At 58.9% G+C, this 230,686-nt stretch carries 187 protein-coding genes, 7 tRNA genes and 1 riboswitch (1 of these 195 cut by a window edge); of the genes, 67 read left to right on the top strand and 127 right to left on the bottom strand.

The features are described from left to right. The 11 genes from PQR62_RS05305 to epsL form a co-directional block, all read right to left on the bottom strand. Positions 1–1,159, bottom strand: partial view of an acyltransferase family protein gene (locus tag PQR62_RS05305; protein ID WP_408155521.1) — the 5' portion only. It extends 842 nt beyond the left edge of the window; the window shows 1,159 of its 2,001 coding nt (coding positions 1–1,159); its start codon is at positions 1,157–1,159; its stop codon lies beyond the left edge, outside the window. A 108-nt stretch (positions 1,160–1,267) separates the two neighbouring features. Next, the gene (locus tag PQR62_RS05300) at positions 1,268–2,326 is read right to left on the bottom strand and encodes an acyltransferase family protein (RefSeq protein ID WP_408155519.1); all 1,059 of its coding nucleotides are present in this window, start codon (positions 2,324–2,326) and stop codon (positions 1,268–1,270) included. Next, complete coding sequence (locus tag PQR62_RS05295; protein WP_408155517.1) at positions 2,323–3,555, bottom strand: glycosyltransferase; 1,233 nt, start codon at positions 3,553–3,555, stop codon at positions 2,323–2,325. The genes PQR62_RS05300 and PQR62_RS05295 overlap by 4 nt, the downstream gene beginning before the upstream one ends. Before the next feature lie 99 nt (positions 3,556–3,654). Further along, positions 3,655–5,094: an O-antigen ligase family protein gene (locus PQR62_RS05290; protein ID WP_408155515.1), complete on the bottom strand. Its 1,440-nt coding sequence runs from the start codon at positions 5,092–5,094 to the stop codon at positions 3,655–3,657. Positions 5,095–5,262: 168 nt separating this feature from the next. Beyond that, positions 5,263–6,912, bottom strand: coding sequence for an exosortase B (gene xrtB / locus PQR62_RS05285; RefSeq protein ID WP_408155513.1), 1,650 nt, complete (start codon positions 6,910–6,912; stop codon positions 5,263–5,265). 32 nt (positions 6,913–6,944) lie between these two features. Continuing rightward, positions 6,945–7,826 (bottom strand): chain length determinant protein tyrosine kinase EpsG, encoded by an 882-nt coding sequence (epsG, locus tag PQR62_RS05280; RefSeq protein WP_408155511.1) that lies wholly within the window; start codon positions 7,824–7,826, stop codon positions 6,945–6,947. Between the two features lie 74 nt (positions 7,827–7,900). After that, complete coding sequence (gene epsF, locus PQR62_RS05275; RefSeq protein WP_408155509.1) at positions 7,901–9,310, bottom strand: chain length determinant protein EpsF; 1,410 nt, start codon at positions 9,308–9,310, stop codon at positions 7,901–7,903. Between the two features lie 67 nt (positions 9,311–9,377). Beyond that, entirely contained in the window at positions 9,378–10,166 is a 789-nt protein-coding gene (epsE, locus tag PQR62_RS05270; protein WP_408155742.1) for a polysaccharide export protein EpsE, read from the bottom strand. Between the two features lie 63 nt (positions 10,167–10,229). Continuing rightward, positions 10,230–11,174: an EpsD family peptidyl-prolyl cis-trans isomerase gene (locus PQR62_RS05265; RefSeq protein WP_408155507.1), complete on the bottom strand. Its 945-nt coding sequence runs from the start codon at positions 11,172–11,174 to the stop codon at positions 10,230–10,232. A 108-nt stretch (positions 11,175–11,282) separates the two neighbouring features. Then, positions 11,283–12,638 (bottom strand): undecaprenyl-phosphate glucose phosphotransferase, encoded by a 1,356-nt coding sequence (locus PQR62_RS05260; RefSeq protein WP_408155505.1) that lies wholly within the window; start codon positions 12,636–12,638, stop codon positions 11,283–11,285. 67 nt (positions 12,639–12,705) lie between these two features. Further along, complete coding sequence (gene epsL, locus PQR62_RS05255) at positions 12,706–13,941, bottom strand: XrtB/PEP-CTERM-associated polysaccharide biosynthesis outer membrane protein EpsL (RefSeq protein ID WP_408155503.1); 1,236 nt, start codon at positions 13,939–13,941, stop codon at positions 12,706–12,708. Positions 13,942–14,389: 448 nt separating this feature from the next. Here epsL and PQR62_RS05250 point away from each other — a divergent pair, with 448 nt between their 5' ends. Continuing rightward, on the top strand, positions 14,390–15,052 hold the full coding sequence (locus tag PQR62_RS05250) for a phosphatase PAP2 family protein (RefSeq protein ID WP_408155501.1): 663 nt from the start codon (positions 14,390–14,392) through the stop codon (positions 15,050–15,052). 160 nt (positions 15,053–15,212) lie between these two features. On the opposite strand, the gene PQR62_RS05245 is transcribed toward PQR62_RS05250, so the two are convergent. The 9 genes from PQR62_RS05245 to thrS all read right to left on the bottom strand — a co-directional run bounded on the left by PQR62_RS05245 (position 15,213) and on the right by thrS (position 23,801). After that, positions 15,213–15,782, bottom strand: a complete 570-nt coding sequence (locus tag PQR62_RS05245) for a GNAT family N-acetyltransferase (RefSeq protein ID WP_408155499.1) — start codon at positions 15,780–15,782, stop codon at positions 15,213–15,215. Positions 15,783–15,896: 114 nt separating this feature from the next. Next, positions 15,897–16,298, bottom strand: coding sequence for a MerR family transcriptional regulator (locus PQR62_RS05240; RefSeq protein ID WP_408155497.1), 402 nt, complete (start codon positions 16,296–16,298; stop codon positions 15,897–15,899). Positions 16,299–16,301: 3 nt separating this feature from the next. Beyond that, positions 16,302–16,655, bottom strand: coding sequence for an integration host factor subunit alpha (locus PQR62_RS05235; protein WP_459251854.1), 354 nt, complete (start codon positions 16,653–16,655; stop codon positions 16,302–16,304). Positions 16,656–16,767: 112 nt separating this feature from the next. Then, positions 16,768–19,194: a phenylalanine--tRNA ligase subunit beta gene (gene pheT, locus PQR62_RS05230; RefSeq protein ID WP_408155493.1), complete on the bottom strand. Its 2,427-nt coding sequence runs from the start codon at positions 19,192–19,194 to the stop codon at positions 16,768–16,770. 80 nt (positions 19,195–19,274) lie between these two features. Then, positions 19,275–20,291 carry a phenylalanine--tRNA ligase subunit alpha gene (pheS, locus tag PQR62_RS05225; RefSeq protein WP_408155491.1) on the bottom strand — a complete coding sequence of 339 codons (1,017 nt, stop codon included), beginning with the start codon at positions 20,289–20,291 and terminating at the stop codon, positions 19,275–19,277. A 197-nt stretch (positions 20,292–20,488) separates the two neighbouring features. Further along, on the bottom strand, positions 20,489–20,848 hold the full coding sequence (gene rplT, locus PQR62_RS05220; protein ID WP_408155489.1) for a 50S ribosomal protein L20: 360 nt from the start codon (positions 20,846–20,848) through the stop codon (positions 20,489–20,491). Between the two features lie 20 nt (positions 20,849–20,868). Next, positions 20,869–21,066 (bottom strand): 50S ribosomal protein L35, encoded by a 198-nt coding sequence (rpmI, locus tag PQR62_RS05215; RefSeq protein WP_408155487.1) that lies wholly within the window; start codon positions 21,064–21,066, stop codon positions 20,869–20,871. Positions 21,067–21,305: 239 nt separating this feature from the next. Next, positions 21,306–21,827: a translation initiation factor IF-3 gene (gene infC / locus PQR62_RS05210; RefSeq protein WP_408155740.1), complete on the bottom strand. Its 522-nt coding sequence runs from the start codon at positions 21,825–21,827 to the stop codon at positions 21,306–21,308. A gap of 66 nt (positions 21,828–21,893) precedes the next feature. After that, complete coding sequence (thrS, locus tag PQR62_RS05205; protein WP_408155486.1) at positions 21,894–23,801, bottom strand: threonine--tRNA ligase; 1,908 nt, start codon at positions 23,799–23,801, stop codon at positions 21,894–21,896. Positions 23,802–24,384: 583 nt separating this feature from the next. Here thrS and PQR62_RS05200 point away from each other — a divergent pair. After that, entirely contained in the window at positions 24,385–24,570 is a 186-nt protein-coding gene (locus tag PQR62_RS05200; protein WP_408155484.1) for a hypothetical protein, read from the top strand. A 105-nt stretch (positions 24,571–24,675) separates the two neighbouring features. Here the strand turns inward: PQR62_RS05200 and PQR62_RS05195 are convergent, their stop codons facing one another. From PQR62_RS05195 to PQR62_RS05175, 5 genes are all read right to left on the bottom strand, one after another. Next, positions 24,676–25,083: a response regulator gene (locus PQR62_RS05195; protein ID WP_408155482.1), complete on the bottom strand. Its 408-nt coding sequence runs from the start codon at positions 25,081–25,083 to the stop codon at positions 24,676–24,678. 419 nt (positions 25,084–25,502) lie between these two features. Continuing rightward, a tRNA-Val gene (locus PQR62_RS05190) sits at positions 25,503–25,579 on the bottom strand. Positions 25,580–25,751: 172 nt separating this feature from the next. Beyond that, positions 25,752–28,007 (bottom strand): RelA/SpoT family protein, encoded by a 2,256-nt coding sequence (locus PQR62_RS05185; RefSeq protein WP_408155480.1) that lies wholly within the window; start codon positions 28,005–28,007, stop codon positions 25,752–25,754. 12 nt (positions 28,008–28,019) lie between these two features. Continuing rightward, positions 28,020–28,370 carry a RidA family protein gene (locus PQR62_RS05180; RefSeq protein ID WP_408155478.1) on the bottom strand — a complete coding sequence of 117 codons (351 nt, stop codon included), beginning with the start codon at positions 28,368–28,370 and terminating at the stop codon, positions 28,020–28,022. Between the two features lie 150 nt (positions 28,371–28,520). Then, positions 28,521–29,387 carry an alpha/beta fold hydrolase gene (locus tag PQR62_RS05175; RefSeq protein ID WP_408155476.1) on the bottom strand — a complete coding sequence of 289 codons (867 nt, stop codon included), beginning with the start codon at positions 29,385–29,387 and terminating at the stop codon, positions 28,521–28,523. 280 nt (positions 29,388–29,667) lie between these two features. On the opposite strand from PQR62_RS05175, the gene PQR62_RS05170 reads away from it, so the two are divergent. From PQR62_RS05170 to PQR62_RS05155, 4 genes are all read left to right on the top strand, one after another. Then, a tRNA-Leu gene (locus PQR62_RS05170) sits at positions 29,668–29,760 on the top strand. Positions 29,761–30,684: 924 nt separating this feature from the next. Beyond that, positions 30,685–31,884: a GAF domain-containing sensor histidine kinase gene (locus PQR62_RS05165; RefSeq protein ID WP_408155474.1), complete on the top strand. Its 1,200-nt coding sequence runs from the start codon at positions 30,685–30,687 to the stop codon at positions 31,882–31,884. Between the two features lie 226 nt (positions 31,885–32,110). Next, on the top strand, positions 32,111–32,830 hold the full coding sequence (locus tag PQR62_RS05160; RefSeq protein ID WP_408155472.1) for a Crp/Fnr family transcriptional regulator: 720 nt from the start codon (positions 32,111–32,113) through the stop codon (positions 32,828–32,830). 204 nt (positions 32,831–33,034) lie between these two features. Next, on the top strand, positions 33,035–33,352 hold the full coding sequence (locus tag PQR62_RS05155; protein ID WP_408155470.1) for a Crp/Fnr family transcriptional regulator: 318 nt from the start codon (positions 33,035–33,037) through the stop codon (positions 33,350–33,352). Between the two features lie 828 nt (positions 33,353–34,180). On the opposite strand, the gene PQR62_RS05150 is transcribed toward PQR62_RS05155, so the two are convergent. The 12 genes from PQR62_RS05150 to PQR62_RS05095 form a co-directional block, all read right to left on the bottom strand. Further along, the gene (locus PQR62_RS05150; RefSeq protein WP_408155468.1) at positions 34,181–34,564 is read right to left on the bottom strand and encodes a hypothetical protein; all 384 of its coding nucleotides are present in this window, start codon (positions 34,562–34,564) and stop codon (positions 34,181–34,183) included. 300 nt (positions 34,565–34,864) lie between these two features. Next, positions 34,865–35,809, bottom strand: a complete 945-nt coding sequence (locus PQR62_RS05145) for a choice-of-anchor A family protein (RefSeq protein ID WP_408155466.1) — start codon at positions 35,807–35,809, stop codon at positions 34,865–34,867. Between the two features lie 163 nt (positions 35,810–35,972). Beyond that, the gene (locus PQR62_RS05140) at positions 35,973–36,818 is read right to left on the bottom strand and encodes a sterol desaturase family protein (protein WP_408155464.1); all 846 of its coding nucleotides are present in this window, start codon (positions 36,816–36,818) and stop codon (positions 35,973–35,975) included. 81 nt (positions 36,819–36,899) lie between these two features. Then, on the bottom strand, positions 36,900–37,622 hold the full coding sequence (locus tag PQR62_RS05135; protein WP_408155462.1) for a PEP-CTERM sorting domain-containing protein: 723 nt from the start codon (positions 37,620–37,622) through the stop codon (positions 36,900–36,902). A 421-nt stretch (positions 37,623–38,043) separates the two neighbouring features. Next, a complete protein-coding gene (locus tag PQR62_RS05130; RefSeq protein ID WP_408155460.1) occupies positions 38,044–38,727 on the bottom strand; it encodes a S1 family peptidase in 684 nt (227 codons plus the stop codon). A 212-nt stretch (positions 38,728–38,939) separates the two neighbouring features. Continuing rightward, positions 38,940–40,049, bottom strand: a complete 1,110-nt coding sequence (locus tag PQR62_RS05125) for an acyltransferase family protein (protein WP_408155458.1) — start codon at positions 40,047–40,049, stop codon at positions 38,940–38,942. Between the two features lie 57 nt (positions 40,050–40,106). Continuing rightward, positions 40,107–41,351 (bottom strand): pyridoxal-dependent decarboxylase, exosortase A system-associated, encoded by a 1,245-nt coding sequence (locus PQR62_RS05120; protein WP_408155456.1) that lies wholly within the window; start codon positions 41,349–41,351, stop codon positions 40,107–40,109. Continuing rightward, positions 41,348–42,952, bottom strand: coding sequence for an acyl-CoA ligase (AMP-forming), exosortase A system-associated (locus PQR62_RS05115; RefSeq protein WP_408155454.1), 1,605 nt, complete (start codon positions 42,950–42,952; stop codon positions 41,348–41,350). The genes PQR62_RS05120 and PQR62_RS05115 overlap by 4 nt, the downstream gene beginning before the upstream one ends. 41 nt (positions 42,953–42,993) lie before the next feature. Next, positions 42,994–44,355 carry a PEP-CTERM-box response regulator transcription factor gene (prsR, locus tag PQR62_RS05110; protein ID WP_408155452.1) on the bottom strand — a complete coding sequence of 454 codons (1,362 nt, stop codon included), beginning with the start codon at positions 44,353–44,355 and terminating at the stop codon, positions 42,994–42,996. Positions 44,356–44,383: 28 nt separating this feature from the next. Further along, a complete protein-coding gene (gene prsK / locus PQR62_RS05105) occupies positions 44,384–46,498 on the bottom strand; it encodes an XrtA/PEP-CTERM system histidine kinase PrsK (protein WP_408155450.1) in 2,115 nt (704 codons plus the stop codon). 22 nt (positions 46,499–46,520) lie between these two features. Then, a complete protein-coding gene (locus tag PQR62_RS05100) occupies positions 46,521–47,912 on the bottom strand; it encodes a TIGR03013 family XrtA/PEP-CTERM system glycosyltransferase (RefSeq protein WP_408155448.1) in 1,392 nt (463 codons plus the stop codon). Beyond that, entirely contained in the window at positions 47,906–48,493 is a 588-nt protein-coding gene (locus PQR62_RS05095) for a hypothetical protein (protein WP_408155446.1), read from the bottom strand. The genes PQR62_RS05100 and PQR62_RS05095 overlap by 7 nt, the downstream gene beginning before the upstream one ends. Here PQR62_RS05095 and PQR62_RS05090 point away from each other — a divergent pair. From PQR62_RS05090 to PQR62_RS04925, 34 genes are all read left to right on the top strand, one after another. Further along, entirely contained in the window at positions 48,492–49,118 is a 627-nt protein-coding gene (locus tag PQR62_RS05090; protein ID WP_408155444.1) for a PEP-CTERM sorting domain-containing protein, read from the top strand. The two genes, PQR62_RS05095 and PQR62_RS05090, sit on opposite strands and share 2 nt — an antisense overlap. 222 nt (positions 49,119–49,340) lie before the next feature. After that, positions 49,341–50,150, top strand: coding sequence for a YdcF family protein (locus tag PQR62_RS05085; RefSeq protein WP_408155442.1), 810 nt, complete (start codon positions 49,341–49,343; stop codon positions 50,148–50,150). A gap of 48 nt (positions 50,151–50,198) precedes the next feature. Continuing rightward, positions 50,199–51,647, top strand: coding sequence for a chondroitinase-B domain-containing protein (locus tag PQR62_RS05080; protein WP_408155440.1), 1,449 nt, complete (start codon positions 50,199–50,201; stop codon positions 51,645–51,647). Between the two features lie 348 nt (positions 51,648–51,995). Next, positions 51,996–53,276, top strand: a complete 1,281-nt coding sequence (locus PQR62_RS05075) for a nucleotide sugar dehydrogenase (protein ID WP_408155438.1) — start codon at positions 51,996–51,998, stop codon at positions 53,274–53,276. 22 nt (positions 53,277–53,298) lie between these two features. Continuing rightward, complete coding sequence (locus tag PQR62_RS05070) at positions 53,299–54,333, top strand: SDR family oxidoreductase (RefSeq protein ID WP_408155436.1); 1,035 nt, start codon at positions 53,299–53,301, stop codon at positions 54,331–54,333. An 18-nt stretch (positions 54,334–54,351) separates the two neighbouring features. After that, positions 54,352–55,539 carry a GNAT family N-acetyltransferase gene (locus tag PQR62_RS05065; RefSeq protein WP_408155434.1) on the top strand — a complete coding sequence of 396 codons (1,188 nt, stop codon included), beginning with the start codon at positions 54,352–54,354 and terminating at the stop codon, positions 55,537–55,539. Positions 55,540–55,866: 327 nt separating this feature from the next. Then, positions 55,867–57,393: an XrtA system polysaccharide chain length determinant gene (locus PQR62_RS05060; protein WP_408155432.1), complete on the top strand. Its 1,527-nt coding sequence runs from the start codon at positions 55,867–55,869 to the stop codon at positions 57,391–57,393. An 82-nt stretch (positions 57,394–57,475) separates the two neighbouring features. After that, positions 57,476–58,528 (top strand): XrtA-associated tyrosine autokinase, encoded by a 1,053-nt coding sequence (locus tag PQR62_RS05055; RefSeq protein ID WP_408155430.1) that lies wholly within the window; start codon positions 57,476–57,478, stop codon positions 58,526–58,528. After that, positions 58,506–60,077, top strand: a complete 1,572-nt coding sequence (locus tag PQR62_RS05050) for a TIGR03016 family PEP-CTERM system-associated outer membrane protein (protein ID WP_408155428.1) — start codon at positions 58,506–58,508, stop codon at positions 60,075–60,077. Before PQR62_RS05055 ends, PQR62_RS05050 begins: the two co-directional genes overlap by 23 nt. Positions 60,078–60,101: 24 nt before the next feature. Next, positions 60,102–61,139: an XrtA/PEP-CTERM system-associated ATPase gene (locus PQR62_RS05045; RefSeq protein WP_408155426.1), complete on the top strand. Its 1,038-nt coding sequence runs from the start codon at positions 60,102–60,104 to the stop codon at positions 61,137–61,139. Continuing rightward, complete coding sequence (wecB, locus tag PQR62_RS05040) at positions 61,136–62,320, top strand: non-hydrolyzing UDP-N-acetylglucosamine 2-epimerase (protein ID WP_408155424.1); 1,185 nt, start codon at positions 61,136–61,138, stop codon at positions 62,318–62,320. Before PQR62_RS05045 ends, wecB begins: the two co-directional genes overlap by 4 nt. A gap of 1 nt (position 62,321) precedes the next feature. Further along, positions 62,322–63,197, top strand: a complete 876-nt coding sequence (locus tag PQR62_RS05035) for an XrtA system polysaccharide deacetylase (protein ID WP_408155422.1) — start codon at positions 62,322–62,324, stop codon at positions 63,195–63,197. Positions 63,198–63,211: 14 nt separating this feature from the next. Then, entirely contained in the window at positions 63,212–64,315 is a 1,104-nt protein-coding gene (locus PQR62_RS05030; RefSeq protein WP_408155420.1) for a FemAB family XrtA/PEP-CTERM system-associated protein, read from the top strand. A 3-nt stretch (positions 64,316–64,318) separates the two neighbouring features. Further along, positions 64,319–65,605 carry a TIGR03087 family PEP-CTERM/XrtA system glycosyltransferase gene (locus PQR62_RS05025; protein WP_408155418.1) on the top strand — a complete coding sequence of 429 codons (1,287 nt, stop codon included), beginning with the start codon at positions 64,319–64,321 and terminating at the stop codon, positions 65,603–65,605. Beyond that, the gene (xrtA, locus tag PQR62_RS05020; protein WP_408155416.1) at positions 65,587–67,137 is read left to right on the top strand and encodes an exosortase A; all 1,551 of its coding nucleotides are present in this window, start codon (positions 65,587–65,589) and stop codon (positions 67,135–67,137) included. Before PQR62_RS05025 ends, xrtA begins: the two co-directional genes overlap by 19 nt. Continuing rightward, complete coding sequence (locus PQR62_RS05015; protein ID WP_408155414.1) at positions 67,124–68,305, top strand: TIGR03088 family PEP-CTERM/XrtA system glycosyltransferase; 1,182 nt, start codon at positions 67,124–67,126, stop codon at positions 68,303–68,305. Before xrtA ends, PQR62_RS05015 begins: the two co-directional genes overlap by 14 nt. Positions 68,306–68,307: 2 nt before the next feature. Next, positions 68,308–70,263 (top strand): XrtA/PEP-CTERM system amidotransferase, encoded by a 1,956-nt coding sequence (locus PQR62_RS05010; RefSeq protein ID WP_408155412.1) that lies wholly within the window; start codon positions 68,308–68,310, stop codon positions 70,261–70,263. Positions 70,264–70,288: 25 nt separating this feature from the next. Continuing rightward, complete coding sequence (locus PQR62_RS05005) at positions 70,289–71,503, top strand: TIGR04063 family PEP-CTERM/XrtA system glycosyltransferase (protein WP_408155410.1); 1,215 nt, start codon at positions 70,289–70,291, stop codon at positions 71,501–71,503. Further along, positions 71,500–72,687, top strand: a complete 1,188-nt coding sequence (locus PQR62_RS05000) for a glycosyltransferase family 4 protein (protein WP_408155408.1) — start codon at positions 71,500–71,502, stop codon at positions 72,685–72,687. Before PQR62_RS05005 ends, PQR62_RS05000 begins: the two co-directional genes overlap by 4 nt. A 3-nt stretch (positions 72,688–72,690) precedes the next feature. After that, a complete protein-coding gene (locus PQR62_RS04995) occupies positions 72,691–74,070 on the top strand; it encodes a putative O-glycosylation ligase, exosortase A system-associated (RefSeq protein ID WP_408155406.1) in 1,380 nt (459 codons plus the stop codon). Continuing rightward, positions 74,067–75,059, top strand: coding sequence for a polysaccharide deacetylase family protein (locus PQR62_RS04990; protein ID WP_408155404.1), 993 nt, complete (start codon positions 74,067–74,069; stop codon positions 75,057–75,059). Before PQR62_RS04995 ends, PQR62_RS04990 begins: the two co-directional genes overlap by 4 nt. Positions 75,060–75,068: 9 nt before the next feature. After that, positions 75,069–76,388, top strand: coding sequence for a glycosyltransferase (locus PQR62_RS04985; RefSeq protein WP_408155402.1), 1,320 nt, complete (start codon positions 75,069–75,071; stop codon positions 76,386–76,388). A gap of 4 nt (positions 76,389–76,392) precedes the next feature. Beyond that, positions 76,393–77,904: a lipopolysaccharide biosynthesis protein gene (locus PQR62_RS04980; protein WP_408155400.1), complete on the top strand. Its 1,512-nt coding sequence runs from the start codon at positions 76,393–76,395 to the stop codon at positions 77,902–77,904. Then, positions 77,901–79,064, top strand: a complete 1,164-nt coding sequence (locus tag PQR62_RS04975) for a carboxylate--amine ligase (RefSeq protein ID WP_408155398.1) — start codon at positions 77,901–77,903, stop codon at positions 79,062–79,064. The genes PQR62_RS04980 and PQR62_RS04975 overlap by 4 nt, the downstream gene beginning before the upstream one ends. Next, positions 79,061–80,311: a DegT/DnrJ/EryC1/StrS family aminotransferase gene (locus tag PQR62_RS04970; RefSeq protein WP_408155396.1), complete on the top strand. Its 1,251-nt coding sequence runs from the start codon at positions 79,061–79,063 to the stop codon at positions 80,309–80,311. Before PQR62_RS04975 ends, PQR62_RS04970 begins: the two co-directional genes overlap by 4 nt. 17 nt (positions 80,312–80,328) lie before the next feature. Then, positions 80,329–81,477, top strand: coding sequence for a pectate lyase (locus tag PQR62_RS04965; RefSeq protein WP_408155394.1), 1,149 nt, complete (start codon positions 80,329–80,331; stop codon positions 81,475–81,477). 70 nt (positions 81,478–81,547) lie between these two features. After that, positions 81,548–82,516 carry a polysaccharide deacetylase family protein gene (locus tag PQR62_RS04960; protein WP_408155392.1) on the top strand — a complete coding sequence of 323 codons (969 nt, stop codon included), beginning with the start codon at positions 81,548–81,550 and terminating at the stop codon, positions 82,514–82,516. Beyond that, positions 82,509–83,606, top strand: a complete 1,098-nt coding sequence (locus tag PQR62_RS04955) for an acyltransferase family protein (RefSeq protein ID WP_408155390.1) — start codon at positions 82,509–82,511, stop codon at positions 83,604–83,606. Before PQR62_RS04960 ends, PQR62_RS04955 begins: the two co-directional genes overlap by 8 nt. 83 nt (positions 83,607–83,689) lie before the next feature. Then, positions 83,690–83,941, top strand: a complete 252-nt coding sequence (locus PQR62_RS04950; protein ID WP_408155388.1) for a hypothetical protein — start codon at positions 83,690–83,692, stop codon at positions 83,939–83,941. Further along, a complete protein-coding gene (gene prsT, locus PQR62_RS04945) occupies positions 83,938–86,703 on the top strand; it encodes an XrtA/PEP-CTERM system TPR-repeat protein PrsT (RefSeq protein ID WP_408155386.1) in 2,766 nt (921 codons plus the stop codon). Before PQR62_RS04950 ends, prsT begins: the two co-directional genes overlap by 4 nt. A gap of 98 nt (positions 86,704–86,801) precedes the next feature. Then, on the top strand, positions 86,802–87,053 hold the full coding sequence (locus tag PQR62_RS04940; RefSeq protein WP_408155384.1) for a phosphopantetheine-binding protein: 252 nt from the start codon (positions 86,802–86,804) through the stop codon (positions 87,051–87,053). Continuing rightward, complete coding sequence (locus PQR62_RS04935) at positions 87,050–87,928, top strand: hydrolase 2, exosortase A system-associated (RefSeq protein ID WP_408155382.1); 879 nt, start codon at positions 87,050–87,052, stop codon at positions 87,926–87,928. The genes PQR62_RS04940 and PQR62_RS04935 overlap by 4 nt, the downstream gene beginning before the upstream one ends. After that, positions 87,925–88,806, top strand: coding sequence for a hydrolase 1, exosortase A system-associated (locus PQR62_RS04930; protein ID WP_408155380.1), 882 nt, complete (start codon positions 87,925–87,927; stop codon positions 88,804–88,806). Before PQR62_RS04935 ends, PQR62_RS04930 begins: the two co-directional genes overlap by 4 nt. A 68-nt stretch (positions 88,807–88,874) precedes the next feature. Next, entirely contained in the window at positions 88,875–91,001 is a 2,127-nt protein-coding gene (locus PQR62_RS04925; RefSeq protein WP_408155378.1) for a hypothetical protein, read from the top strand. Between the two features lie 80 nt (positions 91,002–91,081). On the opposite strand, the gene PQR62_RS04920 is transcribed toward PQR62_RS04925, so the two are convergent. The 4 genes from PQR62_RS04920 to PQR62_RS04905 all read right to left on the bottom strand — a co-directional run bounded on the left by PQR62_RS04920 (position 91,082) and on the right by PQR62_RS04905 (position 93,670). Next, the gene (locus tag PQR62_RS04920; protein WP_408155376.1) at positions 91,082–91,699 is read right to left on the bottom strand and encodes an XrtA/PEP-CTERM system exopolysaccharide export protein; all 618 of its coding nucleotides are present in this window, start codon (positions 91,697–91,699) and stop codon (positions 91,082–91,084) included. A gap of 246 nt (positions 91,700–91,945) precedes the next feature. Beyond that, positions 91,946–92,134 (bottom strand): hypothetical protein, encoded by a 189-nt coding sequence (locus tag PQR62_RS04915; protein WP_408155374.1) that lies wholly within the window; start codon positions 92,132–92,134, stop codon positions 91,946–91,948. Positions 92,135–92,172: 38 nt separating this feature from the next. Next, positions 92,173–92,394 (bottom strand): hypothetical protein, encoded by a 222-nt coding sequence (locus PQR62_RS04910; protein ID WP_408155372.1) that lies wholly within the window; start codon positions 92,392–92,394, stop codon positions 92,173–92,175. Positions 92,395–92,620: 226 nt separating this feature from the next. Then, positions 92,621–93,670, bottom strand: a complete 1,050-nt coding sequence (locus tag PQR62_RS04905; protein ID WP_408155370.1) for an NAD(P)H-dependent flavin oxidoreductase — start codon at positions 93,668–93,670, stop codon at positions 92,621–92,623. A 292-nt stretch (positions 93,671–93,962) separates the two neighbouring features. On the opposite strand from PQR62_RS04905, the gene PQR62_RS04900 reads away from it, so the two are divergent. Beyond that, entirely contained in the window at positions 93,963–94,565 is a 603-nt protein-coding gene (locus PQR62_RS04900; protein WP_408155368.1) for a DUF2242 domain-containing protein, read from the top strand. Positions 94,566–94,893: 328 nt separating this feature from the next. Here PQR62_RS04900 and PQR62_RS04895 read toward each other — a convergent pair whose 3' ends face one another. From PQR62_RS04895 to PQR62_RS04750, 30 genes are all read right to left on the bottom strand, one after another. Continuing rightward, on the bottom strand, positions 94,894–95,202 hold the full coding sequence (locus PQR62_RS04895) for a hypothetical protein (RefSeq protein WP_408155738.1): 309 nt from the start codon (positions 95,200–95,202) through the stop codon (positions 94,894–94,896). Positions 95,203–95,520: 318 nt separating this feature from the next. Then, positions 95,521–96,039: a 6,7-dimethyl-8-ribityllumazine synthase gene (locus PQR62_RS04890; protein WP_408155367.1), complete on the bottom strand. Its 519-nt coding sequence runs from the start codon at positions 96,037–96,039 to the stop codon at positions 95,521–95,523. Between the two features lie 82 nt (positions 96,040–96,121). Further along, positions 96,122–96,302: riboswitch (FMN riboswitch) on the bottom strand. 229 nt (positions 96,303–96,531) lie between these two features. Then, complete coding sequence (gene ybaL, locus PQR62_RS04885) at positions 96,532–98,199, bottom strand: YbaL family putative K(+) efflux transporter (protein WP_408155365.1); 1,668 nt, start codon at positions 98,197–98,199, stop codon at positions 96,532–96,534. A gap of 242 nt (positions 98,200–98,441) precedes the next feature. Continuing rightward, entirely contained in the window at positions 98,442–99,323 is an 882-nt protein-coding gene (htpX, locus tag PQR62_RS04880; RefSeq protein ID WP_408155363.1) for a protease HtpX, read from the bottom strand. A 275-nt stretch (positions 99,324–99,598) separates the two neighbouring features. Further along, the gene (locus PQR62_RS04875) at positions 99,599–100,003 is read right to left on the bottom strand and encodes a hypothetical protein (RefSeq protein ID WP_408155361.1); all 405 of its coding nucleotides are present in this window, start codon (positions 100,001–100,003) and stop codon (positions 99,599–99,601) included. Between the two features lie 388 nt (positions 100,004–100,391). Beyond that, complete coding sequence (locus PQR62_RS04870) at positions 100,392–101,381, bottom strand: sensor domain-containing diguanylate cyclase (protein WP_408155359.1); 990 nt, start codon at positions 101,379–101,381, stop codon at positions 100,392–100,394. Beyond that, positions 101,378–101,995, bottom strand: a complete 618-nt coding sequence (locus PQR62_RS04865; protein ID WP_408155357.1) for a chemotaxis protein CheC — start codon at positions 101,993–101,995, stop codon at positions 101,378–101,380. Before PQR62_RS04865 ends, PQR62_RS04870 begins: the two co-directional genes overlap by 4 nt. Continuing rightward, positions 101,992–102,375, bottom strand: coding sequence for a response regulator (locus PQR62_RS04860; RefSeq protein WP_408155355.1), 384 nt, complete (start codon positions 102,373–102,375; stop codon positions 101,992–101,994). The genes PQR62_RS04865 and PQR62_RS04860 overlap by 4 nt, the downstream gene beginning before the upstream one ends. 328 nt (positions 102,376–102,703) lie before the next feature. Next, complete coding sequence (locus tag PQR62_RS04855; RefSeq protein WP_408155353.1) at positions 102,704–103,300, bottom strand: histidine phosphatase family protein; 597 nt, start codon at positions 103,298–103,300, stop codon at positions 102,704–102,706. A gap of 12 nt (positions 103,301–103,312) precedes the next feature. After that, complete coding sequence (locus PQR62_RS04850) at positions 103,313–104,149, bottom strand: adenosylcobinamide-GDP ribazoletransferase (protein WP_408155736.1); 837 nt, start codon at positions 104,147–104,149, stop codon at positions 103,313–103,315. Beyond that, positions 104,142–105,176, bottom strand: a complete 1,035-nt coding sequence (gene cobT, locus PQR62_RS04845) for a nicotinate-nucleotide--dimethylbenzimidazole phosphoribosyltransferase (protein ID WP_408155351.1) — start codon at positions 105,174–105,176, stop codon at positions 104,142–104,144. Before cobT ends, PQR62_RS04850 begins: the two co-directional genes overlap by 8 nt. Positions 105,177–105,374: 198 nt before the next feature. After that, entirely contained in the window at positions 105,375–106,337 is a 963-nt protein-coding gene (locus PQR62_RS04840) for a chemotaxis protein (protein WP_408155349.1), read from the bottom strand. 574 nt (positions 106,338–106,911) lie between these two features. After that, a tRNA-Gly gene (locus tag PQR62_RS04835) sits at positions 106,912–106,987 on the bottom strand. A 14-nt stretch (positions 106,988–107,001) separates the two neighbouring features. Beyond that, positions 107,002–107,075, bottom strand: a tRNA-Cys gene (locus PQR62_RS04830). A gap of 173 nt (positions 107,076–107,248) precedes the next feature. Then, positions 107,249–107,324, bottom strand: a tRNA-Gly gene (locus PQR62_RS04825). Positions 107,325–107,375: 51 nt separating this feature from the next. Further along, positions 107,376–107,957, bottom strand: a complete 582-nt coding sequence (pgsA, locus tag PQR62_RS04820) for a CDP-diacylglycerol--glycerol-3-phosphate 3-phosphatidyltransferase (RefSeq protein WP_408155347.1) — start codon at positions 107,955–107,957, stop codon at positions 107,376–107,378. Positions 107,958–108,127: 170 nt separating this feature from the next. After that, entirely contained in the window at positions 108,128–110,002 is a 1,875-nt protein-coding gene (gene uvrC, locus PQR62_RS04815) for an excinuclease ABC subunit UvrC (RefSeq protein ID WP_408155345.1), read from the bottom strand. Positions 110,003–110,060: 58 nt separating this feature from the next. Next, a complete protein-coding gene (gene nagZ / locus PQR62_RS04810) occupies positions 110,061–111,095 on the bottom strand; it encodes a beta-N-acetylhexosaminidase (RefSeq protein ID WP_408155343.1) in 1,035 nt (344 codons plus the stop codon). Further along, positions 111,092–111,484: a holo-ACP synthase gene (gene acpS, locus PQR62_RS04805; RefSeq protein WP_408155341.1), complete on the bottom strand. Its 393-nt coding sequence runs from the start codon at positions 111,482–111,484 to the stop codon at positions 111,092–111,094. Before acpS ends, nagZ begins: the two co-directional genes overlap by 4 nt. Before the next feature lie 2 nt (positions 111,485–111,486). Then, complete coding sequence (gene pdxJ, locus PQR62_RS04800) at positions 111,487–112,248, bottom strand: pyridoxine 5'-phosphate synthase (protein ID WP_408155338.1); 762 nt, start codon at positions 112,246–112,248, stop codon at positions 111,487–111,489. A 158-nt stretch (positions 112,249–112,406) separates the two neighbouring features. Further along, positions 112,407–113,267: a DNA repair protein RecO gene (gene recO / locus PQR62_RS04795; protein ID WP_408155336.1), complete on the bottom strand. Its 861-nt coding sequence runs from the start codon at positions 113,265–113,267 to the stop codon at positions 112,407–112,409. A 37-nt stretch (positions 113,268–113,304) separates the two neighbouring features. Next, positions 113,305–114,219: a GTPase Era gene (gene era, locus PQR62_RS04790; protein WP_408155334.1), complete on the bottom strand. Its 915-nt coding sequence runs from the start codon at positions 114,217–114,219 to the stop codon at positions 113,305–113,307. Beyond that, complete coding sequence (gene rnc / locus PQR62_RS04785) at positions 114,216–115,418, bottom strand: ribonuclease III (protein WP_408155332.1); 1,203 nt, start codon at positions 115,416–115,418, stop codon at positions 114,216–114,218. Before rnc ends, era begins: the two co-directional genes overlap by 4 nt. 158 nt (positions 115,419–115,576) lie before the next feature. Beyond that, positions 115,577–116,497, bottom strand: coding sequence for a signal peptidase I (lepB, locus tag PQR62_RS04780; protein ID WP_408155330.1), 921 nt, complete (start codon positions 116,495–116,497; stop codon positions 115,577–115,579). Further along, on the bottom strand, positions 116,494–118,293 hold the full coding sequence (gene lepA / locus PQR62_RS04775; RefSeq protein WP_408155328.1) for a translation elongation factor 4: 1,800 nt from the start codon (positions 118,291–118,293) through the stop codon (positions 116,494–116,496). The genes lepB and lepA overlap by 4 nt, the downstream gene beginning before the upstream one ends. Positions 118,294–118,649: 356 nt before the next feature. Further along, positions 118,650–120,560 carry an ABC transporter ATP-binding protein gene (locus PQR62_RS04770; RefSeq protein WP_408155326.1) on the bottom strand — a complete coding sequence of 637 codons (1,911 nt, stop codon included), beginning with the start codon at positions 120,558–120,560 and terminating at the stop codon, positions 118,650–118,652. Between the two features lie 13 nt (positions 120,561–120,573). After that, positions 120,574–121,806, bottom strand: a complete 1,233-nt coding sequence (locus PQR62_RS04765; protein WP_408155325.1) for an ABC transporter permease — start codon at positions 121,804–121,806, stop codon at positions 120,574–120,576. Between the two features lie 8 nt (positions 121,807–121,814). Then, a complete protein-coding gene (locus tag PQR62_RS04760; RefSeq protein WP_408155323.1) occupies positions 121,815–122,795 on the bottom strand; it encodes an ABC transporter permease in 981 nt (326 codons plus the stop codon). Positions 122,796–122,803: 8 nt separating this feature from the next. Continuing rightward, complete coding sequence (locus tag PQR62_RS04755; protein ID WP_408155321.1) at positions 122,804–124,582, bottom strand: ABC transporter substrate-binding protein; 1,779 nt, start codon at positions 124,580–124,582, stop codon at positions 122,804–122,806. Between the two features lie 108 nt (positions 124,583–124,690). Further along, the gene (locus tag PQR62_RS04750) at positions 124,691–126,262 is read right to left on the bottom strand and encodes an ABC transporter substrate-binding protein (protein WP_408155734.1); all 1,572 of its coding nucleotides are present in this window, start codon (positions 126,260–126,262) and stop codon (positions 124,691–124,693) included. On the opposite strand from PQR62_RS04750, the gene PQR62_RS04745 reads away from it, so the two are divergent. Both PQR62_RS04745 and PQR62_RS04740 read left to right on the top strand, forming a co-directional pair. Next, on the top strand, positions 126,221–126,529 hold the full coding sequence (locus PQR62_RS04745; RefSeq protein ID WP_408155754.1) for a hypothetical protein: 309 nt from the start codon (positions 126,221–126,223) through the stop codon (positions 126,527–126,529). The genes PQR62_RS04750 and PQR62_RS04745 overlap by 42 nt on opposite strands. 237 nt (positions 126,530–126,766) lie before the next feature. Continuing rightward, the gene (locus PQR62_RS04740) at positions 126,767–127,897 is read left to right on the top strand and encodes a porin (RefSeq protein ID WP_408155320.1); all 1,131 of its coding nucleotides are present in this window, start codon (positions 126,767–126,769) and stop codon (positions 127,895–127,897) included. 89 nt (positions 127,898–127,986) lie between these two features. Here PQR62_RS04740 and PQR62_RS04735 read toward each other — a convergent pair whose 3' ends face one another. The 14 genes from PQR62_RS04735 to PQR62_RS04670 form a co-directional block, all read right to left on the bottom strand. Further along, entirely contained in the window at positions 127,987–128,262 is a 276-nt protein-coding gene (locus PQR62_RS04735) for a glutaredoxin family protein (RefSeq protein ID WP_408155318.1), read from the bottom strand. 160 nt (positions 128,263–128,422) lie between these two features. Further along, positions 128,423–129,916, bottom strand: coding sequence for a DegQ family serine endoprotease (locus PQR62_RS04730; protein ID WP_408155316.1), 1,494 nt, complete (start codon positions 129,914–129,916; stop codon positions 128,423–128,425). Between the two features lie 16 nt (positions 129,917–129,932). Next, positions 129,933–130,973: a MucB/RseB C-terminal domain-containing protein gene (locus PQR62_RS04725; protein ID WP_408155732.1), complete on the bottom strand. Its 1,041-nt coding sequence runs from the start codon at positions 130,971–130,973 to the stop codon at positions 129,933–129,935. A gap of 1 nt (position 130,974) precedes the next feature. Beyond that, positions 130,975–131,667 (bottom strand): sigma-E factor negative regulatory protein, encoded by a 693-nt coding sequence (locus tag PQR62_RS04720; protein WP_408155314.1) that lies wholly within the window; start codon positions 131,665–131,667, stop codon positions 130,975–130,977. Between the two features lie 67 nt (positions 131,668–131,734). Continuing rightward, positions 131,735–132,337: an RNA polymerase sigma factor RpoE gene (rpoE, locus tag PQR62_RS04715; RefSeq protein WP_408155730.1), complete on the bottom strand. Its 603-nt coding sequence runs from the start codon at positions 132,335–132,337 to the stop codon at positions 131,735–131,737. A gap of 97 nt (positions 132,338–132,434) precedes the next feature. After that, positions 132,435–132,983, bottom strand: a complete 549-nt coding sequence (locus PQR62_RS04710) for a protein YgfX (protein WP_408155312.1) — start codon at positions 132,981–132,983, stop codon at positions 132,435–132,437. A 6-nt stretch (positions 132,984–132,989) separates the two neighbouring features. Next, on the bottom strand, positions 132,990–134,231 hold the full coding sequence (gene fabF / locus PQR62_RS04705; protein ID WP_408155310.1) for a beta-ketoacyl-ACP synthase II: 1,242 nt from the start codon (positions 134,229–134,231) through the stop codon (positions 132,990–132,992). Positions 134,232–134,260: 29 nt separating this feature from the next. Then, positions 134,261–134,500 carry an acyl carrier protein gene (acpP, locus tag PQR62_RS04700; protein WP_006463505.1) on the bottom strand — a complete coding sequence of 80 codons (240 nt, stop codon included), beginning with the start codon at positions 134,498–134,500 and terminating at the stop codon, positions 134,261–134,263. Positions 134,501–134,627: 127 nt separating this feature from the next. Beyond that, positions 134,628–135,383 carry a 3-oxoacyl-ACP reductase FabG gene (fabG, locus tag PQR62_RS04695; RefSeq protein WP_408155308.1) on the bottom strand — a complete coding sequence of 252 codons (756 nt, stop codon included), beginning with the start codon at positions 135,381–135,383 and terminating at the stop codon, positions 134,628–134,630. Further along, positions 135,380–136,312, bottom strand: coding sequence for an ACP S-malonyltransferase (gene fabD, locus PQR62_RS04690; protein ID WP_408155306.1), 933 nt, complete (start codon positions 136,310–136,312; stop codon positions 135,380–135,382). Before fabD ends, fabG begins: the two co-directional genes overlap by 4 nt. A gap of 138 nt (positions 136,313–136,450) precedes the next feature. After that, positions 136,451–137,437, bottom strand: a complete 987-nt coding sequence (locus tag PQR62_RS04685) for a beta-ketoacyl-ACP synthase III (protein ID WP_408155304.1) — start codon at positions 137,435–137,437, stop codon at positions 136,451–136,453. Beyond that, the gene (gene plsX / locus PQR62_RS04680) at positions 137,434–138,567 is read right to left on the bottom strand and encodes a phosphate acyltransferase PlsX (RefSeq protein ID WP_408155302.1); all 1,134 of its coding nucleotides are present in this window, start codon (positions 138,565–138,567) and stop codon (positions 137,434–137,436) included. Before plsX ends, PQR62_RS04685 begins: the two co-directional genes overlap by 4 nt. Before the next feature lie 181 nt (positions 138,568–138,748). Then, positions 138,749–138,931 carry a 50S ribosomal protein L32 gene (gene rpmF, locus PQR62_RS04675; RefSeq protein WP_006463510.1) on the bottom strand — a complete coding sequence of 61 codons (183 nt, stop codon included), beginning with the start codon at positions 138,929–138,931 and terminating at the stop codon, positions 138,749–138,751. 103 nt (positions 138,932–139,034) lie between these two features. After that, entirely contained in the window at positions 139,035–139,532 is a 498-nt protein-coding gene (locus PQR62_RS04670) for a YceD family protein (protein ID WP_408155298.1), read from the bottom strand. A gap of 261 nt (positions 139,533–139,793) precedes the next feature. Between PQR62_RS04670 and PQR62_RS04665 the strand changes: the two genes are divergently transcribed. Then, complete coding sequence (locus tag PQR62_RS04665; protein ID WP_408155296.1) at positions 139,794–140,411, top strand: Maf-like protein; 618 nt, start codon at positions 139,794–139,796, stop codon at positions 140,409–140,411. A gap of 74 nt (positions 140,412–140,485) precedes the next feature. Here the strand turns inward: PQR62_RS04665 and PQR62_RS04660 are convergent, their stop codons facing one another. From PQR62_RS04660 to PQR62_RS04650, 3 genes are all read right to left on the bottom strand, one after another. After that, a complete protein-coding gene (locus tag PQR62_RS04660) occupies positions 140,486–140,686 on the bottom strand; it encodes a DUF1289 domain-containing protein (protein ID WP_408155295.1) in 201 nt (66 codons plus the stop codon). A gap of 376 nt (positions 140,687–141,062) precedes the next feature. Next, positions 141,063–141,215 carry a hypothetical protein gene (locus PQR62_RS04655; RefSeq protein ID WP_408155293.1) on the bottom strand — a complete coding sequence of 51 codons (153 nt, stop codon included), beginning with the start codon at positions 141,213–141,215 and terminating at the stop codon, positions 141,063–141,065. 222 nt (positions 141,216–141,437) lie between these two features. After that, positions 141,438–142,673, bottom strand: coding sequence for an HPP family protein (locus tag PQR62_RS04650; protein ID WP_408155291.1), 1,236 nt, complete (start codon positions 142,671–142,673; stop codon positions 141,438–141,440). 190 nt (positions 142,674–142,863) lie between these two features. On the opposite strand from PQR62_RS04650, the gene PQR62_RS04645 reads away from it, so the two are divergent. Beyond that, positions 142,864–143,295 (top strand): MarR family winged helix-turn-helix transcriptional regulator, encoded by a 432-nt coding sequence (locus PQR62_RS04645; protein WP_408155289.1) that lies wholly within the window; start codon positions 142,864–142,866, stop codon positions 143,293–143,295. A gap of 45 nt (positions 143,296–143,340) precedes the next feature. Beyond that, positions 143,341–144,393, top strand: a complete 1,053-nt coding sequence (locus PQR62_RS04640) for a LacI family DNA-binding transcriptional regulator (protein WP_408155287.1) — start codon at positions 143,341–143,343, stop codon at positions 144,391–144,393. 136 nt (positions 144,394–144,529) lie between these two features. Here PQR62_RS04640 and PQR62_RS04635 read toward each other — a convergent pair whose 3' ends face one another. The 6 genes from PQR62_RS04635 to PQR62_RS04610 all read right to left on the bottom strand — a co-directional run bounded on the left by PQR62_RS04635 (position 144,530) and on the right by PQR62_RS04610 (position 150,022). Continuing rightward, positions 144,530–145,891 (bottom strand): MFS transporter, encoded by a 1,362-nt coding sequence (locus PQR62_RS04635; RefSeq protein ID WP_408155285.1) that lies wholly within the window; start codon positions 145,889–145,891, stop codon positions 144,530–144,532. A 209-nt stretch (positions 145,892–146,100) separates the two neighbouring features. Beyond that, positions 146,101–146,976, bottom strand: coding sequence for a sugar phosphate isomerase/epimerase family protein (locus tag PQR62_RS04630; RefSeq protein WP_408155283.1), 876 nt, complete (start codon positions 146,974–146,976; stop codon positions 146,101–146,103). 81 nt (positions 146,977–147,057) lie between these two features. Further along, positions 147,058–147,948, bottom strand: a complete 891-nt coding sequence (locus tag PQR62_RS04625) for a phytanoyl-CoA dioxygenase family protein (protein ID WP_408155281.1) — start codon at positions 147,946–147,948, stop codon at positions 147,058–147,060. A gap of 275 nt (positions 147,949–148,223) precedes the next feature. Then, complete coding sequence (locus PQR62_RS04620) at positions 148,224–148,949, bottom strand: GGDEF domain-containing protein (protein ID WP_408155279.1); 726 nt, start codon at positions 148,947–148,949, stop codon at positions 148,224–148,226. After that, on the bottom strand, positions 148,900–149,586 hold the full coding sequence (locus PQR62_RS04615) for a hypothetical protein (protein ID WP_408155277.1): 687 nt from the start codon (positions 149,584–149,586) through the stop codon (positions 148,900–148,902). The genes PQR62_RS04620 and PQR62_RS04615 overlap by 50 nt, the downstream gene beginning before the upstream one ends. 346 nt (positions 149,587–149,932) lie before the next feature. Further along, a tRNA-Ser gene (locus tag PQR62_RS04610) sits at positions 149,933–150,022 on the bottom strand. Between the two features lie 271 nt (positions 150,023–150,293). On the opposite strand from PQR62_RS04610, the gene PQR62_RS04605 reads away from it, so the two are divergent. Continuing rightward, positions 150,294–152,180: a GGDEF domain-containing protein gene (locus tag PQR62_RS04605; protein WP_408155275.1), complete on the top strand. Its 1,887-nt coding sequence runs from the start codon at positions 150,294–150,296 to the stop codon at positions 152,178–152,180. A 147-nt stretch (positions 152,181–152,327) separates the two neighbouring features. Here the strand turns inward: PQR62_RS04605 and serS are convergent, their stop codons facing one another. Next, positions 152,328–153,632 carry a serine--tRNA ligase gene (gene serS / locus PQR62_RS04600; protein ID WP_408155273.1) on the bottom strand — a complete coding sequence of 435 codons (1,305 nt, stop codon included), beginning with the start codon at positions 153,630–153,632 and terminating at the stop codon, positions 152,328–152,330. Between the two features lie 183 nt (positions 153,633–153,815). Between serS and PQR62_RS04595 the strand changes: the two genes are divergently transcribed. Beyond that, positions 153,816–154,463, top strand: coding sequence for an anaphase-promoting protein (locus PQR62_RS04595; RefSeq protein ID WP_408155272.1), 648 nt, complete (start codon positions 153,816–153,818; stop codon positions 154,461–154,463). Between the two features lie 22 nt (positions 154,464–154,485). Here PQR62_RS04595 and PQR62_RS04590 read toward each other — a convergent pair whose 3' ends face one another. Then, entirely contained in the window at positions 154,486–155,778 is a 1,293-nt protein-coding gene (locus tag PQR62_RS04590) for a replication-associated recombination protein A (RefSeq protein ID WP_408155270.1), read from the bottom strand. A gap of 347 nt (positions 155,779–156,125) precedes the next feature. Between PQR62_RS04590 and fdxA the strand changes: the two genes are divergently transcribed. Next, the gene (gene fdxA / locus PQR62_RS04585; protein ID WP_408155268.1) at positions 156,126–156,467 is read left to right on the top strand and encodes a ferredoxin FdxA; all 342 of its coding nucleotides are present in this window, start codon (positions 156,126–156,128) and stop codon (positions 156,465–156,467) included. Positions 156,468–156,587: 120 nt separating this feature from the next. Here fdxA and proA read toward each other — a convergent pair whose 3' ends face one another. From proA to PQR62_RS04570, 3 genes are all read right to left on the bottom strand, one after another. Then, complete coding sequence (gene proA, locus PQR62_RS04580) at positions 156,588–163,196, bottom strand: anti-phage protein ProA (RefSeq protein WP_408155266.1); 6,609 nt, start codon at positions 163,194–163,196, stop codon at positions 156,588–156,590. 362 nt (positions 163,197–163,558) lie between these two features. Next, a complete protein-coding gene (gene lolA, locus PQR62_RS04575; protein WP_408155265.1) occupies positions 163,559–164,263 on the bottom strand; it encodes an outer membrane lipoprotein chaperone LolA in 705 nt (234 codons plus the stop codon). Between the two features lie 157 nt (positions 164,264–164,420). Beyond that, positions 164,421–166,757, bottom strand: a complete 2,337-nt coding sequence (locus PQR62_RS04570) for a DNA translocase FtsK (protein WP_408155263.1) — start codon at positions 166,755–166,757, stop codon at positions 164,421–164,423. Between the two features lie 513 nt (positions 166,758–167,270). Here PQR62_RS04570 and trxB point away from each other — a divergent pair. From trxB to PQR62_RS04555, 3 genes are all read left to right on the top strand, one after another. After that, positions 167,271–168,224, top strand: a complete 954-nt coding sequence (trxB, locus tag PQR62_RS04565; RefSeq protein ID WP_408155261.1) for a thioredoxin-disulfide reductase — start codon at positions 167,271–167,273, stop codon at positions 168,222–168,224. A 159-nt stretch (positions 168,225–168,383) separates the two neighbouring features. After that, positions 168,384–168,728: an I78 family peptidase inhibitor gene (locus PQR62_RS04560; RefSeq protein WP_408155259.1), complete on the top strand. Its 345-nt coding sequence runs from the start codon at positions 168,384–168,386 to the stop codon at positions 168,726–168,728. Positions 168,729–168,779: 51 nt separating this feature from the next. After that, on the top strand, positions 168,780–169,436 hold the full coding sequence (locus PQR62_RS04555; protein ID WP_408155257.1) for a Smr/MutS family protein: 657 nt from the start codon (positions 168,780–168,782) through the stop codon (positions 169,434–169,436). Positions 169,437–169,496: 60 nt separating this feature from the next. Here the strand turns inward: PQR62_RS04555 and PQR62_RS04550 are convergent, their stop codons facing one another. Further along, positions 169,497–170,420, bottom strand: coding sequence for a LysR family transcriptional regulator (locus PQR62_RS04550; RefSeq protein ID WP_408155255.1), 924 nt, complete (start codon positions 170,418–170,420; stop codon positions 169,497–169,499). Positions 170,421–170,575: 155 nt separating this feature from the next. Between PQR62_RS04550 and PQR62_RS04545 the strand changes: the two genes are divergently transcribed. Next, on the top strand, positions 170,576–171,577 hold the full coding sequence (locus PQR62_RS04545; protein ID WP_408155253.1) for an aldo/keto reductase: 1,002 nt from the start codon (positions 170,576–170,578) through the stop codon (positions 171,575–171,577). 59 nt (positions 171,578–171,636) lie between these two features. On the opposite strand, the gene PQR62_RS04540 is transcribed toward PQR62_RS04545, so the two are convergent. Next, positions 171,637–172,935, bottom strand: coding sequence for a PA0069 family radical SAM protein (locus PQR62_RS04540; RefSeq protein WP_408155251.1), 1,299 nt, complete (start codon positions 172,933–172,935; stop codon positions 171,637–171,639). 300 nt (positions 172,936–173,235) lie between these two features. Between PQR62_RS04540 and PQR62_RS04535 the strand changes: the two genes are divergently transcribed. Continuing rightward, a complete protein-coding gene (locus PQR62_RS04535) occupies positions 173,236–175,296 on the top strand; it encodes a sigma-54-dependent Fis family transcriptional regulator (protein WP_408155249.1) in 2,061 nt (686 codons plus the stop codon). Between the two features lie 56 nt (positions 175,297–175,352). Here PQR62_RS04535 and PQR62_RS04530 read toward each other — a convergent pair whose 3' ends face one another. The 5 genes from PQR62_RS04530 to PQR62_RS04510 form a co-directional block, all read right to left on the bottom strand. Further along, complete coding sequence (locus tag PQR62_RS04530; RefSeq protein WP_408155247.1) at positions 175,353–175,721, bottom strand: DUF779 domain-containing protein; 369 nt, start codon at positions 175,719–175,721, stop codon at positions 175,353–175,355. A gap of 113 nt (positions 175,722–175,834) precedes the next feature. Next, positions 175,835–177,355 (bottom strand): aldehyde dehydrogenase, encoded by a 1,521-nt coding sequence (gene adh, locus PQR62_RS04525; RefSeq protein ID WP_408155245.1) that lies wholly within the window; start codon positions 177,353–177,355, stop codon positions 175,835–175,837. Positions 177,356–177,837: 482 nt separating this feature from the next. After that, complete coding sequence (locus tag PQR62_RS04520; protein ID WP_408155243.1) at positions 177,838–178,992, bottom strand: ABC transporter substrate-binding protein; 1,155 nt, start codon at positions 178,990–178,992, stop codon at positions 177,838–177,840. 407 nt (positions 178,993–179,399) lie between these two features. Further along, positions 179,400–179,738, bottom strand: coding sequence for a P-II family nitrogen regulator (locus tag PQR62_RS04515; RefSeq protein ID WP_408155241.1), 339 nt, complete (start codon positions 179,736–179,738; stop codon positions 179,400–179,402). 390 nt (positions 179,739–180,128) lie between these two features. Beyond that, entirely contained in the window at positions 180,129–182,177 is a 2,049-nt protein-coding gene (locus tag PQR62_RS04510) for an NAD(+) synthase (protein WP_408155239.1), read from the bottom strand. Positions 182,178–182,552: 375 nt separating this feature from the next. Between PQR62_RS04510 and PQR62_RS04505 the strand changes: the two genes are divergently transcribed. Both PQR62_RS04505 and PQR62_RS04500 read left to right on the top strand, forming a co-directional pair. Then, entirely contained in the window at positions 182,553–183,749 is a 1,197-nt protein-coding gene (locus tag PQR62_RS04505; protein ID WP_408155237.1) for a GNAT family N-acetyltransferase, read from the top strand. Positions 183,750–183,881: 132 nt separating this feature from the next. Beyond that, positions 183,882–184,763 (top strand): AraC family transcriptional regulator, encoded by an 882-nt coding sequence (locus PQR62_RS04500; protein ID WP_408155235.1) that lies wholly within the window; start codon positions 183,882–183,884, stop codon positions 184,761–184,763. 204 nt (positions 184,764–184,967) lie between these two features. Here the strand turns inward: PQR62_RS04500 and PQR62_RS04495 are convergent, their stop codons facing one another. The 6 genes from PQR62_RS04495 to hemC form a co-directional block, all read right to left on the bottom strand. Next, complete coding sequence (locus tag PQR62_RS04495; RefSeq protein WP_408155233.1) at positions 184,968–186,002, bottom strand: extracellular solute-binding protein; 1,035 nt, start codon at positions 186,000–186,002, stop codon at positions 184,968–184,970. 495 nt (positions 186,003–186,497) lie between these two features. Beyond that, positions 186,498–187,034, bottom strand: a complete 537-nt coding sequence (gene ppa / locus PQR62_RS04490; protein WP_408155231.1) for an inorganic diphosphatase — start codon at positions 187,032–187,034, stop codon at positions 186,498–186,500. 345 nt (positions 187,035–187,379) lie between these two features. Continuing rightward, positions 187,380–188,579 (bottom strand): heme biosynthesis protein HemY, encoded by a 1,200-nt coding sequence (locus PQR62_RS04485; RefSeq protein ID WP_408155229.1) that lies wholly within the window; start codon positions 188,577–188,579, stop codon positions 187,380–187,382. Between the two features lie 21 nt (positions 188,580–188,600). After that, positions 188,601–189,788, bottom strand: a complete 1,188-nt coding sequence (locus PQR62_RS04480) for a uroporphyrinogen-III C-methyltransferase (RefSeq protein ID WP_408155227.1) — start codon at positions 189,786–189,788, stop codon at positions 188,601–188,603. Beyond that, on the bottom strand, positions 189,785–190,567 hold the full coding sequence (locus PQR62_RS04475) for a uroporphyrinogen-III synthase (protein ID WP_408155225.1): 783 nt from the start codon (positions 190,565–190,567) through the stop codon (positions 189,785–189,787). The genes PQR62_RS04480 and PQR62_RS04475 overlap by 4 nt, the downstream gene beginning before the upstream one ends. Positions 190,568–190,600: 33 nt before the next feature. Then, positions 190,601–191,551 carry a hydroxymethylbilane synthase gene (gene hemC / locus PQR62_RS04470; RefSeq protein ID WP_408155223.1) on the bottom strand — a complete coding sequence of 317 codons (951 nt, stop codon included), beginning with the start codon at positions 191,549–191,551 and terminating at the stop codon, positions 190,601–190,603. Between the two features lie 167 nt (positions 191,552–191,718). Between hemC and ppc the strand changes: the two genes are divergently transcribed. After that, positions 191,719–194,655 (top strand): phosphoenolpyruvate carboxylase, encoded by a 2,937-nt coding sequence (gene ppc / locus PQR62_RS04465; protein ID WP_408155222.1) that lies wholly within the window; start codon positions 191,719–191,721, stop codon positions 194,653–194,655. Positions 194,656–195,211: 556 nt separating this feature from the next. Then, positions 195,212–196,027, top strand: a complete 816-nt coding sequence (locus PQR62_RS04460; RefSeq protein ID WP_408155220.1) for a dienelactone hydrolase family protein — start codon at positions 195,212–195,214, stop codon at positions 196,025–196,027. Positions 196,028–196,275: 248 nt separating this feature from the next. On the opposite strand, the gene PQR62_RS04455 is transcribed toward PQR62_RS04460, so the two are convergent. Further along, positions 196,276–197,103 carry an HDOD domain-containing protein gene (locus tag PQR62_RS04455; protein WP_408155218.1) on the bottom strand — a complete coding sequence of 276 codons (828 nt, stop codon included), beginning with the start codon at positions 197,101–197,103 and terminating at the stop codon, positions 196,276–196,278. Positions 197,104–197,749: 646 nt separating this feature from the next. Here PQR62_RS04455 and argH point away from each other — a divergent pair. The 6 genes from argH to PQR62_RS04425 all read left to right on the top strand — a co-directional run bounded on the left by argH (position 197,750) and on the right by PQR62_RS04425 (position 204,092). Next, the gene (gene argH / locus PQR62_RS04450) at positions 197,750–199,144 is read left to right on the top strand and encodes an argininosuccinate lyase (protein ID WP_408155216.1); all 1,395 of its coding nucleotides are present in this window, start codon (positions 197,750–197,752) and stop codon (positions 199,142–199,144) included. 214 nt (positions 199,145–199,358) lie between these two features. Next, positions 199,359–200,525, top strand: a complete 1,167-nt coding sequence (locus PQR62_RS04445) for an ABC transporter substrate-binding protein (protein ID WP_408155214.1) — start codon at positions 199,359–199,361, stop codon at positions 200,523–200,525. 280 nt (positions 200,526–200,805) lie between these two features. Next, entirely contained in the window at positions 200,806–201,687 is an 882-nt protein-coding gene (locus tag PQR62_RS04440; RefSeq protein ID WP_408155212.1) for a branched-chain amino acid ABC transporter permease, read from the top strand. Positions 201,688–201,691: 4 nt separating this feature from the next. Further along, a complete protein-coding gene (locus PQR62_RS04435) occupies positions 201,692–202,585 on the top strand; it encodes a branched-chain amino acid ABC transporter permease (protein ID WP_408155210.1) in 894 nt (297 codons plus the stop codon). Continuing rightward, positions 202,585–203,346: an ABC transporter ATP-binding protein gene (locus PQR62_RS04430; RefSeq protein ID WP_408155209.1), complete on the top strand. Its 762-nt coding sequence runs from the start codon at positions 202,585–202,587 to the stop codon at positions 203,344–203,346. Before PQR62_RS04435 ends, PQR62_RS04430 begins: the two co-directional genes overlap by 1 nt. Continuing rightward, complete coding sequence (locus PQR62_RS04425) at positions 203,343–204,092, top strand: ABC transporter ATP-binding protein (RefSeq protein WP_408155208.1); 750 nt, start codon at positions 203,343–203,345, stop codon at positions 204,090–204,092. The genes PQR62_RS04430 and PQR62_RS04425 overlap by 4 nt, the downstream gene beginning before the upstream one ends. Before the next feature lie 270 nt (positions 204,093–204,362). Here PQR62_RS04425 and PQR62_RS04420 read toward each other — a convergent pair whose 3' ends face one another. Together PQR62_RS04420 and PQR62_RS04415 are read right to left on the bottom strand one after the other, a co-directional pair. Next, positions 204,363–204,890, bottom strand: coding sequence for a hypothetical protein (locus PQR62_RS04420; RefSeq protein ID WP_408155206.1), 528 nt, complete (start codon positions 204,888–204,890; stop codon positions 204,363–204,365). Then, entirely contained in the window at positions 204,887–207,889 is a 3,003-nt protein-coding gene (locus tag PQR62_RS04415) for an RHS repeat domain-containing protein (RefSeq protein ID WP_408155204.1), read from the bottom strand. The genes PQR62_RS04420 and PQR62_RS04415 overlap by 4 nt, the downstream gene beginning before the upstream one ends. A 419-nt stretch (positions 207,890–208,308) precedes the next feature. On the opposite strand from PQR62_RS04415, the gene PQR62_RS04410 reads away from it, so the two are divergent. Next, positions 208,309–208,393: transfer RNA gene (locus PQR62_RS04410), tRNA-Leu, on the top strand. A gap of 552 nt (positions 208,394–208,945) precedes the next feature. Here the strand turns inward: PQR62_RS04410 and pbpC are convergent. The 3 genes from pbpC to PQR62_RS04395 form a co-directional block, all read right to left on the bottom strand. Beyond that, complete coding sequence (gene pbpC / locus PQR62_RS04405; protein ID WP_408155202.1) at positions 208,946–211,222, bottom strand: penicillin-binding protein 1C; 2,277 nt, start codon at positions 211,220–211,222, stop codon at positions 208,946–208,948. A 116-nt stretch (positions 211,223–211,338) separates the two neighbouring features. Continuing rightward, positions 211,339–217,365 (bottom strand): alpha-2-macroglobulin family protein, encoded by a 6,027-nt coding sequence (locus PQR62_RS04400; protein WP_408155728.1) that lies wholly within the window; start codon positions 217,363–217,365, stop codon positions 211,339–211,341. Between the two features lie 84 nt (positions 217,366–217,449). Beyond that, positions 217,450–218,331 carry a LysR family transcriptional regulator gene (locus PQR62_RS04395; RefSeq protein ID WP_408155200.1) on the bottom strand — a complete coding sequence of 294 codons (882 nt, stop codon included), beginning with the start codon at positions 218,329–218,331 and terminating at the stop codon, positions 217,450–217,452. A 180-nt stretch (positions 218,332–218,511) separates the two neighbouring features. On the opposite strand from PQR62_RS04395, the gene PQR62_RS04390 reads away from it, so the two are divergent. Both PQR62_RS04390 and PQR62_RS04385 read left to right on the top strand, forming a co-directional pair. Next, entirely contained in the window at positions 218,512–219,693 is a 1,182-nt protein-coding gene (locus PQR62_RS04390; RefSeq protein ID WP_408155198.1) for an MFS transporter, read from the top strand. A 58-nt stretch (positions 219,694–219,751) separates the two neighbouring features. Next, positions 219,752–220,843: an SDR family oxidoreductase gene (locus PQR62_RS04385; protein ID WP_408155196.1), complete on the top strand. Its 1,092-nt coding sequence runs from the start codon at positions 219,752–219,754 to the stop codon at positions 220,841–220,843. Between the two features lie 96 nt (positions 220,844–220,939). On the opposite strand, the gene PQR62_RS04380 is transcribed toward PQR62_RS04385, so the two are convergent. From PQR62_RS04380 to bamB, 9 genes are all read right to left on the bottom strand, one after another. Next, a complete protein-coding gene (locus tag PQR62_RS04380) occupies positions 220,940–221,470 on the bottom strand; it encodes a phosphoribosyltransferase (RefSeq protein ID WP_408155194.1) in 531 nt (176 codons plus the stop codon). Between the two features lie 35 nt (positions 221,471–221,505). Beyond that, positions 221,506–222,819, bottom strand: coding sequence for an adenylosuccinate synthase (locus tag PQR62_RS04375; protein WP_408155192.1), 1,314 nt, complete (start codon positions 222,817–222,819; stop codon positions 221,506–221,508). A gap of 3 nt (positions 222,820–222,822) precedes the next feature. Beyond that, positions 222,823–223,983, bottom strand: coding sequence for an ATP phosphoribosyltransferase regulatory subunit (locus PQR62_RS04370; protein ID WP_408155190.1), 1,161 nt, complete (start codon positions 223,981–223,983; stop codon positions 222,823–222,825). A gap of 292 nt (positions 223,984–224,275) precedes the next feature. Then, positions 224,276–225,166 carry a protease modulator HflC gene (hflC, locus tag PQR62_RS04365; RefSeq protein WP_408155188.1) on the bottom strand — a complete coding sequence of 297 codons (891 nt, stop codon included), beginning with the start codon at positions 225,164–225,166 and terminating at the stop codon, positions 224,276–224,278. Beyond that, positions 225,166–226,521, bottom strand: coding sequence for an FtsH protease activity modulator HflK (hflK, locus tag PQR62_RS04360; RefSeq protein ID WP_408155186.1), 1,356 nt, complete (start codon positions 226,519–226,521; stop codon positions 225,166–225,168). Before hflK ends, hflC begins: the two co-directional genes overlap by 1 nt. Before the next feature lie 63 nt (positions 226,522–226,584). After that, positions 226,585–227,709, bottom strand: coding sequence for a GTPase HflX (gene hflX, locus PQR62_RS04355; protein ID WP_408155184.1), 1,125 nt, complete (start codon positions 227,707–227,709; stop codon positions 226,585–226,587). 39 nt (positions 227,710–227,748) lie between these two features. After that, a complete protein-coding gene (gene hfq, locus PQR62_RS04350; protein ID WP_050467890.1) occupies positions 227,749–227,988 on the bottom strand; it encodes an RNA chaperone Hfq in 240 nt (79 codons plus the stop codon). Between the two features lie 144 nt (positions 227,989–228,132). Beyond that, positions 228,133–229,473 carry a ribosome biogenesis GTPase Der gene (gene der / locus PQR62_RS04345; RefSeq protein ID WP_408155181.1) on the bottom strand — a complete coding sequence of 447 codons (1,341 nt, stop codon included), beginning with the start codon at positions 229,471–229,473 and terminating at the stop codon, positions 228,133–228,135. A 5-nt stretch (positions 229,474–229,478) separates the two neighbouring features. Continuing rightward, a complete protein-coding gene (bamB, locus tag PQR62_RS04340) occupies positions 229,479–230,615 on the bottom strand; it encodes an outer membrane protein assembly factor BamB (protein WP_408155179.1) in 1,137 nt (378 codons plus the stop codon). Positions 230,616–230,686 lie beyond the last annotated feature (71 nt).

Genomic DNA, 230,686 nt, shown 5'->3' with positions numbered 1-230,686 from the left:
GCTTGTTGATCTCGCGTCCGTTGAAGCCGTCATTGAGGTAGATCAGCATGCCGCATGCCGCTACCAGCACATTCAATGCAGACAAGGTCCACACCACGCGCAGCGAATGCGACTTGCGCAAGGGGCGTTCGATCAGCACGAAAGTCAGCCACGCCATCAGCACCGAGAGAACTACCGCGCCGAAGCGCACATGCGGCGCCGGTTTCTCTCCTTCGATGATGGTAGCAAAGGCCAGCAAGGGCCAATGCCACAGATAGAGCGGATAGCTGATCAAACCGATCCAGACCATCAACCTGTTCGATAGCACATGGCGATTGAACCAGGCCTCCGGCCCGGCCGACAGCAACAGAAAAGCGCCAACGCTGGGCAGCAAGGCCCACCAGCCGGGAAAGGCACTGGCGCTGCTCAGCAGGGCAAAGCCGACTGCCAGCAGCAACAGACCCAGCGAGGACTGGAGATTACGGTAGCGGCTGTTCAGATCGGGGCGATGCAGATTGATATAACCCAGCACACCGCCCACCATCAATTCCCAGAAACGCGCAAATGGCGAATAAAAGGCGGCGGTCTGATCACGGCTGACGAGATAGATATTGATCAGGAAGGACGCCAGCGCGATCACGGCGACGATGCGCAGGAAGCCCCATTTGCGCTTCCAGACGAAAGCCAGCAGCAAAGGCCAGAACAGATAGAACTGCTCTTCGATCGCCAGGCTCCACAGATGCAGCAGGGGCTTGGTTTCGGCAGCATTGTCGAAATACCCGCTTTCGCGCCAGAACAGAACATTGGAGATGAAGGTTGAGCCGCCGAACAAATGTTTGCCTAGCTGCTTGTACTCGTCGGCAAACAGTACGAACCAGCCGGCCACGATGCAGCTCAGCATGACCGTCATCAACGCCGGGAAAATACGCCGCACGCGCCGGACATAGAAATCCAGGATGCTGAAACGGCCCTGCTCCAGATTATTGAAGAGAATCAGCGAAATCAGAAAGCCGGAAATGACGAAGAAGATATCCACGCCGATGAAGCCGCTGGCAATCCATTCAGGGAAAGCGTGAAACACCAGCACCGATCCGACCGCAATCGCTCTGAGCCCATCGATATCCGGACGATATTTCGGATGCAAGCTATGTGGCTTGTTTTTTTCTGCCGCGTTCGTCACGGCTTCACCAGCCACATAGGCGCCATTTTTGTTACTTTCTGAAATGCTTGCATGATTGTTTTTAAGTGACCAATTATTGTTCGATGCGTCCGACATTTCCCTTGCAGCCTATCTGAACCTGGCCCGCCATTTCCTTAGATGAGTATCAATGAAGCGATCCACCAACATTGCAAACACCAGGGACAAAGCCAGGGCAATCAAAATATTCAAGATGGCAAAATGAGAAGCCCAGTCTGCGTTTTCCAGCAGCAACTCGTGCGACAAATAAATCGAGTACGAATAGATGCCGATTTTGCGGATCAGTTTCAAATTCAGAATCTTGAAAGGAAAGCTCTCGGGATTGTTCACCGAGTAAAAGAACAAGGGCATCAGAGCGATGCCTTGCAGCGAATAGCGGAAGGTCTCGCGGAAGCTCTCGCTGCGCACCACCAGCGTCAGCAGCAACAGCAGCACGCCCAGGCTGACGGCGGTGATGCGCACAGCCGGCTGCCGCAACCTGAGCAGCCAGTCATCCTTCAGTTGCAAGGTCGCGAGTATGCAGCCGAACAGGATGGAGTCGATACGGGTATCGGTCGCGTAGTAAGTTCTGTTGGTGGAAAACGATGGCGACTGCACCAGATAAATACGCCACAGCAGCACCGCGACGCAAATCAGAAGCAGGTAAAACGGCAGCTTCTTGCGATCGGCCTTGTGCAGCAAAAATAGAAACAGCGCCGGGAAGACGAAATAGAAATGCTCCTCCACCGCCAATGACCAGAACACGCCGGTGCCGGTCGGAATGGTGTGACCCGGGTCAAAAAACAGCGAGTAGTAATTTGCGAAATAAAATAATTGGGCAAAGAAACCGGTCCAGCTGGCATCGCCTCTGAACACGCCCAGATACGTCAGGCTATACGCGATCACCAGCGTCAGCAGCAAGGGCGGCGTGAGCCGCAGCACGCGACGAATGTAGAAATGCCGGATGTTGATGGCGCCGCTATCGGCGTACTCCTTGAGCAGCAAAGTGGTGATCAGATAGCCGCTCAGGAAAAAGAATATCGTCACGCCCAGGCCGCCGGGAACGATCTTGCCGAGACCCGCGTGGCTCAGAAAAACAATGGTGATGGCGACTGCGCGCCAGCCGTCCAGCGATGGAATTTCCTTGTGTTTGGTGTGCGTCAGATTCACTGGCGGCCACCCGCTTCCGCCGGTACGTTCTTGCGTACCAGTTGCGCCAGCTTGAGCGCCTCGGTGCCGATGGAGTGACGTTCAACCGCGCGCAGGTGCGCGGCTGCGCCCATGCGATCCAGTTGTTCCTTCGATGCCGCCAGGCAGGCTTCCATGGCTGCCGCCAGCCTATCGATGTCGCCGGCCGGGAACAGCCAACCGTTTTCTTCATCGTTGACCAGTTCGGGAATGCCGGCCACATAGGTGGTCAGCACCGGGCGATACAGTGCCATCGCCTCCATGATCACCACCGGCAAGCCCTCGGCAAAACTGGGCAGCACCAGCGCCCGCGCGGCCAGCAACTCTTCACGCACCTGCTTGCCGCTGATCCAGCCGGTAATCCGTATTTTTGAAGACAAGGCATAACGACGGATCAGATCTTCGATCTGCGGCCGCATTTCGCCATCGCCGGCCAGCACCAGCTCAAAGTCTATGCCCTTTCTGTTCAGCAATTGTGCGGCCTCGACCAGCAACAACTGCCCTTTCTGCTCGCACAAGCGCCCCACGCAGACCAGGCGCAGCGCTTGCGCCGATTCGGCCGGTGCGCCGGCATAGAAGTTTTCGTCCAGTCCGCAATGCACCACCGCGACCTTGTCCCAATACGGCTGCTCTACCCAACGATACAACTGGCTGCGGCAAAACGAGGTGATCGCCACCACGAAGGCGGAGCGGCGGATTTTTTCGTCGAGACCGAGCGAGATCGGCTTGTCGAACTCTTCCGGCCCGTGCACGGTGAAACTATAGGGCGCGCCGCCCAGGCAATGCGCCAGCATGACAATTTCAGTTGAATTGGTGCCGAAGTGCGCATGAATATGCGTGGCGCCGAACTCGGTGTTCCATTGCATCACTTGCGCCGCTTCCGCCAGATACACCAGGTGATACGGCAATGAACGCTCGCCCTTTGCCGCCATCTTGAAGGCCAGCGCGAGCGCAGAGAAAAACTTGCCGGGACGATCAAGCGCCAGCCTGAACAGCGGCTTGATCAGTCCTGCCATGCCATTACGCAAAACATATTGAGTGCGACTGAGTTCCGAGCGATCGTCTTCATCCACCACTTCGGCATCCCAGCCGCGCAAAGCTATGCGTTGCACCTCGAAACCAAGCTGCTCCATGGCCGCAATCTCGCGGCGGATGAAACTGTGACTTACCTTCGGATACTGGTTGATGAAATAGGCGATTCTTGTCGACATGTAGTCCCTTGCGGCAATGACTCGGATGAGCGATGTGGTGAGGCGTAATGAGGGCGTAACTGCGGTGCTGGACGGATCGCCGTCCGGCACCGCACATGATCAGGCGTTCTTGAGGCCGCCGTAATCAGGTTTTGGCAAGGCTCGCGACTTGCTGGCCTGCTCAGTTCGATAGGCCTCGCTGTTGAAGTACACCGAGCAGCCCATACCCGCCAGCAGCCAGAAGTACCAGTTGAATGCGAGGTAAGCCAGCAGGTTGTCGGAGGCTGAAACGATCATGTATTCGGCTACCGCGCAAATCAGCAGGAAGCCACCCAATTTATCCAGAGAATAAAATTTCACGAGTGTTTTGATGACCCGATAGAAGACGAACAGGTAGGCCGCCATCCCGATGATTCCGGTATCGAAGAACCATTGCACGTAAACGTTGTGGGCGCCCCATTTGACCGTACCGGCCAGCGGGAAGAACACCTGGGAATAATAGGGAAAGGACTCGACGCCGTAACCGGTCAGATACCTGGCCGTCGACATCCAGTTGAAGCCGGATTTCCAGAGCAGCACGCGCCACGCGAATGAGTTGAGCTTGGCATAGGTCTGGACGGTATTGCCGGCGTCAAGCTGCATGATCCGTTCTTGCACGCTGGGAATGAGCAGCGCCAGAATCGGCAATGCAATCAGATACAGCAGATAGCGACGCTCAAACATCAGGCCGTACAGAAAAAACAGGAAGAAAAATGCGATCCACGCGCTGCGCGTTTGCGTCAACAGCAACAGCACCAACAAAAACATCATGTAGCCCATCAAGCCGATGCGCTGAATCTGCGTGGTTTTGAAATTGGGACTTTTCACCACGTAAAGGCCGAGCGACACCACCAGCGTCAGATAAAAGGCGAGAATATTGGCGTGACCAAAGGTGCTTTGCAGGCGGAAATTGCTTAAACCGCCTCTGGCATTCAAGGCGACGCTGACCACCGCATACATCGCAGGAATCACCGATGACCAGATCACCAGCCGCACCAGCTTGCGAAAATCTTCGGGCGTCTGCACCACGTAAAATGCGCAGATGAACACTGCAAAATAGGAGAACATCGACAGCACCATCTTCACTGCCGGGCCCTTGTCGGGAGAGATGACAATGCCGCAAGTGGCCACTGCCAACAACAACAGCCAGGGCACCACGAGGTAAAACGGCAGGCGCTTCGGTTTTTCCACCACAAACAGAAATGCGATAAGAATGATGAGCGCATTGATGGCGCCGCCGAGGCCCGGCGAGAAACCTCCGCTGGCAGCGACCCGCGTGGTTTCCAGCACGATATCGCCGGATGCCCGGAACAGCACGATCATCAACAGCAGCAAGGGCCGGTTGAAGGCAAACAGCGCAGCAAGCACAAACAGCGCCGGCAAGGCTGCGAGCCGCGCGTAACGGTCGCCCGCCATACCGGCGAATATCGGCACCGCCATCCCCACCAGCACGGCCAGCAGCAGCATCCCGCCCAGCAACAGCAGTTGAGAAGTCTGGAAATAATTTTTTTTCATGCTCATGGTCCTCCGCGTACGGCTGCACTTACTCGGCGAAGCGGCTGCGCTCTCAAGAGCAGCCGCAGCTCGCGGATCAAATTGTTGCTGGCATCGCCCTGATGGCGCCTCTGCCTGTTATTCGTCTAGCCTGATTCAGTCAGCTCAGTTCCGGCGTCCACGGCATGCCGGGATTTATGCCGGCACCAGCAAACCAGGATGCGGCCCGTTCATAGCGTTTTCGAAATCACTCAGAAAACGCTGTTGCAAAGCGTAGGCATCCGCCGATTCCTCAGGATCGTTCAACAAGCTGGAAGCACGCACCAGAATCCCGTCCGAGATAATTCCCGACATGCCATCACGGAAAATCTTCAAGCGTGTGGCCAGCGCGCCATCGGGCATGGCGTTGCCGATACGCACCCAATAGCTGACGGCCTCGAGACGATTCTTGTTCTGCGCCAGAAAGCGATGGCCGGTGACGGGCGGTTTTCCGGCCGCCTGCTCCAGCGACAAACGGGATTGATTCTTCAATGCGAAGCCCTGCGCCACATAGCAGACCTCAGGCAGGTGAATCTTCACATCCTGCTGCTGTTCACGGGCATACGCCAGCGCCAGCATGATTTGTTCGCCCTTGCTGTTGACATAGGTGCGGCTCAGCACGTCGTCGTACAGCGGATCAGCACTGCGATCCGTTCCGTCTTCCACCGACAGGCTGACTTGCAGATAGGGAGAAGGCACTTCGCGCCAATCGCCGAATTGCTTGGGCACAAAGCTGTCGAACTTGGCCATCTTGGTCGCCGGCGCCAGCTGCGGCGTGAGCATATGCACCGCCAGCACCGAGACCAGCATGCCGAGCGCCAACAGGACCGCAGGCTTCAGACTGATCGCAAACAGCCCCTTGTCGGCATCGCGCAGTTTGGCTTTCCTGAACTGCGCCGGCATCGCTTCCGGCTCGGGCAAACCTTTACGCCGCGCCTGATAGGACACCACCATGCGCAGCAGGCTGTCCACGCCCATGATCAGCAACAAGGCGCTCATGAACAGCAGCATGCCGGCGAAACCGTGCAGGAATCCCTGCCCTGCCGCGTCGCCCAGATAGTAAGTAATCAGCGCCAGCGCAACCACCCGGATGGTGTTGGCCGTGAAGGAAATCGGCACGATCAGCAAAGCCAGCACGGTATTGCGCATCAGGGATTGATGGCGCACCAGATTCATGTACAGCAGGCCCAATGCTTCGAGCGTGAACAGCGAATTGAGGCCGGCGCAGGCATCCGCCACCAGCAATTGATATTGGCCGATGACCAGGATCACGCCGTTGCGCGCAATCGGATAGCCCAGCGCATACAGCAGGTGTTCGGATGCGTAAGACACGCCGATCTTGAGCGGCTGGGTCAGAAAGTCCACGATGGATGCCGGCAAGGGCACCATGAACAGCATGAAGAAGAAGGCAAACCAAAGGCGCGCGCAGGTCCGGGTGCCGAAGAACACCAGAATGATGCCGGCCAGCACCGGGATCAGGGAGCCGGCTTCCAGCAACAACACGGTCTGCGAACGGCCAAGGGCGAAACACAGCAGACCGAAGAGCAGCATCAAAGCGCCAGCAAGCGGCGCCGGTTTGCGTTCTATCAGCCCCTCCGCCAACAGCTGGCGTACCCGCACGTAGAGATAGCAGCAGGCCACCACCAGCACGATCGGGCCATGCCCATTGCGCTCGGTCCCCCAGGCGCCGTGAAACAGGTCGATGAAACTCGGCACGTACATCGCCGCCATACCGACGACAATTGCCAGCCAGGGCGAGAGCGAGAAGCTCCTGGCGTGCAAGGGGTAGGTTTGTTCAACGGCCATGTTCCACTTTCATGCGCGAGAAAATGGTCGCGTCAGAACTCATTGAGCACGCTGCCGACCACCACCACGTTTGCGCTCGCCATGCTATCGGCGAGAGCGCGCACGCTGGAGATGTGGCTGACATTATTGCGCACCACCATCAGCGAAGAGCCTGCACGTACTGCGACAGTTTGCCCGTCGGCGCATTCGCCGCCGGCCGGTGTGTCGATCAGAATCACGTCGTAGGCCGGGGCCAGCTCTTGCAGCAATTGCGTAAACACCGGACGACCCAGCAGTTCCTGCGGATTCGGCGGCGTCGGGCCGGCGGTCAGCACCGACAGGTCAATCAGCGCCGGCACGCGTTGCACCGATTCGGCAGCGCCGACGCGGCCGGCGATGACTGCCGACAGACCATTGCGATTGTCGAGTCCGAACAATTGGTGCTGGCAAGGGTTGCGCATGTCGCCGTCGATCAGCAAGGTGCGTTCGCCCAATTGGGAAAACACTACCGCCAGATTGGCGGCGATGAAGCTGCGCCCTTCGCCGCGGGCCGGACTGGTGATGGCGATGGCCTTATGGCCGGCATCGGCATCGAACCAGCGCAGCATCAGCTGGCTGCGCAAGGCGCGCAAGGCTTCCACCTGCGGGCTGAAAGGATTGTAAGCGGCGACCAGCTTTTCGCTGACCTTGCTTTCGCCCTTGAGCAGATAAGGATAGTCAAACTGTTGCGACAAAGCCTGATCGATATCGTCCTGCGTCAGGAAACCCAGCTCGATGGCGGCATCGCCGAAACGCATGCCGCGCTCACGCTGCAGGCGCAGGATCTTCTCCGCCTTTTCAGGCGTGAGCTTTCCGATATCAATGAGAATTGCACCGATGGAACGGTTGGGCAAGGAGCTGCCGTCTTTAGTTGGAATTAAGGTTGCGGTGTCCATGGAGATTCCGATTAATTATGTGCATTCACAATCCGGCAAACCGGCACTGTAGGGTCGTCCTCGCTGGCGCGGCGTTACGCCTGCGCCGGTCTGGAACCACGCTTGAAACCAAAACGGTTGCCCTTGTTGCCCTTGGTGTTGGGACGAACGATGGTGCCGAGTACTTGAATACCGAGGCCTTCCACCAGATCTTCTTCCGAGCGCACGCGGCGATTGAGCAGTTCCAGTGCCAGCGCAGCGGCAATGCCCAACACGCCGCCGACAAAGATCGACAGGATCACGTTGATCAAGATGCGCGGTCTGGCCGGGCTGGTCGGCGGCACGGCGATCGCCAGAATGGAAATATCCGACTGGTTCGACTGACCTTCCAGGTTGGTCTGGGTGAAACGCTGAGCAGTCAGTTCATAGGCGCGCTGCGCACTGTCCAGATCACGCGACAGCACCGACAGCTCATCGCGGCTGCGATTCAGATCGAGAACCTTGACCTTTTGTGCGTCGAACTCAGCCTTGATTTCAGCTTCGCGTTTGGCCAGAATCGTCGCGTTGGTGCTGACGCTGGCAGAGGTCGAAGTCACTGCCGCGTTGAGTTGCGCACGTATGCCATCAACTTCGGCCTTGGCGTTCAGATAGTCCGGGTGGTTGCTGCCCAGACGCTTCGAGGCTTGCTCAAAACGTGCTTCGGACGCCGCAAGATTGGCCTTCAGATTCTGGATCAGCGGATTGGAGTTGACGTCCGGCGATTCCAGCGCGCCTTTGCCGGCCGACTGATTGCGGCGGGACAGCGCTTCGGACAAGGCGCCCTGCGCCATCACCAGCTGTGTCGACAGATCGTTCAGACGATTGTTTTCAACGTCGGTGCGATTATCCAGATTGGTGATGCCGTGCTCTTGCTGGTACTTCGACAGCTTGGACTGCGCCTGTTCGTAGTTGTCGCGCAGCACCTTGATCTGGTCATTGAAGTAGACCGAAGCCTTACGCGTCGGATCCAGCTTCAATTGCATGCTGACCTGCTGATAGGCATCCGCAAATGCGTTGGCCATCGTTGCCACGAATTGGGGGTCCTGCCCCTTGAACGTGATGTCGATCACGCTGCTGTCGCGCGAAGCGACCGCATCCAGGTTATTGAGCAAGATATCGGCGAGCCAGTTGCGAATATCTGTGGCGCCATTGTTGTTCTCGGCAAAACTTGCCTTGACCGCAGGATCATCGGCCAGCTTCAGGCTATCGATCACCTTCAAGCCGACACTGCGGCTATTGATGATATCGACCTGCGTAGGCATGTAACCCGGCAAGGCCTGTGCAGTGACCATCATCCCGGTCACGGGATCGGTTGCCTTGTAGTTCAGCACAACCGATGCTGTGGCCCGATACTGTTTGGGCAGAATCAGACTGACCACCAGCGTTGCGATCACCGTCACGCCAAAAATGAGCATGATGATTTTGAAGTGAGCGCGCAAAATCAAAAGCAATTGGGATAAATTCATTATTGGCACCTCATGGCAATGGTCTTTCCGACCTGGGATTTTTTTTGTAACCGCTTGTCCGTATCAATCAAAACCAGCTTTCCTTGACATAGACAATGTCATCGGCTTGCAGCAGATCATCTTTCTTGACATCGATTTCCTGCAGAGCACCTTCAGTATCGCGACGCTTCACTTTCAGACCGCGCTCAGTGCCGCGGGTGGTGAGGCCGCCGCCCACCGACAGCGCCTGCAGCACGGTGGTGCCGCGTTCGAGCTTGTACATGCCGGGGCGCTGGACTTCGCCGTAGATGTAGAAGCGCAGCGAACGCTCAACGTAGATCACGTCATTCGCGGATACGGTGGGCAACTCGCTGGTGTCACCGCTGTGGGTCACGGCGTAGATGTCGACCAGCTTCTTGCTGATCTGGCCGTTTTCAGTGTGCACGATCGTGACGGCGTCGCCGCCATCGGGATTGACGCCGCCCGCCAATGCAATCACGTCGGCAACGTTGCGCTTGCCATCGAGCGGATAGCGGCCCGGCTTATAGACCTGCCCAAGCACGGAGATCATCTGACTCTGCGGCACGGTCACCAGAATGTTGACCTGAGGATTCAGAAGGAAACCGCCCTTCTTGAGCAGATCCGAAATCTTGCGCTCGGCCTGCGAGGTCGACAAACCGCCGATCTTGACATCACCGATCAGCGGATAGCTGATGCTGCCGGCTTCGCTGATGCGTGTTTCCAGCGTCAGATCCTGACTGCCGTAGACATTGACCTTGATCACGTCGCCAGGACCAAGCGCAATGTCCTCTGCAAGGGCGGACGCGCCCCATCCGGCAATCAACAGTCCGGCGATCAACAGCAAAATTTTTCTCATCATTTTTTTAACTCCACATTACGTCCGATTAAGCTTCATTCCAAATCTGCTATTGCCTGCCGCTTACTTCAAACCGGACAGGCCTCTACCGATTGCGCTGTCCTTGGCGGCTGCCGGGGCAGCAGTCGCAGCAGCGCCGGGGTTTTGCGCGGTCAAATCTTTCAGGCTCTTGGCTTTATCGAAGAATTCGATCTTGGCCTCTGCTTTCAGACGATTGAGCTCAACTTCAGTTGCCTGGCTCTGTTTCTGGCCGATCAGATACTGCTCGATCTGCGGTGTCGCGGCGATCAGGGTGAGCGGCACATTCTTGACATCCATCAAGGACGCCAGCACCGCCGATGAACCCTCATTGACGACGAACAGACCGCCGCGCGACAACGTCTTGAGACCCGCAACCATAGGCGCCGGCAACTCGGCAGTCGTCTTCGATACTTGCAACCGGGTAAAGTTGATGCGCTTCGCCTCCAGCCAGGTGGCAACTTCTTCAATCGGGCGAGGAGTTCCCATCAAGGTATTCAATTCCGGGCTCATGTCGGCGCCATTGATCACCAGCTCATAAAAATCATATTGCTTGCGCTGACCGAACCAATCCGGATTCTGGCGATAAAAATTTTCTATTTCGTCACGCGTGGGGCGAGCAATGCTGCCGGCCTTGGATTGAATATAAGCTTGCGCCAACACCAGATCACGCGAACGTTCCAACTCAGCCAGGACGTTAGGATCGGAATCCATTTTGGCCTTCTTCGCGGCATTGACAAACAGCTGCCGCGCCACCAGCGCATCGAGCAATTGCTTGGTGGCCTGCTGGCCACCGGTCTTGCTCAGTTCGGTATTCAACTGGTGAATCGTGACTTCAGTGCCATCCACATTGACCAGCGCCTGGCCGGAGCCGTCTTTCTTGCTTTCACCGCAAGCGACCAGCGCCAAGGCCATTGCAACTGCTGCAGCCAGTTTCAGGGAACGGCGTCCTGTCGTGGAGGATGCCGGCCCATTTATTCTTAACTTCAATCTCTGCTCCTGAGTGCGCGTTGGACGGTACTCCGCCCTTTCGCATGTTCCATATTCAACGTAATAGCAGCGCCTGCGACCACACAGGCAACTGCTCGATTTTTCTTTTCAGTACGCGTTGTCTTTTTTAAGGACCAGACGCACTGTCTGAATGATGATCCAAAGATCGAAAGTCAAAGACCAGCGACGCAGGTACTCCAGATCGAACTCGATCCGAGCCTTCATCTTGCCTAAAGTTTCAGTCTCTCCGCGTAAACCATTCACCTGGGCCCAGCCTGTAATACCCGGCTTGACCTTGTGCCTCAGCATGTAGCCCTTGATCTGCTTGCGGTACAACTCGTTATGCGCGACCGCGTGAGGACGCGGCCCGACGATACTCATGCGACCTTGCAGGACGTTGATGAACTGCGGCAATTCATCCAGTGAAGACTTGCGCAGGAAGCCGCCGATCTTGGTCAGGCGGGCATCGCCCTTTTGCGCTTGCTGAATGGTGTTACCGTCTTCCGTCACCGTCATGGAACGAAATTTGTAGACGACGATTTCCTCACCGTCCAGACCATATCGCCTTTGCTTGAAGATGACCGGCCCCGGCGATGTCGCCTTGACGCAGATCGCAATGACCAGCATCACCGGCAACAGCATCAGTTGAATGATGGACGCCAGGACGATATCGCTGGCGCGTTTGACGAAATTGTTCATCCCCGTAAACGGCGTTTCGCAAATCGCCATCACCGCCATACCGCCGACGTAGTCGAAGCGCGCCTGAATCAGATTGAAAATGTAGATATCGGGAATGAAGTAGATCGATGCGGTGGTGTCCTGCAACTCATCGATCACTTGCAGCACACGCGGCTGCGCAGAAATCGGCATGCTGATGTAGACCATGTTGATGCCATGTTCACGCACATAGGCCGCAACATCCGACATCTTGCCAAGCAGCGGCGTGTAAGTACCGGGCGGCTGACGACCGACGTCGCGGTCATCGAAGAAACCCAGCAGATTGATCATCAGCGCCGGATAGTCGACCATACGCTCGGCCAGCTTGAGCGCCGTTGGATTGACGCCGATGATGATCGCCTTGTGTACTTCGCCCTTGGTGCGCAGGTCCTTCATCACTCGCAGCTGCAAATGTTGCGACACCATCAGGCCGAACGGCGTGCCAATCACCCAGGGGCCGATAACCCGCAAGGAAAACTGGTCATAGAATTCACAGAAATAACCGACCAGCGCGAGGATGGCGACGACTACGCCCCAGTCGATGAAAATAGGTCCCACCAGCTTCACCGCTTTCGGATTGCGACGCAGGCGGCGCTCGTGAAACTCGGCAAAAACATAGGAGCTGACAAAGAAGCTCATGATCGCCAGCACCCAGTAATCACCGGAGAACGACTGATGCTCGATGCGTGCGATGACCCAAAGATAGGCAACGATCAGGGCCGGTTCGATCAGTCTCTTGAAGACCATGACGAGCGAATTCGGCTTAACGTTCGCGAGTGGAACGCGGTCATGGATTTCATTCATTTTTGGGGCCTCAGAACTCATAGCGCGACGTCACAGCAACACCGTTGGAGGTATATCCAAAATTATCGATATTCGATTGCAAGGTCTCACGGAAGATAGACGCTACCAGTGAGAGCGGCTTCAGAGGCGAGTACGTCACACTGAAACTCGCCTTTTCATACTTATCCTGACGGCTCGACGGAGTAACGCCTGTGATCACGGTTGCACCGTTATAGTTGCGTTTTTCGTAGTCAATCAGACCGTCGAATCTCAACTTGTCCGAAGCCTTCAAGGTACCCGCCAGACTCAGACCATTTGTCAGCGCATAGTTCGCATCGACATCGCTGAGCCCGCCAATTTCGCGCCACAGATTGACCGTAAACAAGGTCTTGCCGGTCGCTGCCCAGTCGGCGATAAGACGCGCATTGAAGCCGGAATAATCCGCCGCGCCGGAGGACTGGCGCTCGCGAGTTGCATAACCGCCCAGAAACTGCAGACGCGTCTTGCCGCTATACAACCAAAGCACCTTGGCCTTCAATTCGTCTTGCTTGAAAGAGTTGTTGATCTGCGTTCCGCTGATCACGGTGTCAAACGGATAATTCGCCTTCGTGTGGCGAGCCACCAGCCCTACCGTACTGCCGCTGCGCGCCGTGTAATCCACGCCGACCTCGGCGGTATCTTGCGTAAAGGTATTGGATTGCTGCGAAGGCAAGTCATAGCCCAGCCCAAAACGCGAGCCTTGAGCTCGAACGGTCCAGTCAGGATGCAGACGCCAGGCAGCACTCAGATACTTGGTTTCCAGGGTTCGCAGATTTTTCTGCAGCACGCGCAAATTCTGAAACGGGGTCAAGGCTTGCGAATACGCATAACCGGCATCGCCTGAAAAATAATCGCCGACCACCCAGCTCCAGTTCGCTTTCAGATCGCGACCGCTGTTGTCGAATTGCTTGAAGTAATCAAAGGCATTCTTGTTCAGACTGGCATCCAGCCGGATGCGCTGGCGCCCCAACTCTTTGTTGATACGCAGCCCACCTACGGTTGTATGAACGGTATCGGACATTTTTTCCGTTCCCAGGCTGGCCTGTGCTGCTGCGGCATTTTGCAAGCGCAACAAGTTGTCATCATAAAGAATCGAATATTGCGCGTAAGGAACGACGACTTGATCATCATCGGCGGCAAATGCCGGCTGCAATGACGACAGAGCGAGCGCAGTGAATAGCGGCGCACCGAATCGATGTGAAAAACCAGACTGAAACCGAAATGCCATCTTCTGCCCAATGTCCCTTCTTTTTATTTAAGCTTTGTAACAAAGGATATTTCTGGCGTCGGTATTGCTGCGCCGCAACAGAAAAATTTTAGGCTCCATCATGCATCATTTTCGATTTTTAAGCAAAAAAATATGCAGAAAACCATTGCCCATCAGAAATTCATGTGCTACGCGATGACTGTAAAAAATCGTCAATCAGAAGCTCCCTACAAGCGATGTAGGAAAAGCGGAAATTGTGTATCTTGTCGTAAGGCTTATGCTGCACCGCGCCGAAATGTGCAGCTATATACAGACAGATCAAATCCCGGCTTGCCGGCGAAATGAGCAGCTTTACGTGGCTCCCCGATGGCAGACGAGGCGATCTGATTGCAATTCAGCGTATTGGCTTGCGCATATTTCCCGCAGGCCGCCTTTCTTTTATCGGACGCGAGCAATTTCCCGATTGCACTTGGCTTCGCAATACTGCAATCTCTTGGCTCAGCTCTTTACCTATTGGACTTGGTTTATGTTTTGGTGGCACACAGTTACGTTTTTAGGGGACAGCGCCTTCACCGTTCCCTGCGCCCTGGCGATTGCCATCTGGCTCAGCATCAATGGACTGTGGAAACAGACCGTTCGCTGGCTGCTTTGTTTCGGCGTGGCGATGGCACTGGTGGTCGTCACCAAGCTGCTGTTCATGGGCTGGAATATCGCGCCGCCGTTCATCAATTTCACCGGCATCAGTGGACATAGCGCGTCGGCGACTGCGGTCTATCTGACGGCGGCATTTCTGTTCAGCAATGAGAAATCTGAACGGACACGCATGCTGGTAATCGCTGCGGCAATTGTTTTTTCGATTGTGATCGGTCTTTCACGACTAGCGATCAAAGTGCATTCGGAATCTGAAGTGGTCATCGGCCTGCTCACCGGTGCAGTCGCCGCATGGTGCTTTTGCCGTGCCTTCGATGGCAGCAAACGCACCCTGAGAGGGAAATATGTATTCGTCGCCCTGTCCGTCTTCATGCTGATGGGCACGACCGGCAAGCCGGCACCTACGCAAGGATTTTTGCAGGACGTCGCGCAGATGTTATCGGGGCGGGACATGGTCTACTACCGCACGATTCCCCTGTAAGAAACGCGACACGATGGAGTCACTCTGACGAAGTCGTGAACATGGAAACAAAAAATGCCGGCACGGCCGATGCTGGCATTTTTTTGAAAGGCATGACCGATACCATCCGCCCCAGGAACAAACGAAGCCTGGTGCGCGCCGGCCCTCCGGCAAACAGGTTTCAGACATCCGCTTCGAGCACCATATACGCGGCAGACGAATCGTAACTGGCAAGCTTTTCTTTCAAGGCCGGATCGGGATCGCTTATCCGAAAACCACAGGCGGCCCAGTACGATGCGGAATTGTTGACTGCGATCAGCGCCGCATACCGCAAGTCCGCATCCGCCATCACTTGCCTCAGGTGCGACATCAACGAGCGGCCAAGACCCGCACCACGGGCAGAGTCCATCAAGGCAACATCGTGGAGATACAGGCAATTGGCGGCACCATCCAACTGTTGCAACAAGCTGTTCAGGGCAGGCGGCTGCCTTAGCCGGGCCGGATGCATGATGGCGTAGCCGCACGCCTGATGGCGCGAATCCCCGCAGCTTGCAAGTGCAGCATCAGACATTGCACTTGCTTCAGCTATCCAGCATCCTGCAGGAAACAAGTGCAAGCGTTCGGCAAATACCTCAGCGGCTTCGAAATAGCCGGAATGCACGCGGGTCGCAATCGCCATCACTGTCGTCAGATCTCGCGGCATCATCGGACGCCATGAAAATGCCGCCTCAGCTTTAGTTTCCATCATCATCCCCCTCTTACTCGCCAGCCACACCAATCTCGCTCATCAATCTGCACCGGTGCGATACGCGAAAAAAAACCGCTGCATGCCGCGGCGGTTTTTCTGGAAAGCGCAAAACAAGATTTACGGAGCGCTGCCCGGACGCAACATCTGCAGCACTTGCAAAAGCTCGCTGCGCACATCTTCAATACCAGCTTCATCCAGGCTGATCGCCGGCGTCTCCGGCACTTCGGGTTGCAATGCTTCGTTGCTGCCATCGAGCTTATTGCGCGCACCGCTGATGGTGAAGCCCTGCTCATACAATAGCTCGCGTATACGACGAATCAGCAGCACTTCGTGATGCTGATAGTAGCGACGATTGCCGCGGCGCTTGACTGGCTTCAGCTGAGTAAACTCTTGTTCCCAGTAGCGCAGCACATGCGGCTTGACGCCGCACAGCTCACTCACTTCACCGATGGTGAAGTAGCGCTTTGCCGGGATCGGCGGCAAGACGATCATCGCTGGTTTATTGACGCGTTCGTTCATAGATTAGACAGCCAGGCCGAATGGCTCGCTGCTGGAGACCTCTACCATTTCCTTGAGTTTTTGACTGGCATGGAAAGTTACGACGCGCCTTGCGGTGATCGGAATTTCCTCGCCGGTCTTCGGGTTGCGCCCTGGCCGTTGCGGCTTGTCGCGCAGTTGAAAATTGCCGAAGCCGGACAACTTGACCGCCTCGCCGCGTTCCAGCGCGTTGCGGATCTCGTCGAAGAAGGTCTCGACCATGTCCTTCGCTTCGCGCTTGTTGAGACCGACCTGCTCGAATAAAAGTTCAGCCAGCTCGGCCTTGGTCAGCGTCGGCAGATTCTTTTCAGCCTGCGAACGCACTTGCGCTTCCAGCATCGCGCGCTGCAAGTCTGCATCTAATACCGAATGAAACTCACTCGAATTCACATTGTTCATGACGGGATGAATGCCTGTTCTTTACCTGGACTGTATTTTTATTTCTCGAGCGTCAGGCCCGCAGTCTGGCCGCCAGTTTTCCGCTTGCGGCGGCCACCAGAGCACTCATTGCAAGGTCGACTTTGTCATCCTGAAGGGTGTTTTGAGTATCTTGCAAGGTGAATCGGAACGCAAGACTTTTTTCGTCATTTTCCAGACCCTTGCCTTGATATTCATCAAATAAAACAATGGCTTGGATGATAGCGCATGCCGCATTCGACTGCTTTTCGGCAGCAAAAACATCGAGCAATTCCTGCACGGCGACCGACTGTTTCACGACCAGCGCGAGATCGCGGCTGACTGCCGGGAACTTGGAGATTTCCACGTGCGTCGGCACCTCACGCTGCTGCAATGCAGTCGCATCGACCTCGAACAAAACCGGCGCCAGCGGCAAGTCATACTTCTGCTGCCATTGCGGATGCAGCTCGCCGATCACGCCGATGGCTTGCTCGCCGAGGAACACTTGCGCCGAACGGCCTGGGTGCAAAGCCGGATGCACGGTCTTGGAGAAACGCAATGCGGCCGGCGCGAACAAGGCTTCCAGATCTGCCTTGACATCGAAGAAGTCGACATTGCGCGCAGCCTGGCCCCACTGCTCTTCCGCCACCGGACCGTAAGCCAGCGCGGCGACGCGCTTGGGTTGCAGATAACCGGCGACGCTGAGCGGACCGTCCTGCACTTCGGCGCTGCGCGAAAACACGGCGCCGATTTCAAACACCCGAATGCGCGCGGCCTTGCGATTGATGTTGTATCGCGCATTGGCGATCAGGCTGGCCAGCAGCGAAGAACGCATCACGCTCATCTGGCTGGCGATAGGATTGAGCAACTTGATCGGTGCTTTGTTGCCGGCGAAGTCTTCTTCCCAGGCCGACTCGACGAAACTGAAATTGACGACTTCCTGATAATCGGAATCGGCCAGCAGGCGACGAATCTCGAACAGCGAACGTGTATTCTCCGGCGCGATCAGCATGGCGTTGGCGGCCACCGGCGGCAAGGCTGGAATGTTTTCAAAACCGTAGACGCGCGCGATCTCTTCGATCAGGTCTTCTTCGATTTCGATGTCGAAACGGTAGGACGGCGGCGTCACCGAAAACAGCCCCGGCTCTTGCACGAATTGCAGTCCCAGACGCGTGAAGATATCGGCGACCATCTCGTCGCTGATCACCACGCCGATGACTTTTTGCGCACGCGCGGTGCGCACCTTGACCGGATTGCGCTTGGGCAGATTGACGGTCTGATCATCGACCGGACCGACGCGTGTGTCAGGTGTGCCGCAGATTTCCATCAGCAAGGCGGTGATGCGTTCGATGTGCTCAACCACGGTCGCGAAATCGACACCGCGCTCGAAGCGATGAGCCGCATCGGTCGAAAAATTGTAGCGGCGCGCGCGGCCTTGAATCGCTTGCGGAAACCAGAACGCGGCTTCCAGATAAATATTGGTGGTGTCCAGCGATACGGCGGTGGCGTCACCGCCCATGATGCCGGCCAGCGATTCGATTTCCTTGTCGTCGGAAATCACGCCGACCCATTCATCGACTTCCACGGTATTGCCATTGAGAAGCTTGAGCGATTCGCCCTTCTTGCCCCAACGTACATCGAGGCCGCCGTGGATCTTGTCGAGATCGAACACATGCGAAGGACGGCCCAGCTCCAGCATCACATAGTTGGAGATATCGACCAGAGCAGAGATCGAACGCTGACCGCTGCGCTCCAGGCGCTGCTTCATCCACTGCGGCGTCGTCGCCCTGGCATTCAGACCGCGAATCACGCGACCGGCAAAACGGCCGCACAGATCCGGCGCCGAAATACGCACTGGCAGTTTTTCCTGCGCATTGACTTCGACCTGCTGATACTTCGGCATCTTCAGCGGTGTACCGGTCAGCGCCGAGACTTCCCGCGCCACGCCCAGCACCGACAGGCAATCCGCCTTGTTCGGTGTCAGCTTGATGGTGAATTTGAGGTCGTTGAGTTGCAGATAGTCACGGAAATTCTGACCGACCGGCGCATCGTCCGGCAACTCCAGCAGCCCGCCATGATCCTCCGACAGCTTCAGCTCGCGTGCCGAGCACAGCATGCCTTGCGACTCGACGCCGCGCAACTTGCCGACCTTGATTTCGAAAGGCTTGCCGTCGGCGCCCGGCGGCAGCACCGCGCCAACCATGGCGCATGGCACCTTCATCCCGGCGCGCACATTGGGCGCACCACACACGATGTTCAGAATGGTGCCGGTGTGTACGTTCACACGGCAGACGTTGAGGCGGTCTGCATCGGGATGCTTGGCGACTTCCAGCACTTCGGCCACGACCACATTGGTGAAAGGAGGCGCGACCAGTTCCACATCCTCGACTTCCAGACCCGACATTGTCAGCAGATGCGACAGTTCATCCGAAGTCATCTGCGGATTGACCATCGTACGCAACCAGTTTTCAGAGAATTGCATGATTCAGACTTTCAGCTATCAGCCAGACGAAACGCCGACGCAAGGTGATGTTCCTGCGCCGGCCTTTGCTTGTTCTTGGTTTAATTGAATTGCTTGAGGAAACGCAAATCGCCTTCGTAAAACAGGCGCAGATCGTTGATGCCATAGCGCAGCATCGTCAAGCGCTCGAGGCCGGAGCCGAACGCAAAACCGATGTATTGCTCGGGATCGAGACCCATGTTGCGCACCACGGTCGGATGCACCTGGCCGGCGCCGGAAACTTCCAGCCAGCGGCCTTTCAACGGACCGCTGCCGAAGGCGATGTCGATCTCGGCCGAGGGTTCTGTGAACGGGAAATACGAAGGACGGAAACGCACCTGCAGATCGTCTGTTTCGAAGAAGGCTTTGACGAAATTGAGGTAGACGCCCTTGAGGTCGGCGAAGCTGATGTCTTCTGCAATCCACAGACCTTCGACCTGATGGAACATCGGCGAGTGAGTGGCATCGCTGTCAACGCGATAAGTACGACCGGGCGCAATGACCTTGATCGGCGGCTTGTTCATGCGCGCATAGCGCACCTGCATCGGGCTGGTGTGCGTACGCAGCAGCAAAGGCTTGCCTTGCGTATCGTTGCCTTCGATGTAGAAAGTGTCCTGCATCGAACGCGCCGGGTGATTTTCCGGGCTGTTCAGTGCAGTGAAATTGGTCCAGTCGGTCTCGATTTCGGGGCCGTCGGCCACATCGAAACCGATCGAGCGGAAGATCTCTTCGACGCGCTGCCAGGAGCGCATCACAGGGTGAATGCCGCCGACGCCGCGACCGCGGCCGGGCAAGGTGACATCGATCGCTTCCGCGTTCAGACGCGTCTGCATCTGGGCATTGGCCAGTGCATCGCGACGCGCGGTCAGCGCATTTTCAATCTGTTCCTTGGCGACGTTGATGATCGCCCCTTGCACTTTGCGCTCTTCGGGAGCCAGCTTGCCCAGCCCCTTCATCTGCTCGGTAATCTGGCCGGTCTTGCCCAGATATTTGGCCTTGGCATTTTCCAGTGCGGCGGCATCCTGTGCACCGGCGAAATCGTTTTGCGCCTGTGCAACGAGTTGTTCTAGGGGATTCATGCGGTAAGTCTCGCTCCAATCGAAAATCCGACGACGAAGTCGAAAAGAAGAAGATCAAAAAGACGTCGATCAAAAACATACGGGGCATCGGTATTCACCTTTGCCCCGCAGGATTTTGCAGCGCCGGCTGCAGTATTTGCTGTATTACTTTTGCGTCTACATTGCGCGACCGGCAACTGCATCAACAACGCTTGCAATTAAGCAGCGATGCTGGCCTTCACTTGATTGACAATCGCGGCGAATGCCGGCTTGTCAGTCACAGCCATATCGGCCAGAACCTTACGGTCCAGTTCGATCGAAGCACGCTTCAGACCGTTCATGAAGACGCTGTAAGTCACACCATGCTGACGGGCAGCGGCGTTGATACGAGCGATCCACAGTGCACGGAAAACGCGCTTCTTGTTACGGCGGTCACGGTACGCGTATTGACCAGCGCGCATGACTGCTTGCTTTGCAATACGGTAGACGTTTTTACGACGACCGCGGTAACCCTTGGCCAGGGCCAGTACTTTTTTATGACGGGCACGCGCTGTTACCCCACGTTTTACTCTAGGCATATTAGCTCCTTAGTGTGAGGTTAAGCGAACGGCAGCATTGCGCGAACCGATGTCAGGTTAGTCTCGTGGACTCCCACTGCACCGCGCAATTGACGTTTGTTCTTGGTGGTTTTCTTGGTCAGGATGTGACGCTTGAAAGCTTGACCGCGCTTGACGGTACCGCCTGGGCGCACGCGAAAACGCTTCTTCGCGCTGCTTTTCGACTTCATCTTAGGCATAACACTATCTGTCCTGTTCGGACAGCTCCGTTTTTTGATGATTGCAGGTGGCAGCAATGCTCGCTACTCTTTGATGCCTGCTCTCACTTATTTGACAGCAGATTTCTCTGCTGCTTTGCCGGACGCCCCATTTACGTCAGAGCGTTCCTGCAAATTCTTGTCGGCCACTTCTACTGCACCGCTTGCGCGATGCGGGCAGCATCAAGAGACGCTGCCCAGTTACGGCTTCAGTCCTGCGATTACTTCTTCTTCTTCGGCCCCAGAACCATGATCATCTGGCGACCTTCCATCTTAGGAAACTGCTCAACCTGGCCATACGGCTCGAGATCGCCTTTCAGACGCTCCAGCATGCGCATACCGATTTCCTGGTGAGCCATTTCACGGCCACGGAAACGCAGCGTGATCTTGGTTTTATCACCTTCCTCAAGGAACTTGGTCAGGTTACGCAGCTTGATGTTGTAATCGCCATCATCGGTACCAGGACGGAATTTAACTTCCTTGACCTGAATAACCTTTTGCTTGAGTTTGGCTTCGTGGGCTTTTTTCTGTTCTTGATACTTGAACTTGCCGTAGTCCATCAAGCGGCAGACAGGCGGTTGCGCAGTTGGCGCGATCTCCACCAAATCCGCATCTGCCTCACTTGCCAGACGGAATGCCTCTGTCAAACTGACGATACCAAGCGGCTCGTTATTGACCCCGGATAAACGCAGTTCCGGCGCAGTAATTTCACCGTTGATGCGATGCGACTTGTCAGTAGCTATTGCAGTTTCCTTATTAAATCCAATAAATTAAGCCGTGCTCTTGCGCTGGAGGAAATATTTCCCTCATCAGGCTTTGGCTTCGACCTCAGTCTTGAGGCGCTCCACCAAGGTGTCGATAGACATTACGCCCAGATCGACATTGCCCCGCGCACGCACGGCCACTGTGTTTGCATCACGTTCTTTATCGCCGAGCACCAAAATATATGGCGGCTTCTGCAAAGAATGCTGCCGTATTTTATAGGTAATCTTCTCGTTACGCAAATCGGTCTCTACCCTAAACCCTTGTTTCTTCAGCGTTTGTGCAACGTTCTTCACATAGTCGGCCTGTGCGTCCGAGATATTGAGGATCATTACTTGCACCGGAGCAAGCCACAGCGGCATGGCACCGGCGTGATTTTCGATCAGGATCGCAATGAACCGCTCCAGCGAGCCGACAATCGCACGGTGCAGCATGACAGGCACCTTACGGTCATTGTCCTCAGTCACATATTCAGCACCCAGACGCGCCGGCATCGAGAAATCGACCTGCATGGTGCCGCACTGCCAGGAGCGGCCGATCGAATCCTTCAGGTGATATTCGATCTTCGGGCCATAGAAGGCACCTTCGCCCGGCAATTCTTCCCACTCGGTGCCGGAAGCGCGAATCGCTTCGCGCAAAGCGTTTTCAGCCTTGTCCCAGACCGCTTCTTCGCCAATACGCTTTTCCGGACGCAGCGCCAGCTTCACAGCGACATCGGTAAAGCCGAAGTTGTCATAGACTTCGCGCACCACCTTATTGAAAGCAGCCACCTCATCCTGGATCTGATCTTCGGTACAGAAAATGTGACCATCATCCTGAGTAAAACCGCGCACGCGCATCATTCCGTGCAGCGCGCCGGACGGCTCGTTACGATGGCATTGACCAAATTCGCCGTATCGCAGCGGCAGGTCACGATAGCTGTGCAGGCCCGAATTGTAGATCTGAATATGGCCCGGGCAATTCATCGGCTTGAGTGCATAGGCGCGATTTTCCGACTCAGTCGTGAACATGTTTTCACGATAATTTTCCCAGTGACCGGTCTTTTCCCACAGTGAACGATCCAGAATCTGAGGCGCCTTGACCTCCTGATAACCACTATCCTGATAGACACGGCGCATGTATTGCTCCACCTGCTGCCAGATCGACCACCCCTTCGGATGCCAGAAAATCAGACCAGGCGCTTCGTCCTGGAAGTGGAAAAAGTCGAGCGCGCGACCCAGCTTGCGGTGATCGCGCTTCTCGGCCTCTTCCAGCATATGCAGATAAGCTTCCTGCTCCTCTTTTTTAGCCCAGGCGGTGCCGTACACACGCTGCAGCATTTCATTGTTGGAGTCGCCACGCCAGTACGCACCGGCCAGCTTCATCAGCTTGAACACCTTCAACTTGCCGGTCGACGGCACGTGTGGGCCGCGGCACAGGTCAGTAAAGCCGCCTTCCGTATAGAGCGACACATCCTGATCTTGCGGAATGGATTCGATGATTTCAGCCTTGTAGGCCTCGCCGATCGACTTGAAATAAGCCACCGCCTCATCACGCGGCAAGACCTTGCGTGTTACAGGCTCATCCTTCTTGGCCAGCTCCGCCATCTTCTTTTCGATGGCCACCAGGTCTTCCGGCGTAAACGGACGCTTGTAAGCAAAGTCGTAATAGAAGCCGTTGTCGATCACCGGACCGATCGTCACCTGCGCATCCGGGAACAACTCCTTCACTGCGTAAGCCAGCAAGTGAGCGGTCGAGTGACGAATCACTTCCAGACCCTCCGGATCCTTGTCGGTCACGATTGCGAGATCGGCATCTTTTTCGATCAGGAACGAGGTATCGACCAGCTTGCCATCGACGCGACCGGCCAGAGCCGCCTTTGCCAGACCTGCTCCGATATTGCCGGCGACCTGAGCCACCGTGACCGGACCTTCAAATTGACGCTGCGACCCATCGGGAAGACGAACTGAAACCATTTTGCACTCCATGTCGGCAGCCACGCTGCCTTGCCTGATTACTGATTGGGTAACGAAATATGAAAAACAAATACAAAAACGCGGACGTAAAAAAACGCGGGCCAGCCGCGCTTTTTCAGAAGACGAAAAAGAACCCGACTAGCGTCGCGCAGAAACCTCGGTGGTAGTTCGCGGTGTCATAACCGGTTTGCCTTTCTCGCTCTTACAGAATTCAATGTTGATCAGACTGAATATCACCATGTCTCAATACCCAGTCACATGCAGGATCGGCGCAAGCCCTGAAGCAGCCCCGATTTCATCAAGTCGGCAATTATAGCAAATTAAATCAAGCGCCACTTTCCACACACAGACAAAGTTTGGAAGCAGCACAACGCCCTCACCGCAAAATCCCGAATACCCCACAGCCAATGAAGTACCTCACCCATCAATCGACCACAACAATTTTGCTCAACAAAAACACAAGGCCAAATCATGAAAATTCTTCATCCCTGCAGAATGTAAAGTCATGAAATCAAGGCCCCACAGTACTACTTCGCAGAAATTCTTCGTGCTACGATTTTGCTTGCCCACAGGAAATCAAAGCATGCCAAACAGACACCACTGCGTCGAACTGCCGACCGTCATCAACAACATCGAATACACAGTCCAAAGCCGCACCATCAAAATGAATGATGGCAGCCAGCAGCAAGAATACCGTGTACTGCGCGATGGCCTGGAAATCAAAAGCTGGACGCAAGGCGATCTGCGCCCCTACTTCGGCGCGAGCTAAGTCTTGCCACACAAGCTCGAATACAGCTGGCAAAAACTTCAGCGCAAATGAAAACGGCCACCATCAAGGCAGCCGCTCTTTACTCAACCCGCACAACTCAAGCCATCAAGCCTTGGCCAACTGCGCCCGGCGCGCCAGAATCTTCTCGATCTTCTCTTTCAAGGTCGCCGCATTGAAAGGCTTGACGATGTAACCGTCGGCACCCGACTGCGCCGCCTCCACAATATTTTCCTTCTTTGCTTCAGCCGTGATCATCAACACCGGCAGATGTGCGTATTGTGGCGTGGAGCGAATCTTCTTGAGCAGCGTCAGCCCATCCATGATCGGCATGTTCCAGTCCGTGAGCACAAAGGTAACCGGCAGCGCACCCGCCTCCAACACCTTCATCGCCGAAGAACCGTCATCGGCCTCCACGATCTTGGTGTACTCCAGCTCTTTGAGCAAGCCGCTCACAATGCGCCTCATTGTTGAGAAATCGTCAACAACAAGAAAATACTGATCATCCGATGCCATATTGAATCAACCAAAACTAAAAAGAAGACACTGCTTGGATAAGCAAATGTAGAAAAAATTCGCGAAGCCGCTAGTTTAGTGCATTTTTGAAAAATTGCTTAACCTCAACTCAAGCACCCCTGCGCTTTCATCAATAGTTTTAATGCATTTCAGAAAAAAACATCCCGAGCTCAGACTGCGACATAAAAACTTCAGCAGCAAGCCTGTGCGACAAATCACCCAGCACAAAAAAAGAACGAGACGAGAGCATCCCAAGCAACAAATGCGGAGACAGAAAAGATGGACAAGCGAGGGAGAAAAACGAAAGAAGAAAACCGAATCGGAAATGCAAAAATGGAAGCCATACCGCGCTTCCATTATCGACTTTTTGAATCACCTACTGCTACTTACTTCCAGTGCCACTGCTGATGCAGAAGAACTGGTAGGCACGATTGGACTCGAACCAACGACCCCTACCATGTCAAGGTAGTGCTCTAACCAGCTGAGCTACGCGCCTAAAGAAGCAAGATTATAGGAGAGAAATTTTGCTTTGCATAGAGGTAAATAAAAAAATCTTTAAAAAGTTTATTTCCTCGTTTGCGGCGCCCTTCATAACCAGCTAAGCGCGCTTCTCAAAGTGCCACGCACAAGTACATCAGTATCTGCGCGGAACACTTCCATTATTTTTATTACTGCCGCTTGGCTTCCAGCACACCCTTCACTTCACGAATCACGGACATGGCCTTCTGCAGTTGTGCGGTCGAACCGATCTCTGCAGTGAACGCCATGCGCGCATGCCCCTTCGTGCTTTGCGTGCTGACGCCGATCACATTGATTTTTTCGCGCAGGAAAATTTCCGAGATATCGCGCAGCAGCCCCTGGCGATCCGATGCCAGCACGAAGATGTCGACCGGATAGACCGTATCCCTCGCCGGCGATCCCCAGGTGGTCTGGATCACGCGCTCCGGCGCCTTGCCGCTCATTTCGGCGAAATTCTTGCAGCTCAGCCGATGGATGGACACGCCCTTGCCGCGCGTGACGAAACCGGCAATCGCATCCGGCGGTGCGGGCTTGCAGCAACGCGCCAGCTGCGTCAGCAAGCCATCGGTGCCGACCACCAGCACACCCGACTTGGCTCCTTGCACCACGCTGGAAGACTTGCTCTTGCGCGTGATCAGCGCTTCGTCGTCGAGGTCAGCCTTCTTGTCTTGCGCGGCGTTGTCGTGCAGCGCCTGCTCGACGTGGCGCAAACTGAATTCATCCTTGCCGAGCGACAGGCACAAGTCATCAACCTTGGCGAAGCCGAGCTTTTGCGCGAGCTCCTCCAGATTGACCGCGGTCTTGCCTTCGCGCTGCAGGCTCTTTTCAAGCAAGGTACGCCCGGCCGATAAAGTCTCCTGCTGCTCGATGGCATTGAACCAGGCGCGCACCTTGGAGCGCGTACGCGAACTGGTGGCATAACCCGGACTCAGCCAGTCGCGCGAAGGACCAACACCCGGCCCGCTCTTGACGGTGATGATGTCCACCGTCTGACCATTTTTCAAGGGCGTATTCAGCGGCACCATGACGCCGTCGACGCGCGCACCGCGGCAGCGATGACCGACATCGCTGTGCAGGTGATACGCAAAATCGATAGGGGTGGCGCCGCTCGGCAATTCGATCACGCGCGCCTGCGGTGTGAGTACATAGATGCGCTCATCCAGCGTGGTCGCTTTGAGTTTCTCAACCCAGTCGCGCCTCACCTGCTCCTGATCGACCACCGCATCGGTGACTTCATTCTTCCAGGCCAGCAATTGGCGCAGCCAGGCAATTTTTTCATCGTACTTCTGTGCCGTGAAATTGGAGCCGCCGCTTTCCTTGTAGCGCCAGTGAGCAGCAACCCCATACTCGGCAAAATGATGCATCTCGCGCGTGCGGATCTGCACTTCCAGTGCGCGCCCATCCTCCGCCCTCACGACCGTGTGCAGCGATTGATAACCGTTCGGCTTGGGACGCGAAATATAGTCGTCGAACTCTTCGGGAATCGGCGTCCAGATGTTATGCACGATGCCCAGCACCGTGTAGCAAGTCTTGGCATCGTCAACGATGACGCGGAATGCGCGCACATCATAGAGCTCGGAAAAGTCGAGCGACTTGCCGCGCATCTTGTTCCAGATGCTGTAAATATGCTTGGGCCGGCCGCTGACCTCGGCCCGGATATCCAGCTCCGCCAGTTCGGAATGCAAACGACTGATCGCATTGGCCACGAATTGCTCGCGCTCAATGCGCTTCTCTTCCAGCATCTTGGCGATGCGCTTGTAAGTCGCCGGCTCGACGAAGCGAAACGACAGATCTTCCAGCTCCCACTTCAGTTGCCAGATTCCCAGACGATTCGCCAGCGGCGCATACAGATCGAAAGTCTCGCGCGCGTAATTCAGACTGGCTTCATTCTCCTGCTTGGTCTCGGCGAAATAGCGCAAGGTCGTCACGCGCGAAGCCAGACGCACCAGCACTGCGCGCATATCGGTCGCCATCGCCAGCAACATCTTGCGCAGGGTCTCGACCTGCGCCGCAGCCTGCTGCGCGGCATTCTTGCCGCGCAGGACTTCTTGCGGGGAATGGAACGTCAAACTGTGAAAACGCATCAGCTGACGCACGCCGATGACTAGCGTGGCGATGTCTTTGCTGAAGCGCTCTTCGATATTTTCCGACGCATCCGGATTCAGGATCTGCGACTCGAACAGCAAGCCGGCAATCCGCGTTTCAGCGTCGACATTCAAGGTGGCCAGCACATTGGCCACGCCGAGCACGAACTGCATTGCATCCTGGCCGGAGGGAATCTGCCGGCCTTCATATAAAGGCTCGGCATGGGCAAGCGCATCCAGAACGCGCGCCGCGTCGTCTGCGCTCAGACCCGCAGTGATCGCGTCATTGCCCTCGCCTTGTGCTGTTGCTACTGAAACCATGTGCGTCTGTATTTACTTTTGTGCGGCCACGATGATGATTTCGACCAGCAACTCAGGCCGCGCCAGCTTGGCTTCGACGGTTGCGCGCGGCGGCGCATTGCCGTCGGCTACCCAGGCATCCCACACGGCATTCATGCCGGGGAAATCCTTGACGTCGGACAGATAGATCTGGCACGACAGGATGCGGTTCTTGTCGCTGCCGGCTTCGGCCAGCAGACGATCGATATGCCCCAGCACTTCGCGGGTCTGTCCTTCGATATTCTGAGTCGCATCTTCAGCGATCTGACCGGCCAGATAGACGGTGCCATTGTGAATCGCAACTTCCGAAAGACGCTTGCCTACGTGCAGACGTTGTACTGTCATTTCAATTTCCTCAACTCTTCTCTGATATCCAATGACGACTGAACCCTGTCGCCAATCCATTTATATGCCTGAATGCATTCCAGCTCAGACAACACAACACTCTTGCGCTGCCATCGCAGGCCTATCTGCGTCATCTCACGCAATACAGGCTCAACCCAGCAGAAATTTCTTTGCCACTTCTATCTGATCCGCATGCATGAAGGTCGGCGCGTGACCGACATCCGGCATCTCCACCAGTTGCGCCTTCGGTCCGCGCTGCGTCATCGCCTGCGCCACCTCCGGCAGCAGCAGATCGGAATGTTCGCCACGCACCAGCAAGGTCGGACAGCGAATCGCATCGTAAGCGGCCCACAGCATTTGCTCCGCCATGCCGGCCGCTTCCGGCGTCATTTGCTTGAACGGAGTCGCCAGCGCCAGATCGTAATGCCGGCCCCACTTTCCATCCGAGCCCTGACGCAGCACGTCGGCCGCCAGCTTGCGCCATTCCTCATCGCTGTGCGAGCCAAAGCTGGCGGAGATGGTGCGTATATACTGCGCCGCCTCTTCAAAGCTATCGAAACGCACATCCTGACCGATGTATTCGCCGATACGCGCCAACGCTGCTCCGTTGATCGACGGCCCGATATCATTGAGCACCAGCTTGCGAATCGGGTTCCCCGGCAAGGATGCCAGCCCCATGCCGATCAGGCCGCCCATCGAGGTGCCGAACCAGTCGATGATCTCGGCGTCGAGTCGCGCCAGCAAGGTGACCATGTCGCTGATGTATTGCGGAATCGCATAATTCCTCGGATCAAGCAGCCGGCCCGAGCGGCCGCGTCCCACCACATCGGGACAGACCACGCGATAGGTGTCGCACAATTCACGCGCCATGCGATCGAAATCGTCAGCCACGCGGGTCACGCCATGCACGCACACCAGCACATCCGGATTGCGTGGATCGCCCCACTCTTTGTAAGCCATGGAATGCAAACCCGTAGGTGAAATGCACTGCACAGACTTCAATACGGCCTCAGTCATGATCTCGATCCAGGACGGTTGCGGAAGCCCGCATTTTACCTCGCGCACACTGCTTGCTGGCAGGAATGTCCGGAACGAGTCGACGGCAGCAGAATTTCTCGCCGTGCGTGGCCATTGGGATCAGTCCGCCATCGGCGTTTGCTGCCCCGATGTCTCACGGACCAAGCACGTTCATCCACCACCGCGGAAATTGCAAACCAGTGAAGAATTCCAAGGCGGAGGGCATGTGCGCTGCTATAATGCGTTCCTTTTTCGGCCCTGCCGAATAAAACTGTGCATAGCCTGAGTGGTGAAATTGGTAGACACAGCGGACTTAAAATCCGCCGCTTACCTGGAAAGGGGCGTACCGGTTCGATTCCGGTCTCAGGCACCAGCAAAGGCTCTCAGCCTATTTTTACTGGTCGGCACAAACACTCTACTGTTCAGAAAACGAACAAGCATTCCCCGAAAAACTCGTCTCTCCGTTCAACGGCGAACTTAAATCTGTTCATTTTTAAGTTTCAAGCCCTGCTTCAGAAAATAGAAAACCCGTGAAGTTTGCCCGCTCCAGAGAGCTGGACGAAAGTCCGAGCTGTGGGAGTTTTACATGGCGAAAGACGAAACGAAGTTCGAACCTGAAGTGCTCAAACGCTACCTGCGCAAGACAAACGGAGCCTGGACTGCCGGCAAGGAATTCAGAGTTGATCACGCTGGCATGCGCCGTTAAGTGCAAAGTCAGCCTCACCATGGACTAAATGGACTCAGCAGGAAGCACGGCATTACCGTGCTTAATTCAACCAGCGGCGCACCACCGCCTATTTCAAGACAGAGGCTGACGCGCGTCGGATTGCGGCAGGATCCTTCGGAAGCGTTGCGCGCGTGGGCGGGCGCAGGCCTTTGGTGTTTGTCACTGGCCATAATCATGCTGTGATCCGGAAAGCATACTCAGGCATTTGACGCCTTGAATTGGATAAAACGTCTATTTGAGTAATGGTCCAACATACTCACTCAGTTCCAGCATCGAAAACGGTTTGGCAAAGATCACAGCGAATTCCGGCAGGCCAATTCGCGAGGGCGAAAAAATTGCATAAAAGCAATATAAGCACCATTGTCTTCGCGCTCATTATTAATTGCCGGTAATTTAGTATGATGATGAAAACATTGCGGTTAAATCTTGGAAGTCAGTATCAAGCACATGCAGCTGATCAGCCCCCATTGCTTGCTCTGTTAATACGCAAGACCTAACTCACAAGCTCACAAGCGCAATTACAAAAACAATGCTTTTTATCAACGGCATATAAGAGTGCCCTGACCCAAAATGACGACCTCGCCGGCAGACGAGAAGCTGCTGAAAACAGACCTTGAACTAATCTCGAAGATCGAGTCAATTCCAACAATATTGGATGTGATATGCCGTACAACAGGGATGGGATTTGCAGCTGTTGCACGTGTCACGAAAGATCGATGGATTGCCGGCAGTGTCTTGGACAAGATAGGCTTCGGCCTGGCGGTCGGTGGCGAATTAGAGATCAACACCACCATTTGCGACGAAATTCGAGATAGCGGGAAATTGGTCGCGTTCAATAATGTCCAGGATGCCCCACTCTACCGGGATCACCATACTCCAAGGATTTATGGTTTAAAGAGCTATATATCGGTTCCAATCTATCGCCGCCAAAACGAATTTTTCGGAACACTTTGTGCGATTGATCCAAATCCCGCTCGCGTTGAGTCTTCTGAAATCATAGATATGTTTCGCCTATTTGCCGAACTCATCGGCAAGCATATTGACTCCCAAGAACGTGAGATGGCCAGCGATATGGCGCTTCTTCTGGAAAGGGAGGTGGGCGATCTTCGCGACCAGTTCGTTGCCATTCTTGGGCACGATTTGCGGAACCCACTCAATGCAATCGCAATGAGCGCGCAAATCCTCAAATTGAAGACGACGCAAGAACATCTTTCGACCATTACAAAGATGGAAAACAGCGTCCAGCGGATGGCCTCATTGATCGATAACATGCTTGATTTTTCACGTGCTCGGCTGGGAGGCGGCTTTGAACTCAATCAGTCCCTGCAAACGAATCTGGCGGCAGATCTTCATCAGGTAATTGACGAACTAAGTATTGTCTGGTCAGCGCGAACCATAGTGACCGAGATATCTATCTCGGCTGAGATTTATTGCGACAGCTCACGTATCTGTCAGATGCTGTCTAACCTGCTTTCAAATGCGCTTACGCATGGCGCCAGAGAGGGCATCGTATTCTGTACGATCATTGGCGATGCAGATCAGCTGAAAATTACGGTGCGAAACTCGGGTCTTCCCATTGCACCAGATGTGATTCGTCGTCTTTTTCAGCCATTCTCGCGTGGCGGTGATCGCACCGGGAAAAATAGTTTGGGGCTGGGACTCGGACTCTATATCGCCTCCCAGATCGCAAAGGCGCACCATGCTGAACTGACGGTTGCATCTGACCCGGACTACACCACATTCGTTTTTTATATGGACAACAGGAGATGAGGCAATGGTCATTTACCCAACATGCTTTTTTTATGTGTGCGATACCCCCTTGGGTAGCACTACTGCGCTTCTGAAAAACTGCCCGTTAGACGGGCATTTTTTTTGCCCCCCCCTCTGTCCAACATATTCATAAGTTCTATATCGCACATATAAAAATTGACATTTGCGATAGGCTTATCGCCGCTTATAGACAGTTCCGCTTATAACCTTCTCGATTGGATCTATCATGAGCCTACAAGATTCCCCGTTAAAGAATCACTTAATTGCACAGCTTTCACCGGCAGTTCAAAAGCGTATGATTTCTCAGCTTGAATGGATTCAGCTCCCGCTGGGAACTGTCCTCTACGAATCCGGAGATACGCTGCAGCACGTCTACTTTCCCACCGACGCCATAGTTTCTCTCCTGTACGTTACTGAAAATGGCTCTTCAGCAGAAATTTCTGTAGTGGGGAAAGACGGATTCGTTGGACTGGCGATTCTGATGGGGGGAGAAAGTACGCCAAGTCGCGCCATCGTCCAGAGTGCGGGTTCTGCGTATCGATTGACGTCGGCACGATTCAAAGATGAAATTCATCGCGACATACACACCATGAATCTGATGCTGCGCTATACACAGGCTTTATTTACTCAAATGTCCCAAACGGCGGTATGTAACCGTCACCATTCGATTGATCAGCAATTGTGCCGCTGGCTGCTGCTTTCCTTAGATCGACTTACCAGTAATCAGCTGAAAATGACGCAGGAACTGATTGCGAATATGTTGGGAGTACGACGCGAGGGCGTCACCGATGCGGCGGGGAAATTGCAGCGACAGGGAGTGATTGAATACAGCCGAGGGAATATGATAGTTCTGGATCGCCCCAAGCTTGAGCATCTTTGCTGCGAATGTTATGCCGTTGTAAGAAAGGAGACCGAGCGTTTACTTCCGCCATATCATGGCGGCTAGATCACCATGCAGCCAGGCTGTAAATTCGCATGTAAGTTCGTAAGCGGACAGTCAGGCCGCGCAAATTGGCACATAATTTATTCAATTAAGAGGTAATCAAACCACATACACCGATCGGAAATTGATTGCCAATATTCGATTGATGAATTGAAGCTAGCCAAGAATTAAAAAAATAAAAGCCTCCAACCTAGCTTGCATCGCTACGTGGTCATTCTCATTGAGCAGCTTTATATCTCTTCAATTTGCATCCGGTTTCATACCATCAATGAACGTCTTGCCAAGTGGCTCTTGATGAATCACGATCGTTTAAATTCAAATGCCGTCGATGTAACGCAAGAATTTATTTCTCTGATGCTGGGGGTGCGACGCGTTGGCATTACCGCGGCAGCAACATCTTTGCGAGAGATGGGACTCATTGAATATAGTCGAGGGCGACTGACTATTCTCGATCGCAAAAAACTGGAAGCGGTAGCCTGCGATTGCTATGCTGAAGAGCTGCGAATATACAAAGAAATCCTGTAGAGATCTTGTGCGAGGTCCGAGAATCCTGGACCGCGAACGATTGACCATCATGCTTGCTCCGCTAGAAGATGGTACGGCCTTATATCCTCCCCTTCTGAAGCAATTCCATAGAGCCCGGCGGTGATGACCGGCCCCATGTCGGTCACAGGCGACAAAAACTGTTCCAGGCAAGTCAAAGGAAATTCAACAGCCCGCACACCAACAGGTCTTGCAGGCTTTTGAATGTAGCGGCGGTCTTCTTGTATGTATTTGTTTGTCCGCATCGAAGGGCGCAAACGAATATCTTTCCATGCATGCCGAAGGCCGGTCACAACGCCTTGATACAATGCTCCGGGGCCTCACCCAATGAAGCAAAATTCTGATCGACTGCGCAGAAAGCAGCTCACTGGCATCTGACGAGTCCTGCGTGCACCTGAATAAAAATGGAGTTCTGCCTTGCTTAAGAAAATTCGCAATATTGTTTTGATCGCTGTCGCAGTGCTGGTGTTCGGCACCTTCGCCTTCGGCATTTTCACCTTTGCCGCGATGATGCTGAGAACTCAGACCTGAACCAAGCAAGCAGCGGTACGCATGAGTTCCATGCTGCTCACCACAAGTACGCATCTAGAAGCATCCCCTTCATCACCTCCGTCGCGCGCATAAAAAAGCCCGCAAGCCTTACGGCGCGCGGGCGGAGGTGCAAATCAAATTTAAACGTCCGAGCCTTGTTGGTCATAAGGCCTGGAAATCTGACTGCTGGAGCTATTCTATAACGATATGAATAAAACAATATATTATCGAATAAACAACTGATTTAAAAACAACATAATTCTAAAAATTCATTCGAATTTAGCGATTCCCCGTCACTCCCGGCTTACTGCTTTTCTTGCCCGGAGGCAGCCCTGCAGACGCTAATCTGCCCGGAATCGCATCAAGCGCCAGCCAGCGCGCGGCCCTGAAAGACCAGCCGCCATTGACTTCTTCCCAGCCTGCAGCCACGTAGGTCTGATCCGGACGGCTCAACTCCCAATGGCCGTCCATCCAGAAGAACATGCCCTGGCTGTGCGCCCAATAGCCGGGGCTCCAGAGCACCTCATCGGAAATACGTGGCTGCTGCAGCTCATCTCTCACCGGGGGAGGTGGATTCTTGCTGCGCGCATTCGGATTCACGACGATGGGGCGCGGCCTGACGCCGGCCAGCATGGCGGCAATAGAAAGACGTGGAGTGAACATGTTCGCTTTCGAATGAGGTTGATGAGCCACTGTACTGACAAACCAGGGCGGCTCACACTTCAGAATCCAACTGTTACATGCTCCTCACGGATTGATCCAAGCTGTTAATTTGCGTTCGTAGCCGGTATCAAAATGAATCCGCGTCATGCATGTGCGGCAAGTAAATCGACTTCTGCATCCGCCCTATCGCCACGCCAAATGAAAAAGCCCCGCACCAGTGAAGGTGCGGGGCTTTTTCTAAAATCAGCTTTACTTGTCCGGCAGGCTTATCAGACTGCCGTCAAACCAATTTCCGACTGTTCAGGATGCTGCCACCGGACGCAAGCCACCCGACTTGCGCTGGCTGGCGCGTACGCGCGTGGCCAATACCAGCATGACCAATCCCAGCAAAATCAGCGGATAGCTGGACGGCTCAGGCACGGCCGCGGTAGTCGATGCCGGCAAGGTACCGGTGAAAGGACGATCATGCAATTCGCCGTTGCCGGTGAAGCTCTTCGCGTACAGGAAACCTTCCATCGCCGAGCTGTTGGTCACCGCAGCATTGCCCGCCAGCACGGCGCCATGCCAGTTGGTGAAACTGAGGTTGGTGGCATCAACGAAATTCCAGATGACGTTGGCGTTCAAAAACGCGCTGGCATTGAAGTTGGCGGTCTGATTGAAGCTGCTGCCGGTAACGTTGATGATGATGGTGGTGGCCGAACCGCTGAACAGCAGATTGCGCGCTGCAGCCAGTTGCGCCGTGGTCACGCTGAACACCGCAGTGCCGCTCGAATTCGCCGTCTCAACAAAAGTGAAGTTGTTTGGATCAGTGCCGTTGACGGTGCTGTTGGCGGTCATCTGGCTCAATTGAACGCTCAATGCATTGAGCGGTGCAGTGAAATCGCTCAGCGAAAAACTTGCGTTCTGCGTCACGGTGCCGCCGCCGTTCAGATTGAAGTGCGCGCTGTCGCTGTTCTTGTAAGCAACGCTGCCGCCGTTGTTGATGTTGGCGTTGAAGCTGTCGATCTTGTTGGCGGTAATCGCGCCATACGAAGAAGCGACATTGCTCGGATTATTGTAGAAGGTCGCACCGCCGGTGATTTCATCAGCGACGACGCGGCCTTCGATGTCATGCCCGGATGTCAGCGTGGTCGAAACCACCACATTGAACTGAGACAGAATCTGGCTTGCGGTCAGCGCCGCAGCATAACTTGCGCTGGCGCCGAGCGCTGCTGCAAGCAAAACCAAAGCTTTCAAAATACGCATTTTTATTGCCCTCACTGAGAGAGTTGAAACTACTCGTACTAAATCAACACTGCCTAAATTTGTTCACTGCACAAACGATGAGCAAGTATAAGCGATGCCTCAAATATTTTCGTGCAATTTAGACAACACTTCCTTGACTATCGCAAAAAATATTCAAACAGCATCAAGCCTGCGAGCGATTTTCCGTGGCAGCCCCAGGGAAAATCGGATCCAGCAATTGCCCGCGCAGCGTTTTGGGCGTCGCGGCCTCTATTCCATAATCCGCCGGCCATGCCGACGGCAAGTGCAGCGTACCGAACAGGCGATCCACCAGCGGCAGCATCGATGCGTAGTTGCGATTGATGTGATCGACGCGGGTGTGATGCCAGTGATGGAACAAGGGGGTCGATATGATCCACTCGAATCCCGGAATGCGCACACGGAAGTTTGAATGTATGAAAAATCCCCACAGCGTTCCCAGCACCACCAGCAGAGCCGGCGTCACGCTGCCGGCAGCGGTCGCACCGGCCAGACCGATCGCATACAGCGGCGCCATGCTGAACAGACGCGTGACGACCATATCGACCGGATGGGCGCGCGTGTTGACCAGAAAATACATGTGCTCGGCGCTGTGATGCACGGCATGGAAGCGCCACAGCCAGGGCAGCTCATGACTCAGGCGATGGCCCCAGTAATAGCCGATCTCCCCGATCACGAAAGCCAGCAACATTTTGGCGACCAGCGGCAGTTCGGCCATGAAGGCTGGCAATGCGGCCGGCAGCAGATAACGCGCGGCCCCAGCCAAAAACGCCAGCGGCAAGGCCAGCGCAAATGCAGGCAAGAGACTATTGATGAAGTAATAGGCCAGATCGGCAAACAGATCGTGCCTTTGCGGCGCGGCCTTGCGCACTGCGAACCAACGCTCTAGCGGCAGAAAAATCACGGTCAGCAAAACCAGCCAGCCACACAGGCGCAAAACATCTACCAGAAACCCGGGCAGATGATCCAGCAGTGGTTGGAGCAGGCTCATTTCAGTGACCGTCCTTTACACGAGAAAGCTGGACCTACCACCAGGTAGATCCAGCCGGGCATGCTGCATTACAGCGGGCTATCAGAGCTTCGATGCGGTACGACGACGGGCCATCGCAACGCCGAACAGCGCCAGTGCGCCGAGCAGCATCACCGACAGCGTACCTGGCTCAGGCACTGCTGCCACCAGCGACACATTATCCAGCAGGCTGAACGGCGGCACGCCGCTCGGTGTGTCCTTGGCCAGGAATGACAGCACTTCGCTCACAGCCGTGGCGGTGAAGGTGAAGGTAGAACTGGTCCAGCCGGTGAAACCGTGGCTCAGGTTACTCAGGTATTGCGTTGTATAAGTCTCGTCGCCCAGGCTGACTTGCCATGCTTCAGTAGTCGCGCCTGTGAAACCGTTTTGCTGTGCGCCGGCCCAGTCAAAACTCAGCACATAAGTCTGGCCGATGATCAGATTGTTGATGGTCTGCGACAGCGGACCCGCTTGCCACACGCCGTCCGAACCGATGTAGTTGCCGCCGGTCGGACTGGCGGTCAGGCCGTTGGCGGAGCCGTTTTTCGGCCCCCACAGCTGCAGGTAATTATTGGTATCGCCACCAGTGGCTGTGTAAATGTAGGTGTAACCGGTCGAAGTCCAGCCGGTTGCAACGGTGGTGCCGTTGACGGTGCTGAACTTGCCGCCGCCGTTGGTCGTGGTTTCAAAACCGCCGTTGGTCACCAGATTGACGGTTGCGGCTGACGCCGCGCCCGCGTTAAAGCCCAGGAATGCAATTGCCAGGATGCCGAGGAGTTTTTTCATTTTGTTTTTTCGATGAACTGTAGGTCAGGATGCACTCACTAAAGCGAATAGCGTGCCAGCTTGTTTTTGGAATGTTGAAATTAAAATAAATGAATTAAATCAATCACTTAAAATCATGTCGCTTGAGCATCCTCACGACACGCTCCTGACAAACCTGCATGTTGTAAAGAATTCCGACAAACTGGTTTTGTTATTTAAAAAATAACAAAATCGCCTCCTCAATTTCAGAATAAAGAGCGGCCCGGCACCAGGCGCTCATTTTGGAATTGGAGCGGAGATGACAGTCGTCGCCCCGAGAACGGCGCAGCGATGGCGCAACGCATCATTCCAGTGGGAATGAGCAGGCATGAACAGGCATCGGTAAAGCGAGGCAGGCGCTGTAAAGAAATCCGACAAAATTGCCGGATCGCACTTTTCAGGATTACTTTCCGGCCATCAAGTCTCTGACGAAATTGGCCGGAATCGCATAGGTGATGCCGCTGGGATTGGTGATCGCGGACTCCTTGGTGGCATTCACCACCTTGTTGATCACGCCGAGCACCGCGCCGGTTTCAGGATCGTAAAGCGGGCTGCCGCTGCCGCCCGGATAGGCCGTGCCATCCAGTTGAAAAACATCGTAGGCATTACGCTGCAATTGCACGATGGCCTTGACGTCCAGCGCGCGCGACGAAGGCGCCTGCGTAGCGATGGGCGTGATTGCTGCCACCATGCCTTTGTGCGTAACCGGATGAAAACCGAGAATGATGGTCAGCGGAAAGCCAGTGAATGCCAGCATCTGCCCTTCCCTCACGCTATCGGAGTCGCCCAGCTTCATTGCCGGCAAAGGCGGCCCGCTGATTTTCAGCAAGGCCAGATCATGCAGCTTATCCAGCGCCACCAGCGTCGCATCGCGGTATTCGGTGCTCTTGCCGCGGCTGATGGTGACCTTCAGGGTTTCCTTGTGCTCGTCGTCGATCACGCCGGGAATGACGTGCGCGTTGGTCACCACGCTCAGGCCGTCGCCCACCACGAAGCCGGTACCGACAAAACTGATGGCCGGGCTGCGCAGTTGCAGAAAGGTGCCGATACCGACGATCGAGGGCTTGATCGTTGCTATCGTTTGCACCAGATTATCGGCATGCACCGACTGTGGCAGCGCGCAAGCGATAAGCGCCAGGCCGGCGAAAGCACGGAACGCAGCGCACGCAGAAAAGGCAGCGAACGCAGCCCGGGATAACAGTGCTTTCATGGTTTCACCCACATCGACAGATTGAAAAACAGGCAGAAAAAACACAAGCAAAGAACTGTGGCATGGCCGGACGAGCAGCGCATGCGCCCTTACTCGCGCGGCGTGGCAGCGGACGTGCCGCGTGCGGCCAGGGCACACAGCGCATTCAGCCACCGCATCAGCACCACGCTGAGCCACTTCCTGAAACGCTCGGTGAGCAGGCCGGCCAGCAGCGTCGCAAGCGCGATGATCGCCATCAGGATCAGCATGCTTGCCCAGCCGGCGCCCGCCGGATGAAAGCTCTGCCACACCGCGATCACCAGTCCATGCGTCAGATAGAGCGGAAAGGTATAAGCCGCGAGTGCAGCGACGTTTGCACGCAGCCGCTGCGAAAATTCGAGCCCAGCATGCAGCACACAGTAGAAATTGAACAGGACAATCAGACACACCAGATAGTCGCCGACAAAACGGTCGGCGCTGGACAGCGGCAACTGCGCAAACGGCCACAGGGCATTGCCGGCGCGGCGCAGATCGGCATCGCTTACACAATACTCATAGGCGCAGAACAGGACCACGCTCAGCAGCCAGCCCAACCGTGCGCGCCTCTTGCCGAAACGGTAACGCGCGCGCGCGTGCCATAGCCACACGCCGCTGAGCCAGATCGGGAACAGCAACCACAGCTTGTAGCCCATCAGCAGGAACACGACGGCGCCCAGCACCAGCCGCAGACGGCCGCGCAGGAAAAAAACGGCGCCGAAGAAAATGTAATACCAGACCTCGTAGTTCAGCGACCAGTAAGACTCCAGCCACAGCGGCGCCTCGGAGATGGTCCAGCTTTCACCCAGAAACAGGCTGTGAAAGGGAATGTAGAAATAGGCCTTGCTCAGTTCGTAGTCCGATTCCACCGCATGGCCGCTGATGGTCTCTACGGCGTAGACCGCCAGAAAGGATGCCAGCAGCAGCGGCAAGGCAACCGAATAGATGCGGGCGGCGCGGGCCACCGCGTAGTGCTTCAGATCCTGTTTCTTCTGATCGGTGACATAGGCGATCACCAGGCCCGACAGCACGAAGAAAATGATGACGGCCTCACGTCCCAGCGCCGGAACGAAGGCGGCGGCATGGGCCGCAATCAGATGGTGGCCGACGAAATGATCCACCACCACCATCAGCGCCGCCACAATGCGCGCCAGGTCAAGATAGGCCGAAAAGGATTTGTTCATCCGGCGGCACGCCTCATGTCAGCACCTGACGCGGGCCCGGCATGTCGTATTGCCGCCTCATACCAGCACTTCAGCCGGCGCCGGATGACCGAGGAACGCGGTCGGGCTGGCGCTCAGACCATAGGCGCCGGACTGGAACACGACGATCAGATCGCCGGCTTCCGCCCTGGGCAACTCCATCTGCGCGGCCAGCACGTCGAGCGGCGTGCACAGCGGGCCGACCACCGACACCGTCTCGCGCACCTCATCAGCCGCGCCTGTGCTCAGCGCAGGTGCGACCGGATAGTTCTTGCGAATCACCTGGCCGAAATTGCCGGAGGCCGCCAGATGGTGATGCAGACCGCCATCGACCACCAGAAACACCTGCCCGCGCGACTCCTTGCGATCCACCACGCGCGTGACGTAGAGGCCGGCCTCGCCGACCAGATAGCGGCCCAGTTCCAGCACTACTTCAACATCGGGTAAAGCGGCCTGCACGCGCGGCATCCATTGCTGCAGATGTTCGCCGATCGGCGCCAGATCCAGATGCTGGTCGCCGGGAAAATAAGGAATGCCGAAACCGCCGCCGATGTTCAGAGAACGCAGCGGCGACGGCGCGTGCTGCGCCAGCCGGAAGGCCAGCGCGAAGGCGCTGGATTGCGCGTCCATGACGGCTTGCGCATCCAGACTTTGCGAACCGCTGAAGATCTGCAGGCCGTGGAACTCGACGTCCAGCGTGGCCAGACGCGCCAGCAGCGCCGGCGCCAGTTCGGCGTCGACACCGAAGGGCTTGGCGCCGCCGCCCATTTTCATGCCGGAAGATTTCAGTTCGAAATCGGGATTGATACGCAGCGAGACTTTGGGCTTCAGGCCCAGCGTCTGGCCGAGGTCGGCCAGCGTATTGATCTCGCGCTCCGACTCGGCATGGATCACCACGCCTGCGGCCACCGCGCGGCGCAGTTCCGCCAGCGATTTGCCGGGGCCGGCAAAGCTGATCGCAGCCGGCGGCATGGTCGTATCCAGCACCGTCGCCAGCTCGCCGCCGGAAGCGACGTCGAAACCATCGACCAGCCCCGCCATCCACTGCACCAGGGCCGGCATGGGATTGGCCTTGACCGAATAATGCAGGCTGATTTCGCGCGGCAATGCCGCCCGCAACTGCGCCACGCGCGCTGTCAGCAGCGCACGATCGTAAGCATAAAACGGCGTCATCCCGACCCGCTGCGCCAGACGCGTCAGCGGCATGCCGCCGATCTGCAGGCAACCGTTGACGGTCGGAAAATTATGTTGAGCGGCATGCGCCGGCTTGTTGATCCGAGTCATTCCATCTCGCCTGAAAAAACAGCAGCCACCGAACGCTGCAGGAGTTTGCGGTCAATCTTGCCATTCGGCGTGCGCGGCAGACTGCCCTGCCATTGCTGCACATGGGCCGGCATCATGTAGGACGGCAGATGCGGCTGGCAAGCCTTCAGCAAGCTTGCCGACGAATGCGCGGAGGCTCCAGGTCCGATCCCGGCATCCGTATCCGACACGATCAGCACCACCGCCTGCCCCAGTTGCGGATGCGGCACGCCGACCGCCACCGCTTCGCCGACCAGCCCTGTGGCGTAGACCACCTCTTCTACTTCCTGCGGACTGATGCGATAGCCGGAGACCTTGATCATGTCATCGTCTCGGCCGACGAAATAGAGGTAGCCGTCTTCATCCACTCTGGCGCGATCGCCCGACCATACGGCGAGTTCGGGCTCGCCCGGAGTTGCCGCAGGCCACGGTCGAAAGCGTTCTGCGCTTCGCTCCGGGTCATTCCAGTAGCCCTGCGCCACCAGCACGCCGCGATGCACCAGCTCGCCGGTCTCGCCCGGCGCACACGGCGAACCATCGGGTCGCAGCACCATGACCTCGGCATTCGGAATGGCGCGACCGACCGAGTCGGGGCGACGATCCAGTTCGGACGGCGGCAGATAAGTGGAACGGAAGGCTTCGGTCAGGCCATACATCAGAAAAACCTGCGTCCCGGGCAAAGCGGCGCGCAAGCGATCCAGCACCGGACGCTGCATGGCGCCGCCGGAATTGGTGATGTAGCGCAACGCGCCGGCGTCCTGCCAATCCAATCCTGCCAGTTGATTCCACAGCGGCGGCACCGCCGCCAGCCCGGTAATTTGTTCCTGCGCCACCGCAGCGATGATGTCGCGCGGAAACAGATAATTCATCAGCACCACCGCCGCACCGCTGAGAAAGGCGGTGGTGAGCTGACTGAAGCCGTAATCGAAACTCAGCGGCAGCACCGACAGCAATCGATCTTCGGCGCTGTTGTGCAGATACTGCGCCACGCTCTCGGCGCCGGCAGTCAGATTGCGATGCGACAGCACCACGCCCTTGGGGCGTCCGGTGCTGCCGGAGGTGTAAAGAATCGCGGCCATGTCGCCATCCACGCGGCGATGCGGCTGAAGCCGGATCGTGCGCGCAGCGGTGATGAACTCTGCCCATCCCAGCACGCGTACATTCTTGTCCCCTGACTCAGTTGAGCCCGCATTCACCAGCACCACCGTTTGCAGATCGCGGCAGGCCGGCAAGACATGCGTCAGGCTGACCAGGCGCTCGGCCGATGTGATCAGAATACGCACATTGCAATCCTGCAGAATGTGCGCCACCTGCTCGGGCTTGAGCAGCGGATTAAGCGGCACGAAGCTGGCGCCGGCAGCGGCTGCACCGAACAATGCGACCACGGTCTCGATCTGCTTGTCCAGATACACGCCGATACGCTCGCCGGCAGCGATGCCGCAGGCCAGCGCGCCCTGCGCGGCGGCTTCGACCTGCGTCGCCAGTTGCGCATAGTCGAGACGCATTCCCTTGTGCACCAGCGCCTCGGCATGCGGGCGCGCCAGAGCGCTATCGAGAATGAATTCGTGAACAAGCTTGGACATGGCGGTGACGTGTGATCGCTTACTTGATGATTACCTGATATTTACTTGATGTCGTGACGACTCATCAGATCGTACAGCGTAGGCCGGCTCACCCCCAGCAGCTCGGCGGCGCGCAGCACATTGCCATCCATGCGCGCCAGCGCCTTGACCACCGCCTTGCGCTCGGCCTCGTCACGCACCTGGCGCAGATTCAGCGGTTCGCCGGCATCGTCGGCGGCGCTCAGGCCGAGGTCCTCGGCGCTGATGAAGGCATTGTCGGCCATGATCACCGCGCGCATCACGCAGTTTTCCATCTCGCGCACATTGCCCGGCCAGCCGTAACTTTCAATCGCACTCAGCGCTTCCTGGCTGAAATTCAGACCGGCCCGCCCTTCCTTCGCGCCGAACTTATGCAGGAAGTGACGCGCCAGCAAAATGGCGTCGCCGGAGCGCTCGCGCAGCGCCGGAATCTTGATCACGATTTCACACAGGCGGTAATACAAGTCTTCGCGGAAGCTGCCGGCTGCGGTCAGTTCCTTGAGGTTGCGGTGCGTCGCACAGACAATCCGCACGTCCACCGGAATTTCGGTATGGCCGCCGACGCGCTCCACCACGCGTTCCTGCAGAAAGCGCAGCAGCTTGGCCTGCAAGGCCATCGGCAGATCGCCGACTTCATCCAGGAAGAAAGTGCCGCCATTGGCGAGTTCGACCTTGCCTATGGTTTGCTTGACGGCGCCGGTGAAAGCGCCTTTTTCGTAACCGAACAGTTCGCTTTCCAGCAGATTCTCGGGAATCGCGGCGCAGTTGATCGCCATGAAACGGCGCTGGCTGCGCGGACTCAGCTGATGCAGCGCGCGCGCCAGCACTTCCTTGCCGGTGCCGCTATCGCCTTGCAGCATCACCGATGCCGAAGACGGCGCCACCTTTTCAATGCTGCGGCAAACGCCCAGCATGCCGCTGTCGCGACTGATCAGCCCGGTCAGCGGCGAGCTGCCTGCGCTCTGCTGCATGCGGCGGTTTTCCTGTTGCAGGGCATGCACGTAGAAGGCACGCGCCACCACCAGACGCAGGATTTCGTCATCGCAAGGTTTCTGATGGAAATCGTAGGCGCCCATGCTGATCGCCTTCACCGCATGCGCGTGATCCTGATTGCCGGTCAGCATGATCACCTTGGTGTCCGGCGCCAGCGCCAGCACCTGCTGCAAGGTCGCGAATCCTTCCGAAGCGCCGTCCGGATCGGGCGGCAGGCCGAGATCCATGGTGACCACCGCCGGTTCGTGCCGGCGCACCATCGCCAGCGCACTTTCGCGGTCGCCCGCGATCAGCACCTCATAGGCGTCCAGACTCCAGCGCAATTGTTTTTGCAGGCCCGGATCGTCTTCGACGATCAGCAGTTTCGGCTTGGTTTGGCTATTCTGGCTCACAGACTTCCCTCACAAATTTCCTTTTGGATCACGCGGCAGCTTCGCCGAGTGCGGCCTGCAGCGGCAGCAGAATGCGGAAATGGGTTCCCGCCGCTTCCTGGCTGTCGACGTGCAATTCGCCGCCCAGCGCCAGAATGTATTCACGGCTCTCAAACAGCCCGATGCCCATGCCTGCCGACTTGGTGCTTTCAAAAGGCTTGAACAGACGATCGCGGATGAAATCGCTGCTCATGCCCAGACCATTATCCTTCACCGAGATCAAAACGCGCTCGCCATTGCGTTCGGCACTGACCGCTACCGTCCCGCTCTTGGGTGAAGTGGCTTCAATCGCGTTCTGAATGATATGCCCCAGCACGCGTTCCAGGCGCTCCTGATCGGCCATCACCACCAGCGCCGGATGGCGCACTTCAAGCGAGGGCCGCGGTTCCGCAGCCGACTTGGCCGCGATCGCACGTTGCAACAGCGCATCGACGCGCACCGGCGCATGGGTCTCGGCAGAATCCTTGCGGCTCAGTTTGTGCAGCAGCAACTTCATCTTCTGCACCGAGAAATCGACGGTGTCTATCATGTCGCGCTGAAATTCCGGATTGTCCTTATGCCGCTCGGCATTGGCCATCAGCAGCGACAACTGCGACACCAGGTTCTTCAGGTCATGCACGATGAAGGTGGACATGCGATTGAAGGATTCGAACTGGCGCGCCACCATCAGCTCGGTGGCGAAACGCTGCTGCGCCAGATAGCCGCCGGCCTGGCTGCCCGCTACCTTGAGCAGATCGATCACTTCCCAGTTCAGCTTGAGCGGCGTGCGCGGCCGCGCCAGCACCACAAAGCCGAACAAGGCGCCATGCACTTCCAGCGGCACCACCAGCCAGGCTTGCGCCATGCGGCCCAGCCACAGCGGAATCCTGAGATCCTCATAGCGCGCGGGGTCGGCCGCGTATTCCTGCAGATCGATCACCCATTGCTTTTGCTCAAGAAAGCGCAGCAAGGAATGATTGGCCGTATCGGCCTCGCAATCGATCGCCATATTCCAGCGCGCGGTGACTTCGCATGGCTGCGCCGCGTCTGATGGTTTGACCTGCGCTGCGCCCGGCAAGGTGAACACGGCGCCGGCCGGGCTTTCCACCAGCTTGGCGAGCGCCTGTATCACGCGCTGCTCCAGCCCCGGCCCCTTCTCCGACAAGGCGCGCGTAAAGGCCAGCCACTCTTCGCGGTAGTCGTAGTTGTAGCGATAGAAATGCTTGCTGATGAAGACCCGCAGCCGCGAGCGCATGCCGCCCGAAAACAGCACGCCCAGCAACAGAATCGCAGCGCCGAACAGGAAGGCCACTTGCATGACCGAGCCCCAGTTGCCGCCGAAAATACGCAAGGCATAGCCGGCCGAGGCCATCGCCAGCAGATAGATCGCGGTGCCGAACAATGCCGCCGAATGGAACAGGATGCGGCGCGACACCGTCAATCCCAGCGACCATTTGGGATTGCGCCAGGCTGAAACCGCCACCAGCGGCACCGCCAGCGTATTGACCATGCCGCGCGCATTCCAGATGTCCGGATTGATCTGGCGAAACAGCATGGCGTCGCTGTACATGTAAAAATCGTAGGCGAACATCAGACCGATGCCGAGGCAGGCAAACTTGATGCCCCAGCGTTGCTCCGCCACGGTATTGCGATACAACTGCTCCACCAGAAACAGGCCCAGCACGGCGGAGGCGACACGGAAGATGGTCACCGCCATGAAGGCAGAGAGCTTGATCGGATAAGCGTACTCCCAGGACACGCTGAGACAGGCAAGCAGATTCACCAGATAGAAACCGGCCACCACCAGCGTCCAGGAATTGATACGCGCTACGGCGGGCCGCTCGGACTGGCCGATGGCGCCCAACAGGAGCAGCATGAAGGCCGACCAGCCGGCATCGCGCAACAGCTCCAGCACCGCCGGCAGCCAGCGCAAGGAAGCCGGCAGGAACGGCCCGAGCAGTACCGCACCGGCCCAGGCCGCGCTGATCAGACTGGTCGCCGCCAGCGTGCGCCGGCGCAGCTGTCCTTGTGCGGTCGCCAGCAAAAAACCGCCGAACAGCAGGAAGCCCAGGGCCGCCGTGATGTAGCCGATCAATGCGACTCCAGCGATTTCTGCGATTTCCATCGGCATGTACCGCCCGCCCCGCTCAGGTTCCGGCGCCGAACAGAACGACGTTGAGCGTGTCGATCAGAATCAGGATGTCGAGGAACAGACTGTTGTTCTTCACGTAGTACAGGTCGTACTGCAGCTTCTGGATGGCGTCGTCCTTGGATGCGCCGTATTTGTAGCGCACCTGGGCCCAGCCGGTGATGCCGGGCTTGACGCTGTGGCGGACGTTGTAGAACAGGATTTCTTCGCCGAACTGCTTGACGAAGAAAGGACGCTCGGGACGCGGTCCGACGAAGCTCATCTCGCCCTTCAGCACATTGAAGAGTTGCGGCAACTCGTCGATGCGGAATTTGCGCATGATGTTGCCCACGCGCGTGATGCGCGGGTCGTTGGAGCTGGCCCATTGCGGCGTGCCGGCCTTTTCGGCATCGGTGCGCATGCTGCGGAATTTGAGCACCAGGAAGGTCTTGCTGTTCTTGCCGACGCGCTCCTGCCGGTACAGCACCGGGCCGCGATCTTCCAGCCAGATGCAGAACATGGCGCCCAGCATGACGGGCGCCAGCAACGGCAGCATGATGGCGCTGATCAGAATATCGAAGCTGCGCTTCATGAAAGTCCGCATCAGGCTCTGGTCGAAACCGTCGCTGAACACCAGCCAGCTCGGCTGCAGGCAATCGAGACGAATCTGGCAGGCCTCGCGTTCGAAGAAAGTGGCGGCGTCGATCACGTGCACGCCTTTGAGCTTGCATTCCAGCAACTCCTGAATCCGCAGGCTGCCGCCGCGGCGGTTCTGCACCGCCACCACGATTTCGCGCGCATTGTATTGGCCGGCGGTGGCGAACAGGGTATCGGCCGAATGGATGATTTCGCCCGGCATGACGGTGCTGTCTTCGCCCACCACCGGAATGGCGCCGACGATGTCGTATTTGTGATTGCGGATATTGTGACGCGCGGTGTCGATACAATCCCGCACCAGATCGCTGGTGCCGAGGAACAGAATCTGCGACACCAGCACGCGCGACTCCACCAGTTTGAAGAACACCGCGCGCGCGATCAGAATGCCGAGACCGGCCAATACCAGCGCCAGCAGCAGAATGCCGCGCCCCAGATACAGCTTGGGCGCGAAGTAGAAAATCATGACCAGCACCAGCAGCGCAATGGCGAAGGAAGGCACCAGCAGCAAAAAGGTGGTGCGGATGTTTTCGTTGAAGTTGCGCTGATACATGCCCACCGCGCTCATACCGATGATGATGGCGGCCGCGAACACGCAGGCGGAAGGGAAGTAGTTAGAGAAGTTGGCGTACCAATGGCGCTCGCCCATCAGACGGATATTGATCCCCAGATAGCCCGCGCAAAACAGGATTGCGATTTCAACCAGCAACAGCAGACACACCACTTTGGACACATAGTGGTTAGCAATTTTCAACATTTCCCGCCCCCAATACCCGCGTACTCTGCCGCGTTCTGTTCCCGATGCGCATGTTTAACGATGAACGTTTCAGCGGACGATTCCGATGACCGTTGGCAGGCTGTTATCTGGGCAAGTTTTTTTGCTACGACCATTTGCCTGTGCGCAATAGAAATTGTTGTTTTTTTCCGAAATTTTTCTAATTCACTAGGCGATGAAGAATGAACTTTTTTGCAACTTTTTGCAATCAGATTTTTCGGCAAACACCATCGAGACTGACAGCTGCCTGACGCCATTTCATGCATCTCAGAAGCAAATTTTCCGCCAGGAAAAGGCAGCAAAAAATCCCTCCCGAGCAAGTATTGCCCGATGGACTTTTTCGACGCAAAAATGAGGCCGGCGAGCGATGCCAACCGCCGTCCTCCGACCAAATTCAGATCAGAAAATATGTCGAAAAATCTTACACTTACATAAAAATACGCTTCATCAGAAAACGTAAATAACTGAAAACAAAGCCTTTCCGGCCTGTGGCACAGAAATTGCGAAGATGACACTAAAACCGGGTCCCCGGCTTTAATGTCATGCCAGAGAAGAGTCATCATGAAAAAATTAGTCTTCGCTTTTTTGTTGTTGATCGCCAACGCAACGGCTGCTTTCGCCTCGCCGACCACACTGACCTCAAAGTTGAACGTCGACAACACCTTCAGCTTCTACGTCAGCACCAATGACAGCACGCTCGGGACCTTTATCGGCTCCGGCAGCGATTGGGGCACGACCTCCAGCTTCAGCTCCATCCTGACTGCCGGCGTCACCAACTATCTGCACATCATCGCCACCAATCTGGGCGGCCCCGGCGGTTTCCTGGGCGCATTCACCTTGTCGGGCTCGGATGACTTCGTGTTCGCCAACGGCAGCAAGACCCTGCTGACCGGCGATACCGGCCTCAAGCAGAACCTGACCGGTTTCGGCACACCTTACAACGCCACCGTCAGCGAAGGTGCCAACGGCGTCTCGCCATGGGGCTATATTGCCTCCTACGGTACGCTGGTGCCGCAATGGGTCTGGAACTACAACAGCACCTCCAGCGGCGACTTCAACACCGTCTATTTCTCCGCTGCAATCCTGCAGGCCGCAGCCGTGCCGGAACCAGGTTCAATCGCCCTGCTGGGTCTCGGCCTGCTGGCGCTGATGGTGCTCTACAAGCGTCGCAGCCAGTCGCAGGCATAAGCCGGCAAGCGTAATAACTGGCGGCGGGCAGCCGCAGATCAGGCCGGCAATGTGTGGTCTGTTCGCCAATCCGGCGATGACGGAATCGATTAGCATGAAGGCGCACCTGAGGGTGCGTGCATGCAGGTCGATTCCGTTTTCACTTTGTTGTCCTGCACAGCACATGTCAACTGCTGCACCCTGGCTTGCCTTGATTCTCCACCTTGTCTGCGATCCGCTTTGATGAGCGCATTTCCCTCCCTGTCCGATGCCGTACGGCCACTGATCCTGCCCCCGGTCAATCTGATGCTGCTGATCGCGGCGGGCTTGTTGCTGGCCAGATGGCATGCCCGAACCGGACGCGCGCTCGGCATTGCGGCGGCGCTGATTCTGCTCATTCTTTGCATGCCGGCCGGCGCCAATCTGTTGGTGCGGCCGCTGGAACAGCTGACCAAGCCGCTCACCACGCCGCTGGAATCGGCCAAAGCGCATGGCGCGCAAGCCATCGTGGTGCTGGCCGCCGGACGACTGGAACACGCGCCGGAATACGGCAACGCCGACATCCCCGATTACATCGCGCTGGCGCGCCTGCGTTACGCCGCCAGACTGCAGCACGAGACCGGCCTGCCGCTGCTGGTTTCAGGCGGCAACGCGCCCGACGACGACGCCGGCAACAACAAAGCGCGCGCCATGGCCGAGGCCCTGCGCCAGGATTTCGTGACACCCGTCAAATGGGTGGAAGGCCGTTCGGAAAATACCGCCGAGAACGCCAGCCTTTCCGCTGCCATCCTGCAATCCGAAAAAATCGACCGGATCATGCTGGTGACCGACGCCATGCATATGCCGCGCGCCGAAATGGCATTTGCGCACGCCGGCTTCAAAGTGACTGCGGCGCCCACCATGTTTTTCGGCAGCGACCGCCTGCAGGCAGGAGCGTTCATCCCTAGCGCAGAAGGCTTGCGGCGCGCTTATTACGCCAGCTATGAATGGATAGGTTTGCTGTGGTATCACTTGCGGCCTGCTTCGGTTCCGGCAACTGCAACTGCATCCTGATTTGTTCAATACGACCTCGACACGATCTTGCCCAGACATTCTCCGACCATGAAAAACCAATCAAAGCGATTCAAACGATTTGGCTGGACCTTGCTGGCCCTGATCCTGCTGGCGATTGTCGCCATGGCCTTCGTGATCGATCAGCTGAACATACCGCCACGGCAACTTGCCCCCTATCTGGAGCGTCGCGCCGACGGCCATCAGCAAGTGCTGGTCGATACCATGCGCCAGGCCAGCAACATGCTGCAGCAACTGGATCGCGGCACCACCCTGCGCCATCTGCCGCAGCAATGGAACATCGGCGCGCAAGCGCAAGCCGGCAGCCGCGCCGGCGGCGGCGCCAACCTGGTCATGGTCTCGACCGCCACGGAATTGAAACAGGCCATCAATCTGGCGCAGGCCGGCCAGGTCATCACCATGATGCCCGGCCACTACCAGATCAACGGCGACGGCTCGCTCGAGATGCATGCCGCCGGCAAGGAAAACGCGCCCATCACCATTCGCGCCGAGCGGCCGGGCACGGTGTTCGTCGAACTCAATGCCGGCGAAGGCTTCAAGGTCTCGGCGCCGTGGTGGATCGTGGAAAACCTGAACATTCGCGGCATCTGCCAGCAGCAGGAATTTTGCGAACACGCCTTCCACGTGGTCGGCAAGGCCGCGCATTTCGTGGCGCGCAACAACACCGTGACCGACTTCAACGCCCATTTCAAGATCAATGGCGAAGACGGCTTCTTCCCCGATTTCGGCCTGATCGAGGGCAACACGCTGACCAATAGCGGCCCGCGCCAGACCGATAGCCCGGTCACCCCTATCGATCTGGTGGCGGCCAGCCACTGGCGCATTGCGCGCAATCTGATTTCCGATTTCATCAAGGCCAAGGGCGACCGCGTGAGCTACGGCGCCTTTGTCAAAGGCGGCGGGGCCGACAACCGCATCGAGCAAAACATCGTGCTGTGCGAATACATGCTGCAAGGCAATCCCGGCCAGCAGGTCGGGCTATCGCTGGGCGGCGGCGGCACCGGGCCGCAGTATTGCCGCGACCGCCGCTGCATCACCGAACAGGACGGCGGCGTAATTCAGGCCAACCTGATCGCCTCCTGCTCCGACGACGGCATCTATCTCAACAGCGCAGCCGCCAGCAAGATCATGCACAACACGCTGGTCGATACCGGCGGCATCACCGCCCGCTTCGCCGCCAGCACCGCCGATGTGGAGGGCAATCTGGTCGACAGCGTGATCCGCGAACGCGACTCCGGCCTGTTGCGGCCCGATGAAAACATGGGCACCGGCGCGCTGCGTCTGTACCTGGGTCTGCATCCGGTACGCGACTTGTTCCGGGCGCCGGCGGCGCTCGATTTCAGTTTCAGAACGCGGCCGCCGATGCGCGAGCCGGATCAGCCGGTGCCGGATCTGTGCGGCAGCGGCATGCGCAGCAAGTCAGTGAGCTATGGTGCCTTTGAAGATTTTTCCGGCTGCGCCGGAAAGCAACAGAAATAGAAATGGCCGGGCCGAACTCGCCAAGGCCGGCGAAATAATGGACACTGCGATCTTGCCTCGGATCGCGCCGGCCTGGTCATAGGATCGTCATGCCGCCGTCAGCAGAAGGCAACAAAATTTAATTCAGTTTGGGAAAGCTCAGCGTCAGCGCAGAAGCCGGGGTCTGCGTTAAATACGATCAGAGCAATGATGTCAGCAGGCAAATGAAAGACAGGCAGTTCGGATATTCAACCGTGAATATTCAATAACGACAGGATTGCCGCATCGGGTCAGGAAGCGCTACAGGCGCTTGCGGCCGGGATCGCGGCACGGGAAAGTGGTTCTATTTAATTTTGGGGATGGGAAATCATGAGCGTCGTAGCAGTCGTCGGTTTGGGATATGTCGGGCTTCCTCTCGCAGTCGAATTCGGCAAAAAAAGGGACACCATCGGATTCGACCTGTCGGTCTCCAAGGTCGAAAACTATAAAAAGTACATCGATCCGACCGGCGAATTGTCGGGCGAAGAATTGCGTGCCGCACAACAACTCAAGGTCACCGTCGACCCTGCCGATCTGGCCGTCGCCGATTACATCGTGATCGCCGTGCCGACCCCGGTCGACATCGCCCACAATCCTGACTTCGGCCCGCTGGCCGGCGCCAGCGAAACGGTCGGCAAGGTCATGAAGCGCGGCGCCATCGTGGTGTTCGAATCGACCGTCTATCCGGGTGCGACCGAAGAAGTCTGCGTGCCGATTCTGGAACGCCACTCCGGCCTCAAATGGAAAGAAGACTTCCACGTCGGTTTCTCGCCGGAACGCATCAACCCGGGCGACAAGGAGCACACGCTGACGCGCATTCTCAAGATCGTGTCCGGCGACGACGCCGAGACGCTGGACAAGATTGCCGAACTCTACGAATCGATCATTATTGCCGGCGTGCATCGCGCCTCCAGCATCAAGGTGGCCGAAGCCGCCAAGGTCATCGAAAACACCCAGCGCGATCTCAACATCGCGCTGATGAACGAGCTCTCCATCATCTTCGACAAGATCGGCATCGACACCATGGAAGTGCTGCAGGCGGCCGGTACCAAGTGGAATTTCCTGCCCTTCCGTCCGGGTCTGGTCGGCGGCCACTGCATCGGCGTCGATCCGTATTACCTGACGCACAAGGCCGAAATGGTCGGCTATCACCCGCAGGTGATTCTGGCGGGACGGCGCATCAATGACGGCATGGCCAAGTTCGTGGCGGAAAAAACCGTGAAGTCGATGATCGCCGCCGGCTTCCCGATCAAGGGCTCCAAGGTCAATGTGCTGGGCCTGACCTTCAAGGAAAACTGCCCCGACCTGCGCAACTCCAAGGTGGTCGACATCGTGCAGGAACTGGAATCCTACGGCGTCGAAGTGCACGTCTACGATCCGGTTGCCGCGAACCAAGATGCGCAACATGAATACGGCATCAGCCTCGAAGCCTGGGACGATCTGCCGCGCGCTGACGCCTTGGTGGCGGCGGTATCGCACAAGGAATTGCTGGCCCGTCCGCTGGCCGAAATCCAGTCCAAGCTGAAAGACGGCGGCTGCTTCGTCGACGTCAAATCGCATTTCGACCAGGTGGCGCTGCGCGCTGCGGGTTACAGCGTCTGGCGTCTGTGAACCGGACCTTGCAGATTCAACAATGACAAAATATCAGGAACTCAGGCAACACCTGCCGGCGCAGCAAGAACGCTGGCTGATCACCGGCGTGGCCGGCTTCATCGGCTCCAACCTGCTGGAAGCGCTGCTCAAGCTGGGCCAGCGCGTGACAGGCCTGGACAACTTCGTGACCGGTCATCAGCACAATCTGGATCAGGTCAGGCAAGCCGTGGGCGAAGCCGCCTGGAGCAACTTCAGCTTCATCGAAGGCGACATCTGCGATCCGGCTGCCTGCGCGCAGGCCTGCGCCGAGGTCGATTACGTGCTGCATCAGGCCGCGCTCGGTTCGGTATCGCGCTCGCTGGAAGACCCGGTGCGCACCAACAACAGCAACGTCAACGGCTTTCTCAACATGCTGGTGGCCGCGCGCGACGCCAAGGTCAAGCGCTTCGTATTTGCCGCGTCGAGCTCGACTTACGGCGATCATCCGGGCCTGCCCAAGGTGGAAGACATCATCGGCAAGCCGCTGTCGCCGTATGCCGTCACCAAATACGTCAATGAGCTGTACGCCGATGTCTTCGGCCGCTGCTACGGCATGCAGACCATAGGCCTGCGCTACTTCAACGTGTTCGGCCCGCGCCAGGATCCGCACGGCGCCTATGCCGCAGTGATTCCGCAATGGGTGACGGCGATGATCCGCAACGAGCCGCTGCGCATCAATGGCGACGGCAAGACCAGCCGCGATTTCTGCTTCATCGACAACGTGGTGCAGGCCAATCTGCTGGCGGCCAAGTCCGGCGCCGATGCCGCCAATCAGATCTACAACATCGCGCTCAACGATCGCACCGACCTCAATCAGCTCTACGAAATGATGCGCGGCCTGCTGCTGGACAAATTCCCGCACCTGCAGAATCACGCGCCGACTTACGTCGGTTTCCGCGCCGGCGACATCCGCGACTCGCAGGCCGACATCACCAAGGCCCGCACCCTGCTCGGTTACGAACCTTCGCATCGTATTCAGGAAGGCTTGCAGCAGGCCATGCAGTGGTATGTCAGTCATCTGGCGCCCGCGCGCTGAAGCGCGCTCGCTGCGGATATGGACGGCATTCACATCTACCGGCGCCTTGAGGAAATGCCTGATGCATTCAGGCAGTTTTTCGACGCCGCGAATGCCGGGCCATCCGCCGATTTTTCGCTGACGCCGCAGTGGCTCAGCCATCTGGCAAGCACCACCCGCGCTGAAAATCAGGAAGTAAGAATCTACGCCATGACGCGCCATGGCGCGCCCTGCCTGGTGCTGCCCATGTACGGCAGCAAGCAGGAAGCGGCTTTCTGGCGGCCGCGCCGCCTGAGCTCGCTGGCCAACTATTACTCCTCGCTCACCGGCCCGCTGCTGGCCGCGCCGGATCATGAGCGCGATGCCATTCTTGCCGCAGCGATCCGCCACATCGCCCGCGAACGACCGCGCTGGGACAGCGTGGATCTGCATCCGCTGGCACTGGAGGGCGATGCGCTGACCGGCCTGAGCAAGGCCTTGCGCGCCGCCGGCATGGCGGTGCAGGCCTACTTCTGTTTCGGCAACTGGTATCTGGAGGTCGGCGGCCGTTCATACCAGCACTACTTCAACGCCCTGCCTTCACGCCTGCGCAACACCATCATCCGCAAAACGCAGCAGCTTGAAGCGGCCGGACGCTTGCGGGTGGATCTCGTCACTCGCCCGGAAGACGTGGAACAGGGCATCGCGGGCTACGAAGCCATTTATCGCTCCAGCTGGAAAAGGCCGGAGCCCTTTCCCGCGTTCATCCCCGGCCTGATCCGCCTGTGCGCGCAACAGGGCTGGCTGCGACTGGGGATCGCCTATGTCGATGGTCAGCCTGCGGCGGCGCAGATCTGGATCGTGCATCAGGGCGTGGCCTCGATTTACAAACTGGCTTACGACGCTGCCTTCGGCCGCTTTTCGGTCGGCTCCATCCTGACGGCGAGATTGATGCAGCATGTGATCGATCACGATCAGGTGCGCGAGGTCGATTACCTGATGGGCGACGATGCCTACAAGCAAGACTGGATGTCGCACCGGCGTGAACGCTGGGGCTTGCGCGCCTTCAATGTGCGCACGCTGCATGGACTTCTGGGCGCCGCCCGCCACATCGCCGGACGGCGAATTCGCGCCTGGCTGACAGGACGCTTTCAAGGCGCCAGATTGTGTGGCGAAAATGCAGGACAGCCGGCAATCCCCAAAATTTCTATGGGTAAAAAACCGAATAATTATGAGCCAATGATATGATTCGACCATTACAACAATGACAACGCATGCAGCCATTCAGGCGTCCGATTCCGGCCTGATTCCAGAGCAAACGACCACCGGCAGACGAGGGACTGCCAGATCGTTTGTTGCTCAATGCAAACTCATTGGGAATGAGAAAAAACCGGGGGAAATGTCAGCATTGAATGTCAGCATTTCCCTCCAGGCCACACCCACTTCGCCGGCTCGCTTTGCCCTGCTCACGGCGCGTGAATGCGGCTGGCATTCGCACAACCGGTCATACCGCAATAGCGCAACACGTCGATCGCATGATTGCCTGATCACATCTGGTACGGAGAGACTGCTCAAATGGCAGAGTTAATATCGCAACTGTTATCCCATATCAAAGGGATCTGGAAATACCGCTGGATCGCTATCTCCATTGCCTGGGCCATCATGCTGATCGGCGGCATCGTGATCTATCGCCTGCCGAACGACTTCCAGGCGTCGGCGCGCGTCTACGTCGATACCCAGAGCATCCTGAAACCCTTGCTGGCCGGCATGACCACCGTGCCCAATATCGAACAGCAAGTGTCGATCATGAGCCGCACCCTGCTCAGCCGTCCGAATCTGGAACGGGTGGCGCGCATGGCCGATCTCGACATCCACGCCGAGACCGTGGCCGAGAAGGAAAAGCAGGTCGATGAACTGGCTGCGCGCATCAAGATCACCCAGACCGGGCGCGACGACATCTACACCATCACCTACAACAACGAAAAACCCAAGCTCGGCAAGGACGTGGTGCAGTCGCTGCTGACCATCTTCGTCGAGGGCAGCGTGGGCGACAAGAAGCAGGACTCCGACAAGGCGGTGCGCTTTATCGAAGACCAGATCAGCACCTATGAAGACAAGCTGAGCAATGCCGAAAACGCGCTCAAGGAATTCAAGCAAAAGAACGCCGAACTGCTGCCGCGCCAGGGCAGCGACTACGGCAGCAAGCTGCAGGAATCCTCGGATGCGCTGAGCCAGGCCCGTCTTGAACTGGCCGAAGCCGAACAGGCGCGCATTTCGATCCAGAAACAGATGACCGGCGGCTCGTCCAACTCGGCCGACGGCCTGCCCCCTATCATCAATCCGGAACTCGATGCGCGCATCCAGGCCGCCTACAAGCGTCTGGACGATCTGCGCACGCAATACACCGAACAGCATCCGGACGTGGTCGGCACCCGCCGCCTGATCGCCGAACTGGAAAAGCGCAAGGTCGACGAATCGAAAGTGCGCAAGACCGGCGTCGATCCCGGCGCCAACTACAGCCCGATGATGCAGCAGCTCAGCGTCTCGCTGTCCGACGCCAGCGCCAAGGTCGCCAGCATGAAGGCGCGCGTGGATGAATACGCTGCGCGCTATGCCCGCCTCAAGATGCAGAGTATCGCCGCGCCGGACGTCGAGGCGCAGTTCACTCAGCTCAACCGCGACTACATGATCAACAAGGACAACTACGAGAAGCTGGTCACCCGGCGCGACGCCGCCAAGCTGTCCGGCGACCTCAGCTCGGCCACCGATCTGATGACCTTCCGCGTGATCGATCCGCCGACCGTGCCGCGCATCGCGGTCGGTCCGAACCGCCTGCGGCTGTTCTCGCTGGTGTTCGCCGCCGCCGTGCTGGCCGGCCTCGGCGCCACTTTCGTGATGAGCCAGATCCGCCCTTCTTTCCTCAGCCAGCATCAGTTGCAGGAAGTCACCGGCTTCCCGGTGCTGGGCGCTGTGGCAATGAGCTGGACCGATGCCGAAGTCGCCAAGCGCAAACGCGGCGTCAAGGTCTTCATCGCCGCCGGCGCATCGCTGGTCGGCGTGTATGCGCTCACCATGGCGCTGCTGTTTCTGAAGGCAACATGAGCCGGCGCGCACAAGCCGCAGCTGCGGGCGAAATCGGCGCAGCGAACCAGATGAACAAGCCCGGCAATCAGTGGGAGTACGCATGAGTATTATTGAACGCGCTGCAGGCAGGTTGAAAGGCAATCGCAAGGACGGCGCGCAGAGCGCGCCCGACCTCGCTGCGCCGATCGACGCCGCTGCCGCAGCACCGGACGCCGGCGAGCTTACGCCTGCGCCGACGCAGGCAGTTAACGCGCAGGTAGTTACTGCGCAGGCAAATCCAGTTGTACCGGCAGTGGCTGCCGCAGAAACAAACACGCCCGCAACTATGGCGGCGCCTCTGCCGCCAGCAGAAGCCTTGCCTGCCACGGTAGCTGCTCCGGCAGCGACAGCAACTCCGGCAGCCCCGTTGCGCACCGCGCGCGCCGCGCCGAAGAACGTGGAAATCAATCTGGATCGCCTGACCGAACTCGGCTTCATCACGGCCGGCGGCGGACGCTCGCTGATTTCCGAGCAGTTCCGCATGATCAAGCGGCCGCTGATCAAGAAGGCCTTCGCCCCCAAGGATGACGCCGGCAATCCCGGCAACCTGATCATGGTGACCAGCTCGGTACCGGGCGAAGGCAAAACCTTCTGCTCCATCAACCTGGCGCTGAGCATCGCCATGGAACTCGATCACACGGTGTTGCTGGTGGATGTCGATGTGGCACGTCCGGCAGTGCTCAAGACGCTCGGCATCGAAGCCGAACAAGGGCTGATGGATATCCTGCTGGACGACAAGCTGGACATGGCCGACGTCATGCTCAAGACCAACGTCGATACGCTCAGCGTCCTGCCGGTCGGCCGCAAGCACACGCAGGCGGCCGAGTTGCTGGCCAGCCAGTCCATGCATCTGCTGATGGAAGAAATCGCCACCCGCTATCCCGACCGTATCGTGATCTTCGATTCGCCGCCGCTGCTGGTCACCAGCGAAGCGCATGTGCTGGCCAGCAAGATGGGCCAGATCGTGATGGTGGTGGAGGCCGAGTCGACCTCGCAACAGATGGTGAAGTCATCGCTGGATCAGCTCAAGGGCTGCCAGAACGTCAATCTCATCTACAACAAGAGCAAGGCATTTCCAGGAACGAAGACCTATGGCTACTGGGAAGCGTACTAAATCCCGCTCGCACGCGGGCATACATTGCCCGACGGGCGGTGCACTGCCGTTCAGACTGCGCACGACCGTGGCGGCGGCAGCTTTGCTGTTTTCATCGGCCGGCCACGCCGCCGAATGGACCATCACGCCCGCCATCGATGTCAACGAAACCTACACCGACAACGTCAACCTGCAACCCGGCAGCCGCGCCAAGAGCGACTTCGTGACCCAGGTCACGCCCTCGGTCACGGTCGTCGGCAAGGGGCCCCGCCTGACCCTGAACGCCACCTATGGCGCGCAGGAAACCTATTACGGCAATCAGAACGCGGCCTCATCGCTATCCAATCTGCTGCGCGCCGATGCCAAGGCCAGAGTCATCGACAACCTGCTCTACTTCGACAGTTCGGCCTCCATCACGCAACAGAATATTTCGGCCTTCGGCCCGCAGGCGGTGGACAACACCAACAGCAGCGGCAACCGCACCAACGTGCGTTCGATGCGCTTCAGCCCTTATCTGAGCCATCGCTTCAGCTCGTTCGCCACGACTGAATTGCGCTATGCGCGCGACGCGGTCTCGGCCAGTTCCGGCGGCCTGTCCACCAGCAATACCGACACCGTCTCGTTCAATGCCAAGAGCGGCAGCGCATTTCAGACCCTGGGCTGGGGCTTGCAGGGCAGCGATGCAACGACCCACTACACCGGGCAAAACGACGTCAGACTGCAGAACATCGTCGGCACCCTGAGCTATCTGCTGACGCCGCGCTTTCGCCTGATCGGCACCACCGGCTACGATCACAACGACTACACCGCGCTGGGCGGCACGTCGGCCGGCTATTCCTGGAGCGGCGGCTTCGACTGGCGCTACAGCAGCCGCACCAGCCTGAGCGCCTCGGTCGGCCACAAGTATTACGGCAATACCTTTTCGCTGTCGGCGCTGACGCGCAGCCGCGTCGCCAACTGGTCGCTGAGCTACGACGAAACCGTGACCACCACGCCGGCGCTGTTTGCCGCGCCCGGCTCGGTCGATACCAGCACCTATCTGAATCAACTGCTGTCGGGCACCATCACCGATGCGGCGCTGCGTGCGCAGACCGTCAATCAGCTGATCCAGAGCGGCAACCTGCCAAGCTCGCTGACCAATTCGGTCAACTACTTCACCAACACCACCTTCCTGCAGAAGCAATTGCAGGCGGCGGTGCTGCTGAGCAGTCCCAAGACCACGCTGCTGCTGTCGGTGTTCGACATCCGCCGCGAACCGCTGTCGAGCCAGACCGGCATCGTCACCGGCCAGGCCAACGACACCACCGAACAAGTGGGCGGCAGCGCCGTGCTGACGCGTCGCCTGTCGGCGCTGACGCGGGCCAATGTCACGCTGCTGGCGACGCGCGTGAAGTCGGTCAGCACCGGCCGCGTCGACAATACCCAGAGCCTGCGCCTGGGCGTGACGCAACAGCTCGGCCGCAAAGTCAGAGGCACCATAGAACTGCGCCGCAACCAGGGTCAGTCGACCCAGGCCGATGTCGCCTATCGCGAAAACGCGATCAGCGCCTTCCTTAATTTTCAGCTGTAAATTTCAGAGCGAGACGGATCGTCCATGTATGAATCGTATTACGGCCTGCGGGAAAAACCATTCCGGTTGAGACCCGATCCCGTGTTCTTCTTCGGCAGCAAGGGGCACAAGCGCGCCATGAGCTATCTGGAGTACGGGCTGTCGCAAGGCGAAGGCTTCATCATCATCACGGGCGAGGTCGGCGCCGGCAAAACCACGCTGGTGCGCAAGCTGCTGGACAAGCTCGACCCGATGCAGATCGTGTCGGCCCATCTGGTCAACACCCACCTCGATCCGGACAACACCCTGAAGATGGTGGCCGGCGCCTTCGGCCTGCCTTTCGAAGATGCCAGCAAGGCGGCGCTGCTGCAGCGGCTGGAACAGTTCTTCCTGCATTGCGAACAAAAAGGCATGCGCGCCCTGCTGGTGGTCGATGAAGCGCAGAATCTGGCGCCCGACACGCTGGAAGAACTGCGCATGCTGTCCAACTTCCAGAGCAACGGCAAGCCGCTGCTGCAAACCTTTTTGCTGGGCCAGCCGGAATTTCGCGTGACGCTGCACAGCGACAGCATGCGGCAATTGCGCCAGCGCGTGATCGCCAGCTATCACCTCGGCCCGATGGATGCGGAAGAAACCCGCACCTACATCGAACATCGCCTGCGCACGGTCGGCTGGGAAAACGATCCCTCCTTCAACGCGGCTGCGCACGCAGCCATCTTCACTTACACCGGCGGCATTCCGCGCAAGATCAATGCGCTGTGCGACCGCCTGATGCTGATGGGCTATCTGGAAGAACTGCGCGCCTTCGGCGCCGAGGAAGTGGCGGAAGTCATCAGCGACTTCCAGCAAGAGTTCGAACTGCCGCTGGAAGACGTCAACAGCCAGACCATGGCCGAGCTGAATGCCATCGAACGCCAGCATTCGAACGACACGCTGGAAGATCTGCAGGAACGCCTGAGCAAGCTGGAAAAAGCCACCGGCTCGATCCTGAAAGTGCTCAAGGACATCACTTCGCGCGCCGGCAACATTAGCAGTAGCGGTAACGGCAACAGCAACGACACCAACGACGGAAAACCATCATGACCAGCGCCAACGATAACGCCAACACTCCGACAGCTTCCTCCGGCCAGCACCACATCCTGTGCATCGTCGGCGCCCGTCCCAACTTCATGAAGATCGCTCCCATCATGGCGGCTTTTGCGGCGCGCGGCGACCAGGTCAAGGCGACTTTGCTGCACACCGGCCAGCACTACGACGTGGCGATGAATCATCAGTATTTCGAAGCGCTCGGCATTCCCTCGCCGGACATCAACCTGGAAATTGGTTCCGGCAGCCACGCGGTGCAGACCGCGGCGGTGATGCAGCATTTCGAGCCGGCGCTGGACGCCGCCCAGGCCTCAGCCGTGCTGGTGGTCGGCGATGTCAATTCGACCCTGGCCTGCGCACTGGTGGCGACCAAGAAAGGCATTCCGGTGATTCACGTCGAGGCCGGCCTGCGCAGCTACGACCGCGCCATGCCTGAAGAAATCAACCGCATCCTGACCGACCAGATTTCCGACATCCTGTTCACCACCGAAGCCAGCGCGCTCGGCAATCTGACGCGTGAAGGCATAGACGCCTCGCGCGTGCGCTTCGTCGGCAACGTGATGATCGACACCCTGCGCCTCAACCTGCCGCGCGCGATTGCGCTGCCGCAGATTCTGGCCGATCAGGGCCGCAGCGATTTCAGGCATGACGCCGGTTATGCCGTGCTGACCCTGCACCGCCCCTCCAACGTCGATGATCCGGCGGTGCTGCGCAGCCTGCTGGAAACCGTGCGCCAGATCAGCGAGCGGCTGCCGGTGGTGTTCCCGCTGCATCCGCGCACGCGCGGCATGATAGAAAAATTCGGCCTGAGCGAACTGATCGACCTGCCGCAAATTTTGTTGCTGCCGCCCATGGGCTATCTGGAAATGCTGGGCCTGATGAAGAATGCACGTCTGGTGCTGACCGACTCCGGCGGCATTCAGGAAGAGACCACCGCGCTGGGCGTACCCTGCGTCACCCTGCGCAACAACACCGAACGACCGATCACGGTCGAGCAAGGCACCAACACCATCGCCGGCCAGGATCCGGCCACCATCCTGCGCCTGTTCGATGAAGTGATGAACAGCGGCGGCAAGGCCGGCCGCGTGCCTGAATTCTGGGACGGCCACGCCGCCGACCGTATCGCCGAACAACTGTGCGAATGGCTGGACCAGCGCAATGCAGCTAGCGGAGACTGAGATGAATGCCGAGGGAATGAAGACTGGCGCGGCGACAAGCCCCATCCGTAATGCGATGACGGTGGACGTGGAAGATTACTTCCAGGTGTCGGCCTTCGCCAACAGCATTTCGCGCGACAGCTGGAACACCCAGCCATGCCGCGTGGAACGCAATATCGAGCGCATTCTGACGATCTTCGCCGAGCACCGGATCGAAGCCACCTTCTTCACGCTGGGCTGGATTGCCGAGCGCTATCCGGAAATGGTCAGACGCATCGTTGCCGGCGGCCATGAACTGGCCAGCCACGGCTACGGTCATCTGCGCGCCAGCGATCAGAATCCGCAGGAATTCGCTCAGGACATCGGCCGCAGCAAGGCGCTGCTGGAAGACATCGGCGGCCAGGCGGTGCTCGGCTATCGCGCGCCCAGCTTTTCCATCGGCAAGCAAAACATGTGGGCGCTGGAAGCCCTGGCCGAAGCCGGCTATCGCTACAGCTCCAGCATTTATCCAGTCAAGCACGATCACTACGGCATGCCGGACGCGCCGCGCTTCGCGTTTCATCCGCATGGCGAAAACGGCCTGCTGGAAGTACCGGTCAGCACCATCCGCATCGGCGACAAGAATTACCCGGCCGGCGGCGGCGGCTTCTTCCGCTTCTTTCCGTATGCGATGTCGCGCTGGCTGCTGCGCCGCGTGAATCAGCAGGACGGGCAGCCGGCGATCTTCTATTTCCACCCCTGGGAGATCGATCCCGATCAGCCGCGCCAGAGCGGCATCAGCCTCAAGACCCGCTTCCGTCACTACGTCAATCTGCATCGCACCGAAGCGCGCATTCAGGCGCTGGCGGCCGATTTCAAATGGGGCCGCATGGACCGAATTTATCTGGGCACGACATGACTGGAATCACCGGAATGAACGCAGTGACTGAGCTGAATGCAGCGGTCGATCTGCCTGAGACAGTCGCAATCACGCCCGCGGTGGCGGCTGCCACGCCGACCGTGCGTCTGATGCAGGCTGCCGATCTGGCGCGCTGGGATGAGTTCGTGCTCAACTGCCCGCAAGCCACTTTCTTTCATCGCGCCGGCTGGCAGCAGGTGATCGAACGCGCCTTCGGTCATCGCACCTATTTTCTGCTGGCCGAAGCCGAAGGCAAGATTTGCGGCATCCTGCCGCTGGCGGAAATCAAGAGCCGCCTGTTCGGCCACTCGCTGAGCGCGCTGCCGTTCTGCGTCTACGGCGGCGTCGCCACCGAGCATCCGACCGCTGCCGCCGCGCTGGAAGCCCGTGCCGACCAGCTGGCGCGCGAGCTGGGCGTGGCCCATCTGGAATACCGCAACCTGCACGCCAGACATGCCGACTGGCCGTCCAAGGCGCTGTACGTCACCTTCCGCAAGACCATCGAAGCCGATGACGAAGCCAACATGCAAGCCATTCCGCGCAAGCAGCGCGCCATGGTGCGCAAAGGCATCAAGTTCGAGTTGAAAAGCGAAATCGATCAGGACACCACGCGCTTCTTCGCGGCCTATTCGGCCAGCGTGCACCGCCTGGGCACGCCGGTGTTTTCGCGCAAGTATTTCCGCCTGCTGCTGGAAGTGTTCGGCAAGGACGCTGAAGTGATGACCATCACCAAGGACGGCGTCACAGTCGCCAGCGTGCTGAGCTTTTACTTCCGCGACGAAGTGCTGCCCTACTACGGCGGCGGCGCCGACAACGCGCGCGAATTCGCCGGCAATGATTTCATGTACTGGGAACTGATGCGCCGCGCCTGCGCGCGCGGCATCCGCGTCTTCGATTTCGGCCGCAGCAAGCTGGGCACCGGCTCCTACGACTTCAAGAAGAACTGGGGTTTTGTCGCCGAGCCGCTGCATTACGAATACCGGCTCTACGGCGCGCAGTCGGTGCCGGACACCAACCCGCTCAATCCCAAGTACCAGTTGATGATCAAGACCTGGAAGCGCATGCCGCTGGCGCTGGCCAATCTGATCGGCCCCCACATCGTCAAGCATCTGGGGTAAGACGTGGAACACCTCCTTTTTCTGGTGCATCGCATCCCGTATCCGCCCAACAAGGGCGACAAGATACGCTCCTACCATTTGCTCAAGCATCTGGCGCAGCGCTATCACGTGCATCTCGGGACCTTCGTCGATGATCCGGACGACTGGCAATACGTGGACACGGTGAAAGCCCTGTGCCGCAGCACGCATTTCGCCGCGCTGTCCTCGCGCAGCGCGCGTCTGCGCAGCCTGCCGGCGCTGGCGAGCAATCGTGCGCTGAGCCTGGATTACTACCGCAACGCCGGCCTGAAGAAATGGGTGGATGAGCTGCTGGCCGCGACGCCGGCATCGCCGCAATCGCCAATCACGCGCGTGCTGGTGTTTTCCTCGGCCATGGCGCAATACGCGCAGGATGAACGCCTGCAACGCCGCCTGATCGATTTCGTCGATATCGATTCCGACAAGTGGCAGCAGTATTCGGAAAAGAAATCCTGGCCCATGAACTGGGTCTACCGCCGCGAAGCGCGCTGCCTGCTGCAATACGAACGGCAGATCGCCGACCGCTTCGACGTCTCGCTGTTCGTCTCGCGCGCCGAGGCCGAGCTGTTCCGCCGGCTGGCGCCGGCCAGCGCACACAAGACCGGCTTCTTCAACAACGGCGTCGACATCGATTACTTTTCGCCGGCGCATGTTTTCGACAATCCCTATCCGAGCGCAACGGCGGCCGACGGCCCGGTGATGGTATTCACCGGCGCCATGGATTACTGGCCCAACATCGATGCCGTGCAATGGTTTGCGCGCGACATCCTGCCGCAGATCCGTGCGCGCCAGGGACATGCCGACGCCCGCTTCTACATCGTCGGCTCGCGCCCGGCGCCGCAAGTGCTGGCGCTGGCCGCCCTGCCCGGCGTGCATGTCACCGGCACCGTGCCCGATGTACGGCCGTATCTGGCACATGCAAGATGTGCGGTAGCGCCGTTGCGCGTGGCGCGCGGCATTCAGAACAAGGTATTGGAAGCCATGGCCATGCAGATGGCGGTGCTGGTGTCGCCGCAGGCGCTGGAAGGCATCGATGCCCGGCCCGGTACAGACTTGGTGCTGGCGGACGATGCCGCCGAATTTGCCGATGCCGCCTGCGCACTGCTGGCAGATCAGGACCAGCTGAAGCAACTCGGCGCATGCGCGCGCAGGAAAATCGAAAGCAGCTACGGCTGGGATGCCCAGCTTGCCGTGCTGGATCAATTGCTGGAAAGCCGGCAGCCCCTCAACTTCGCCATGAATGAATCACCGCAATGCGCGCCGACACATTAAGCCACGCCGCACACGCTCCGCTGCCGCGCACCCTGTTGATGGTGCTGGGCCTGATCGCGCCACTGCTGATCTATCTCGGCACGGTGCAATCGATGGTCGGCATCTGGGACAGCTCGGAAACCTTCACGCATCAATACATGATCCTGCCGATCAGCCTGTGGCTGATCTGGCGCGACCGCCGCCGCTTGCAGCAAATGACGGCGCAGCCCTTTCCGCCGGCGCTGATCGTGCTGCTGCTGTGCGGCTTCGGCTGGCTGCTCGGCACACTGGCCGATGTGCAGGTGGTGCGCCAATACAGCTTCGTCGCCATCGTCATCGCCAGTGCAGTGGCTCTGCTGGGCGCGCGCATTTCGCGCGCCATTGCTTTTCCACTGTTCTTTCTGCTGCTGGCGGTGCCCTTCGGTGAAATCTTCATCGAGCCGCTGATCGGCATCACTGCCGATTTCACCGTCAACGCCCTGCAACTGACCGGCATTCCGGTACTGCGCGAAGGCAATACCTTCGCCATTCCTTCGGGTCGCTGGTCGGTGGTGGAAGCCTGCAGCGGCGTGCGCTATCTGATCGCCTCGGTCACGCTGGGCTGTCTGTACGCGCATATCACCTATCGCTCGTGGAAGCGCAAGGCGGCGTTTCTGCTGGTCTCGATGGTGGTGCCGGTGATCGCCAACGGCCTGCGCGCCTACATGATCGTGATGATCGGCCATCTGAGCGGCATGCGGCTGGCGGTCGGCGTCGATCACCTGATTTACGGCTGGCTGTTCTTCGGTCTGGTGACCTTCATCATGTTCTGGATCGGCGGCCGCTGGATCGACAAGCCGCTCAATGATCCCCATGCCGCCATCGTCCAGAGCAACGACCGGCAAGCCCCGGGCGGCACCGGCAAGTACTTCCTGTTCCTGCTGCTGACGCTGGCCTGCACCGGCATCTGGCCGGTCTATGCCTGGTACATGGATCGCATCGACGCGGTGTCGACGCCGATCAGCCTGAACCCGGCCGGACAAGCGGGCCCGTGGCACAACAGCCCGGCGTTCAGCAACTGGCAGCCGGCCTTTTCGCCGGCCAGCGCCGAAATCACGCGCTTCTATTCAAACGGCGCTCAGTCGGCACAACAGGTCGGACTGTCGCTGCGCTACTACCGCGACCAGCACCAGGGCGCGACGCTGGTCAGCTCGGTCAACCGTATCCTGCCCGAAAAGAACAGCCCCTGGACACGCCTGACCAACACTGTGCATACGGTCGAACTGCCGGGCCGCCAGTTGGCTGTGAGGGAAGAAAGCATACAAGGCGCCGGCGGCTCGCTGCTGATCTGGCGCTGGTACTGGATCGATCGCCGCTTCGTTGAAAACGATTATCTGGCCAAGCTGTATCAGACCCGCAGCCGCCTCACCATGCACGGCGACGACGGCGCCGCAGTGTTCGTGTTTGCGCCTTACAGCGACAAGCCGGAGCAGGCGCGTCAAACGCTGCAGGCGTATCTGACGGACAATCTCGGCGCGATCGAAGCCATGCTGAACGCCAATGGAAAGCACTGAGACCATGCCGACGCGTCAGCCTCCTCTCGTGGTGCATCTGATCTACCGGCTCGACTTCGGCGGGCTGGAAACGCTGCTGATCGAATGCATCAACCGCATGCCGGCCGACAAGTACCGGCACGCGGTGGTATGCCTCACCGACTACACCGATTTCTCGAAGAAGATCAGCAAGCCGGATGTCGCCCTGTATGCGCTGAACAAGCCGCCGGGGCTGGCCGCAGGCACCCATTTCAAACTGTGGCGTCTGCTGCGCCGGCTGCGTCCCGCCGTGCTGCATACCTACAATCTGTCGGCGGTGGAATACGCGCCGGCAGCGGCGCTGGCCAATGTGCCGGTGCGCGTGCACGGCGAACACGGGCGCGATGCGCGCGACCCTAATGGCAGCAATCCGCGCCATAACCTGCTGCGGCGGCTGGTGCTGCCCTTCTACGATTGCTATTACGCGGTCTCGGCGGATCTGCGCAACTGGCTCAAGACCGTCATCCGCGTGCCCGACGCCAAGAATCTGCTGCTCGAAAACGGTATCGACACCATCAAGTTCAGAGCGCCGGCCAACGGCCTCCGCACCGCCACACCCGAATTGCCGCAAGGCTGTTTCGTGATCGGCACGGTCGGCCGCATTCAGGACGTCAAGGATCACGCCGGCCTGATCGACGCCTTCATCGCGCTGCTGGCGCTGCTGCCGCAGCAACGCGATCAGCTGCGTCTGGCCATCGTCGGCGAAGGCCCGCTGTTGCCGCAACTGAAAGAAAAGGTACAGCGCGCCGGCATCGCCGATCTGGTCTGGCTGCCGGGCGCGCGCATGGATGTGGATGAAGTGATGCGCAGCTTTTCGCTGTTCGTGCTGTCCTCGATTGCCGAGGGCACGCCGATCACCATACTGGAAGCCATGGCGACCGGGCTGCCGGTGGTCTCGACCCGGGTCGGCGGCGTGCCCGAAGTGGTGCTGGACGGCGTCACCGGCGCGCTGGCGCCGGCCTCCGATCCTGCCGCGCTGGCCGCCGCGCTGGCGACCTACGTCACGCAGCCGCTGCTGGCGGCGCAGCACGGCGCCGCCGGACTGGCCCGGATTGAGCAGCACTACAGCATGGACGCCATGCTGCAGGCCTATGCCGGCATGTACGACAGCATGCTCGCCAACAAACAACATCGTATGAGGGCTCGCTGATCATGTGTGGAATCGTCGGCATCGTCGCCCTGCGCGGCAATCGTGAAATCGACCGGACATTGCTGGATCGCATGAACGAAACCCAGCATCACCGCGGCCCGGACGGCGGCGGGCTGCACATCGAAGACGGCATCGGCCTCGGTCACCGGCGCCTGTCCATCGTCGATCTGTCGGCCGGCCAGCAGCCGCTGTTCAATGAAGACGGCAGCGTGGTGGTGGTGTTCAACGGCATGATCTACAACTACCGCGAACTCATGACCGAACTGACTGCGCTCGGCCATACCTTCGCCACCCGCTGCGACACCGAAGTCATCGTGCATGCCTGGGAACAATGGGGCGAAGCCTGCGTCGCGCGTTTTCGCGGCATGTTCGCCTTCGGCCTGTGGGACCGCAATCGCCAGACCTTCTTCCTGGCGCGTGACCGGCTCGGCATCAAGCCGCTGTTCTACGCGCAGTTGCAGGATGGCCGTCTGCTGTTCGGCTCCGAGCTGAAATCGCTGATGACGGCGCCCGAACTATCGCGCGAACTCGATCCCTGCGCGGTGGAAGACTATTTCGCCTACGGCTACGTGCCGGAGCCGCGCACCATCTTCAAGGGCATCTACAAGATGAACCCCGGCCACAGCATCGTGCTGCAGGCCGACAATCTCAATGCGCGCCAGCGCAAATACTGGGATGTGCCGTTCAAGACCGAAGCCGCGCGGCCGCAGCAGGAAGTCGAGCAGGAACTGCTGGAACGCCTGCGCGAAACCGTCAACAGCCATCTGGTAACGGATGTGCCGCTGGGCGGTTTTCTGTCGGGCGGCGTGGATTCCAGCGCAGTGGTGGCGATGATGGCGCAATCGAGCAGCGAGCCGGTCAACACCTGCTCGATCGCCTTCAATGATCCTGCCTACGACGAATCAAAATATGCGGCACAGGTGGCCGAGCAATTCCACACCCGCCATTATTCGGAAACGGTGGACAAGGACGACTACGGCCTGATCGATCTGCTGGCCCATCTGTACGACGAGCCCTACGCCGACAGCTCGGCGATTCCGACCTATCGCGTATGCCAGCTGGCCAGGAAGCGCGTGACGGTGGCCTTGTCGGGCGACGGCGGCGACGAGAATTTCGCCGGTTACCGGCGCTACCGCTACGCCATGGCAGAACAGAAAGTGCGTTCCCTGCTGCCGGACGGTCTGCGCAATCCGCTGTTTGGTTTCCTCGGCAAGCATTACCCCAAGGCCGACTGGGCGCCCCGCATGTTCCGCGCCAAGACCACCTTCGAGGCGCTGGCGCGCGATACCGTCGAAGGCTATTTCCACGGCGTCTCCATCATGCCGGACCGGGTGCGCCAGTCGCTGTTCAGCAGCGGCTTTCGCAAGCAACTGCAGGGCTATCAGGCGATCGAAGTGATGCGCGGCCATGCGCGCCAGTCGCCCACCGACGATCCGCTGTCGATGATTCAATACCTCGACCTCAAGACCTATCTGCCGGGCGACATCCTGACCAAGGTCGACCGCGCCAGCATGGCGCACGCGCTGGAAGTGCGGGTGCCGCTGCTGGATCACGAATTCGTCGAATGGGTGTCGGGTCTGCCTTCTTCACTCAAGCTGCACGGCGGCGAAGGCAAGTACATCTTCAAGAAGTCGCTGGAGTCGACGCTGAGCCACGACATTCTGTATCGCAAGAAGATGGGTTTTTCCATCCCGCTGGCGAGCTGGATTCGCGGTCCGCTGCGGCAGACCGTGAGCGACTCCCTGCTCGGCCCGCTGCTGCGCGACACCGGCATCTTCGACATGCGCTTCGTGCAAGAGATGGTGGAGCAGCATCAGAGCGGCCGCCGCGACTACACCGCGCCGCTGTGGTCGCTGCTGATGTTCGCCTCCTTCCTGCGCAATGTATTGCAGGGCAGCGGCACTACCGCCGTCCATGCCATCCATGCCGCCCACGCCCAGGCAAGCCAGACGGCCTGAGCCGTTTTATTGAAAAGTACACGCCATGCAAATCCTGCACATCCTCGACCACTCGATTCCGCTGCACAGCGGCTACACCTTCCGCACGCTCTCGATTCTGAAAGAGCAGCGTGCGCTGGGCTGGCAGACCTTCCATATCACCAGCGCCAAGCAGGGCCCTGGCGATGCGGCATCGGAAGACGTCGACGGCTGGCATTTTTTCCGTACCCCGCCTTCGCGCGGACCGCTGGCGAAGCTGCCGGTGCTCAATCAGCTGGCGGTGATCGACGGGCTGGCCAAGCGCCTGTTCGAAGTCGCCAGCGCCATCAAGCCGGACATCCTGCACGCGCATTCACCGGCCTTGAACGCCATCGCCGCGCTGCGCGTCGGCCGTCGCCTCGGGATTCCGGTGGTGTATGAAGTGCGCGCCTTCTGGGAAGACGCGGCAGTCGATCACGGCACCAGCCGCGAGGGCGGTGTGCGTTATCGCCTCACGCGCGCCCTGGAAACCCATGCGCTCAAACACGTCAACGCCGTTACTACCATCTGCGAAGGCCTGCGCTCCGACATCCAGCAACGCGGCATTCCGGGCGAAAAGATTACCGTGATTCCGAATGCGGTGAACATCGAAGACTTCACCACCGGCCAGTTGCCCGATCTGCAACTGGTGCGCCACCTCGGCACCGAAGGCAAGATACTGCTCGGTTTCATCGGCTCCTTCTACGCCTATGAGGGCTTGCCGATTCTGTTGCAGGCGCTGCCCGGCATGTTGCAGAAAAATCCCGACGTGCGCCTGCTGCTGGTGGGCGGCGGCCCGCAGGAAAAAGAACTCAAGGCGCTGGCCGCACAACTGAAGATCAGCGACAAGGTGATCTTCACCGGCCGCGTGCCGCACGATCAGGTGCAGCGTTACTACAACCTGATCGACGTGCTGGTTTATCCGCGCCTGAAGATGCGCCTGACCGATCTGGTCACGCCGCTCAAGCCGCTGGAAGCCATGGCACAGGGCCGGCTGGTCGTGGCCTCGGATGTCGGCGGCCATCGCGAGCTGATCGAAGACGGCAAGACCGGCGTGCTGTTCAAGGCCGGCGATCCGGATGCGCTGGCGGAAAAAGTGCTGGCGCTGCTGCAGGCTGAGCCGGAATGGCCCGCGCGCCGCCTCGCCGCACGCCAGTTCGTCGAGAAAGAACGCAACTGGGCCGCCAGCGTGGCGCGTTACAAACAGATTTACGCGCGCCTGTCGCTTGCCGCCGCCCCATGAAACTGCTGACCTTCTCCACCCTGTTTCCCAACGCCGAACGTCCCGGACACGGGATCTTCGTCGAAACCCGCCTGCGCCATCTGGTCGCCAGCGGTCAGGTGGAGGCGCGCGTGGTGGCGCCGGTGCCGTGGTTTCCGTCGTCGGCGGCGCGCTTCGGCAGCTACGCCCGTTTCGCCAAGGCTCCGGCCAAGGAAGTGCGCTCCGGCATCGAGGTGCTGCATCCGCGCTACCCGCTGATCCCCAAGGTCGGCATGACGATTGCGCCCTGGCTGATGGCGCAGGCCATGAAGCCGGTGATCCGCAAGATCATCGCGCAGGGCTACGATTTCGATCTGATCGACGCCCATTACTTTTATCCGGATGGCGTGGCGGCGATGCTGCTGGGCCGCCATTTCAACAAGCCGGTGGTGATCACCGCGCGCGGCTCCGACATCACCCTGCTGCCGCAGTACAGGCTGCCGGGCAAGATGATCCGCTGGGCCGCCGACAACGCAGCCGGCGTCGGCACGGTGTGCGAGGCGCTGCGCACCGAAATGATTTCACTGGGCGTGGATGCAGCGAAGGTCGTAACGCTGCGCAACGGCGTCGATCTGGAATTGTTCCGCCCCTTCGCCGGCGCCGACGCGCGCGCCGCGATGCGCGCGCAATTGCAGATCAAGGGGTTCACCTTGCTGTCGGTCGGCAATCTGGCGCCGGTCAAAGGGCACGATCTGACGATAGGCGCGCTGCAGCATCTGCCTGACGCCAGTCTGATGATCGCCGGTAGCGGCCCCGAATTGCAGCGTCTGCAGGCGCTCGCCAGGGAATTGAAGGTGGACGACCGGGTGCGCTTTCTCGGCCCGCGTCCGCAAAGCGAACTGCGTCATTACTACGGTGCGGCCGACGCCATGGTGCTGTCGTCCAGCCGCGAAGGCTGGGCCAACGTGCTGCTCGAATCCATGGCTTGCGGCACGCCGGTGGTGGCCAGCAAGGTCTGGGGCACGCCGGAAGTGGTAGCGCATGCCGATGCCGGCGTGCTGATGCAGGAGCGCAGCGCGGCCGGTGTCGCCGCTGCGGTGCAGGCGCTGCGCGCGGCCAGCACGGAGCGCGCAGCCACCCGCCGTTACGCCGAAGGTTTCAGCTGGGATGCCACCACCCAGGGCCAACTGACGTTGTTCCGCCGCATTCTCGGAAAGGACCACTGAGACATGCGCGACGCTCTGATCTACGCCGTAGTCTTCGCCCTGCTGCCCTATATCCTGAAACGGCCGGCAGCCGGCGTGATGACCTACGTCTGGCTGAGCCTGATGAATCCGCACCGGCTGGCCTATGGCTCGGCTTATGATTTTCCGTTCGCCGCCATCGTGGCCGGCACCACCCTGATCAGTCTGGTGATGGCGAAACAACCCAAACAACTGCCGCTCAACAACACCACCGGGGTGCTGCTGCTGTTCATCTTCTGGATCACTTTCACCGGCTTCTTTGCGCTGGAGCCGGCGCTGGTCTGGAAGGAATGGAACATCGTTATCAAGACCATGTTCATGGTGCTGGTCAGCATGGTCACCCTGCGTACCGAACGCGACGTCAAGGAATACGCCTGGGTGATCGGCCTGTCGCTCGGTTTCTGGGGCCTCAAGGGCGGCATGTTCACGCTGATGACGGGCGGCGGCGACCACGTCTACGGCCCGCCCGAAAGCTTCATCGAAGACAACAACGACCTGGCGCTGGCGCTGGTCACCACGCTGCCGCTGCTGTGGGGCCTGCACCTGATGGCGACCCGCCGCTGGATAAGATTGGGCATGCTGGGCATTTCCGTCGTCACGGTGGCCTCGGTGGTCGGCTCCTATTCGCGTGGTGCGCTGCTGGGCGGCGGCGTGATGCTGGCCGTGCTGTGGCTCAAGAGCCGCAAGAAAGTCATGACCGGCGTGATCGTGCTGCTGATGGTGCCGATGGTCTATCTGATCATGCCGGAGCAATGGTTCGACCGCATGAGCACCATCGATTCCTATAACAAGGATGCCTCGGCGCTGGGCCGCATCAATGCCTGGCAATTCGCCATCAACGTCGCCCAGCACAATCTTTTCGGCGGTGGCCTGAAGGTGTTTTCGCCGCAGATGTTCCTGATCTATGCACCCGATCCACGCGATTATCACGTCGCGCACAGCATCTATTTTCAGGCGCTGGGCGAACAAGGCGTGATCGGTTTGCTGATTTTCCTGCTGCTGATGTTCTGCGTGTGGCGCTGCGGCAGCCGCATCATCAAGCTGTGCAAGAACAAGCCGGAACTGAAATGGGCCTCCGATCTGGCCGCCATGTGCCAGGTCAGCGTGGCCGGCTACGCCGTCGGCGGCGCCTTCCTGTCGCTCACCTATTTCGATCTGTATTACTACATCATCGCGCTGCTGGTGGTGCTGGAAAAATACCTCAACACGCGAGCGCCGGTGGCGCCCGGTCCGCTGGGACAGGCTGCGGCAAACGCGGACGGAAACGACGCGCCACACGGCAACAAGAACAACATCTCAGTTGAGGACAAGAATGGCAATGGCAGGTCCGGCGACAACAAGGCAAACGGAGCAAAGACGGCATGAACCAGCTTAGACCCGCCCGCGATCCGATGGCGCTGCTGATCCGCCTGGCCGGCAATCTGATTGCCTCGGCCAGCCGCGGCAACGAACGCCTGTGCATCCTGACCTATCACCGTGTGCTGGAAGCGCCCGATCCGCTGCTGCCTTCGGAAGTCGATCTCGCGACCTTCCGCTGGCAGATGAAGCTGATGGCCCGCTGCTTCAATGTGCTGCCGCTGAGCGAGGCGCTGGAAAGAATGCAGGAACAGACGCTGCCGCCGCGCGCGGTGTGCGTCAGCTTCGACGACGGCTATCGCTCGGTGTATGAACTGGCCTTGCCGGTGCTGCAGGAGTTCGGCCTGCCGGCCACGGTGTTCACCACCACCGCTCATATCGACGGCGGCAGCATGTGGAACGACCGCATCATCGAGGCGGTGCGGCACATGCCGCTAGGCCCGCTCGATCTGCGCGCCATCGGTCTCGACCTGTCGGCCATTGCCGGCGAACAGGACCGCCTCGCCACCGCCAACCGTCTGGCGCGCCATGCCAAATATCTGCAACCGGATGAGCGCGCGCAAGTGATCGCGGTACTGGAGCAACTGGCCGGTATCCGGACCGTACCCGACCTGATGCTCAATCGCGAGATGATCGCCTCGCTGTCGCGCCAGCACATGGAAATCGGCGGCCACACCGTGACCCATCCGATTCTCGGCAAGCTGGCCGACAATCTGGCGCGCGCAGAAATCATCGAAGGCAAGCAGACGCTGGAAGCGATCATCGGCAAGCCCCTGAAACTGTTCGCCTATCCCAACGGCAAGGTCGATGTCGACTACGACGACCGCCATATCCGCATGGTGAAAGAGGCCGGCTTCAGCGCCGCCTTCACCACCGCAGTGGGCGCCACCAGCCGATTCGATGCGCGCTATGAAATACCGCGCAGCCGCCCCTGGGACAAAACACCGTTCATGTTCAGCCTGCGCCTGTTGTACTGGCTGCTGAAGAAAGGCGCATGAGGCTTTGCCATGACCACCCAAAACAAAAATCCATCCGCCGACATGAAACACAGCGCTTTGCTGATCGCCTTCCACTTTCCGCCGCAATCGGAAAGCAGCGGCATACAGCGCACCTTGAGCTTCGCCAAAAACCTGGGCGCCTTCGGCTGGACGCCGATGGTGATTTCCGCCGCGCCCATGGCCTACGAACAAAAGAATGCCTCGCAACTCGCCAGCGTGCCTGGCGGTCTGCTGGTGCAGCGCCCGATCGCCCTGGATGCCAAACGCCATCTCGGCATCCAGGGCAAATATCCCGAACTGCTGGCCGTGCCCGACCGCTGGAGCAGCTGGTGGCTGTTCGCGGTGCCGGCCGCATTGAAGATGATCCGCCGGCACAAACCGGCGGTGATCTGGTCCACTTTCCCGATCTCGACCGCGCACCTGATCGGCCTGACCCTGCAAAAACTGACCGGGCTGCCCTGGATCGCCGATTTTCGCGACCCCATGATGCAGGCCGATTATCCGAAGAACAAATGGCAGCGCAAGGCATTCGCCTGGATAGAACAGCGCACCATTGCCCGCTGCACCAGGGCCACCTTCACCACGCGCGGCGCCATGGAGTCATACAAGGCGCGCTTTCCGGCAGCACTGCATCACAAGTTCTGCGTGATCGAAAACGGTTATGACGAGCAGTCGTTTGCCGGCGCGCCCGCGCTTAATCCCATACAAGGCCATGCATCGCCTATGCAACGCCTGACGCTGGTGCACAGCGGGGTGCTGTATACCGAAGGGCGCGACCCGACCATGTTCCTCAAGGCGCTGGCGGCACTCAAGGCGCAAGGCAGCATCACCGCCGGGAACTTCCGCGTGATCCTGCGCGCGCCGAGTGAAATCCCCTACTTCAAGGAACTGGTGAATCGCTGCGCCGTGGAGGATCTGGTCGCGGTCGAGCCGCCGGTGCCGTATCAGGAAGCGCTCAAGGAAATGCTGGCCGCCGACGGCTTGCTGGTGTTTCAGGGTTCGCCCTTCAACAACCAGATCCCGGCCAAGATTTACGAATATTTCCGCGCGCGCAAACCCGTGATGGGCTTGCTCGACCCCGCCGGCGAAACTGCCAATGCGCTGCTGGCGGCGGGTTTCAGGGATATCGCGCAGATGGATTCGAGCGATGCCATCGTGCCGGTGCTGAGCAGCTTCATCGCGCAGATTCGCGCCGGCACCGCACGGATCGCCAGCGAAGAACTGGTGACCGCCTCCTCGCGCACCCATCGCGCGCGCCAGCTGGCGGCCTTGTTCGACGGCTGCACAGGCGTGGCGCCCGGCGCCGGCCCGCGCCACGGGGAAAGCTGAGACCATGCAAAACGATCTGCGCTCCAAGACCATCAAGGCCATCAGCCATCTCGGCATCGGCGGCGCGCTGGGCAAGGTGATCTCGCTGGGCACCACGCTGCTGCTGGCGCGCATGCTGAGTCCGGCCGATTACGGCCTGATGGAAATCGCGATGATGTTCATCAGCTTCGTCGGTTTCTTCAATGAAATCGGCATCGGCTCGGCCATCGTGCAAAGGCCCAATCTGCAGCAGGCTCAGGTCAACGGCTGCTTCGCCATCGCGATTGCCTCCAGCGTGGTGTTGCTGCTGCTGGTGGTGGCCGCGAGCAGGCCGATTGCGCATTTCTTTCATCATGACGAGTTGCAGGCCATGATTTCGACGCTGGCGATCGGTTTCGTCATCGGCGCCTTCGGTACCGTGCCGGAAGCCTTTCTGCGCAAGGAAATGCAGTTCAAGGCGATTGCCGGCACCACCATTCTGTCGATCCTGATCCAGAGCGTCGTCAGCATCGCACTGGCTGCCGCCGGCTTCGGCGTGTGGTCGCTGGTGTGGGGTTCGCTGGTGGCGGCCGCGGTCTGCTCCATCGGTTTCTACCTGCTGTCGCCGTGGCGCCCGAAAGGCCGTTACGGCATTCGCGAAGCGGTCGATCTGGCGATCTACGGCATGCACGTCACTACCACCCGGGTGTTCTGGTTCCTGTACAGCAATGCCGACCGCGCCGTGATCGGCAAACTGCTGGGCCCGGCCTTGCTGGGTATTTACGGCATGGCATTTTCGCTGGCCACCTTGCCCAGCAGCCAGATCACGTCGCTGGTGATCAACGTGGCTTCGCCGCTGTTTTCCAAGCTGCAGCAGGATCACGAGCGCCTGTGCTCGGTGCTGATCAAGCTCACGCGCGGCATCGCCTATGTCACCTATCCGGCGCTGCTGGGCATGATGGCCTGTTCGCACGAACTGATCCTGGTGGTGCTCGGCCCCAAATGGATAGACTGCCTGATTCCCTTTGCCGCACTCTGCCTGATGGGCCTGATCAAGTCGATTGATCCGCTGCTGTCGCAAATGTTGAGCAGCATCGGCAACGTCAAAAAGCTGGCGATCTATACCGGCATGTGCGCCGTGGTCATGACGCTGGCCTTTATCGGCGGCGCCTGGCTGGACGGTCTGCGCGGCGTGTCGATCGCCTGGGTGGCGGTCTACCCGCTGCTGTCGATCAAGCTGCTGCGCGACGTCTCGCGCCTGATCGGTTTGCCGATGCTGCATTACTACCGCAGCCTGTTGCCGATTCTGGGCGGCGCCGTGCTGATGGCGGTGGTGGTGCAACTGGTGCGCCTGGCGCTGTATTACGCCGGCCTGCCGGTGGCGGCGATTCTGGTGCTGGAAGTGCTGGCCGGGGCACTCACCTATGCCCTGTGGATCATCTATGGCGACCGCGATGCCATGCTGGAAATTCGCCAGATCCTGAGGGATCTTGGCATCAACTCGCCGCGCTTCGAACGCTGGCCTTTCGTGCGCTCGCAAAGGAATTCAAAACCGTGAACATCCCCTACAAGAATCGCGTGAATCAGGCCATCGTGGTTGGCGGCGGTCTCAATGCGCTGGGCATCGTGCGCAGTCTGGGCAGTGTCGGCGTGCCGCTGATCGTGGTGGATAGCAATCCGGCATCGCCGGCGATGCGTTCACGCTACGGGCGCAAGCATCTGGTCGCTTCGCTGGAAGGCGACAGCCTGGTGGAGAGTCTGCTGGCGCTGACCAGGGAATTATCGACGCCGCCGGTGCTGTTCCTGACCGAAGAAAAAAGCGTGAATACCGTGTCGGCGCAACGCGAGCGCATCATGCCGGCCTTCCTGATCCGGCTGCCGCAGCATGAGCGCCTGATGCAATTGATGCACAAGCAGGGTTTCAGCGAGCTGGCCGAGGCCTGCCGGGCGCCGGTACCCAGGACCGTGCGCATTCAGAAGCAGGAAGACCTGGCGCAACTGAGCAGGCTGCGTTTCCCCTGCGTGTTCAAACCCTCCGAGAAAAGCTACGAATACGGTGCGCGTTTTCAGAAGGCCTACAAGGTGAAGTCGGCGGAAGAAGTCGCCGCGCTGTTCGCCGACATTGCGCCGGTGCTGCCCGACATGGTGGCGCAGGAATGGATAGAAGGCGAAGACGACGAAATCTATTTCTGCCTGCAATATCTGGACGTCGATGGCGCGGTCGTGAGCTCCTTCACGGGCCGCAAGATCAGGTCGTGGCCGCCGCGCATCGGCGGCACCGCCAGTTGCACCGCAGCCTGGGAGTTTCAGGACACGCTGACCGAAATGACGCGCGCCTTCTTCGCCGAAGTCGGCTTCAGCGGCATGGGCAGCATGGAGTACAAACGCGACAGCCGCGACGGCAAGTTCTACATGGTAGAACCGACTGTCGGCCGCACCGACTATCAGCAGGAAGTGGCGACCTTGAACGGCGTGAACATTCCCTTCGCGGCCTATCTGCATGAAGTCGACCTGCCGGCGCCCGGCGTCAAGCCACGCTCGCAAGCCGTCATCTGGCGCGATCCGCAAGCCGACAAATGGTCGTTCGAACAAGGCGGCGGCAAGGTCGACCGGCGCTCTGCCGGCGCTCCGGTGGCGGACGCCTATCTGCGCTGGAACGACCCGCTGCCCTGGATCGATTTCATGCTGGAGCGGGTGCGCTCGCGCCTGAAAAAATGAAGCATCTGCCCATCTCCTACGCCGACTGGTCCGGCGCCGAATACCGTAGCGCCCTGCTGAGCCTGCTCAGCGGCGGCCTCACGCGTGGCGCCCACGGCGCCGGGCTGGCGGCGGAGATGGGTGCAAGTTATCAGGGCGCCAGCGTGTATCCGGTGAACTATGCCCACACCGCGCTGGAGATGGCGCTGGCGGCGTTCATGCGACGCATGCCGGCGCGCACGCAGGTGCTGGTGCCGGCCTATGTCTGTCCTATCGTGGTTCAGAGCATCGCCGCCAGCGGCCTCGACCCCGTACCGCTCGAGATAGCCGACGATCTCAATCTGCTGCCGGCGGCCGTGGCGCAAGCTCTGGATGAGCATGGCGGTAATACGCTGGCGGTGGTCGCGCCGCACATGTTCGGCTGCCCGGCGCGCATCGCTGAGATCGAAGCGCTGTGTCGCAGCGCCGGCGTGTTTCTGATCGACGATGCTGCGCAACTGGCCGGCATCGAACAGGAAGGCAAGCTGCTGGGCGGCTTCGGCGATGTCGGCCTGATCAGCTTTGCGCAGTCGAAAACCATCGTCACCGGCGTACGCGGCTCGGGCGGTATTTTGCTGGTCAACAATCCCGAACTGGATGCCGACATCAGCGCGGCGTTCCGCCAGCTGCCGCCGCCCTCGGGACGTCTGCAGGCGCTGGTGGAATTTCTCTGGAATTATCTGTGGACGCCGGTGACCGGCAGCAGCGGCGACCGTCTCGCCGACATCGGCGCGCGCCTTGGTTGGCGCCAGCCGATGTCCGCGCCCCGCCAGCAAGCCCGCATCGGCAATCTGGATGCCGGCATCGCAAGAGTGCAATTGCAACGGCTGTCGCAGATACATGCCGACAAGAAACGCATCGCCGAGATTTACCATCACGAATTTCTGGAACTTCCGGAAATCGGCTTCCCGCAATACGCGCCCGGCCGATATCTGTCGCGCATCATGCTGAGCCTGCCTGAGGGCAGCGACCTCGGCGCCTGCCGCGCTTATCTGCATCGTCAGCGGATTGAAAGCCGGCTGGGTTATAAAGTACCGTTTTCGTCGCAAGCTTCCACCCGCAAAGCCGAGCGACTGGCGACGGGCTTGCTGGGTCTGCCTTGCGGCCCGGCCATCGGCGCTGCGCAGGTCAGAAGCATTCGCAGTCACTTGCAGCAGGCGCTGCATCTGCAGCGCCGCGGCGGTGGCAACGGCGCGGCGCATGCGCCGAGTCAATCAATTCACAGGTAATTCCGGAGATTTGCATCGTGCAACACATCAAACAAGTGATCAAAGACAAACTGGGCGCGAGCGTGGCGCCGGTGCAATCGATAGAACAGCATCTGAAAGCCGCAGCCGACTGGCTGCTGCTGGCGCAGCGTTCCACTGCCGACGATGGTGTGGCGCACAGCTACGATATCCGTGCCAGAAAATGGAATGCCTCTTACCCGGAAACCACCGGCTACATCATTCCCACGCTTTACGATTACGCGAAAAACTACGACGCGCCCGAATACGCCGCAGCGGCGTTGCGCATGACGCAATGGGAAAGCGAGATCCAGATGGCTGACGGCGGCGTGCGCGCCGGCACCATGGACGCCGAGATCGTGGCGCCGACCATTTTCAATACCGGCCAGGCCCTGTTCGGCTGGGCCAGCGCTTATCAGAACACCGGCAATGAAGACTTCCGCGTCTCGCTGATCCGCGCCACCGACTGGCTGCTGGCAGCGCAGGATGAGGACGGCGCCTGGCGCCGCTTTCCGTCACCGTTCACCACCTCCAAGGTCAACAGCTACAACACCCGTTCCTCGTTCGGCATGGTGCGCGCGTTTCAGGCGGTGGGCGATGAGCGCTACCTGCTGGCAGCAGTGAAAAATGTGGAATGGACGCTGTCGCGCGCGCAGGAAAACGGCTGGTTGCCCGACAATTGCCTGGCGCAGAATCCCGACCTGACGGCGCTGACGCATACGATTGCCTATTCGATACGCGGCATTCTGGAGGTCGGCGTGGCCGCCAATCGCCCGGATTTCATCGCGCGCGCCTTGCACATGGCCAGGATGGTAGCCCTGCAGCAACGCGCCGACGGCGCCCTGCCCGCTTATTACACGCCGCAGTGGACTACCCGGGTAAGCTGGTCCTGCATTACCGGTAATTCGCAGATGGCGATCAACTGGCTGCGGCTGGCGCAACTGAGCGGCGACGCCGGCCTGATCGAATACGCCAGACGCGCCAATCGCTTCAACATGAGCATTCAGGATCTGCGCACCGACAATCTGAACGTGCGCGGCGCCTTGAAAGGCTCTCATCCTGTCAACGGCAGCTACATGAAATACCGTTATCCCAACTGGGCCACCAAGTTCTTCATGGATGGCCTGATGCTGGAGCAGCTGTTCGACAAGGTCGACAATATCGGCTGAGGGCAGCCATGCCGCGCAGGCGCCCGAAGTCCTGAATCCCCCTCTGAATGACCCTTTGAGTCCAAGCATCATGCCCAAGTTAGATGTGTTCTTTACTGTCGATGTGGAAATCTGGTGCAACGGCTGGCACGATCTCGACGCGCGCTTTCCGCAGGCATTCAGGAACTACGTCTACGGCAATCCGAACGGCGGTGAATACGCGCTGCGCTACAAGCTGCAGCAACTGCGCGATCACGGCCTGCTCGGCGTGTTCTTCGTCGAGCCCCTGTTCGCCACCCGTTTCGGGCTCGGCCCGCTGGAAGAAATCATCGGTCTGATCCGCGAACACGGCCAGGAAGTGCAAGAGCATCTGCATACCGAATGGGTCTGCGAATCGCATCAGCCGCTGATCGAAAAAGCCCAGCCGCGCCGCCAGTTTCTGCGCCAGTTCACGCTGCAAGAACAGACCGCCCTGATCGGCGCCGGCAAGGAACTGATAGAACATGCAGGCGGCGGCGTGGTAAATGCCTTTCGCGCCGGCAGCTTCGGTTTCAACCGCGACTCGCTGAGCGCGATGGCGGTCAACGGCATCCGCTTCGACAGCAGCTACAACAGCACCATGTTCGGCCCCGACAGCGGCGTCATGCCGGGCCAGGATGTATTCGAACCGATCGCCTGCGACGGCGTGTATGAATACCCGATGACGGTCTACAACGACGGCAGCGGCAAGCTGCGTCACGTGCAGCTTGCCGCCTGTTCCAACCTCGAACTGGAAGGCCTGCTGCAGCAATCGCTGGCGGCCGGACGCAAGTCCTTCATGATGCTGTCGCACAACTTCGAACTGCTGAACGCGGCGCGCAATCGCGCCGATCCCATCATGATCAGGCGCTTCGCGCGCATGTGCCGCTTCTTCGCCGACAACCGCGACCGTTTCCCGCTGCGCGGCTTCCACGATCTGGAGCCCGCGACGGTAGTCACGCAACCACCGGTGCTGACTTCGCCGCGGTGGAAGACCGGGCATCGCATAGTGCAACAGGCGCTGCGTCGTCGCTATGGCTGAGCTCAAGGCCGCCAGCCACACCGCTGCATCGGTCACCGATGCCCCGGCCTGCGCGCCCGACATCAGGCATCTCGCCTATCTGGACGGCTGGCGCGGGCTGGCCATCGCCTTGTTGCTGATCGGCCATTTCTTTCCGGTGCCGGGCATCAATCTCGGCCGGGTCGGCGTGAATTTCTTCTTTGTCCTGTCCGGTCTGCTGATGTCGCAGTTGCTGTTCGTCAAGGAGGTGCCGATTGCGCATTTCTACAAGCGCCGGATCTCGCGCGTGTTTCCTCTGTTTTATGTGTTTCTGACGGTGATGGTGCTGATCGCCCTGGCCCTCGGCCGGCACGTGGACTGGCGTGAAGTCGTCAGTGCGGCGCTGTTCGTGAACAACTATGTTCAGGGCGACAGCGCACACCTCACCTTGCCGTTCGGCCACATCTGGTCCTTGTCGGTGGAGGAGCAATCCTATGTGCTGCTGTCGCTGATCGCCCTCGGCGCACGGCGCGGCTGGTGGCGTGCCTCGCGCGGCATTGCCTTGTGTGCCGGCCTGATGATCCTCGCCTGTATTTGCTACGGCCAGATGTACGAAGGCAGCAAGCTGGAATTCCAGATGTTTTATCACTCCGAGATCGCCGCCTTCGGCATTTTCGCTTCGGCCCTGCTGCAGTTGCATTTCAGCACGCGCCGCGTTCCGGCATTGCCGGCGCCGCTGTATCCGCTGCTGATGCTGGCGGCGTTGATGCTGGCATGGTGGTCGGTGCCGCTGACGATCAGCGCGATCTGCAGCGTCGGCGTGCTGGCGCTGCTGGTCAATCTGCTGGCCGCTGCACCGGCGCCGGTAAAAAAAGCCTTGTCGTTTTATCCACTGCGGCAACTGGGCCTGTGGTCGTTTTCGCTCTACATCTGGCAACAAGCGTTTTATCTGCTGCACTATCGCCAGGGCATGCCTTCCCTGACTGCACTGGCACTGGCGCTGGCCACCGGGATCTGTTCGTATTACCTGCTGGAAAAGCCGGTGCGCAATTATCTGAACGCGCGCTGGGCCGGAAAAAGCGAGACTGACAGCGCCGCGCCGGGCTTGCCGATTTCAGCTTCTGACAGATGAGCCGTTAAAAGCGGGTAAGCAAGCGAGAAAGTGGTGATTCCGGCCTCGAAACATGGGGTACCGGCACTGTCGGATTCTTTGCAGTGGATGAAAATGCGGGTTGGCAAATTGCAAGTCGGCGAAAATTTTGCAAGACGCTTCCTGATATAGTTCTGGTCTTCAAAGTTCTGAGGGAAAAGAACTGGGGAAAGGCAAAAATCAGGCGGCTGGAACACGCTGAAAACAGAGCGGCGCATCAGGCGAAGAAACCGGCAGATACGGCTTCAGACCGCAGGAAACAACGCTTAAAAATTGCCTTACGAATGCTCATATGGGATGCAAGATGGCTGGTATGAAACCTAAACTCAAACTCACGGCTTCGATTTCCGCAGCCCTTTTTCTGGCCTGCGGCGTGTCTGCCTGCAATCGCTTTCAGTCGACCGAATCGCTGATTTCGGAAGCCAAGCAATATCAGCAGAAAGGCGACACCGCCGCCGCCGAGATCCAGCTGAAAAACGCGCTGCAGAAGAATCCGGACAACATGGAAGCGCGCTTCCTGCTGGGTCAGGTCAGCCTGTTCAACGGCGACGGCCCTTCCGCCGAAAAAGAATTCCGCAAGGCCATCAGCCTGGGCGCCAAGCCGGAGCAGGTAATGCCCTTCCTGATGCAGACATTGCTGATGCAAAATCAGTTTCAGAAGGCGCTGGATGAAACCGCGTCCATGGCGGATCGCACCGATCTGGCGCCGTGGCGCGGCAATGCCTATCTCGGTCTGGGCCAGACCGCACAGGCCAAGACCGCATTCGACCTGGCGCTGAAAGACAACCCCAATCTGCCGGTGGCGCTGATCGGTCTGGCGCGCAGCGCGCTGATCGACAAGGATCTGCCGACCGCCAGCAATTACACCGATCAGGCGATCAGCAAGAACCCGGGCAACATCGATGTGCTGATGTTCAAGGCCAATCTGCTGCGCGATCAGGGCGATACCGAGGCCTCGCTGGCGGTGCTCAATCAGGTCCTGGCAGCTCGGCCCGAGCATGTCGATGCACGCGTGGCCAAGGCCGATATCGAAATCCGCCAGAAGAAGTTTGATGCGGCCAGGGAAGATATCGCCGTCGTGCAGAAAAACGCGCCCAAGAATCTGATCGGCACGCACATGCAGGCGGTGCTGGACTTCAGCCAGGGCAAGAACGCCGACGCCCTGACCAATGTGCAGAAGGTGCTGGCGGCCGCGCCTGAGTTCATGCCGGCGGTGCTGCTGGCCGGTGCGATTCAATACAATCTGGGCTCGATGCCGCAGGCCGAACTGCATCTGAACAAGTATCTGGAGCAGAACCCCAACGATGTCGCGGCGCGCAAGCTGCTGGCTTCGACCATGCTCAAGAGCGGCCAGAAGGCCAAGGCCGCCAGCATTCTGGAGCCGCTGCTGAAGGCCAATCAGCAGGACCCGGAACTGCTTTCGCTGGCCGGCGAAGTGGCGATGGAAAACAAGGACTTCAGCAAGGCCTCCGAGTATTTTGAAAAGGCGGTGGCGCTGGCGCCGAAAAGCGCCAACTATCGCATGGCGCTGGGTCTGAGCAATCTGGGACTGGGCCAGGGTTCGAGCGCAGTGGCGCAACTGGAAGCGGCGACCACGCTGGACGCCAAATCGTCGCAGGCCGGCATTCTGCTGATCGCCACGCAGATGCGTCTGAAGAATTACGACAAGGCGCTGGCCGCCGTCAACGTGCTGGAAAAGACGCTGACCGACAATCCCCTGCTGTACAACCTGAAGGGCGTGGCCTACCTCAACAAGAATCAGAATGCGGATGCCACTGCGGCTTTCCAGAAGGCGCTCAGCATCGATCCGGCCTACTTTCCGGCGGTCGCCAATCTGGCACAGATCGATCTGAAGGAAAACAAGCCCGACGACGCCAGGAAGCGTTTCGAAGCCTTCCTCGACAAGAACAAGAAGAACGTTCAGGCCATGTCGGCGCTGGCCGGTCTGGCGCTGTTCAAGAACAACAAGGACGAAGCCACCAAGTGGCTGGAACGCGCCAGCAGCGAGAATCCCGATTCGGTGCCGGCCTCCATGCAGCTGATCAAGCATACCCTGCAGTTCGGCGACAAGCAGAAGGGTCTGACGATGGCGCGCAATCTGCAATCGGCCAATCCGACCGATCCGGCGGTGCTGGATCTGCTGGCGCAGGCGCAGTTTGCCAACAACGACAAGCAAGGCGCGCTCAACAGCTATCAGCGCCTGACCAATCTGGCGCCGGATTCGGCGCCGGCGCAATTGCAACTGGCTTCGGCGCAAATGGCGATGGGCGATGTATCGGCGGCGTCGGAATCGGTCAAGAAGGCACTGGTGCTGCAACCTGACTTCATCGATGCGGCGGTGTTCCAGTCTTCGCTGTACACCCGCGCCGGCGATACCGCCAAGGCGGTGGCGGTGGCCAAGCGCATGCAGAAGCAGCCGGGCCAGGCCGCCATGGGCTATGAAATGGAAGGCAATATTCTGACCTACCAGAAGAAGCCTGAACTGGCGGCAGGCGCCTTTGAGCAGGCCTTCAATGCCGACCGGCAGAACGTGCGCGTGCTGATGAAACTGCACGGCTCGCTGGTGCTGGCAGGCAAGACCGCCCAAGCGGATACCTTCGCCGCGCAGTGGTTCAAGGATCACCCTGACGATGCCGCCTTCCATGTCTATCTGGGAGAAAGCTATCTGGCGCAAAAGGCCTACAAGCCGGCCGTGGTGCAGTACGAGCTGGCGCTGAAGCAGCAGCCGAACGACCCCGGCATCCTCAACAATCTGGCCTGGCTGTATCAGCAGGAACGCGATCCGCGCGCGCTGGCGACGTCCGAAAAAGCCGTCGCCGCTTTGCCGGACAGCCCGCCGGTGCTCGACACTCTGGGCTGGATTCTGGTGGAGCAAGGCAATCTGGAGCGCGGCGTGAAGGTCTTGCAAAAGGCCAGCGACGGCGCGCCCGAAGCCACCGACATCAGCTATCACCTGGCCGCGGCACTGGTGCAGAGCGGCGACAAGATCAAGGCGCGCAGCATTCTTGAGAAGATGCTGGCCAGCGGCAAGCCCTTCCCGCAGATGGATGATGCCAAGGCCTTGCTGAAGAAGATTTAAGCGCAGTATCCGGCATCAGAAAACAGACCGTCCCGATTGCTGCGCAGCCTGACTTTTCAGACTGATGCAGCAATCGCTTTTAGTAGTGGAACAGCCGCATGCATACCGTAGAACAGATCAAGGCCCTGCTGGGCGAATCGCTGGGACTGGGCGCACGCGCCGATGCGCTGCACGCCGATTCGCTCCTGCTCGGCAACATTGCCGAACTGGATTCGGCGGCCGTGATCAATGTCATCACCGGCATGGAAGAGCGCTTCGGCTTGAGCATTGCCGACGATGAAATCGATGCCGGCCTGTTCGAGAGCGTGGGCAGTCTGGCTGCCTTCGTCGATCGCAAGCTGGGACAATGAAGCGCACCGGCGCAGCCTCCGCGACCTCTTTCTTTTTGCCTGCCGTCTCGGGTGCAGGCCGGCGCTTCTGCATCTACCACGCGCCGCATCCTGCGCAGCCTTGCCGCGGCGCCTTCGTCTACGCCCCGCCTTTTGCCGATGAAATGAACCGCGCCCGCCGCATGGCGGCGATGCAGGCGCGCGCCTTCGCCGCCGCCGGCTTCGGCGTTTTGCTGATCGACCTGTACGGCTGCGGCGACAGCGACGGCGAATCGGGCGACGCCAGCTGGGAAGCATGGAAAGACGATCTGGCGCTGGCAGTTCAATGGCTGCAACAGCGCCTGCATGTGCGGCCCGGGATCTGGGGCTTGCGTCTGGGCGCTTTGCTGGCCCTGGACTTTGCTCAGGAACACGCGGATGACATCGGCCCGCTGCTGCTCTGGAATCCGGTGCTGAACGGCCAAAATTTCCTGACCCAGTTTTTACGCCTGCAGCTGGCCGGCGAGATGATGAGCGGCGTTCAGAGTGCCGCGCAGCCGGGCAAAAGCAAGGGCACCGTCGCCCTGCGCGACATGCTGCAGGCCGGCCGGACGCTGGAAATCGCCGGCTATGACATCAGCCCGGCGCTGGCGCTGCGTCTGGATAGTCTGGATGCCATGAAGCTGAAACCGACTGCATCAGCACTGCATTGGCTGGAAATCGTGCGCAATGAAGATACGCCCTTGCCGGCGGCGCAGACGCGCCTCGCTGCACACTGGCAACAACAGAATGTGGCACTGGATCTGCGCACGCTGAGCGGACCGGCCTTCTGGTCGACGCCGGAAACCACCACCAGCCCAAGTCTGATCGAACTGAGCTGTGCGCTGGCGCTGGCCGACAGTGAGCAAAGCGCATGAGCGAGATCAGCGAAACTCACACAGATCAGGCCTGCCAGTTCGACTGCGAAGGCGACACGCTGTACGGCGTGCTGAGCCTGCCGCCCAAAATACAGATGCCGGGCATACTGATTCTGGTCGGCGGCGCGCAATACCGCGCCGGCAGCCATCGCCAGTTCACCATGCTGGCGCGTGCGTTTGCGGCGCAAGGCATCGCTGCCATGCGCTTCGATTGCCGTGGCATGGGCGACAGCGAAGGCGCGCCGCGCAGCTTCGACCAACTGGATGCGGATATCCGCTGCGCCATCGATCATTTCATGCAGGCGGCGCCGGACTTGCCGGGCGTGGTCTTGTGGGGACTGTGCGACGGCGCCTCGGCGGCGCTGCTGTATGCCCGCCACGATCATCGCGTCAAGGGACTGGCGCTGGTCAATCCCTGGGCCAGAACCGAAGCCGGGCTGGCCCAGGCCTATCTCAGGCACTATTACATCGCGCGCCTGTTCAGCAAGGAACTGTGGCTCAAAGTTCTGCGCGGCAAATTCAATGTCGCGGCCGCCGTCGGATCGCTGTTCAAGCAGGTGGCAAGTGCGGCGGGCTTGCGCCGCGACAAATCGCCGGCAACGACCGCTCAGGACACGCGCGCACTGCCGGACCGCATGCTGGATGGCTACACGCAATTTGACGGGCCGGTGCTGCAGATTCTGAGTGGTCAGGATCTGACGGCGCGCGAGTTCGCCGATCTGGCCGTGGCCGGCAGCGCCTGGGCAACGGCGCTCGGGGATGATCGCAGCAGCAGACTCGATCTGCCGGACGCCAATCACACTTTTTCCAGCAAGGCATGGCGCCAGCAAGTGGCTGAGCGCACGGTGCAGTGGCTGAGATCGATCTCATCGGTCTGAGCTGAAGGCAGGATGTACAGACGCAAAATCCGGCGCCCGGTACGTCGGCATACACAAAAGGTACACGCATGCATTACTTCAAACCGGCCAAGTATCTGACTGGCTGCAGCCTGCTGGCGCTGCTGAGTTTCATGGCGACCCCGGGCCTGGCGGCAGCGCAAGTTGCGGAAGGCACACCGGCCATCACCGATATCGCCATCGAGAACACCGCGCGTGTCGCGCAGACCGCAGTGCCGATCACGTTCGGCCAGGCCTTCGTCGAAGGCGATCTGCAAAGAAATGAAGGCATCGTCGGCAAGATGGCGGACGGCAGCCTGTTGCCTTTTCAGGTGAACGTCAAGGCTACGCATGCCGATGGATCGGTGCGCCATGCCATCCTGTCTGCCATCGTGACTACGCTCGCCACCGGCAAGCCGGTTCCGGTGCAACTGATCAAAACCGAAGCGCAGAAACAGTCGCAGCAGCCAGGCCCTGAGGCCGCCGCCAGCCCCGACAGCCTGCTGGCCGACGGCTTCGACGCCGCAGTCAGCATCACGCTGGACGGCAAGCTGTACAACGCGTCGCTTAAAAACGCATTGAGCAAGGGCCGTTACAGCAGTTGGCTGTCCGGCGCCATCGTCAATGAATGGCTGACCTCGGCGCCGCTGCTCGATGAGCAGGGCAAGCCGCATCCGCATTTGCATGTGCGTTACGCCATCCGCAACTATGCAGAAGGCCACGGCACGCGCGTCGATGTGACGGTGGAAAACGACTGGGCCTATCAACCCGGCCCGCAGAATTTCACCTACGAGGTCAAGATCGATGTCGGCGGCAAGAATGTCTACAGCAAACTCGCGCTCACCCATTACCACCATGCACGCTGGCGCAAGACCTTCTGGTGGAAGGATGAACCGCGCGTCAACGTGCGTGAAAACACCGGCTATCTGATCCGCTCGAAGGCGGTGCCGAATTACGATCGCACGACCTTCATTTCTGAGCTGACGCTGCGCGACATCGGCGCCAACTGGCGCGGCAAGAAAACCGAGCCCATGGGCGCCGGCGAGGCACTACCGGAGATGCCGACCACCGGCGGCCGCCCCGACATCGGCTTGATCCCTGGCTGGGGCGTGACCTATCTGCTGAGCATGGACCGCCGTGCGCGCGACGTTGCGCTGGGCACCGGCGATCTGGCAGGCAGCTGGTCTATGCATTATCGCGACCAGAAAACCGATCGCCCGATCAGCCTGATCAACTATCCCTATATGACGATACTCGGTCACGTCAGCGACACCATCAATCCGGCCACCAAAAAGTCGGAAGCGTTTCCGGTCTGCAGCGACTGCAGCAGTCCGAATGCGGCCGACTCGGCGCACCAGCCGGCTTTCAACTATCTGCCCTATCTGCTGAGCGGCGATTTCTATCAGCTGGAGGAGCTGCAGTTCTGGGCGATGTGGAATACCTTCAAGACCAATCCCGGCTATCGCGGCAACGTGAAGGGGCTGGTGCATCAGAGTCAGGTGCGCGATCAGGCCTGGAGCATGCGCAACATCGCCGACGCGGCTTACATCACGCCCGACAGCGATCCGCTGAAGGCGCAGTTCGTGCGTTTCGTGGAAAACAATCTGGCCTGGTACAACGCGCAATATCCGAATAATCCGCGCGCCAACAAGCTGGGCATCAACGTCGACGGCAACATCGAATACAACGGCAATCTGGGCATCGCGCCGTGGATGGACGATTTCTTTACCTCGGCCATCGGCCGCATCGCCGAACAGGGCTTTGCCAACGCCGGACCGCTGCTGCGCTACAAGGCGAAATTCCCGGTGGCGCGCATGACCAGCGCCGGCTATTGCTGGATCTTCGGCGCCGCCTACAGCCTGAATGTGAGAGCCACGCCGGGCAGCCCGCTGTTCGATGATCTGGCGCGCACTTATGCCTCCACACTGCAATCGAATTTCGCTGAAGCGGCAGCGGCCGGACTGGCCTCCCTGCCCTGCGCCAGCCCGGCCATGGCCGCGGCGCTGAAATTGAAGACGGCTGAAATGGCCGGCTATTCGGAAAACCCGACCGGCTTTCCGTCCAACATGCAGCCGGCGCTGGCTTACAGCGTGGACGCCGGTGTGGCCGATGCGACGACGGCCTGGAGCATCTTCATGCGGCGCTCGGTGAAACCGCAATACGGCCTCGGCCCGCAGTTCGCGATTGTGCCGCGATGAAATGAAAAAAGCGCGCCGGCAAGGCGCGCTTTTCATTCTGCAGCGAAATCCGGCACCGGCATCCGCTCAGGCAAAACCGCTCAGAAAATACTTTCAGGAATCACCAGGATATCGCCCGGCCGCATGACCATGTTGGCCGAGATATCGCCATCCTTGATCAGATCGTTGAGGCGCACCGCCAGCTTCTTCTGCTTGCCATCCACCACGCGGATCACGCTGGCGTTGTTGCCGGCGGCGAATTCGGTGATGCCGCCGACGGCAATCAGTACGTCCAGCAGCGACATTTCCTGACGATAAGGCAGCGCCTGCGGTTTGGCGGCCTGGCCGATCACGCGGATCTGGTCGCTGTAAGCGCCGACGAAGTTGGTGACGATGATGGTGACCACCGGTTGCTGGATGAAGGTTTCCAGCGACTTCTCGATATCGCGCGCCAGTTGCGTCGCGGTTTTTCCGCTGGCAGGAATGTCTTCTACCAGCGGTGTCGAAATCTTGCCGTCCGGGCGCACCGGCGCCACCAGCGAGACTTCGGGATTGCGCCAGACGATGATGTTAAGCACATCGCCGGGGCCGATACGGTAATCGTGCGAAGGCGGCGTCATCGCGTCGTCCTGCGCCATCTCCTTGCCGGTTGTCGAGCAAGCAGTCAGCGTCAATGCGGTGAGCAGCAGAATGAGGCTTTTCGCCAAGTTGGACCACATAATCATTCCCTCTTTTTAATTGTATGAATTCGGAAGCAAGTCACAACAATAGCGACTTCACAAGCAAACCAGACGGAGAATAAGCAGGCGTTTCATTGTCGTCAATACATCTATGAATCTATGTGGTATGGGCGCGATATCAGAGGCGGCGGCGTGTATCCGCATAGCAAAACGGCAAGGATTTCCTGCAGGCCCGGCGAGGAAGAAGCTCAGAGCAAAATGCCGGGCGGCAAATGACGGGTGCAGTTAGCGCAAACGAATGCCGCCGGTTTTAGCTCCTGCTTCTGGCAGGCTTGCCGCAGGCAAATCCGTCAGGCCTTGGCGAGCGGCTGGGGATACATCTGGGTAGGGGATAAGGTCCGGAAAAACTTCCTGAACATGATGGCGATGCTTGCTGGTGCTGATCGACGCCGCGGCAAATTCCAGACGCTTCAACTTGATCGAATGCTGAAGCGACCTGGGCGATCTGCGTCTTATCTTTTCAGCAGTTCCAGCGCATCTTCCGCCACGCTGCGCAGGTTGGTGATGGTGGCATTGAGGTCGGCCAGCTCGGCGGTCGTCGGCGGCTGATCCATGCCGTCCTTGACCAGCGAAGCCTTGATGATGGTGGCAGCCATCTGCCAGGCGGCCCGGTTGTGCGCATCAACCAACTCGCGTTGTATGCGCTCCAGTTCCACCTTTTTTTTCTTATCCATTTGCTATCTTTAACAAGAGGTTATTCGAATCAGCCGCGAATTCTGGCGATTCACGATAGTTCCGGGGAAAAACAATACCATCAAATACTTCCAGCTTGCTTACTGGAAAAAAAATTTCACACGTCTTTTCAAAAATATATAGGTGAAATTCTAATTTCACCACTTAAAGAAAAGCTTGAGCGGCAAAAATAAAACTTAAAAAACCCTCGCACGCCCCTCGCCCATCTCAAATTCCATTCCATTTCGACATCAATTCGCGCGTCAACTCGGCGGCCGGCAGGTTTTTGCAGCCACTCGCATTCTGTCCGGACCACAAGGGCGAAAAATCTGAATTGCCCAGCGCTTCCGCTTTGCTGCGCAGCGGCGCGATGCCGGAAGTCGCCAGCGGAAACTCGGGCGCCGATTGACTGAGCGGCCCCAGTTCGCGCATCACGCGATTGACGATGCCGCGTGCCGGCCTGCCGGTGAAGAGATTGGTCAGCGCGGTGTGGCGCGCCGCGTCGCTCGCCAGCGCCGCTCTATGCAATTTACTGGTGGTGGACTCGGGGCACAACATATAGGCCGTGCCGATTTGGACGCCGGCAGCGCCCAGGGCCATGGCCGCCGCCACGCCATCGGCGTCGGCAATGCCGCCGGCGGCGATCACCGGTACTTTCACGGCACGCACCACTTGCGGCAGCAAGGCGAAGGTGCCGAGCTGCGTGCTCAGATCCTCGCTCAGAAAGATGCCGCGATGGCCGCCCGCTTCCAGACCTTGCGCAATGATGGCGTCGACGCCATGCGCCTCCAGCCACAGCGCTTCTTGCACGGTGGTGGCGGACGACAAAATCTTGCCGCCCCAGGCGCGCACGCGGGCCAGGAGCTCCGGCGCGGGCAGGCCGAAATGGAAACTGACGACTCGGGGCCTGAACGCTTCAAGAATATCCGCTGCCCCGGCGCTGAATGGATTGCGCCCAGGGCCGGCGACGATGCCGGCAGGATCGATATCGAATTCGCGGTAATACGGCGCCAGTGCATCACGCCAGATCGTTTCGCGCGCCTGATCCGGCACCGGCGGCGTGTGACTGAAGAAATTGACGTTATAAGGATGCGAAGTGCCGGCTTGCAGTGCGCTCAGTTCATCTTGCAGCGCTGCTTCGCTGAGCATGGCGCACGGCAGAGAACCGACGCCGCCGGCATTGGAGACCGCCACCGCCAGCGCATGGCCTTGTACTCCGGCCATCGGCGCCTGAATGATGGGCAGGCGTGTGCCCAGTAGTGCTTGCAATGATTCCATGTGTTCTCCCCGCTGATGTTTCGCGCCCGCTGCATGCTTGAACAAGCACAGGTAGCTGAGCAAAAACGCGAAACGTGAACTGACTCACAGCATAGCAGGCATCGGCATCATTCACAGGCAGGCGGCCAAGCTGGCGGACGACTGCCGGTAAACGGCAAGAATAGCGATGCCGACGGGGAATTATGCAGCGACGAGACTTCCGTTACCGATATTTACGAACTCTTCAGACTCCCCGACCCTCCTATAATTTACAATCACGCCACGCGATTTCGGCTATCGGAGAATTGTAAAAATGCGTCGCCCCCACTTAGCTGTTCAATTGTTGCTGTCGGTCACTCTGGCAATGACACTGTCCGCCTGCACCACGAACAAAAAAGCTTTTTATCATCAGGAAGATTTCGGCGATACGCCGACCTTCGTGCGCACCTTCCCGAGCGGTGAGAAATCCGCCTGCGAAGCTGCGCGCCGCGCTTTGCTGGGACAAGGTTATGTCATCAGCAAATCTGAAAACACCGTACTGGACGGCGCCAAGAGCTTCCAGCCGGAGGCGGACAAGCATATCGAAATCAGTTTCCACGTGGTGTGCGCGCCGGACGGCAAGGACGGCAAGAATTCCAGCATGTTCGCCAGCGCCACCCAGGACGGTTTTGCCCTCAAGAAAACCAATGGTTCGGCCAGTCTGGGGGTAAGCGTGCTCGGCTCGGTGTCGATGCCCTTCATGTCCAGCGACGATTCGCTGGTGCGCGTCACGAGCGAAACCATCCGTTCGGGCGATTTCTATGATCGCTTCTTCGGCGCGGTCGAACGCTATCTGGTGATCGACGGCGATGAACCGGCCACGGCCGAGCAGGCCAAGAAAAAGACCGGCGAAGCAGCAGGTCCGCCGTCCAAATGAAAAATGGAATGACGTGAAATAAGCAAGTTGAAATGCAAAACGGTGGCCAAGGCCACCATTTTTATTGTGCGATCAATATTGCCGTGCAGGAGCGGACAAAGATGAGTAAGTGAAGACGAGTGACTAACACGCGATTCCCGATTTCACCTTGAATCCGGGAATCCACCTGCCTTTTTGTCGCCTGCCCAGGCAATTGCCCACTTTTTAGGCGACTTTATATTTCCTTATGAATCAGGGACTTAATCTCATATTCCACAGTTGCTCACACACTTACCCACAATTTCTGTGAGTAAGTGTGAATAAGTATCAGCTTGGGCTATACGCCTGATCAGCGACGATCATGACCATAGCCGTGGCCGCGCCAGTGCGGGGGTGGTGGCGGACGATGGCCGTGATAGCGATGGCCGCCGCGGTAGTAATAGGCCTCACGCTCCACATACACCGGTGCCGGACGGACATACACGGGCGCCGGGCGCACATAGACCGGAGGCGGTGCATAAACGGGGGCGGGCTGGACGTAGACCGGTTGCGGCGCCGGATAATAAGCGCCGGGAACGCCGATGGTGACGCCGATGCCGACATTGGCGGCCATCGCCGGCGCGGCGAGCATGCCGGTGATAACCAGGCCTGCACACATACCGACGATCTTGATTAGCGACTTGTTCACGATGGCTCCTTTAACTTGTTCTGTGAATGCAGCCTCAATGTAAGCCAGGGTGAAAGTCAGAACTAGACGAAACCGGTAAGCCTTGTAACAAATTGCTTCGAAGAACGCATCAACAATTAACAATAATTTAAGGCAATTGACGATTTTCTACAGCGAAAAGCCGAGCGTCGCACGACCCCACAATGAAAAACCGGCCTGAGCCGGTTTTCTTTTCTTGCCATCCGAATACATGCGCTCTGATGCACATTGCGTCATTACGCAATCATCGCATCAAAGCGCCCTGCACTATCAGGCCGCATTGCGCACCGCAGGCGCGTCCAGCTTGCTGCGCAGCGCTTCCACCTTGTTCACGGTGGCCGCCAGCGCCTGAGCTGCTTCGCGGCCCTTGACGACGAAGTGCTCGTGGAAGAATTGCTGGTGCTCGCTGTGCGAGTGGAAATGATGCGGGGTCAGCACGGCGGAAAACACCGGCACCTGAGTATCGAGCTGGATCTGCATCAGCGCCGAAATTACCGATTGCGCGACGAAATCATGACGGTAGATGCCGCCGTCGACCACCAGACCGGTGGCGACGATGCCGGCGTGCTTGCCGGACAGCGCCAGCAGTTTGGCATGCAGCGGGATCTCAAAAGCGCCCGGTACTTCATAAAAATCGATGGCATCGGCGCTGAAGCCGAGCTTGACCGCTTCTTCCACGAAGGAGATGCGGCATTGATCGACGATTTCCTTGTGCCAGCAAGACTGGATGAAGGCGATGCGATGCGCTTGATTGGACTGGACTGCCGTGAGGTGCGAGGTGTGAGACATTTGTTCAGGACTCCTGTTTGATAAATAAACAGGGCGTACAGGGACGACAAGGCACATGCATGAGCATGCCAGCCAGTGAACATCCCGTTCTCTTTCATCCGGACTATGACCGTCGGCTCCGGGATCGCACCGGATCTGCTGACCTTGGCAAGCAGCGGTTACAACAACCGAAGCCACCAAGCGCTCGCGGGCTGCATGCAGATGAACGGGTTCACAACATGATTACCGCCGGTGGGGAATTACACCCCGCCCCGAGAACATTGTCGCGATGCGTCGAACGAAAACTCGTTCAAATTCGGCATCAACAACAGCTGCTACTTTATCACGCGCTAAAAAATGCTGCAGAGCACGCAGCGATGTTGATGCCGCAAAGGCTAATTCAGGAAGACCCGGCTCGGCCGGCCGGAGGCTGATGGATAAATCAGCCCCGGCAGGGGTTCTGCAGCGGGCTGATGTGAGATGACTTGAGTTGAATTGAGCAGAACCGCAATCTCAATGCGCGGCTTGCACATTGAGCGTCGCCAGCATGCCGCGTGCGATCTCGCGTTCGCCCATGATGACGTGGCCGGCGCCGTGTTTTTCCAGATGCTCGATTTCAGCATCCGAATGCGCGCGCGCCACGATCTGAATCGAAGGATTGGCCGCGCGTGCATGTTCGATCAGTTGGCCGGCTTCGAAGGCTTCCGGAATCGCCACCAGCAGCCAGCGTGCACGAGCAATGTGCGCGGCCTGCAAGATATCGACCGAGGCGGCATTGCCGTACAGGGCAAAAACGCCCTGCGCGCGCAGCTCTTCCACCGTCTCGATCTGCCCTTCCACCACCACGAAGGGACGGCCCTGGGCTCGCAGACCTTCACCGATGGTGCGACCGACGCGGCCGTAGCCGACCAGCACCACGTGGTCATGCAGATCGTCGGCCACCGTCGCCACCACATCGGGCACTGCCGGGGCCGCTTCCTGTTCGCGCTTTTCCAGATAGGGCTTGAGCTTGTCCAGCAGCGTGAACAGGAAAGGATTGATCAGAATCGAAAGGATTGCGCCGCCCAGAATCAGATCGCGCGCCACCGGCGACAGCAATTTGAGCGACAGGCCCAGCGTCGCCAGAATGAAGGAGAACTCGCCGATCTGCGCCAGGCTGGCCGAAATCGTCAGCGCGGTCGACAGCGGATGGCCGAACAGACGCACGATCAACAATGCCGCCAGCGATTTGCCGACCACGATGATCAGCACCGTCGCCAGAATCAGCAAAGGCTCGCGCAGCAGAATCGAGGGATCGAACAACATGCCGACCGAGACGAAGAACAGCACGGCGAACGCATCACGCAGCGGCAGCGATTCTTCTGCGGCGCGATGGCTGAGTTCAGACTCGGACAGGATCATGCCGGCGAAGAAGGCGCCCAGCGCGAACGAGACGCCGAAGACATAGGCCGAACCCAGCGCAAACCCCAGCGCGATGGCCAGCACCGCGAGACGGAACAGTTCGCGCGAGCCGGTATCGGCAATGCGCTCCAGAATCCACGGAATCACGCGACGGCCGACGATCAGCATGACGGCGACGAAGGCCACCACTTTACCCAGCGTGATGCCCAGCGTGATCAGCAGCGCATTACCGCTCATGGCTTCGCCGCTGCCACCGAGCAAACCGCTCAGCGCCGGAATCAGCACCAGCGCCAGCACCATGGCAATGTCTTCCACGATCAGCCAGCCAACCGCGATGCGGCCGCGTTTGGTTTCCACCAGACGGCGCTCCTGCAAGGCGGTCAACAGCACCACGGTACTGGCTACCGACAGCGCCAGCCCGAACAGAAAACCTTCGCCCATCGGCCAGCCCAGCGCCCAGCCCATGCCCATGCCGAGCAGCGTCGCAATAGCGATCTGCGCCACAGCGCCGGGAATGGCGATGGCCTTGACCGACATCAGATCCTTCAGCGAGAAGTGCAGACCGACGCCGAACATCAGAAGAATCACACCGATTTCAGCCAGCTCCTGCGCCAGATCGGCATCGCCGACGAAACCCGGAGTAAACGGCCCGATCGCGATCCCCGCCACCAGATAACCGATCAAGGGCGGCATTTTCAGACGATGCGCGAGCGTTCCGAAAATGAACGCCAGCACCAGGCCTCCGACGATGGTTGCGATGAGGGGGGTGTGATGAGGCATCGGCCGTCCTTTCTTGATTGAATTGTGGAATGCTTAAGTGTTGGCGGGAAACTATACCGCATAAAAAAACAGCGGGGATCGCTGCAGCCTGCCAGGCGGCGAGGCCGGATTCAAACCGGGCTCTCGCCGCGCGCGTCGGCAGTCTGGCGAGACCGCTGACGACATTGGCAGACGAGGGTCAAGGGCGATCTGCGTCGATGCTACTCAATCGCAGTTGCATCGTCATGACAGGCTCAGCCGAATCAGCGGCCGCGCGCCTGCAGAGCGGCGATACGCGACTCCAGCGGCGGATGGCTGGAAAACAGGCCCATCCACGACTGGCGTCCCGAGATGCCGGAAGCCTGCAGATTTTGCGGCAGACCGTCCGGCTCCATGCCGCCCAGACGACGCAAGGCGCCGATCATCGGGGTCGACGAACCCATCAGCGAAGCGGCACCGGCATCGGCCCGGTATTCGCGCTGACGCGAGAAGTACATGACGATCACGCTGGCCAGAATGCCGAACACGATTTCACAGACCACCACGGTCACCATGTAGCCGATGCCGGGGCCGGACTGCTGATCGTTATTGCGGCGCAGAGCCGAGTCGACGAAGTAGCCGACCACGCGCGCCAGGAACATGACGAAGGTATTCACAACGCCCTGAATCAGCGTCAGCGTCACCATGTCGCCATTGGCGATGTGCGCGACTTCGTGCGCCAGCACGGCTTCGACTTCTTCCTTGGTCATGCCTTGCAACAGGCCGGTCGATACCGCCACCAGCGAATTGCTCTTGCTGGCGCCGGTGGCAAAGGCGTTCGGCGGACCGTCATAAACGGCGACTTCAGGCATCGGCAATTGCGCGCGGGTCGCGAGATTTTGCACCGTGCTCACCAGCCACAGTTCGGTGGAATTCTGCGGCTGCTCGATCACGCGCGCGCCGGTCGACCATTTGGCAATGGTCTTGGACATGAACAGCGAAATGAAGGAGCCGCCGAAACCGATCAGAGCGCAGAAGGCCAGCAGCATGCCGAAGTTGAGCCCGTTGGCGGTGAGGTAACGATTGATGCCCAGCAGGCTGGCGGTGAAGCTGAGCACCAGCATCACGGCAAGATTGGTCACCAGGAACAGAATTATGCGTTTCATGATTATTCCGATAGATGAATAAATAGACAGACGAGTAAATGGATGACAACGGCGACGGGTGAACACGCGCCACCTGTCCAGGCTGCGATGCCGCAATCGGATCGCAGTTAAAACCCAGAAACAGAGAACGCGAAGGAACGATGCCGGGATCGCTGAGCTGCAGGCAATTGAAAGCGCTGAAACGGATCAGTGCGCCTGAGATTCAATCGCTGCCGGTCGGTCTCGCATTTCAGCGCTTCGATGCACTGCAAGGCGAACGCTGCGGCCGGGATCGCTCAGGCTAGCGGAGGCGGCCGCAACAGGCCGAGACTGGAAGATGCAAACGCATCCGGAACAGGAAAGGAATGCGGGAACGATTGCCAGCACAAAGCCGGCGTTGCAGATTGTGCAGGCAAGGTCTGGTCTTCCAGATCGCCCTGCGCTTTCAAACTACCGCCATCATCTTCATCGGCAGCAGGCGGGCTGCCCTCTCCGCTTTGCGAAAACACCTGCAGCGGATCGGCAGAAGCAGCCGCATCGATTGCAGCAAACCGCTCGGCGCCGCTCGGTGTGATCGACATCTGCTGAGCCTGATCCGTTTGCGCAGCCTGCGACAGATGCTCCACTGTTGCCGCGAACAATTGCAGCGGAAACAGCAGCGTGAGCATCATTAGCAGCAGGCGACGTATTGGCGATGGCATCAAACCCTTGGCAATGAATCAATCAATCGTTGGATGAATACCGGCGAAGCGCCGGGTTGGCGGAACACATGGCAGAGAACTTTCGGTCTCTTATATTGCACCGGCAGCCCGATTTTCAAGGTGCGGGACAGCGGCCAAGCAGATGAAGCGAGCAAAAATCAGGCCCGGCCGTGGAAAATCTCAGCCTCAGCCCTCTGCTAAAGCAGGCCGCATTATACGCAAGCAGCCGACGCGAGCTTCGAAAAAGTTACCCACAGAATATGTGATTAAGGCTGTTGATAAGCTGTGCACGCCTTTGTGACAAGCGCAGCCCGCCTGAGTTGCAGACAAATTGCCTGTGACAGTGCCAGGCGTGAATTCAAGCTCGTCGGCGGCGAGAGGCACAATCTCAGCCGGCAGCCACCACCTGGTTGCGCCCCAGTTGCTTGGCGCGATACAGCGCGGCATCGGCGCGCGCCAGCAGACTGCGACCGTCGGCGTCGTGTTCAGGCAGGCCGGTGCAGACACCGACGCTGATGGTCAGATGCGGTCCGGCGCCGGATTTCTCATGCGGCTCGGCACGCACCAGCACGCTGGTGCGCAATTTCTCGGCGAACTCGCGCGCCTCGGCGGCGGCCAGTTCCGGCACCAGCATGATGAATTCTTCACCACCATAGCGCGCGAAGATATCGCTGGCTTGCATCAGTTGCTGCTGCAGCGTCTCCGCCACCAGCTTCAGCACGCGGTCGCCTTCGACGTGGCCGTAGTGATCGTTGTATTGCTTGAAGAAATCGATGTCGATCATGAACAACGACAGGCTGCTCTGATTGCGCCTGGCCTGCTGCAGCGCCAGCGCAAAACCTTCATCGAAGAAACGACGGTTGTAGACGCCGGTCAAGCCATCGGTGACGACCTGGCGCTTCAGTGTTTCCGAATGGGAGAGCAGCATCTTTTCGCGCCGCACCGAGCTGCTGGCATCGCTGATCTGAATCAGGCAGCAATGGCCGCCGGCACTCTCATTCCCGGTTTCACAGGCAATCGGCGTCATGATGACCGACTGCACCATGCGCGCAACCTCGCCATCCGGGCTCAGCATCTGCTCGCTTGCCTGCAGCGGATACAGCGGCAACGGCGATCGGTGCAAAGCACTCGACAGTACCGCCGGCAAGCCATAGCTGATGGCATTGTTGAGCGCCCGCAAAAAACCCGGCGCCAGTTGCTGACTGAACAGCGCGATGAAATTCTGCTGCAGCGCCTGCTCCTGCGACACCCCGCTGTGGCGCACCATCCAGTCATTCCAAAGAACGACCTTGAGGTCGTGATCAATCACGATCAATCCGAGATTGACGTGTCTGATGACCTCTTCGGCAGTGGATTGCACAGGGCCGGCGCGGCTCATGGGATGTTATTCAGATAGCGCTGGATATGCGACACCAGCTTGTTCAGTGAGCTTGAACTGAGCAGGAAAATCAGGTGCCCCTGGGTGTGATGCTTTTCGATGATCAGATCGATGTGCAGTACAAGAATGTAGTTTTCTTCGCCGCCGCTGCCGATCAGGCGCTGCGATATCTCGTCAGACGAGGACACGGTGTAGCTCGGCAAGGTGCTGTTGAGCGTGATGTTCAGCATGTCCGCCATGGCCGACAGACAGGCATTGAGAATGATGTTGCCCAGCTCGCACATGGCTTCCTGCTCGAATTCGGCCAGTTGCTCGATGCTCATCTGCGAGCCCATCATGTCGCGCACGATTTCCAGCGCATGGTCCTCGGTGAACAGCAGCACGGCTTCGGCCTGGAACGGGCCATCGAATACCTGGCCGACCGTGGCAAAGCGGGCCTGCGTCAGCGACAGCACGCGCGCATTGACCTCGTGCGCCTTGAGTACGTCCACCGAGGGCACCGACAGGCGCACTTCATCGCCGACGATTTCGCTCAGGCTGAGTGCCGCACGACCGGCGCCGACATTGAAAATTTCGGTCAGCGCATCGGCTTCGATTTCGCTTAGGACGCTCACGAGGCCCCCGTGAAATATTGGATCGCCTGGGCGATGGATTTTTCGGTAACCGGCTTGGCCACAAAGATTGCGCCGAGCTGCTGGGCGCGGGACTGCGCGGCTTCCTGAATGTTGGCCGAAAATACTGCGATGCGTATTTGCGGATGCTGCTTGAGGATGATTTCGGCGGCGTCGGTACCGAGCATGCCGGGCATGTTGATGTCCATCGTGCAGTAATCGGGCACGCTTTGCGCCACCAGCCCGATCGCCTCTTCGCCGCTGGCGGCTTCGACAATGGCCCAATCGGCATGCAATGCATGGATGTGCGCCTTGATCACCATCCTCGATACTTTGCTGTCATCGACGATCAGAACTGTTTTGGCGGAGATTTCAGATGGCATGGTGTCACTTAGAAAGCGTTGTCAGATGTTCCACATTTTACTATTTATAAATTATTATTCTTATGACATCAAATCAAATTAACTGCAGAAAGTCAGGTAAAGATCACATCCCGCAACAAAAGTGACTATCGGAGAATTCCTTACAAATATTATATTTTTCCAAGAATATTTCCATGCAGCACGATAATGTGATCAACGCCGCCGCGATGAGTGCCCAGTCGTTCTGCACGCCGGACGACAAAATCCGCAGGTCCGCGCGCCGTCACCCCTGACGGCCACAGTTGCAGCACAGAGCTCACGCAAAAATTTTCGCGCCTGGATGTGGGATTTACTTCAGCTGGACAGGCAGAAGCGCGCCATATGCAATCGCATGCGGCGCCGATGCCGCTTGCAATGCGATGTGTGCAAGCGCATCGTCCGGGGCTGGCGACAAGGTGGAATGAGACGATTGCCAGTCGCGATAGGCCAGCACAATACGGATCACGCCGGCATGCGTGATCAGAATGACGTGCTCATGCCCGGTTTGCAAAAGCGCCGTCAGGAATGCACGCACGCGCTGCGCGACCTGCCACAAACTCTCACCGCGTCCCGGGCGGAAATACAACAGATCGGCGCTCCAGGCATCGATCTCCGACCGCGCAATGTCATCCCAGGCTTGCAACTCCCAAGCGCCGAAATGCATTTCCTGCAGGCGCGCATCGTAATCAACGCGGGTATTCAAACGTGCGGCAAGCCCTTCGGCCAGAGCGGAACAGCGCTGCAAGGGGCTGGAATAGATCGGACAGGAGTCGGCTTGCGCCAGCTCTACTTGCAGCGTCTGGATGCACGCCGCCAGATGTTCAGGCGCCACCGGCAGATCGCTGCTGCCGTAGCAAATTCCGGCACCGACCAGCGGTTGCGGATGGCGGATCAGATGCAGCAGCATGACGGCGCCGGCTTACGCGAACTGCAGGAAAGCCGGCACGGCGGCCAGCGCGCCGAGATAAAACGCGACCTCGCTCAGTTGTTGCACGGCGCCCAGACAATCGCCGGTGTATCCGCCCAGCCGCCGCACAAATTTGCGCGCCAGCCAGTAAGCCGCCAGCAGCGCCAGCAGCACGCCGAGCAGCACGCGCTGCCAGGACATCATGCCCAGCGCAATGACGCCGGCAATCGGTAGCAAGGCCGTCAACAGCGCGATAAAGAATTCCTTGCCGCTCATTTGCTGCGCCAGCGGTTTGACCTTGCCCTCTTCGCGTACATAGTCCAGACGCCAGATCAAGGCGGCGGCCAGACAGCGCGACAGCGGATGCGCGATGCCCAGCGCCGCCAGAATCTGAAATGGCAGCAAGGCGTTCAGCGCTGCCAGTTTGACCAGCAGCAGCACGCCGATGCCGATGGCGCCGTAAGCGCCGATGCGCGAGTCGCGCATGATGTCGAGCGCGCGCGCCGTGCTCATGCCGCCGCCGAGGCCGTCGCAGACATCGGCGAATCCATCTTCATGAAAGGCGCCGGTCAGATAAATGCCGGCTGCGGTCGACAGCAACACCGCCACCGGCTGCGGCCAGAATTGCGTTGCCGCGACGTAGACGGCGGCGCTGATCCAGGCCACCAGCCAGCCGACCAAAGGAAAATAACGCGCGGCATGTTGCAGCCATTCGGTTTGAAATCCTACCCAGCGTGGCACTGGCAGGCGCGTGAAAAACTGTAGCGCGACGAAGAACAGGCGTAGCTGGTGCACAGCGGCTTGCTGCAAACCGCCTGAAGATGCTTGCGGAGTCTCGCGCTCAGGCATTTTTCTCACTGACCTGCGCCGAGGAAAAAGTCGCCATCTGCTCCAGAAAGGCCACTGCCGAATGCAACAATGGCAGCGCCAGCACGCTGCCGGTCCCCTCGCCCAGACGCAGATCGAGTTGCATCAGCGGCCGCGCCTGCAGATGCTTGAGCATGCCGCGATGCCCGGCTTCGTCGGAGCAATGCGAAAACAGGCAGTAGTCGAGTATCGCCGGCTGCAAGCGGGCCGCCACCAGCAAGGCCGAGCTCACGATGAAGCCGTCGATCAGCAAGACCATGCGGCGTTGCGCCGCCTGCAGCATGCCACCGGCGATCATGGCGATTTCGAATCCGCCGAAGGTGCGCAAGACCTCAAGCGGCGCATTCGCATCGGCATGCAAGGCTACTGCCGCTTCGATCACCTGCTGCTTGCGCGCCACGCCTTGCGGCGGCAGACCTGTACCGGCGCCAACGCAGGCATGCACCGGGATACCGGTCAGCTTGTGCATGATGGCTGCTGCCGCGGTGGTATTGCCGATGCCCATTTCGCCGAAGCCGATGACATCGCAATCAAGTTCTGCCACAAGCGCCATGCCGTGCGCCAGCGCCTGTGCGCATTGCTGCTCGCTCATGGCCGGCTGTTGCGCAAAATTGCGGGTGCCGCCGGCGATCTTGCGATCGAGCAGGCCGGCGCGCACGCCGAAATCGTGATTGACGCCGGCATCGACGATCTGCAACGGGCAGCCGTGCTGACGCGCAAACACATTGATCGCCGCGCCCTGTTGCAAGAAATTTTCAACCATCTGCCAGGTCACGCTTTGCGGATAGGCGGATATGCCTTCTGCAACGACGCCGTGATCGCCGGCGCAGACGATGATCTGGGTCTTGTCGACGCGCGGCCGCTCACTGCGCTGGATCAGGCCGATTTGCCTGGCGATCTGCTCCAGCACGCCGAGACTGCCGCGCGGTTTGGTCTTGTCGTCGATCAGTTGATCCAGGCGTTGCGCCAGCACGGCATCGCCGGTGCCGGGAATGACAGGTATCTGCATGAAAATCCGGTAGAAGAAAAAAGGCGCAACAACCGGCCGGCGTTGCGCTCACAATGCGGAACAGCGCACAGTATAAGAGATCGGGCTGAAGAAACGTGCATAGTGATTGGGCATGACGGAGCGGTCGGCAATCTCCGCTTGGCCTCAGCAAAAAAACAGCCCGGACATGCCGGGCTGTTTGACTGCCATCCTGTTTGATCAGGCGGCGGACCGATGCAACACACTGCGTATGGTAGCGGCCAGTTCTTCCGCCACGAACTTGGCGACATAGGCATCGCCGCCGACGTTCTTGACGTGATCTTCGTTGGCGGAGCCCGACAGCGAAGAGTGAATGATGACCGGAATCGACTTCAGGAAGTCATCTGCCTTGATATTGCGCGTCAGAGTGAAGCCATCCATTTCCGGCATTTCGAGATCGCTCAGAACGAAGGCAATCTTGTCGCTGATCGGCTTGCCTTCGCGCTTGGCGTCCTGCGCCAGCTTCTGCACCTTGTGCCAGGCCGACAGCCCGGTCATATGCATCTCGAAAGGAATCCCCATGGCGTGCAGGCCTTGCTCGATCAGCGAGCGCGCGACCTTGGAGTCATCCGCTGCAATCGCCACACAGCCGGGCTTGAGCGCTTCGGCGGCGCTAACCGTTTCCAGTTTCATCTCACGCTCGGACGGCATGATCTCATGCAGGATCTGTTCGACGTCGAGCACCTGCGCCAGGCGGGTGGTGTCCTTGTCGGCATCCAGACGGGCAATGCTGGTGACGAAATTGCCACCGGTCTTGGATTCGGCCGACAGCACCTGGCTCCATTCGAGACGCACGATTTCATCCACCGATTCCACCGCAAACGCCTGTGTGCTGCGCGCATATTCGGTGACCAGCAAGATATTGAGACCGGTCTTCGGCACACAGCCGACCACTGCCGGCAAGTCGATCACGGAAATGATCTGGCCGCGCAGATTGACCATCCCCAACATAGGCGACATGGTGCCGGCGGCTTTGGTCACCGTTGGCATTGGTACGATTTCACGAATCTTGAAGACGTTGATGCCAAACAATTCAGAACGCTCGCCCTGCGGATCCGGCCCCAGACGGAACAGCAGCAACTCAAATTTGTTGGACGCCGTCAGATTGGTTCTTTCATCAATCTCTTGCTGGAATTTATCCATGCTTTCCCCCGCTACATTAGCGATTTTATTTAAAGGACCAACCGCCTAAATTTAGATGGGAATCCAATAGATAGCAATGAGACAACTCACAAAAAGCCACAGAATTAGCCCATATTTTCTTGAGGCGACACGCCCTCCCCGAGAAGATTTCCGTACAGCACTTAACTGTCAGCGCTTTGGCAGAAACCTGACTGCATACAGATGGGTGTACGCACAGTGGAACAGCCGCGCGTGGCAAATCAGGCTAAGAGCACATTCCGAAGAAATGGAAGGAGCCCTGCTGGAGGGCGTGAATTATTTTGTCGCCGACCCGCGAAACATGGCGGCTTGAGGATAGCCAGAGGTGCCCGTGCGTTGAACCTGAAAACACCCAGCATCTGAATTGGACAAACCTTAAGAAAACATCCTAAGTATTTTAATTTGCAGCTCATCGGTGCAGATCAGAGCGAAAGATTTCAACAGCGTGTTGAAGAGAAAAATCAGAAAGAAATTTCGGAAGAGAAAAAGAAAATACGAAAATAAAAATGCGGAGCAGAAAATGAAAAAGGAAGCCCGAAGGCTTCCTTTTGCAATATGGAGCGGGAGAAGAGGCTCGAACTCTCGACCTATACCTTGGCAAGGTATCGCTCTACCAACTGAGCTACTCCCGCATGGAGCATTTTTGTGGAGGCGGGGGTCGGGATCGAACCGGCGTACACGGCTTTGCAGGCCGCTGCATAACCACTTTGCTACCCCGCCTCGGGGGACACGTATTCTAAAAGAAAAACGTGTTCTTTGCATACTTCATTTTCGATCGATACCGACCACGCTAAGCACTTGCAAAAACTCCTGCACGTACCGCACGCTGTTGATGAATGCGCACCTATCACAATAAAAAAAGGAAGCTTGTTTAGGCTTCCTTTTTAGTAACCTGGAGCGGGAGAAGAGGCTCGAACTCTCGACCTATACCTTGGCAAGGTATCGCTCTACCAACTGAGCTACTCCCGCATCAACAACAGAACGCTATTATAGAGCCCCCACAGGGATTGTCAACCATCATTACTTATTTTCCTGAACTTTTTTTATCAGCGGCATCGCTTTGCGCAGGTAATACAGCATCGACCACACTGTGAGTACCGCAGCGATCACCAGCAACACCATGCCCCACACGCGTGTGTCGATGAAACCGAAGAGATCGCCGTAGAACAGCAACATGGGAATGGCGATCATTTGCGCCGTGGTCTTGATCTTGCCGAGCGAGCTTACTGCCACCGATTTCGATGCACCGATCTGTGCCATCCATTCGCGCAAGGCAGAGATTGCGATCTCGCGGCCGATGATGATGAAGGCGAAAATCGGATGCACGCGATCCAGATGCACCAGCACCAGCAAGGCGCCGGTGACCATCAGCTTGTCCGCAACCGGATCGAGGAAGGCGCCGAAGGCCGAGGTCTGATCCCAGCGCCGCGCCAGAAAACCGTCAAACCAGTCGGTGGCGGCTGCGACGATGAATACTGCCGTCGAGGCGATACCCTGTTCGTAGCGGTTCAGGCCGATCTCGGGCAAATAGAAAACACCGACGACCAGTGGAATCAACGCTACCCGCAACCAGGTAAGCAAAATGGGAATGTTGAAAGGCATACGTTTGTTTTTATCCGGTACCGGCACGCTTGAAGCGGCCCTGAGAAAAAATTTAACGAGATAGTATCAGAGTAGCTTCCTGCGCGGCTCGCCAAGCGCCCTTGCCTGATTCATGTGCAGGCTCGCCGCATCAACATGTCATGCCCATGTTGATGCGGCGAGCGTAAGCGTCAATGCAACTGGCGATAAATCTCTTCGGCCAGCACGCGCGAGATGCCGTCAACTGAGGCCAGCTCGTCGATGCTGGCATCGGCCACGCCGCGCAGGCCGCCGAAGCGCGCCAGCAATTTCTGACGCCGCTTGGCGCCGATGCCTTCGATCTCTTCCAGCCGCGACGATTGCCGCGCCTTGGCGCGCTTGGCGCGCATGCCGGTAATCGCAAAACGGTGCGCCTCATCGCGGATCAGGGCAATCAACATCAGCGCCGCCGACTCCTTGCCCAACTCCTGGGCCGGCCGGCCGTCGGCAAACACCAGCGTTTCCAGACCGACCTTACGGCCTTCGCCCTTGGCGACACCGACGATCAGACTGATATCCAGGCCAAGTTCGGTCAGCACCTGACGCGCCATTTCGACCTGGCCCTTGCCGCCGTCGATCAGTACGATGTCGGGCATCACGCCATCGCCGTTGGCCACTTTTTCATAGCGCCGCATCAGCACCTGGCGCATGGCAGCGTAATCGTCGCCGGGCGTGATGTCATTGATGTTGTAGCGGCGGTATTCGCCGTTCTGCATGGCGTGATGATGGAACACCACGCACGATGCCTGCGTCGCCTCGCCTTGCGTGTGGCTGATGTCGAAACATTCGGCGCGCAGGCTGTCCAGATCGTCGCTTTCCAGCGCCAGCACTTCGCCCAGCGCACGCGTGCGCGCCTGCTGCGAGCCTTGTTCCGACAACAGCCGCGCCAGCGACAGCTCGGCCCCCTTGTGCGCCATCTCCAGCCATTGGCGGCGCTGGCCTTGCGGCTGAAAGGTCAGCGTGATGCGATGACTGCATTGCTCCATCAGCGCCACCATCAGGGCCGGATCGTCGAACTCGGTGTTGACGATCAAGGCCGAGGGAATGAATTTATCGAGGTAGTGCTGCGCAATGAAGGCCTTGATCACTTCCACCTCGATCGCGTCTTCACCGGTGGCGGCGGCATCGTCCACATGCGTCGGGAAATAAGCGCGGTCGCCCAGATGCCGGCCGCCGCGCACCATCGCCAAGTTGACGCAGGCGCGACCGCCCTGCACCACCACCGCGATGATGTCGATGTCGGCGTCGCTGACGGTTTCCATGCTCTGCTGATGCAATACGCTGGACAAGGAAGAAATCTGGTCGCGCACCGCCGCTGCCTGCTCGAACTTGAGATCGCCGGCGAAGGCATGCATCTTTTGCTCCAGCGCCTGCATCACTTCGGTCTGGCGCCCGCGCAAGAACTTGGAGGCATTCTCGACGTCGATGGCGTAATTTTCAGTGCTGATCAGCTTCACGCAGGGGCCGCTGCAGCGATGAATCTGATGCAGCAGGCAAGGCCGGGTGCGATTGCTGTAGACCGTGTCTTCGCAGGTGCGCAGCAAAAATACCTTTTGCAGAATCTGGATCGACTCCTTGACCGCGCCGGCATTCGGGAACGGCCCGAAATACTGATTGCGCTTGTCCACGGCGCCGCGGTAATAGGCCATGCGCGGATAGGCGTGGCCGGTGATCTTGAGATAGGGATAAGACTTGTCGTCGCGGAACAGGATGTTGAAGCGCGGCCGCAAGGTCTTGATCAGATTGTTTTCCAGCAGCAGCGCCTCGGCCTCGCTGCGGGTCACCGTGGTTTCCAGGCGCGCGATGCGTTCCACCATCATGGCGATGCGCGGGCTGGTCAGGGTCTTCTGAAAGTAGCTGGAAACACGCTTCTTGAGATCGCGCGCCTTGCCGACGTAGAGCACATTGTCTTCGCCGTCGAAATAGCGATACACGCCGGGCAGGTGCGGCAACTTGGCAACTGTCTCCAGCACGATTTCGCGGCGGTTCGGCAGATCGGATAAATCAGGCGGCGATGGCTCGGACATGGCGGATGGCTTGGGCGATAACTTGATTCAGGCGTTCACGCAGACAGGATGCGGCGACTCAAGCCGCCAGCGCCTGCACCAGCTTGCGCGCAGCGAGGTAGCGCGCATCCCGCTGCAGCATGTCCCATTCCAGCGCCGGCGCTTGCGGCACCAGCGCGGCGATGCGCGCAGCGCTTTCCGGATTGATGTCGGGACTCAGGCCATTGAGCAGAACATCGGCCTTGTCGGGCGAATTGCAGATCAGCGCCACATCGCAGCCGGCGCGCAAGGCAGCCTGCGCCGCATCCAGCACGCTGCCGGCAGCACTGGCGCCTTCCATGCTCAGATCGTCGCTGAAGATCACGCCCTGAAAACCGAACTGCTTGCGCAGCAGGCTCAGCCATTTCTTTGAAAAGCCGGCCGGATGGCGATCGACCTTGGGATAAATCACGTGCGCCGGCATCACTGCCGCCAGACTCATGCCGAGCCAGTCGTAAGGTTGCGCGTCGTCGCCGAGGATGTCCTTCAGCTCGCGCTCATCGACAGGAATCGCGACATGCGAATCGGCCGCAGCAAAACCGTGACCGGGAAAATGCTTGCCGCAATTGGCCATGCCGGCCAGCGCCAGACCATGATTGAGACTCTTCGCCAGCAACGTGACCACGCGTGGATCGCGATGAAAGGAGCGATCGCCGATCACGCCCGAGCTGCCGAAATCCAGATCCAGCACCGGCGTGAACGACAGATCAACGCCACAGGCGCGCAGCTCGGCGGCCAGCACAAAGCCGGTGGCGGTGGCCAGTTTGGTGGCCTCCAGCACATCGCGCTCCCACAATTCACCGAGACGGCGCATGGCGGGCAGGCGGGTAAAGCCATCCGTACGGAAGCGCTGCACGCGGCCGCCTTCGTGATCGACCGCAATCAGCACGCCGGGGCGCGCCGCCTGAATCGCGCGGGTCAGTTCGATCAGTTGGGCACGGTTCTCGTAATTGCGTGCGAACAGAATCACGCCGCAGGTCAATGGATGCCGGATACGGCGGATGTCTTCCGCATCCAGGCGCGTGCCCACCACGTCCAGCATGACCGGACCCAGCGTCTTGCTTACTGCATTCATAATTTCTCCACGATGACGAAGGCCACGGCGTACTCCGCTTCGTCGGTGATCGTCACATGCGCGCTCAGGCCCTGCTCTTCCATCCACAGTTGCAAGGCGCCGCTGTAGACCGGCACCGGTTTGCCGCTGGGGGCATTGAGTGTTTGCATGGCGCGCCAGGTCATGGGCATGCGCATGCCCATGCCGATGGCTTTGGAAAAGGCTTCCTTGGCGGCAAAGCGCGTCGCCAGAAAACGGATGCCGCGCGCTTCGACCTTGGCCTTGCGGCGCAGGTATTTCTGCATCTCCTCCGGCCCCAGCACCTTTTCCGCAAAACGGTCGCCGTGCCGGCCGAGCGCCGCCTGCACCCGCGAGATCTGGATGATGTCGGTGCCTATGCCGTAAATCATGCTTACGCCTGACCCAGACGGGCCTTGACCATGATCGCCTTCATTTCGCTGATGGCGTTGCGCCAGCCGACGAAAACCGCGTGCGCGACCACGGCGTGACCGATGTTGAGTTCAGCGATATCGGGAATCGCCGCCACCGCCTGCACATTGGTGTAATGCAGACCATGCCCGGCATTGACCTTGAGCCCGCGCTTGATACCCTCTTCCACACTGCTGCGGATGCGCAGCAATTCGATCTGCAGTTCCTTCTCTTCGGTGACTTCTGCATAGCGGCCGGTGTGCAGTTCGATCACCGGCGCGCCGGCTTCGGCCGCAGCCTGAATCTGCTCTGCATCAGGATCAATGAACAGGCTGACGCGGATGCCGGCCTCTTGCAATTGCTTGATCGCGGCTTGCACCTGCGCGAAATGGCCGACCACGTCGAGCCCGCCTTCGGTGGTCACTTCATTGCGCTTTTCCGGCACCAGGCAGACGTCCTGCGGCTGAATAGTACAAGCGAAATCCAGCATCTCGCTGGTCACCGCCGCTTCCAGATTCATGCGCGTACGCAGCAAGGGGCGAATCGCCTGCACATCGGCATCGCGGATGTGGCGACGGTCTTCGCGCAGATGCAGAGTGATGGCGTCGGCGCCGGCTTCTTCAGCCTGCAAGGCGGCTTCGACCGGATCGGGATAGCGCGTGCCGCGGGCGTTGCGCAAGGTGGCGACGTGGTCGATGTTGATGCCGAGTTCGATGGATGGACCTGCGGGATGCAGAAAGCTCATGATGTCAGTGGCTGAGTCAGTGGATTGATATGGAGTAGTGAGTCGAGGTCGAGGGCGACGCCTGGGAATCGCGTCTTCAGGCAGAGGCCTGAATTGCTTGCCGCTGGAGAGAGAAGCTTATGACTTCCACACGCCGGCATGCAACAACACAAGCGGCTTCAGAGCTGCATCAGATCGATCAGGATCTGGCGCGTATTCAGCTGCGCTCCGCCCAGGTGATGGGCCAACAAAAAGCGCATCAGGAATTTGCTCTGCAACTGCGTGGTGGGATCACTGTAGTCTTCACGCTCCATGTCGAGCAGGGTTTTGCCCGAGACTTTCGGCGCGCGGTCGGAGATGCGTTCCGGGCGCGTGCCCTGCTCCGGATCGACCACATACATGTGATCGGCCAACACTTGCTTGCCGCTGACGGTGCAGAATGCCCAGTTGCCGGCGACCCCGGTCTGCTTGAGCAAGACGCGTTCGAACTGCCGCAACACGATGGGCGCATGCTCGCCATGGGCCAGCTTGTTGAGCGTTGCCACGTAATGGTCGAACAAGGCGGTATGCGCGTCGTCGCGCGCCAGCAATTTGACCAGCAATTCATTGAGATAAAAGCCGCACAGCAGCGCCGATTTTTCCAGCGGCAGCAGACCGCCTACCCATTCGGCATCGGTCAGCGTGCGTATTTCGGATTTGCCGCTCCAGCTCAGCGACAGCGGCTGAAAGGTTTGCAGCGCGCCGCGCAGCTTGGAATGCGGGCGTTTGGCGCCTTTGGCGACCAGCGCCACGCGGCCGTGATCGCGCGTGAAGACGTCGACGATCAGGCTGGTTTCCTTGTAGGGATAGCTATGCAGCACGAAGCCAGGCTGCGCCTGGATGCGATGTTCTTTTTCAGGAACCGCACGGCGCGGCGAAGCGGTTCGCGGACTGCGCGCACGCGTCGGCCTGGCGGTTTCTGTTACCGGGGCAGGCGCCAGCGCGCGCTCTTCCGTCGCAAGGGCTGCCATCGATTGGGACTCTGCAAGTTCGGTAGTCATGGCAATGTCTGAAGAATGTGCGCGGCCGGCGGCGATCTTACTCGTAGCCGTATGCGCGCAGGCCGGCCTCGTTATCGGCCCAGCCGGATTTGACCTTGACCCAGATTTCGAGATACACCGGGCCGCCGAACAGGCGCTCCATATCGAGTCGCGCCTGTGTGGAAATTTCCTTGAGTCGTGCGCCCTTCTGGCCGATCACCATGGCCTTGTGGGTATCGCGCTCGACCAGAATTGCGGCGAATACGCGCCGCAGATTGCCTTCCTGTTCGAATTTTTCAACCAGCACGGTGCTGGTATAAGGCAGTTCTTCGCCGACGAAACGGAAGACTTTTTCACGCACGATTTCCGAGGCCAGAAATTTCTCGCTGCGGTCGGTGATGTCGTCTTCCTCGAACATGGCCGGATTATGCGGCAGCATGCCGCGAATTTCATCCTGCAGACGATCCAGCTGAAAACGCTGCTTGGCCGAGACCGGAATCACTGCCGCGAACTGATGCTGGGCCGCGACTTCCTGCGCGAACGGCATCAGTGTCGCCTTGTCCTTGTTGCGATCGGCCTTGTTCATCACCAGGATGCAGGGCACGTTATTCGGTAGCAGATCCATGACCTGCTTGTCGGCCGGACCGAAGGTACCGGCTTCGACCACGAACAGGATCACGTCGGCCGCGGTCAGCGTATTGGTGACGGTACGGTTGAGCGTCTTGTTCAGCGCATTGCTGTGACGGGTCTGGAAGCCGGGCGTATCGACATAGACAAACTGCGTATTGTCGGTGGTCTGAATGCCGGTGATGCGGTGACGCGTAGTCTGCGCCTTGCGCGAGGTGATGCTCACCTTGGCGCCGACGAGCTGATTCATCAGCGTCGATTTACCGACGTTGGGACGGCCAACAATGGCGATGTAGCCGCAGCGAAAATCGTTGGCGGCGGCGTCTGTTACGAGAGAGTCTGTCATGCGGTCTTGGATTGCGTTGCAGCCGGAGCTGCCGATGGAGTTTCAGTGGCGCCGGAATGTTCGCCGTGATCCGGCAGCTTCGCCGGGGCAGCGGACTTCACGTCGCTTTTTGCTTCAGTTTTGGTGTCTGTCTTGCTTTCTGCGGCCTTGCCCTCTGCTTTTGCATCGGCTCTGGCGTCAGCCTTGGACGCTTCGCTTTTTGGGACAGAAGCGATCAGCGGCTTCACTTCTTTCAGATCCCTGGACTTTTCCTGTGATTTGTCAGCGGCAGCCACAAGCTCGGCCTTCGCCAGCAAATCATCCTTGACCAGCTTGCTGTCGGCGGCTTTCAACTCCGGCTTATTATCTGCCTTCTCAGCCTTGTCTGCAGCCGCAGCGCTTTTTGCCGGCTTGGCGGCAGGTGCTTTATCCAGCTCGGCCGCGACATGCTGCTCGGCATGCGTATCAGGCTGAATCGTGGCGATGCCGGCCAGCTTCAATTGGGTGGTACGGGTGCGGGTCTTGCGCGCTGCGGCCGGCGCCTTGACCAGCGCCAGTTGCACCGCTTCCAGCGCCAGTTTGGCGGCCGCCTGCTCGCCGGCGCGGCGACTGCCGCCGGCGCCGAACACCTGGATATCCAGCTTGGGCACCAGGCATTCGATCTCGAACTCCTGATTGTGCGCCGCGCCATGCGTGGCAATGACGTTGTATTGCGGCAAAGGAATTTTCTTGCCCTGCAGGTATTCCTGCAGCAAGGTCTTGGCGTCCTTGCCCAGTGTCTTGGGATCGACGTGATCCAGAATCGGGATATACAGCGAGCGAATCACATCGCGCGCGGCATCGAAACCGGCATCCAGGAAAATTGCGCCGAACAGTGCTTCCAGAGTATCGGCCAGAATCGAGGGACGGCGGAAACCGCCCGATTTCAGCTCGCCTTCGCCGAGTCGCAGAAACTGCGACAACTCGAGGCGCTGGGCGATTTCATACAGGGATTGCTGCTTGACCAGATTGGCGCGCAGCCGGGACAGATCACCTTCGTCGATCTTGTCGTAACGTTCGAACAACAGCGACGCCACCACGCAGTTCAGAATCGAATCGCCAAGGAACTCCAGCCGCTCATTGTGCAGGCTGCTATGGCTTCGGTGAGTCAGGGCCTGCTGCAGCAATGCAGCGTCCCTGAAACTGTGGCCTAGCCGATTTTGCAAAATTAAAGGTTCCATGTCTTCATCCGTCACTCAGGCTCTTTGCCATCCGCTCATGGGATCTTGCCGGAGCGAAAAACCGCTGGAAGGAAATGCTTTTCGTGCTGCCTCCATACGACGCTGGCGATGCTTGATGGAAACTATCGAGTCAAAGTCAAACTGCGCTGCGCACTGGCTTAGTGGAAGGCGCCGATCCGCTTCAGATTGCCCAGATTCATCCAGACAAAGAATGCTTTTCCGACAATATTCTGGTCCGGCACAAAACCCCAGTAACGACTGTCGAGGCTGTTGTCGCGGTTGTCGCCCATCATGAAATATTCACCGGGCGGCACCGTGCAGGCAAAACCTTCGGCGTTATACGAGCACAGCTCGCGGTGCGGGAAATTGTCCGGATTCGGCACAAAGCTCGGAGCCCGCTCATCATTCAGGATCTTGTGATCCACGCCGGTCAGGTTTTCTTCCAATTGCTTATAGTACGTCAGATTTTCATCATCCAGAAAATCCGGCAGTGTTTTATAAGAAATTTCTTCACCATTCACGGTTAAGCGCTTGTTTTTATAGACAATTTTATCACCAGGCACGCCAACAACACGCTTGATGTAGTCGACGGTCATGTCCTTCGGATACTTGAACACCATGACGTCGCCGCGTTGCGGATCGTTGATGCTGATGACCTTCTTGTTCACAATCGGCAGGCGAATGCCGTAGGTAAATTTATTGACCAGAATCAGATCGCCCACCAGCAGGGTCGGCACCATCGAACTCGATGGAATCTTGAACGGCTCATACAAGAAGGAGCGCAGGAAAAACACCAGCGCAATCACCGGGAAAAAGCTGCCCGAGTATTCGATCCAGGCCGGCTGTTTCAGCAGTTTCGATTCCAGTGCAGCCCGGCCGCCGGCGCTGCCGGCATCGGCCTTGATGCCATCTGCGGACAAGCGCGCGGCGCGGCTGTCGAACTCGGCCAGCGCAGCATCGGCGCGGGCGCGGCGCTGTTTGGAGAAGAAGAACACATCCAGAAACCAGATCACTCCGGTCACGACCATCAGTACAAACAGGATCAATGCAAAATTGCCTAACAGTGACTGCACGCTCATTTGTCTTCCACTTGTAAAATTGCCAGGAATGCTTCTTGCGGGATCTCCACCGAACCCACCTGCTTCATGCGTTTCTTACCGGCCTTCTGCTTCTCCAGCAGCTTGCGCTTGCGGCTGATGTCGCCGCCGTAGCACTTGGCCAGCACGTTCTTGCGCATCGCCTTGACGTTTTCGCGCGAAATAATGGTGGCGCCAATGGCCGCCTGAATCGCCACGTCGAACATCTGGCGCGGGATCAGTTCGCGCATCTTGGCCGCCACCGCACGACCGCGGAACTGGCTGTTGGCGCGGTGCACGATGATCGCCAGCGCATCCACCTTCTCGCTGTTGATCAGCATGTCGACCTTGACCACGTCGGCTGAACGATATTCCTTGAACTCATAATCCATCGAAGCGTAACCGCGCGAGGTCGACTTCAGACGATCAAAGAAATCCAGCACGATCTCGGCCATCGGCATTTCATAAGTCAGCTGAACCTGCTTGCCGTGATAGCTCATATTGGTCTGCACGCCGCGCTTCTGGGTACACAGCGTGATCACCGAGCCGACATATTCCTGCGGCATGTACAGATTGACGGTGACGATAGGCTCGCGCACCTCTTCGATCTTGGACGGCTCCGGCATTTTCGACGGGTTGTCCACCATCAGGATGGTGCCCGCACCGTCACGCATCACGACCTCGTAGACCACGGTAGGCGCCGTCGTGATGAGATCCATGTCGAACTCGCGCTCGAGACGTTCCTGCACGATTTCCATGTGCAGCAAGCCGAGAAAGCCGCAGCGGAAGCCAAAGCCCAGCGCTTGCGACACTTCCGGTTCGTACTGCAACGCGGCGTCGTTGAGCTTGAGCTTTTCGAGCGAGTCGCGCAAGGCGTCGTATTGATTCGCTTCCACCGGGAACAATCCGGCAAACACCTGCGGCTGGACTTCCTTGAAGCCCGGCAGCGGCTCGGCCGCCTTGTTCGACGCCAAAGTCACGGTATCGCCGACCTTGGCTGCCTTCAGCTCCTTGATGCCGGCAATGATGAAGCCGACCTGCCCTGCCGTCAGGGTTTCGCGCGATTGCGATTTCGGCGTGAAAACGCCGATGCTTTCAGTCAGGTGAGTCGATTCGGTGGCCATCAGGAAAATCTTTTCCTTGGGACGCAGCGTACCGTTGACGATACGCACCAGCATGACCACACCGACATAGTTATCGAACCAGGAGTCGATGATCAGCGCTTGCAGCGGTGCATCCGGATCGCCCTTGGGCGCCGGCACCTTGGCGATCAGCGCTTCGATCACATCCTGCACACCGAGGCCGGTCTTGGCCGAACATGGCGTGGCGTCGCTGGCGTCGATACCGATGACTTCTTCGATTTCAGCCTTGGCATTGTCGGGATCGGCGGAAGGCAAGTCGATCTTGTTCAGCACCGGCACCACTTCCACGCCGAGCTCCAGCGCGGTGTAGCAGTTGGCCACGGTCTGCGCTTCCACGCCTTGCGAGGCATCCACCACCAGCAGCGCGCCTTCGCAGGCGGACAGCGAGCGGCTGACTTCATAGCTGAAGTCGACGTGACCCGGAGTATCGATCAGATTAAGGTTGTAGATCTGGCCATCAAGCGCCTTGTATTGCAAGGCTGCGGTCTGCGCCTTGATGGTAATGCCGCGCTCGCGCTCGATATCCATCGAGTCCAGCACCTGCGCTTCCATTTCCCGGTTCGACAGGCCACCGCATAGTTGAATGATGCGGTCTGCCAAGGTGGATTTGCCGTGATCAATGTGGGCGATGATCGAGAAGTTACGAATATTGTTCATTAAAAGGCAGAAAACGATGAAAAAAGGCGCTCTGTAGCGGGTAACCCCAGCCGAGCGCCTTAGCAGAGCTTGTTCGACCCCGCATTCTACCGGATTTCAGTGCCTTCAGCCCGCTTTTCACAGCCGGGGACAGGCCGGCGCTTGCCCGCGGACAAGACGAAAGCCGGAGCGGATAAGGAACAATGAAAAATATGGCGGAGAAATAGCGCTCTGGGCAATTGCATGCGCCGCAGGTTGACGGTCTTCATTACCCAGGGAGACAAATATAAAAAAACAAATGATTTCCTCGAGGAAATTTTTTGCATTTAGGCAAGAGCCGAACCAAGGCGTACGACATCATCACCAGCCCGAAAATCTCAAGCCCTCAAACCTCGCGGAATGGCCGCCAGCAAGGACTTGGTATAGGCATGCGCAGGCGCCGCGTACAAGGCACGCGAATCGTTCATCTCCACCACCCGCCCCTGGCGCATCACCATGACCTGATCGGCGATGTACTTGATTACCGCCAGATCGTGGGAAATGAAGATATAGCTGAGACCGAACTCCTCTTGCAGATCGCGCAACAGATTGAGCACCTGCGCCTGCACCGAGACATCCAGTGCGGAGACCGATTCGTCGCAGATCAGCACTTCCGGCTGCATGGTCAGACAACGGGCAATCGCAATACGCTGACGCTGACCGCCCGAGAACACATGCGGATGCCGATGCAGCGCCGTGACCGGCAAACCGACCCGCAACAGCAGCTGACGCGCCAGTTCGGCGCGCGCTTCATCGCTCTCGCCGATGGAGTGGATGCGCATCGGCTCCATCAGAATCTGCGCAATCGTGAAACGCGGATTGAGCGAGGCATAAGGATTCTGGAAGATGATTTGCAGACGTCGCTTGTAGGGTGAAAACTCGCGCTCCGACATGGCCAGAATATCGCGGCCCTCGAACAGCACCTGCCCCTTGCTGGCCTGATGCAGACGCAGCAAGCTCAGCCCCAGCGTACTCTTGCCGGAACCCGATTCGCCGACCACGCCCAGCGTCTTGCCGCGCTCCAATGTGAACGACACGTCATCGACCGCACGAAATTCCTCGCGCGTGAACAAGCCGGCCCGAGTGGAGAAACTCTTGCTCAGCCCACGTGCTTCCAGCACGATGCGGGTAGTCGCTTGCGCACAGTTCAATTGCGCCAGCGCGGACTCCATGGTGGCGGGCAAACGCAGAATTCTTGCTCCGCGACGAGCCTGCTTTGCTTCGTCTTCGCCGGCCGGCTCCGCTGCAGTCGAAGACAATACCGATGACGCACAGGCAGCGCCGGCCTGTTCGTCAGAAGATGCGCGCAGATAGTCATCGATCACCGGCAGCCGATGCGGGCGTTCATCGAGTCGCGGCCGACAATGCAGCAGAGCCTGGGTATAAGGATGGCGCGGCTGATTGAAAATCTGGCTGACGGCGCCGCGCTCCAGCACCTCGCCGTGCCGCATCACCACCACCTGATCGGCAATTTCGGCGACCAGGGCCAGATCGTGGGTGATGAACAGCATCGACATCTGATAATTTCTGCGCAGGCGATTCAGCAGATCGACAATCTGTTTCTGAATGGTGACGTCCAGCGCCGTGGTAGGTTCATCCGCAATCAGCAGCTTGGGCTCGCAAGCAATCGCCATGGCAATCATGACACGCTGCTGCTGGCCGCCTGAGAGTTCACCCGGGAAGGAATCGATACGGCTGTGCGGCGACGGAATGCCGACTTCTTCCAGCAAGGCCAGCACGCGCTGACGCGCCGCCGCTGCGCTCAGTTGCTTGTGCTGGCGCAATACCTCTGCGATTTGAAAGCCGATGCTCAATACCGGATTGAGCGAACTCATGGGATCCTGAAAAATCATGGCGATCTGCGATCCGCGCAGAGCGCGTTTTTCCGCCTCGGACATCTGGAAAAGATCGCGTCCTTCGAACCAGGCCCTGCTGTCAGCGGCGATCACGGTGTTGTGCGTCGTCAGCAAGCCCATCAGCGACAAGGCGCTGACCGACTTGCCGCTACCCGATTCGCCGACCAGCGCGACCACGCTATTGCGCGCTACCTCGAAGGACATTCCGCACACCGCCTGATGCACGCCTTCCCAGCCGCTCGCCCCCGATTTGCGCTCGCGGCGCGCTTGGCGGAAACCGATTTTCAGATCCGTGACCCGCAGCAACGGCAAGCTGCTGACTTCGCCGCCGGGAAGATCGACACCGCTATCGGCGGTCAGGGCATTTGACTGAAGTTGATTCTCTGAACTCATCTCGGGCCTCATTTCACTTCAATTTAGGATCGAGCGCATCGCGCAAGGCATCGGTCAGCAGCGAGAACGCGGTGACCAGCACGGCCATGGCGACGCTGGCGGCGACCATCTGCCACCACTTGCCGAGGATCAGTTCGTTCTGCGCTTCGTTGAGCATGCTGCCCCAGGACACCGAGCCGACCGGCACGCCGAAACCAAGAAAACTCAGCACCACTTCCGACTTGATGAAACCGACCACCAGAATCGACAGCTGTACCAGTACCACGTGGCTGACATTGGGAAAAATGTGCGTGAACAGGCGGCTGGCATGCGAAGCACCGATGGCCTGCGCCGCCATCACGTATTCACGCGATTTGTGCTTGATGTATTCGGCGCGCATCAGACGGTAGGTGCCGGTCCATCCGGTCAAACCCAGGATCAGCACAATGGCGCCGGTGCCCTTCTGCTGCAGCACGGCGGCCACCGCCAGCACCAGCAACAAATAGGGAATCGCCGTAAAGACGTTGTAGAACCAGTTGAACAGATCATCAACCCAACCGCCGAAATAGCCGGATACTGCGCCGAACAGTGTACCCAGCGCTACCGCCAGCAAGGCGGCGACCAATCCCACCACGATCGAGGTCTGCGCGCCCTTGATGGTTTTCTTGATGATGTCGTGGCCCCACTTGTCCGCGCCAAACAGCAATTGCTCGTGCCGGGCTCCGGCTACTGCACCGGCTTGCTGCGCCATGCCCTTGCGGATCTCGGCCAATTCCTGCCGCAGAGGATCGACCACGCCGTAGTAATCGGCATCCGACAATATCGTGCCGGATGCCGGCTTGCCGTGCTCGGCGCGCAACTCTCTCAGAATATTGCGCAAGGGATCGCGCGGATTGTCGCCCGGTAGCGCGGGCGAAGCATCGCCGTATTGCACCGGGTTGCCGGCCTTGGCCGCGACTGCATCCGCCGCCGGCTGCGTCAGAAAGGATGGCGGCGCATAAGCCACGGCGACTTCATCATCCCAGTCGCCGGCGACCAGACCGCTGCCCGACAAGGCCAACAAAAGCAAGTAGGCGGCCACGATGGCCAGCGATATCACGCCGACGCGATCGCCGAGCAAGCGATGCCAGGCCTGTTGCCAGAGACCGGCGCCGGATAGGCGCTCATCGACACCGGCCGGATTATCGGCAAGCCCGGCATCGGCATTGATGCCCACTACGCCCAGACCGCGCGACGAGAATGAAAACAGATTTTTCAGATATGTCATTCCTGATCCTATTTCAATTGCACGCGCGGATCGATCGCCTTGTACAGCAGATCAGTCGCCAGATTGAACAGCATGGTGGCGGCCGCCACATACACCGTGACCGCCTTGATCACCGGAAAATCGCTCTGCTCGACCGCCAGAATGACTTCCCTGCCGATGCCCGGAATCGAGAAGAAGCGCTCGATCAGAAACGCGCCGATCAGCAGCGCCGGCAAGTTGGACATGACATTGGTGAGAATGGGAATTGCGGCGTTGCGCAGCACATGCACCCACACGATGCGGCGCTCGCTCAGGCCCTTGGCGCGAGCGGTACGCACATAGTCGTGCGAGGTTTCGTCAAGAATGAAACTGCGATACAGGCGCAGGCTCGGCGCCAGGCTTACCAACGTGCCGATCAGAATCGGCAAGGCGGCGTAGCGCAGCAGATTGGTCAGGAAATCGTCACCCCAACCCTGTACCGGAAACAAGCCCAGCTTGTAGGCGAACCAATACTGAAACACGATGATGTAGACCAGAATGCTGATCGACATGCCGACCGTGCAGGCAATCATGATGGCGCGATCGGTCAGCGAACCGCGTGCAAAGGCGATCACCAGCGCCAGGCCGACGCCTAATACTGTCTCCAGTATTGTCATCGGAATCAGCAGCGTCAGGGACGGGCCGAGGCGCGTCTGCAAAATGCGCGACACCGGCTCTCCGGTGCTCCAGCTGTTGCCGAAGTCGAACGTGAGAATCTGCTTGATGAAGATCCACAGCTGCATCGGATACGACTGATCGGTACCCAATTGGCGACGGACGTTGGCAATCTGTTCGGCGCTGGACATCTTGCCGGCCAGAATATAGGCCGGGTCGCCGCCCACCCAGTTGAACAGCAGGAACACCAGCAGAACCACGCCCAGCATGGTGGGCAGCATCTGCCACAGACGCCGGAGCAGATACGCCGGGGTGCCGGGGCCGAACACACTGCCGGCGAGGGATTTGAAGGACATGTAGTCTCCTAGCGCTTGTCGATATCGAGATACAGCCATTCGGCGTAGAGCAGCGGATTGCGCTTGTAGCCGATCACGCGCGGCTGCGCCAGCATGTTGCGATAGCGCGCGTAGCCGATCATGACCGGCGAATACACTTCCAGCAGGCGCGCCATCTTGTGGAACAAGAGATCGCGCTCGGGGCCGGCCGGCATTTTCTGGCTCTCGGCATAAAGCGCATCGAATTCGGGTATCGCGACGCACCCGCTATTGTTCTGGCCGATATTCGGGCCGGCAAACAGTTGCATGAAGTTGTCGCCATCCGGGTAGTCGGCGCCCCACCCAAGGGTACGCGTCTGCAGGCTGCATTCTTTGTCGGCCTTGAGCATGGCCGGAAAAGTGCGGACGTCTTCGCTCATGCGTATGCGCAGACTCTCGTAGGTCTTTTTCCAGGTCTCTGCCGTCAGCTTGCCGAAGCCCTCGGCCAGTCTCGAATAGCGGATCAGCAGCGGGCTGCCGTCGGGCTGGGTGCGCCAGCCGTCGGCGCCGACCTTGTAGCCGAAACGATCCAGCAGCTGGTTAGCTTCCTTGGGCGCATACCTGATGCTGCTGCGATAGTCAGGATCGTAGCCGATTACGCCCGGCGGAATCGGATACTGCAAGACCTTGGCCTGATCGTTGAGCACCACATCGACTTCGCGCTCGCTGTCGTGCGCCATGGTGATGGCGCGCCGCAAGGCGATCTTTTCCTTGCTCAGACCACCGACGATGGGGTCGCGCATGTTCCAGAACACGTAGCTGATTTCAGGATCGATGCCGCGCGACAGATAAATACCCCGGGCTGCAAGTTCAGGCTTGAGTTTGCCATCGTCCAGAGCCTGCGGCGCCAGGCCGCCTTCCAATTGCAGCAGATCGATCTGATCCTGCTGAAACGACAGCCAGCGCGCCTGATCCTCGACGATCACACTGAGTTCAATGCGGCCGATCTGCGGCATGCGCTTGCCATGCATGCGCGCCACGATCTCCGAATCGACGGCATCGCTGCCCGGTTTGAAATTCCAGATGAAACCGCGATAGCCCGGATTGGCCAACAGCGTGATGCGCGAACCGCGCACCCAGCGACTCAGCGCATAGGCCCCGGTGCCGACCGGATGGGCGGCAACCTGCCCGTTTTCATCCTGATATTTTTCAACCACTTCGCGCGCCATCGGCGAGGACGGCTGGTGCGCCAGCATCATGACGAAATTGAAATCCGGCTGCGTCAATTGCACTCGCAAGGTATAGCGATCCAGCAATTGCAGGCCGGCCAGCGGACTGTCGTAATTGACCTTGCCGTCGCGCAGCGACTTGCTCCAGGCCTGCATGCCCAGAATCTTGCCATCGAAAATCCACATGTTCGGCGAGCGCAGACGCGGGTCGAACAGGCGCTGCCAGGCATAGACATAGTCCTGCATGGTCAGCTCGCGGCGCTTGCCGCCGAACGCTGCATCATCGGCAAAGTAGATGCCTTTCTTCAAGCGTATGGTGTAGGTCTTGCCATCGGCAGAGACTTCGGGCAAGGCCTCCGCCGTCAAGGGCACCAACCTGGCCGGACTCGCCAGATAGTCGTAGGTGTAGAGCGTTTCAAAGATCGATTGCAGGACGCCGGCCGAATACAGATCGTGCGACATCGCCGGGTCGAAACCGGTTTCAGGGCGAATCAGTACATAGCGCAAGACTTTGTCGGGATCGGCAGTGCCTGGCGTCACCGGCTCCGCCGCGACAGCGCCGTTTGCCGCCAGCGCAATCCCCAACAAGAACGGCCACATCCAATTGCCAAACCATCTTCTGCAAGGATGCCGGCGCTCGGCCATCACCGCCCTTCGTCCGCATTTTTCATAGATATTCTTGATCATGGCGATTCCGCTGCGAGTCATTCAGTGTGAGATGCTGTTGGCGCCGGGGACGGGCGCAATATCCAGGTACTGCCAGATGCCCTCCGTATAAGGATGGGGCTTGAACCCCTGAATCCTTGGTCCCGAAAGCCAGCTGCGAATCCGATTGACGGAAATGGCCCAGACCGTGTCGGCCTCGGCCTGGCGATTCATTTCAAGGTAGAGTCGATTTTTCTCGGCACCGGCCGGCAAGGACTTGGCCTGATCGTACAGGGCATCGAATACCGGCGAGTTATAACAAGCGGTGTTGTCTCGCCCTATATTGCCGCCGTACAGTCCGGATAGAAATTCATCGGCATCCGGATAGCTGGCGATGCTTCCCACGCCCCACATCATCAACTCGCAAGATTTGGCGGCCTTCAGATTATCGGCGAATGCCGAAGCGATGAACTCGATGCGAATGCCGATCTTGTCCAGACCGCGCTTCCATATTTCTGAAAAGGCGCGTGAACGGCTACCAGTTTCCGTCCGCATTTTCAGTAGCAAGGGACTGCCGTCGGGCATGCGCCGGTATCCGTCAAAGCCGCGCGAGTAGCCAAAGCGATCCAGCAGACTATTGGCCAGCGCCGGATCGTAGGAAATGCTGCTGCGATAGCCGGGATCGAAGCCAGCCACCTCAGGCGAAATCAACATTTCGGCACGGCGCGCCTGGCCTTGCCGGACCGAGCGCAACTCCTCGTCGACGTCATAAGACATGACGATGGCGCGCCGCAGCGCGATCTTGTCCAGACTGCCGCCACCGATCACGGGATCGCGATAATTCAACAAGGTGTACACCAGATCGGGAACCGTCTGCCGCGCCAGGCGGATACCCTGCTGCTGCAACTCCGGCTTGAGTTGCTCGCCATCGAGGGCGGACGGCGCATAGCTCTCAGGCAACAGCATCAAGTCCTGAGTGCCACGCTTGAACGACAGCCAGAGCGCCGGTGCCTCTTCTATGACGGAGATTTCAACACGCTGAATCTGCGGCATGATTTTGCCGCGCATTTCTGCAATCAATTGCTGGTCGGACGCGCTCAAATTGGCCCTATCCGCAGGCTTGACGCCGTCGCCTCCCGGCCAGACAAAGCCGCGAAATTCAGGATTTTTGATTAGTACAATTTTGCTGCGTGGCACATAGCTTGCAAGTTGGTAGGGGCCGGTTCCCACCGGATGCCGCGCGTAGTCGTCGCCGTATTTTTGCACCGCTTCGCGCGCCTGCGCACCGAAAGGCGCTGTCGCCAGCATGAAAGGGAAATTCGAATCCGGCGCCTTCAGTCTGATGCGCAAGGTATAGCGATCCGGCGTCTGCAAGCCGGCGATGGGTGCATCGTAATCAACGCTGCCAGTTGACCTCGCGCGTTCAGCCCAGGCATCCAGCCCCTCGATTTTTCCTTCGATGGAACCTGCCGCTGCAGAGCGGTTGCGCGGATCCATGATACGGCGGATGACGTAGGCATAGTCGTAGGAAGTCAGTTCGCGCGGCGCGCCTTTGAACACCGGATCAGGCGTAAAGCGGATGCCGCGCTGCAGATGAAAGACATAGGTCTTGCCACCATCCTCAAGCGTCGGCATCGCCTCTGTGGTTCTGGGCACCAGCCTGACGGGGCGCGCCAGATAATCGTAGCTCAGCAGCGTTTCATGCAGCACGGCGGAGATCGTGGAGGAATAGAAATTATTGGTGCGAACGGCGTCGAAGCCGTCGTCGCTTGCGACCTGCGCCAGGCGCAAGACTTTTTCTGTGTGCGGAACAATGGGCTCAACAGCAAAAATGCCTGGCGCCACGAGCAGAAGCAGCATCGCAGAGAAAACCGGCAAGGCATTTCTTCTCATTTTTCGTGATCTCCATGGCAGCGGGAAAGCGCAACCTTAACGCAGGTAGAGAACAAAAAACAACCCGCAAAATTATTCGAAAAATTATCTAAATTGTTTTTTTGGATTATGCATTTTTTGTTTTATATCCCTCCCTACAAAATGGGAAATTCCACCGGTTTCGACCGTGCGGCATTGACCTGAAATAGCGCTATCCCGGTAAATGAAAAGCTTGGCATCCATTCATTTCATCCCCCAAAGGCGCATATGAATTTCACTCCCAGACATTTTCTTAGCTTCGCGATGCTGAGCATTCCATCGCTAGTCCTGGCGCAATCATTGGTCACCTTTTATGGCCAGACCGATGCATCGATAAGATATGCAAGCAACGATGACGGCAGTAATAAGTCCGTCGTAAAACTCGGTGGCAGCGGTATCTTTTCAAACAAGTTCGGCTTTAAAGGAGAGGAAGATCTGGGCCGGCAAATCAAAGCAGTTTTCCAGCTTGAGGGCGGATTCGGCATTGATACTGGGAAGCTCGGCGCGCAAAGCCCTGGCAGCAATCAGACCAATATCTTCGGCCGCCAATCTTATACTGGCCTGAGCGGCGACTTCGGCGCGCTGACCATGGGGCGTCAATACAATGCACTCAGTGTTTTCTACGATTTCCAGCCGGTCGGTGATCATTTCTTCGTGGGCGGGGATCACTTTTTCAGCGGATATCGCCTGAACAATAGCCTGATCTATAAAAAAACGCAGGGTTCTTTTTCATACCAGCTCGACTACGGCTTCGGTGAACAAGCCGGCAGTCTGGCGCGCAAGTCAACCTGGGGCGGCAACCTCGCCTATAAAAATGGCCATTTCCACACAGCGATCGCCTATCTGCAAAATCGCTCGGTGGACGGCTCAACCATAGGCCGCTACGCAAATATCGGTGCTTCGCTTGTACTGACGCCGTCGCTGAGCCTTTCCGGAGGCTATGCCCGCAATCAGGAAAGCGGCGGCGCTCGACGACATCGGGAGATCGCCTTCGCCTCGCTGGCCTATATGCTGACGCCGGTCTGGGGCGTGTTTGGCAGCTACTATCATTATCGACAATCGAGCTGCAACGGCAACTGTAATCAGGTGCCCGGCTCACCAAACAATGTATCGGGCGGCATCGACACCACCATGGCCGGATACGCCGTGTCCCCCGACAAAGGCAAAGCCCATGTCATCACGCTGATCACCACTTACGACTTGTCAAAACGCACCAAACTGTATGCGGAGACCGACTGGCTGCTGGCTCGCGATGGCGCCGCACGCGACCATTACTACAGCGTCACTGCTGCCGATGCACCGCAGACGAGATCCATGCGGCAAACCAATTTCATGGTCGGGATGAAGCACGCTTTCTGATACAGCAGGTGCGCAAGGGCGGACTGATGTGAATGACTTGAGTGAGGCGCCAAGAGGTTTCAGGTGAATGCCTGGAAGATCTTTCCGCCTTAGCGTTCCTCTTCGGTAAATGCCGATACTGCCGTCGCATCCAGAAAATAGTGACACAGCCTGACAAGCTTGCCTGCTCTTGTCTTTCCCATCAATAGCGGCACCAATTCATCGTACTTTTCGAGGAGCAAAGGGTCGGCATCTACATCAATCATCTCGATTTCACATGGCCGCTCTTGCAGCAAGAGATGAAGCGCATCCCGCATGTCGTCGCAGAGATGACAATAAGCGCGCGAATAGATGATGAAATGAATGGGAGAAGGCAGGCGAGGCATATGGATTCAGTCCGAGTGGCGAGACAAAGTCAGTTTGAATTCGGAGTCGATCAGGCTTTTATCTCAACCGTAAAAAAACCGCATGTCAATGACATGCGGCTTTCTTCGATGAAGGCAAACTGGATTCAAGCGAATTCAAGCGTGCCCGTAGTTCACCGTATTAATTGCTATTGCCAGCGCTCGGGCGCAAGGGCACGAACTGCGAAGAATCGCCTCGACGCACCAGCACTGCTGCGCGCTTCTTGGAATCCAGCTTGGCCACCAGCTGGTTGAATTGCTTGGCATCCTTCACGTCGACTTCATTGATGCGCTGAATCACATCACCGGCACGAATACCCGCTCCGGCGGCAGCACCGGAAGCAGCCTCGACCAGCACGCCGTTATCGGCTTTCAGATCCTTTTTCTGGGCATCGCTCAAATCGCTGACGATCAGCCCCAATGCATTCGGCGCAACTTCAGGCATGGCCTTTTGATCGTCCTGCTGCTTCGCGGTCTTGTCTGCTTCCAGCTCGGTCACAACCAGACTCACATCGCGTGCACTACCCTTGCGCCAGACATTGACCGTAGCCTTGGTGCCAGGTTTGGTGGCGCCCACCATGCGCGGCAGGTCGCTCGGACGATCGATCGTTGCGCCGTTGAATTTGAGGATGATGTCGCCGGCTTCCAGCCCGCCCTTTTCCGCCGGACCACCCGCCTCGACCCGCTGCACCAGTGCGCCCTGCGCCTTGGCCAGGCCAAGGGATTCGGCCACGTCCTTGGTGACTTCACCGATCTGAACGCCGATACGGCCGCGTGTGACCTTGCCGCTGGCTTTCAGTTGATCAGAAACGCGCAGTGCCTCATCGATAGGCACGGCAAACGAAATACCCATGAAACCGCCGGAGCGACTGTAAATCTGTGAGTTGATGCCGATCACTTCGCCCTTCAGATTGATCAGCGGACCACCCGAATTACCTGGATTGACGGCAACGTCAGTCTGAATCAGCGGCAGATAATCGCCGGTATCGCGCGCCTTGGCGGACACGATGCCTGCGGTCACGGTATTTTCCAGACCGAACGGCGAACCGATCGCCAGCACCCATTCGCCGGCGCGGATCTTGTCCGAGTCGCCCATGGTCAGACGCGGCAGATTGTTGCCATCAATCTTCAGCAACGCGACATCGGTGCGGGTATCGGAACCGATGATCTTGGCCTTGAATTCACGCTTGTCGGTCAGCGTCACGTACACATCGCTGGCGCCTTCGACCACATGCGCGTTGGTCAGAATGTAGCCGTCGGCCGAAATGACAAAGCCAGAACCTACGCCGCGCGGCACTTCTTCCTGCTGGCTGCTGTTGGGCTTGCCGTTATTGCGCGGCGTGTTGGGTTGCTGCGGTTGCTGCTGGCGCGGCACCGGAACACCAAAGAAGCGACGAAAGAATTCCTGCATTTCCTGATCGTCGGCACCGCCTTGCGCCTGACCGCTGCGCACGCGCTCGGTGGTGCGGATATTCACGACGCCGGGACCGGTACGGTCGACAATGTCGGCAAAATCAGGCAAGGCCGCGATGGTCGGTGAAACAACCGCCGGCGCTGCGCTCGCGGCAGAAGGAAAGCATGCCAGCACAGATGCCGACATGACCGAGGCGATGATTGCTTTCTTGAAAGGAGTCATTACGTTGGTTCTCTTCTTATTTGGATTTGAGCTCTATAGAATTCGATACCTGGCGGATTGCCGCCAGAGGCACTTCGCCGACGACTGTAATCCAGTAATCCCCTTGCCGACGTCCGACGATATTCATTGCGCCCTGCTGCACGGCGGCTTCGGTGCGATTCTGAGCTCCAGGCTCGATGAATACGGAGATGGCTGCCAGTCCATCCGAAAACACTATCTGCGACACTTCGCGCTCCGCAGACCTGTTCTGAGCATTCGAGGCGCCGGCTTCGGGCGTATCGGAAATCAAGCGTTTGACTTCCTGAATCTTCTTGAAACCGGGTGGCGGCGACACTTCCCACGTTGACAGATTCACATGCGCCATCGTCGCATTCTCGACATGCCAGCCCTTGGTATTGGCATAGCTGGGCTTGACACGGGTCTTGTCGATATTGCCGATCTGGATTTGCGTGAAAGCAATCTGTTCGACTACCTCATTCTTGGTATCGATGGTCTGTGCCCGCAACAGCAAGCCCGAGGCGTTATCGGCCCAGAACTTGTAACCGTAACGCAATTTATCTTTCGGCTCCAATACGATGGCCTGAGAATCCAGACCAGCGACGCGGCCGCTTTCCCCCATTCGCAGATTGTAATGCTCTGCCAGATCAGCAGGATTGGCCGCCAGAATCGCCGGGAAGACGTCGCGTGTTACGCGCTTTTCAATCAAGACGGTTTTGGCATCGGGGATATAGCAGGCAACATCGTCGTCGTTGCGAATGTATTCACGTGGCTTGCCATCCAGCACTTCCAACTTTTCTAGCTCGGTTTTACCCGAAAGGATGTGCGTGATGCGTGAAGTACGCATCTGATTGGCCTGCTGATAGACGAAAGTGCCGGAGTAATTGAGGCGCTGGGCCGCAGTCTGGATCTTCTTCAGCTGAGCCTGCGCCTGCTGGCTGCTGGATTGTTTACCGGCAGCGTTTGAATTTGATGCCGCATTGTCCGCCTGGGCGGACAATGCGATTGATGCAGAGAGGAAAAATACACAACTGAGAAAAACGCCTCTTGCCTGACGCATATTATTTATCTGCGTCCACTGAGAATGCGGCTGAGCGGGCATACTGGGCAGAGCTATACATCGAAGGCGAGAAACGCTGATGCGCGAACAGATAGTCGTCGATACGCGGATCGCGCTTGACTTCACCCTGCTGCGCCAAGGCGCTCAGCGTCGGCACATTCGGCGCCATGCTCATGTTCGCAGGGGTGCTGCTGGCGGCCACAGTCGTCACGGCTGCCGGCGCAGCCATGGGTGCCGAGGAAGCAATCTGGGGTGCCGCACCGGAATCGGCACTGACCACAGCTTGCTGCGGCATGGTGACGAACACGACGGCAGCGACTGCTGCAGCCACAGCCGCACCCGGCATCATGAAGCGACGAACAGTCTTATTACCGCGCTTCACATTGGCCGCCTGCACGCCATTGGCGACCGACTTTTGCGGCACCGAAACGGGCGCTTCAGCTGCAGGTGTCTGCGGCGCGACGATAGTCGGCTCGGCGTCCAGCATCGCGCTCATCTTGGCTGAAAATCCTGCGCTCATCGAGAACCCCATGTCGTCGGAACGCATGACGTCGCCGATCTGGTGGTACACATCCCAACGCTCGCGCTCTTCAGGCGAGCGCAGAGATGCGAGCGCAATAGTCATCTGTTCAGCACTGAGCTCACCATCAGCAAGCGCAGAAATCTGTTCGTTGGTTGTTACTTTGGTATCCATTAGCAGTCACCCGGCAAAAAAACTTAGTTCCATACCCGAATTTATTATTTTGTCTATTTGTACAACCTTACCAGCGCTTGTCGATCGCCGTGTCCAGCAAAGGACGCAGCTTCTCTGCAATGGCTTCACGCGCCCGGAAAATACGGCTACGAACGGTTCCTATCGGACAATTCATCGCTTCCGCGATTTCGTCGTAACTGAGCCCTTCGATTTCACGCAAGGTAATCGCCATGCGTAATTCTTCCGGCAGCGCTTCCATTGCAACATTGACGGTCTGAGCAATTTGCTTGGTCGCCAACATGGACTCTGGAGTGTTGATGTCCCTCAGATGCTCGCCATCGTCAAAAGTTTCAGCTTCTTCTGCATCTGCCTCAGTAGAAGTTGGAGCACGACGTCCAAGGGTTACCAGATAATTTTTTGCGGTGTTGATGCCGATGCGATAGAGCCAGGTATAAAACGCAGAATCGCCGCGAAACTGAGGTAAGGCGCGATAGGCCTTGATGAATGCCTCTTGCACCACATCCTCGGCTTCCGCCTGGTCGCGCACCAGCCGCGATACCAGTCGCATCAGTTTTCGTTGATATTTAACAACCAACAGCTCGAACGCCTTCTTGTCGCCACGTTGGACACGTTCAACAAGCTGCTGATCAATTTCGCGTTCTGTCGTCAAACCAGGGTTCCTTGTTCTTTTATCGCCTTGTTGTTTTATCGTATTTGCAGAAACAAGATGATTGTATTTTTGCAATTTTCAAGTTCTGCACAGTCGCTTATTTTTCCATCAACTGGGCTTTCGCAACATTGTGACTGATCAGCCAGCGGCAGGCCACGGTCAGTGCGCGAAAAGTGTCGTCAGGAACGCAGTCCGGAAGGATGGGGATTGTGCGTGTCTTGCCGTTTTCCAGCTTGAGCCGCAAAAACAGCATGCCGGGCCAGATGGTGGTACCTGAAAGCAATTGAGCAAGTCCTGCCTTCATGACCTGCGGTTTGGCGCGTGTATTCCCATGCAGCAAATGCTCAACCACACGAATCTGGCCGGTGCCGGAGATGTGCAGCCAGATGGTCTTCCGGCTGCGCAGCAAACTAAACAGAGCGAGTGCCGCCGCCAGAATACAGACGACCGCAATGGTGACCCGCAGTGAAAGAGAGGGATGACCTGGCATCAGCAGACCGAGACCGATGCCGATCAATGCCACGCCTGCGCAAGCGCTGGCCATGACAATGAAAATCAGACGAGAGGGCTTGATATCCGCGGATACTGCTATCGACATAAGATGAAGAATAAAAGCAAAACCCGGCTTTCGGTGAAAGCCGGGCACAGCACTTTAAATCTTGCCGATGACCAGAGTACCGTTCGTACCACCAAAACCGAACGAGTTCTTGACGGCAATGTCGATTTTCATGTCACGCGCCTGATTCGCACAATAATCGAGATCGCATTCCGGATCCTGATTAAAGATATTGATGGTCGGCGGAGAAACCTGATTATACAAAGCCAGCACGGTAAATACCGTTTCCAGACCACCCGCGCCGCCCAGCAAGTGGCCGGTCATGGACTTGGTCGAGTTGACTACCATCTTGTAAGCATGGTCGCCGAACGCGGCCTTGATTGCGTCGGTTTCATTCTTGTCGCCCAGAGGCGTCGAGGTACCGTGCGCATTCAGGTACTGCACTTCATCAGGATTGACGCCTGCATCACGCAACGCCGAGCTGACGCAACGGCGCGGGCCATCCAGATTCGGCGCAGTAATGTGGTACGCGTCGCCGCTCATGCCGAAGCCGAGCAACTCTGCATAAATACGGGCGCCGCGTGCCTTGGCGTGTTCGTACTCTTCCAGCACCATGACACCTGCACCTTCGCCGAGCACAAAACCGTCACGATCCTTGTCCCACGGACGCGATGCCGTCGCCGGATCATCGTTGCGGGTCGACAGCGCACGCGCCGAAGCGAAACCGCCTATGCCCAGAGGGGAAACGCTGGATTCCGCACCGCCGGCCACCATGACATCCGCATCGCCGTACATGATCATGCGACCGGCAGCACCGATGCAATGCAAACCGGTGGTGCAGGCGGTGACGATCGCCAGGTTCGGTCCTTTCAGACCGTACTTGATCGACAGGTTGCCCGAGATCATGTTGATGATCGAAGCAGGAATGAAGAAAGGACTGATGCGGCGTGGGCCGCGATTGGTCAGCTCGGCATGCGTGTCTTCGATCAGCGGCAAGCCGCCGATACCGGAACCGATCATGACGCCGATGCGCTCGGCGTTTTCCTCAGTGACAACCAGACCGCTGTCTACAAAAGCCTGCATGCCCGCAGCCATGCCATAGTGGATGAAAGTATCCATATGGCGCGCTTCTTTGGCGGGAATGTAGTCCTCAATATTGAAGCCCTTCACTTCACCCGCAAAATGCGTGGTGAAAGGAGTGGCGTCAAACTTGGTGATGGTGGCAATGCCGGACTTACCTTCTTTGACGGCACCCCAGGCGTCGGCAATCGTGTTGCCTACAGGTGAGATGCATCCCAGACCGGTAATAACTACACGACGTTCACGTGTGCGGCTCAAGCAATTCTCCCAGAATCTCTAAAACCGGCTCAGGCCTTGACTTGCGATTTCGCGTAGTCGATTGCCTGTTGCACAGTAGTAATCTTTTCAGCTTGTTCGTCAGGGATTTCCATTTCGAACTCGTCTTCCAGTGCCATCACCAGTTCAACGGTGTCCAGCGAGTCGGCACCCAGATCGTCCACGAACGAGGACTCGTTCTTGATGTCTGCTTCAGCGACGCCCAGTTGTTCGGCGACGATCTTTTTAACGCGTTGTTCGATATCGGACATATTGTTCCTCCAGTGGATAGGTTACAAAAGTGCGCGCATTTTATCAGGTTTGCGCGCAGAGAATTTACTTTTAACTACTGCTGGCAAGAATCGGCAAGTCGCAGTTAAAAGTAAGTAAATGCTTTGCTCAGCTCATGTACATGCCGCCGTTGACATGCAATGTCGTGCCGGTGATGTAGCCTGCCTGAGTCGACGCCAGGAATGACACGGCAGCAGCGATGTCTTCAGCCGCCCCCAGACGTCCCAGCGGGATCTGCTGCAACAGCGATGCGGTCTGTTGCTCGCTCAGTGCCTTGGTCATGTCGGTATCGATGAATCCCGGTGCAATGCAGTTGACGGTAATGTTGCGGCTGCCGATTTCACGCGCCAGCGCACGGCTCATGCCGGCCACGCCGGCCTTGGCGGCAGCGTAATTCATCTGCCCCGGATTGCCGGCGGCACCGACCACCGAAGTGATGTTGATGATACGCCCGTATTTGGCCTTCATCATGCCGCGCAAGACACCGCGCGAGAGACGCCCGACCGCGGTCAGATTAGTGGAAATGACACTGTCCCACTCCTCTTCCTTCATGCGCATCGCCAGTTGATCCTGCGTGATGCCGGCATTGTTGACCAGAATCGACAACCCGCCGAACTCCTTTTGCACCAGATCAATCACGGCGCCGCAGGCGGCCGCATCGTTGACGTTGAGCACCACGCCCTTGCCGGCGTCCGGCTGCAAGGCTTGCAGATATTCTGTGATGGCGGCAGCGCCGGCTTCCGAGGTTGCCGTGCCGACCACCTTGGCGCCCTGCTTGATCAGTTCCTGCGCAATCGCACGACCGATGCCGCGCGATGCGCCCGTCACCAGCGCGACTTGTCCTTGCAAATTTTGTACGCTCACTTCAATAACTCCAATACTTTATCCAGAGAGGCCTGATCAACAATTGCTTCGCCGATCAATTCACCATTGATACGCTTGAGCAGACCGGTCAGCACCTTGCCCGGGCCGCACTCGATCACATGCGTCACGCCGTCGGCGGACATTTTCTGCACCGTCTCGACCCAGCGCACCGGGCTCGCAGCCTGGCGCACCAGCGCATCCTTGATCACAGCCGGATCGCTGACGATTGCGACATCAACGTTATTGATCACCGGGAACAGCGGCGCGGCGAATGCGACCTCGGCCAGATAAGCTTGCAAACGATCCGATGCCGGCTTCAGCAGCGACGAGTGAAATGGCGCCGACACCGGCAAAGGCAAGGCGCGCTTGGCGCCCTTGGCCTTGGCGATTTCGCAGGCGCGCTCGACAGCGCTCTTATGGCCGGCGATCACGACTTGTGCCGGCGCGTTGTAATTGACCGCTTCAACCACTTCCGCCTGCGCCGCTTCAGCACAGGCCGCACGTACTTCGTCGTCGCTCAGGCCGAGAATCGCCGCCATCCCGCCCTGCCCGACCGGCACGGCTTCCTGCATGGCTTGCGCACGAAAACGCACCAGCGGCACGGCATCCTTGAAAGCAATCACACCGGCAGCGACCAGCGCCGAATACTCACCGAGGCTATGGCCCGCAGCCAGCGCCGGCGCCTTGCCGCCGGCAGCCAGCCATGCACGATAGAACGCGACGGCGGCGGTCAGCATGACCGGCTGGGTATTGGTGGTCAGATCGAGGTCGCTCTTCGGGCCTTCGGCGATCAGCTTGCCGAGATCGAATTGCAAGGCATCGGAAGCTTCCGCCACGGTTTGGCGCACAGCCTCGTTTTCGGCAAAGCCATTCAACATTCCGATAGCCTGCGAGCCCTGGCCAGGAAAAACAAAAGCAAATTTTGTCATGCGTGGATTCAAGTTAATAGTTTGACAAATCGTGCACACCAGCCGGACAACTCATGCGACCGACAACGGTGCACAAAAGCCGGTACGGCAGCATCGCAGCACAGTGAAGCCTACGCGCAGCGGCGCAGGCGAGACCGCTTACATTCTGGCCAGAACCGCCCCCCAGGTAAAGCCGCCGCCCACACCTTCCATCATGACGGTGTGACCCGGCTTGACGCGGCCGTCGCGCACAGCGAGATCCAGCGCCAGCGGAATCGAGGCGGCTGAAGTATTACCATGTTCACCCACCGTCACCACCATTTTTTCCAGCGGCAGACCGAGCTTCTTGGCTGTGCCCTGCATGATGCGGATGTTGGCCTGATGCGGAATCAGCCAGTCGATTTCAGCGGCATCCAGATTGGCCGCGACCAGCGCCTCACGCGCTACCTTGTCGAGTACCGAGACCGCCAGCTTGAACACCGCCGGACCATCCATGTACAGATAGGCATTGCCACTAATGGCGCCGTTGTCCACACTGCCCGGCACACACAGAATGTGGCCGTGGCTGCCGTCAGCATGCAGCTTGGTCGCCAGCACGCCAGGCTCTTCGGATGCCGCCATCACCACCGCGCCGGCGCCGTCGCCGAACAGTACGCAGGTGGTGCGGTCTTCAAAATTCAGGATGCGGGAAAATACTTCAGTACCGATCACCAGCACCTTCTTGTGCGCACCCGATTTGATGAAGCTGTCCGCCACCGACATCGCATACACGAAGCCGCTGCAGACAGCCTGCACGTCCATCGCCGGCGCACCGTTGGTGATGCCCAGCTTGCGCTGCACGACACAGGCAGTGCTGGGAAAACCACCCAGATGATCCGGCGTAGAAGTCGCCAGAATGATCAGATCGATATCACTCGCCTGCAGGCCCGCCATCTCCAGTGCACCTTTGGAGGCTTCCACCGCCAGGTCGCTAGACAACTGTCCGGGCGCGGCGTAATGGCGCGCGGAGATACCGCTGCGCGTCACGATCCATTCGTCCGAAGTCTCGATTCCTTTTTTTGCCAACTGCTGCGCCAGCTCATCATTGGTGACGCGGTTGGACGGCAGATAACTGCCGGTTCCGACAATTTTGCTGTAAATGCTCATACCGTTTTCTGTTCTATTGTTTCGGTGGATGCAAGCGCACTTGCATTGCCTACAACTACGGCTGCGACGTCCTCGGCCGCCGCATCGGCGACACGCGGTGTTTCCGCCTGCGGCATCAGCTCCGCGATCGTCGCGCCAATGCGCGAGAGTACATCATATTTTGCAGCATCGTAGGCGCGGCGAATCGCCCACTCGAACGCATAAACGTCCGCTCCGCCATGACTCTTGAACACCAGGCCGCGCAAACCGAGCAGGCTGGCGCCGTTGTAACGGGAGGGATTGAGGCGGCGCGACAGCGCCTTGAGCGCACCGTAAGCAATCAGTGCGCCGAGCTTGTTGAAGAAGCCCTTCTTGAATTCCGTGGTCAGCACGATCTTGACGAAACGCCCCAGACCTTCCGAGGCCTTGAGCGTGACATTGCCGACGAAGCCATCACACACCACCAGATCGGTAGTGCCTTCGAAAATGTCATTGCCTTCGACGTTGCCGTAGAAGTTGAGTGTGCCCTTCTGATGATCGGCGCGCAGCAACAAGGCCGTCTGCTTGACCAGCTCGTTGCCCTTGATATCTTCTTCGCCGATATTGAGCAAACCCACCGTCGGGCGCGGCTTGCCTTCCATGACCGCCACCAGCGCCGAGCCCATCAGTGCAAATTGATGTAAATGCTGAGGCTCGCAATCGACATTGGCGCCCAGATCCAGCATGTAGGTGGGACCGTCTTTCTGATTCGGGAGGATGGTGCAGATGGCTGGACGATCGACGCCCGGCAGCGTCTTGAGGATGTAGCGCGAAACTGCCATCAGCGCGCCGGTGTTGCCGGCAGAGACCGAGGCCTGCGCCAGCCCTTCCTTGACCAGTGTGACGGCCACGCGCATCGAAGAATCCTTCTTGCGACGCAGCGCCACTTCGATCGGGTCTTCCATGGTGATGATCTCGCTTGCATTCTTGATCTGCACCCGAGGATCATCCGCCAGCTTGTACTTTTTCAACAGCGGCAACAACACTTGCTCCTGGCCGACCAGTATCAGTTCAGCGTCGGCTTCGCGACGGAGAAAAGAGGCGGCTGCAGGAATCGTGACTGACGGGCCGTGATCGCCACCCATGCAGTCGATTGAAATTTTAATGGTCATTGATTTTGATTCAGAGCCTTGCCAACCCGCATTATGGGGCAGATTTGGCGTGATTCAAAATGACGCGCCAAGCCGCGTAAACATAAAAAAGCGGCGCAAAATGAACCTCCTGAAACAGAAGCTCATTGCGCCGCTTTTCTCCAAAAACAGCAAGATCGATGTCTCGATGTCTGCGCGAGTATTACTCGTCGTTTTTGGTCTTCAGCACTTTGCGGCCACGGTAGAAACCGTTCGGGCTGATGTGGTGACGCAGGTGAGTCTCACCAGTCGTTGGCTCAACAGCCAGCGGAGGTGCAGTCAGAAAGTCGTGTGCACGATGCATACCGCGCTTCGACGGGGTCTTTTTGTTTTGCTGAACAGCCATGATTACTACTCCTAAACCTTAAGATCCAAAATTTTAACACACCCGGCCGGCCTTGCTAGCCCGTCCGGAATGCCATCCGACGCAAATCGGACATCCCTTAATACTATTGCTTCAACTGCTTGAGCGCTGCAAACGGTGAAACCCGCTGCGCACCTTTTGCCTCGACCGCCACTCCGGCATCGGGACAAGTCTCGTGCTTGGCCGCCACAGGCAGCGCCAGCAAAGTCTCATCTTCGATCAGAGCACGCGCATCAAAAGCACTTGAGCCAACGACTACATCAATCTCGTCGTTATCCAACTGCTGCTCGATGGCATCGGCCTCGGCATCATCTTTTGCCAGTACCAGCAGCGACTCCGAAGCAATTTCGAAAGGCAATGCCGTCAAGCAACGCTGACAGATCAGATTAACTGCTCCCGACACTGCCAGACTCAGTTGAGGATGTCCCAGCTTGCCGATATCGCCGGACAGAGTCCACTTTATCGTGCCAGAACGATCAACCGTCTCTTGCGCCAGACGACCTAATTCAGCGACCGGAATCTCGCCCTCAGCCCGCTCCTTGAGACGGCTGAAATCGAACGCGTCAATGACAAATGCATTCATATTCAAAAGGAGAATCCGGAAAACCTGCGATAATACCAGAAAATTTCCTTACCAGTCAAAGCCTTAGCCTGTTTTTTGACGCAAAGCCACGGCTGGCGGGCAAATTTGCAACTGATCGCCGATGAAAACGGCTTGCCTGAAACAGATTCGCGATGCGACGTTGCCACAACTGCAGCAATAGAAGCCCTCCCGGAAGCCCGCGATTCTCACCTCTGCAATCGCACGGCGTATCGCCACAACACTCCTGAAGACCAAAAACAGATGGACCAATTTTCCGACCTGCCGCGTTTGATTCTGGGGTCCAGCTCCAGCTATCGCAAAGAACTGCTGTCACGCCTCGGCCTGCCCTTCGAGGTCATCGTGCCTGACATTGATGAAACTCCACTTGCCGGAGAAACACCCGACGCCACCGCGATGCGCCTGGCCAAAGAGAAAGCACGCGCCGTAGCGCAAAAAGCGGAAGGTGCGCTGGTGATCGGCTCGGATCAGGTGGCGACACTTGATGGCGAACAAATAGGCAAACCCGGCAATCACGAAAATGCCTTGAAGCAACTGCAAAAAATGCGCGGCCGTGAAGTGATCTTCCACACCGCCCTGTGCCTGTGGGATGGACGTCGATCTGATCCCTATGAGGCCGCGCAACTGAGAAACGTGCAGACCATCGTCACTTTCCGCGACCTGCCGGACACCGAACTTGATGCCTATCTGCGCATCGAGCAGCCTTACGATTGCGCCGGCAGCGCGAAGAATGAAGGTCTGGGCATCGCGATTCTGAAGGACATCCGCAATGACGATCCGACCGCATTGACCGGCTTGCCGCTGATTGCGCTGACCGACATGCTGCGGCATGCGGGCGTGCGCTTTTTCGGGCTCAAATAAATCAAGCAGGCCTCGATCCAAAAAGAAAAGGCCGCAGCAGCGACCTCAACTTGCATCCGGCAAATGATTGAAACTCAATAGTTGCGACGCGGATAACCTTCGGCGGTAATGCGCGTCCACACCACCTCTTTTTCTTCCGAGGTCATGAAAACCCAATGTGCGACTTCCGACACGGTACGACCGCAGCCGCGGCAAACGTCGTCAAAAGTGGTTGAGCAGACAGCAACGCAAGGCGTGTCAGGACGTTCGAGAGGCTTGCCGGATGATTGAGACATGAGATATATGAAGCGGTGAAGCCGATCTGCTGCGGCCGATCAGCCCAGAAACGGGAGCGCAAATTTCGCGCAGAGCCGCATCTTACCAAGAACCGCGCGGCTTATCCGGAACAGCCCTATGCCGGCGAGGGATTAAGACCCGACTCGAAACAGGAAACGCGAAAAAAAGAACAAAAAAAAAGCCCGCGACCTGAAGGTGCGGGCTTGAATCCAATTTCTTAAGGAGGAGATTGGAGGAGACAGGTGCAACTATATCGATGGCCTCCGGACGCGTCTGCTTTATTATTCCAATAGCTGATATTCACAAACGCGATAACTCATCCTCCCCCCGACCCTGGCTGACTCCGGCCCTTCCTCACAGCGCGAGACAGGCACCTCAGGCAAACAGGCTTCCGATATCGACGCCAACCATAATCCGCGTCGCATCCAGCGAAGAAGTCACCGGCTTGGGCGGCGTGACGTCCTTGCGCTGGCAGGCAGCTGTGGCGAATATAGTGAGAAGCAGAAAAATAACTGGCATCGCTCGCATGCGGATCTCCTCATTCGGATGGATCGCATCGACACCGGCACGCGACCGCAATGCGATTGAGATTGAACGCCACCCGCATACAAGTCATGCACATAGGGGCGACATAGTCTGATTGAGATATCAAGAATCGATGCTGGCTGCGACAAAGTCAAGGAAACCACCATTCAGCCCTGAACAGACCGGGTTACAGCAGCATGACCAGGGCCGGCAAGCGATTTCAACTCAGGAGGCAGCCACAAACTGCGGCGGCTTGACGGCCGTATTCACCGCAGCATCAGCACCTTCGGCCCCGAGCGCCAGATTCTTCTCATACAGCGCGGCAATCATGTCCGACTGCGTCACCATCCCCACCAGGCGACGCTCCTCGTCGAGGATCGGCACCTGATGCAAGCCGTCGGCCATCAGAGGCACCAGGCTGGTCACGGGCGCATCCGCTGTGGCGGTCACCACCGGCCTGCTCATGATCTGCCCGACCACTTCGGGCTTCTCTGAATGCATCAGCGGCACGCGCCGCAGGAAGCCGAGGATCAGCTTGTTCAATTGCCGGTATTCGCTCAGCCCGGCTTGCTTCAGAAAATCATTGCGCGTGACGATGCCGATCACATGCCGGCCGCGATCCAGTACCGGAAGGGCCCGCAATTTGTGTCGCTGCAGCAGCTCCCAGGCCTCGTCCAGGCCGGTCGCGAATTCCACACTCACGATGTCGCGCGACATCACCGCATCGCAGCGCGTTTCCCCAAAACGCCGGCGATAGGCACGCATCTCGGTCTGCATGAACAACTCCTCCAGATCGTCGCGGCTGATGTCCAGCACCTGGTTGTAGCTCTTCAGCACCGCATCCAGATCCTCCTGCGCAAAGCCCAGCCGGGTGATCGGGGCGGCATCTTTTGTCTGGTGCGCCTGCCGCTGATCGAACTGCGGCGCCTGCTGGGAATGCGGATAGCGGCGGCCCGAAGCATTGTTGAAAAACAAGGCGGTCAGCAACAACAGACACGAATTCAGCGCCACCGGCGACAGCACGAACATGAAGCCCATGTCATGCACCGCCGGCCCGCCCAGCACCGCCGTCAAAGCGACCGCGCCGCTGGGCGGATGCAAACAGCGCAGCACGAACATGGCGCCGATCGCCAGGGCAATCGCCAGCGCCGCCGCCACTGCCGGCTCATGAACCAGGCGCGCGCAGGCGACACCGATCAAGGCCGCGCTCAGATTGCCGCCGATGATGGACCAGGGCTGCGCCAGCGGGCTGGCAGGCACCGCAAACAACAGTACGGCGGAGGCGCCCATCGGTGCGATCAGCCAGATGCCGGCGCCGCGCGGCAGGATCGCGTAGCTGATCAGACCCGTCAGCAAAATACCGAACAGCGCACCGGCGCAAGCGCGCATGCGCTCGAAGCGGTCGACCGTGTTTTTTGCGGGGATGAAACTTTTCAAGCATGACAGGATAAAATCGCCCATGTTTTTATCAATTATCGAATTGGCAGGGACATCCGGGATGCGGATACACCCTCAATTACATCACAAGATGATATATTTTGCCGCAATCGCGGCCGACGTCGTCGCGGCCAGCAGCGTTTCAGCCTGCCCTGCTTCATTCTGATCACCATATGCGCCGGATTTTTGCCGCCGCAGCAGATGCCTGCCTGCCATGAAAGACATACCCACTTCCCTGCTGCAAAAAAAGGATTTTGAAGCGCTGTCGGAATTCAGATATCAGTTGCGCCGCTTTTTGCGCTTCAGCGAAGACGCTGCGCAAAGCGAGGGACTGACGCCGCTGCAATATCTGCTGATGCTGCATATCAAGGGTTTTCCCGGGCGCGAATGGGCCAGCATCAGCGAACTGGCTGAACGCCTGCAGGCGCAGCATCACGGCGTGGTGGCGCTGGTCACACGTTGCGTCAAGGCCGGCCTGGTGACGCGCACGCCGGACGACAAGGATAAACGCCAGGTGCAGGTGCGCGTGACCGAGCTGGGCGAGCAATATCTGCAGCGTCTGGCGGAAATGCATCGCAACGAATTGCATTCGCTGGCGGGCGTGTTCCAGGTCTCGCATATCTCGGCCTTCAACGACCGCGACTGAGATCTCCTTGGCGGCACACTTTTTCCTGCGAACCGATTGCCTCCGATGAAAAGAAAAACCACGTCCGACTCTGCCCCCGCATCGCCTGTCGCAACGCGCAAGACTGCTCAGTCGGCCGTCACCAAGGAAGACGTGGCGCGCGCCGCCGGCGTATCGCACATCACCGTCTCGCGCGTGATCAACACGCCGGACAAGGTAGCGCCCGAGACCCGCGCCAAGGTGCAAAGCTTTATCGCCAGCATGGGTTACATCCCCAATCTGCTGGCCGGCGGGCTGGCCTCGAAGCGCACCCGCATCATCGCGGCGATCGTGCCGACCATCAGCCATTCTATCTTTGCCGAAACCGTACGCGGTCTGTCGGAGCAACTGAGCGCACAGGGCTACCAGTTGCTGCTGGGGCAAAGCAATTATTCCGAAGACGCCGAAACCGCACTGGTAGAAGCCTTCATCGGCCGCCGCGTCGATGGGCTCGTGCTGACCGGCGTGCAACATACTGAGCGTACCCGTCAACGGCTCAAGACCGCGAATATTCCGGTGGTCGAAACCTGGGATCTGACGCCCGAGCCTATCGACATGCTGGCCGGTTTTTCCAATCACGGCGCCGGGCGCGCCATGGGCGACTATCTGCAGCAACGCGGCTATCGCAGGATGGCCTTCGTCGGCGGTGAAGATCCGCGCGGACAGTCGCGCTTCTCCGGCATGCGCGATGCGCTGTTGGCGCACGCTCTGGAAGCGCCGCTGTATCTCACGGTGCCCTTCGGCTCTTTCCTCAGCGCCGGCCGTGAAGCGATCACTATGATTCTCGAACAGCATGCCGAGGTCGATGCCGTCTTCTTCAGCAATGACGTGATTGCGGCCGGCGCCGTGCTGGAATGCCAGCGCCGCCATATTCAGGTCCCACAGCGCATCGCGCTGGCCGGCTTCGCCAATCTGGATATCGCGCCCGAAGTCCACCCGGCGCTGACCACGGTGCAGATCAGCAGCCTGCAGATCGGCCAGACGGCCGCGCAGATGCTGCTGGCGCGCCTGGCCGGCGAAGGCGTGGACGATCCGGTATGCGATCTCGGCTTTTCAGTGGTGCCCCGTGCCAGCGCATAAAAAAACCGGAAATGCACAGGAATACCCGCGCATTTCCAGCAAGGTCAAAACTGGTCCGCCACGCTGCTTGCATTTTGCCGAGTCCCAGACCAAGTAACCAGGCAGCAAGGCCTGCGCATATCGATTGGAGCCTGCTTCACTCATCTTCCGCATAGACAATCCCGCGCGTCTCCGGCGCCATCAGCAGCGCAATCAAGGCCACACCGCCCATGAACATCAGATAGCCCACAATCGGGTAATAACTGCCGCCGTAAATCGCCAGCAAACCGGTTGCGATCACCGGCGCCATACCGCCGGTAATCACCGACGATAATTCACGCGCGGTACAGATGCCGGTCATGCGTGTGCTGGGCGGGAACAGCTCGGCAAAGAACGCCGCCTGCACCGCGAACATCGGATACAGCCCGAAGACAATCATGAACACAAAGGCACCGATGATCATCGGCGTTTCGCGCGTCTCCAGCATCCAGAAAAATGGGAAGGCGCCCAGGATCATGACGAGGATACCGAGGATATATACCGGTCGCCGACCGATGCGGTCGGACAACGCCCCCCAAAACGGATTGAGCAGCGCGCCGATACCGGCACCGGTCAACACCGCTATCAAACCGATACTGGCGCTCACCTTCAGCTGCGAAGTCAGATACGACAAGGCCCAGACCTGAAAGATATAGCCCGCCGTGTTTTCTGAAAACCGTGCGCCGATGGCGATCAGCATGCTGCGCTTATGATTGCGCCAAACCGCCTTGATGGGCGCCTTCTCCACCGCTTTCTTGGCCTTCATCTTCTCGAAGGTCGGTGACTCATGCACATACAGGCGGATATACATGCCGACCGCCAGGCCGATGCTGCTCAGCAGGAAGGGAATGCGCCAGCCGTAGCTCATGAAATCGGCCTCGGGCAACTGCCGCACCAGCGCGAAGGCGCCGGCCGACAAGACCACCCCGAGCGCCACACCGACACCCGGCCAGCTGGCGTAATAGCCGCGCTTTTCGGGCGGTGCATATTCGGCCGACATGGTCACTGCCCCGCCGAATTCGGCGCCGGCCGCGAAGCCCTGCACCAGCCGCAGCAAGGTCAGCAGTATCGGCGCCCAGATGCCGATGCTGGCGTAGGTCGGCAGGACGCCGATCAGGGTGGTGCTCAGCCCCATCATCAGCAGCGTCACCACCAGCACATTCTTGCGGCCGACGCGATCGCCGATGTGGCCGAACACAAAGCCGCCCAGCGGTCGCACCACAAAGCCCAGAGCATACGAACCGAAAGCAGCCAGCGTGCCTATCATCGGATCGAGCTTGGTGAAGAACAGCACATTGAAGACGATGGCCGCCGCCGTGCCGTAGAGGAAGAAGTCATACCATTCGAGCGCCGTGCCGACTACCGAAGATCGCAAGGCCATGCGCCGGCGCCTGACTTCCTCGCTGGTGACTTCCAGCTCTTGCCCACGGTCGATGCCATGGGAATGATTGACCGTGCGACGGTCTGCGATTGTATTCATGTGCTTGTCTCCTGTTGGGTGACGCGTCTCTGCTATGCGGTTCAAGGCATAGGCCGGATGTTTTTCTCCGGCGTGGACGTCGTCTTGCCTGCATATCGGATGTGGAAAGTGCTACTCCTCCCTGGGTATTACCGGCTTGCCTTGTTGTTGAATACTGCCTGCTTGTTTCTTATGTTTTTGTATCTGATGCTTTAATGACGACCTTTGTCTCAGGCGCGTAAACGCTGCGGCTCGGGTGCAGAGGCTAGCGCCGGCGAGGAACACTGCTGCCACAAATCGCGCACCAGTTTCATCATCAGTTGCGCCTCGCTCCAGCGGTCGGACAATTCATAACCATCGGCGCCGGTCATGGCGTATTCGGGCGGTCCGAGTTCACACAGAAACGTCAGCACGGCGTCGCTGCCGGCGCGCCGCTGCCAGCTCCTGAAGCCGTATTCCCACCAGCCCATGAACAGCCTGAGCCATTCCTGATGCTGCGGAAACGTCAGTTGCACCTGAATCTGTTCGCGGCTGGCGACACGCCCGTGAAAACCCCAGGCCTGATCGATCACCCTGTGCATCAGCGCATGATTTTCTTCCGAGATTGGCCAGGCGAATTCACGCCCGACCACGTAATGCGAGAGGTCGGCCGTCAGTCGCAGGTCGGGAAACCGATCCAGCAGATGCAGCGTGAAAAGGAGATCGGTGGTCATGCGGTCGCGATGCGTTTCAATATGCAGCGCGATGCCGGCATCGTCGGCCAGGCGCCGCCAGCCTTCGATATAAGGAATGCATTCATCGAGCGTGTAGGGCCGCACATCGGCCTGCAGATTGACGTGATCGGCGCCCAGTTCCTGCACGTGCTCGATGATGGGCTTGAGATCGTCGACGCTGCGCGGATAGCATTGCGCCTGCCAGCTCATGCCGTGCTCGCGCAGAAACGAGGTCACGGTTCTGGCGTAGTCGTAGTCGAAGAAGCGCACGCCGGCGCCGTCGAAGCCGGCCTCGCGGATCATGCTCAGCTTCTGATCCAGCGTCCACTCCTGCCCGTCCGGCCGGCGCCGCTCCATGGCCCAGAGCGACTGATACACGCGAAAACTTTGCATGGGTTCCGCCTTTGCAAGGGTATCGTTTGAAAGCGGCGAGCCATTACGAAGCGCTCGCCGGCTTGCTGCCTGCGCGCCGGATCAGGTGCTGGCGGCCTGCTGCGGCACCTCGACCTGATCGAAGAAGCGCTTGCCGCTGGAAGCCTGATTCTCGTAGATCGACCCCTGATTCAAGGCCGGCGGCAAAGGCATGCGTACCGGTACGTCGCGAAAGCGCGGCGTGATGGTCGGCGCACCGCGCAGCAGGCGCTGGTTGAATTCATCAAAATCGGCCACGCCCATCAGCGGGAAGGCATCCGCCGCGCACACCTCATACAGCAGGAAATTGCGCGACATCGTCGAGCGGTTCTGCGCCGAGCCATGCACTGCGCGCACATGGTGAAAAGACACAGAACCTGCCTTGCCGACAATCGGCACGGCCTGATCCAGATTCAGCCCAGGCATTTGCGGATCGAGAGCGCCGCAGAAACGGCCATCGGCGTGGTGGTCGTAAGTCGGCCCCTGATGCGAACCGGGCACCACCAGCATCGCGCCATTTTCCAGCGAGGTGTCGTCCAGCATCACGCCCACGGCCAGAATGTCGTCATTGGTATGCGGGTAAAAGGCCCAGTCCTGATGCCACTCCACCGGCGAACCAAAGCGCGGCGACTTGAGATTGAGCTTGGACGATTGCAGCCGCAGACCGGGGCCGAGCAGGTCGGACAACACATCCAGCACCGGCTGCGAGCGGATGAAATCCTCGAATACCGGGCCATGCTTGTGCGGCTGCTTGATACGGCGCACGCGAGGATCGGCGGCGCTGTGGCCGCGCTCCAGATCGAACAGCTGATTATGATCGCTGATCTGGCGCGACTGCTCCACCCATTGCGCCAGCGCGTCCTTCATCTTTTGCCGCATGATGTCGTTCAGCAGATCCGGCACCACCAGCCAGCCCTGCTCCTGATATTGCGTCTTCTGTTGTTGCGTCAGCATCTCTATTCCTCCTTGAATGATTCAAGCGGTTCGGGCTTCGAGGCTTAAACACTTGCCCCCTGCCTGCGGCATCTGCTTCCTGGATCGCATGCAAATTCAATGTTCGCGCGAACATAGTAGAGCCGAAAAAAAATGCCGTCAACTGCATTTTCAAACATCCGCGCCTCGCAAAGCCTTGCCGGTACTGACATCAACAAAAATAAATGTCTGCTGCTGTGCGGCATAAACCGTTACTCCGGCTCATTTTCCGACACCGTCGCACCCCGGCCTCAACATCACTCAACCGCCATCTCTACCCGGTTGCGCCCTTGATCCTTGGCCGTGTATAAGGCCTCATCGGCCAGTTTGATCAATTGCTCCAGCGCCTGCTGCCCGACCGATGCTGCAACGCCGAAGCTGGCGGTGACGCGTAACTCCTGGCCGCCATCGACGACGAAAGATTTCTGCTCCAGCGCTTCACGCAATTTCTGGGCGACGGCCATGCCATTCTGCAGATCCGACTCCGGCAACAGCACGATGAACTCCTCACCGCCATAGCGCGCCAGCACATCCACCTTACGCAGCAACTGCTGCACCGTCTGCGCCACGCCGCGCAAGATCTCGTCGCCGGCCAGATGACCATATTCATCGTTGATGCGCTTGAACCAGTCGATATCGAACATCACAATTGCCAGATCGCGCTGGTAACGCTGCGCCACCGCCATCTGTTGCTGTGCGTGAGTATAGAAGGCGCGGCGGTTCCAGACGCCGGTCAGAAAATCGGTATTGGACGAGGCCTGCAGCTGGGTAATCAGCTCTTCGCGCTCGCGCGCCAGGCTGTTGCGCTCCATAATCCGCGCCCGCAAGACCTGCAAGGCACGCATCATGCCACCCACTTCGTCGGCGTGGCGGCTGCGCGGGATGTTCGCATCCAGATTGCCTTCAGCCAGGCTGACCACCAGATTCTTGGCGTCAACCAGCGGCCGCACCACGCGCTTGCGGATCAGATGCATCAGCAACATGAAGAAAAAGCGGACGGCGCGTCACGATAGGCGCGGTATACAGCGAACCCAGCTGGCCCGCATATTCGCGCAGGCTTGCCGCCACGCGCACGCTGGAAAGCCCGTCGCGCAGCTCAGGGTCGGCCTGATTGGCGATTTCGGCCAGGTCGGCCAGCACCCTCACCATTAATGGAATCGCATCGACCATGCCGTCGACGGCGGAAATGATATACGCGGAATCGCGCTGCCCCCGATCCTGGCCCGCGATCCTGTCGATGGCCAGGCGCGCCGGCCCCAGGGTGCGCTGCAGGATCATGACTTTTTCGATCACGGCCGGATGGCGTGGATCCGGGTCCGCCTGCAAGGCCTTGATCAACTGATTGATGGCCTGATCGCTATCGTGGCGGGTGCGCTGCAATTCATCGCGCCAGACCTGATTGACGGCTGTTTCAACACCCATATAGGCATTCGCCGGGCCGCGCTCGTTGGCGACTTTTTCCAGCGTGATCAGCGCCAGCCGGAAATTGCTCAGAGCCTGCACGCTGTGCGCTCCACGCTGATAGGCGCCCCATTCGATCGCAACCAGCGAAGCGGCGAGCGTCATGAACAGCAGCAGCAAAGCGATCGATATCAGCCGGAACAGGCGATTCAGTGACATGGGCAATCCCGGCGCCGCAATGGCGACCGAATCAGTTGAGTGCAATTACGTTGAAAACAGCGAAGTGCCGGATCCGGCTTAGCGTCTGCCCGGCAATGACAGAATACTGCCGATGCCGGAAGTTATTTTCATGAACAGCGTGGCATTCCCGCGCCTTACAGATACTTAAGGCCAAGCACTGCTGCCAGCGCCCGCCTCGGCAGCGCGAAGGCATTGAGCGCTACTCCCGACATCCTGCGTTGTTGTAATTGGCGGGCGTGCATGATGCCGGACACAATATTGCCCACGTAAACGAAAAAAATCCCGCACTGGGCGGGATTTTGATCAGGTCGTGAAACCTTAATACTGGCGGAGAGGGTGGGATTCGAACCCACGGTACGGGAAACCGTACGCCTGATTTCGAGTCAGGTACATTCGACCACTCTGCCACCTCTCCGGTTAACTTGGTCGTTCACTGCTTGGAGCAGCAAAGCACGCAAGTATAGCAGAAGGTTTTTAAGTAAGGAACAGCCCTTTTCATTTTTATTTGATAATTATTTTCCCCGCTTTGATTCCCGCCATTTGAGAAGCAGCGTCGGCCATTACAACAAAGCCTCCCTGGAGCCTCAGAAAATGCTGCAACAAAACTGTCATATCATCTTCTTGTCATAAATGCTCTCTAGCATCACCGGCTTAGTTCATCAGAACAATATCCTCCGGGACTGGCCATGCCCCCCTTTACCTTCGATCCGTTTTCACCGAGCAGCGAAACTGCTCAGATCATCGCGCGTGCCGCTTCACAGCTGCCGGGCGGCGCCAATCCCGACGACGATCAGGGCCAGATGCTGGCCTTGCTGCATGAAATCATCGCCCAGCGCAATCTGACCGCCCTGTTCCAGCCCATCGTGCGCATGCGCAACGGCGACATTCTGGGTTACGAGGGCCTGATTCGCGGCCCCTCCAATACTCCGCTGCATTCGCCGCTCAATCTGTTCAAGGTGGCGCGCGCCCACAATCTGAGCGTGCAGGTGGAATATCTGTGCCGCCACATCGTCATGGCGCGCTTTGCGCAGTCCGGCCTGCCCGGCAATCTGTTCCTCAATGTCAGCCCCGGCGCCCTGATGCAGCCCAAGGCCATCCACGGCGAGACCTTGCGCTATCTGGAAAAGCTGGGCATCAATCCGCAGCGCATCATCATCGAGCTGACCGAGAACGAGCCGACCTACGATTACGTCTCGCTGCGCAATGCCGTGATGTATTACCGTGAGATGGGCTTCCAGATCGCCATCGACGATCTGGGCGAAGGTTTTTCCAGTCTGCGTCTGTGGTCGGAGTTGCAGCCGGAATACGTCAAGATCGACATGCACTTCATCCAGGGCATCAATCACGATCCGATGAAGCTGCAGTTCGTGCGCTCGATTCAGGAAATTGCAGAGAAATCCGGCTCCATCGTGATCGCCGAAGGCATCGAATCGCAGGCCGAGTTGCTGACCATACGCGACCTCGGCATTGCCTGCGGCCAGGGTTATCACATCGCACGGCCGATGGCGGAGCCGATGACTTCTATTTCGGAGGATCTGAGCAAGTCGCTGCGACGCGACAAGGTACCGCTCACCGAACAGAAACACGGTCTGGCCAAGCGCAACGCCACGGTGTTGAAACTGCTGCGCGAAACCCAATACGTCTCGCCGGAAGTGCCCAACGACCATGTCTACGAACTGTTCGTCAACGATCCCCAATTGCAGGCCTTGCCGGTGGTCAGCAACGGCCTGCCGATCGGCCTGATCAATCGCTACAGCATGGTCGAACGCTTTGCGCGTCTGTATGGCCGCGAGCTGTACGGCAAGCGCTCCTGCACCTTTTTCATGGACCCGAATCCCATCCTGACCGAACAGGACACCAGCCTGCAGGAGCTGAGCAATCTGCTGGTGCAGGCCGAGTCGCATCACCTGTCGAACGGCTTTATCATCACCGACCGCGGTCTGTATCGCGGGCTCGGCACCGGCCACGATCTGCTGCGCGAAATCACGCAGATGCAGATCGATGCTGCACGCCACGCCAATCCGCTGACGCAGTTGCCGGGCAATGTGCCGATCAACGATCACATCGAATATCTACTGCAAAGCGGGGTGGAATTCTGCATCTGCTATTGCGACCTGGATCACTTCAAGCCCTTCAACGACGTCTACGGCTATCGCAAGGGCGACGACATGATCCAGATCACAGGCCGCCTGCTGCAGCAACATTGCGACCCGCAGCACGACTTCATCGGGCATATCGGCGGCGACGATTTTCTGGTGATGTTCCAGAGTGAAGACTGGGAACGCCGTTGCCGCACTCTGCTGGAATCCTTCGCTGCCGAGTCGCGTCATTTTTACTACGACGAGGATCTGGAACGCGGCGGCTACTTCAGCGATGACCGCCAGGGCAACAAGGTGCTGCATCCTCTGGTCAGCCTGTCGCTGGGTGCGGTGCGCATCGAGCCTTCGCAATATTCCTCTCCGCACCAGATCGCCTCGGCCGCGACCAAGGCCAAGAAACAGGCCAAGAAAATCGTCGGCAACAGCCTGTTTATCGAGCGCCGAATTCCGGCCGCATTTTCGTGGGCGATGTAAATCAGGAAGGACCGGGTCGCATCGATTCGATGAAAAAAAACGGCTGACCATTTCCGGTCAGCCGTTTTTTCATGTCCATCTTTTTATATCCGTCTGTGACCGCTTCAGAGGCGGGTCATCAAGCAGATGACAGGCTTCTGCAAGGCATCAAGCCGCCGGCGTCAGCCGCTGGATGCCGCCCATGTAAGTTTGCAAGACCGCCGGAATTTCCAGGCTGCCATCAGCCTGCTGATAGTTTTCCAGCACCGCAACCAGGGTACGGCCGACTGCCAGGCCCGAACCGTTCAGGGTGTGCAGCAGCTCCGGCTTGCCCTGGGCATTACGGAAACGCGCCTGCATGCGGCGTGCCTGGAAAGCTTCGCAGTTCGACACCGACGAAATCTCGCGATAGGTATTTTGCGCCGGCAACCACACTTCGATGTCGTAGGTCTTGGCCGCGCCGAAGCCCATATCCCCGGTGCACAGCGTGATCACGCGGTAAGGCAGCCCGAGCTTTTTGAGGATGGTTTCCGCGTGGCCCAGCATGTCTTCCAGCGCTTCATACGACTTGTCGGGATGCACGATCTGCACCATTTCCACCTTGTCGAACTGGTGCTGGCGAATCATGCCGCGCGTGTCGCGGCCGTAGGAGCCGGCTTCCGAACGGAAGCATGGTGAATGGGCGGTGAATTTCAGCGGCAGCGTATCGCCGGCCACGATCTCGTCGCGCACGAAATTGGTCAGCGGCACTTCAGCCGTCGGGATCAGATACAGCGCGGTGCTGTCGCTGGTTTCGCCTTCCTGGCCGCCCTTCTTGGCCGCGAACAGATCTTCTTCAAACTTGGGCAACTGGCCGGTGCCGCGCAGCGAATCGGCGTTGACCATGTAAGGCGTATAGCACTCGGTGTAACCGTGTTCCAGGGTGTGGGTGTCGAGCATGAACTGCGCCAGCGCGCGGTGCAGACGGGCGATGCCGCCTTTGAGCACGGCGAAGCGCGAACCGGTCAGCTTGGTCGCCAGATCGAAATCCAGACCCAGCGCGGAACCGACGTCGACGTGATCCTTGATCTCGAAATCGAAGCTGCGCGGCGTGCCGACCTTGCGCAGTTCAACGTTGCCGCTTTCGTCGGCGCCCTGCGGCACCGATTCATGCGGCAAATTCGGCACCACTTGCAGGAAGGCGGTCATGCCGGCCTGCACTTCCTCCAGACGCGCCGCCGAGCTCTTGAGTTCGTCAGCGATACCATTGACTTCCGCCATCAGCGCCGATGCATCTTCGCCCTTGCCCTTGAGCATGCCGATCTGCTTGGACAGGCTGTTGCGCTTGCTCTGCAGTTCTTCGGTGCGGGTCTGGATCTGCTTGCGCTCGCCTTCCAGCGCATTGAAAGCAGCGACGTCGAGCTGAAATTTGCGTCCGGCCAGGCGAGCAGCGACGGTGTCGATGTCTTTACGGAGAAGTTGAATGTCGATCATGGAAAATGCGGAATGAATCTCGGAAAGAAGAATAAGCCGAGATTGTACCAAGGCCCGCGCCGATTCCGGCGTTACGCCGCAAAATCGGACATGGCGAGGATTGCCCGAGGATTGCCGATGGCGGCGACGCAAGCGCTGCAGCTTGCGTTATCATCGTCGCGCTCAAACCTGCCGACCGACATCATGGACGACCAACCACAAACTCCTCCGCCGCGCCCGCTCTTCATTTCCGTCATCGGCCTGGCCTGCGCGCTCGGCCTGGCGGTGTGGGCGGCAATGCGTTTCGCCTTGCACGGCAGCAACATCGTCTACGGTGCCTTGGCCGGTATCAGTTTCGGCGCCGCCTTCGCTTTCGGCCAGCAAATCAAGAACCGGATCGCCCCCTCAAAGCCGCGCACCAGCAGCTGGAAAAGCGCCTCCGCCAATCTGCCCGAGTTGCGGCCGGCACGTCAGGCGGCGATGCAGGCGAAAAAACTGAGGGTGGAATTCGACGAACAGAACATCCGTACCCTGCTCAACAAGACAGAACGCGAACACATCCGCTGGGATGAAATAGACAACATCACCATCACGATCAGCGATGAGTTTCTGCCGATGCCGCAGTGGCTGCTGATAGGCCGGAAGCGTGAAGATCAAAGCCCCAAAGGCATGCTGGTGCCGAACGACGCCGAAGGGCTGGATGGCCTGATGGACGCCTTCAAGCTGCATCTGCCGGGCTACGGCAATGATCAGACTTATGCCACAGTGATCGCCGCCATGGCGGCGATGGAAGGCAGCTTCCCGGTGTGGTCGCGCGGTGCTGCGGATGCCGCAACGCCGACTGCCGGCTGAACGCAGTCACGTTCGCCCCGCTTTACTTTTCTTTCCTGCGCGCCTCGCGATCCAGCTCGCGCAGGTGATCCATCTTGGCGCCGATCTTGGCTTCCAGCCCGCGTGGCGTCGGCTGATACCAGTTCGGTTCGCGAATCCCGTCAGGCAGATAGGTTTCGCCGGCGGCATAGGCCTCCGGTTCATCATGTGCATAACGGTAAAGCTTGCCGTAGCCGAGTTCCTTCATCAGTTTGGTGGGCGCGTTGCGCAGATGCTCGGGCACCGGCCGCGACTTGTCCTTGCTGATGAACGCGCGCGCCTGGTTGTAGGCCATGTAGCCGGCATTGCTCTTGGCGGCAATCGCCAGATAAATCACCGCCTGCGCCAGCGCCAGTTCGCCTTCCGGCGAGCCCAGCCGCTCGTAAGTGGCTGCCGCGTCGTTGGCAATCGTCATGGCGCGCGGATCGGCCAGACCGATATCTTCCCAGGCCATGCGCACGATGCGGCGCGACAGATAACGCGGATCGACGCCGCCGTCCAGCATGCGCGTCAGCCAATACAAGGCGCCGTCAGGACTGGAACCGCGCACCGATTTATGCAGCGCTGAAATCTGATCGTAGAAGGCATCGCCGCCCTTGTCGAAACGGCGCAGCGCATCGCCCAGACATTCCGCCAGCAATTCCACCGTGACCGTCGCCTGCTGTTTGGCCTGCGCCGCGCGCGACACGATTTCCAGATTGTTGAGCAGCTTGCGGCCGTCGCCGTCGGCGCTGGCGATCAGCATTTCCTTGGCCTCCGGCTGAAACTCCAGACCATCCAGTTCTTCGCGGCAGGCGCGATCAATCAGAGCGCCGAGATCTTCCTCGGTCAGCGATTTCAGCACGTAGACCGCTGCACGCGACAGCAGCGCGCCATTGACTTCGAACGAAGGATTTTCGGTGGTGGCGCCGATGAAGGTGAACAGTCCGCTTTCAACGTGCGGCAAGAAAGCATCTTGCTGGCTCTTGTTGAAACGATGCACCTCATCGACGAACAGGATGGTGCGGCGGCCGGAATTGGCGCGGATCAGCTGTGCCCGCTCGACCGCCTCGCGGATGTCCTTCACGCCCGAGAGCACCGCCGACAAGGCGATGAATTCGGCGTTGAAACTGTCCGCCATGATGCGCGCCAGCGTGGTCTTGCCGACGCCCGGCGGGCCCCACAGAATCATTGAGTGCGGCTCGCCGGATTCGAAAGCCACGCGCAGCGGCTTGCCCGGCCCCAGCAGATGCTGCTGGCCGATCACATCATCGAAGGAATGCGGCCGAAGACGTTCGGCCAGAGGAATCAGATTCATGCTTCGCAAAAAATAAAGCTGCCGCAGACACAGGGCTGCTCACATGAAGCAGCAAGGGCGACGCAGCCGGTAGTCTAACGCAGACCGGGTGAGCGGGCAGCAGAAGCTCGCCGCGCTCCGCCATCCGATCTCCGTCAGCGCCCGCAGATGGCTGAGTCCTGGCCCGGCAGCGCGCAAATTGCGCAGCAGGTACAATGCCCGCCGTTGCATCCGCCCCGCTCTGCAAGCCTGATGCCGCACTCGCGCCACGCCATGGCGCCCGCCCCTGACGGCCATGCCATGCTGCGTGGTCTCAGGCACATCGCCGCTCCAGCCCATCGCCAGAGCCACTTTATTCTTTCACCGCCATGCCCTTTGTCGTTACCGATTCCTGCATACAGTGCAAATACACCGACTGCGTCAGCGTCTGCCCGATGGACTGCTTTGTTGAAGGTCCGAACTTCCTCGCCATTGATCCCGACGGCTGTATCGATTGCTCCATGTGCGTGCCGGAATGCCCGGTCGGCGCCATCTACAATGCTGCCGATCTGCCTGCCGCGTTGGCGCACTTTGAAGATCTGAACGCCAAACTGGCCAAACATCCCGGCTGGAAACCGATTACCCAGGCCAAGGCCCCGATGCCCGATCATGCACAGTGGAAAGACGCGACCGACAAACTGCCGCTGTTGAAGATGCCTGATCAGACCTGAAGATCAGGTCCGACGATTCGGACTGCAAAGCAAAAGCCCCGCACCATTGAAGATGCGGGGCTTTTTCATTTCACAGCCCTGAGTACAACGTTCCCTGCCAAGAACTGGCAGAGCACAATCTCAGCTAGGTTGAGGCTTTTCCACCATACTCCACGCCTCTAAAAGTCGTTCTCGACTCGTAGCTCTGGCGCGCTGCAATCCGAGTTCGCGACTCATTCCAATCACCGCCGATTCCGCATCATCTCCTTCTGCGCTGTAACGACGAGCCAATACATGTAGCTCTGCGATAGAAACCTCATCAACCTGACGTGCAGTTCCCTCAATTGGCTTTCTGAATGTAATCTCCGAGCGTTCTTTCAAGCGCTTTGGCCATACAAAAAGGCCGACTGACTCTGCTTCCGTCTCAAAGTGCTGTGCAGTCAGGTCCACAACTCGACTCACGATACGAGCACCAGTACGAACCCAACCGTGAGCTCGAGCAATACGACGCGCCAAGACTTCGTCACGAACTGGCCCTTCTGTCTCAACAACAGTCGAAATCATTCCCAACAGGCGTTCGTCGTAGCTGTCGGAAAAGAACAAGTCCGGCTCAGCGACATGGTCAGTCGTTGCAAGGTCGACTTCAATGAAATAGTCTTGAGATGGAGCCAGCTCGCCGGCGCGAAAGCGTGCATACATCTCGGAAGGATGAGACGCAACATCCTCTGCCGAAGTCGTAACGGCTGATATTGGCGGCGAGTGAGCCCCATCAGTGACAACAACCTCACCGTCTGTCGCCTTAGCAGCCGCAATAACCTGTTCAGCAATTTCCGCGGCTCGTTCAGCAGCGAGCATCTCAGCCTCTCGCTTGGCATCAAGAATCCGACGCAACTTAGCATCCACCTTCTCAAGCGTACCTGGCATATCTATCCACCAATCAGTAGACCAGATACGGACAATATCCCAGCCCAAACCTCGAAGCACCTGCTCACGAAGTTTGTCGCGGTCTCGTGCGGTTGCAGAACGGTGGTATGTAGCTCCGTCACACTCCACTCCAGCTAAATAGCGGCCCGGAGAGTCTGGATCCACCACTCCCAAGTCAATGCGAAATGCTGAAACGCCTACTTGTGGATGAACAGCCCATCCTCGTTCGGCCAAGGCCGCACAAACAGCTTTCTCGAACGGACTATCGAAATCGCCAACACTGCCAGCCACAAACTCACCCAACGCGCGCGCCCCCTTCTCCGCGAACTCCAAGAAGTGCTTCAGGTCTCTCACCCCAAGGGCCTGCGTGCGTGTCAGGTCCATTTTCTCCGGGCGGAAACTACCAAACACCCTAAGCTCCTGGCGAGCGCGAGTAATAGCCACGTTCAAACGACGTTCACCACCTTGCTGGTTCATCGGACCGAAATTCATCGGCATGACACCATCCAATCCGGGGCCATACGTGACGGAGAAATACATGATGTCACGTTCATCACCTTGTACGCTCTCAAGATTCTTCACGAATACTGGCTCAAGAGCTGTGTCCGCGAAATGACGTTCAATCGACGGGTCCTTCCGCCGAGCATCGTCCAATAGGTCCTCAATAAGGCGTTGTTGCTCGGAATTGAAAGTCACCACGCCAACCGTGTGACCGCTATCGTTGAAGTCTTGTGACTTGAGTCGAGCGACCAGGTCGGCTACCAATGCTTTCGCCTCTGGCTTGTTTGTACGCGAACCACCTCTTTCGTATTGACCATCCGAAACCAAATTGAAGCTCACAGCCCTATCGTTAGTGACCGGACTAGGGAATGTAACCAGGTCGCCGTCGTAGTAGCGATAATTTGAGAATGCAATCAGGCTCTCGTGGCGGCTGCGATAGTGCCAAGACAGCTTCATCGTTGGCAGGTTGGCGCCAATGCACTCTTCCAAGATGCTTTCCAGCTCGACTTCAACATCCGAGTCATCGACATCAGACTCTGCGCGGTCGAAGAAACTAGTTGGCGGCAGTTGCTTGGGGTCGCCGACCATGATGACCTGCCGGCCTCGCGCCATGGCACCGATTGCGTCCCAAACTGGGATTTGCGAAGCCTCGTCAAAGACAACGACATCAAAATCCGCAGTTTCGGCGGGCAGATACTGTGCAATGGACAAGGGACTCATCAACAGGCACGGAGTCAAACGGAGAACCGCCTCTGAGGCTCGGGACATAAGGTCACGCAACGGGAGATGCTTTGTTTTCTTTTGCATCTCATAGCGCAACAAGCCCCATTCCGAGCCCTGCGACACCTTCGCCGGCGAAGGAAGCCCTGCAGAAAGCTGCGCGCGAACCCACTGCTGGGTCAGCGCAATGAACTTCTGGTCAAGTTCGCGGAAATCACGAATTCGCTTCTCGTGCTCCGCAGAAACGAAGGTACGCAAGACTTCATCACCATCTACGACGGCGTTCAGCCACCATCTGCAATAGTCTGTCTCGAATGCCTGCTTAACCGAGCCCAATGTGACGGAGCCCTGCTCAATACCGGCAATCAGGGGAGCAAGGCCAAGCGATAATGCCGTGGCTCTTACTTTACGCCACGCGCACCAACTCTTAAGACGGTTCGATTCTTTTGCAATCAACTGAGCGCGCTCGCCAACTTCACTCGGGATTAAGGCATGCAGGCTGTCGCTATAGGCTGCGGCAACGCCGCTAGCTAGTGCAAAGGACGTAACAACACCATCAAACTCCTTCAAGACCTGAGCATAATGCCGCCCTGCTCCGGCAATGGCGCCAGCCGGCTCCAACAGAACATTACTATCACCAAGCAAGAGCGCGATTGGGCCCTTGACCTGTGCAAGAGCCTCGGGCGTACTGGATAAATTGGCCAAGGCGCTCGCTAATGCCTCGGAGAATTGCAAGGCTGGCTCGACGCCGGCGAGCTTGGTTTGCAAGCCATTCCACAGCCCATCTGTTTTCCCAGACAGGTCACTGTAGTCTTGAAGCTGATTTCCAAGTGAAACCAGCTCTCTCATCTTGCGTAAATCCTCGGCCGCTGCTCCACCTGCGCGCCCGGAATCAATCATCAAGAAGCCCTCGTCTGTCCAGCGGTTCTCGCTACGCGCAGATGCAAGGGCGGCCTGGAACGCGAGATAGGCCTTCGCGACCGCGGTGTCAGAATCAAAGCCTTTCCAGACGCTGGTGTTTTCAGCCGCCAAATGATTCAAGGTGGTAACCATCTGGTCGATTTGCCTCAGCTCTCGAATACGCTGGAGGTCTTCGCGTGCGCCATCGCCACAGAGCCCGCGGCTAACGGGGTCTAACCCAACGTCCTCCCATTGTTTGCGCTCTCGCGCACTCCGCAATGCCATTTGGAACACATGCATCGACCTGGCCACGTCAATTTCGGTCTTCAGGCCCGCCCACGCACCTGCAGTTGGCAGTGAAAGGTCGTCAAATTCCTTAATCTGGCTGGTGAGCTGGTCAATTCTTGCCAGGTGCCCAATGTCCGCCTCGATATCAGGCTCACCTGCACTGGTTGCCAACCCCTTGAGCTGCTTAACAAGATTGCGCTTGCGGAGCAAATTGACAGGCCACGGAGATTCTTTGAGCTCCTTCAGCGCAGCTTGCAACTCACCTACAATCTTCGCGGAGACGCCATCCTTGTAAGCCAGTGATAGCTGGCTCACAACATCCTGGCGTGCACGAAGTAACTCAATAGCGCTATAGAGACGCTCGCTCAGAGTATCGTTCCAAGGTTGAGACAAGTTAGAGCGCAAATCAGAATCACGCTGCAAGTGTCTGATGCCATCTCTCAATTCATCCAAAATCTGCGAACTCACCGGAGCAGACAATTCGCCGAGCAGCTTGCGGTAGCGTTCGACAAGGGGTACCGCATTGCGCAGGCTGTCTGAAATTGCCTTGGCATCTGGACGCAACACGAAGCGCCAGTCATAGCCCGATGCTTGTGGCAGTACGGACGCCAGGGCTTGAAGCCCGGCTCGAACGCGCGGGGCCAATGGCAATTCCGGCAACCCTATCGCGGTTCGCAGAGCCAATGCGGCGGCCTCGAACCGTGACACCACACCCGGAACATCTCGCGCTACGTTGACGAGAGCCTCAGCCCATAGTGGCGACCATTCTGTTTGGACGACGTGAGCCAGGGGACTGCGAGTAAGATTGTCCTCGCCGAAAGCACTAGCGTTCACGTCCAACAAATCGGCCGTCTGACGCAATTCTCGCATTCCTGCCGTATCGTGGGCGGCAGCTGTAGGCCATGACAGTCGCAACATTGGATAGTCTCGCCCCCCGACCACGCGACCGATAGCCTCATAAACACTCAAACCATTGGAATGTCTTGTGTGCAGCCGCTCAACATAGCCATTCAGTTGGGCGCGCAGGCCGTCCAAACGCTCTGCCTCTGCATGCCAATCCTCCGGACTAAGTGCCGCGCTCGCATCCCAGGATGTGCGCAGCTGTTCCAAGACATCGGTCTTGCGAGCTTTATTGGAATGCAGCTCCAAGCAGAAATTACCCAACCCCACTTCTGCCAACCGCCGATAAACGACGTCCAGAGCGGCCATCTTTTCAGAAACAAAAAGCACACGCTTACGTTCAGCCAAAAACTGAGCGATAAGATTTGAAATAGTCTGGCTTTTTCCCGTACCTGGCGGGCCGATAAGAACAAAGTCTTTGCCCCTACTGCCGGCGACTACCGCCGATAGCTGCGAAGAATCCGCAGGCAATGGGCAGAAAGTCTCCTTCACTGGCAATTCGACATCCAACCGCCGTGCGTCTGGGAACTCAACGGTACTCTTGTAGGAGTCTCTAGGGGTATCGAGAAGGTGCTGTACGACCGGATTTTTCTTGAGGTGCTCAATTCGTTCGGTCAGGTCTCGCCACATCAAATACTTGGCAAAGGAGAACGAGGCCAAAACCACGTCATCGACCACTTCCCAGCCAGGAATGTCTTTTACGGCATAGGAAACTGTTTTCCAGATACCGGCCACGTCCAAACCGGAATCATCTTGGGGAAGGCCCGTATCGCGTACGCCCAGCTCAAGCTCATAGTCTTGGCGCAGCATCTGGATGAGCGTAGGGTTGAATCGGGCCTCATCATCGTGCAACTTGATACTGAATCCGGAACGTGCGCTGCGCCGCTCAAGCGACACAGGCAGCAGAATCAACGGCGCACGGTACTTCTTGTCATCCTTGGCTTCTTTCGTCCACGATAGGAAGCCCAGAGCCAGGAACAATGTGTTTGAGCCGCCCTCTTGCAAGGTCGTCCTTGAGCTTCTAAACAACTCGAGGAGCCGGGCTTCTAGCTCGTCTTGCGCCAAACCGACAAACACCTCTTTGCGTTGGAGGGCGTCCAGAGCGTGCTGGCGCCGAACATGTTCCCGCTCGCGCGCCTCATGGATAGCACGATTTCTGGGGTCTTCACCATCCATCAGGTCCGGACGGCTCAGAAGCTTGATTGCATGGCCCTCGGCAAGTACATCCTCGAGCCAACCAGGCTCAGGAGCATCAAGCTTCACGGATTTCTTACCGGCCTTGAAGCTAAGAAGGTTGTTGCGCAGAGAAAGGTCCAGCAGCTTTCGCTGCCACCTGGACAGCCGGTCTTCAGGACGCTCGTCCTGGACTTCCGGTTCTCCTCCTACTGAGTCCAATTGGTCAGGAGCTTCCTCCCACCCCTGATCCTGTGCGTGCTGGTGTGCCTGCACGACAGCGTCACGCTCGATAGCCTTTTCGCTGGCCAGGGGCTTAATTCTCTGCAACCGAGCCCGGCGAATATCGACAGCGAGCTCAAATATCTCTTCTTCTGCCTCAGAAATGTGCTCCTCGCCTTTGGCTATCGTGAAACTGAAAGCTGGCAATGGTCTGTGAACGACCAACGTGGACTCAAAGAGAACCATTTCGCGCAACTTGACGCGCTTGCGTAGCGCTGTAATGTCGTCTACCACGGTCGAAGAAAACTCTTCTTTCTTGAGCCAGACGCCAGGGAATGCATGCCCCTTTTGGAATACAATCAGAGGGTTCAGTCCTGCTTGCTCAAAGGAGGCGCAAATCAGCAAAGTCAGGTCCATACAAGTGCTCAACCCAGACTCTTCAATCTGGCCCGGTCCACGAACCTTTTGACCTTCTCGCTCGAAGCTCGCTGGCGGTAACGCATAATCCAGTCCCATCGCGCCAACAGCCGTCCAGATGGCCGATGCCAGCTCCCATGCGCGCTTGGCACCCTCCTCATAGCCATTAATGGCCGGCGACTTTCCTGCCTTGCGAAGAACGTCGGCTGCGCGCTTAAGCACACGCTCTACCGCCGGCTCATTGGGCTGCACAAAGGCGGCCACCATGTCCGGCAACGACGATAATCCACCCCATTGATTTCGAGGAAGCAGTTCCACGGTCTGCTCCGAAACAGCTACTCGTGTGGGCTCTGCGTCCGACGTCACCAGTTCTAGGGTAAGAGTCGCTTTCTCAGATTCTGTGAGGCGCCCTAATAATGCGCCATCTAACCCGATATCCAAGTCATTGACGCGAATCGTCTGACCTGGAGCCAAATGATCCAGATGCCAAGTCTTGGGCTTCAAGAAGGATGGTTCTGAAGTGACTATCAAACGTAGATTGCGGTATGGAATCTCAGTTTCATTCGCTACTGCCAACTCGTGAATTGCTGGCACGGCATTCTGAAAATCCGCTAAATTGACACGCCCTGACACGCTTACTTGGATTTTGACTTCGCGTGCTATCTCTTCCGACGGCTGCGCCGGTTCGACTTCCCCAGATTGCATGGTGAATCCCCGATGTTATAGCTAGATTTTGTATTCGCTGTTTCTCAGCGATTTCCCCAAGGAAATTACACATTGCTGCTTGAACTGGCAGATAACGCGTAATTTCCAATCAAACCTCTAGGCTACAACATTTCCCGTCACTTGATATTGGCGCACATCATTCAACCCTCTAGCTATCCGCCCGCCAAGTCGCTAATTTAAACCACCCACCCAGACCGAGTCCTAAGGGCCCGGGCAGCCACGGAAGACACCCCAAAGGTTGGATCAGTGTCCAACTTTTGGGGTGCAGTTCAGCACCATTGAAGATGCGGGGCTTTTTTCATTCAGCACCGAGGGCCTGAAATATCAGGCGCGCTCAGTTTTTAGTTGTTGAACACATCCGCGCCCTTGGGCACCGTGAACACAAAACTATTGGGCTTGAGCGGAGGATTCTTTTCAAAGCTGTTGAAGGTCAGCAGCGACACCTGGCCGAAGGAATCATGCAGCTCCATGGCCACCGGCGTACCGTTCTTCAGACCGATGCCGATGCTGTCGAAGGTGGTGTCCTTGCTTTTCGGGGTCGCTTCCAGCCATTCCAGACCATCCTTGGTGCCGCCCTCTTTCAAGGTGAAATTCTTTTCCAGATCATTGCTGCCGAACAGGATCGCCGCCGGCGATGAGCCCAGCGCATTGCCCAGTTTCTTGGTGGTGACCTGGTTCAGATCCTTGTCGTAGATGAAGAGCTTGTCGCCGTCGGCCTGCAGGACTTGCTCGTACGGCTTCAGATAGGTCCAGATGAATTTTCCGGGACGCGAAAACGTGAACGTGCCGGACGAGGTGTTGATCACCTTGGTCGTGCCGTTGTCGTTCTTGACCAGACGTTGCACGAAATCGCCTTTGGCCGACTGGGTTGAAGCAACGAATTGCTTGAACTGATCCAGTGCGGCGGCCGATGCGCTCAAAGGCACAGCCAGCGCCAGCGTGGCGCACGCGAAAGCGGCCGTCGACACAGACTTGCGCAGGCCTGCGCAGAAAGAGGATGCTGCTGCGGCAGCTGGTGCAGAAAATTGCATGGAGTGTTTGTGCATGTTGTTATTTCCAATCGTGCTTGATTCCGGTTGAGCGGGCCTTGCCGGCGAAGTCGCCCGAGGCAAGCGGCTGAACCGCTGAATACGCTGAATATGAATGCCTATTGCAACCTATCGCGGCTTAGCAGAACAGCCCTGTTACGCTTATTTACGCCGCTTACTCTGTCGCAGCATTCCCGGCCGGCACCAGAATTTCGCGGTTGCCGTTCGATTGCATGGTCGAGACCAGACCGCTCGTTTCCATCTGCTCCAGCAAACGTGCGGCGCGGTTGTAGCCGATGCGCAGATGGCGCTGCACCAGCGAGATCGATGCGCGACGATTCTTCAACACCACCGCCACCGCCTGATCGTAAAGCTCGTCGCCTTCGCTGCCCGATGTTGCGCCACCCGCACCGCCGGCCGCGCCATCGGCATCTTCCAGCACGCCGCCTTCCAGAATGCCTTCGATGTAATTGGGCTCCCCTTGCGACTTCAGATGCTCGACCACGCGGTGCACTTCGTCATCCGACACAAAGGCGCCGTGCACGCGCATCGGCAAACCGGTGCCGGGCGGCATGTACAGCATGTCACCCATGCCCAGCAAGGTCTCGGCGCCCATCTGATCCAGAATCGTGCGCGAGTCGATCTTGCTGCTGACCTGGAAGGCAATACGGGTCGGTACGTTGGCCTTGATCAGACCCGTGATGACATCGACCGAAGGACGCTGCGTCGCCAGAATCAGGTGAATGCCGGCGGCGCGCGCCTTTTGTGCGATCCGCGCGATCAGTTCTTCGACCTTCTTGCCGACCACCATCATCAGATCGGCCAGTTCGTCGATGAAGATGACGATGGTTTCAAGCTGCTCCAGCGGCTCCGGCGCATCCGGCGTCAGGCTGAATGGATTCGGGATCTTTTCGCCGCGCTTGTCGGCATCGATGATCTTCTGGTTGTAGCCGGCCAGATTGCGCACGCCCATCTTGGACATCAGCTTGTAGCGGCGCTCCATCTCGGCCACCGCCCAGTTGAGCGCATGTCCGGCCTGCCGCATGTCGGTCACCACCGGCGCTAGCAAGTGCGGAATGCCTTCGTAGATCGACAGTTCCAGCATCTTCGGATCGATCAGGATCAGACGCACCTGCTTGGCAGTCGACTTGTACAGCAGCGACAGAATGGTGGCGTTGATCCCCACCGATTTACCCGAGCCGGTGGTACCTGCCACCAGCAAGTGCGGCATCTTGGCCAGATCGGCCACCACCGGATTGCCGGCGATGTCCTTGCCGAGCGCCACGGTCAGGCTGGAATGGCTGTCGTTGTAGACCTTGGAACCGAGAATTTCCGTCAGGCGCACGATCTGGCGCTTGGGATTGGGCAACTCCAGGCCCATGAAATTCTTGCCCTGAATGACTTCCACCACGCGAATCGAGGTCAGCGACAGCGAACGCGCCAGATCGCGCGCCAGGCTGACGATCTGGCTGCCCTTGACGCCGGTGGCCGGCTCGATTTCGTAGCGGGTAATCACCGGGCCGGGATAAGCCGCCACCACTTTGACCTCAACGCCGAAATCGGAGAGTTTCTTTTCGATCAGGCGGCTGGTGAATTCCAGCGTCTCGACCGAGACCGTCTGCTGCGCCGGCGGCGCTTCATCCAGCAGCGACAAAGGCGGCAAATTGCTGTCGCTGTCGTCGAACAGACTGGTTTGTTTTTCCTTCTGCACGCGGTCGGATTTCTGCACCGCCACGATCTGCGGTTCGATGCGGATAGGCGGCGCTTCCACGATCTTGGCGCGCTCCTGCACCACCACTTCTTCGCGCTTGACCGCCGCCTCCTGACCGACCTTGCGGTCTTCGCGCGCGACGTAGGAATTGCGCAGCCACATCAGACCGTCTTCGATGGCGCCGCCTATGCGTTCGACCGCAGCCAGCCATGAAACATGGAAAAACAGGCTGAAGCCCAGACCGAACAAGAGCAGCAACAGCAAGGTGGCGCCGGTGAAACCGAAGACCGGCTGCACCGAAGTACCGATCATTTCGCCCAGCACGCCGCCGGAGGAATGCGGCAGTTTCACCGCCAGCCTGTGCATGCGGGTGAATTCGATACCCATGCTGCCGGTGAGCAGAAACACGAAACCGACGGCGCGGATCAGCGGCTCCTGATGATGCTCGGGCTCGGTTTCCTTCTCCACCAGAAAACGGTTGGACAGACGACGATAACCATTCCAGATCGAACGACCGACCAGCACGCACCACAGCCAGGCCGACATGCCGAAGATGTACAGCATCAGATCGGCGATCCAGGCGCCGGCGCGGCCACCCCAGTTGCGCACTTGCGGCACCGAACTCGCTACCGACCAGCCGGGGTCGGTCTTGGAATAGGTCAAGAGGATCAGCACCATGTAGGCCATCAAGGCTGCCAGCGCCAGCCAGCGCGCTTCTGACAGCAGGCGCACCAGGCGGTTGGGCAGAGGCGGTGCTGGCGTCTTGGTATTGCGGATGTGTGCTTGACTTGTTTTGGACATAAATCTCACTACGTGAACAAACTTTGCCGTCATTGTAACGGCGATTACCTGCTGATTACCTGCAGCGTCCCGGATTGGCGGCGGCAAGATGGCTGAGCGCGACTGGCGGCATTGTCGTTTTGCAATCGAAGCGGCGACCATGCGTATCAGTCCGTGCTTCTTTATTGGCCGGCCGCCATGCTTGAGTTGGCCTCAAACCGGCTGGCCTGTCTTTGTTTATCCTTGCCTGCCCCTTTACGCTTTGCATGCCGCCCGCAACTATCGCGATGGCGACGCGGCTATTGAATGCATAGCGCTTTTCCATCGGCCCGCCGGCGACCATCGTCTATAATCTTAACCGTTTTGCAGCGCAATATTGATGCTCAAACCCATCCGCAGTACAGATTAATGGACAAGCCGTAACAACCCGCCGCCATGAACGCCAGCGGCCGGGCCTGCAGCTAAACCCGGATTGAAATCCGGACTATCGGCTCAATATCCCTTGAGCGACTTCACACAGACAAAGAGTATTTTATGAGCACGCCTAAACACGCAAAGGTCTTGATTCTTGGTTCCGGTCCTGCCGGCTACAGCGCTGCGGTGTATGCCGCGCGCGCCAACCTCAATCCGGTGCTGATCACCGGCGTCGAACAAGGCGGCCAGCTGATGACCACCACCGACGTCGAGAACTGGCCCGGCGATCCGCTGGGCGTGCAAGGCCCGGAACTGATGCAACGCCTGCTGCAGCATGCAGAACGTTTCAACACGGAAATCATTTTCGACCACATCCACACCACCAAGCTGTCGGAAAAGCCGTTTCGCCTGATTGGTGATTCCGGCGAATACACCTGTGATTCGCTGATCATCGCCACCGGCGCTTCGGCCCAGTATCTCGGCTTGCCTTCGGAACAAGCCTTCATGGGCAAAGGCGTCTCGGCCTGCGCCACCTGCGACGGTTTTTTCTATCGCGGCCGGGAAGTGGCCGTGGTCGGCGGCGGCAATACCGCGGTGGAAGAAGCGCTGTATCTGTCCAACATCGCCAGCAAGGTCACCATCATTCACCGCCGCGACAAGTTCCGCGCCGAGCCTATCCTGATCGACCGCCTGCTGCACAAGGTTACCGAAGGCAAGATCGACATCAAGTGGCATCACACGCTGGATGAAGTGATCGGCGACGACAGCGGCGTGACCGGCATCAGAATCAAGTCCACACTGGACGGCGCGGTATCGGACATCACCCTGCACGGTTTGTTCATTGCCATCGGCCATAAACCCAACACCGGCATCTTCGAAGGCCAGCTGAACATGCACAACGGCTATCTGAAGACCCGCACCGGTCTGGAAGGCTTCGCGACCGCCACCAGCATCGACGGCGTGTTCGCCGCCGGCGACGTGCAGGATCATATTTACCGTCAGGCCATCACCAGCGCCGGCACCGGCTGCATGGCGGCACTTGATGCGCAGCGTTATCTGGAAGGCCTGGAATAATCCGGCATTCGTGAGATAAAAGCGGCAAGCGCCAGGCCTGATCAGGTATGGCACTTGCCGCTTCTGCATTAAAGAATTCCTGCGCACCGGCTGCAGGCCGCCGGCAATCTTTCTTCAGTTTCTCTCAGACGGGAGCCAGCGATGCCCTTCAATTCTTCCATGCGTACTCCGCCTCAACTGCGACTCCAATCCTCGATGCTCACTGCGCGCGGCACTCTCGCACTGGCAGTCATCGCGCTGAGCGCCTGCGCCGCGCCCGGGATCTCACACACGGATGACGCGGCAATGACCAGACCGGCCATGCGCTGCGATGCCGCCGGCGCACAAAAGCTGCTCGGCCGCACTGCAGATGCGGATCTGCTAGCGCAGGCGCAGCAGCAAGCCGGCGCCGCCAGCGCACGCATCCTCGGCCCAAATGACGCCGTGACCATGGAGTTCAACCCGACCCGTCTGAATCTGCAGACCGACAGCAAGCGCGTCATCGTGCGCGTCGTCTGCGGTTGAGCACACCCTCTCCGATCAAACCCATCCATACCGCTCAGCGCTCGTCCGACCATGGCCTCGATCAAAGATTTTGCTGCATTGAAATCGCTGCGCAAGGATTTGCAGGCGCAGGAAAAAGCCCGCGCCGAAGCTGAGGCCGAACGCCTGCGCAATGAGAAAAAGCTGCTTGAAGAAGCCAACCTGTTTCGCAACAGCATCGGTCAGGTCGCCCCGCTGCGTCCGACCGTGATCGATAAAGCATTGCTGCCGCAACCGCGTCCGCTGCCGATTGCGCGCCAGCATCTGGCCGATGAACAGGCCGCGCTGCTGGAATCCCTGTCCGACGAATTCACCTTCGACACCCTGCTCAGCAGCGATGAAAATCTCAGTTTCGCGCGGCCCGGCATCGGCCCCGACGTGCTCAGCAAATTGCGCCGCGGCCATTGGGTGATTCAGGAACAGCTCGACCTGCACGGCCTGCGCCGCGATCAGGCGCGTGAAGCGCTGGGGGAATTCCTGCGCCAGGCGCGCCGGCGCGGCACCCGTTGCATACGCGTGATTCATGGCAAGGGATTGGGCTCGGTCAACAAGGAACCGGTGCTGAAAAACAAGGTGCGCAACTGGCTGGCGCAAAAGGATGAAGTATTGGCGTTTTGCCAGGCGCGTCCGGCCGACGGCGGCTCGGGTGCGCTGGTGGTGCTGCTGAAATCAAGTTCGCCGAATAGCTGAAATCGAAGCGGCGCTATCTGCATTCAGCAACAACAACGACAGCAGCGACAGCAGCGCCGCTCAGTTGTCGCCGCACGGTGCGCCGACAATCCCCGAAGCCCGCAAGGTCACCGTCAACCACTCCACGAACACCCGCACCGCCGGCGCCAGATGCCGGTTATGCGCATACACCACGGCTACCGGAAGCGGCGGCGGTCTGAACTCCGGCAAGACTTCTTCCACCACACCCTCATCCAGCATGGCCTGCACCGCCCAGCGCGGAATTTGCACCAGCCCCAGCCCGGCGCGGCATGACGCGGTGTAGACGTCAGAGCTGGCGACCGAGATGCCGCCGGCCAGCTTGATGCTTTTCAGCTCACCGTTCTGCATGTATTCCCAGGGCAGATCGCGGCCGGTACGCGTCGAGAAAAAATTCACCACCTGATGTCTGCTCAGCTCGCTCAGGCTGAGCGGACGTCCATGCTTGTCCAGATAAGCCTTGGACGCGCAGTTGATCTGCTCGATCATGCCCACCTGGCGCGCGATCAGTGTCGAGTCGCTCAGACTGCCGACGCGCATCACGCAATCGATGCCCTCGCCGATCAGATCGACAAAACGATCCGAGGCGCTCAGCCGGATCTGAATCTGCGGATAGCGCGCCATGAAAGCCGGCAAGGCCGGCACCACGATGCTGTGCGCCGGATGCTCGGGCAGATCGACGCGCACCGTGCCGGCAGGTTGCAGGTGATCGCGCTCAAACAGATTCTCGACCTCATCGAACTCGGCCAGCAGGCGCAGGCAACGTTCCAGATAGGCGGCGCCGTCATCGGTCAGCGTGACCTTGCGCGTGGTTCGCTGCAGCAGACGCGCATTGATGCGTTTTTCCAGCCCCTGAATCGCATTGCTCACGGTGGCCGGCGGCAGGTTCAGGCGCTCGGCCGCCTTGCTGAAGCTGCCCAGCTCGGCTACCCGCACGAAGACTTCCATGGTCTGCAATCTGTCCATGATCAATTCTTATCAATATTCGAATAAAGAAACCATTTTACGCACCTTTATTCAAAAATAAAGAAGATCAATAATGCCATCCATGCGCTGAAACAAGGGTCTGGATGGCTCTGCGGCAGCGCCGAAACCCTCATCCATCTCTCGAAGGAAACACCATGAAACAACGCAACCTGGGCCGCACCGGCCCCGTCTCATCCGCCATCGGTCTGGGCTGCATGGGCATGTCCGATCTGTACGGCCCGGCCGACGAACAGGAAGGCATCGCCACCATCCACGCCGCGCTGGACGCCGGTATCACCCTGCTCGATACCGGCGACTTTTACGGCATGGGTCACAATGAAATGCTGATCCGCGAGGCCCTGCGCGGCCGCCAGCGCGAACAGGTACAGATCAGCGTCAAGTTCGGCGCACTGCGCGATATCGACGGCAACTGGATCGGCATGGACAACCGGCCGCAAGCGGTGAAAAACTTCCTCGCCTATTCGCTGCGCCGTCTCGGCACCGACCACATCGACATCTATCGCCCGGCACGGCTGGACACCAGCGTGCCGATCGAAGACACCATCGGCGCCATTGCCGACCAGATCAAGGCCGGCCATGTGAAGCATATCGGCCTGTCGGAAGTCGGCGTCGACACCATCCGCCGCGCCCACGCGGTGCACCCGATTGCCGATCTGCAGATTGAATATTCGCTGCTGTCGCGCGGCATCGAAAAAGAAATCCTGGCAACCTGCCGCGAACTGGGCATAGGCATCACCGCCTACGGCGTCTTGTCGCGCGGTCTGATCAGCGGTCACTGGCAGGCCGACCGCGCAGTGACGGTCAATGATTTCCGGGCGCGCAGCCCGCGCTTCACGCCCGAAAATCTGAAACACAATCTGGAGCTGACCGAAGCTCTGCGCAAGTTTGCCGCCGCCAAAAACGCAACACCGGCGCAGATCGCCATCGCCTGGGTGGCGGCGCAAGGCGATGACATCGTGCCGCTGGTCGGCGCACGTCGCCGCGAGCGTCTGAGCGAGTCGCTGGGCGCGACCGAAGTGGTGCTGAACAAGGATGATCTGGCCCGGCTGGATCAACTGTTCCCGGTCGGCGTCGCCGCCGGCGACCGTTACGCCACACAGGTAATGGCGCATCTGGACAGCGAAGCGCAGCACTGAGATCGGCGCCGCCAGACCATCGCAATTGATGAAAACCGGCCCGATGCCGCCCGCCGTACTCAGAACAAATCCATCTGCCCGGTACCGGAGGAATTTTCCGGCGCCGCTTTGACGCGCGCTGACGCTGTGCGCGGCGGCGCTACAAACTGGCTGGTATCGAGCGTGCCGAAACTACCGTTGCGATGCTTCAGACCAAGCCGCTGGCTGGCTTTTTCAAAGCGCTGATGCAGCAGATCGGCCCACACGCCTTGGCCGCGCATGCGATTGCTGAAGGTGGCGTCGTAATCCTTGCCGCCGCGCATGTCGCGTATGCGGTTCATCACGCGCTGCGCGCGCTCGGGAAAATGCGCGCGCAGCCATTCCTGAAACAGCGGACTGACTTCCCACGGCAGGCGCAGCACGACGTAACCGGCATGGCGTGCGCCGGCGTCCACTGCGGCCGCCATGATGCGTTCCAGATCAGGCTCGGTGATGAAGGGAATCATGGGTGCGATGCTGACGCTGACCGGAATGCCGGCCTCGGCCAGCGTGCGGATCACGCGCAGGCGACGTGCCGGCGCCGCCGCCCGCGGCTCCAGCGTGCGCGCGATGGCAGGATCCAGCGTGGTCAGAGTGACCGCAACGATGGCCTGGCGGCGCGCCGCCATCGGCGCCAGCAAATCGATGTCGCGTTCAACCAGCGACGACTTGGTGATCAGCGCCACCGGATGACGGCAATCGTGCAGGATTTCCAGCACCCGCCGCGTCAGCCGGTATTCACGCTCGCAGGGCTGATAGGCATCGGTGTTGATGCCGACCGTGATCACCTCGGGCGAATAGCTGGGGCGCGCCAGTTCATGCAGCAGCAACTCGGGGGCATTGACCTTGGCGAACAGGCGGCTCTCAAAATCCAGCCCCGGCGACAAACCCAGATAACTGTGCGAAGGCCGCGCGAAACAATACACGCAGCCATGCTCGCAACCGCGATACGGATTGAGCGAGACATTGAAAGGCAGATCGGGGGAGGCATTACGGCTGAGGATGCTGCGGGCGCGCTCCTCGGTCACGATGGTGCGCAAAGGCGGAAGAGCTGCCTCGCTGTCATCGCCGCCTTCTGCACCATCTGCCGAAATGCGCGCAGCGTTTTCACCCTTTCCCTCGCCGCTCTGCTGCCAGCCATCGTCGAACTCTTCGCGCAGCACCGTCTCGTAACGCCCCTGCACATTGCTGACCGCGCCGCGCCCTTTGCGCGCGCCCACGGCGCGCTCGATGAAGATCGGCGCCTCATGCGCGGTGTCGTCGAAGGCCGGCGCCTCCTTGACGCTCGCATGCGCATCTGGAAGGCGATGTTTATTGCTGATGGGGATGAAACGCGACATGGAAATCCGGCTGCAAAATACTGTATATAAAAACAGTATTCTGCAGCATTTGAAGCGGGCTCGCAATGAAGGATTGCTATCGCCGTAGCGTGCTGATGGTGGTCGGCTGATCGGGGCGTGCCATTGCATTGCCCTTCAGCAAAAGCATTGCCAGTCACTCAACACGGGCACCGCCTTGCTGCGCGCAGCGGAAATATTCGGGTATGCTTGGCGCTTCCCGTCGGCGACGAAATGCAGACACAAGCCATCATAAAAGAGAGCGGGAAACCCGGGGGCCAACAGGCTCATGAGGAGACAAACATGCAGACACGCATTGATTCCGCTGCCCGCGGCAATGGCAATGTGACATCACTGGTGCAGGCCGCCGCCGATACAGATACGCAGCTGGCCGATCTGCGCATCATCGAACAATCCCACCAACGCTGCCTCGGCTACGGCATCGCGCGCCATCAGAATCCGGATCTCGATCTGCTGTCGGCAGCGGAACTGGCGCTGGCGCTGGAACGCAATCAGGCGCTGTTCGGCCATGCGCGGCCGGTGATGGAAACCCTGTACGACCAGATCCGCAATACCCACAACATGGTGATCCTGGCCGACGCCGAGGGCACCATCATTCACACGCTGGGCGACAAGGATTTTCTGGTGAAGGCCGATCAGGTTGCGCTCGGTCCCGGCGTGCACTGGTCGGAACAGCGGCGCGGCACCAATGCCATCGGCACCGCGCTGCACGAACAGAAGCCGACCACCGTGCATGCTCAGGAGCATTACCTCAACGCCAATCATTTTCTGACCTGTTCCTCCGCCCCCATCTTCGATCATCAGGGCCGCGTGCTGGGCGTGCTCGATGTCAGCGGCGAATGCGGCAGTTATCACAAGCACACCATGGCGCTGGTGCGGATGTCGGCGCAGATGATCGAGAACCATCTGTTCACCAGCAACTTCGCCGATTGCATCACGCTGCATTTTCACAGCCGCCCGGAATTTGTCGGCACGCTGGTGGAAGGCATCGTCAGCTTCACGCCCGGCGGTCGTTTCCTGTCGGCCAATCGCAGCGCGCAGTTCCAGCTCGGCCTGTCGCTGGCGGCGCTGCAATCGCACACCTTCAGCTCACTGTTCGGCATGCCGGTGTCGATGCTGTTCGACCATCATCAGAAGGCCATGCCGGAGCTGATGGATCTGTATCTGCACAGCGGCGTGCGTATTCACGCGCGCGCCGAACTGAAGCTCAAGGAACAGCACTTTCAGCAGGCGCGCGTGGCGGCAGCCGAATCGCAACTTTCAGCACCGCCGACTGTGCGCACGCCTGCGCAACATGGCAACGCAGTCAGCGCGCAAATCGGCCAGGGCCTGGCCGCGCTGGACACCGGCGACGCCCGCCTGCACGACATCATCGCCAAGCTGCGCAAGGTGCTGACACGCGACATTCCCATCATGATCGCCGGCGAAACCGGGGCCGGCAAAGAGTGGCTGGCGCGCGCCATTCATCAGGATTCGAGCCGCAATCGCGCCGCTGCCGCCAGCGGCCACGCGGCGCCGTTCGTCGCGCTGAATTGCTCGGCGATTCCCGAATCGCTGATCGAAGCGGAACTGTTCGGCTACGAAGAAGGCGCCTTCACCGGCGCCCGCAAGAAAGGCGGCACCGGCAAGATTCTGCAGGCGCAAGGCGGCACCCTGTTCCTCGATGAAATCGGCGACATGCCGCTGAGTCTGCAGGGGCGACTGTTGCGGGTTTTGCAGGAGCGCGCCGTCACGCCGCTGGGCAGCAACCGCCAGCTGCGGGTAGAGTTCACGCTGGTGTGCGCGACCAATCAGCCGCTGCGCGAGATGGTGGCGCAACATCGTTTCCGCGAAGACTTGTATTACCGGCTCAATGGCCTGCAGGTGAAATTACCCGCGTTGCGCATGCGCAGCGATCTGGCGCAACTGGCGCAGCAGATGCTGGCGCAGGAATGCAGGGACGATGCCGGCGCCAAGCAGTTCGATGCACAGGTGCAGCAGTTGCTGCTGGCCTACCACTGGCCCGGCAACCTGCGCCAGTTGGCGAATCTGGTGCGCACCGCAGTGGCCATGGCCGGCGATGAAAGCTTCATAAAGGCAGCGCATCTGCCTGAGGATTTTCTGGAAGATCTGGGAATGGCGGAACCGGTCTATGCAGATGCATATCTGGCAGATGAAGATGCGGCGCACGATGCAACAGCAGTTGCCAGCACAGGCATGGCCGCGACGTCGATGCAGCAGACCGAGCTTGCCGCCATCCGGCGCGCGCTGCACGCGCATCAGGGCAATGTCACGGCGGCGGCGCGAACGCTGGGTATTTCCCGCAATACCATTTATCGCCGGCTGAAGAGTTCGGCGCGCTGAGTCTGTGCCTCAAGCGAACTGCCGGAGAGCTGATTCGGATCGATATCGGATCAGGCTCAGGCAAGCGCCGGCAGCGCGTCGTATTCTTCGTCGCTGAACAGACGCGAGCGCGTCAGAAAGCGTTTGCCGGAACCGTTCTCCAGCGAGAACATGCCGCCGTTGCCGGCCACCACATCAATGATCAGTTGCGTGTGCTTCCAGTATTCGAACTGATCGGCGCCGATGTAGAACGGCACGCCATCCAGCTCGCCCAGATGCACATCCTTGTCGCCCAGGATGAACTCGCCCTGGGCATAACACATGGGCGCACTGCCGTCACAACAGCCGCCCGACTGAAAGAACAGCAGTTCGCCGTGACGCTCGCGCAAAGTACGGATCAGCGCGACCGTCGCATCGGTTGCGATCACGCGGGGGGATGGATTCATTGCGGTCTCCAACTATCTTCGGTGGAACGCCTTATGACGCCCTTGTTGTTGTCGGCGGCGGCCCGTGCAGACAAGGGGCCGCCGCTATTCTTCAACGCTGCATCAAAACGGCATCAGAAGAAACCCAAGGCGTTCGGGCTGTAGCTGACCAGCAGGTTCTTGGTCTGTTGATAATGGTCCAGCATCATCTTGTGATTTTCGCGGCCGATGCCCGATTGCTTGTAGCCGCCGAAGGCTGCGTGCGCCGGATACAGGTGATAGCAATTGGTCCATACGCGACCGGCCTGGATTTCACGGCCCAGACGGAAGGCGCGCGTGCCGTCGCGCGTCCATAAGCCGGCGCCCAGTCCGTACAAGGTGTCGTTGGCGATGGCGATGGCATCTTCCTCATCCTTGAAGGTAGTGACCGACACGACCGGACCAAAGATCTCTTCCTGGAAGATACGCATCTTGTTGTGGCCTTCGAACACGGTCGGCTTGACGTAGTAGCCGGCGCCGAGATCGCCGCTCAGCGCTTCGCGTGCGCCGCCCGCCAGCACCTTGGCGCCCTCCTGCTTGCCGATGTCGATATAGGACAGGATCTTTTCCAGCTGCTCCTGCGACGCCTGAGCGCCGATCATGGTGCTCTTGTCGAGCGGATTGCCCTGCTTGATGGCGGCCACGCGCTTGAGCGCGCGTTCCATGAAGCGTTCATAGATCGACTCCTGAATCAGCACGCGCGAGGGGCAGGTGCAGACTTCTCCCTGATTCAGCGCGAACATGGTGAAGCCTTCCAGGCACTTGTCGAAGAAGGCGTCGTCCTTGTCCATCACGTCGGCGAAGAAGATGTTCGGCGATTTTCCGCCCAGTTCCAGCGTCACCGGAATCAGATTCTGCGAGGCGTATTGCATGATCATGCGGCCGGTGGTGGTTTCGCCGGTGAAGGCGATCTTGGCGATGCGCTTGTTGGAGGCCAGCGGCTTGCCTGCCTCCAGACCAAAGCCCTGCACCACATTGAGCACACCGGGCGGCAGCAGATCATGGATCAGCTCCATCAGCACCATGATGGAAGCCGGCGTCTGCTCGGCCGGCTTGAGTACCACGCAATTGCCGGCGGCCAGCGCCGGCGCCAGTTTCCAGACTGCCATCAGGATAGGGAAATTCCATGGGATGATCTGGCCGACCACGCCCAGCGGTTCATGAAAATGATAGGCGTAGGTGTCGTCGTCAATGGTAGCGATCGAGCCTTCCTGGGCGCGGATGGCGCTGGCGAAATAGCGGAAGTGATCGATCGCCAGCGGAATATCGGCCGCCATGGTTTCGCGGATCGGCTTGCCGTTGTCGATGGTCTCGGCAATGGCAAGCAGCTCCAGATTGGCTTCCATGCGGTCGGCGATCTTGTTGAGCACGCTGGCGCGCTGCGCCGGCGATGTCTTGCCCCAGGCCTTCCTGGCGGTGTGTGCGGCGTCCAGCGCCAGCTCCACGTCTTCGGCGCTGGAGCGCGCCACTTCACAGAATGCACGGCCGATCACCGGGCTGATGTTTTCGAAATACTCACCCTTGGTCGGCGGCACGAATTTGCCGCCGATGAAATTGTCGTAGCGTTGCTTGAATGGATCTTTAACGCCGAGCTTGCTGATGTCTGCGAGGTTCATATCGTCTCCTGAGATTTTTCTGGGCTTGCAAGATGTGGACTTGAATTCCTGAACCGAAGCGCGCTGCCTGCGCTTGTTTGTACAGACGGGACAGAGCCGGCCATGCGCGCAAACGACGACGTCAATCGGTGAATTCAATAGCAATCAGCGCAAATCGCATGCCAGCGGAATGACAAGGCCGGCAATCGGCCTGACACATCGCGATCGACGAGGGGACAATGTGCGCATACCGCGTATATGGCGCCGTCAAGCGATGCCGACGCAGGCTTGTATGGTCGGCAATTGCCGGAGAGGAAGATTCGGACTGTGATGCGCGCCGACGACTCAGCCGGCCTGTTGCTGTCTGCAACGTTGTGCGGCGGTTGAGGCAGCAACAGTGTGTCAGGCTGACACGATGCGACAGAGGTCAGCACTTGTCGCCGCATCAAGTTTTATGCGGCTGATTCTTACATGCTGCCGCGTCGTCCATACCCCATTCACGTTCAGTTGATGAAACGCGAATTGCTGGTCACGGTGGCGGTATCGACAAAGTCGGAGCCATGATGGTCGGTCTGGGAATAATTGATGGGGAAACCGCGACCGTCGAAATTGCCTTCATTGATGCTTTCCAGCGCGCGGATCAGTTTTTCCCGCGTCAGCTCGCGGCCGGCACGGCGCAGTCCTTCCACCAGCACGCGCGCGGCGATGAAGCCTTCCATGCTGCTGAACGTGAATTCGCTGCGGCCGGCGCGCAGCATGGTCTTGCGATATTCAGCCACCAGCGGGATCGACACGCGCCACGGCGACGGCACCACCTGGGTAGTGGAAATGCCGCGCGCCATGGTTCCCAGGGTATCCAGCAGATCGCGCTGACCGACGAAGGACACGCCAAAAAAATGCCCGAGAAAACCGGCGGCGCGCATGCCCTTCACCAGCGCGGCATTGGCAAGCGGTTGTGAATTGAGCATGAAGATGACGTCCGGCGGCCGCTTCATCAGTTGCTTGATGATGGATGGCAGATTGGCCGAGTCCAGATCAAGCCCCATGGGCTGATAAGCGATGTAGGTTTTCTCCAGCATGCGTTCAACTTCATGCAAGGCTTCTTCACCGTAAATATTGCGCTGATAAATCAGCGCCACCGCCTTGATCCCGCCCAGCTTCAGGCTGCCGATGAAATGCTGGTATTCGCCGAAATAACTGGCGCGGACGGTGAAGAGATAGCGGTTGAAGTCTTTATAGATCGAAGGTGCGCCCGTCAGCGGTGCAAAAAACGGTACCTTGGCCTGCGTGAAGACCGGCACCGATGCTTCTGTGGTGGGCCAGCCGACGTAGCCGAACAGCGCAAAGACCTGATCTTTCTGTATCAGCTGCAAGGTATTCTCAGCCGCCATGGCCGCATCGTAACGATCGTCGCGCGTAATCAGGTCAATGCGGCGCCCATGCACCCCACCCTTTGCATTCACCTCATTGAAATAGGCGCGCGCACCGATCAGCAACTGCTCGGTCACCGTCGCCAGCGGTCCGGTCAGGCTGGCGGACTGCCCCAGCAGAATGCGCTCGGTGCTGACGCCGGTTTCAGCACGAACCGGCGCAGACGACGAAACAAACAGCAGCGATGCGGCCAGTACCGACAGCACATTTCTGTGTGGTCTGAACAAGGCGTTCATCGAGAATGTTGAAGTGAAGGTAAATAGCGCCCGCAATGCGGCTGTTGGTGCGAGACAAGCAGGGGCCTGGTCTTGCAGCACTCGGGGCAGAACACGGAGGCGGAGCGACGCCGGCATCAGCGGCCACCGCGTCACGAAGAACTGAAGCCATCGAAACCGCCGCAGCGACGTGATCGATGAAAGTGAAGTGAATTTGAGCTGCTTAAGTGGCTTAGGCCAAAGAAATAGTTGCCCGGACATGGCATTTTCCTCATCGCGCGATCTGGAACGGAGGCCCGCTGGCGGGCCCCGAACGACTGATGTTTGAATTTCAGAACGTCAGAAGGGATGAGGAAAATGGAAAATCAGACACTTGCGACCATCAATTATTGGTCATCAACTATCGCAAGCGGTCCCGATCAGACTGCGTCGGCGCCGGTTTCACCGGTACGGATACGGATGACCTGCTCAACTTCCTGCACGAAAATCTTGCCGTCGCCGATCTTGCCGGTGCGGGCAGCCTTGATGATGGCATCGACTGCGGCTTCGACCGCGCTTTCGTCCACTACCACCTCGATCTTGACCTTGGGCAGGAAGTCCACCACATATTCCGCGCCGCGATACAGCTCGGTATGGCCTTTTTGCCGACCAAAGCCTTTGACTTCGGTCACCGTCAGGCCGGTCACGCCGACTTCGGCCAGAGATTCGCGAACCTCATCCAGCTTGAACGGTTTGATAATAGCTGTCACTTGCTTCATGGCAATTTCCTCTCAAATGAATGTCGCAAAAAATCAGTTAATTACTAGAAATAAAAAGGTAAATAAAAATTTTTTGTCGGTGTTTTTTATCTTAAAGCATCAAGTGCAAAAGACAGTAATTGTGAGTCCCCAATTGAATTATTTTCGGAATCCCGCCCGAGCCAGGCGCTGCCGCATTGACAGAATGACAAAGCATATTCCCTGGCCATGGCGTTCCGGCAGCCTCTTTGCTGCGGACATCATTGTAGTGGATGCACACCGCCCTCGCGCAAATGATTGAGACAGGAGCGCACGCTCTGTGATCCCCAGCGCATCAGACGGAACTGCGCGTCCAGACATCACGGGCATGCCTCGCAGACCTGCGCGCGTGATGGCTGCAGCTCAAACAGTTCAATCAGGAATCTGATCCAGACCGTCCAGCCAGACAGTCGCCTCGGAATCGCTGGGCGCGCGCCAGTCGCCGCGCGGCGACAGCGAACCGCCGGAACCGACCTTGGGCGCATTCGGCACGCAGGAGCGCTTGAACTGGCTGGTCTTGAAGAAGCGGAACAGGAAAATCTTCAGATTGGCCTTGATCTGCGCCAGCGTGTAGTCGTTGCGCGCGCCGTGCAGGCCGTCCGGCCAATGCCCGGCGGTTTTGTCATTCCACGCGTAATGCGACAGGAAGGCAACCTTGGCCGGTGTAAAGCCATAACGCAGGATGTAATAGAGATTGAAGTCCTGCAGCTCGTAAGGCCCGATGAAATCCTGAGTGCGCTGCCCAGGCGCGCCGGAACTGGCGCCGGGCACCAGCTCGGGACTGATCTCGGTCTCCAGGATATGCATCAGCACTTCCGGATGCTTGAGGCTGAGGGCGGTCGATTCCGCCACCCAGCGCACCAGATGCGTGATCAGCGTCTTCGGCACGCTGGCGTTGACGTTATAGTGCGACATGTGATCGCCCACGCCATAGGTGCACCAGCCCAGCGCCAGCTCGCTCAGATCGCCGGTGCCGATGACGATGGCATTGTGGTGATTGGCCAGACGGAACAAGTGATTGGTGCGCTCGCCGGCCTGCACGTTTTCAAAGGTAATGTCGTAGACCGCCTCGCCGCGCGAATAGGGATGATCCAGATCCTTCAGCATCTGTTCGCAGCTGGGACGGATATCGATCTCGCTGGCCGTGCAGCCAACCTGCTCCATCAACTGACGTGCCTGCAGCAAGGTACGGTCGCTGGTGGCGAAGCCGGGCATGGTGTAAGCCAGAATATCGGTGCGCGGCAAGCCCAGCTTGTCCATGGCCTTGGCGCAGACCAGCAGCGCGTGGGTGGAATCGAGCCCGCCCGAAACGCCGATCACGACCTTCTTGATATTGCTCGATGACAGCCGCTGCACCAGCGCCTGCACCTGAATGTTGTAGACCTCGCTGCAGCGTTCGTCGCGCTGCGCAATGTTGGACGGCACATACGGAAAGCGCTGGACCCTGCGCTTGAGCGGCAATTCGCCCTGCGCCGGATAAGCCAGCTCGAAACGCACCACTTCGAACTTGCGCACTTCGTCGGCATGACGCCGCACCGACTGGCCGAAGGTGGTCTGGTGAAAGCGTTCGCGTGACAGGCGCTCCAGATCGATGTCGGCATAAATCACGTGAGCGCTGTCGGAGAAGCGCGCCGACTCGGCCTGCAACTCGCCATTTTCGTAAATCAGGGCCTGACCGTCCCAGGCCAGATCGGTGGTCGATTCGCCGTTGCCGGCCGAGGAATACAGATAGGCCGCGAGACAGCGCGCCGATTGCTGGCTCACCAGTTGATGGCGATAAGTCGATTTGCCGACCACGATGTTCGAGGCCGACAGATTCACCAGCACGGTGGCGCCGGCCAACGCCGCAAACGAGGAAGGCGGAATCGGCACCCAGACGTCTTCGCAGATTTCGATGTGAAAGCGGAAGTCGGGAATATTGGCGATCTCAAACAGTAGATGGCTGCCGAAGCCGACCTCTTGTCCGAGCAGCGAGATGTGGCGCGTCACCGCGCAGTCGGCGCTGCTGAACTGGCGCGCTTCATAGAATTCGCTGTAGTTCGGCAGATAACTCTTGGGCACCACGCCGAGAATGCGGCCGCCAGCCACCACCACGGCGCAGTTGTAGAGTTGATGCTCAACCTTCAGCGGCATGCCGACGATCAGCGCGGCATCGAGCGTGACGGAGGCATCCAGCACCGATTGCAGCGCACTCTGGCAGGCGTCGAGCAAGGCACGCTGCTGGAACAGGTCTTCGCAGGAATAGGATGAGAGGCCGAGTTCGGGAAACGACACCAGCACGGCGCCCTCCGCGGCCGCCTGCGTCGCCAGAGCGATGGTCTGTTCAGCGTTGAACCTGGGATCGGCCACCTTGCATTGCGGCACCGCGACTGCAACGCGCGCGAAACCGTGGCTGTATAGATTGAAAAATTCGCTTTGCATTAAATATTCTCTGCGCGTTGAGTTCAATAAGTGAGCTGCATGAGCCAGCTGAATAATCCAGCTGAATAAGCCAGCTGAAAAGATACCGGCTGCTGCATGGATGCAGCGGTATCGCTGCTGCAAGTCTGCTTGATGCTGTGCGGCCCTTCCTCGCCCCGATTCATCCGCGTCCAAAGAGCATCAGGGTGCAGCGCACAACGCCTTCTGCATTTTTGCGTAGAATGCCTGACGCGGAAGCGGATCGTGCCGCCATCGATATCCGACGGTGACAGCAGCGTCAGCCGGCAGGCCCGGAAAAACTTGTCCGGTCACTATGCCCCGATCATGCCTTTCCGCGCTTTGAAGCTTTGAATATTCGATGGCGCAGACAGATCAATGAGCAATGAAGCGAATCAGCAGGCAGGCAAACCGGAGCAGGCATCGCAGGCAGTGAATTATCGCATGCGGATCGTTTCTTCTCTGGCCGAAGTCGGGCAAGCCGCCTGGGACGAATTGCTGGCGCAGCAGAGCGAAGCCAATCCTTTTTTGTCTTATGCCTTCCTGCATGCCCTCCATGAAAGCGGCTCGGCCTGCGCAGAGACCGGCTGGCAGCCGCACTACCTGACAATCTGGCAAGACCAGACGCTGGCGGCGGCGCTGCCGCTGTATCTGAAATCGCATTCCTACGGCGAATATGTGTTCGACTGGGCCTGGGCCGATGCCTATCAGCGCCAGGGGCTGGAGTATTACCCCAAGCTGCTGTCGGCGATTCCGTTTACCCCGGTCAGCGGCGCCCGCCTGCTGGCGCGCGACGACGCTGCCCGCGATCTGCTGTTGCAGGCCTTGCTGGCGTTGCAGGAGCAGGAGCAGCATTCATCGACGCACATTCTGTTTCCGCCGCAGGAACAGGCCAGCGCCTTGGAACAAGCCGGATTTCTGCTGCGCAGCGGTGTGCAGTTTCACTGGCGCAATGACGGCTACGGCTCCTTCGAGGAGTTTCTTTCCACACTGGAACGCAAGAAACGCAAAAACATCCTGGCCGAACGACGCAAGGTGAGCGAGCAAGGCGTGAGTTTTCGCACGCTGCGCGGCGCCGATATCACCGAGGCCGACTGGCGCTTCTTCCACCGCTGCTACAAGCACACCTACGCCGCACATTATTCCTCGCCCTATCTGAATCTGGATTTCTTCATGCGGCTGGGTGAAAGCATGCCGCAGCATCTGCTGCTGACCGTCGCCCTGCGCGACGGCAAACGCGTCGCATCTTCGCTGGTGATGTACGACGCCGACAGTCTGTACGGACGCTACTGGGGCGCACTGGAAGAAATCCCCTGCCTGCATTTCGAAACCGCCTACTACCAGCCGCTAGAATTCTGCATCGCTGAAAAGATCACCTGGTTCGAAGGCGGCGCACAGGGCGAACACAAGATGGCGCGCGGTTTTCTGCCGCAAAAAACCTGGTCGGCGCACTGGCTGGCGCACCCCGGCTTTTACGATGCGGTCGAACATTTCCTGGAGCGTGAAAGCGGCGGCATCGACAACTATCTGAGCGAGCTGAACGATCACAGCCCGTTTCGCCAGTCCGCTAGCTAGGCGCCCCGCCTCCCTTCCACAGGCCGGCGCACTGCGCTCAATCGCTCAATCGCTCAACTGCGCAATTTCGATCAGGCGTCGCGCCCGATGAAAGCTTAGGATGCATTCCACCATGCCATCAGGAGTCGAGCAGTGACCGAAGCCATCCGGCATTACCAGGCGCGCATGCGGCGCGTGCTGGACTACATAGACGCCCATCTGGAGCAGGACTTGAATGTTGAAGTGCTGAGCGCCGTCGCGGCGTTTTCGCGCTTTCATTTCCAGCGACAGTTCACCGCCCTGTTCGGTCTGAGCCCGCATCGCTACGTGCAATTGCTGCGCATGAAACGGGCATCGTATCGGCTGGCGTATCGGCCGGGCGATTCGATCACCGAGATTGCGCTGGACAGCGGCTATGAATCGCCGGAAGCATTTTCACGCGTGTTCCGGCAACGTCTCGGTCAAAGCCCGGGCGATTTTCGCAAGGCGCCGGACTGGGCTGCGCTGCAAGACATGACGCAATCCGGCACACAGATCAGGGGAATATTCATGAGCGCCAAACCAGAGTTGGATCAAGTCCGCATCATTGATTTTCCGCATACACCGGTGGCGGTGCTGACGCATCACGGCGCGCCGGAACGCCTGGGCGGCAGCCTGCGCAATTTCATCGCCTGGCGCAAGCAGATGAAGCTGGCACCGGCAGTCAGCGCGACTTTCAATATCCTGCACGCCGATCCGCTGAATTGCGAACCCGAAGACTACCGGATAGCCTTGTGCGCGGCGACCGATCAGCCGGTGACGGCCAATGAGTTCGGTATCGTGGCCGATGCGATTCCGGCCGGCTCATGCGCCGTGCTGCGGCATATCGGCGTGAACGACAGCCTGCGTGACGCCGTGGCATTTCTCTACACCGACTGGCTGCCGCAAAGCGGAAAGGACATGCGCGATTACCCCATCTTCGTGCAGCGCGTGCGCTTCTTTCCGGATGCGCCCGAGCATGAAGCAGTGGTGGATATCTTTCTGCCGCTGAAGTGAGCCTGCTCATTCTTTCTGGCGCATCCTTTTCAGAATTTTGCACCGTCCGAGGTGAAAAAAATTGCCGCCATCGCATCGCTGCAGATGGCGGCAAATCGTATTGCCTGTTGCCTGTTATTCAGACCGGAGCCCGGACTCCGGTCAGATCTGTTATCTCTTCACGCACTGTCAGATCCGGAAGCGTCTTTCTGCAGCGGTACGCGATTACTTGTAGCCGACGCGATCCAGCATCTGCAGCACTTTCTGCTGATTGGCGCCGACTGCGCCGACATTGATAACTTCAGACTTGAACGAGCCCATCTTTTCCAAGGCAGGATTGGTGGTCTTCACGCTCTTGACTGCCGGCCATTCATTGTTGCCGTCGGCGAAATAACGCTGTGCGTCGTCGCCTGCCAGATATTCGAGGAATTTGACGGCCTCGGCTTTATGCGGCGCGTGCTTGGCGACACCGGCGCCGGCAATGTTCACATGCGTGCCGAAGGTCTTTTGATTGGGCCAGACGATGCCGACCTTTTCCATCAGCGCCACGTCTTCCGGCTTGGTCGAGCGCAACAGACGCGCCACGTAATAGGAGTTGGAAATTGCTACGCCGCACTCACCCGAACCGACCGCCTTGATCTGATCGGTATCGCCGCCGACCGGTTGGCGCGCCTGGTTGGCGACCATGCCCTTCAGCAGTTCTTCAGTCTTGGCCGCGCCCAGATGCTCCAGCAAGGCGCCGAACAGCGAGACGTTGTAGGGATGCGCACCGCTGCGCGTGCACAGCTTGCCCTTGTTCTTCGGATCGCCCAGCGATTCGTAGGTGTCGACATCTTCCGCTTTGATCGCCGCCTTGTTGTAGATGATCACGCGGGCACGCGTGGAGAAACCGAACCATTGGGTACCATCGTTGCCTTCCTTGCTGTGCAGGCTGGCAGGAATGCGCGACTCCAGCAGAGTCGATTTGATCGGTTGAAACAGGCCGTCGCTTTGCGCACGTCCGAGACGCGCTGCATCCACCAGCAGGATCACGTCGGCCGGGCTCGATGCGCCCTCGCTCTTGAGGCGCGCCAGAATGCCGGCATCGTCGCCGTCGATGCGATTGATCTTGATGCCGGTGGTCTTGGTGAAGTCGGCGTACAAAGCTTCGTCAGTCTGATAGTGACGTGCCGAATAGAGATTGAGCACTTTTTCCTGAGCGACGGAAGTCAGCGCAGTACCGGCCAACAACATGCCGGCTACAAATTGACGAGAAAACATGGACCATCCTTTTCCAAAAGAATTAATCGTTGCCTGCAACGCGAAATGCAACGCCGGAGCTATCGGCGTTCAGCGTATTGCGAGGCTTCTATTTGGCGCGGTCAGAGGCGGTCCGGAAGACAAGGCACTGGAGTGCGTCGATTCATAGCGGCTGATGCCGATGAGTCCGAAGTCCGTGCCTTGAGGGTGCGTCTATTTTTGTAGGTATGCGTTTTTCCGTTGCAGGGGAAAAACCGCTGCGACTATATCACAAACAAGAATGCTTACCATTCAAAAATCAGCCTGAACTGCCGCTGCCAAGAAGGAGATCAGGCTGGGCTGGGTGTATCGGCTGACCGCCGACGCGGGGCGACGGCGCTTCATGTCGCAAATGTGGAATGCTTCAGATGCAAAAAAGCCGGCACGAGACCGGCTTTTTTATTGCGCCGGACACATCGATCATGCATCGCTGATCGGTGTGTCCGGCGGGCGGCGCTGCCGAAGCAGCATCCGCAATTACTTGGCTTGCTTCTTGTAGGCTTCGACGCCAGCCAGGATTTCAGCACGTGCCGATTCCGGACCTTCCCAGCCGTCGACCTTGACCCACTTGCCTTTTTCCAGATCCTTGTAGTGCTCGAAGAAATGCTTGATCTGGTTCAGACGCAGTTCATTCATGTCTTCCGGCTTTTGCCAGTGCGTGTAGATGGACAGCACCTTGTCGACCGGCACGGCCAGCAGCTTGGCGTCAACGCCGGATTCGTCGGTCATCTTCAGCACGCCGATAGGACGGCAGCGCACCACGACACCCGGGAACAGCGGGAATGGTGTGATCACCAGCACGTCAACCGGGTCGCCGTCTTCCGACAAAGTTTGCGGGATGTAGCCGTAGTTGCACGGATAGTGCATGGCGGTGCCCATGAAGCGGTCAACGAAGATCGCGCCGGTATCCTTGTCGACTTCGTACTTGATCGGATCGGCATTCATCGGGATTTCGATGATCACGTTGAAGTCATTTGGCAAATCGCGACCGGATGGGACGTTATTCAAACTCATGGTGTTTCTCGCAAAAAGAGATGAAAAAAATGGCTGAAAATTGAATCACCGCATTATAACGGCTTTCAATCCGTGCGCCGCCCGCAAGGGGTAGCGCGATTGATGTGATTGCATGCCTTGCAGGATCCGGCAGTCGGGTCTGCGACATCGATAGGTGCAGCGAACTATGGCGCAACCGGCTTACATCAACATGACGGCCTGCCTGATCTCAGGTCGGGACAGCGCTGCGAAGTTCCGCTGAAAATGCCAAGGGCGGGTAGCGATTCTCATCGTCCCGCCCTTGGTTGCGAGGAAGCCAATCACTCACCGGCATCCGTCTCTATCTTTCCTGCAAATCGATAGGCTTCAGCGAATCGCCGTCGCCACCGCGCATTGCTTGTAGTGCGCCGCTGCCTTCTCATCCTGATCCAGCGCTTCATGCATTTGCGCCAGACTCAGATGCGATTCGCGCACGGTGCGCGGCTCGATGGCATCCGATAAAGCCTGTTCCAGATAACGCTGCGCCTTGCCCCACAACTTTTGGCGCAGGCAGAACATGCCCAGCGTCAGCGCCAGTTCGGCATCGGTCGGATGCTTGTTCAGCCAGGCTTCGCAGTGTTCGATCTGGGCCAGCAAGGCCGCCGAACCAGCTTCTGCGGTCGATTCGCGATAGGCGCGCAGCAGGCGGATATCCCAGTCGGCTGCCAGCGCACGCTCCAGCAAAGTACGGGCTTCGTCGTGCAAACCGCGCGAACTGAAGGCGTGCGCCGCGCGCATTGAGATATAAGGCTTCAGACGATCCGCATTCGGAATGCCCGACCACAGCAGGCGAATCGATTCGGCGTCGTGCGAGCGATCAGACAGCAAAGCGTCGTAGGCCAGTTCGCGCAGGCGATTCGACAGCGCCGGATGCAGCGCATTGCGCTTGTCCAGGGTCTGCACCAGCCGCAGCACTTCGGGCCAGTTCTTGGCTTGCTGATTGGCCTTGAGCGCCCATTGCAAGGCTTGAATATGACGGGTGCCGTTGGCGTTGAGCTCTTCCACCGTTTCCAGTGCCTGCTTGAACTGGTGATCGTCGACCAGCAATTCCAGCGAAGTCATCAGGCGTGCTGCCTTCAGCGTCGGATCGACCTCGGTGCTCGCCAGCCATACGTCGCGGCGTTCGATCTGGCGCATGCGATGTGCGGCACGGGCGCCGATGAGCGCCGAAATGCCGGCGTTGTCAGGCAACTCCGCCGCCTGGGTGGCAGCTTTTTCGGCGTGGCCGAAACGGCCTTCAAAAAAGGCCTTGAGCGCATCGCGCAGCGCCTTGTTACTTTCGTTTTCGCGCTTGTGACGGCGATAGGCGATCACGCGGCCCGGCAGCTTTTGCGTCATGCGTACTGCGCGAATGATCACGTACAGGATCACGAAGAACGCCACCAGCGCAAACAGGAAGAAATTCAGCGAAAGATCGAGGCGATATGGCGGATAGAACAACACCACGTTGCCGGGATTGAAGCGCGCCAGCATGGCCAGGCCAATGGCCGACGCGAACAGGGTAAGAAGCCAGAGCAGTATTCTCATATCAAAATCCTGTCGCGCGGCTTAGCGCCGTGCTTTGTAATTGCGCACCGCATTGAGGCTTTCGCTCAGCGATGGCATCTGGATCGACAGGTTGCTGCCCTGCACCTGCTTCAGCAAGGCTTGCGTGGTCTGCACTTGCTTGGCGCGTGTATCAAAATACTTGGCGATGCTGTCCTGCGCCGCGCTCAGATCGTTGCGGAAGGCAAACTCGTTGCGCGACAGCAGGGCCAGACGGGCATTGAGCAAACGCAGCTTGAGGTTTTCACGCACGAAATAGCTTTGCGCCGGCGACAACAGCAAGGCGTCCGGCGTACGCACGTCGCGGATGCGGACCAGTTGCTTGAGCTCGGTCCACATTTCATTGCTGAAGCTCTGCCAGGTATCTTGCGCGCCGGCCAGCCAGTCGTTCCAGGCGGAAGAGGTTTCCGCTGCCGCGGCAGGCTTGCCGTTGGCAGCCGCCTTGACGGGCTTGGTCGCAGTCTGCACGCGCTGCGGCTTGGGCTCGCTGGCCGAAGTCACCGGTTTTTCATCGACCAGCAGAGGCATGGAGTCGATCTGGCCGATCACGCTGTCCAGACGCACCGAAATGCCCGGCACATCAACTGTCGGCAAGGCCTTCAGGCGATCCATGTCGCGCGCGATCGCCCGACGGATGGCGATGAATTGCGGCTTGTCGGAACGCGACAGGCTACGGTCGGCGTTCTGCAGCGCAATCAGCGCGCCCTGCACGTTGCCGGCCAGTTCCAGCTGCTGGCTGGCGGTCGACAAGACTTCTTCGATTTCAGACAGCGCCCAGTCGTCGCGATTCTTGTTCAGATCCTGGTACATCTGTTCCAGCGCGAGCTGCTGGCTTTGCGATTCGGCTTGCTTGTTGTCCAGCACGCTGACCTTGGCCTGCAGTTCCTTGGTGCTTTCCTGCACCAGTTTCAGCACGCCTTTGACTTCATTGCTGTTGTTGTCGCCGCTCTGCAGACGCTGCGCGACTTCGGTACGCAAGCTCTGCAATTCGGTGCGCGACATCCACCACTGCGCAGCCAGCGCCACGATCACCAGGATCAGCAGCAGCCAGAGCACACGCAGTTTCCGCCGCAACACCGAGGTGCCGTCGGGAATCTGGGAAAAAGGGGTAAACGGAGCGCTAGGCGTCAAACCGGTATCCGATTTAACGTCCGGCCGGGAGGAATCAGGGGGCAATTGCTGTTCGTTCATGTGCTGGATTGTAACGCGGCAAGTAGGCGTTCGTCGCCGGAACCGGTGAGGATGACAGATTGAAAACCGAGTGATCGGGCGGTTTCCGCGATTCTATGGTGAGAAACGATGAATTTTTTTCGTTGCAATTTTACAACACGCTCCCCGCCACCCAGCCTGGAGGCCAGATCGAGCAGGTTGCGCAGCGCTTCGGAACTGGTGATCAGCCATTCATTTTCATCATCAAGCAATTGCAAAAACTGCACGGTTTGCGCCGCGTCGAGCTGCGGCGCCAGACGATGATAGGCGGTCAGGTGTTCCACCTCGATGTTCAGCGAACGCAGGATGTGCGAAAGAAAGTCGCGTCCGGCCTGACCGCGCACGATCAACACGCGCTTGCCGCACAGGCTTTCTATATGCAGCGACTTGAGCAGTTCTTCCGAATCCATCTTCTCGGTATCGCGCGGGCCGATGATGGTGGTGTTGTCGTCGGTCACGCCGTATTGACGCAATGCCAACCGGCTGCCCTCGCCGACTATGCCGATCTTGACGCCATACGGCCAGCCCGAGATGAATTGAAACGCCGCGTCGACCGCATTCGGGCTGACGAAAATCACCATTTCGTAGACGCTCAGATCGCGAAAGCGGTCGCGCAACTGATCCGGATTTTCAGCCGGGGCGATGCACAACAGAGGAAACACTACCGCCTTGCGCCCCAATGCCTCGACGCGCGGCGCCATCACGCGTGCCTGCGCCAGCGGCCGGGTAATCACGACAGGAATGGGATTGTTAAGCGACATCAAGTCCTTGCAATCAGGTTGGGAGATCTTGAATCAGGCTTGCTCGGCTTGCGCCTTGCATGCTTCGAGAATGGCGGCAGCATCCTGCCCGCGCAGCAAGTCGGCGACCTGCTCACCCAGCGCTTGCGGGGCATTGATGTTGCCGACCGCCTCGGCACTGGCGGTGCGCTTGCCGTCCGGCGTTGCCACCATCGCGCGCATGCGCAAGGCGCCGTTGTCGATTTCCGCGAACGCCGCCAGCGGAATCTGGCAACTGCCGCCGAAGATACGCGACACGGTGCGCTCTGCTTCAGAGACCACGGCGCTGTCCGAATGGTTCAGCGGCGCCAGCGCTTGCTTGAGATCGTCGCGACCGGTAGCGACCTCAATCACCAGCGCGCCCTGCCCTGGCGCCGGCAGACTTTGCTCGGGCGAGATCAGGCTGCGAATGCGTTGTTCCAGACCGAGCCGCTTCAAACCGGCGGCGGCCAGAATGATGGCCGCATATTCGCCGCGATCCAGTTTGCCCAAGCGAGTATCGAGATTGCCGCGCAAAGGCTTGATCACCAGCGCAGGATAACGCGCCGCGATCATCGCCTGACGGCGCAGGCTGCTGGTGCCGACCACGGCGCCGGCCGGCAAGGCGTCCAGCGCAGCGTAGTCGTTGGAGACGAAGGCATCGCGCGCATCTTCGCGCTCCAGCACCGCCACCAGCTCAAAGCCTTCGGGCAACTCCATCGGCACGTCCTTGAGACAGTGCACGGCGAGATCGGCGCGGCCTTCGGCCATCGCCACTTCCAGCTCTTTCACGAACAGGCCCTTGCCGCCCACTTTCGACAAGGTGCGATCCAGAATCTGGTCGCCGCGCGTTGTCATTCCGAGAATACTGATGCTGCACTGCGGATATAATGCGGACAAACGATCGCGCACATGTTCTGCCTGCCACATGGCCAGGCGGCTTTCCCGCGAGGCAATGACGATCTTTGAGGGAGGAAAATCTTTCAAAACGTTCTTTCGGTATATGTCGTGGCACCCGCGACATGAAGACATCGGCCAGCGACGATCAGAGACTATAACTATATAAAAGTGAGGCAAATTCTAGCACGCAGCTTTTCGGCATTTCGACCATCCCGCACGACTTTCACCTTTGAAAACCGCAGCAATTGTTGATTATGGCAACCACACCTCAAAACCGACGCTCCGCCCGCTCCCCCGCCCCCGCCGCTCTCCTCCAGACCGCCGGCGCCCGCAACAAGTCCAATGGCGCCAGCAAGACTGCGCCGATTGCCAAACCCATTAAATCCGGTGACAAAGACGCGCCGCTGAAGGAAGACATTCGCCTGCTGGGCCGCCTGCTGGGCGAAGTCCTGCGCGATCAGGAGGGCGACGCCGTATTCGAAGTGGTGGAAACCATCCGCCAGACCGCCGTACGTTTTCGCCGCGAATCGGACGCCAAGGCCGGTGCCGAACTCGACCAGTTGCTCAAGAAGCTGACGCGCGACCAGACCAACTCGGTGGTGCGCGCCTTCTCGTATTTTTCGCACCTGGCCAACATTGCCGAAGACCAGCATCACAACCGTCGCCGCCGCGCGCACTTGCTGGCCGGCTCCGCCGCGCAGCCGAGCAGCGTGGCCTACGCCTTGTCGCGTCTGGACGATGCCGGCGTATCGGGCGCCAATGTGCGCGCCTTCCTGCAGGAAGCGCTGATCTCGCCGGTGCTGACCGCCCACCCGACCGAAGTGCAGCGCAAAAGCATTCTGGATGCCGAGCGCGAAATCGCGCGGTTGCTGGCCACCCGCGATCAGCCGCTGACGCCGCGCGAACTGCGCAGCAACACTGAACTGCTGCGCGCCCGCATCACTACGCTGTGGCAGACCCGCATGCTGCGCTATACCAAGCTGACCGTGGCCGACGAAATCGAGAACGCGCTTTCGTATTACCGCATCACCTTCCTGCGCGAATTGCCGGCGCTGTACGACGATGTCGAAGCCGAAATCGACGCCCAGTTTCCATCGCGTGCACGGGCCCGCAGCAATGCGGCCGATCTGCCGGCCTTCCTGCAGATGGGCAGCTGGATCGGCGGCGACCGCGACGGCAATCCCAACGTCAACGCCGACACCATGCAGCACGCGCTGAAGCGCCAGTCGACCACCATCTTCGATTTCTATCTGGAAGAAATCCATGCGCTCGGCGCCGAGCTGTCCATTTCCACCCTGATGGTAGATGCCAGCCCGGCGCTGCTGGCGCTGGCGGATCGCTCGCCGGATGCCTCCGACCATCGCTCCGACGAGCCTTATCGCCGCGCGCTGATCGGCATCTACGCGCGCCTGGCGGCCACCGCCCGCTCGCTCGGCGTGGTCAATATTCTGCGTCAGGAAGTCGGCGCAGCCGCGCATTATGGCGCGCCGGAAGAATGCATTGCCGAGCTGCAGATTCTGGCCGAATCACTGCAAGCCAACCACGGTGCGGCGCTGGTCAAACCGCGTCTGGCGGTGCTCAAGCGCACTGTCGAAATTTTCGGTTTTCACCTGGCCACGCTGGACATGCGTCAAAGCTCGGACATCCACGAACGCGTGCTGGCAGAGCTGTTTGCCAATGCCCAGGTGGAAGGCGCCTATGCCTCACTGGCGGAAGACAAGAAGATCGCGCTGCTGCTGAGCGAACTGGGCAAGCCACGCCTGCTGCATTCGCCGTATCTGCACTATTCGGACGAAACCAATTCCGAACTGACCATTCTGCGCACCGCGCGTGAAATCCGCCGCCGCTACGGCGCACGCGCGATCCGCAACTACATCATTTCGCACACCGAAACCGTGTCCGATCTGCTGGAAGTGCTGTTACTGCAAAAGGAGACCGGCCTGCTGCATATCGAAGGCAACCAGCTCAGTGAGCTGGAGCTGATGGTCATCCCGCTGTTCGAAACCATCCCCGACCTGCGCCTGGCCGCCGAGATCATGCGCGAATGGATGTCGCTGCCGCAGGTGGCGCGTCTGATCGCCAAGCAAGGCAAGTTGCAGGAAGTGATGCTGGGCTATTCGGATTCCAACAAGGACGGCGGCTTCCTCACCTCCAACTGGGAACTGTACAAGGCTGAAAACCAGCTGGTCGAATTGTTCAACCGGATCGGCGTCAAGCTGCGCCTGTTCCACGGCCGCGGCGGCACCGTCGGCCGCGGCGGCGGCCCCAGCTATCAGGCGATTCTGGCGCAACCGCCGGGCACCGTGAACGGCCAGATCCGTCTGACCGAGCAAGGCGAAATCATTGCCTCCAAGTTTTCCAATCCGGAGATCGGCCGCCGCAATCTGGAACTGCTGGTCGCTGCGACGCTGGAAGCCAGCCTGATGCCGCAATCGACCGACGCCAAGGAGCAACGCAAGCTGGCCGAGTTCGAACACGTGATGGAAGATTTGTCCGAGCGAGCCTATCAGGCTTACCGCAATCTGGTCTATGAAACCCCGGGCTTCACCGACTACTTCTTTGCGGCCACGCCAATTGCCGAAATCGCACAACTCAACATCGGTTCACGTCCGGCATCGCGCAAGGCTTCGCGCCGCATCGAAGATCTGCGCGCGATTCCCTGGGGCTTTTCGTGGGGCCAATGCCGCCTGCTGTTCCCGGGCTGGTACGGTTTCGGCAGCGCGGTCGCGGGCTGGCTGGAGCAAAGCGACAGCAGCAAGGAAAAAACCAGGCGCCTGAGCACCTTGCGCGCCATGTTCAAGGAGTGGCCGTTCTTTGCCGCCCTGCTGTCGAACATGGACATGGTGCTGTCCAAGACCGATCTGGCGGTGGCTTCGCGCTACGCCGGGCTGGTGGCCGACCGCAAATTGCGCAACGCCATCTTCGGTCGCATCGTCGGTGAGCATGAACGCACCAGCAGCATCCTGGCCCAGATCACCGGCACCAAGGAAAGGCTGTCCGGCAATCCGCTGCTGGCGCGTTCGATCAAGAACCGCTTCGCCTATCTCGATCCGCTGAATCACTTGCAGGTCGAGCTGCTCAAGCGTCACCGCGCCATCGCCGCCGCCAACCGGCCGCCGGAAGAACGCGTGCAACGCGGTATTCACCTGACCATCAACGGCGTCGCTGCCGGTCTGCGCAATACCGGCTGATTGCAGCTCGCCCGGGGCTTGCTTCAAGTCTTGCGCGCAGACCAAGTTTCGCTGCGCACAAGTCCATTTAATCCGCGCTGCATTCAGTTGCAGCGCGGATTGTTTTTTGCTTACCCGAGCCTTGCAGCTTTCGGGCAATTGCTCTCAACTCCCTTCATCTCACTCCGATTGCTTGCCATTATTTTAAATGTTGTCAGAAAATTCTTTGCAACAACAGCGGGCATGCCGTTTGCTTCGATAAAGTTTGAGCTTGCCGCGCCGTTAATGAAGATTCGGACCATTTTAAAGATTGATATTTTGTCCAGATTTGATCTGGATGGGACGCGAAATCTTTCGACAATCCGGTGCACGACCAACGAATTTTGTAAAATAGCGAGCCTAGCCGCAGTCGGATTTACACAAGAACGACGCGGCGTCGACACGGGGAACCAGAATCATGCGTACTTGGAGTAAAGCACTCGTTTCGCTTTGTTTTAGCGGCGCTCTTTTATATGCCGCCACTGCCTGCGCTGCGCCTACCGCCAGCGCACCACCGAAACCGCTGCAAGTTGAGCGGGTGTCATTGACCAGCATCGACAGCAAGGGCGGCAAGGCCACTGCGCTGTACGGCGTGTGGATCAAGTCGCGCAAAACCCTGGGCAAGACCGACAAGAGCCCGACCGTCATCGCCATGCATGGCTGCGGCGGTCTGTACAGCATCGTGCGCGACGGCAAGGGAGAATTCACGCCGCGCCATCTGGCCATGGCGCGCGTACTGAGCGATGCCGGCTACAACGTATTGTTTCCGGACAGCTTTACGCCGCGCGGGCGCCGCTCGACTTGTCAGGACAGCGCCGCCCAGCGCGAAACCAGCGCACTGAACCGGCGCCATGATGTGCAGGCCGCTCTGCGTTGGGTCTCAACGCAAAACGACGTCGACATGTCGCGCGTGGCCTTGCTGGGTTGGTCGCACGGCGCCAGCACCGTGCTGGCGGCGATGAATCTGGCCGAAACCGATGTCGCCGTCCGCAAAGTGCAGCCGCGCGCTGCGGTGGCCTTTTATCCGAATTGCCAGCCTTATGCCAAGGAAGGCTCGCCCTTCAAGCCGGCCGCGCCGCTGCTGATTCTGATGGGTGAAAACGACGACTGGACGCCGCCGGCCGCCTGCGAGGCCATGGAAAAACGCATGGAAGGCAGCGATACCGAGGTGGCGCTGCGTTTGTATCCGGACACCTACCATGACTTCGATGCACCCGGCCTGCCGGTGCATGTCCGCATGGACATCCAGGGCGCCGGCAAGCCGCGCGATGGCGTGACCAGCGGAGCCAATCCTGAAGCGCGCGAGCAGGCCTATCGCTCAATGTTGAATTTTCTGCAAGCCAAATTGCAATAAAGCTCAGCCGAGAAAATGAAAATGCCTCGGCAGAAAACTGCCGATGCACCACGCCTCTCGATTGCGTGACTTGGTTTGAAGCAGGTCACTGAAATGCTGCACCAAATAAAAATGCCGGGCTCATCACAGCCCGGCATTTTTATTTACATGGAAGCAAGTATCCGATCCAGTCCGCCGGCGCCTCAGACAACGCAGTCAGGCGTGCAGCTATCGCACCATGGCTGCGTTGGCAGATCCGCCGCAGAAAATCAGCTCACCAGTTCTTGCATGCCCTCGCCCAGTTCCGGCAAAGGCGGCATTTCTTCCTGCATCATTGCCAGCGTCACGCCCAATTGCTTGGCGACGGCTTCCGGGAAGGTCGATTCCATTTCTTCTTCGGAATACTTGTTTTCCTCCGCCCGCGCACGCCATGCAGCGATGTGCACGATGGCCGCGACCTTGTTGAACGGCGTCGCCGCCAGCGGCTGCGGGAAAGCCTTGATGACTTCCGAAAACTCAACCGGGAAGCGCCAGCGCTTGGCCAGCTCGGCGCCCACATCCGCAAAGTCGTAGCCGAAGGTGGTGCGTTCGATATCCAGACGGCGCGCATCCAGCGGACCGGCGACCTTGTCGATCTGCAAGGTCTGCTCCGGCATGCCGGCGTGCATCACCAACTGGCCGATGGCATGCATCAGGCCGACGGTGAAGGCGAAATCGGAATTGGCGTGCTGCTTCTTGGCCAGCCATTTGGCGACCAGCGCGGTATCCAGGCTATAACGCCAGAACAGCTTCAGATCGACGCCCGGCATATTCTTGAAACTGCCTGCCATGCCGGTGCTCACCACCAGCGTGCGCACCGTCATGAAACCCAGCATGAGCACAGCGTCTTCGACGGTGCCGATGCTGCGCGAGACGTGGTAGTAGGAGGAATTCGCCAGGCGCAGAATCTTGGCGCTCAAGACCTGATCGGCAGCGAGTTTCTTGCCGATCTCATCGATAGAGACCGCCTCGTTGTTGAAACTCTCAATAACTTCCTGAACCACCTTTGGAATGCTTGGCAATGCGGCTTGCTGTTGAAACAGTGCTTCCAGATTCATGACCTTCTCCCTCTAAGACGACCCCCGACACCTTCTGATGCAGAGACAGAAACTCTTGTTGATATTGATAGTGCGGCGATAGGCGCTAGCCGCCCGCACCTAGTTTTTATTGCAATTAATTCTAGAAATATTGCGTTTCGAGTATAGCTGCAAGATTTGGCAATCGGGCAATGTTTTTTAAACAAACATTGTTCGGCATCATGCTTCGGCTTACCGCCTCATTGAAGCGTTCAGCACAAACCGTACCAAGCTTCCACGATGCCTGAAGACGGCCAAATCTAAGGGCTGAAAACGGGTCAAAAAACCGGCGTTAAACGATATTTGAAGTTTTGGACGACGCGCCCGCTTGCATGGCAAGCTTGCTCAAAGCGCAGCGCTTGAACAATGCCTCACTCAAAAGAACAATCAGGAACAATCTGAAAATCCATGCGCCTGGGATCTGGCGACGCAAGCAACATGCCTTGCACGAGACGCAAGATGCTGAGATCGGCTAAAAAACAGCGAAACAGGTGTTTCGGCGAACAATTCTTGCAGCCGGACCGGGCATCGTGGGGAAAATACAGCGCACGATGCGGCCGGCATGCCGCTTACATGGCTCAAAGCGGCCCGGCTTGCTATAATCGCCGCTTCTCCGGAATCCCCTAATATGACAGCTCAATTATCGAAAAAAGGCGAAGCCTGGTCGGCTCGCTTTTCCGAACCCGTTTCCGATCTGGTTAAACGCTACACAGCCTCGGTTTTCTTCGACAAGCGCCTGGCGCAATTCGACATCGAAGGCTCGCTTGCCCACGCAGAAATGCTGGCGCACCAGAACATCATCAGCGCCGCCGACTATGCAGAAATCCAGCGCGGCATGGCGCAGATCAAAGGCGAAATCGACGCGGGCCGGTTCGAATGGCTGCTGGATCTGGAAGACGTCCACCTGAATATCGAAAAGCGCCTGACCGAGCTGGTCGGCGACGCCGGCAAGCGCCTGCACACCGGCCGTTCGCGCAACGATCAGGTGGCGACCGACATCCGCCTGTACATGCGCGCTGCAGTGGATGACATCCTGGGCCTGCTGCGCGACCTGCGCACGGCCCTGGTCGATCTGGCCGAGCAACACGCCGACACCATCCTGCCGGGCTTCACCCACATGCAAGTGGCGCAGCCGATCACCTTCGGTCACCACGTGCTGGCTTATGTTGAAATGTTCGGCCGCGATGCCGAACGCATGGCCGATGCCCGCAAGCGCATCAACCGTCTGCCGCTGGGCGCGGCTGCGCTGGCCGGCACCACCTTCCCCATCGATCGTCTGCGTGTGGCCAAGACGCTGGGCTTCGACGACGTCTGCCGCAATTCGCTGGATGCCGTTTCCGACCGCGACTTCGCCATCGAATTCTGCGCCGCTGCGGCGCTGGTGATGACCCACGTATCGCGCATGTCGGAAGAACTGGTGATCTGGATGAGCCCGCGCGTCGGCTTCATCGACATCGCCGACCGCTTCTGCACCGGCTCGTCGATCATGCCGCAAAAGAAAAATCCGGATGTGCCGGAACTGGCGCGCGGCAAGACCGGCCGCGTCAACGGCCACCTGATCGCGTTGCTGACCCTGATGAAGGGCCAGCCGCTGGCCTACAACAAGGACAATCAGGAAGACAAGGAACCGCTGTTCGACACCGTCGACACCCTGACCGACACGCTGCGCATTTTCGCCGACATGGCGCGTGGGATCAGCGTCAAGCCTGAGGCCATGCGCGCTGCTGCGCTGCAAGGTTATGCCACTGCCACCGATCTGGCCGATTATCTGGTCAAGAAGGGTCTGCCCTTCCGCGATGCGCACGAAGCCGTCGCGCATGCAGTGCGTACCTGCGTCGATCGCAATTGCGATCTGTCCGATCTGAGCCTGGATGAGCTGCGCGTGTATTCGCCGCTGATCGAAGACGACATTTTCGGCGTGCTGACGCTGGAAGGTTCGGTCGCTGCGCGCGACCATATCGGCGGCACCGCACCGAATCAGGTGCGTCTGGCCATCGCGCATCTCCGTAAAGAATTGTCATAAGCATCACCTCCGCCCCGCGCGGAGTTTGCACGCTGTTGCAAGACCTCTATCCGAGGTTCTTGCCGTGGTTTGTTCTAGCCGGTTTACGGTATTCTTGGCCGGCTGTATCGAAAGAGGCTGCACGACGGCCTACAGAGGATGGAGCAAATGTCCCGACACCCCGGGTACCTTAGCCTCGTCCTCTATAAGAATATCTAACTGAGGAGAGAACTCGATGCAATTCAACACCATGCTTAAAACCATCCCCGCGCTGTTGCTGAGCGCAACATTTGCCACACTGTCACAAGGCGCAATGGCAGCCGACGTCAAACTGGGCGTCGCTGAAGCGCTGACCGGTCCGGCCGCCAAATACGGCGTCGCCATCAAGAACGGCTTCACGCTGGCCGCCGAAGAACTGAACGCCAAGGGCGGCGTCAACGGTGACAAGCTGGTTCTGGTCGTAGAAGACGAACAGGGCAAAAAAGAAGAAGCGATCAACGTCTTCAAGAAACTGATTTTCCAGGACAAGGTGCTGATGGTTTTCGGCCCGACCCTGTCGAACTCCGCCTTCGCCGCTGATCCTATCGCCAACGCCGCCAAGGTCGTGGTGTTCGGCACCAGCAACACTGCCGACGGCATCACAGCCATGGGCCCGTTCACCTTCCGCAACTCCGTCATGGAAGCCGACGTGCTGCCAGTGACCGTCAAGGCGGCAGTCAAGCACTTCGGCATCAAGAAGGTTGCGGTGATCTACGGTAACGACGACGCCTTCACCAAGTCCGGTTACGACGTCTTCAAAGCCACGCTGGAACAGCAAAAGATCCCGACCACCACTACCGAGGCCTATGCCAAGGGCGACGTCGACTTCAAGGCGCAGCTGACCAAGATCAAGGCCGGCAATCCGGATGCGATCGTGTGCTCCTGCCTGGCTGAAGAAGCCGCCAACATCATTCTGCAAACCCGCGCGCTGGGCATGAAGCAGCCGTTCATCGGCGGCAATGGCCTGAACTCGCCTAAGCTGTTTGAAATCGCCAAGACCGCCGGCGACGATACCGTGATGGGCAGCCCATGGTCGGCAGAAAACCAGACCCCGACCAACAAGGCTTTCATTGCAGCATACAAGGCCAAGTTCGGTTCCGAGCCTGACCAGTTCGCAGCACAGGGCTACGACGCGCTGTACACCGTTGCCGCTGCGCTGAAGAACGTCAAGCTGTCCGGCAACCTGCCGAAAGATCGTGACGCACTGCGCCTGGCGCTGCCTGCGGTCAAGATCGAAGGCGCGACCGGCAAGTTTGCTTTCCGTGCGGCGCCAGCCGTGGCCGGCAAGCAAGTCGGCTTTGACGCCGACCAGGAAGCGGTGGTCAACATCGCCAAGGGCGGCAAGTTCGTCCTGATGAAGTAAGGCGCAAGCCCGGCTTCATCACTGCAACGCCGGCACGCTTCACTCAAGAAGGTATCCCGCAGATGCAAGCAGACTCCGGCTGGTCCGGAGTCTGACGTTTCTGCCGTTTCCCTCCAAAGAGGCGATGCCGGTGCTGCAAATATTTATCCGGTTAGTCCAGATCGGAACATAAGAACAGGCTGACGCGACAGCCGCACTTCCGATGTAACGAGGGATACATCGCCCGCCTCGGTGAGACACGGCAAGGCGCAGGACGACCTCATCACCTATCGCAGGCTCTATGTTAGAACAACAACTTATCAACGCTTTGTCGCTCGGCAGCGTCTATGCGCTTTTCGCGCTGGGCTTCACGCTGGTGTTCGGCGTGCTGGGCGTCATCAATCTTTCGCACGGGGCGATCTTCATGCTGGGCAGCTATGCCGCCCTGCTGCTGGTCGAACAAATGGCGCTGCCTTTATGGGCTGCGCTGCTGCTGGCCATGCTTGCCACCGGCCTGATCGGCCTGCTGGTCGACGTGCTGGTGCTCAAGCCGCTGCGCAAACGCAATGCGCCGCACCTGATCCCCATGATCGCCACCATCGGCGTCGCCATCATGCTGACCAATCTGGCGCAGGGTCTGTTCGGCGCTGAAAACAAGCGCTTCCCGGTCGGCACCATTCCGGAAGACAGCGTCACCATCGGCAATCTGCATGTGACTGCAGTTCAGGTCGGCATCGTCGTCATCGCCTTCGTGCTGATGGTGGTGTTGCTGGGCATCATGCGCCGCACGCAACTGGGCCGCGCCCTGCGCGCCATCGCCGAGTCGCCGAAAGCGGCTTATCTGCTGGGCATCAATGTCGAAGGCCTGTTCCTGCTGACCTCGTTCGCGGCGGCAGCGCTGGGCGGCGCCGCCGGCGTGCTGGTCGGTCTGTCCTTCAATGCGATCTCGCCGTTCATGGGGCAACCCATGCTGCACAAGGGCATCGCCGTGATCATTCTGGGCGGCATGGGCGACATTCGCGGCGCCATGATAGGCGGCCTGTTCCTGGGCTTCGCCGAAGTGCTGACGGTGGCCTACATCTCCAGCGACTTCCGCGATGCGGTGGCCTTCGGCCTGTTATTTTTGATTTTGCTCGTCAAGCCATCCGGCATGTTTGGCAAAGTGCTGGAAAGAAAGGCTTAACACCATGAACTTTATGGAATGGTGGGATGGCTTCTGGGCCACCTATAACACGGTTATTTTCAGCATCGGCGTCAATGCCATGCTGGCGCTTTCAATCTACGTCACGCTGTCGTGCGGCCTGCTGTCGCTGGCCAATGCGGCGTTCATGGGCATCGGCGCCTACACCGCGTCGCTGATCACCATGCAGGCGGAGCTGCCGTTTCCGCTGGCGCTGGCTGCCGGCGGTGCCTTGCCGGCGCTGGTGGCGCTGGTGATCGGGATTCCGACGCTGCGCCTGTCCGGCGTGTATCTGGCGATGGCGACGCTGGGCTTCGGCGAAGTGGTGCGCGTGATCGTGCTGAACATGGACATCACCGGCGGCCCCATGGGCCTCAACGGCGTACCGCCGCTCACCGAGTGGTGGCACATCGTGCTGCTGCTGGGCGCGACCCTCTACTTTCTGGCGCGGGTGCGCCGCTCCAAGATCGGCCGTGCCTTCGAGGCGATCAAGGAAGACGAAGTGGCGGCGCGTCTGATGGGCGTCAACGTGGCCGGCTACAAGCTGCTGGCCTTCGTCATCGGCGCGGCGATTGCCGGCGTTGCGGGCGGACTGAATGCGCATTACACCTTCACCATCGGCCCCAACAACTACGCGTTTGAAAACGCGGTCGACATCCTGACCATGGCCGTGTTCGGCGGCACCAGCAATCTGATCGGCCCGGCCATCGGCTCGACCATCCTGACGCTGCTGCCGGAAGTGCTGCGCCACTTTAAGGATTTCCGCCTCGCGATCAATGGCCTGATCCTGATTCTGGTGGTGCTGTATCTGCCCAAGGGCATATGGGATCCGCGCCGCATCCGTGCCTTCATGGGCCGCAAATCAGCCGCAGGCTCGACCTCAGCCGGGAAGGTGAAGTGATGCTTCAGTTCAATCAAATCAGTAAAAACTTCGGCGGCCTGCAGGTGCTGCAAGGCGTGCAATTCGATGTCCCGCAAGGCGGCATCTTCGGTCTGATCGGCCCCAACGGCGCCGGCAAGACCACGGTGTTCAACCTGATCACCGGGCTGTTGCGTGCGTCCTCGGGCAACATCGTGTTCAACGGCGAAGACATTGGCAACATCGCACCCCACAAGATCACTGAACGCGGCATTGCGCGCACCTTCCAGAACATCCGCGTGTTCAAGGAGATGACGCTGCTGGAAAACGTGGTGGTCGGCATGCACGATCACCTGAATTACGGATTCGGTAGCCTGCTGCTCAATCTCGGCAACTATCGCCGCATCGAAAAGGAAGCGCGCGAGCGTGCGCTGGAACTGTTGTCCTGGGTCCGTCTGGATCACAAGGCGCACATGCTGGCCGACAGTCTTTCGTACGGCGAGCAGCGCAAGCTGGAGTTCGCCCGCGCGCTGGCGACCAAGCCCAAGCTGCTGTTGCTGGACGAGCCGGTGGCCGGCATGAACCCGGCGGAGAAGACCGAGCTGATGGCCGAAATCCTCAACATCAAGCAACGCGGTTTCTCGATCTTCATGATCGAGCACGACATGCGTTTCGTGATGGGCCTGTGCGATCGCGTGGCGGTGCTCAACTTCGGCAAGATCATCGCCGAAGGCACACCGGATGAGATCAAGAACAATCAGGAAGTGATCGAGGCCTATCTCGGCAAGGAAGAAGCGGCATGAGTCAGACAGCACACACAACAGCCGCCACCGGCAAGAGAGAAATCCTGAAGGTGCAGGATCTGGCGGTTTCCTACGGTCACATCGAAGCCGTCAAAGGCATCAGCCTGAGTCTGAACGAAGGCGAAATCACTGCGCTGGTCGGTGCCAACGGCGCCGGCAAGAGCACTGCCCTGCTGGCGATTTCGGGTCTGGTCAAGGCCGCGCGCGGCCAGGTTTTGTTCAACGGCAAGGACCTGATCCAGCTATCTCCGCACCGCATCGTGGAAGGCGGCGTGGCGCAAGTGGCGGAAGGCCGCGCTACCTTGACCACGCTGACCATTGCTGAAAATCTGGCGCTGGGCGCCTACACCCGCAAGGACAAGGCGGAAATCGCCAAGGATCTGGCATGGGTGTATTCGCTGTTCCCGGTGCTCAAGCAACGCGCGGATGGACTGGCCGGCAATCTGTCCGGTGGCGAACAGCAGATGCTGGCCATCGGCCGCGCGCTGATGACGCGTCCCAAGGTCTTGCTGCTGGACGAACCATCGATGGGTCTGGCGCCGCTGATCATCCAGGAAATTTTCCGTATCGTGCAGGAGATCAACAAGACCGGCATGACCATCCTGCTGGTGGAACAGAACGTACGCCAGGCGCTGCGCATCGCACAACGGGGCTACGTACTGGAAACCGGCAAGATCGTGCTGGAAGATACCGGCGCCAACCTGCTGGGCAATCCCAAGGTGGTGGAAGCGTATCTGGGCGGTTGATGCGCTTTGCTTCACGAAAAATGGCGACCAGTTTTGGGTCGCCATTTTTTTTGCTTCATCATGAAGTGCCCTGATCCGAATTGCATAAACCACATGAGCATTTGCATCACATTCAACGATATCGGAGCAGGATTTCGTCTCATTCTTTAAGAGGGTGACGAGCACATTAAATATTAAATAAAATTCACAGCGACTCAACGTGGCATAACAGTTTCTTGACGAATTACTTACTGAACAGACGCGGGTGCGACAAAGAGTCCGCCTTGGCCCCTACCTTACGAATCGAATCTTCGACACCTCATCAGAAAGGAAAAGTATCCCATCAGGTCTAATTATGTAAATCCTTCCATCAGGCGCAACAAATTCGGCGATATCATCATCCGTGGCATACCTATTAGTCGTATTGAGAGATAAAACAACATTGCTGGAAAAAATGAAGTCCACTGCTACAGATTCATGCACTGCGAAATCGCGCAGATACGCGCCTTCAATACAACTCAATTTCTCAGATGCATTCTCGTCACTGATAGATTCACTGTCCACGATCACCTGCGCCTCGCTAGACAAGGACCAAAAGCAATCACGAATCCCTAACATGGCTTCGCCTTGACGAATCAGTCCCTTTCGCACATTGGTGATTTGGACCTCCCCTCCAAAATCCATATACAACATGGACCCGAGATATTTTCCGATTCGCCAGCAAACTTTATCTGCGACATGATCCAAAATTGCTTGACGCATCCCCCTTTCGCTAAGCTGCTGACGACGCCAAGGTGCTAGTGTCGTAAATACCATCAATATTGCCCCTTCTTAATAAGCTCCGCTATTTCACGAATGTCTTTGTAACCGAGATTACTTCCTTGGGCCCGCGACTCGTATTCAACTGCACGGCCAAGATCTTTTCGCTGTTGAGAATTGAGCTTCGCATCTCGTCCGGCATCATTCACCTGTTTATTCTGATCAACATTACGCTCAGGTTTGCCTTTCTTTTGTTTGTCGTTGCTGTTCCCGTCCTCGCCTTCGGGAGGAGGACTCGCACTCGCGCCTCCGCTGTCTATACCATTTCCAGCCAAAATCGACTGGGCAATGGCAACAGCCAAAGAATTAATCGCCGCTAAAAGCCCCATTCTTGGATCTACAAGATATGGGCCTTTTCCCCACAGATCGTTGATTTTTGGAACTGACCACGTTGTCGGTGGTGGGAAAGACGGGAGTTTTCCTGGAACATAGTGAAAATCATGAACAACAGGCACCGGTAGTAAGACCGGCGGTGGAACCACGGGAATTGCCACCGCAGCCTGCTTCTGCGGATTTTCTCTCGTTTCATATCGGTTATCATAGCGATCGCGGTCGGGTATATCGCGCTCACTTCTACCACCGCGATCACCGTGCACCTCAATATCAGGAAGATATCCGCTAGGATCGACCAAATGCAAGGGGCGATTCAATACATACGCATATCGATTATGACTCTGAATATCAAACGGAGCCTGAATATTAGGATCTGCGCTCATGAAACGCCCTAGCGCGGGATCGTAGACCCGACCATTCATGTGGATCAGGCCCAGTTCTTCCAGGTGCTCATGGTTGGTAAAACCACGATCCGTGTTCACACCAACCACAGCGCCCTCAGCATCAGTGGCACCACCCGGCAAGCGCCGCTTGCCAAAGGGCTCATAGGCAAGGCGCTCCATCACATTACCTTGCCCGTCCGTGATGGTCGTCGTCGACCCAAGCTGGTCACGGTGCATGTAGTTGATGACTTGTGTGGCGCCTGTTTGCTTGATCAGTGCAATCACGGCACCGCCTGCGGTGATGTAGTGCTTGTGTTCAGTGCTACCGTCAGCCTTGATATCCTTTTCATAAAACAAGCCGCCGGTGTTGTCCGGATTCAGGTAGATCGTGGTCGCACTTGGCGCGACTTGCTTGATGCGCTGGTGATCAGGCCCGTACACAAAGGACAGACCGACGCTCGGCGAATTGACTGTCTTTAACATCCCGTAGCTGGTATAGGTCTCGTTGCGACCACGATCGGCAATCACTGCGCCGGTGCTATCGACCGCCACTTCCGAGATCAGCGCGCCATTGGCATCATAGTTGTATTGCAGCTTGCCGCCGTGGATGAAATTGAGTTCCTTCAAGGCATGTGGGCGGCCGTTTGCCGGACCGTACACGTAGGTTCCCAGGTCACTGCGGTTGGTGATGTTGCCGACTGCGTCGTAACTGTAGTTGGTGCTCGCAAGACCAGCCTGCGGTGAATTCACCACCGCATTGGTCACACGGTTCAGGCTGTCGTAGAGGAAGGTTTCCGTGAGACTTTGGTTGCCATCCGCACGCGACACCAGATTGCCCAGTTGATCGTACTGGTAGCTGAAGTTTTGCACGCTGTTGCCAGCGCCGGCGTAGACGTTCTTGAGACGGCCGGTGCTCGCCTCAAAGACTTGCTGCGTAACGACGTTATTGCCGTAGGTCTGCTGCAGGATCTGACCCATGGCATTTTGCGTATCGGCGCGCCACAGCAGAGCATCAGTCTGATTGTTGCGTACTTCTTTCAGATAGCCGAGGCTGGTGTACACATACCTGATCACCAGCCCGGTTGGATAGGTCTGCGTCGTGATGCGACCATTCGGGTCGTAACTCACCCCTTCGCTGTACGCCGCATCGATGTTTGTGCTGGTGCTGACGTTACGGCCCAGACTATCGTAGCTATTGGTCTTCTGGTAGCCGTTATCGGAGCTGATGCGGCACAACTTGCCGATACCTTTGGCACAACTGTCGTATAGCCAGGTGCTGACAAGATCAGGCTCTGAACGACTGTTCATGCGACCAAGCTTATCGTAGCTGATGGTGCTGACTTGCCCTTTGGCATCGGTCTGTCTGACCAACTCCCCAAAGCCGTTATAGACGTAGCTCCAGGCGCCCATGTCTGGATCGACCATGCCTGTTTTACGACCACGCAAATCGTAGCTCATGGCGACGACATTGCCTTTGGGATCTGTGGTCGCGGTCAGGTTGCCAATGGCATCGTACTGGTAGGTCAGATTGTTGCTCTGCGCATCGGTGACCTTAATCACTTGCCCCTGGCTGTTCTTTACCTTGGTCTGCGTCTGGTTCAATGCATTGGTCACCGTCGTGGCGAGGCCATTGTAGGCCATCCGGTTCTGACTACCGTCAGGCGCCGTAGCCACCACAACCCGATTCAACGCATCATAGGTAAGCGTGCGCCATTGAACAGTTTGGTGGGAGTAGTACGGCAGGCTGGTGCGCGAGACACGGCCCAGATTGTCGTATTGAGTATCCTCAACAACAATACTGCTGCCATCGAAGCCAACCGTCTCGGTCTTAACTTCCCGATTCAGGCTGTCGAAATAAATTTTGCTCCAAGGGGCGATAGCCCGTTCACCATCAGATGCCAGATGTGTAGTCACAATCACATAACTTGCCAGCTTCGGGCAGGTGACCGTACCGTTGTTGATCCCGGCGCAGTACAAATACTCCCATTTAGTCTGCGTACCATCTGCTCGAATCTCTTTGATCTGGCGACCAAAGCCATCGTATTGCCATTGCGTTTTCAAACCATTAGGGCCGACCAAGCTGTTAATTCTGCCAAAACGCGCATCGTAGCTCCTGGTTTCGCTCTGACTCAATGCGTTAGAACTAACGACAGGAAACTGACCATTGGCATCGTACGTACTGGAGTACGTACGTGGGGCAACGGTTGCAGTCCCGGTTGCCGTTGAACTAGTAACTATCGCAACCTTGTTGCCGTAGATGTCGTAGGTGTAGTTGGTTTCCATCCGCAATTGCGGATGGTCTGGCTCGATTATTTCTTTGACCAATAGGCCTGTGCTCGCGTCGTATTCGAATGCGGACGTTCGTGTAATTGTGCCAGCCCATGTTTGCGCCGTGCCTCCAAGCCACAATCCAGACCAGCACACCATCCCAAGAAACACGGCTACAATTTTTTTACACATAGTGCTCCGGCAATGCTCTAACGGTTAATTAAAAACTCAGAGCAGGCGATCTTAAGCGGTGCAAAAAAAAGAGATATAGATGAACACCGAGTTTATGAAGAACTTGGAGCACTACAGAACTCACTGCTCACTCGCAAAGCAAATGGCATATAAAATATTTGAATAAATTGTTGACCAAGCACTTAATTACCATTAATATGCAGCCTCTTTCAAGCACTACGAGCTGTAACGCAGTGCTGAAGGCCCACGTGGCGGAATTGGTAGACGCGCATGGTTCAGGTCCATGTGCCGCGAGGTGTGGGGGTTCGAGTCCCTCCGTGGGCACCAAAACATAAAAGGTCGATTAACGAAAGTTAATCGGCCTTTTGCGTTTTCGGGGCACATGAGCAAAGCGCCTGCGCGCTTTGCGGGAGGGACTCGAAAGCCCGGCCTTGCTAGGCCGGGCGGGGTCGAGATACGTGACCGAGTCCCTCCGTGGGCACCAAAACATAAAAGGTCGATTAACGAAAGTTAATCGGCCTTTTGCGTTTTCGGGGCACACGAGCAAAGCGCCTGCGCGCTTTGCGGGAGGGACTCGAAAGCCCGGCCTTGCAAGGCCGGGCGGGGTCGAGATACGTGACCGAGTCCCTCCGTGGGCACCAAAACATAAAAGGTCGATTAACGAAAGTTAATCGGCCTTTTGCGTTTTCGGGGCACACGAGCAAAGCGCCTGCGCGCTTTGCGGGAGGGACTCGAAAGCCCGGCCTTGCAAGGCCGGGCGGGGTCGAGATACGTGACCGAGTCCCTCCGTGGGCACCAAAACATAAAAGGTCGATTAACGAAAGTTAATCGGCCTTTTGCGTTTTCGGGCACGGCACACGCGTATCCGCTATGTGCCCCCTATTTTTTCTTCTTCGTTTCTTCCACAGGTTTAGCCACCGCCCCGCGCACTTCAAACTGAATGCGATCCAGTTCAACGCCGCTGCGATCCTGCAGGATCAGACTGTGTTTGCCCGGCCACGGCATCCAGTCATCACTCAGTTCATTGACTTTCGCGCCGCCGCTCACCGCCACTTTTTGCAACGGAGAAGCGGAAGACTTCAGCATGCCCTCCACAATCGGCTTGCCGTCCAGCCGCCATTGACTGCCTGCGGGCGCGCCCTGCGCCTTGAAGCGGATACGCTGGCGCGCCGGCGGGATATCAGGATCAAGCGCCACCAGCATACCGGCAGTGGGATAGACGATCGACGTGCGGATCTCGCTGGCCTGTGCAATGCGAATGCGCTGCTGCACCGTGCCGGGCAGGAAATACTCATTGCGCGCCGCTTCGATCCCGTCGTCGTAAGTGATGGCCTGCGCCACCACATGGGCGGGCACGGCCGGCACTGCAGGAATCATGGCTGCGGGTACGCTCTTCCCTGCCCGCGCCGCGCCGCCTGCACTGATTGCATCGGCGACTCTCGCATTCATGCGCGCAGAAGTATCGCGCGCGTTCAGATACTGCATGACCTCCTGCCAGATCGGCGCGGCGCCGGTCACGCCCGAGACATCCCACATCGGCGCGCCGGAGGCATTGCCGACCCAGACGCCGACGGTATAGCGCGTCGAGTAACCGATGCACCAGTTGTCGCGCATATCCTTTGAGGTGCCGGTTTTCACCGCGCTCCACATGCGCGTCGACAAGGCGCTCTCGAGACCGAAGGTGCGCGCGCGTGCGCTGCGGTCGGACAAGATATCGCCGACGATGAAGGCGGAGTCGCCATCCATGCTCTGCGTGAAACGCACGGCCGGATCGTCCAGCCGCGTGCGCACGCCTGAATATCGGCCCTGATTGGCCAGCGCGCGATAGGCATTGGTCAGCGCCAGCAGGCTGACGTCGGCGCTGCCCAGCGCCAGGCTGTAGCCGTAGTAATCGCCGGTTTCGCGCAGATTGAAACCCAGATGCTGCAGGCGCTGGAAGAAACGCTCGGGCGTCACCATCACCAGCGTGCGCACTGCGGGAATATTCAGCGACGAACCCAGCGCCGTGCGCAGACTGACCAGCCCCTTGAATTGCTTGTCGTAGTTCTGCGGAATGTAGAGGCCGGCCGAGGTGGCCAGATTGACCGGCGAATCGTCCAGCAGCGAAGCCGCCGTCAGCCACTTTTTCTCGATCGCCATTTCATACAGAAAGGGCTTGAGCGTGGAGCCGGCCTGACGCAGCGAGACCACGCCATCGACATCCGCCGCGCCCGACAGATTGCCGCTGGAACCGACCCAGGCCAGCACGTCGCCGCTGGCATTGTCGATCACCACAATGGCGCCGTCTTCGATATTGCGCTCCACCAGCGCCGACAGCTGGCGCCGCAGCGATTGATTGACGAAGCGCTGCAAAGGCGCATCGATCGTGGAGCGCAAGCGCTGGCCGGGCTGGCTCAGCAGCTTGCGCGCCAGATGCGGCGCCAGTTGCGGCGCGGTGACGGTGCCCGGCAAATCGCGTCTGGCCACCGCACGCGCCAGTGCCAGTTCGGTAGCGCCGGCCAGGCCATTGCATTCGGGCGCAGCATTTTCTTGCTTGAGGATAGCGCAGGCGCGCTCGGCGACGCGCGCCGGTGTCGCGTTCGGCGCGCGGATCAACGCCACCGCAATGGCCGCCTCGCTGCGATTGAGGCCACTCGGATGCTTGCCGAACATGACGCGCGACAAGGCGTGCACGCCGACCAGCTCGCCGCGGAAGGCCACCATGTTCAGATAGGCTTCGAGAATCTGATCCTTGCGCCAGGAACGCTCCAGCGACTGCGCCACGAAGGCTTGCGAAATCTTTTGCGTCAGCGAACGCGGCCCGGATTTGCGACGCAGATCATCGTGGATCAGGCCGGCCAGCTGCATGGTGAGCGTCGAGGCGCCGCGCGTGCGCGTATGCCAGAGATTGCCCCAGGCTGAAGCTGCCACGGCATTCCAGTCAACGCCGCTATGTTCGTAAAAGCGGCGATCCTCGGAAGCCACCAGCGCCGTGCGCAGCGCCGGCGAAACATCCTCCAGACCGACCCACGATAAACGCCGCTCGCTCATGTTGACGCGCTGCTGTTGCAGCAGCTCGCCATGGCGATCGTAGAGACTGGCTTCGGACGACTGGAAGTCGCGTTGCACTTCGGCGAAGCTCGGCGCTGCTTGCGCCGGCGCATGGGCCAAAGCCATGCAACCGGTCAGCGCCAAGATCAGATATCCACGCGATAGCCGCTGTGAAAAGCTGGATCCGGCCGGCAGGCTCAGATAGAAAAAGTTACGGCTGATCGGCACAGAAATCATGGCGATCAGGGCGCCGCTTTCACGACCAGCTTCTGATTCGGGAATTCACCGAACATCTCCGGCGCATACATCGCTTCGACCCGCGTCGGCGGCAGATTGAATTCGCCGGCATTGTTCAGCCGCACGGTGTAAGTGATGCTGGTGCGGCCCTTGGGCATGCGCTGATAGTAGGCGCGATAGGCTTCGAAGCTGCGCTCTTCATAGGCCAGCCAGGCATCGCCGCGCGAACGCCCATCGTCTTCACCGGAACGTGAAATCGCCGAATCGCGGCCCAGTCCGGAGCCCAGCAAACTGGCGCCTGCCGGCACCGGATCGCTCAGTACCACCCAGCTCATGTCGGACTGCGCGTCGATGTCCACCGTAATTCGCAAGACGTCGCCGCGCGTAAACGCACCGCTGGTCTTTTGCTCCACCGGCACGACGCTGCGCGTGATCCGATAGCCGCTGGAGAAGGCCTGCTTCAGCGGCACTGCAGCCAGACTTTGCAGCGTGATCCAGGGCTTGCCGCCGCCGTCCTGCGTGAATCTGGCTGCACCGCCGGCCATCGCTGCGCCGACAGTCGCTGCCGGTGCAGGAGCAGCAGCTGTCGCTTTCGGCCACGGCAATTGCAGCTTGCCGCCCTCAGCCGCATTCCAGCTGAAGCTCTGACTGACGGGTGCCGCGCCGTTCTGCTCCAGCGCCACGCGCGTCGTGCCTGTGACTTTTTCCGACTCGAACTTGCGCGCGAATTTATCGAGCGCCAGGCTGCCCCAGACATTGGCGGTGGTGGTGCTCCAATGACCGCGCTGCTGACGCTGAATGGCGCCGGCGACGATCTTCGGCATGTCGTCGCGCCAGGCCGGATTGTTCAGCTCCAGCAGGATCAGACGATTGGCATTGGAGTCGCCATTGCTCATCAGCCACCACCAGTAATCGCCCTCTTCGTTCGAGAAGCCCATGCGCGTGCCCTGATAATTCAGACGCGCGCGCAGGATCTGCTCGGCTTCATCCAGCTTGCGCTGACGATCCGGAAGCGCGCTCACGCGTTGCAGTACAGCGATCCAGTCGAGCACGGCGGAAGTCGGCCACTGGTTGGGATTGATCTGCAGCGAACCCAGCATCGCCGGCTGCACGCGATTGAAGCGCGACAAGGCTTCCAGCGCCGCCAGCTTGCGCACGTCCAGATCCTTCTGCGGCGACCAGAAATCGCGCGTGATGCGGCCTTCGACAAAGTTGCTCAGCGCATCCAGCATCTTGTCGCGACTGGCTTGCGGAATCGCATAGCCGGCTTCATTGGTGGCCGCCAGCAGATAGGCCGTGAGCGTATCGCTGCCGCGCCGGGCACCGCTGTCGGCAGGCGGAAAGTAATACGCCAGACCATCGCCATCCAGATAGGTGGGCAGATCGGTCGCCACCTTCTGCCACATGGCGGCGTCGCGCAGACCGATCGCCTTGGAGGTCTGCTGCTCCAGGCAAGAGAAGGGATACGTGGCGAAGTAGCGCGTGATGCCTTCACTGCCGCCGGCCAGAGAAGGTCGCAGCGCCACGCTCAGACCGCCGCGTCCCGGCAGGCTGTCCGCCGGTTGCGCCACGCTCATGCTGGCGCTCTTATCGAGCTGGAACAGCGTCGCCTGCTGTACCGTGACTGGCACTGCCGGCACCACGCGCTGGCTCAGTTTCATGGCGTCGCGTGCATTCTGCCCGCCTTGCTCCTGCGCGCTGATTTCCCATGCCAGCTGGCCGATGTCCTGCGGCACGCTGACCGGCCACGCCACCTCACGCGATTCGCCTGCGGGTACGGCGACCACCGCATCCGGCAAGTTCAGCGCGACTGGCGCCGTACTGCCGATGCCGCCGGCCCTGGCCGTCACCTTGATCTGCATCGCATGCGTGGTGGTATTGCGCACCGTCACCGCGCCGCTGAAACTATCCCCCTCACGCACCAGCGGCGGCAGACCGGAAATCAATTGCACATCCTGCGTCGAGCGAATGCTGACGCTACCGGTGCCGAACAGGCTGGCGCCACTCTCGGCCACCGCGACGATGCGGAATGAGGTCAATGCGTCGTTCAGCGGCACGTCGATCTGCGCATGGCCGTTGGCGTCCAGCACCAGATTCGGCTTCCACAGCAACAGGGTATCGAACAGCTCGCGGGTCGGCGCCTTGCCGCCACCACCGCCGGCCGGGGTGGCCTTCTTGCCGTAGTGGCGTTTGCCGACCACCTGCATCTGCGCAGTCGAGGTTTCGATGCCGTAGCTGCGCCGCTGCAACATGGCTTCCAACAGCTCCCAGCTATGGTTGGGTTCCAGTTCGAGCAGCGCCTCGTCCACCGCCGCCAGCGCGATTTCAGCACCGGCCGCCGGTTTGCCGTCGGGCAGATTGACCTGCACGTCAACCTTGGCCAGCGCGCGAATCGGATAGGCGCTCTTGTCGCTCTTCAGCGCCACCTGCAGTTTGTGACCGGCGTCACCCACCGAAATTTCGGCGATGCCGAACTTGTAAGCCGGCTTGGACAGGTCGATGACCGGCCCCGGCGATTGATATTCGTGGAACTCATGCCACCAGTTGACCGGCTCTTTCCAGCCCCAGACGAAGAAGGAATACCAGGGCACCTCGCGCATGCGGCCGCGCACCGCCAGCACCGAGACATAGACGTTAGGGCCAAAGGAAGCCTTGATCGGCAGACTGATGGTCGGGTCCTGCCCGCTCAGTTGCACCACCTGGGTTTCCATCACGCCTTCGCGCTCGACTGCCACCAGCGCGGTCGCATAGCGGAACGGCATGCGCACCTGGAACTTGGCGGTGTCGCCCGGCTGATAGTTTTTCTTTTCCGGCAGGATGTCGATGCGATCCTGATTCTCGCCGTCGAACCATAGCTCGCCCTGGCTGGTCACCCACACCGCAGACTTGGCGCTCGCAACATTGCCGGCGGCATCCTTGGCGGTGGCGATCAGCTCGACATTGCCGGCTTCGCTCAACTCGGTATCGCACATGAACAAACCGTTCTTGTCGCTCTTGCCAGAGCACAGCTTGCCGAGGTCCTTGGACGATTCAGTATTTTCGTAAGCGTAAAAACCGCCGACCATGCGCTTGCGGTGCGAATTGGTCTGACGCGACACCGCACGGATTTCCACCGGCACGCCGGCCTGCGGCTGACCCGCGGTGCTGAGCGCCACTGCGCTCAGCGTCAGCTTCTTCTTGACCGACACCCAACTGCCGGCCTTGACGCCGATCATCACCGCCGACGGCCACAGCGGCGTGACATTGGAGATGGTCTGAATCTCGCCGTTGGGATCGCTGTAGGTCATCTCGGTCAGCAATTCGCGCACGTCGCCGCCGACCGGCAGATTGTGGATCACGGTCTTGCCGCTGCCGCTCTTGTCCAGCGTCACCGGCAATTTGTTGGCGACGATTTTCTGTTCTTCGGCGCTGCTGCGTTGCTCGTCGGTGGGCGGTTCGAAGGAGAAACCATCGTATGCACTGAACGACACGCTGCGCTTGCGCAGCATGCTGCTGATCTGCACCGACTGGCCGGAGGCGCCGCCGCCGTTGAGATAATTCAGTTGCACGTCGAGCGGCATTTCCTTGACCGCCACCAGCGCGCCCTTGGGCGGCGTGATGCGGCCCTGCATCAGCGGCAGGCGGAATTCTTCGACGCGGAAGTTGCCGGTGTAGAAGGAGCGGCTGCCGCCCTCGCCATCGCCGCGACTTTCCTCGTCGCCGTCCGCCGCATCGGCATTGCCCTGCGGCGGCTTGTTGCTGACGGCGCCGCTATCGAGGATCACCTGATATGAACCGAGCTTGGCGTCCTTGGGCAGAGCGAACACCGTCTCGGCATTCTTCTGCCCGCGCCAGCGCAGCGGGAATTGATATTCCTGGCCGCTGCCCTCGTGCATGATGCGCACCCGTGTCGGCAAATCGCCGCTCTTGGCCAGACCGAAACCCTGCATGTTCTGCACGCGGAATTCGTGCTTCATCGACACCGTCTCGCCGGCCCGCAGCAAAGTGCGATCAAAGATGGTGTGAGCGCGCGCGGTGGAAATCTTGTCGTTGTTGACCGGCAGATTGAAGCGCCAGTTTTCGATGCCGTCGTTCCATGAAGTCAATGCAAAGGCCATGTCGGCACGGCCCTTTTCATCGCTCTTGCGGGCGCTGACGAACAGACCGTTGAAGCGTCCTTCTTCATATGGCAGTCGCTCGCAGGCATCTTCCAGCGGCGGCATCATGGCGATGCCGCTGGCGTTGGTCTTGCCCTGCCAGATCTGATCGCCCTTGCAGTTCGAGACGCGCACATCGGCATCGGCCACCGGTTTGGCATTGTCCAGGCGCGTCACCCACACCGCGCCGTTTTCACGGCCCAGTTTCACGTGCACCGAGAGATTGGTGACCAGCGCGCTGGTGCGCACATACATGGGCTGCGGCTTGCCGAGCAGCGCCGCGCCCAGCTTTTGCGACTCCAGCTCGACCACATAGAAACCCGGATCCTTGAGTGGAATGCCGACCACTTCGAAGGGCCAGCTGCCGTCCTTGGCATCCTTCACCGCCGGCAGGTCGAGCTTGCGCACGCCTGATTCCTTGCTGAGCAAACTGATGCTGCGGCTGTCGATCTGCTTGGGATCGCTGCTGCCCCATTTTTCGTGATAGCGGTTCAGGCGCTGCATCCAGGCGATGATGCCCTTGTCGCCATCAACCTTCATGTCGGCCACTTTGCCGGGCAAGGTCTTGCCGTCGGCTCCGCGCACAGTGAGACCGGCTTCGACCCTGCGCAAGGTCACCGGCAAGGTCGGATCGGCATTCAGCTCAATGATGCCGAAAGGCGCTGCGGCGAACTTGGCCAGTGGCGGAAAATCGGCGGTGCGCGACTTCAGCGGGAACATCGAGGCATTGGCCAGCGGCCGTCCGCTGCCATCCTTGAAGCCCGAAGGAAGCGTGATGGTGAACTCGGATTTTTCCGGGAACGGGGGCTTGAAGGTGACCGAGCCGACTTCTTCATCGCCGCTGCCGCTGTTGTTATCGGGCTGCGGCTTGAACTTGCTGCCGCCGGCGTTCAGTTCGATGCCCTGCGCCAGCTTGCGCGACACCGGCGAAGTGAAGGACAGCGTCAGCGGCAGAATCGGCGCGCAGGCGGCATTGGCGTTCTCGCGCTGGCAACTGAAGCTGGCGCTGAATTCCGGCCGCACCTTGAACTTGAACGTGCGCGGCTGAGTGGTGACGATACCGGCGCCGCCGGCAGCGGCGATGCCCTTGTCCCACACCAGTTTCATCTCGGCGTCATTGGGCAGACGCTGCTGACACTGCAGCACGCTGACCAGCGCCGGATCGACATCGTTGGCGAATTCCTTCAGCAGCGCCTTGCGATCGGCGTCCGATACGAACTTGACCGGGATGCGCTCGTGCACGCCTTCGGCTTCGCAATACACATGCTCGCGGATGCTGGCGGCCGTCGCCGCGCCGTTCTGAATCAGGATGAAAGCCTGCTCCTCTTCAATCAGCGCGCCGGCATAGGGCTGGACGCGCGTGACGGCCGGGCCGCCGGTATTGAACTGAAACCGGTTCTTGCCGCCGACCGGATTGCCGGCCACGCTCTTGAAATCGGTCCGGGCGCTAAAGCTGCAACGCGTGCCGGGCGGCAGATCGCGCTCGAAATCGAAAATCCAGTTCTTGTCGTCGGCCCAGCGCGAGGTGCCGGCCACCGGACAATCGACATCGAAAGGCGCAGCCGCCTTGGGGTCGCCGAAGCGCACCATGGCTTCGGAAAAACGCGCACGCACCTGACGCACCTGCGCGACTTCACCCTGCGGAGAAAACGTCGACACGGCGGCATTGGCGGCGTATGCAGAGGTCGGAGAAATCGTGCCGCCGGCGATGACGCCTGCTGCCAGCAGCAAACTCAGACTCAGGGCCTTGCCTTGCAGGGCGACGGCGAACGAATGGCGCAGACGCTGGAACAAAGAAACGGACGACGCATAGAAGGATGTCAAATGCGGCCTTGCATATGATGAGGCTATGGCCTGGTTGATGTTTTCATGACTGACAGACAAGACCCCGTGCATGCGCATCGACTTCATTATTGTTTTCTCCGTTTGTATTTTTGGCGAACCTGCTCTAGACCATGCCTGCCCGATTTCAGTTCGGACTCAGAGCTTACATTGCAGGAAATCAAGAAAACAAGTGATACGTCTCGATAATTGAGTATTGCGGTAATAAACAGCCTGAATCTTTTGCTGGTAGCCGCTGTACGATTTTTCCAGCAGCTTGACCAGACGCCCGGCTGCGATGTCGGCATCCGACATGAAATTGGACAGGCTGGCGATGCCCTGCCCATGCAAGGCCAGTTGCCGTATCGTTTCGCCGCTGGAGGCGCGCAGCGCCAGTTGCGCCGGATAGCGATCACCCTCTTCGTAGCGCAGCGGCCACATGTTCAGCGAGTCGGGCTGGGTGAAACCGATCAGGCGATGCTTGCCCAGCGCCGCCACGGTTTTCGGTTCGCCGAAACGCTGAAGGTATTCAGGGCTGGCGACCAGATTCAGCCGTGCCGAACTGAGCGGCTTGGCGTGCAAGGTCGAGTCCTGCAATTCGCCGATGCGGATGGCGATGTCGGTGCGCTGCTCCACCAGATCGATGAAACGATCATTGGTGGTCAGCTCCAGCTCGATCTCCGGATACGCTTCGCGAAAGGCGCCGACATGCGGCACGATACAGTGCAGCATGAAAGGCGCCGAAGCATCCACCCTCAGCTTGCCGACCGGCTTCTGACTGAAGATGCGCACCGAATCCTCGGCCTGCTCGATGGCGGCGACGATGGCGCGCGATTGATCCAGAAAGGTCCGCCCCTCCTCGGTCAGATCCATGCGGCGCGTGGTGCGCGTCAGCAGACTGGTGCCAAGTTTTTCTTCCAGCCGCGACAAGGCGCGACTGACGCCGGAAGTGGTCTGATCCAGCACTTCGGCCGCGGCGCTCAGGCTGCCGGCCTCGACCACGGCGATAAAGATGCGCATTTCTTCCGATTGAATCGCCATTCTTGACTCCAGATCAAATATTTTTTGATTTTAACGGTGTTTTTCTCAACAAAGCAATTGGGCACAATGCTTCATCGTTGGAAAACAGCCTCTGCAGCTTTGTACCTTGGCGGATTCGCACCGTAGCGATCCAGCGCTGCCGACGACCTGAACCATTTAACCCTTCACTCCGGAGTCATCATGCCAATTGCCTTGTGGGCGCTCACCATCAGCGCTTTCGCGATAGGAACCACCGAATTCGTCATCATGGGCCTGCTGCCCGAGGTCGCCAACAATCTTGGCGTCACGCTTTCTTCCGCCGGCCTGCTGGTCACCGGCTATGCGCTGGGCGTATTCGTCGGCGCCCCGCTGATCACCGCCACCACCGGCAAGCTGCCGCGCAAGACGCTGCTGCTGAGCCTGATGGTGATCTTCGTCATCGGCAACCTGGGTTGTGCGCTGGCGCCCGATTACACCACGCTGATGATCGCCCGCGTAGTCTCCTCGTTTGCCCATGGCGCATTCTTCGGTGTCGGCTCGGTGGTCGCCACCAGCCTGGTGCCCAAGGAAAAACAGGCCTCCGCCATCGCCCTGATGTTCACCGGCCTGACCGTCGCCAACGTGCTGGGCGTGCCCTTCGGCACCTGGCTCGGCCAATCCTACGGCTGGCGCGCCACGTTCTGGGCGGTGACCGTGATCGGCATCATCGCCCTGCTGGCCACCGCCTATCTGGTGCCGCGTTCGCAAGGCAAGGATGCGCAGGCCGATCTGTCGCATGAACTGCGCGTGCTGGGTCGTCCGCAGGTGCTGCTGGGCCTGCTGATGACGGTGCTGGGTTTCGGCGGCGTATTCACTGCCTTCACCTATATCGCACCGATTCTGACCGAGATCAGCGGCTTCCCGGCCGGCGCGGTGTCGCCCATCCTGCTGTTGTTCGGTGTCGGTCTGGTGATCGGCAATCTGCTGGGCGGCAAGCTGGCCGATAAACGCCTGATGCCGACGCTGGTGATGAGCCTGCTGTTGCTGGCCGCGGTGCTGGCAGTGTTCGGTCTGAGCAGCCACAACCAGATCGCAGCCATCATCGGCGTCGGCCTGCTCGGCGTAGCCTCGTTCGCCACCGTGCCGCCGCTGCAGATGCGCGTGCTGGCCAAGGCCGATGGCGCGCCGAATCTGGCTTCGTCGGTAAATATTGCCGCCTTCAATCTGGGCAATGCAGCCGGCGCCTGGCTGGGCGGCGTGACCATCGATCATGGCCCGGGCCTGCATTCGGTGGCCTACGTGGCAGCCCTGATGACCGCCGCCGGCGCAGTCGTGGCGCTGATCAGCTGGAAGCTGGATGGCCGTGGCGCCAAGGTACTGGCCGCAGACCGTCGCATGGCCTGACCGGACGGCACATGCGGAATATTGAAGAGCAAACGAAAACTTGCAGCGGAGGCGCTAGATGACATCACAAACGCAAACACCAGCATCTGAAAAAGTGGCACTGGTGGTCGGCGCCCACGGCGTGATCGGCAGCCGCCTGATCCGGCATCTGCTGAGCGACGCCGATTGGCAAATCGTCGGACTGTCGCGACGCGGTGAGCAAAACGAATCAGACCGACATGAGCGCCTGCGCCACATCGCCATCGATCTGCTGGAGGAAACGGCAACACGCTCCGCACTGAAAGACCTGAAACAGGTTACGCATGTGTTTTATGCCGCCTATCAGCACCGGCCAGGCTGGGCGGAACTGGTGGCGCCGAACATGGCAATGCTGCGCAACGTGGTCGAAGCACTGGAAGCCGTAGACGCCGGCGTGCAGCACATCAGCCTGATGCAGGGCTACAAGGTCTACGGTGGTCATCTGGGCCCGTTCAAGACGCCGGCGCGCGAGAGCGATGCGCACTTCATGCCGCCCGAGTTCATGTTCGATCAGCAGCGTTATCTGCAAGACAAACAGGCGCAAGGCAGCCGCTGGAACTGGTCGGCGATACGTCCGGCGGTGGTGGGCGGCAGCACGCTCGGCAACCCGATGAATCTGGCCCTGGCGATTGCGATGTACGCCTCCATCTCGAAACAGCTGGGCCTGCCGCTGCGCTTTCCCGGCAAGCCAGGCGCTGATGACAAGCTGATTGAAATGACCGATGACGGCTTGCTGGCGCAGGCTACGGTGTGGGCCGCGAATGATGTGCGTTGCGCCAATCAGGCCTTCAATATCGGCAATGGCGACCTCTTCCGCTGGAGCGAGATGTGGCCGAAGATTGCACACTATTTCGGGATGGAAGTCGGCCCCGCCTTGCCCCTGAAACTGGGCGAGGTGATGCGCGACAAGGCGCCGCTGTGGCAAACCATCGTGGCCGCACACGGGCTGCATGCGCATGACTACGGCGCGCTATCAAGCTGGGATTTCGCCGATTTCGTGTTCTCGTGGGACTACGATATGTTCGGCGACGGCAGCAAGGCGCGGCGCTTCGGCTTTCATGAATATGTGGAAAGCGAACAGATGTTTTATCGCCTGTTCGACGATCTGCGGGCGCGCAAGGTCATTCCCTGAACGGCGCAAGCCGAAAAAAAAGAGCTTACCGAAGCAAGCTCTTTTTACATGGCAGCACCGCATGAATCTCGGCAACTCCGGCTTAGGCAAGCCCGTTCAGGAACCCTTCTTGACCCACGCCGCCAGCTGATGCGGACCAAGGCTGTCGTAGTCTTCGAAAGGCTGATGAATCCAGGGATTGGTCGCCAGATAGTCGATATGGAAATCAGGCTCAACGACAGAGCAAGCCTTCCACCACAACACCGCCGACTTGATTTCGGTCACCGCAGGATAGTGCTCCTTCAGATGAGTGACCACCTTCTGCAGCGTCACGCCGGAATCCACCAGATCATCCACCAGCAAAATGCGACCGCCGAGCGTGCCCTTGGTGATGGTGATGTACTTGGCGATGTCGAGCGAGCTGCGAATCGTGCCAGCCGCTTCGCGGTAGGAACTGGTCGACAGGATCGCCAGCGGCACATCGAAAATACGCGACATCACATCGCCGGGGCGCAGGCCGCCACGGGCCAGACACAGTACCTGATCGAACTGCCAGCCGGACTCATGCACCTTCAGTGCCAGCCGTTCGATCAGGCGATTGTAGTCATCCCAGGAGACCCACAGGTCTTTATCGTCGGAGATCTTCATCTTGCTTGTTTTTACTTTTCTTGCAGGTGATCGGATTACTTGAACGGATGGCGCAACACGATGGTTTCTTCGCGGTCAGGACCGGTGGAAATCATGTCGATAGGCACGCCGACCAGTTCTTCGATGCGCTTGATGTAGGCGCGCGCGGTTGCCGGCAGGCCGTCCAGCGTCTTGACGCCGACGGTGGTTTCTTTCCAGCCCGGCATTTCTTCGTAGATCGGTTCGCAACCGGCGGCTTCTTCAGCGCCGACCGGGAAGATGTCGACATGCTTGCCGTTGAGCTTGTAACCGGTGCACAGCTTCAGGGTGTCCAGACCGTCCAGCACGTCCAGCTTGGTCAGGCACATGCCGGTGACGCCGTTGATCTGCACCGAACGCTTCAGCAGCGCAGCATCGAACCAGCCGCAGCGACGCGCACGACCGGTAACGGTGCCGAACTCGTGGCCGACCGAAGCCAGATGCTTGCCGACGCCGACGTCGGTAGGCAGTTCTGCCGGGAACGGGCCGGAGCCGACGCGTGTGGTGTAAGCCTTGGTGATGCCCATGATGTAATGCAGCATGCCTGGACCGACGCCGGTGCCTGCGGCAGCATTACCTGCCACGCAGTTGCTCGAGGTGACGAACGGATAAGTACCGTGATCGACGTCCAGCAGGCTGCCTTGCGCGCCTTCGAACAGGATCTTGCCGCCGTTATTGTGCGCAGCGTACAGGTCGCTGGAGACATCGCTGACCATAGGCTTGAGGCGTTCGACGTTGGACAGCGCATCGTCCAGCGTCTTCTGATAATCGACCGGCTGGGTCTTCAGATACTGGGTCAGCACGAAGTTGTGGTAATCCAGATTGGCCAGCAGCTTTTCGGCAAAACGCTTTTCGTTCAGCAGATCGGCGACGCGGATGGCGCGGCGCGCCACCTTGTCTTCATAGGCCGGGCCGATGCCCTTGCCGGTGGTGCCAATCTTGGCTTCGCCGCGTGCCGCTTCGCGCGCCACGTCCAGCGCCACGTGATATGGCAGGATCAGCGGACAGGCTTCCGACACCTTCAGGCGCGAGGCGACTTCGACGCCGGCAGCCTCCAGCTTGTCGATTTCACGCAGCAGATCCGGCACCGACAGCACCACACCGTTGCCGATGTAGCAAGCCACGCCAGGGCGCATGATGCCCGATGGAATCAGTTGCAGAGCAGTCTTCTGACCGCCGATGACCAGCGTATGGCCGGCATTGTGGCCGCCCTGGAAACGCACCACGCCTTGCGCGTGATCGGTCAGCCAATCGACGATCTTGCCCTTACCTTCGTCGCCCCATTGTGTACCGATGACGACGACATTCTTTGCATTGCTATTCTGTAACATGACTCAGCCCAAAATTTTGATAATCCAATTTCCATTGCTGAATTCGACTGCGCGATCGCAATCGAACTCGTCTTGGTCGTTTTCGTGGCCCGGCAGGCTTTGGATCACGATTTCCCCCGCCCGACGCAATTCCGCTATTTTCTCACGCAGACCGGCTTCGGTGCCCCAAGGCGCGCGAATCGCGCGTTTTCTTTCAGCGCCTGGCATCAGACGAGCCAGTTCGCGCAAATCCATAGAAAAGCCGGTCGCTGGACGCGCCCGGCCAAATGCTTCGCCGACGTGGTCGTAACGGCCGCCGCGCACCACCGCGTTCGGCAGGCCTGGCACATAGGCCGCAAACATCACGCCGCTGTGGTAATGATACCCCCGCAGGTCGGCCAGATCGATGGTGACGTTGGCCGCCTTCACGCTGCCGGCCAGTTCAGCCAGCGCTTGCAACTCATCCAGCGCACGCGCAATGCCCGGCAGTGCCGGCAAGGTGATACGCGCCTTGGCGATCACCGAAATATCGCCGTACAGACCTGGCAACGCCAGCAAGGCATCGCGTGTAGCCGGCTGATAGGCGTTGGAAATGGCGCGCAGACCCGGCACGTCCTTGGACTCCAGCAGGCCGAACAAGGCGGCTTCCTGACCGCGCGCGGCGGCATCATTGGCAATCAGCGCACGCAGCACGCCGACGTGGCACAGATCCAGCCGCACTTCCTGCATGCCGGCCAGCGCCAGCGAGTTCAAGGCCAGCTCCTGGATTTCGGCATCGGCTTCGATGCCGGCATGACCATAAATTTCAGCGCCGATCTGCACCGGCTCACGCGTGGCGTGCAGGCCGGACGGCCGCGTATGCAGCACGCTGCCGGCATAGCACAGACGGGTGACCGAAGCGCGATTGAGCAAGTGGGCGTCGATGCGCGCCACCTGGGTCGTCATGTCAGCGCGCACGCCCAGCGTGCGGCCGGACAATTGATCGACCAGCTTGAAGGTACGCAGGTCGGTGTCCTGACCGGCGCCGGTCAGCAGGGATTCCAAATATTCAAGCAGCGGCGGCATGACCATTTCGTAGCCGTACAGGCGGAAATTATCGAGCAGGCGGCGGCGCAGCTCCTCAATCTTGCGCGCTTCTGACGGCAAGACATCGGCAATGTTTTCAGGAAGAAGCCAGTTAGGCATAAAGCGAATCAATCAGGAAAAGAAAAAGTGTGCTGCGGCAATTCAGTTTGCTTCGATCAGATCGATACATGCCGCAGCGAACATACATGCCGTGCAGCGCAAGCACCACGACCGAATTCATGGACATTTGCATTTCGGCATCGATCGCCAAGTCTGCAACCAAGGCCGCATCGGAGCCGTGTGAAGAACAAGGTCTCCACAAAAAAAAGGAAAGATGCCCCAGACCAGCGGCATCAATCCCCTCGCGGCGATCTCCGATTCGAGATCCAAGCGCGCATTTTACATTGTTGAGTTACTTCTTCGGGCTAACGCTGTTGTTTCCGACGCCTTTGAAGTATTTGAAGAATTCCGAATTCGGGTCCACCACCATCAGATCATGACGGTTCTTGAAGCTGGCGCGATAGGCTTCCAGGCTGCGATAGAACTTGTAGAAGTCCGGATTCTGACCGAAGGCCTGTGCATAAATCTGCGAAGCCTTGGCATCGCCGGCACCGCGCAGTTTTTCGGATTCACGATAGGCTTCCGCCAGAATCACCACGCGCTGACGATCAGCATCGGCACGGATCTTTTCAGATTCTGCACCACCTGTGGAGCGCAGCTCATTGGCGACGCGTACCCGCTCCGACTTCATGCGCTCGAACACCGAGTTATTGATCTGCTCAACATAATCGACCCGACGCAGACGCACATCGATAATCTCGACCCCGATCTGCTTGGCTTCCGCCGCCACACGCAACTGAATCGCATCCATCACCTTATTGCGTTCGCCGGAGATCACTTCACGCACGGTGCGCTTGGTGATTTCATCATTCAGCGCGGCCTTGACGATCTGCGACAGACGATCCTGAGTGCGACGCTCATCTGCACCAAAGCTGACGAAATACAGGCGAGGATCAACAACGCGCCACTTGACGTAGGCATCGACCAGCACATTCATCTTTTCAGCGGTGATGAAGCGGTCGGCGTCCGGGGTATCCAGCGTCTGGATCCGCTTGTCCAGATACATCACGTTCTGGAACGGCGGCGGCAGCTTGAAATGCAGACCGGGTTCGTTGATGACTTGCTTGACTTCACCGAGTGCAAACACGATCGCCGACTGGCGTTGATCGACAACAAAAATGGTAGACGAAAACAGCCAGAGCGCAACGACAACGACAATGACTGAAGAAATGAGGCGGCCCATTATCGCACCTCCCTTTCACGCGACTCGCGCGGATCCCGGGTTCTCACGTCTCGTTGCGGATCGGTTGAATACACTGTGTCGTTTCCTGAAGTCACATTTGAAGACGAAGAAGCTGCTGCACCTGCGGCAGCGCCAGTAGCCGGCTGCTTGCCCGCTTGCGGCTGCGCTTCGGTTTGCTGGATCAGTTTGTCCAGCGGCAGATAGAGCATGTTGTTATTGTTCTTGGAGTCAACCATGACCTTGGTGGTGTTGGCGAAGATCTGCTGCATGGTTTCCAGATACATGCGATCGCGGGTGACGGCCGGTGCTTTCTGGTATTCGTCCAGCACCTGCTTGAAGCGAGCGGCATCACCCTCGGCATTGGCCACGACACGTGAGCGATAAGCATCGGCCTCTTCCAGCAGACGCGAAGCGGCACCGCTGGCACGCGGAATCACATCGTTGGCGTAAGCCTGGCCTTCATTCTTGAGACGTTCGCGATCCTGACCTGCTTTCACTGCATCGTCAAATGCGGCCTGGACTTGTTCAGGCGGCTGCACGCCTTGCATGGTCACGTTGGTGATCTGCACGCCGGACTTGTAGCGGTCCAGAATCTGTTGCATGCGCTGGTTGACGTCGAGTGCAACCTTTTCACGGCCTTCATACAGGACGAAGTCCATCTTGCTGCGACCGACAATTTCACGAATGGCAGTTTCGGCGACCTGGCGCACGGAGTCATCCGGATCGCGGTTGTTGAACAGCCATTCCGCAGCGTTCTTGAGTTTGTATTGCACCGCGAACTGAATGTCGATGATGTTTTCATCGTCGGTCAGCATCAGCGATTCTTTGAGTTGCTTGTTGCGCACGCTGCTGCGATAGCCGATTTCAGCGGTACGAACCTGCGAGACGTTGACGATCTCGTGACCCTGAATCGGGTAAGGCCAGCGCCAGTTGAAACCCGGCAGCGTGGTGTGGCTGTATTTGCCGAAAGTGGTGACGACCGCAGTCTGGCCTTCTTGCACGATGAAGAAGCCGCTGGCCAGCCACAGGAAAGCAACGATCAGCGCAATCACGCCTATGCCTATGCCGGCACCCTTGACGTCGCCGCGATTGAAACCGCCGCCACCGTTGTCTGAATTGCCGCCGTTGCCGCCGCCCTTCTTGCGGCCAAACATGCCGTTCAGGCGCTGATTGAAATCACGCCAAAGCTGATCCAGATCCGGCGGGCCATCATTGCCGCTTGGCTTTTCCGGACGTTTGTCGCCGTTATTGCCGTTATTCTGATTTTGACGGTTGTCATCTTGCGAACCGCGTCCCCATTGAGGATCGTTCAGCGAAAATTTCACACCAATTTTTTTGAATAATGAAACAAGCATGCGTTGCGATCCGGCTGTAGTTATTGGTTAAAGGAATCTGGAAGAATGCGCGCCTTCCCTGCTTCACGCGTGCATATCTTCTGAATCGACAGGCTGTGACCGACTGCGTCCCCGGGCATCCAGCGAAGCCCGCAGCGAAGCGGCCACCGCTTCTCGCAGCAAATCCAAGCCAGCACCAGACTTCGCACTGACAAAAACCCGCTGGATTTTACCATACTCATCATGCTCGACCGACGGCTCCAGGCCGGCGGCATCGATCTTGTTCCACACCAGAATCTGCGGAATATGGTCCGCCCCGATCTCTTTCAGAACAAGGTTGACCTGCTCGATTTGCTCCATTCGCACCGGGCTTGCCGCATCAACAACATGCAGCAGCAGATCCGCATGAATCGTTTCCTCCAGCGTGGCCCGGAACGCTGCCACCAGTTGGTGCGGCAGTTCGCGAATGAAGCCCACCGTATCGGAGATGACTACGTGCCCCACTTCCCCCAGATAGACCCTGCGCGAGGTGGTATCCAAGGTGGCGAACAGCTGGTTGGCGGCGTACACGCCGGCTTTCGCCAACGCGTTGAAGATCGTCGATTTGCCGGCGTTGGTATAACCCACCAGCGACACCGAAAACGTTTCGCTACGACCGCGCGCACGCCTTTGTGTGGCATGCTGCTTGCGCAATTTCTCAAGCACGGCACGCAGCGCCTTGACCCGGTCGCCGAGCAAACGGCGATCGGTTTCCAACTGCGTCTCACCCGGACCGCGCAGACCGATACCGCCCTTCTGCCGCTCAAGGTGAGTCCACCCGCGAATCAGCCTGGTCGACAAATGCTGCAATTGCGCCAGCTCGACCTGAACCTTGCCCTCGTGGCTTTTGGCCCTTTGTGCAAAGATATCCAGAATCAGACTGGTACGATCGAGCACGCGCGTCTTCAGCACGCGCTCAAGATTGCGCTGCTGAGCAGGAGACAAAGCGTGATTGAAGATGACGATGTCGAGCTTGAGATCGGCAACGGCGTCAGCGACTTCCTGAGCCTTGCCGGAACCCACGAACAATGCTGCATCCGGACTGGCGCGGCGACCGGTGATGGTGATCACCGGTTCCGCCCCAGCGGATTTTGCCAACAAAAACAATTCATCCAGACTCGCGGCAAAATCGTTCTTGCCGAAATCCAGGCCGACTAACGCGGCACGCATATCAGAATGCACACGGCGTAGCGCCGGCTTGTTGAACCATTATTCAGCGTCGGAGGAGTCGAGACTCAGATTGACCGCACGTGCAGGCACGACGGTAGAGATGGCATGCTTATAAACCATTTGCGTAACGGTGTTACGCAGCAGGACGACATACTGGTCGAAAGATTCGACATGACCTTGCAGCTTGATGCCGTTGACCAGATAGATCGAGACGGGAACATGCTCTTTTCTCAAGGCGTTCAGAAATGGGTCTTGTAACAATTGCCCTTTGTTGCTCATGGCAGCTCCACTGTGTTGTTGTGATTAGGACTTGGAGGCACTTTAATTTAAATCAAGTGCTTTACCAATCTTATGCGTGTGAATGTAAACGATTTTCCAACTATCGACAAAAACTGATTAAGTTATTACAGCTTCTTTACCGGTCTATTTGTCTTGCCGAATGAATGGATTCTTGCTCGAGCGGAACTCGATACGGAGTGGAGTGCCAACCAAAGAGAAAGTTTCCCGAAAGTGCTTCTCGAGGTAACGCTTATAGCTGTCTTCAATGCTTTCCAGAGCATTGCCGTGAATCACCACCACCGGAGGGTTCTGTCCACCTTGGTGCGCATAGCGCATCTTGGGACGGATAGAACCCTTGCGACGCGGCTGCTGATGCTCCAGTGCCTCGATCAGCGCCCGGGTCAGCTTGGGCGTGGTCAGATTGGACATGGCAGCGGCATAAGCCGAATCGATCGACTTTATCAAGGGACCGATGCCGGTTGCCTTGATGGCCGAAATAAAGTGGAACTTGGCGAAGGACAGGAAGTTGAGCTTGCGCTCGATATCCGTCTTGATCTGATCGCGCTGATCGCTCTGCAGACCATCCCATTTGTTGACGCCCACCACCAGCGCGCGGCCGGATTCCAGCACGAAGCCGGCGATGTGCGCATCCTGCTCGGAAATATCCTGCTGCGCATCCAGCAGCAGCAAGACCACATTGGCTTCCGAAATCGATTGCAGCGTCTTGACCACCGAAAACTTCTCGATCGCCTCAAACACTTTGCCGCGACGACGAATGCCGGCGGTATCGATCAGGGTGTAATGCTTGCCGTCGCGCTCGAATGGAATTTCAATCGAATCACGCGTCGTGCCCGGCATGTCGAACGCGATGACGCGCTCTTCACCAAGCAAGGTATTGACCAGCGTCGACTTGCCGACATTGGGACGGCCGACGATGGCGATCTTGATGCCGCGTGCAGTTTTTTCTTCTTCAGACTCCGGCGCGCGTTGCGCCTCCGCCTGATTCAGGGCTTCGTCAACCAGGTCGGCCACGCCGTCGCCGTGCGCGGCGGAGATCACATACGGATCGCCCATGCCGAGCTCGTAGAAGTCAGCAGTGACCGAGGTGTACTTCATGCCCTCGGACTTGTTGACCACCAGCATGACGGTGCGGCCCGCCTTGCGCAGAAAATCGGTGATGGTCTTGTCGTGCGGCGTCAGGCCCTGACGTCCATCCACGATGAATATCACCACGTCGGCCTCGACCACCGCCTGCTTGGTCTGCTTGGCCATTTCATACATGATGCCTTCTTTGGCGACAGGCTCGAAACCACCGGTATCGATCACCAGAAACGGGCGTTCGCCGACCCGGCCTTCGCCGTAGTGACGATCCCGCGTGAGGCCGGGCAAATCCGCAACCAGCGCGTCGCGGCTACGGGTCAGCCGATTGAACAACGTCGATTTGCCGACGTTGGGGCGGCCTACAAGTGCAATTACCGGTTTCATTAAAATTATTCGGTCACTAGCGCGACCACTGTTCCTGATTGAGTTTGGAAAATCACTGAACGATCGGCACTGACCGGCGCTGCAACGATGGGACTGCCATCGGTAGCAACGCGTGCGGCAAATGCGCCATCATCACGTGAAAGGAAATGCACGTAGCCCTCAAAATCGCCGACGGCTACAGTCGAACCGGCGCTGATCGGCGCCGACAAACGACGGTTCTTCAACTTCTCGTTGCGCCACACGCTGGCGCCGGTATCGCGGTCGAATTCAGTGACTGCACCACCGACATCAGCCGCAAACACGTAGCGCGCATCCAGACCGAGGCCGACGTCGCTGGAGAATTCCTTGATCCAGCGCAGATTGCCATTGATCAGATCGAAGCAGCCGATGCGGCCCTGGAATGCCACGGCGCACACATCGCGCGCGCCTACCGACGGCATGCCGGATACATCGGAAATACGCTCCAGCTCAGTCGTGCCGCGCGGATCGCCGACCGGCACTTCCCAGCGCGGACCACCATTGTTCAGCGCCAGCGCCGACAGTCGGCCACCGGGCAATGCCACGAAAGCAGTCTGCGAATCGATCACGATGCCCGGCGCAGTACGCAAGGTCAGCGACGGCACAGTGCGTTGCACCAGCCAGCGGCGCTGACCGCTTTCAGCATCATACGCTGCAATATTGTTGTCGATGCTGCGCACCACCACCATGCCCTGGCCGACGGCCGGAGCCGACAGCACTTCACTGGAGGCCTGCGCCTTCCACAGCGATTTGCCGGCAGCATCGAATGCCTGGATCTGCCCCTTTTCACCCACCACGGCGACCGTGTTGCCGTCAGTACCGACGCCGGCAGTCAAAGGCATGCCGACGCTGATGCGCCAGACAGTCTGACCATTGCTGGCGTTGATGCGCATCAGATTGCCGTCAGCCGACGCTGCAAACACGCTGCCGCTGGCAACTGCCGGAGAGAAGGTGAAATTACCCGCCTTGCCGACCGATACCGTCCACGCCTTCTGGACGCGCAGCTTCTCGGAAAACTGCACCAGCGGTGCCGGCGGATTCGGATCCTTCTTGCTACTGAACAGCGAGCATCCGGACAGCGTCGCCACGGCAGCCAGTGCCACCAGCGTCGCCGTCAGGCGCACGCGGGATTTGACTGCGGCGGTTGTTGTGAACGTTGTGACAGACGTTGACGCACTACGCATATTGTTTTTCC

Source organism: Herbaspirillum lusitanum (assembly GCF_046025995.1).
GTDB lineage: Bacteria > Pseudomonadota > Gammaproteobacteria > Burkholderiales > Burkholderiaceae_D > Herbaspirillum > Herbaspirillum lusitanum_A.
Note: the sequence above shows the minus strand (reverse complement) of the source record. Positions and strands in the feature narration are given on the sequence as shown.

Excerpts from the sequence above, each read along its gene's own strand:
- PQR62_RS04900 (WP_408155368.1), top strand. The coding sequence starts at position 93,963 with ATGCGTCGCCCCCACTTAGCTGTTCAATTGTTGCTGTCGGTCACTCTG.
- PQR62_RS05165 (WP_408155474.1), top strand. The coding sequence starts at position 30,685 with ATGACGACCTCGCCGGCAGACGAGAAGCTGCTGAAAACAGACCTTGAA.
- PQR62_RS04545 (WP_408155253.1), top strand. The coding sequence starts at position 170,576 with ATGAAACAACGCAACCTGGGCCGCACCGGCCCCGTCTCATCCGCCATC.
- epsE (WP_408155742.1), bottom strand. The coding sequence starts at position 10,166 with ATGAGAAAAATTTTGCTGTTGATCGCCGGACTGTTGATTGCCGGATGG.
- PQR62_RS04635 (WP_408155285.1), bottom strand. The coding sequence starts at position 145,891 with ATGAATACAATCGCAGACCGTCGCACGGTCAATCATTCCCATGGCATC.
- PQR62_RS04440 (WP_408155212.1), top strand. The coding sequence starts at position 200,806 with ATGTTAGAACAACAACTTATCAACGCTTTGTCGCTCGGCAGCGTCTAT.
- thrS (WP_408155486.1), bottom strand. The coding sequence starts at position 23,801 with ATGGTTTCAGTTCGTCTTCCCGATGGGTCGCAGCGTCAATTTGAAGGT.
- PQR62_RS05180 (WP_408155478.1), bottom strand. The coding sequence starts at position 28,370 with ATGACAGTACAACGTCTGCACGTAGGCAAGCGTCTTTCGGAAGTTGCG.
- uvrC (WP_408155345.1), bottom strand. The coding sequence starts at position 110,002 with ATGTCCGAGCCATCGCCGCCTGATTTATCCGATCTGCCGAACCGCCGC.
- argH (WP_408155216.1), top strand. The coding sequence starts at position 197,750 with ATGACAGCTCAATTATCGAAAAAAGGCGAAGCCTGGTCGGCTCGCTTT.
- PQR62_RS04570 (WP_408155263.1), bottom strand. The coding sequence starts at position 166,757 with ATGTCCAAAACAAGTCAAGCACACATCCGCAATACCAAGACGCCAGCA.
- nagZ (WP_408155343.1), bottom strand. The coding sequence starts at position 111,095 with ATGAATGCAGTAAGCAAGACGCTGGGTCCGGTCATGCTGGACGTGGTG.
- PQR62_RS04860 (WP_408155355.1), bottom strand. The coding sequence starts at position 102,375 with ATGCCATCTGAAATCTCCGCCAAAACAGTTCTGATCGTCGATGACAGC.
- PQR62_RS04935 (WP_408155382.1), top strand. The coding sequence starts at position 87,050 with ATGAAGCGCACCGGCGCAGCCTCCGCGACCTCTTTCTTTTTGCCTGCC.
- PQR62_RS04385 (WP_408155196.1), top strand. The coding sequence starts at position 219,752 with ATGACATCACAAACGCAAACACCAGCATCTGAAAAAGTGGCACTGGTG.
- recO (WP_408155336.1), bottom strand. The coding sequence starts at position 113,267 with ATGACTACCGAACTTGCAGAGTCCCAATCGATGGCAGCCCTTGCGACG.
- PQR62_RS04925 (WP_408155378.1), top strand. The coding sequence starts at position 88,875 with ATGCATTACTTCAAACCGGCCAAGTATCTGACTGGCTGCAGCCTGCTG.
- fdxA (WP_408155268.1), top strand. The coding sequence starts at position 156,126 with ATGCCCTTTGTCGTTACCGATTCCTGCATACAGTGCAAATACACCGAC.
- pgsA (WP_408155347.1), bottom strand. The coding sequence starts at position 107,957 with ATGCCTTTCAACATTCCCATTTTGCTTACCTGGTTGCGGGTAGCGTTG.
- PQR62_RS05045 (WP_408155426.1), top strand. The coding sequence starts at position 60,102 with ATGTATGAATCGTATTACGGCCTGCGGGAAAAACCATTCCGGTTGAGA.
- PQR62_RS04375 (WP_408155192.1), bottom strand. The coding sequence starts at position 222,819 with ATGTTACAGAATAGCAATGCAAAGAATGTCGTCGTCATCGGTACACAA.
- PQR62_RS04720 (WP_408155314.1), bottom strand. The coding sequence starts at position 131,667 with ATGGATACCAAAGTAACAACCAACGAACAGATTTCTGCGCTTGCTGAT.
- PQR62_RS04425 (WP_408155208.1), top strand. The coding sequence starts at position 203,343 with ATGAGTCAGACAGCACACACAACAGCCGCCACCGGCAAGAGAGAAATC.
- PQR62_RS05140 (WP_408155464.1), bottom strand. The coding sequence starts at position 36,818 with ATGAGCCTGCTCCAACCACTGCTGGATCATCTGCCCGGGTTTCTGGTA.
- PQR62_RS05095 (WP_408155446.1), bottom strand. The coding sequence starts at position 48,493 with ATGATGACTCTTCTCTGGCATGACATTAAAGCCGGGGACCCGGTTTTA.
- PQR62_RS05065 (WP_408155434.1), top strand. The coding sequence starts at position 54,352 with ATGGACGGCATTCACATCTACCGGCGCCTTGAGGAAATGCCTGATGCA.
- PQR62_RS05070 (WP_408155436.1), top strand. The coding sequence starts at position 53,299 with ATGACAAAATATCAGGAACTCAGGCAACACCTGCCGGCGCAGCAAGAA.
- PQR62_RS04930 (WP_408155380.1), top strand. The coding sequence starts at position 87,925 with ATGAGCGAGATCAGCGAAACTCACACAGATCAGGCCTGCCAGTTCGAC.
- PQR62_RS05245 (WP_408155499.1), bottom strand. The coding sequence starts at position 15,782 with ATGATGATGGAAACTAAAGCTGAGGCGGCATTTTCATGGCGTCCGATG.
- htpX (WP_408155363.1), bottom strand. The coding sequence starts at position 99,323 with ATGAAACGCATAATTCTGTTCCTGGTGACCAATCTTGCCGTGATGCTG.
- PQR62_RS04665 (WP_408155296.1), top strand. The coding sequence starts at position 139,794 with ATGGACCAATTTTCCGACCTGCCGCGTTTGATTCTGGGGTCCAGCTCC.
- ppc (WP_408155222.1), top strand. The coding sequence starts at position 191,719 with ATGGCAACCACACCTCAAAACCGACGCTCCGCCCGCTCCCCCGCCCCC.
- PQR62_RS04655 (WP_408155293.1), bottom strand. The coding sequence starts at position 141,215 with ATGCGAGCGATGCCAGTTATTTTTCTGCTTCTCACTATATTCGCCACA.
- PQR62_RS05185 (WP_408155480.1), bottom strand. The coding sequence starts at position 28,007 with ATGGTTTCAGTAGCAACAGCACAAGGCGAGGGCAATGACGCGATCACT.
- PQR62_RS04475 (WP_408155225.1), bottom strand. The coding sequence starts at position 190,567 with ATGTCGCTTAACAATCCCATTCCTGTCGTGATTACCCGGCCGCTGGCG.
- PQR62_RS04510 (WP_408155239.1), bottom strand. The coding sequence starts at position 182,177 with ATGCAAAGCGAATTTTTCAATCTATACAGCCACGGTTTCGCGCGCGTT.
- PQR62_RS04515 (WP_408155241.1), bottom strand. The coding sequence starts at position 179,738 with ATGAAGCAAGTGACAGCTATTATCAAACCGTTCAAGCTGGATGAGGTT.
- PQR62_RS04505 (WP_408155237.1), top strand. The coding sequence starts at position 182,553 with ATGAGCAATGAAGCGAATCAGCAGGCAGGCAAACCGGAGCAGGCATCG.
- PQR62_RS05145 (WP_408155466.1), bottom strand. The coding sequence starts at position 35,809 with ATGCGTATTTTGAAAGCTTTGGTTTTGCTTGCAGCAGCGCTCGGCGCC.
- era (WP_408155334.1), bottom strand. The coding sequence starts at position 114,219 with ATGACAGACTCTCTCGTAACAGACGCCGCCGCCAACGATTTTCGCTGC.
- rplT (WP_408155489.1), bottom strand. The coding sequence starts at position 20,848 with ATGCCTAGAGTAAAACGTGGGGTAACAGCGCGTGCCCGTCATAAAAAA.
- PQR62_RS05235 (WP_459251854.1), bottom strand. The coding sequence starts at position 16,655 with ATGCTGGAAGCGCAAGTGCGTTCGCAGGCTGAAAAGAATCTGCCGACG.
- PQR62_RS04645 (WP_408155289.1), top strand. The coding sequence starts at position 142,864 with ATGAAAGACATACCCACTTCCCTGCTGCAAAAAAAGGATTTTGAAGCG.
- PQR62_RS04730 (WP_408155316.1), bottom strand. The coding sequence starts at position 129,916 with ATGACTCCTTTCAAGAAAGCAATCATCGCCTCGGTCATGTCGGCATCT.
- xrtB (WP_408155513.1), bottom strand. The coding sequence starts at position 6,912 with ATGGCCGTTGAACAAACCTACCCCTTGCACGCCAGGAGCTTCTCGCTC.
- epsF (WP_408155509.1), bottom strand. The coding sequence starts at position 9,310 with ATGAATTTATCCCAATTGCTTTTGATTTTGCGCGCTCACTTCAAAATC.
- PQR62_RS04605 (WP_408155275.1), top strand. The coding sequence starts at position 150,294 with ATGCCCCCCTTTACCTTCGATCCGTTTTCACCGAGCAGCGAAACTGCT.
- PQR62_RS05115 (WP_408155454.1), bottom strand. The coding sequence starts at position 42,952 with ATGTCCAAGCTTGTTCACGAATTCATTCTCGATAGCGCTCTGGCGCGC.
- PQR62_RS05100 (WP_408155448.1), bottom strand. The coding sequence starts at position 47,912 with ATGTTGAAAATTGCTAACCACTATGTGTCCAAAGTGGTGTGTCTGCTG.
- PQR62_RS04920 (WP_408155376.1), bottom strand. The coding sequence starts at position 91,699 with ATGTGGTCCAACTTGGCGAAAAGCCTCATTCTGCTGCTCACCGCATTG.
- der (WP_408155181.1), bottom strand. The coding sequence starts at position 229,473 with ATGAAACCGGTAATTGCACTTGTAGGCCGCCCCAACGTCGGCAAATCG.
- PQR62_RS05085 (WP_408155442.1), top strand. The coding sequence starts at position 49,341 with ATGAGCGCATTTCCCTCCCTGTCCGATGCCGTACGGCCACTGATCCTG.
- hflK (WP_408155186.1), bottom strand. The coding sequence starts at position 226,521 with ATGCTTGTTTCATTATTCAAAAAAATTGGTGTGAAATTTTCGCTGAAC.
- ppa (WP_408155231.1), bottom strand. The coding sequence starts at position 187,034 with ATGAGTTTGAATAACGTCCCATCCGGTCGCGATTTGCCAAATGACTTC.
- PQR62_RS04985 (WP_408155402.1), top strand. The coding sequence starts at position 75,069 with ATGACCACCCAAAACAAAAATCCATCCGCCGACATGAAACACAGCGCT.
- PQR62_RS04615 (WP_408155277.1), bottom strand. The coding sequence starts at position 149,586 with ATGTCACTGAATCGCCTGTTCCGGCTGATATCGATCGCTTTGCTGCTG.
- PQR62_RS04485 (WP_408155229.1), bottom strand. The coding sequence starts at position 188,579 with ATGAGAATACTGCTCTGGCTTCTTACCCTGTTCGCGTCGGCCATTGGC.
- PQR62_RS04435 (WP_408155210.1), top strand. The coding sequence starts at position 201,692 with ATGAACTTTATGGAATGGTGGGATGGCTTCTGGGCCACCTATAACACG.
- PQR62_RS04455 (WP_408155218.1), bottom strand. The coding sequence starts at position 197,103 with ATGAATCTGGAAGCACTGTTTCAACAGCAAGCCGCATTGCCAAGCATT.
- PQR62_RS04445 (WP_408155214.1), top strand. The coding sequence starts at position 199,359 with ATGCAATTCAACACCATGCTTAAAACCATCCCCGCGCTGTTGCTGAGC.
- PQR62_RS05175 (WP_408155476.1), bottom strand. The coding sequence starts at position 29,387 with ATGACTGAGGCCGTATTGAAGTCTGTGCAGTGCATTTCACCTACGGGT.
- wecB (WP_408155424.1), top strand. The coding sequence starts at position 61,136 with ATGACCAGCGCCAACGATAACGCCAACACTCCGACAGCTTCCTCCGGC.
- PQR62_RS05060 (WP_408155432.1), top strand. The coding sequence starts at position 55,867 with ATGGCAGAGTTAATATCGCAACTGTTATCCCATATCAAAGGGATCTGG.
- lepA (WP_408155328.1), bottom strand. The coding sequence starts at position 118,293 with ATGAACAATATTCGTAACTTCTCGATCATCGCCCACATTGATCACGGC.
- trxB (WP_408155261.1), top strand. The coding sequence starts at position 167,271 with ATGAGCACGCCTAAACACGCAAAGGTCTTGATTCTTGGTTCCGGTCCT.
- pbpC (WP_408155202.1), bottom strand. The coding sequence starts at position 211,222 with ATGGCTTTGGCCCATGCGCCGGCGCAAGCAGCGCCGAGCTTCGCCGAA.
- PQR62_RS04855 (WP_408155353.1), bottom strand. The coding sequence starts at position 103,300 with ATGCTGCTGCATCTGATCCGCCATCCGCAACCGCTGGTCGGTGCCGGA.
- PQR62_RS04850 (WP_408155736.1), bottom strand. The coding sequence starts at position 104,149 with ATGCCTGAGCGCGAGACTCCGCAAGCATCTTCAGGCGGTTTGCAGCAA.
- PQR62_RS05120 (WP_408155456.1), bottom strand. The coding sequence starts at position 41,351 with ATGACTCGGATCAACAAGCCGGCGCATGCCGCTCAACATAATTTTCCG.
- PQR62_RS05135 (WP_408155462.1), bottom strand. The coding sequence starts at position 37,622 with ATGAAAAAACTCCTCGGCATCCTGGCAATTGCATTCCTGGGCTTTAAC.
- PQR62_RS05015 (WP_408155414.1), top strand. The coding sequence starts at position 67,124 with ATGGAAAGCACTGAGACCATGCCGACGCGTCAGCCTCCTCTCGTGGTG.
- xrtA (WP_408155416.1), top strand. The coding sequence starts at position 65,587 with ATGCGCGCCGACACATTAAGCCACGCCGCACACGCTCCGCTGCCGCGC.
- PQR62_RS04395 (WP_408155200.1), bottom strand. The coding sequence starts at position 218,331 with ATGGCGATTCAATCGGAAGAAATGCGCATCTTTATCGCCGTGGTCGAG.
- acpS (WP_408155341.1), bottom strand. The coding sequence starts at position 111,484 with ATGATTTACGGCATAGGCACCGACATCATCCAGATCTCGCGGGTGCAG.
- PQR62_RS04960 (WP_408155392.1), top strand. The coding sequence starts at position 81,548 with ATGCCCAAGTTAGATGTGTTCTTTACTGTCGATGTGGAAATCTGGTGC.
- PQR62_RS05000 (WP_408155408.1), top strand. The coding sequence starts at position 71,500 with ATGAAACTGCTGACCTTCTCCACCCTGTTTCCCAACGCCGAACGTCCC.
- PQR62_RS04895 (WP_408155738.1), bottom strand. The coding sequence starts at position 95,202 with ATGTGTGCAGGCCTGGTTATCACCGGCATGCTCGCCGCGCCGGCGATG.
- PQR62_RS04745 (WP_408155754.1), top strand. The coding sequence starts at position 126,221 with ATGAAAGACATAGGTCTTGCCACCATCCTCAAGCGTCGGCATCGCCTC.
- acpP (WP_006463505.1), bottom strand. The coding sequence starts at position 134,500 with ATGTCCGATATCGAACAACGCGTTAAAAAGATCGTCGCCGAACAACTG.
- PQR62_RS05030 (WP_408155420.1), top strand. The coding sequence starts at position 63,212 with ATGAACGCAGTGACTGAGCTGAATGCAGCGGTCGATCTGCCTGAGACA.
- adh (WP_408155245.1), bottom strand. The coding sequence starts at position 177,355 with ATGAACCTCGCAGACATCAGCAAGCTCGGCGTTAAAGATCCATTCAAG.
- PQR62_RS04550 (WP_408155255.1), bottom strand. The coding sequence starts at position 170,420 with ATGGACAGATTGCAGACCATGGAAGTCTTCGTGCGGGTAGCCGAGCTG.
- PQR62_RS04875 (WP_408155361.1), bottom strand. The coding sequence starts at position 100,003 with ATGCCATCGCCAATACGTCGCCTGCTGCTAATGATGCTCACGCTGCTG.
- PQR62_RS04955 (WP_408155390.1), top strand. The coding sequence starts at position 82,509 with ATGGCTGAGCTCAAGGCCGCCAGCCACACCGCTGCATCGGTCACCGAT.
- PQR62_RS05160 (WP_408155472.1), top strand. The coding sequence starts at position 32,111 with ATGAGCCTACAAGATTCCCCGTTAAAGAATCACTTAATTGCACAGCTT.
- lolA (WP_408155265.1), bottom strand. The coding sequence starts at position 164,263 with ATGCACAAACACTCCATGCAATTTTCTGCACCAGCTGCCGCAGCAGCA.
- PQR62_RS05125 (WP_408155458.1), bottom strand. The coding sequence starts at position 40,049 with ATGAACAAATCCTTTTCGGCCTATCTTGACCTGGCGCGCATTGTGGCG.
- PQR62_RS04750 (WP_408155734.1), bottom strand. The coding sequence starts at position 126,262 with ATGCCGACGCTTGAGGATGGTGGCAAGACCTATGTCTTTCATCTGCAG.
- cobT (WP_408155351.1), bottom strand. The coding sequence starts at position 105,176 with ATGCAGATACCTGTCATTCCCGGCACCGGCGATGCCGTGCTGGCGCAA.
- PQR62_RS04540 (WP_408155251.1), bottom strand. The coding sequence starts at position 172,935 with ATGTCGCGTTTCATCCCCATCAGCAATAAACATCGCCTTCCAGATGCG.
- PQR62_RS04650 (WP_408155291.1), bottom strand. The coding sequence starts at position 142,673 with ATGGGCGATTTTATCCTGTCATGCTTGAAAAGTTTCATCCCCGCAAAA.
- PQR62_RS04495 (WP_408155233.1), bottom strand. The coding sequence starts at position 186,002 with ATGTTTTCTCGTCAATTTGTAGCCGGCATGTTGTTGGCCGGTACTGCG.
- PQR62_RS05290 (WP_408155515.1), bottom strand. The coding sequence starts at position 5,094 with ATGAGCATGAAAAAAAATTATTTCCAGACTTCTCAACTGCTGTTGCTG.
- PQR62_RS04685 (WP_408155304.1), bottom strand. The coding sequence starts at position 137,437 with ATGAGCATTTACAGCAAAATTGTCGGAACCGGCAGTTATCTGCCGTCC.
- PQR62_RS04840 (WP_408155349.1), bottom strand. The coding sequence starts at position 106,337 with ATGGATAAATTCCAGCAAGAGATTGATGAAAGAACCAATCTGACGGCG.
- PQR62_RS04990 (WP_408155404.1), top strand. The coding sequence starts at position 74,067 with ATGAACCAGCTTAGACCCGCCCGCGATCCGATGGCGCTGCTGATCCGC.
- PQR62_RS04765 (WP_408155325.1), bottom strand. The coding sequence starts at position 121,806 with ATGACATATCTGAAAAATCTGTTTTCATTCTCGTCGCGCGGTCTGGGC.
- PQR62_RS05010 (WP_408155412.1), top strand. The coding sequence starts at position 68,308 with ATGTGTGGAATCGTCGGCATCGTCGCCCTGCGCGGCAATCGTGAAATC.
- PQR62_RS04415 (WP_408155204.1), bottom strand. The coding sequence starts at position 207,889 with ATGGAAACCAACTACACCTACGACATCTACGGCAACAAGGTTGCGATA.
- PQR62_RS04755 (WP_408155321.1), bottom strand. The coding sequence starts at position 124,582 with ATGTGGCCGTTCTTGTTGGGGATTGCGCTGGCGGCAAACGGCGCTGTC.
- PQR62_RS04905 (WP_408155370.1), bottom strand. The coding sequence starts at position 93,670 with ATGGAATCATTGCAAGCACTACTGGGCACACGCCTGCCCATCATTCAG.
- PQR62_RS05200 (WP_408155484.1), top strand. The coding sequence starts at position 24,385 with ATGCCAAACAGACACCACTGCGTCGAACTGCCGACCGTCATCAACAAC.
- PQR62_RS04980 (WP_408155400.1), top strand. The coding sequence starts at position 76,393 with ATGCAAAACGATCTGCGCTCCAAGACCATCAAGGCCATCAGCCATCTC.
- PQR62_RS04390 (WP_408155198.1), top strand. The coding sequence starts at position 218,512 with ATGCCAATTGCCTTGTGGGCGCTCACCATCAGCGCTTTCGCGATAGGA.
- PQR62_RS04735 (WP_408155318.1), bottom strand. The coding sequence starts at position 128,262 with ATGCCTCGCCTGCCTTCTCCCATTCATTTCATCATCTATTCGCGCGCT.
- PQR62_RS05005 (WP_408155410.1), top strand. The coding sequence starts at position 70,289 with ATGCAAATCCTGCACATCCTCGACCACTCGATTCCGCTGCACAGCGGC.
- PQR62_RS05035 (WP_408155422.1), top strand. The coding sequence starts at position 62,322 with ATGAATGCCGAGGGAATGAAGACTGGCGCGGCGACAAGCCCCATCCGT.
- rnc (WP_408155332.1), bottom strand. The coding sequence starts at position 115,418 with ATGGAACCTTTAATTTTGCAAAATCGGCTAGGCCACAGTTTCAGGGAC.
- PQR62_RS05075 (WP_408155438.1), top strand. The coding sequence starts at position 51,996 with ATGAGCGTCGTAGCAGTCGTCGGTTTGGGATATGTCGGGCTTCCTCTC.
- PQR62_RS05080 (WP_408155440.1), top strand. The coding sequence starts at position 50,199 with ATGAAAAACCAATCAAAGCGATTCAAACGATTTGGCTGGACCTTGCTG.
- PQR62_RS05050 (WP_408155428.1), top strand. The coding sequence starts at position 58,506 with ATGGCTACTGGGAAGCGTACTAAATCCCGCTCGCACGCGGGCATACAT.
- ybaL (WP_408155365.1), bottom strand. The coding sequence starts at position 98,199 with ATGCCTCATCACACCCCCCTCATCGCAACCATCGTCGGAGGCCTGGTG.
- PQR62_RS04400 (WP_408155728.1), bottom strand. The coding sequence starts at position 217,365 with ATGCACGGGGTCTTGTCTGTCAGTCATGAAAACATCAACCAGGCCATA.
- PQR62_RS05260 (WP_408155505.1), bottom strand. The coding sequence starts at position 12,638 with ATGGTCTTCAAGAGACTGATCGAACCGGCCCTGATCGTTGCCTATCTT.
- PQR62_RS04480 (WP_408155227.1), bottom strand. The coding sequence starts at position 189,788 with ATGAACGAACAGCAATTGCCCCCTGATTCCTCCCGGCCGGACGTTAAA.
- PQR62_RS04625 (WP_408155281.1), bottom strand. The coding sequence starts at position 147,948 with ATGCTGACGCAACAACAGAAGACGCAATATCAGGAGCAGGGCTGGCTG.
- pheT (WP_408155493.1), bottom strand. The coding sequence starts at position 19,194 with ATGCAATTCTCTGAAAACTGGTTGCGTACGATGGTCAATCCGCAGATG.
- prsK (WP_408155450.1), bottom strand. The coding sequence starts at position 46,498 with ATGGAAATCGCAGAAATCGCTGGAGTCGCATTGATCGGCTACATCACG.
- PQR62_RS04660 (WP_408155295.1), bottom strand. The coding sequence starts at position 140,686 with ATGTCTCAATCATCCGGCAAGCCTCTCGAACGTCCTGACACGCCTTGC.
- PQR62_RS04430 (WP_408155209.1), top strand. The coding sequence starts at position 202,585 with ATGCTTCAGTTCAATCAAATCAGTAAAAACTTCGGCGGCCTGCAGGTG.
- PQR62_RS04890 (WP_408155367.1), bottom strand. The coding sequence starts at position 96,039 with ATGTCTCACACCTCGCACCTCACGGCAGTCCAGTCCAATCAAGCGCAT.
- PQR62_RS04995 (WP_408155406.1), top strand. The coding sequence starts at position 72,691 with ATGCGCGACGCTCTGATCTACGCCGTAGTCTTCGCCCTGCTGCCCTAT.
- PQR62_RS04970 (WP_408155396.1), top strand. The coding sequence starts at position 79,061 with ATGAAGCATCTGCCCATCTCCTACGCCGACTGGTCCGGCGCCGAATAC.
- PQR62_RS04725 (WP_408155732.1), bottom strand. The coding sequence starts at position 130,973 with ATGCGTCAGGCAAGAGGCGTTTTTCTCAGTTGTGTATTTTTCCTCTCT.
- pdxJ (WP_408155338.1), bottom strand. The coding sequence starts at position 112,248 with ATGAGCTTTCTGCATCCCGCAGGTCCATCCATCGAACTCGGCATCAAC.
- PQR62_RS05240 (WP_408155497.1), bottom strand. The coding sequence starts at position 16,298 with ATGAACGAACGCGTCAATAAACCAGCGATGATCGTCTTGCCGCCGATC.
- hflX (WP_408155184.1), bottom strand. The coding sequence starts at position 227,709 with ATGCGTGCCGCGTTAGTCGGCCTGGATTTCGGCAAGAACGATTTTGCC.
- fabD (WP_408155306.1), bottom strand. The coding sequence starts at position 136,312 with ATGACAAAATTTGCTTTTGTTTTTCCTGGCCAGGGCTCGCAGGCTATC.
- PQR62_RS04590 (WP_408155270.1), bottom strand. The coding sequence starts at position 155,778 with ATGAATCTGATTCCTCTGGCCGAACGTCTTCGGCCGCATTCCTTCGAT.
- PQR62_RS04740 (WP_408155320.1), top strand. The coding sequence starts at position 126,767 with ATGAATTTCACTCCCAGACATTTTCTTAGCTTCGCGATGCTGAGCATT.
- PQR62_RS04640 (WP_408155287.1), top strand. The coding sequence starts at position 143,341 with ATGAAAAGAAAAACCACGTCCGACTCTGCCCCCGCATCGCCTGTCGCA.
- PQR62_RS05195 (WP_408155482.1), bottom strand. The coding sequence starts at position 25,083 with ATGGCATCGGATGATCAGTATTTTCTTGTTGTTGACGATTTCTCAACA.
- PQR62_RS04670 (WP_408155298.1), bottom strand. The coding sequence starts at position 139,532 with ATGAATGCATTTGTCATTGACGCGTTCGATTTCAGCCGTCTCAAGGAG.
- PQR62_RS04380 (WP_408155194.1), bottom strand. The coding sequence starts at position 221,470 with ATGAAGATCTCCGACGATAAAGACCTGTGGGTCTCCTGGGATGACTAC.
- pheS (WP_408155491.1), bottom strand. The coding sequence starts at position 20,291 with ATGAATCCCCTAGAACAACTCGTTGCACAGGCGCAAAACGATTTCGCC.
- lepB (WP_408155330.1), bottom strand. The coding sequence starts at position 116,497 with ATGAGCGTGCAGTCACTGTTAGGCAATTTTGCATTGATCCTGTTTGTA.
- rpmF (WP_006463510.1), bottom strand. The coding sequence starts at position 138,931 with ATGGCTGTTCAGCAAAACAAAAAGACCCCGTCGAAGCGCGGTATGCAT.
- hflC (WP_408155188.1), bottom strand. The coding sequence starts at position 225,166 with ATGGGCCGCCTCATTTCTTCAGTCATTGTCGTTGTCGTTGCGCTCTGG.
- PQR62_RS04370 (WP_408155190.1), bottom strand. The coding sequence starts at position 223,983 with ATGCCTAACTGGCTTCTTCCTGAAAACATTGCCGATGTCTTGCCGTCA.
- epsG (WP_408155511.1), bottom strand. The coding sequence starts at position 7,826 with ATGGACACCGCAACCTTAATTCCAACTAAAGACGGCAGCTCCTTGCCC.
- PQR62_RS04770 (WP_408155326.1), bottom strand. The coding sequence starts at position 120,560 with ATGAGTTCAGAGAATCAACTTCAGTCAAATGCCCTGACCGCCGATAGC.
- PQR62_RS04555 (WP_408155257.1), top strand. The coding sequence starts at position 168,780 with ATGGCCTCGATCAAAGATTTTGCTGCATTGAAATCGCTGCGCAAGGAT.
- PQR62_RS04870 (WP_408155359.1), bottom strand. The coding sequence starts at position 101,381 with ATGAGCCGCGCCGGCCCTGTGCAATCCACTGCCGAAGAGGTCATCAGA.
- PQR62_RS04530 (WP_408155247.1), bottom strand. The coding sequence starts at position 175,721 with ATGAATCCATCCCCCCGCGTGATCGCAACCGATGCGACGGTCGCGCTG.
- PQR62_RS05295 (WP_408155517.1), bottom strand. The coding sequence starts at position 3,555 with ATGTCGACAAGAATCGCCTATTTCATCAACCAGTATCCGAAGGTAAGT.
- hfq (WP_050467890.1), bottom strand. The coding sequence starts at position 227,988 with ATGAGCAACAAAGGGCAATTGTTACAAGACCCATTTCTGAACGCCTTG.
- PQR62_RS04630 (WP_408155283.1), bottom strand. The coding sequence starts at position 146,976 with ATGCAAAGTTTTCGCGTGTATCAGTCGCTCTGGGCCATGGAGCGGCGC.
- prsT (WP_408155386.1), top strand. The coding sequence starts at position 83,938 with ATGAAACCTAAACTCAAACTCACGGCTTCGATTTCCGCAGCCCTTTTT.
- serS (WP_408155273.1), bottom strand. The coding sequence starts at position 153,632 with ATGATCGACATTCAACTTCTCCGTAAAGACATCGACACCGTCGCTGCT.
- PQR62_RS04560 (WP_408155259.1), top strand. The coding sequence starts at position 168,384 with ATGCGTACTCCGCCTCAACTGCGACTCCAATCCTCGATGCTCACTGCG.
- PQR62_RS05055 (WP_408155430.1), top strand. The coding sequence starts at position 57,476 with ATGAGTATTATTGAACGCGCTGCAGGCAGGTTGAAAGGCAATCGCAAG.
- PQR62_RS05150 (WP_408155468.1), bottom strand. The coding sequence starts at position 34,564 with ATGTTCACTCCACGTCTTTCTATTGCCGCCATGCTGGCCGGCGTCAGG.
- PQR62_RS04760 (WP_408155323.1), bottom strand. The coding sequence starts at position 122,795 with ATGTCCTTCAAATCCCTCGCCGGCAGTGTGTTCGGCCCCGGCACCCCG.
- PQR62_RS04620 (WP_408155279.1), bottom strand. The coding sequence starts at position 148,949 with ATGTTGCTGATGCATCTGATCCGCAAGCGCGTGGTGCGGCCGCTGGTT.
- PQR62_RS04940 (WP_408155384.1), top strand. The coding sequence starts at position 86,802 with ATGCATACCGTAGAACAGATCAAGGCCCTGCTGGGCGAATCGCTGGGA.
- plsX (WP_408155302.1), bottom strand. The coding sequence starts at position 138,567 with ATGACCATTAAAATTTCAATCGACTGCATGGGTGGCGATCACGGCCCG.
- proA (WP_408155266.1), bottom strand. The coding sequence starts at position 163,196 with ATGCAATCTGGGGAAGTCGAACCGGCGCAGCCGTCGGAAGAGATAGCA.
- PQR62_RS05090 (WP_408155444.1), top strand. The coding sequence starts at position 48,492 with ATGAAAAAATTAGTCTTCGCTTTTTTGTTGTTGATCGCCAACGCAACG.
- epsL (WP_408155503.1), bottom strand. The coding sequence starts at position 13,941 with ATGGCATTTCGGTTTCAGTCTGGTTTTTCACATCGATTCGGTGCGCCG.
- PQR62_RS04595 (WP_408155272.1), top strand. The coding sequence starts at position 153,816 with ATGGACGACCAACCACAAACTCCTCCGCCGCGCCCGCTCTTCATTTCC.
- rpmI (WP_408155487.1), bottom strand. The coding sequence starts at position 21,066 with ATGCCTAAGATGAAGTCGAAAAGCAGCGCGAAGAAGCGTTTTCGCGTG.
- PQR62_RS04910 (WP_408155372.1), bottom strand. The coding sequence starts at position 92,394 with ATGGATAAGAAAAAAAAGGTGGAACTGGAGCGCATACAACGCGAGTTG.
- PQR62_RS04535 (WP_408155249.1), top strand. The coding sequence starts at position 173,236 with ATGCAGACACGCATTGATTCCGCTGCCCGCGGCAATGGCAATGTGACA.